The organism is Olivibacter sp. SA151 (genome assembly GCF_054130995.1).
In genome coordinates this window covers 2306856-2537541 of the sequence record NZ_CP096391.1, presented here as the reverse complement: position 1 = coordinate 2537541, position 230686 = coordinate 2306856, and the positions used below count along the sequence as shown (strand labels likewise).

The following is a 230686-nucleotide window of genomic DNA, read 5'->3' as shown; positions in this document are numbered from 1 at the left end:
TGGCTTGATGCAGGGATTATGCCTTCTCATATTGGATTTGAAAGTGCTATTGGAAAAGATAATTGGACCTTAACAAGAAGCCTACTAGCAGATAACTCGCCCTATTTTGAGACAGGCACAAAATTGAATTATACCAGTGCAGATGGCAAGTGGTACCTAGCAGCACTTTATCTTAATGGTTGGCAGCGTATCCAACGGGTAGACGGTAACACAACGCCCGCATTTGGTCATCAGCTTACCTTCAAAGCCAACGATGCCATTACCCTAAATAGTAGTTCTTTTATAGGAAGTGACAAAGCAGACAGCGTACGACAGATGCGTTACTTTCATAACTTTTATGCGCAATTCCAGCTGAATGAACGTCTCGGTATTATTGCGGGCTTCGATTTCGGAGCTGAACAGGAGGAAAAAGGCAGCAGCAAATATCATACATGGTATACACCCATCATCATCGCCCGCTATGGCCTTACACAAAATCTTTCTATTACTGCTCGTGGAGAATATTATCAAGATAAAGAGGGTGTAATAATTTCAACCGAAAACCCGGCAGGATTTAGTACTTGGGGTTATTCCATGAATGTCGATTATCAATTGTTTCCAAATGTAGTCTGGAGAACGGAAATCAGACGGCTGGCAAGTAAAGATGAGATTTTCATTAAACGGAACCAATCGGCCACTTCTAACAGTACGACGCTTGCAACAGCACTTGCATTGAGCTTTTAATACTTATTGGCCACTTCCGATAATATAATGCATCAACACATGAAGATAACGTCAATTACATCTATTTTTGGTGAAAGGAATACGTTATCTTCTATAAGTAGACATATCATTTCTTCAATAGCAAGCAAATGGAAGAAGAGAACCAACAAGCTGCACATTTTCTCGACCTGATAAAGAAATCACGGCAGGGAAAGTTCAAAGTGTATATAGGAATGAGCGCAGGCGTAGGCAAAACCTATAGAATGCTGCAGGAAGCACATATGCTACTTAGAAACGGCATAGATGTAAAGATCGCTTATGTAGAAACCCATAACCGTACGGAAACGCAAGCCTTGTTGGCAGGTTTACCGATTATCCAACGACGCAAACTATTTTACCGAGGCAAGGAACTAGAAGAATTAGATGTTCAGGGCGTACTAAATTTAAGGCCGGAAGTCGTCATCATTGATGAATTGGCACATACCAATATAGAAGGAAGCAAGAATGAAAAACGATGGCAAGATGTTTTGGAAATTATTGAATCCGGTATCAACGTCATCAGCGCTGTCAATATTCAGCATATTGAAAGCTTAAATGATGACATACGAAAAATTACAGGAATTGAAGTTAAAGAGCGTATTCCTGACAAAATTATCACATTAGCCGATGAGGTTGTCAACATTGATTTGACAGCGGACGAACTAATCGATCGCTTAAAAGAAGGAAAGATTTATACGGCAGACAAGATAGAAACCGCTTTACAGAATTTTTTTAGGAATGACCATATCCTTCAATTACGGGAGCTCGCATTAAAGGAAGTGGCGGGCCATGTCGAACGAAAAGTTGACGCCGTAGTGCCGCCATTAGAGGCGTTGCGATCCGAGCGCTTCCTGGCCTGTATTAGTAGCAATGAACAAAAAGCGAAAACGGTCATCCGTAAAACGGCTAGGTTAGCCAGCTATTACAATGGACAATGGTATGTGCTCTATGTGCAAACGCCCAAAGAGGCTACCGTAAAAATACCTTTGGATAAACAACGTTATCTCATTAACAATTTGAAACTCGCAACAGAATTGGGCGGAACGGTATTGCAGATACAACATAAAAATGTACCGCTTGCTATCTCTGAACTAGCGATCAAGTACAAAGTAACCACAGTCTGTATCGGCAAACCGCGTCTCAATCTGTTTCGCATTATTTTAGCAACGGGTATCTTCAATCAATTATTAAGAAAATTATCTGACAATGATATCGATCTTATTATTTTATCTTGATCCTACTAAATTGTAACGTGTATACTTGTCTAACGAACGTCGCATATAGGAATGTTAAAAAAAACCGAATGAAAACGAAGACTAAACTTACCTTGGGAGTAGGACTTCTCTTTTTGTTGATCGTACTGCTTTCTGTCATTAGCATTTGGTACGTCAATGCATTAAAGAAGGACACAGAGAATATCTTAGTTGCCAATTATAAAACCTTGGCGTATTCGAGACAAATGTTGATCGCACTCGACGATATTCCCGAACGTGCAGGTTCATTGGATACCTTTCGATCAAATCTTGAAAAACAACTGGCTAATCTCACTGAACCGGGAGAAAGAGAAGCGACGAACAAACTAAAAGCGCATTTTAACGAGCTTATTCGCGACTCAGGAAAAACCGACGCCTATTATAAATTAATAAGACAAGATATAGGTGAGATCATGCGACTCAACATGAATGCCATCGCTCGCAAAAGCGATGCTGCTTCTCTAACCGCTGAAAATGCCAACATATGGATAGGTACTACCGGCGCCCTTTGTTTTATTATTGCTTTTACCTTGTTAATAAATTTACCTGGCAACATTGCCAATCCAATTCGGGAGCTCACCAATAGCATTAGAGAAATTACTGCCCATAACTACCATCAGCGGGTGCATTTTGAAAGCAATAACGAATTTGGGGAGCTGGCTCATTCCTTCAATATCATGGCAGAAAAGTTAGAAGAATACGCCGGGAGCAACCTGTCGCGACTTCTAATGGAAAAGAAGCGGATAGAAACGTTGATTAACAATATGCACGATCCGGTTATCGGTTTGGATGAAAATCAGGTAGTGATCTTTACAAACAATGAGGCCTTACAAATAGTAGGTTTTAAGAAAGAAGAAGTTATAGGAAAAAAAATAATCGAGCTTGCGTTGTATAACGACCTCTTACGTCTACTCGCAAAAGATTTAAACCTTCAAGAGACGAAGCCAACCAAAAAAGAACCCATCAAGATTTTTGCAGATGGCAAGGAGAGCTTCTTCGAAAAGGAACATATCCCAATAAATATCGTCCCTACGGGCGAAACTAGACCGCAGTTTATCGGCCATGTGATTATGCTTAAGAATATCACTCCGTTTAGAGAACTTGATTTGGCTAAAACTAATTTTATTGCAACAGTTTCCCATGAATTGAAGACGCCCATTTCATCAATCAAGATGAGTTTAGAACTGCTGAACAACAAACTTACCGGGTCATTAAATAACGAACAACTGCAGTTGGTAGCCGGAATTGCGGAAGATAGTAATCGGTTATTACGGATAACCGGTGAGCTCTTAAATATGTCGCAAGTGGAAACGGGAAATATACAATTGAACCTTCGGCAAAGCAAACCTGAAGAGATTCTTCATTATGCATTGTCAGCAGTACAAACTGCCGCCGATCATAAAATGATCCACTTCGATCTGCAAGTAGAAGATCCATTACCGAACGTGAAAGTAGATCCCGAAAAAACGGCGTGGGTCCTGACAAATTTTTTAAGCAATGCCATTCGTTACTCGCCCGAACAGGGCACCATTATTATTTCAATCCGTTTGGAGGCTAAGGTGTTACGCTTCAGTGTAAAGGATAATGGCAGAGGCATTGACGAGCGGTATACGCAACGCATTTTTGAGCGCTATTTTCAAATTCCCGGTAGTAATCGCTCGGGCTCGGGTTTAGGCTTAGCAATTAGCAAAGAGTTTATAGAAGCACAGGGAGGTGAAATCGGTGTTGAAAGTGCGCTTGGTATTGGCAGCACTTTTTATTTCAGTTTTCCGGTTTAGTGGCGTAACATTCGTTATATTGGCCTATCTAATCTGTTCATTTAATACTACTATGCAATGACAGGAAAGAGAATCGTTATCGTGGGTGCAAGTTCCGGCATTGGCAGCGTTTTAGCAACGCTTTTAGCGGCCAAGGGCAATGCTCTCGGTATTACCGGAAGACGTGGTGCATTGTTGTATGAATTAAAAAACAAGTATCCGGGCAATATTTATGTCTCTTCATTTGACATTCAAGAAACCCACACCTGCCCTGGGTATCTCGAAGAATTAGTGCAGCAGATGGGCGGCCTGGATCTGTTAGTTATAAGTGCAGGAAACGGAGAAGTGAATGAGGCGCTTGATTTTTCTGTGGAAAATGAAATGATAGCACTTAATGTGTGTGGCTTCACCTGTGTGGCCGATTGGGCTTTCAATTATTTCCTTCAACAAGGTTACGGGCATCTGGTCGCCATCACCTCCCTTGCAGGCTTACGAGGTAGCAGACAGGCCCCCGCTTATAGTGCTACTAAAGCTTACCAAATTCGGTACTTAGAAAGTCTTCGCCAAAAAGCTTTTCATTTGCAAAAAGAGATTATTGTTACTGATATTTGCCCGGGCTTTGTAGACACGCCTATGGCCAAATCGCCCGTTAAATTTTGGGTAGCCCCTGTCGAAAAAGCAGCGAAGCAGATCGTCCAAGCGATTGACAGAAGGAAGAACACGGCATACATAACCCGTCGATGGCAAATTATTGCATGGATATACCGTTATTTACCCGACTTTATACATAAGCGTTTGTAATTTTCTATATTAAGTAGACCCAATTAAAATTATTGTATTTGGTTTCAGACACTTAGTGGTTGCGCAGCAAATATCATTTGACAAATTGAAACTTAGGACTATATTTGCAGCGCATTCAAGTTGATACCAACATCGGGGTGTAGCGTAGCCCGGTATCGCGCCACATTTGGGATGTGGAGGTCGTAGGTTCGAATCCTGCCACCCCGACAGCTAAAAAGCTCTTGCGAAAGCAAGGGCTTTCGTTGTTTATAACGAACCGAGTTTACTCGGGTGAGTAAATAAACAACGAAAGCCCAAGCACGGAGTGCGAAGCTTTTTGGCTGTCATCCCCCCAACTCAGGATCACCGAGCGGAGCGAGGTAATCCTAAATCGGGCTTGCTCGAACACACTGTAAAACAACGAAAGCCCAAGCACGGAGTGCGAAGCTTTTTGGCTGTCATCCCCCCAACTCAGGATCACCGAGCGGAGCGAGGTAATCCTAAATCGGGCTTGCTCGAACACACTGTAAAACAACGAAAGCCCAAGCACGGAGTGCGAAGCTTTTTGGCTGTCATCTCCCCAACTCAGGATCACCGAGCGGAGCGAAGTCCTCTTTCAAAAGACCATGTCTCTACAAACACACCACGAACTTTTAAAATAATTTCTTTTTTTCCATTTTATTTTTACTTTTGCATAACTAGTATAGACTAGTACAGAATAGAATACGCTAACCTATACAATGATAAAAGTATAATACTGATGTAATGTACCTACAATGAACCTAATGTCGCAGTGGGCGTAAAGGACCCCTATTTACAAATTATAAAACCTGTTAAAAATCATGATTCTAACTTTAAAAAGATGGTATTGTGCTATAGCAAGCACAAAAGCAGCGTTCGCTTTCAGTTTGCTGCTTTTATTTGGAACTGCAACTTCGGCACAACAAATGACAATGACCGGAAGCATCTTGGACAGTTTAACCCGCGAAAGCCTACCGGGTGTTTCCATTAAGGTAAAAGGCAGTACAAATGGCACAGCATCAAACGCGAACGGGCAGTATTCCATCACTGTAGCTCCAGATGCTATTCTCGTAATTACGTATATTGGTTATCAACCTAAGGAATTACGTGTTTCAAATGCGGTTTCCGACATCTTACTTCAACCGCAAGGGTTTGAGCTGGAAGATGTCGTTGTTGTCGGAACCCGAATAAAGAAGAGCGATCTTACCGGAGCCATTGGATCGATTAGTGAAAAACAACTAAAGGAAATTCCAACAACCGATCTTACAACTGCCATGCAAGGAAAAGTGCCCGGTTTATATATTGCCCGTTCCAATGCCACACCGGGAGAAGATGTAACGATCAAAGTGCGCGGTACCAACTCAATCTCTTACGGTACCAATCCCGTTTATGTAATTGATGGTATTGTAGCGGAAGAAGGTATTCGAATGATCAATCCGGATGACATTGCGTCCATAGAAGTTTTAAAAGATGCCTCGTCTACCGCTTTATACGGATCAAAGGCATCAAATGGTGTCATTGTCATAACTACAAAAAGGGGGCAGCAAGGGGAAGGAAAAGTTAGTTACAGCGGTTTTGCTACCATAAGCAACTATCAGAATCGCATCAAATTATTGGATGCCCGTCAAATGTATGATCTACGTATAGATGCTTACGCAAATGCCTATATGGATGAAAATCCGAATGCTGATCGCCAAGCTTATATTGATAATTTCTTAACAAAAACAGATATAGCAGGCGCAATCTTTTCTCCGGAAGAATTATACAATGGCCAGAACAACATCACCAGTGATTGGCTCGATGCTATTACACGAACCGGCCTGGAACAGAACCACTCATTAAATTTTTCCGGTGGCGATAATAAATCGAACTACTTTTTGGGATTTTCATATTCGGATAATAAGGGTGTGCTTGATGTATCTCGTTACAAACGGATTAGTGGCCGTTTCAATTATGAGCGACAAATCAAGTCGTGGTTAAAGGTGGGTACCAATACGAGTATTTCGCGCGGAGATAAAAATCGCTTGGATGCAAACGCTTATTCCACCGCCTTAATGGCCAATCCTATGCAAACGATTGATACCGATCGGTTGTATATGGCTTTCCAAGGCGTATCACAGATGGGAAATTACAATCCTATATTAACGAAAGATTTGCTTAGTGAGGAAATACATAGCCGGATTTTAACAACCAATTTTTTAGAGGCCAAGCCCGTGGAAGGGCTCAATGTACGCACATCCTTATCCGCAGATATTTATAATAAACAAGATAACAGTTATATTCCGAGCAATATCGGTCAATCCATGCGCGACAATTACAATGGAAGGGGTTGGCAATGGCGTGGAGTTACGGAGTACTGGCAATGGGATAATTCGATCAGCTACGATAAGTCCTTTGGCAAGAACCGTCTTTTTGGGTTAATTAGCACAAGTATGTCAAAAACGCGAACCAATGCCATTGATATGACCGGTTATAACTACCCTACTGACATATTGGGTTATAAAGGTATGGGATTGGCCAGCGACCGCGAACGTAATACCATCAACTCCGATTATGTAACAAACACCCTGGCTTCCATTATCGCTCGGATCAATTACTCATATGATGGCAAATACTTGTTAACTGCAACAGTGCGCCGCGATGGAAGTTCGCGATTTGGAGATGGAAACAAATGGGGCACCTTTCCTTCCCTATCGCTCGGTTGGAATATGCGAGAAGAAAGCTTTCTAAAAAATGCAAGCTGGTTGGATCAATTGAAATTGCGAGCGGGTTTTGGCTTGCTGGGAAACCAAAATATACCAAACTACACTTATATGACCATCTACCAACCTGCTTATTCGAACGGCGTTGTAGGATTCACTCCGGAAGATAACCGATTCGGTAATCCAGCCTTAAGATGGGAAAAACAAAAACAATACAATGCAGGTTTCGACCTGAGCATTTTACACAATAGGCTATCCTTCACCGGTGATGTGTTTTATATGCGGAATACGGATCTGCTAATGCGTATGGCCCTTTGGCCGTCGTTCGGTTACGATTATCAAATTGCTAATGTAGGAGAGCTAGCTAACAAAGGTTTGGAATTCAGTTTTAATGCCTTAGTTATCAACTCCAAAGATTTTCAGTGGCGTATCTCAGGTAATATTGCACACGATAAAAATACCGTCAAAAAGTTGGTCAATGGTGTCAACGTATTATGGAACGGCGGTAACATTATGGCACGAGACGGTAATTTATTTGTTGGGCAGTCGCTTAACACCTTCTATACATTTAAGGCCGAAAAAATCGCTCAACAAATGGATATGGACCGCATTAACGGCATGACCTTTTATAACGGTTACATTGTACGGCCGGGAGATATTCTGCCAGCTGACCTAGACGGCGACGGAAAAATCACAGCCGAAAATGATATGGCAATCGTCGGCAAAGCAGATCCTAAATTTTATGGTGGCTTCAACACCAACATTGCTTATAAAAACCTGTCCCTCAACGCGGTATTCACCTATTCTTACGGGGCAAAAAAGTTTAATGGGCAATGGGATGCGTTAATGGACGGTTCCGCCAGCTTTACCCCTGCAAGTATCGATCAACTTAATCGTTGGACCCCTGAAAATACGGACACGGATGTCCCTAGAGCCTATCGCGGAAACAAATTTAATCGATTTGGATACGGCTCTACCGATTGGGCGATGTTAGATGCCTCTTTTATACGTTTAGCGGCATTGAACCTAACATATAATTTTCCCGGTAAATCAATAGGTCCTCTAAGCAATCTGAGTATTTATGCCTCTGGAAACAACCTCCTGCTCATCACCCCATACAAGGGGTACGATCCCGAAGCAGGTGAAGGCTATCCATTAACACGCAGTTTTACTTTGGGCGTTAATCTATCATTCTAATGCTTAGACCACTTAAATCTAAATACAACTCATTATGAAAAAGCACTTATTATATACCGGTATATTACTGGCAACGCTGTCTTTGCCTCTTACCTCTTGCAATAAATTTTTGGATGTAAAACCTGAATCCAAAATTCAGGATGATGCCATTTTTGATAATATTGAGAATTTAAACGGCTATATCCTGGGCCTTTACAAGGATTGGCGCGACTCGCACAAAAATCGGATCGAACTATATGCAGGCACTGATGAAGCCAACATGGGAGGCATACAATGGCGGGATAATAATTTTCGCAAAGGATTAGAAACTTACCTTGATGGTATGAACAGTACCAATGGTGGTATACTCGATGTATGGAAAAGTCGATTCCGCATTGTGGCCCGCGCGTCCAGTGCCATAATGGCCTTAAGCCCGAATGAAAGTAGTCAAGATAACGCTTTCAATCTTCGTTTAGGTGAAGCTTGTTTTTTACGAGCTGTCAATAATTTCGAGCTCGTACAGATGTTTGGTGCTATTCCCCTCACCGGAACAGATATGGGCGGAAAACGACAATCAATTGATTTAGTTTATAAGTCCATAGAAAGCGATTTACAAAAGGCCATTCAGTATTTGCCTGATCCGGCGGATCCTAATTATACCGATTTAAGAAGAGCTACACGTGCCATAGCACAAGCGATACTCGGCAAAGTTTACCTTTATGCGCCGGAATCCTCCGGTTTCAGAGACTATACAAAAGCCGCAGAACAATTTGAAAAAGTCTATAACAATCCCTACTTTGGTGGCACAGGAGCAATCAATTATAGTACGATTTATGATGCCCATCAGCAGAATTCGACCGATTATAAAAGAGAAATGGTGTATGCTTTCCAATTCAGTAATGTGAGCGGCGATATGAATAGCATACAATGGGATATGGGTTCAAGACCGGTAGCGAGTATGACGGCCGTAGAGGCAACCGCTTTATTTGCAGGCTTTGATGGAACCATGCCAAGTGAATACTGTTATAAGCTACGATCGGAAGGAGGTGTATGGGAAGAAGGCGATGTGAGACGAGCCGAGAGTATACGATATGATTTTACCTGGGATGGCAAAAAACCATCATTAACCGGCTATGTTTGGGGCGATGAGCTTGACCCCCATGTAAAAAAATATGAAGACACACGCACGGTAGAGCAAGGCCTCAGCTCCTACTATAGCGGCAAGAATGTTCCATTCGTTCGCTTTAGCGATGTTGCGTTATGTTATGCTGAGTGCTTATACAAGATAGGCAGACAAGGAGAAGCTATAGAACTAATCAATAACGTCGTCCGCAAAAGAGCTTTCGGAGGTAACCTTCCGACAGACAAAAGATGGGGCATGATGGGCGAAGAAGAGTTTATGAAAAACCTGATGGATGAGCGGATGCGCGAACTCTGTTTTGAAGGCTGGCGCAAATTCGATTTATTACGCACCGGATTGCTAAACCAATACGTACAAGAAAGAAATCGTTGGGTTTCGGGTATGTATAAAGGAAACAGAATCAGCGAACCGGTGACCATACCGGATTTTCGCCTTGTTTGGCCAATACCTTTAGATGAACTTCGACAAAATCCGGATTTATCAGAAAGCGATCAAAATTCAGGGTATTAATATAGCAAACAGACCATATGCAAATCATAAAGTATTTATATAGCTTCAGCTTCGCTGCTTTATCATTTTTTTTTACGACAACAAATGTGGTGGCTCAAACCACAGCAGATTACGTTGTCCCGTTTGGCGGAGAGAATGAACTGATTATTCATAGAAAATCGGGGTCATTCTCCATAAAATATAAGAGCACAGCTATTATAAACGAAGCCGGAATTTCCTTTCTAGCCAACCAGAAGAAATACACTAACACCGATTACAGTAACTACGAAATACAACAACGGCAAATAAAAGACGAATTGGGGAAAGGTATTCAGATTAAACTTACCGCAAAAGCACCGGGGCAACCAACGGTCAACCATTATTTCTACTGCTATCCAAACCGGGAATTTATTTTGACGCAATTGGAAATAATGGATCAACAATTATTGACTTCCAACCAGCTCATACCCTTATATAGCGAGCATGCACAGCTCCTACACGGTGAAGATGTTAGAACGCTATTCGTACCTTTTGATAACGATACATTTATCTCTTACGACGCAAAACCTATTAGCTTGAATGCACAAACAAGTGCAGAAATAGGCGTTGTGTTTGACAATCAATCTCGTCACGGATTGGTTGTTGGATCCTTAAACCATATGAACTGGAAAACCGGCGTGAAAACTGCCGGTCAAAAAGCCTCTATTCATGAACTCGAAATATGTGCTGGTTACAGCGACGTAAAGGTGACCAGAGATTCCATGGCACACGGAGCAATCAGTGGCAAAACGATACAATCGCCGAAAATTTTCGTTGGTTATTTTTCGGATTGGCGAGATGGCCTGGAAACTTACGCAAAAGCAGGTCGATCGGTTGAAGCGCCCTATATTAAACCGTGGGCCAAAGCTACACCCGTTGGTTGGAATAGCTGGGGCGTTATCAAGGAACATCTCAGCTACGAACAGGCGACCCGTGTAGTTGATTTTTTTGACAAAAAAATTCCATTCTTTAGAAATAATGATCAAACCGCCTTTATCGATCTCGACTCTTTTTGGGATAATATGGTGGAGGGTGGATTCTCCGGTGATTTTTCCCAATTAAAGGAATTCGTTGCTTATTGCAAAAAAAGAGCGCTGGAGCCCGGGGTTTATTGGGCCCCATTCACCGACTGGGGCTTTGGAGGAGATTCTAACAGGGTAGCGGAGGGGGGTAACTATAAATTTTCAGACATGTGGACGAAAACCACTAAAGGTTACCACGACCTCGATGGCGGCAGAGCACTTGATCCCACCCATCCCGGCACACAAGCCCGAATCGCTTATGTTATTAACAAACTTAAGGAGTGCGGATTTAAGATGATAAAAATCGACTTCCTCGCACATGCCGCAGCTGAGTCCAGTGGTTTTTTCGATAGCACAATAAGCACCGGTATGCAGGCATATCGAGTTGGAATGGAATGTCTATCAGACCATCTAGCTAACAGCATGTTGGTATATGCAGCCATCTCCCCTTCTTTAGCAACAGCGCGCTATGCGCATATGAGACGCATAGCCTGCGATGCTTGGAAAAGTATTAAAGATACGGAATACACGTTAAACAGCGTCAATTATGGCTGGTGGCAGACTTATCAATACGATTATATCGATGCAGATCATTTGGTTTTCGAACAGGAGAGCGAAGGGGCTAATCGTGCACGCCTAATCGCTGGTTTGATTACAGGTTCGATTATTTTAGGTGATGATTATTCAAAGCCTGCGCATTGGCAACAACGGATCATAAAATGGCTCCAAAGTGCTGAAATTAAATCAATCATACAATCCGGGAAAGCCTTTCGTCCGGTAGAAGGGAACACGGGGACAAAAACCAATCCCCTATTTATCCGCTCTGATCAGGCCGGTACCTACCTTGCCGTATTTAACTTCGACACCGAGGCTACAACTATTCATCTCGACACGGAGCGGGTTGGTTTAAACCCCAATAAGACCTACGTATTTAAAGAGGTATTAAGTGGCCAAGAAATGAAACTAAACAAGCAGATGGACATCGCATTTGAAAAAGAAGGTGCTTATCTTTACAAAATCAGTGCTAAGTAAATATTAAATGATACAAAATATGCCTTCCAATCGGTCACCTATTTTTGAAAAAATACATTCATTAGAAAAAATACAATCGCTTTCGAAGCATGAAAAGCTCATTCAAGGTGTTTTGGATGCTATTGATGACGAATGTCTATATGCAAACGATCCATTACCTTCTGTTAATACAATGGTAAAAGAACTGGGCTACGCGCGTGAGACAATTGTGAAAGCTTATAAAGAACTGATTGAGCGAGGTGTCATTGCCTCGAAGAACCGGAAGGGTTATTTTGTAATCAGTAAAAACACCAAACAAAAGCAGAAGATCGCCTTATTGATGTACGCTTTTGACACCTTTCAAGAAACTTTATATCAACATTTAAAGATCAACCTGGGCGATGATGCCCAAGTTGATCTTTATTTTCACCATAACAATCCGGATGTGTTTGAAGCGATTTTTCATCGCATTGTTGGGCATTACGGCTTATACATCATTGCCCCTATTCCGTCTGAACGGATTAAAGAGCTTTTGTTGAGTATTCCTCCCTTTAAATTGCTGATCATCGACCGCCTTATTTCGCTGGGAAAAGACTATTCTTATATCGTACAAGAGTTTCAACACACCTCTTATCGCATATTTAAACAACTGGAAAGCAAGTTATCGACTTATAAGGAGGTTATTTTCTTCTTTAGAAAGGACACCGCCGAACCGCAGGATATTTTGAAGTCTTTTAAAAAATTCTTAAAGGAGACCGGAATCAAGGGTAAAGTCGAAACCAGTTATAAACCGGGCACGATACAGAAAAATAAAGTATATTTTACGATCCATAATCCTGAACTGTACGCGATCCTCAAAGACGTAATGGACAAGAAATGGGAACTGGGGAAAGACCTGGGGGTGTTGGCACATAATGACGATGTGATTAAGGAGATCTTGGCGGGAGGTATCACAACATTTTCAACGGATTTTAAGAAAATGGGCGAACTTGCTGCTACTTATGCTAAAGATCGTGAACAGATTCAACTTGTTATTGAAACGGAATTATATCAAAGAAAGTCATTGTAAATAATGGAGGCCTTTGTCAGCTTTGGACTATGCACCTTATTGATTGCTTTTATTTCATGGTATAAAACGAAATCAACTAATTTACGGACTGTAAAAGGACTCTTACTTGCAGGAAAAAACAATGGTTATTTGATCGTTGCAAGTTCATTGATTCTCACCAATCTTAGCGCGAATCAATTTATCGGCGAGAATGAGTCGGTATACCTAAATAACCTATCTGTTATGGCATGGGGTATTACCTCTGTAGTTGCCATGCTCCTGGTATCTGAGTACTTTCTTCCCATCTATTTTAAAGGAGGAATGATTACGACGCCGGATTTTCTAGCAAAGCGTTATGACGAGGATACAAAGCGACTTGTTTCCATTATCTTTCTTTTGAGCTATACGGTAAATTTGCTACCACCGGTATTATATGGTGGTGCGGTGGCATTAACAGGGATGTTTCATCTCCCAAGCTTATGGGGAATCAGTTATTGGCAATCTATATGGCTTTTGGTATGGCTTTTGGGTTTAATAGGAAGTGCTTACACTATTTTAGGAGGATTACGAGCCATCACCATATCGGACACGCTTTTAGGCATAGGCTTGTTGTTGCTTGCTATTGTACTACCTTTCTATGGACTTCGTTATTTAGGCAAGGGCGACCTCGCACTTGGTTTAACGCTTCTTTTAAGCAAACACACGAGCCATTTAAATGCTATCGGCACGACTCAAGATGCCGTTCCTTTCAGCACAATCTTTACAGGAATGTTATTGGTCAATCTTTATTATTGGGGAATCGAGCAATACATTGTCCAACAAACCTTTGCTGCTAAAAATTTAAAAGAAGCTCAAAAAGGAATGGCACTCGCTGCATTGAGCAAATTATTTATGCCTCTTTTAATTAATCTGCCTGGCTTAATAGCCGTGCATTTATATGCAGGCGTTGAAAATACCGCATCAATTTTCCCCCAGGTAGCAGCAGATACGCTTCCTAATACACTATTGGGCATTACGACAGCACTTGTTTTCGGTGCAGCGATAACTACCTATAATGCAGGATTACATGGAAGCAGCACGCTTTTTGTTATGAATCTTTATTTACCCTATTTAGAAAAAAAACATAAAACACCAACAGAAACTCAATTAGTAAGAACTGCCAAACGTTTTGAATTGCTATTATCGATGATCGCGATGATAGCCGCTCCCTTTATTCTCTTTGTTGACAGCGGATTCTATACCTATTTACAGCGAGTAGCGGGACTTTTCAGCATGCCTATTTTCACCATTATTGTTGTTGGCTTTATAAACCAAAAGGTCCCACCCATCGCTGCAAAAATCGGCTTGCTCTTTTTTATGGTTGCTTACTTTATATGCGAATATATCCTCGTATTGACGATACATTACCTACACATTCTAGCCATCCTCTTCTTACTTACAGTCTTCATCATGATCGCTATCAGCTTCTGTTATCCATCAAAAAACACGAAAGCGATTTCAATCAACCTCTCCCATAGCCTCGTCGTTCCATGGAAAAACCGGCACATTGTAAACGTTGTCTTACTCATCCTGATGGTATTGATTTATATCATCTTTTCTCCTTTCGTACTGGCATCCTGATTCCAATGATTAAGCCATCAATTTAATCAACTGAATTGGGGTTACATAGTTGATGCTGAAGAGACAGGTATTGCTTCGGAGTCAATTGCGTGAAGTGTTTAAAATCGCGTATTAACTGGCTCTGATCGTAGTAAGAACAGTGTTCTATCAGTTCAAACCAGTTAATTTTTCCCTTCCTTTTTAGTTGTTGTTCCAGCCATTGAATCGCTTTAAGAAAACGATAATAACGATTCAACTCTTTGGCGCTATAGCCTAAGATTTTCTTATGTTTTAACTGCAAGTTCCGCTCAGTTTGCCTGGTTTCGCTAGCTATCTCTTGAATAGGATTGAGCCAGGTATGTGTTTCGTGAAAAGTCAACATGTGGGCAACATCCTGGTCATTCATACGAAGATAGGGTTCACAAAACGCCAGTAAGTACCGGATCCGCTCCTCATTGGATTTTGCCTGGAGTTTCAACGTCAGTTCCGCGAAGCAACTATCCGTTAATAAATCATCCGGATGCATAAAAAAATCATCGATTAGTGCTCTTCCAAAAAAACGATAAAACGCATCGCCTTTGAAATTTATGACCAATAGTTCAGTGCCCGGAGCCAAGGTATAATCAAAGGCTCTTTTTATAGGGCCTAAGACAAGACAAGTATTTATAAAGCGTGCAACGGCTTCACCCACCGATAACGATACTTCTCCGCCAAAACAAAAGACAAGCACTGTCTGATAATTGGGTAACAGTGTTTTTGTAAGGGATTCGCTGCCTATGTTAGCGGCATAGTAAAAATGGCTAAAAACAGGTTGGAATTTTTCCGACACTTCTATCCGCTCACTGATATAATCAAGTCTTTCAGTCATTTAAGAAATGATCAATTAAAAAATTGGAACAACAAATACGAGTAAATATGCGTATTTTTCTAGCATATAATAAACAATATATGAAAGTATTTACTACAATTGGCTTGCTTGTGCTTTCAAACGCCTTTATGAATGTTGCCTGGTATGGTCATCTAAAATTTTTCGCCAAGTCGGAAGGCAACACGGCATGGTGGCTTATCATTTTAGTCAGCTGGGGTTTAGCATTTTTCGAGTACTGCTTTCAAGTACCGGCTAATCGGATCGGCTTTGAACAAAATGGAGGTCCGTTCTCTTTGGTACAACTAAAAGTATTACAAGAGGTGATCACCTTGGTCATATTCATGTTATTCTCCGTTATTGCATTCAAGAATATCCATTTTACCAGCAATCATTTTATCGGTTTTGTATTTCTTGTACTAGCCGTTTACTTTATTTTCAAAAAGTAATAATTTATGCTTAGTTTTAAATGCCATTAGAACCCTGAATTATATTCAGACTCTTATCACATTTTATTTTTTGGAATAAATGATGAACGTACTATCCAGACGATCCTTTACTAAAGGTCGTTTTGGACATATTTGCGGGGAGGAAGGCGGCGGCATCCATGCACTATCCAAACATCTATTTGCTGCAATCGGTGCCGGCAGCAGACCTTACGAATTGGAAAAATCTTGGAATATGGTTATCCCACTAAAACAAGCATAAGGCCTGTTAGATCTTGTATTGTTCAATCTTTCTGTATAATGTCGCAATGCCAATATCGAGTAAACGAGCAGCTTCCGCTTTATTTCCGTGTGTAAAAGCCAATACTTTTTGAATATGCAGCTTCTCCATGCTTTCAAGCGAAAAATTCGAAGATACCGTTGTATGCTGCAATTCGGGATGACGAACTTCGTACGGTAAGCTATCAACATTCAATACCCCGCTTTCATCCAGGATGACGCTGCGTTCGATAACATTTTTTAGTTCCCGAATATTTCCTTTCCATGGATAATGTTCCAAAGCCTGCAGGTAAGTGTGGCTTAATTTGACGATTCGTTTATTCGTTTTCAGGGCAAAAACTTCAGCAAAATTATTGGCAAGCAAAGCAATATCCTGCTTCCTTTCTCTGAGTGGCGGTAAAAAAATAGTAAATACCGAAAGTCGATAATAAAGATCACTTCTGAAAGTCCCTTTTTCAATCTCGTCTTCCAACTGTCTATTCGTAGCGGCAACAATACGGACGTCTACTTTTGTCGGCTCTGTTTCTCCAATTTTTAAAAATTCTCCCATTTCTAAAACTCTTAACAATTTAGCCTGTAAGTCAACAGCCATCTCTCCTATTTCATCTAAAAATAACGTCCCGCCGTTTGCTTCCTCAAATAATCCCTTTTTATCTTTCAATGCACCTGTAAACGAACCCGCTTTATGACCAAAAAGTTCGCTTTCTAACAATTCTCTTCCAAAAGCAGCGCAGTTTAGAGCCACGAAGTTTCTCTTATTTCGATTACTGGCTTGATGGATTGCTTGTGCAAACACTTCCTTGCCTGTTCCTGTCTCGCCTAATAGCAAAACAGTTGTATCTCCCTGAGCTACTTTTTTACCCCAATTAATAGCATCTATAATGGCAGGCGATCTCCCAATAATACTATCAAAATTATATTTCTTTGCGACCTGCTTTTCCAGCTGCTGTACTCTTTTTGCAAGCTGAGCTTTTTCAAATGCACGATGTAACAGGGGTATAATCTTATTGTTATCATCTCCCTTAGTGATATAATCAAATGCACCATTTTTTATAGATTGTACACCGTCCGCAATATTCCCATAGGCTGTTAATAAAATAATTTCAGCAAAGGGCTGCTTTTCTTTGATACTTTCTATAAACTCCACCCCATTACCATCCGGCAATTTGACATCGCAAATCACTACATCAAACTCTTCACTTATGAGTTTTTTTCGAGCGCTTTTTAAACTATCTGCTTGTACAACTTCAAAACCTTCCAACGCAATAATGCGAGCCGTAAGCTGGCGGAGCTTTTCCTCGTCGTCAATTAATAATACATGCTTCACTTTCGAACAATTTAATTCGATACGGACAAATGGGATTGTCAGTTATCCTATCGAACAAACTTAGAGAAAATTGGACCATTCCCCAACATCCATAAGAATATTCGATTAAAATAGTAGTCCGCTGCTTTATCGGCACATGTAATGCGATCGTCGGGAAATCTATTCGGGATTGAGAGAAATCATTTTTATATACGATTGACAAGACATTAACGGGCATTGTCAGCATAAAAATGTTCACTTATTATACAAAAATCGTGAAAAAAAAAGAGAACGCAACGCAATTGTTCCCATAAACCTAGCGTCTTGTAAAAAGAAGAACGCGAATCTCGATCCAATTCATTAACACACTTGCGGTGAGGCAACTATGTATCTTTATTGTAAAGATGTGCGAAGTAAATATTAAGACACATTATGTAACTTGTGAACAACTTAGCCTACAGAACTAAAACATATGTGTAACAATTTACAAACTTTAAGCATTCTTCTGAATATCGAGATCCAAAACAACAATATTGGCAACGTTCCTTACATTCCTTTGGGCGATCGCTACATCGTTACAGAAGACTACCTAACAAAAGAACTGGAGTTGAATGACCTTCACCTTTATCAATGGACAGTAAAATCGCTGAGTGAAATACTGAATTTCGCTGCTCGATTATGAATAAAACCCAACCTCTTTCTTTTCTCTGTTTTTTGAAGCAAACAAAAGCTAAAAATGTCTTATTTTCGACTAAATGCTCATGCATTTAGCTAATACACAGATCTTGGAACAACGACACACACAACAGAACGAATGAAAAGGGGAACATTTCTAAAACTGAGACAATTAGGACTCATCATTATTATATGGATGTTCATTGGCTTTATAATAGCTATATATGATCATTTAGTGTTGCATACCCAAGTATCGCTAGGTACGACGGCCAATTATTCCTTCTTTATTTCCGTACTTAGGAATATAGGAGCGGGTCTCATTGGTGCGCTATTGGGTGGCAGTATACTCGTTTTTTACATCAACGAAAAGTTCAGAGATAAACCTTATGGTTATACCATTTTAATTGTGATTATATGTTTTGTGCTTATCGTCGGTATCATTACACTTGTTATGGGTCTAACAATCGTACCCTATCAATTGAAAAGGCCACTATCCGATCCCGCCACGCGACAGGCGGTTGTTTCGTTCATGACAGATAGTTATCCACTAAAGAATGGCTTGGTTTGGGCCTTCATTGTCGCGCTCACCCAGTTTCTTCTACAGGTGAGCAGTAAATTCGGACATGAAACATTTCTCCATATTTTGACAGGCAAATACAATACGCCCAAGGCTGAAAAGCGCATTTTTATGTTTCTGGATTTAAATGCATCCACCACCATAGCAGAGCGGTTAGGTAACGAACGGTACCATTCGCTTCTTAAAGATTTTTTTGCTGATATTACCAACCCAATTCTTGAAAACAAGGGAAATATCTATCAATATGTTGGAGATGAAGTAGTAGTAGCATGGAGCTACAAGGATGGCTTGGAAAAGTCTCACTGCCTTCGTTGCTTTTTCGATATAAAGATGACTATTGAAGATAAGAAAGACAGGTACGAACAATTGTATGGTTTGGTGCCAACCTTTAAAGCGGGTATTCATTCGGGTAATGTCATCGCGGGTGAAATAGGTGTTGTTAAAAGAGATATCACCTACTCAGGTGACGTGTTGAACACGACTTCTCGTATATTGGGGAAGTGCGGAGAATTTAAGGAAGAAGTAATCATCAGTGCCGATTTACTATCTCTGTTGAATAGCGCCAAGGAATACAGCAGCAAACTGTTGGGTAGCATACGATTACGGGGAAAAGAACGAGAAGTAGCTATTCTCGCACTTTTACCCAACTCGATCGATTCAGCTGGCAGCTAATTCATTTTCCAGTTCGAGTAAAGCTCTTTTTCGCCAGATGCCACCTCCATAGCCCGTTAGCTGTCCATCTGATCCGATCACCCGATGGCAGGGAATCAAGATGGATACCCTATTCATACCATTTGCGTTTGCAACAGCTCTAATAGAAGCTTCCTTTTCCATCATTTTCGCCTGCTCCTTATAAGAGATGGTTTGACCATAGGGTATACGTTGAAGGGTGTTCCAAACTAGATTTTGGAAATTTGTGCCTGGTGTAAAAAGCGGGACCGTAAACTGTTTTCGCTGGCCGGCAAAATATTCGGCCAATTCAATTTCCAACTGTCTGATATGCAAGTTATCACCTTGCATGATAGTTGCATTTAGCCTTTTAGAAAGTGCTTTAAATTCCGTTTCAAGCATCTTTCTATCCGTAAACTCCAACAAGCAAATTCCCTCCGTAACAGCACAGGCAACCATGGTTCCGAGTGGTGTTTCCAGACGTTTCAAATCAATTACTCGTTGCTCCTTTGATTGCTTGGGAGATACCCCGAAAATTGATTTAAATGAATCTCCAAACCCGCTCAACGATTCGTATCCCACATCAAAGGCCGTTGCTGTAATAGATTCACCTCTTTGAATACGCTTGAAAGCATGGTTGATGCGAAACATTCTTTGATATGCCTGAAAAGTCATACCATGGTTTTTTAAAAACCAGCGTCTCATCGTACTGGGTTCAACACCCATTTGCAACAAATCACTGTCTCTGAATTTCCTAGTGGGATTTTCAGCAAGTTGATTCAGGATATTCCTTATGCCATCAGGTGTCATATTATATTTTTCTAAGGGATGACACACTTTGCAAGGCCGATACCCCTTCATTATGGCCTCTTTTGCGGTTTTAAAAAATTCAACGTTTTCTTTCTTTGGTTTCCGTGCAGTACAAGTGGGGCGACAAAAAATACCGGTCGTCTTTACGGCCGTGAAAAAGATCCCTTCAAAAGAGGAATCTTTGTTTACGGCAGCTTCATACATTAGATCTATTGTTAATTGCATAATACTGTATTTAATAGATCAAAAATAGCTCAATCGACAACATAGGCACAACCGAAAACTTAACAAGTATTTTTAGGAGATCAGCTTCAATAGATCGCCTTCGCTTTTTACTTTTCCTTGCTCAACAAGTAGCTCGATTGCACGCGCAACTTCATTTCGTACTTCTTCTGTCAATCTACCGAAGCCCAGCGCTCTGCTAACAAGCGGGAAGAGTGCTTCCGGTACAATAGCAATGGAACGGTCAATTATTTGCAAAACAGCAAATGCTATCTCCTCGGGTGCGATATATTGAATCTTTTTTGATGTTGCAGGCAAATTAGTCCGATCTCTTACCGGCGGCTCATTTTGCTTGCCTCTCCACAAAAAATCACCTACGCGCCGGATGGTTCTTTTCTTTTCTGCTAAATGACTAGCTATCGTTAAAGTGTCTCGCATGCGTGCTCCTAATTTTGAAACGCCAACGGCATTTACAATGCGCCTAGCCATCTCTTCAAAGTGAATCGGTCCTTCAATTTTCACTATATATTCTACCCATTCAACAATCTCTTCAAGAGGATGCTGATGTAGGTTAAGACTCGATGACATCTTCGGTAATTCTGCGATTTCGTAGAGCTCAAAAGATGTAGAACTCGGTTCAACCACCTCTTCACGTATCAGGTCAGTAAACTCTTCTAGATACGTGGCTTCGGAAACATCTTCCATCAGGGACTTTCCTTGAGCTTCTTCAATAGCTTCCAGCAAAGCCTGCAATTCTCTAGCTGGATTTCTGTACCAGCTAACGCTCCACACGCGGTATAGGTTCCAACCCATATTGGTTAATACCTGTTCCCGCAAGCGATCCCGATCGCGTGCTGATCTTGCCTTCGCGTAGTTCTCGCCATCACATTGAATTCCAAGAATATAACGATCCGGATATTTTGAGTCAATCACCGCCAAATCCAGATAAAAGCCAGCTGTACCAACGTTTTTTCTTACATGATATCCCTTTTCTTCCAAACTGCTTTTTACGAGGTCTTCAAAAGGGGTTTTTGCTACAAGTTCGGACTCGTCCTTTGCTAAGAAATCTCCATGTTGCGCAAAGTGTAAAAAGCGCTTGAGCGTGTAGATTCCTCTTTTATTCGATCGATTTAAATCAATATCCTCCGCTGTAATATTGGTAAACACCTCACATCTCATCTTGGCGCGTGTGATTAACACATTCAGTCGCCGTTCGCCCCCATCGTTATTAAGCGGTCCAAAATTCATCAACAATTTGTCATCTTCACTGCGACCATAACCCACACTGATAAAAATCACATCCCGTTCATCTCCTTGAACATTCTCAAGGTTTTTTATAAAAAAGGGCTCGTTGGAGTGACTTTTAAAAAAACCTTCCATTTCAGGCTGCTTACGCCTCCTAATTTCCAAAGCCAGCTGGATAGCCTGCATTTGTGTTGAACTGAATGCAACGACGCCCAAAGTAAGATGAGCATGTTCTGCGGCATGCGACATAACCGCGTCGGCCACGGCTTCTGCCTCCAGCGGATTGGTACGGGTTTTTCCTCGATCATATAAGGCATTCGCTAAATAATGATATTTTAGGCCCATATGAAACGCTGAGCCGGGACTCGGAAAAACCACTAATTTGTTTTCGTAGAACTCTCGGTTCGACAAACCGATAAGTGCTTCATGTCGACTTCGATAGTGCCAACGTAGCATCGATTGGGATGCTCCCTGCCCTTCACATAATCCCAATATACTTTGCACATCTGCCGTAATATTCTCCTCTTCTTCCAAATCATTGTTCATTGTATCAAAGAAACTTGTCGGTGGCAGTTGCTTACTGTCTCCTACTACTACTAACTGTTTTGCACGCAGAATAGCTCCTATAGCTTCAACAGGACGCACCTGGCTCGCCTCGTCAAAAATTACCAAATCAAAATCTACACTTGACGGCGGTAAAAAATTAGCAATCGAAAGCGGACTCATCATGAACACGGGTTTAATCGCCTGAATTGCCAGGCCAGCTTCTTGCATAAGCCGCCTAATAGGCATATGCCGCGCCTTTTTATTGAACTCGGTTCGTAAGACATTTACTTGCCCACCGGCCTCCTGCCTTGGAATATCTTCCCAATGTTTTAAGGCTACCAAGGCCCTATGGTATTGTTGATTCAGCAAGTCGAGCTTCTTGAACTTCGATAAAGTTTCCTCATGACTGTTTTTTTCAAACTTTCGCAAGGCAGGTTCATTGAACATGACCTGTTCAATAAGCAACTCGTACCAAGTTTTTTGTAGTGCTGTTTTAAGATGATCCTTTGCCTCCGGCCAAAATTGAGCAACAACAGTAATGCGCTCCAAGTCGAGTTCTTCTGCTTGTTGCGTTAAATTATTCCACGCAATTGCATCGTTGATCTCAACGAAGTTGTTATTCCATCTATTTAAAAGATCCAACTGAATGGAAAAATCTTCGGCCAATAAGCCCTTCTCAAACTTTTTTTGGTCATCATAGGCAAGTCGCTCCAAAACCTCCCGCAACTTTCTATGCTGCTGTTCCAATAAATCTGTTAGAACCTTTACGTTATTTTGAGCAACTGACGGTTCATTGTAGCGATTTAAATAAGAAAGCAAACAAGCAGGGTACTTTTCTTCTAACACGTCTTGATGTACTTGTGATAAAAAAACAGCAATGCGTGTCATGGTAACGAAATCTGATTTCTCTCGTTTCCAAGTTGTTCCAAAAAGCTTCTCTGCTAAGTCCTGATATTCCAATAAACTCTTTCTTAAGCGTTTTACTTCCAGTATCGCATTGACGTAATTTAATCGTGTGTTTATGTCGTCGGGAAGTGTTGTCCGACAGATGACAGCAAGCTGTTTCGTACTTTTTCTGTAGTCACTGATCAAAAAGCGATACCATTTCCTTCCATGGCTCATCAAACACTGTCTGATCGCTAAAACTTCTTGCTCCCAGGCTTCAGGTAATAATACCGACTCATATTGTCGATAAATTGCTGATAGCCTTTCGCCGGCCTCTATAAATTCGCGGATGTCTTCCTGCTCGGTGATCCATTTTTTTGATAATACGTCTACATTGTCCAATTGGGGCGCTTTACCTGCAATATCAAAAAGAGCAATGAGCAAACGGATGTCATCCGTATTTTTTGGAGCCCTTAGGACCTTCATATCTTCACCTAAGCGTTGCCCTTGATACAAGAGATCTTCACTCGCTTTCTTACTTCCCTGCAGCAACGCGCGGATTTCGTCATGTTCATGTGGCAACAAAACCTCCAGGCCACTGCCCCAAAACAGTAATTCCGCCGGTATACCAATCTCCCGCAAACTTGCCTGAACGCGTTCAGCAAAGGCTTCGGCCTTTCGCATGCGTTCCGCATCCCAACTTTGCAAATCATCCAATGGTATTTTCGGCAACTTGAGGTTACCGATGGCATTCTGTATAGCCATTAGATGCCCAATAACTTTGTGCGGCGTCAACTCACTCTTTTCAACAAAGGTATTAATAGCTTGACAGTATGCGTTGAGCTCATCTTTATATTCGCTGAGCAGGCTGACCTCTCGCTCCAAGTGGGCAAGAGCAGGTCGTCCTAAATCCATTGTACGCCGCAACTCCTCATGTAGCTCTTTTTTATTGCTTTTATGACTATGCAACTCAATACAGGCATCACCGAGATTGATCATATCCAATCTCCTCTTCACCACTTCCAAAGCTGCTAGCTTCTCCGCTACAAACAAGACCTTCTTACCCTGTCCGATTGCATTAGCGATCATATTGGTGATGGTTTGCGATTTACCGGTTCCTGGAGGCCCCTGAATTATCATATTCTTTCCTTCATTAACAGCAAGCAGGGCGAGCAATTGCGAGCTATCAGCATCCATCACATGAAAAATCTTGGCCGCTTCCGGATACTTATCCAAGTCATGTTCCTCATTGGCTGTCGGCGCAGACTCCTTAAAACCGTCCGTAAACAGTGCCTGTAAAAGCGGTTGATCAGCAGGCTTATTTTCCGGTGGCCATTGATCGCTGTCGAGATCATGGTAGATCATAAATTTCCCAAATGAGAAAAATCCAAGCTCAATATGGTCTCGATCTATCTTCCAATTGGCCTGACTGCGAATAGATTTTTCAACGACATCGAAATAGGCATCCATACCAAAGTCTTCGATATCCCCCATATCCGGAATTACAACATGAAAATCAGACAGCATTTTCGCCTGTAACGATAAATTTGCACCAACCTCACCTCCTGAATACCGTAATCGAAAACGTTCTTGGGCACTGGATCGCTCGAGTGATACGGGTATTAAAACCAAGGGTGCATGACGAACTTCATCGGATTGATTGCCTTCAGTCCAATGAAGCATACCGAGAGCTAAATAAAGCGTGTTTACACCCTGTTCCTCAATACAGGTACGAGCGTAATAAAAAGTATTTAATAATTTAGTTTGTAAGCGACTAACCAGTTCGTCTGTTTGCAGCTTTGTATCTAAGTAGGCATTTTCCGGTACTTCCGCATGTAGTTCAGCCGGTAGAGACAAACCATTATTTCGGGCTTCCTTTTCGGGTAGGCCAATAAAGCTTAAGGCTTTTCCTTGCTTTACTAATACGTCATATATAGCGGTACTTTTTTCGTGAATAATATGTAAACCCTTACTTTTCGATACCCGATAGTTTAACAGCGGGTTGCGTAATCCTAAATCTAAAAGTTCTTTACGGGCAGATTCGAGGCGGGCTAAGACAGTTTCATTCATAACATCTTTTATTTCAGACGTGGGATAAGGCGATTAATCCCAAACACCATTTTCGGCTGTTAGAATCAATGGTTTTCCATCTGTAACGACAATGGTATGTTCATGTTGTACGGCATAGCCACCTTTATTGCCAACTAAAGTCCATCCGTCCGGCTGTTCAACGGCGAGGGTAGAATCAGTAGCTATAAAAGTTTCGATGGCTACCACCGAATTTTTCTTAAATCTTCTTCTATCAAAGCGATCTTTATAGTTTAGGATATTATCCGGTTCTTCGTGTAGGCTCTTCCCGATGCCATGTCCAGCTAAATTCTTTATAACTTTATAACCCTCCTTCTTTGCCTCTCTCTCCATTACTTCGCCAATATCAGCAATCCGGACACCACCTCTAATACGATTAATTGCCATTTGCAGAATACGCTTGGAAGTATGTATCAAATGCATTTTTTTATGAATATCCTTTCCCAATATAAAAGAGCTTCCATTGTCTGCCCAAAACCCATTCAACTCTGCCGATACATCAATATTCACTAAATCCCCTTCCTGAAGTACGCGTTCCGCAGAAGGGATACCATGAGCGACTTCGTTGTTGACACTAATACAGGTGCACCCAGGGAAACCATAACTCAGTGCCGGAGCTGACCTTGCACCGTATGTTTGCAAGATCTCAGCGCCAAAGTCATCTAATTCCTTCGTCGTCATCCCAGGCTTAGCATAGGTCTGCATTGCCTTCAATGTCGTTGCTACGATCTTGCCTATCTTCATCATCCCAACCAATTCTGATTCTTTACTTATTGACATATTATTTATTTAGTCATTCTAATTAAAGCTAAAAGCCTTGTTCTCTTGTTAACAAACTTAGAGAATTTACCGCTTATATACAATCGTGTGCCTCATCGTTCAGTCATTCGACGCGGCGCCATTGAATTTTTAATCGTAAAAATTGCTTAAAAAATACAGAATTATTGAATATTAGTTGGAATTTAGCTGAGGAAGGGCTCAATCGCTCGAAGGGTAGGTGAAACAAAACAAGTATGCTCATTAATGACTTAACAATAAATTACTTGAAAATGAAAATAGGTCTAGCTGCAGATCATGCGGGCTTCGAGCAGAAGCAGCAACTGCTTAAACAACTAATTGAAAAAGGTTTTGATGTGACCGATTATGGTGCTACTAGTTACAATGCCACAGATGATTATCCGGATGTTATTAAGCCGTTGGGCCTCGCTTTGGCAAAGGGCGAGGTAACAAGAGGTATTGCCATCTGCGGAAGCGGTGTAGGTGTATCGGTTGCTGCCAATAAAATTCCCGGGGTGCGGGCGGCGCTTGTAACCGAGACTTATTCTGCACACCAAGGTGTAGAACATGATGATATGAACCTGCTCTGTCTAGGGGGAAGAGTAATCGGGCCCCAACTGATATGGGAACTGGTAGAAACTTTTTTAAAGGCCCGGTATATTGGAGAGGAACGCTTCCAACGTCGCCTTGATAAAATAATTGCATTAGAACAACAGTTTGCAACGTTTAAAAATATAGATTAGCACAAAAACAGATTCAGAAGACTCAATAATAAAATTATACTATATGGAATCATTCGATTTTGGCATTGTAGGCCTAGGTGTTATGGGCAGAAACCTACTACTCAATATGGCTGACCATCAATTTGCCGTGGCGGGGTTAGACTTAGATGCGGCAAAAGCCAATTCATTGGAAAGCGAAGCGGATACAGGGCAGCGTGTAAAAGGCACTACCGCTCCTGAGGAATTTGTTAAACTCATTAAACGTCCGCGTGCTATTATGCTACTTGTTCCTGCGGGCAATCCGGTAGACGCCGCGATTGAAACGCTTCTTCCCTATCTCGAAGAAGGCGACATCGTCATCGATGGCGGAAACACCTATTTTCCGGATACGGACAGGCGGGTTGCCAGCCTTGCAGAAAAAAAAATACATTTCTTCGGTATGGGAATTTCCGGTGGCGAAAAAGGTGCGCGTTTCGGTCCTAGTATGATGCCGGGTGGCGATAAAAAAGCCTACGAGCGTCTTCGCCCAATATTCGAAGCAATTGCCGCTAAAGTAGATGGCGAACCTTGTGTGGCTTATCTCGGCAATGGTTCGGCAGGTAATTATGTTAAAATGGTGCATAATGGTATAGAATACGGCATCATGCAGCTCATTGCCGAAACGTACGATTTACTAAAAAGAGGATACGCTTTTGATGATGAAACCCTCCAGCAGACTTTCGAAGAATGGAATCAAGGCGAACTTCAGTCATTCTTGATTGAGATAACAGGTGAAGTCTTGAAAAAATATGATGATGAAACCGGCCAGCGATTGATTAATCTGATCTCCGATCGTGCACGCGCCAAAGGTACAGGAAAATGGACCTCACAAAATGCGATGGATCTACAAGTCCCCATCCCATCCATCGACGTGGCTGTGAATATGCGTGACATATCCATTTATAAAGAAGAACGTATACAGGCGGCCGAGCAACTTACCTGGGATTATACGGTTGGTTCTATTGACGCCAATGAAAAGTCGGCCCTGCAAGAAAAAGTAAAGAATGCATTTTATTTTGCTATGATTACCATTTATGCACAAGGCCTGGCGCAACTCCATGTAGCCTCCAAAACATATGATTATGGTTTAAACCTAGAAGAGGTTGCCAAAATATGGCGCGGCGGTTGTATTATTAGGGCCCTGTGTCTAGAAGATTTTCGTCAAGCTTACAAACGTACGGCTTCGCTACCTAATATTTTGTTAGACAAAGAAATTGGTCGTAAACTAGTAGATAGACAGGCTGATTTACGAGCGATTGTGAAGGAAGCAGTTGACAAAGGCATTCCGGTTCCAGCTTTTATGTCGTCTTTAGCCTATTTCGATGCTTACAGAAGCGCTACGCTTCCGACGAATCTGATTCAAGCGCAACGCGACTACTTTGGTGCTCATCTTTACGAACGCACCGACAAGCCAGGTACATTTCATACACAATGGGACTAAGAGGTTAATCATAGCAGTATCCATTTTTTATATGTTTTAAACCATCTAAAAGAGATCTGCCATAATTACTAGTTCGACAGAAAACAAAAAAGAAAAGAACAAGAACATGAAAACAGGTAAAAAGGCAACTCCTACCATTATCGTAATTTTTGGAGGAACCGGCGATTTAGCTAAAAGAAAATTAATTCCCGCATTCTATAATTTATATTTAGACGGTTGGATGCCTGAAAAGTTCGCCATTATCGGATTGGGAAGGACCGAGTTAGATGATGAACAATATAATAATCATTTGCATGAAGGGCTGATCGAATTTTCACGAAAAGGCAAACCGGATGAAGCACAATGGGCTAGCTTTAAAAAAAATGTCTCCTATTTTAAATCAAATATCAACAATACCGGTGATTATTCCGTATTGGCCGAAAAGCTAGATAAAATTGATGCTGAGTGGGGCATGCGAGCCAACCGCCTATTTTACTTGTCGGTAGCGCCTCAATTTATTGAAGCGGTAACCGTCAACCTGCATGACAGCAAACTGGCATCAGAACCCGTTTCCGATCGGATTATTATAGAGAAACCATTTGGTCATAACAAAGAAACCGCGATTGAGTTAAATAATTTATTAACACGTACGTTTCAGGAAGAACAAATCTATCGAATTGATCACTATCTTGGTAAAGAAACCGTACAGAATATTTTGGCTTTCCGCTTTGCGAATGCGTTATTTGAACCCCTGTGGAATCGAAATTATATTGACTCCGTACAGATCACCGTAGCTGAACAGGTAGGTGTCGAAGAGCGTGGGGGGTATTATGAGGGTTCCGGTGCTTTACGTGATATGATCCAAAATCACTTACTCCAAATTCTTTGTATGGTGGCTATGGAAGCGCCGGTTTCGTTTCAAGCAGAAGAAATAAGAAATCGAAAAGTAGATGTGTTAAGAGCTGTCAGACGAATTAAACCGGAGGATGTACATCGTTACGCCGTTCGAGGTCAATACGATGCGGGGTGGATACAAGGAAAAAAAGTTCCGGGGTATCGGGAAGAGCCGGAGGTGTCTCCAAAATCTAACACAGAGACTTACGTCGCCATTAAATTTTACCTAGATAATTGGCGTTGGCAAGGAGTGCCATTTTATTTACGAACGGGTAAAAGGATGCAAGAAAAAACGTCTTCCATCACCATACAATTCCGGCCCGTTCCACACTCCACTTTCCCTGAAAGTCAATCGGATAGCCTTATGCCTAATCGACTGACAATTAACATACAACCTCAGATGGATATCCGCCTGCGTTTCATGGCTAAAAAGACCGGATTAGAAATGAACCTTAACCCGGCAGAAATGATATTCGACTACGACACCTGCTCAACCCAAACACCCGAAGCTTATGAAACCTTGCTTTTGGACGCTATGCGCGGGGACACAACGTTGTTTATGCGATCCGATCAGGTAGAAGAAGCATGGGATGTAATTATGCCAATATTGGACACTTGGGAATCCAGAGAATCGCTTGATTTTCCAAATTACGCGGCCGGTACTTGGGGACCCGAAAATGCCGAGGCATTAATTGCCCGCGATGGGCATGTATGGGCAACAAACCTCCACCCGAAAGAACACCACTAAAAATTTCAAGATGATTAACGTTTTCAAAGATATTGATACACTGAGCAAAAGTGCAACTGAGCATTTTGTACAAATCGCCCAACATGCAATCGAGTCAAGCGGTCGCTTTTCCGTAGCGCTAACGGGAGGGAGCTCTCCTATTCAGCTCTATCACTTACTTGCTGAACAGCCCTATGTAGAACAAATCGATTGGACGAAAGTATTTGTTTTCTGGGGAGATGAGCGGTGGGTACCGTTAACCGACGACAAGAGCAATGCAAAAATGGCATTTGAAACGCTGTTAGACCATGTTCCCATTCCAAAAAATCAAATTTTCCCGATGTGGAAGGCGAATACTACACCGGAGGTTTATGCATTGGAATATGAACAACTATTACAAACGCATTTTGGTACGAATCCACAATTTGACCTGATATTATTGGGCATGGGAGAAGATGGGCATACGGCTTCTTTATTTCCGAACACGGCCGTTTTAAAAGAGAAAAAAAAATGGGTCGAGGCCTACTACTTGGAACCGCAACAGATGTATCGCATTACATTAACAGCCCCTCTTATTAATCAAGCGAAAGTTATTGCTTTTATTACTTACGGAAAAGGTAAAGCAAAAGCACTTTATGAAGTCTTACACGGGGAGCCGAATCCAAGCCAGTATCCATCGCAGTTGATTAGACCGGATCAGGGTGAGGTTTACTGGTTCGTAGATGAGGCCGCCGCAAATCGAGTGAGATAACCTGGAAGAATTGTATCGCAGAAAGATGAAATATATAACGAGCGGTATCTTTTTCCTCTTCTTAACTACTATTGCCATTTGTCAAACATGGGTAACGGGCAAAGTCATTCGGATTGCGGACGGGGATACCATTACCCTTTTAGATGAAAATAAACAACAACTGAAAATCCGTTTATATGGTATTGATTGCCCTGAACGCCGTCAAGACTATGGTATGATAGCGAGGCAGTTTACAGCCGACCGTTGCTTTCGGCAATTGATAAGAGTCGAAATAAAACAAACGGATCGTTATGGTCGTAAAGTCGGTATCGTTATCCTACCAAATGGAAAAAATTTAAATAAAGAGTTGCTGAAAGCAGGACTTGCATGGCACTATCTTAGCTTTGATCATTCAAAAGAATTTGCTGATCTTGAAAGAAACGCAAAGCAAAAAAGAAGAGGCTTATGGCGCATGAACAAGCCGGTTGCTCCCTGGTTATATAGGAAGCATGCAGCCTGATTTTATGAAGCTGTCGATCAATGATCGGCAGCTTTTATTTTTCCTATTCTTTGTTTTTCACTCGTTCCTCCAACCTCTTAGGTGCAATATTGCAATAGGCCGTTATTACCGCGTCTTTGAAAAGCTCCTCTTCAACGTGATCAAGCAGTAGAAAGGTCCATCCCCGCTTACCCCATTTATTTGGCACTGGATAAATACCGGATTTGTTAAATGAGGAAAAAACATATTGATCGATTTCCGAAAGTTTAACGCATGCGCTGTTTTCGAATTCAGAAAGTGTAGCGAAAATCCTTTTATTAACTACAAAAGATGCTTTATCAAAGTGTGCTCGTTCCATTACTTCAGGAAGTGATAAAGCTAATTCTCTGAATTGACGGATAGTAACCATAATGAGGAATCTTAAGATGTTAAATAAATTTACTCAAAACAGATTAGATATACAAAACAATTGTGACATCATTAAAATTCAGTGCTAATTATATAATTCCATTCATTGACCGTATCTTATCCAATTCAGGCACTGGAGATGACTACACTTCGCAATTAGTTAGTAAAAAGTGCGATAAAATACGAAGATTATTTTTTAAGTTTGTTCATATTGATAGACAAAAACCCATTGCCGTTAACTTCCTACTGATCCATTTAAGAAAGATAAGGTGACGGCTATCAACATTGTAAACACTCAACTTATAAACAACATGGCAAAATATTCAATTCTGGTAAACGATAAAACCTACGAGGTGGATGTAATGGACGACATGCCGCTTTTATGGGTTTTAAGAGATGTACTGGGTATGCGGGGAACAAAATTTGGATGTGGCAAAGCACTGTGCGGTGCCTGCACGGTCAATTTAGATGACACCGCTATTCGATCATGCAGCTTCCCTATATCAGCAGTTGGAAAGGGAAAAATCACCACCATCGAGGGAATTTCGGATCATGGTGATCACCCTGTTCAAAAGGCTTGGGAGCAGTATGTTGTACCGCAATGCGGTTATTGTCAAACTGGCCAGATCATGAATGCGGTAGCGCTGTTAAAAAGTAATCCCCACCCTTCGGAGCAGGAAATCGAACAAGCAATGCAAGGTAACTTATGTCGATGTGGTACATATAATCGCATAAAAACAGCTATTTTAAGTATCGCCGGCGCATAGTTTTTATTATCAACCAAGGCAATCAACAATATGAACATACCTACATTCGATAAAAAAGAGCTGAAGAACGTAAGTTCGCAAATCTTTAAAGCATCAAGAAGAGATTTTCTAAAAATAGGCGGTATGCTTGCGGGCAGTTTCGCCCTCGGCGTTAGTTTTTTCAGCTGCAATGAGAAAGGAGAAAAGATCAGTTCCCTTGCTCCCAATGTGTACCTACAGATTACATCTAAAGGAGAAGTGATCATTATTGCCCATCGTTCTGAAATGGGACAAGGTATACGCACCTCACTTCCCCTTATTGTAGCAGACGAGCTAGGGGCCGATTGGCATAAAGTTCGCATTGTACAAGCAGAGGGGGATGAAAAGAAGTATGGAAGCCAGAACACCGACGGTTCCTTTTCTGTGAGAATGTTTTACAAACCTATGCGCGAGGCCGGTGCAGTTGCCAAATTATTGCTAATTCAAGCGGCAGTTAAGCAGTGGCAAGTCCCCATTGAGGAATGCGATACCGCTAAAAATCAAGTTGTACACAAAGCCTCCGGTAAAGCAATTGATTTTGGAGAATTAATAGAATCTGCTAAAAACTTACCTATTCCCCGCATACAAGACATTAAACTAAAGGAAAGACAGCAATTCACGTTGATCGGTAAAGCAACACCCATCATAGACCTACACGAAATCGTTAGTGGTACGGCCGTTTTTGGCATCGACGCCGTTGTCGATAATATGAAAATAGCGGTGATTAAACGCTGTCCTGTGCTAGGTGGTAAAGTAAAATCATATGACGACAAAAAAGCACTGGCTGTGCCGGGCGTACTAAAAGTTATCCCTATTAAAGGAGGGGATATTCCGCCTACGATTGAAAAACCCTTAAGTGGTGTAGCCGTAATTGCAGAGAATACCTGGGCAGCTATTAAAGCGCGGGATCTTTTGGACGTAACTTGGGATTTAGGAGAACATGCTACATACAACTCCGCGCAACAATTAGAGGAACTGAGTAAAGAGGTTTTGAAAAAAGGTACACTCAGAAGAAATCGCGGTAACTTTGATCAAGCAAAAGCACAGGCTAAAAAAGTCATTGAACATACCTATATAGCTCCTTATTTAGCACATGGAACCATCGAACCCCCTAATGCTTTAGCAGTGGTAAAAGACGGGAAATGCGAAGTTTGGGCCCCAACACAACATCCACAGGGAGCCAGAGACGCCATCGCTCAATTTCTAGGAATTTCCGCGGAAAATGTAAAAGTCAACGTAACTCTATTGGGTGGCGGTTTTGGAAGGAAATCGAAACCCGATTTTATCGTAGAGGCGGCCTTGTTAGCTAAAGAATCCGGTTTCCCGATTAAAGTGCAATGGACGCGTGAAGACGATTTGCATCACGATTTCTTTCATGCACTGAGTGTGCAGCGAATTACCGCCACTATTGATCAGAACAATCAAATAAGCGGCTGGAACCATCATATAGCCTACCCCTCTATTAGCGCTACTTTTGATGCGTCGGTATTACAACCTGCCGACGGTGAATTGGGCCAAGGAGCAAGCGACTTTCCTTACAATGTACCTGCCGTCAGGGTGGAAACCCATGATGCAAAAGCACATTTAAGAATTGGATGGCTCCGTTCGGTACGGAATATTCCACAGGTTTTTGCCATTGCTACGATGTTGGATGAACTGGCTGAAGCGCGAGGAATAGACCCTGTTCAACAGGCACTATCTCTCCTGGGAGACGATCGTTCGATCACCTTTGATGAGGAGATGGTGAATGGAAAATATGGTAATTACGGAGAGGATATCAGTACCTATCCTTGGGAGACTGCGCGTATGAAAAAAGTCATAGAACGAGTCGCCAAAGAAGCAGGTTGGGGTAAAAAACTACCTGCGGGTTCGGGACTGGGTTTTGCAGCGCATAAAAGTTTTCTGACCTATGTTGCTTGTATAGTGGAAGTAAAAGTAGGTCCGGATAACAAAATCAATATTCCTCATGTGCATTATGCGGTAGATTGCGGTACGGCAGTCAATACGGATCGAATTAAATCACAATTTGAAGGGGGTGCGCAATTCTCTACGAGCATCGCCCTAAAAAGCGAAATCACCGTAGAAAATGGAGCCGTCGTACAAAACAACTTTGATGCTTATCAAATTGTACGCATGCCCGAGTCACCTCAACAGATTCATGTCCATATTGTGGACAGCGAAGCTAAACCAACCGGCGTTGGTGAACCTCCCGTACCGCCCTTTACGCCTGCTTTGTGCAACGCCATCTATGCTGCAACCGGAAAAAGGATTTACCGGTTACCTATTGATTTAAAAGAACAACGGAGCTATTAAAATATATCGTTATCTACCCTTCCGTTCCATTTGTGGAACGGAAGGGTTTCATATAGTGATTATAATAGCAATTAGCTATAAGCAGTAGGCCCTAAGCACCCACATGCGGCAAGCAGGCTCCATTATCAAATTGGCTAACCGACCTTAGGGAGCTCATGAGTACCGAAAAAAGCAAACACTTACGAATAATTGGCTAATTGGCTAATTAACTAATTGGCTAACCGACCGTAGGGAGCTCATGAGTGCCGAAAAAAGCGAACACTTACGAATAATTGGCTAATTAACTAATTGGCTAATTGGCTAATCAACTAGTTCCCTACTCTACTACTCAACTATTTTAAATCGGAGCACCGTAAAGGAGTAGGCAGGTAATTCATCTTTGAAGTTCTTCGTTACAGCTATCGGCGTACTTTTTGGTCTGAGCGCTTCATCTTCCGGATTCCCCGCTAAGCTGATTTTTAAGGCATCAGTTGAGATGTTGCCTAACGGTTCTAAATTCAAAGCCACCCGTGTACTAACCGGTAAAAGGTTAACTATTTTCACAATGGCATCTCCGGATTTTGTATCACGTACGACCGATATAGCCAAACGTTTTTTAACAGCCTCTTCGGTGTTAGACAAGCGAATTTGAGTCGGCAGATAAATATCACCGGCATGTTGCCCATATATCTGCTGTACAAAGTAACCGACCGTAGGTTTCACTTCGGTGTTATTAAAATAAATGAGATCGGGCTTCCATTGCGTATGATCTTCTTTAGCTAATAAAGGTGCGTAGGAAGCCATACTAACCACATCCCCATTACGCTCCAAGCTTGTTAAATGTATCGCCTCGGCGAGAGCCGTTTCCAGGTTACTAGGCCTACCCGGCAAATGAGCCGCGTATTCACCTAAGTATACCTTAGCCTTTGATCGGTCATACTTATCGTAATATGCTTGATTATGAATAAACCAACCCGGTGACTGGTAATAATGCTCATCCACCATAGGTACTTGAAGTTTATTAGCAATCAGCCAACCTTCCGTATAATCAGTACCTTCAAAACTTGGCCCAACCGTACCGATCACTGTTATTTCAGGATGTTTTTCGCGTACCCGGTTAAAGATCATGGTAAAACGTTCTTCAAAAATATCGGATATAAGATCTTCATTACCGATACCGATATATTTTAGATTGAATGGTTTTGGGTGGCCTGCCTCTGCGCGCTTTTTCCCCCAAACTGTATGCGTATCTCCGTTCGCATATTCAATCAAATCCAGCACCTCCTGTATATAGGCTTCCATCTCTGCCATCGGTACCCCGCCTTGCTGACCGGCACCGCCCGTGGATGAGTTTTGACAAGGCACACCCGCCGGAACTACCGGTACTGGCTCAGCCCCAATATCTTCACAAAACTGGAAATATTCGAAGTAACCAAGCCCGGCCGTTTGATGGTAATTCCATAAATTTCGTTGCGGTACCCGAGCTTCCAACGGACCAATTGTATTTTGCCAACGATACATATTTCCCAAACCATCTCCATGTGCGACACAGCCGCCTGGAAAACGAACAAACCGCGGATGTAGATCGGCTATGGTTTGCGCTAAGTCCGCACGCAAACCATTTTTCCGCCCTTTAAAAGTCTTCTCCGGAAATAGCGAAATCATGTCAAGCGCTATTTCCCCCGCCTCTTGTGGAATAATCTCCAGCGATGCTTTGGCCGCGTCTGCTTTCACTGAAATCGTCGCTTTATACTTTCTCCAATTACCTTTAATAGCCCGAATACGAGCTTCCCCTAATAGCTTACCATGCTCATCAGCTAAACGGATTAGAAGCGCTCTGGCTTTCTCTTGCGGGTTCCTCGCAAATAAAGAGACATTATAACGTTCTCCGGCTTTTAATGGAATGCCGTCGAAACCGGCATTGACCAAAGCAGTACCTGCCTTTTCAATATTTAAAATCGCATAATGTGCATTATTTGGGTGCAGGGGACTTACGCTATCAATTTTAAACGTTCCCTTCCCTCCTTTTAAAGACCATGCCTTATAACTATGCCAGCTGGTATCGCTGCCTTTTTTATCACTTAAGCGATATTCAAAATCTCGATTCTGCACTAATTCGGCATATAAACCGCCATCAGCCGCATAATTAATGTCCTCAAAAAAAACGCCCATTAGCAAATCACTGATTTTCTTTTTATTTTCCATGTCAATTTGCACCTCTACATCGATGGGTTTTAAAGAAGCGAATCGAATACCGTCTTCAGCCGTTTTCTCCGACCATAATTCCTGTTCATAGGCTGCTTGCTGTTGAGCATGCAGTAAACCTTTAATTACATTCCAAGACACTTTATGGACGGTTCCATTTTCCTCGCCATTTTCCAAACGTATAGTATGCCTATTATCAAACGTAGCTTTAGCAACTCGTTCTGGAGGTGTATAATTTTTAAAGTCAAGCGTACTACTTCTGTAATAAGTAGCATCGGCTCCCCCATTCGTACTCTTCCACTCCACTATAAATTTTCCATGCTCTTTATCAAAGGAAAGAGCGGGAAGCAAACAATTCTCTTTTTGCATCAAGATAGGATAAGATTGTCTTCTCCAATACACAAGATCTTTTGAAGTTACGTGCACAACAACACCGTCAGTTTCGTTGACCGACCAGACAGCATGCCATAAGCTATCAGGACCATAGAACAAAAAAGGTGTAAGCATCCGTTTCTGAGCTCCCCAAGTCCCATAATCGCAACGGACGTAACTGTACTCCGGTCCTATTGCATGCCACTTTTTGCGATCGATACTCCATGCGAAATGTAAGCCGTTCCGTCCTCCATTTTTTAGAGAAGCATAGGCAAAAATATAGGCGGAATCCGGTTCTTTCGTCATCTCAGCAGCACCTGCGCGCGTCAAGCTTAGTAACGTAGAGGCAATAAGTAATATCAAGTACTTTTTCATGAATTTGTATACGGTTTATTTGTTATTAGCTTTCAAACGAGGAATATTCACTTATTTCAACAACCTTATTTCTAAAATTTTTCCCGTAGCTTTTTTATTACATGCTTTGATTTTTACCTTTAATTTATCTTGATCCGTATCAGCGGCTTCTAGATTAAAGGTGGAAATATCAATTCCTTCTGCATCTGTCGTTCGAGACGTTACGGAAACTTTTTTATCATTTATCCATAGTTCATAGCAAGCGGTTGCATCATGTTCATGTTTAATGCTTATTTTTTTACTTTGTCGACCATTGTTAAGCATTTCATAACTAAACCATCCCCTTGCCGCACGCCAATGATAATCACCCAACACACCTGTATAGGAATCCTCTTGCTGCATATGATGATCTGACTCAGGTTGCTGTTCACCCGATACTACTACATCTATGGTTTGTCTATCTAGCTTTAACTGTGCTTCTTCGCGCTGACGTGCAACACCGGCAATACTATCTAATGACCGTTTGTCGGCCGTACGCCAATAAACGGTATAACGCGCATCATGTACCGAAAAGAAAGGCTGTAACGTTACTTTCGTTGCTTTGCCATTTTTATATAAGTGATCGAGTTCAAACAACAACTTATTCGCATCCAGAACTTTTGCGTACTTATTAAGTTCCCCACTTTCAGGTACAAGGATCGGATTGGCATCCATCGGAAGTAATGCTCCCGCAGCGATATGTCCCATTCGTTTGTCATCTGCAAAAAGCCCTTTTAAATCTTCCGTTCCATTTTTTGAAGCCAACACAATGGGACCGTAGGTATAAGAAACCCAAGGCTCGCCACTGGGCAGCAACTCCGCATTGATTTGCATAGGTAAATTAAAAGTAATAATCGATTGCCCTACCCATTTACGATTGATTTTCAAATATTCTTTATCTTCCTGATAGCTTATCTGCTTTCCGTTTACTAATAGGTTGATAGGTTGTTTTCCTAACCATTTTGGTTTACGAATAAACACGGAAAAGGTTTTTGGATTTGCCACCTCAATTGTTACACTGCTTTTCTGTTCATAGGGAAACCGTGTACGCTGCGTCAGCGATATGTCCTGTTCCTGCCATTTCAATGTAGACGGGATAAAGAGATTGATGTAGAGGTCCTGTCCACTATGCGTATAAATTAACTCACCATATTTACCGTGATTTTCTAAACCGCTACCCACACAGCACCAAAAACAAGCCTGCGCTTGCGAATACACTCTGTAGTGATTGGGACGCATTGGTGTGAAATATACAAAGCCGCCTTCCTTCGGATGCTGTGATGAAAGGATATGATTATAAGTTGCTCTTTCATAATAATCGATGAATTTGCGATCCGGCCCCTGTAAGAAAAGATCTTTGGAGAGCTTCATCATGTTATAGGTGTTACAGGTTTCCGGCCCCTCACGCGAGGATAGCATTTTTCCAAAGCTATTAAGTGCATGGAAGTGTTCACTTTCACTGTTCCCACCGATCGATACGGTACGATGTTCTACGACGGTCTCCCAAAAGAAACGAGCAGCATTCGCCCAGCTCATACTATCGGCCAGCGCCGCAATTTTTTCAAAGCCAATGACCTTCGGAATTTGCGTATTGGCGTGTAAGCCGGTCAGTTCATCCTTTCCAGCAATTAAGGGCTGCAATATGGCACGGTGCGAAAGTCGTTTAGCCATGGATAAGTATTTTTGATCACCACTTATCTGCGCTAAATCCGCAAAAACTTCATTAATTCCACCATGTTCCGAACGTAATATCGTTTGAATCTGTTCATCAGTAAGTCCACCGAAAACACTTAACCACCAATTTCCTAGCTTAAGAACCATTTGCCGGGCATGCTCATTGCCTGTATAACCATATGCATCAATTAAACCGGCAAAGAGCTTATGAATGTTATAAATGGGAACCCATTTTCCATTTAGAGAAAAAGATTGGGCCTCTATTTTCCCTCTTTTAATGTCGTTCCACATTTGCTTGCCTCCCGGTATACCGCCCACGTAGCCGTCCGAATCTTGATCCTGACAGCGTTTTAACTCGCTTAACATATAAGTAAGTCTATCCTGTACAGCTTGATTTTCTGTTGCTGCAGCCATAAGCGATAGTGCCGAAAGGTAATGCCCCCCTATATGGCCATCCAGGCCTGTGTTTTCCCAGTTACCATAACTAGAGGCTTTCGGCTCAAGCCCCGCCTCTCTTAAATAAGGAGCTAGCAAACGATCCGGGTTCAATGCCAATATATATCGGAGATCCGTTTCCTGCGCGTCCTTTAACGGGCCATCAGCTAATCGTATGGATGCTAAAGGAAACGACTCCATTTTAACTCTTTGAGCCAATGATCGCTGATTCATTCCAAGCCATAAGCTAATAAAGATCAAGAAAGAGGATACCAAGCACAGTGGGTTACTTCTCATTTGTATTAATTGGTTAGTAAATAAGTGTTATATTAACAATTATAATTCAAATATATTATTCCTATTCGATATATCAAATAAAAGCATGAAAAACACCGGATATTTACGCTTAATTCCCGCTGTATATGCAAGAATTTCGCTTTTAATATAAACACCTTTATCTACATGTTAAAGGCGAAACCGACCAACGGGAGTTCACCGAAGGTCATCAGGGATTTCGCCTTTAAAAAAGAACATTTATTTTAGTCAATTTTATTTACGTTTTATCTTGATGATTTTTTTTATTTCATCTCTCTTTACCTTGATGCAAAGAGAGGCAAACATCAAGGCTGCACATCCTTTCGCTAAAGATTTAGGCCCAATGTTGAATCCTGTGGAGCCGCTCCTTCCCGCCAGTCTTCCCCTTCGCTTCTTCACATGATTTTTTGTCCTCGGCTATCCTAAATCTTCTTCACGCTCATGCTGTGAGGCCGTTTTGCCCTACGCACTGTAGCCTGGTATCAGCACTGCCGTTCCGAAGTGCATCAATGGCCTAGTCTGTGGAGGCAGCAACCGGCAGTCAAAGATGCCCCTTCACCATTATCGTGCGAAGCAGGTGGTAATGAGTGAATCGACGAACGAAGGGCATGCCATTGCGCAAGAGGGTGGCTCCGATTCACGGATGGGCATCTGACCACGAGTTGCAACGGAATAGACAAGCCGAAGCACCTTGCCCCAATGGGCGCAGCAAGTGGGATGTATAAAATAAATGTTCTTTTAATAGAAACACCTTTATATATAAAAACGAAACCGATCAATAGGAGTTCACCGAAGGTAATTCCTAAGGTACAGTATTAAAATGCAGGTTTTTTAATGATTTTTAGTATATTCGTAGAACTTTTTTGAGATCCATTCACTTGCCTTTAACGGATATCCAATACAGCAAACACCTTCTTAATACCAAGTAGCTACCATCTTCTCCATGCAAACATTATTTGAGAAGACTATCTCCGCATTGAGTCCAGGTTTTTGCTATAAAAACCTGGACTCACCCTGGACTCAATGTGGACTCACCCTGGACTCACCTCGAAGAAAGTACCTCGCTTGTCTTATCTTGGTGTAGTATGATTACGGAGAAGCTTGTAATTAAGGTTGTTAGTTGCGACACCCCAAAGAAAATTGATTTAGGCTAAGACAAGATAGCATTTTTTAATAAGTTTTCTATTTATCAACCAATTTAAAATGACGGTCGGGAAACAAAGAGCTAATTTTTCTCATTAACATCTTCGGTAATAAACGGAGATGCCGGCAAACCGTCTTTATTATAAAAGTTTACATCAGGCACATTTGCCCAACCATAACGGGCCTGCTTTGGCTTTTTTACCCGATCGCTACTTAACACGATCGTAGTATCTTCGATTGAAGCCATCGCAGGGTAATATACGCCGTCGGCTCCGGCAAGTTCAAATCCCTTTAATTTCTCTTCTTGAGGAAGGCTTACCAGCCCTTTTCCAATATGCTTAAATGTTAAGTATAGTTTATCAGCTTTTATTTTGTACGCACTATACATAGGTCCCTGATACTCCTCCTTGCCATGGTAAGCGAGGGCATGGGCGGCAAGTGCCAAACGTTCACCTACAGGCTTCTTATTGGTCGGATGTATATCCATCGCATCTCCACAATCGGTAGTTACAATCAATGCCGTATTAGGTACATGTGCTACTACCATACGTTGCGCATCTCTTAATTCGGGCTTCATATCTTTATGTGGGGCAATCTGAACAATTAAAAAGGGAAAATCACCTTGATTAAAATCGGTGCGCCAATTTTTTATCATATTCGTGAGCACCATTTCATATTGCTCTGCCCGATTATTATTAGATTCTCCCTGATACCAAGCGACACCCTTAATGGCAAAGGGAAGCAGCGGATGGATCATGCCATTATATAAGCCCGAAACACACTGCCCCTTTGGATGATAGCCGACATTCATGGTTTCAACATAATTTTTAACCAACTCATTTAGTTCGGGATTACGCTCCAAAGCTGCCCTACTTGTCCAATCTTCAGCAGGTGTTCCGCCAAAGGCAGAAAATAAAATTCCTATGGGTACTTCAAGCTGCTTGTATAAATCCGCTGCGAAGAAATAGCCAACAGCGGAAAAGTCTACTACCGTGTTTGGACTGCATACCTTCCATTTTCCATCAACATCATCTTGTGGTGTTTCTGCATACTTCAGCGGCACATAAAATTGACGGATTAAGGGATAATTAGCCCGATCTCGCTCTGCTTCCCAACCAAGTATCGGCTTTTGCGGTGGACGTGGACCAAGCTGACGCTCCATATTAGATTGCCCACTGCAAAGCCACACCTCACCAATTAATACATCATGAATACGTATAGTATCTTCGGCAAAAACTTCCATGGTTAAGGGTTCCTTGGAAACAGCCATAGGTTTAAGCTTCACCATCCATTTGCCATTGGAAACCTTAGACGTCAACTGCTGTCCATTAAATCGCACGGTTACCTGTCCTTCGGTAGTTGACGAGCCCCAGACAGGGACTGTTACGCCCTGTTGAAGTAGCATGTGATCGCTAAAAAGGCTGTTGACCGAAATCTCCGCAAAAGTAAGTGAACAAAAAAAGCAACCGGACAGCAATAGGAACGTCCGTTGTAACATGCGTTTAGTAAGAATGTGTTTTAACATTTTTCAGATTGTATAAGAGGATAACAATCGAAGATAGTAATTTATTGAAAATAATTCATCAAAAATCATATTGCGCATTACTTCCATCGGCTTGGAAAAAGCAGTTACGATTGTCTTTTGCGTAGCTGTGAAGACTCCCGGATGCGAAATTCATTCTTAAGCACAATATGAACAGGTTTATCTTGCTTTGGCATTTTTGCATTCGTTAGCCTATCCAGTACTAAATTAATGGCTTGCTGGGCCATCTCATTAATTGGTTGAGAGATTGCGGTAACGGAGGGAGTAAAAAGTCTAAACATATTATGATCATCGAATACCACGACGCCCAAATCGCTTGGTATTTTGATTTTCAGATTCCGAATTGCTTCCAATCCATTCTCTGCAATATAATTAGTAGCAAAAAAAACGGCATCAACATAGCTGTGTGTCAATAAAAACTCCTCAATTTCGCGAATACTATGTTGTTTATCATCGTGGTACTTTATACGTTTAATAGTATAAGGTGCACCAATCTCTGACATGGCTTGTAAATAACCCCTTTCACGTTCCAACATTTGTACTTGATCGGATGAAAGGGTGATAAAAGCTACACATTGAAAATTATGCGCAACAAGGTGCTTCATGGCCGTATACGCGCTATCAAAATTATCAACCAACACGCTATCCGTAGCGACACCCGGTAAGGTACGATCAAATAGAACGACAGGAAACCCTTCTCGTAAAAGTTCTTCTATTTCATTTTCTATAGCTGGAGGAGGTGCAATTATATAGCCATCCACTCCGCTGTTCCTATAAACCTCCAACATTTCTTTCGCTTTGTTGGTATCATTTTCTGTGCTACTGTAGACAATTTTGTAACCCATTTCGTACGCGCGCTCTTCCACTTGACGTGCAATCGCGGAAAAAAACGGATCTGATATATCTTCCACTAACATGCCGATTATTCTTGTTTTACCATTTCGTAATCCCTGGGCATACTGATTAGGAATGTAGCCCACTTTCCTTATATAATCGAGCACGCGCTTTTCCAGAGACGGACTGATCTGAACCTCCCGAGCCTTTCCATTGAGCACGATGGAAACCGTAGTTTTAGACACCCCAAGTGCTTTAGCGATATCGCTGATGGTAATCTTTTTCTTTGACATGATCAAACAGTTGTGGTTCTTTAAGAAGTTAATACCCGTTGAGAAGATCGAAACTACTTTTTCATAATTCAACCTTTTGGTAGTCTGTTTTATTTTTTGTGATTTTCTTCCCATTTGCCTCAATTATTGAGACACCCTTATCACTGGCAAAAAAGTACTGTCCCTGCTTATAGACCAATACTACATTGGCTTTTTCGCTGCATCTTATAGTAATTCCTTTAGCGCTTATTAAAGTCCCCCCTCCTAAAAATAAGCTAAAATCTTTGTTTTCCTCGCTAATAACCGCGTAAATACCCTGGACTGTCATGTTATTGTAGTGTACCTTTTCATCTTTTGCAGATGAAAAAATATGATCCCGTCTACCTGATTTACTTGTCACTATCAAACCTACAAAATCGTCAGACACATCGCCTACTTCGAATGTACTAATCGAATCAATAGATTTACCTTCTTTTTCCGTTGTTGGTTCAAAGATGGAGACAAAAGGATGATTCCATGCTTCTCCATGCTGCCTTGCCGCTATTGTTAAAAATGGAGCCGTCTTTAAGTCGTAGGAAAGTCCCTCATTTGAACGAAAGGATTTCACCGGTGGTGCCTTAATGGTAAACACTTCCCTCCCGTCGTATCCCTTCATCCACAGGTTCATGTAGACATGATTACTATCAGGTTGGTTCATCTTCCAAACTGCCCGATAGTCTTTATTTGTCTTTGCTGCACGCTTATCCCACATATAGTCGAGCGCGAAAAGGTGTCCGCCGGCGAAAGCCATTTCCTCGCTAGGTTTTAAATCCAAAGCACGCCCTTTCGTGTCTTGCACAGAAAGGTGCTCACCCAGATTATGATAGAAATAGTCGTGAAATCTATCTTTACCATTCCGTCTTTTCGAACGAAAAATATCGACATAATAACCCGTAGTTTCGCCTGTATTTACAATGCTCAATAACCTACTTTGGTCACTATGGCTCTCCGGTTCTAGAAAATAAACATTCGAGTAAGTAATACCGGGATAATATCCATCCTTTCTTCCAGTTGCAGGATAACATCCTAGCAGATCAAAGGGATGATTGCTTAACATTTCGGGATATTTGGATATTCCATCGACCATTACGGTATTATGTGCAGGAAACTGGGAATAATATTCTAAATAAGGTTTTTCAAAATAAGTCGACCCTATTCCCGATTCCGGCCCTAGCACATATCCTTTTCCATAGAGTTCCATTGCAACACCATTAGAATGCGCATGATTGCCATAAGACGCATATTGCGATATCATCAGGCCGTGCGCTTTACTATGGTATTTTGATCGTTGTACAAACCAACTCACATTGGGCGCGTAAAAAGTGGCGGTTACAAAGTCTTTTAATCGAGCTGCGGGAATGTGTTTATCCAAAACAAGTGGTTTACCGGTAAAGAAAGATTGGATTTGTGGCAACAATTTAGTTTCTGTTGAGCCTTGTACCCGATTACCAATAAACCGTTTATACATCCCTGTGAAAAGCTCTTCGTCTTCCCGATTTTTATATTTTTGGCTTATTTTAACCATATCCACTATGGGCGAAGCAGAAAGACCGGCATAATACGAATCACCAAAGGCTGTCGTTAGTTCATTGGGAAAGAGATATTGTGGAAGAACCGTTACCGCTTTTTTCATTACCGGCATATAGGGCAATAAATTCTGATGATAAGTATGGTCGTAATGCATAATAAACTCCATGAAAAGACCTGTTACACTCTGTGCATAACCAGGACTTTCATTCCAGATACCGGTTTCTTTATCGTACCCATAATTCATCAGCTTGCTTAAGGCCCATTGCCGCGCAGACGTCTTGTTTAAGATACGATCGATGTAGTACATTCTCCCCCTTTTATCGGTGTAGGCCACGTCATCATTTAACACCATAATCACCGGCAGTATGAGACTCGCTTGATGTAAATTCCAGTTGTTATGGGGCACACCATGCGTGATGATCACATCAATCCATTTTTTAAACGCTTGCTCATAAACGAGAAGTTTATCCGGATAATTCGTTTGTATATATCCATAGAGAAAGTCGTAGAAAACGGCTAACTCCGGAAGAATTTTCTCTTGGATAACCTCAAAAGTGCTCATGCCAACTAAAGTTTGCGCATGGCCATTTCCCTCGTCGATAGGTTCTTTCATATAATACATCCCAGTCATATAGGTATCAAAAACCCCAAAAGCCAACTTCGCATATTGCTCCTCTCCCAGCAACCAATAAAGAAAGGCGGCATCCCTCCCCAGCCCGATAATTTCGCTGTTCACGCTTTCAATATTCGCGCCTGACACCGCCGCTTGGTCAACCCATTCCAAAGGGTCACCCTCTTTGATTGTATTTTGAAAGAATACGCCCTTGGTATCGTCCATGTAAGGTATAATATCTTCCAATTTGGGGCGTTTGATCGATGAACCAATCCCCCTTGTGCTTCCAAAGCGAACCGTAGGAACCGGAGCTTTCCCCTCTGCCCGTGCATAAATACCTCCATTGATATACACCTGATCAGCATGGCTCTTCCAATACATCATCAATCGAGAAAACAACCAATCCGGTTCTTCCTGTGTTCTCTTTACGTAAGGATCCAGTCGATCCCTAATTCCCTGCATCACCTCTTTCGCCCAGTTTTCCTTTTTGATTCTCTTTTGCAACATGGATTTGTTCTTCGGCGTTGTCAGCAATCGAGGATGTTCCTGCGGCAGATTTGTGGGTAACGGGATCTGTTGACTATATAATTGGCTATTTAGTAGTATAGCGACTAGACTTAGCAATATCTTAGACTTCATACTGTTTAAAATTACTATAGCGTGTTAATCGAGTACATGTTATGACGCGAAAATAGAACCGTCTTTTGAGTTATTACTTTAAATCCCAGTAAACGACATAGCGTTCATGATGAATTTGATAAATGGGCTTCAATTGTGCCTGTTGATCTCCGTTTACTGCTGTAAATTCGAGTGTTTTCCCCGACACCGGCTTCAATACTTTCTCTAATTTTTCCTTATTCAAGTGTAACGATGTCTTCAAATTATCGGGCACCTTATAATCATATGTGTAATAATCATTGTATTGCTTTGGATCGGAAAAAGGAGCTGGTGCAGTTATTCCAGTTGCTCCCATTGCCCCTGCTAATACCAATGGGCCATACATGATTGCCGCTTTATTTTTATTGTCATTCGTTTCGGCAAGATGCAAGGACATAGGGTATGTCACCTCCACAAGATCACCTGCTTTCCAAACGCGATCAATGACAATATATGAAGAGGGCGTTTGTTTTATTTTAACAGATTTTCCATTAACCTTCACGAGCACATTAGATGCCCAAACCGGATAACGTAAATTCAAAGTCCAACGCCGCCCATTGCTATTTTTCACAGTAAAGTGAACTTTATCCTCTTCCGGAAAGGCGGTCTCTTGCGTCAGGATGACACCATTTTTCTTCCAAGTAAGTGTAGATGGAATAAAGAGATTCACAAACAAGTGATCTTCTTTATGATAATAAATTCCTTCAACGTACTTTGTGTGATTTTCAAAGCCCGTTCCCACACAGCACCAAAAAGAGTTCTCTGGTGTACTGTAAACTTTGTGAGCTCCTGGTAATAGAGGAAGAAAATATGCCACCATTCCCGTTTCCGGGTCCTGTTGCCCTAAAATATGATTATACAATGCTCGTTCATAAAAATCTGCATATTTCGGATCAGCTTTCCAAGTAAAAAGGTGCCGTGTTAATTTAAGCATGTTATTCGTATTACATGTTTCCTGTGTATACCCCGTTAAATTTTCAGCTAGTTTATCATCTTGGATAAATTTCTCCTTATGGCTATTGCCACCTGTACAATAACTTTGATGATTGACTACCCTATTCCAGAAAAAATCCGCAATACGCTTTGCTCTCGGGCTGTTACTCAACTCATAATGACGGGCTTCACCAATTACCTTTGGGATAAAAGTATTGGCATGCTTACCCATTAAATCGGCCTTTTCGTCTGCTAAGGGGTCAATCACATCATTGTGGTAAAAGAATGTAGCAAGTCTCCGATCCTTCTCATTTCCCGTAATAGCATATAAGTTATAGAATGCTTCATTTATGCCTCCAAACTCATTACGCAACATAATTTTACGCTGTTCTTCATTTAAAGACATCACTTTTTGGTAAGCCCAAGACGCTGCGTTTTTCATAATTTCCAATGCTTGCTCACTTCCTGCGTACAAGTATTGATCAATCAAACCGGCATATATTTTATGCAGCGTATACCAAGGGGCCCAAACTGGCCGACCAGCAATATTCCGGTTGATAAGATTCTCAGGGAAGGCAGCGAGGAATCCATTTTGTCCCATTTGTGTAAAACCTTGCTGAACTTCATTCAGTCCGCTAACTAGGCTGTCGCCCTTCAATTTATACCTTTCGTCACCTGTTGTAGCGTATAGGTATGAAAGCGCAGATAAAATATGTCCGGTTGTGTGTCCCCTCAAATCGCAATCAAGCGATTCCCAACCACCTAGTTTCTTTACGGTCATATAGCCACCTTCCCTGTCGGAGAAAACTCCCGCTGTATTGCGGAAACTTTGCAGCAATCGGGCTACCTCTAAATTTAATATCCACTTCGATGTTCTTTCCATGTTATCACGAAAGGTAGATTTACCTAAACGGACATCTCTTATATCAAAACTATAGGCTTTGATATTTGCCTTTATCGGTAAGGTTATTTTGCCTTCGTGTTGTCCCGGGTATACAGACTGTGCAAACATGGTTAAACGGCACAATATCATAAATCCTAGTAAGATTCCTTTTTTCATGTCATTTTCCTTAATGTATATAAAAACTACGTTCTACCGTTGGGGCTGACTGTATCTTTTCGCCCATTGCCCTACCATATTGCCAAGCCACCACCGTTACCTTCATTGGCTTTTTAGCGCGAAGAGGTATTTTTTCCATGTATAGCTTATTTCCCTCGATCCGGACCGGTCCTTCCTTCACATAATAAAATACGGGTAATCCACTGTCCGAACGTGCGTGGAGCGATATCGCTTTCACCTTTCCATTTATATTCGTTAAACTATCGAACATAATATGCTGTGGCTTTCCCTCGTTTAAAGGGTACTGAAAAGTGCCGTAAATTTGCTGAACAGTACTTTTAAAATACTTATCTCCCGGATGAGAAGCCTTTAACCAAAATGTATTGGAACGTTTCGCGTTATTCACCCCCAAGCGATAAAAACGGATTGCAAAGATGGTATCATTCACTTTCTGCACAGATCCGCAGATCGGATCTATATCAATTTTTCCGGCGGCGTGTTGTGAAATAATCTTTGTTCTTGCACTGTCCGTAAATGAAGCTCCTACCGAAAATGTCAATTGATCATTCGTAGGCACCACCCGTATGGTATATCGGGCGTGATTTTTCTCATTGAAAGGCAAAAGTTTTCCGTTTGTAGTTGCTCCCAAGTACTGATCCACCTTTCCACGTGCATGAGCGTAATAGGCTTCGGTTGCCTCTGCCATCTGTTGATCAAAATACCAGAAAGCTTCTTTCTTATTCCCCTGATAAGCCTTATAACCGGCCGGTTTGGCCGAAGGCTTTCGATCTGGATACCATCGTTCTGCTAACCAACCTTCTTGTGGATCAAGGGGCTTTAAGTTTGTAGCTCGATTAATCTTCATTTTTTTTGCTAACCGATATTGAGCCGCTTTTCGAATAAATAAAGCCAAATAGCCCACTAAGTGATCCGAATAATCAAAATGCCCATAACCTGCGTCAGCCAAAAGTGAAATAGGTGCCGATGGATACCTTTCTTTGTAAGTAATGGCCGGAGTAAGCCGATCTTCCCACCATTCAAATTCTCCCATTACCATCAGACCTGGAATTCCATTCGTATTCCGATTGCCCCAGTCCAAATTCCGGCGACCGCAACCGGTGAGATTGGTCTGTGGAGCATCTCCATGAATTGATAGAATAGCCAACGTTCGCTTCGGATTCCATGCTGCAAAATTCCACGGAAAGGAAGCATAAGCAGAATGGCCAATAGCTACGATGGGAGCATCCTTTATTTCGGTATAGCCCGATACACTAGCGAGGCTATCCAACATTTCGTCAAAAGCAACTTGCGATGCTCCGTTGGGGTCGAACAAAGGATCCAATCCCGGCGTCACCCAGATTTCTGCAAAACCCAAGTCAGACATCTCTGCTCGAAAAGTATTGTGCTCCATCACACCTTCCTCCACCATATTATGCATGCCTACCACGACTCCCCGTACCTGCTTACAATTGGGCGGTATCCACAAAAAAGCTGTCGGTGGTGCGTCCGTTTCTTCAGACACTACCGATTTCAGGCTTACCGACCATTGCCACACACTTGCTTGACTACTTTTTGACAGGCTAATTGTCAGTAACAGCAGCAAAATAAATACTCGATATAATGGACTGGTTTTATCCATCTTTAAGGTATAAAAGTCACGTTTTCTACATGTTCACCAATGTAAACCCGTGCCATATCGCCTGTTTTATACCATTTCGGTTTATCTGACATGTCATCAGTGATCAGCCTGCCGTTTATACGTAGATTTTGGAAAACCACATTCTTTACTTTCCGCTCACTATCATAACCCGAAATCATGGATAGCTCGCCACCACTTCCATTGTAACTGACGTCCTTAAAAACTATATTTTCAATACCCCGCCCAGGGGCTTTGCAATATTTTTCGTTAAAAAATATGCGTAAATTCACCAATTGACCCTGCCTAAAATCCTCTATACGGATATTCTCGAAATGTACGTTACGGATCAGGTTGTTGTCGCCCGCATTAATAGCTAAACAACCTTGATAGTCCAACTGCGCTTCCTTATGATCTAGAATATCGATGTTTTTATAAAAAACATCTTCGATCGTATCCGGCTTTTCGGCATTTCCATGTATCCCGATAAAAACTGGATGCGCCACATCGGCCCAAAGGGTAGAATTTTCCATGCGAATATTTTTGCATCCCCCTTCAAATCCCTTCCGTGTTGCGTATACCGTTGTACAATCGTCGGAATTACGACAAAATACCCCATCAAATAATACATTATTGCTAGCAAAGACATTCATACCATCCCCCCAACCATAATAGCTTACACTTTTCACATTACGAATGATCACGTTATCCGAGCCTCCGGTAGCGCATTGTGTCGTAAATATTCCTTCCACTAAAATATGTTTAGCACTCGAAATGTGGACGCCCATCTTCACCGTATGCTCTACCATTCCACGTCCAATTACGTTTACGTTTTCTACGTTATGTATTTTCAACTGGCCTCTTAAAATAGCACCGCCATCAATATAGACTGTCTTATTGGAAGGCACCGAAAAACCTTTCTCGCCCAGCTCATGAATACCCGCATCGAAGAAAATAACGTTAGGATCCTTGCGATTTGGCTTATTCTCAACCATTGGATTAGCAAATAAGAGTAGGTTATGAAAAATATCCCCATTTACTTCTACCGACAAGTTGCGCGGTCTGCCTAACTTAAATGTAAGGGTGTTATCTTTCACGGTAGGTTCAATTCCATACGACAGGGGTCTCACCCGCGCTTTGTTTACCTTACCTTTATTGAAGGTAATAGAAATCTCCACTTCCCCTTTAAAATCAAAATAAGCCATTGAAGAGCTTTCCATGTGATGCTTCGCATTGCGTACCTCATCTACTTTAATCAAATGGCTAGGTATCGGTTGCCATTTCTTCTCACCAATCAATCGAACAGCAACGGTATAATCATCGTTTAGTAAGGCCCCCTTAGGGGCCTTGTAAACTACTAACTGATAGGGTAACTTCTCCGCCTTCGCGAAGAATGCCAAGAAGACCGGAAATAACAGTAATAAAGCCCAACGGTTGTTATTCAATTCCATACCCCTATCTTTAAAGTACCTTTTTAGGTAGTGTTTTATATTTCTTTTCATTTTCCTTATTCGCGGGTGTAAAGCGTATAGCGGCTCCACCGCTTGCTTTTAATTGTAATCGAAGGGTCTCCGAGCTTTTTACCAAGAAGCGATTCACGGCAACCTTTGTTTTAGTTTGTACCTGCCCATCGTCTGTATAGATATGCATTACATATTGTTTTCCTTTTTCCAAAAAATCCAGTGTAAAAGCAATCGCTCTTGCATCGGTATTGGTGATAGTACCCACAAACCAATCCGATCCACTACGTCGAGCTGTCACAATATATTCGCCTATTTTACCATCGAGCACTCTTGTATCATCCCAAACTGTTTTAACCCGATCGAAAAACTCAATTTCCGGTTCACCTTGATAATTTGCAGGTTTATCGTACCAATACAAAAACTGCAAGGGGCTATAATAAACTACCGATAAAGCGAGTTGATGTGCATGAGTTGTTTTAATTCGATTATTATAATAGCAAATGGTGTAATCTCCTGCTCCTGCCAGAAATCTGGTGAAGGGTAGGATGGTATTGTGCGTTGCATCCGGCATCTCTTCATTGCCTCGTATTCCCTCCTGCGTCATGAGGTTGGGGTAAGTCCTACTAACCCCCGTCGGCCTATACTCATCATGGATATCCACCAATAACTGATGTTCTGCAGCCTTCTTAACCGCTTTATGCAACCAGTCGGACCACCTATTCGAGCCTACCTGAACGAAACCGAATTTCACCCCCTTAATTCCCCATTTTTGAAAAAGTGGAAAAAGTTCATCCAGTTGATTTGCCAAAGCTCGTTGATTAACGTAAACGATAATTCCGATATTCTTTGTTGCTGCATAATTGATCAATTCTTGCATCTTCAAGTTACGGTTCTCGGCTACTCGGCGGGCATCCGAAGCTACCTTCATTTCCGGTCCGTACCAACCCGCATCTAGATGAACATACTGCATATTATGCGCTGCAGCAAAATCTACACATGCCTTTGCCTCTACCGTAGTCAAACCTGAACGAATGACCTTCCCCGGTTTAATCCAGGAAGTATTTTTAATTTGGTTCGGTTCATTCAAGTTCAATAACAAATCATTATGTTCAATCAGGTCACCTGCTCTTTCAGCGGCCATAATAACCCGCCAAGAAGTAGCGAATGGGCTAATGGCATCAACCTTATCATAGATAGATGCTTGCAAGGTATTTTCCTCGTCAAGCTTCAGCTTAAACTTAGTTCGTGCATAATCAATCATTTGTGCTTCCAGCAAAGACACATATAAACCATTTTTCAACTCGAGCGTCAGCGGGCGCTCACCTTCATCCTCCCAATTTTTCAAGGGCTGTAACGTGTAAGGTCCCTGCGCCCATCGCTCATAGTAGGCTTTGGTTCCCGAAGCGAAGGAAAAGGAAGTTTGTTCACCTACAATATGAAGGAAAAGACCGTTGGTACTCTCGGGAAAGAAATATTTAAAAGCCACACCCTCGTTATAAGCGCGGACAATGAGATGCATCTCATAGCTTCTTCGCTTATCATAACTGGTACCATGCCGGCCTTCCGTAAGTATGCTTCCCTCATCAAACTTGGTAAATTTCAATATCAGCTCCTGATAGCGATTTTCTATGTAGCTCCGCTCTCCATACAGCGGTTTCCAATCAGCTTCTATCGTATTCCGAAGCTCTTCTTTAAATTCAAGGTTCTCGCACCAATACGTACTTGGATCATTTTCGATACCCAAGGCGGATTCAAACAGTTGATTCTCAAGTTGAATGCCCAGTTCAGACTCTGTGACTACTTCCTTACCTTTATAATTCAATCGGTAGTATAATTGTCGTTTATTGGATGCGATTTCCTTCTGTGTAATCTGCATCTCATAAGCGCCGTTCGGAGAAGTTAATTTCCAACTTTTATCCTCTCGGGCAAAAACGCTTTTTGCAGGCAGCAACCATAAAAAGCAAAGAAAAAATACGAATGTCCTAACCATGGTATTGATTATATTTGCGTGTCTTTATTTTTTCGATCTGCGTAACCGCCAACCCATAGATATCCACTCCTACCTGTATTTTATTACCTACAGGTCAGCAATTCACTATAATTGTATAAAAAGACGCTTGTTAAATTTTCATGTGCGAGTGATTTTTGTGATCACCTTAATTAAACAGCGGATGATCAGGAGAAATTAAATCCCCAGCTCCTTTTGGATTTGCTCCAGACTTTTCCCCTTCGTTTCAGGCATAACACGCCATATGAATAAAAAGGATAAGAACATCATGACGCTGTAGAAAACGAAGGAATAAAAACCTCCCATAGCGCTACCTTCCACAATAATGGGAAATATCCAAGAAATAATGGCGGCCATGATCCAATGCGTAAAACTTCCTAGAGAACCTCCCTGTGAACGCACGGAATTAGGAAAAATTTCAGAGATAAACACCCATATGACAGCTCCCTGCGAAAAGGCAAAAAAGGCAATAAACCCGATTAAATAAATAATAACATGTTTATCTGTTACAGCCGGGTTACTAAAAGAGACGGCGGTTAATGCCAAAAAAAGCACCATCCCTACGGCCCCTGTCAGCAGTAAACGTTTTCTTCCAAAACGATCGATTAGGGTCATTGCCAAGGCGGTGAAGAGAAAATTGGCCAGTCCAATGTATACCGATTGCTGAAAAGCGTCCGCTTTGTTAAAACCCGCCATTTCAAAAATTCGCGGAGCATAATATAAAATCGCATTAATGCCCGACAGCTGGTTAAACATAGCCAACAGAATAGCATAAAAAATAGGTTTATTGTACTTGCCATTAAACAATTTTTCGCGTGTGCCCCCTGCAGCTAAACGGTGTTCTTCGCGGATAAGTTGAGCGGCGCCTTGTTCGCCCAGACGAATAAAGATCCGCTCAGCTTCTTGATCTTTACCGTTTAGCACCAACCATCTTGGGCTTTCTGGTATAAATTGCAATAAAATAAAGAATAGCACAGCAGGAGCAGCCATCACGCCCAACATGTAACGCCAAGCATTTTCTTCACCCGTACCTGATAGCAGGTAATTTGTTAAATAAGCAACTAATATTCCACCAACAATATTGAGCTGAAACATGCCGGCTAAACGGCCCCTAATCCGAGCGGGCGAGATTTCAGCGATATACATGGGACCTACTACAGAAGATGCGCCAACCGCAATTCCACCCAGAAAACGAAATAGAACAAATAAAATCCATTGTTGCGCTAACGCACACCCGACGGCTGAAAGCAAGTAAAATAATGCAATACCTATGAGCACCTTCTTCCTTCCATATTTCTGAGCAGGAGAACCAATGATCAGCGAACCTAGAACTGTCCCGATTAAGCTAGCTGCAACCGTAAATCCGAGCCAAAAGGCATCAAGTTTCCAAAATTCTTGGATCGTCTTTTCTGCCCCCGAGATGACAGCAGTTTCGAAGCCGAAAAGAAAACCACCCAAGGCGGCTATCAATGCAATACGTGTAGGATAAGTCATATTTCTTTATACAATTATTTTAGGTTCATGCGTTCCTTGCACAGCGTTGAATAAAAAGGCGGCCCCAATCATGGCCGATTGTTCCCCTTGCAGAGCTAATTTAACAGCGGGTGTGATGCCCTTCGTCGCCAGCATAGCCGAAAATTTAGGAAGGAACAAGCGATTTGCCTTCGAGATATTCCCTCCGAAAACTAAGGTATCTATCCTTAAATCCACAATATGCCCCGCAAGGAAGTTAGTTAAGCGACTAGCATATTCGTCAAATAGTACATCTACCGTTTTATCCTTTCCACTCAACTCACTCAACGCTTCTACATTTGTAACCTTATTTCCACTCAACTCCTCGTAGCGGTTTACAAACCATCTTGTCGTGAAAAAGTCATCGGCGATGCTGGTTTGATAAGATTCGCTTCCTAGGTTTAAATCGATTGTTTTTCCTGCGTAACTAAAAGCTGTACCCATCCCGGTGCCCAACGTAAGGCCTAAAACACGATTATTCATCTCTACTAAACCGGTAGCTACTTCACCATGCAGAAAAGCTTCCGCATCGTTTCTAAACAAAACGTGCTTATGAGATAAGTTTAATGTATTTGCTAATTCTTCTTTTATGTTGATACCATATAAACTTTCATATTTATCTAAGCCTCGGATATAAGAAATGCCATTTTCATAGTCAAATGGGCCTGGCATCGCTAAAGCTAGCTTATCAGGGCGTTCATTGAAGGAGGCAAAAGCCATCTCCAGCACATTGCACCAAGTGTTCAAAATATCCTCACGGGTTCCCCTACTATTCACGCGTGCACGTAACATTCTTTCCGAAACAGCTTGCGAGGAAGAAATATCTATGGGCGCAACCGTGATGTGTGAACCACCAATATCAGCAGCGATGACAATGCTTTCAATAGATGAATAGGGCTTATTTCGCATCTTTTACAATTATTTTTTAAGTTCTATGTTTTTAAGTCTCAATAAAGCCTCCAAATAATAGTAATCCGCATAATTAATAGAAGCATCTACTTCACTATTGTTTGGCTTGTGGCCTGTAGCATGTTTTAGAAAAGCCGTATTCGCATTACCACTTTGATAGTTCGTTGAGAGCGATATGAGCATTTGCACTGCTTTTTTATAAAAGTAATCGGCCCGCTTGCTATTTTTAACAAAACCTGACAATTCAATCAAAGCGGATGCGGTTACAGCAGCGGCCGAAGCGTCTTTGGGTGCATTTGGAATAGTGGGATCGTCAAAATCCCAGTACGGTACCTGATCCGCCGGTAATCGATCCAAATACACCTGCGCTACTTTTTGGGCGAAATCCAGAAATTCCGACTTTCCGGTTTCACGGTAACACATTGTATAACCGTAAATAGCCCATGCTTGACCACGAGCCCACATCGAGCCGTCAGCATAGCCTTGGTGAGTAAGTCCTTTAATTCGCCTACCTGTATTCCGGTCGTAAATAACGGCGTGGTAGGCAGTATAATCAGAACGAAAATGGTTCTTCATGGTTTTTTCAGCATGGCTTACCGCAATATCGTAAAACTTTTTGTTTCCACCATTTTTTGATGCCCAAAAAAGAAGCTCCAGATTGATCATGTTATCAATAATGGTATTATGCTGTGGCCACTCCATTCGCGGCACCAACCTCGGCCACGACAAAATAGTTCCTACATTCGGGTTGAAAAGTGTTGCCAATGTATCCGCAGCGGCTAATATGATCTTCTTATAGCCGGCATCCTTCGTGAGACGATAACCATTTCCAAAACTATTGAATACCTGAAATCCCAAATCATGATCCAGTGCCGGTTCCTGCGATAAAGCGCTAAGTTCACGGGAGAAACGATCAGCAGCCAGTCGTAAAGAGTCATCACCACTAGCCTGGTAGCTGTACCAAAGTATACCCGGCCAAAAACCGCTGGTCCAATCTTTATAATTCACCATTTTCCATTTGCCTGTAGCATCTGTGATATTTCGTGGAATATTCGGTGTATCGAGCGGTAAAACGGCCAGGGTCTTTTTTACCTGTGCAACACAATAATCAATATCCCGTTGCGGATCGTACAGGACTTCCTTCTGATGGCAAGTCGCTAAACCCAAACTACCTAAAACAAAGCAACAGTATATCAATCGCATCTTCATATATTTTAAAAGTATTGCCCCTTCCTTGTTTGTAACGGAAGGGAGCACGATTCATCAACAAAAAAACCAACTCTTTATAAGCTATTTAAACGACTAGACCTACCATCCCGGATTCTGCTTTAAATTCGGATTCAACTGTATTTCCTGATTGGGAATGGGTAACAAATAATTCCGATCGTTCCATTGGCGTGCCGTTTCCAATGTGAACACGCCATTCTGAATCCTATTACCAATAGCTGGGTATTTAGTCTCCCATTCCGTTCCAGACCATGTAATTCCCTGTAATGGTTGAGGCATTTCTATCTCGGCGGTTTTCCAGCGTTTCAAATCGTCTACCCGAAAGCCTTCCATAAACAATTCGACCGTACGCTCCCGCCTAATTTCCGTCCGCATATCTAACCCATAATTCCCTACAAATCCATTACTCAATTTAGGCATACTCTTATTGACTCGTTGTCTAACCAGGTTTAAACTCTTATTTAGGTCGGCGTCGGATATAGCTTCGTTTCTTTCATAAACTGCCTCTGCATAATTTAATAGGACCTCTGCGTAACGAATTACCGGATAGTCGTATCCTTCGGCATTATCATCCACCCTTCGCTCCGCCGCCCATTTCTGATTAGCATAGCCTGTTCCCATCGCCCCATTATGACGTCCTCTTGAATTAGCCTGGTCCACGGCGTCGCTTAACCAATTGACCCTACTTGATGGGGCCTCGTTATCCCAATAATAGTTACCATCAATCATCATCGTATAGCGCATACGATTATCCCTATTTGTGTATTCAGAACGGGCTGTGCTGTAACCGGCAAAACCGGCGCCTGCTTGATTGATCGGTAATCCATTTGCCATTAAAAACATATCAGCAAACTTCTTGGTAATCTGCATGCCTAAATAGCTATGCGTCACATTATACCGGATCTGTCGAAGTTCCGAATCATAACGATTAGAAAGTATGTACTCCTGATTAGCTGATTTATTCAGATTAGCCGGATTAGCCTGCTGGTTCTCCAATATAAACAAATATTTTTGAGCAGAATCTCCAAGCGCCTGGGGAGCAAACAACTGATATTGTCCACTCTCTATGACTGCGTTAGCATTTTGAATGGCCTTATCCAATAAGGCGTTGTACCTAACCGGGTCACCGTTCCTAAATTTTTGCCAAGTTCCCTCATATAGAGCCACCCGACCTAAAAAGGCTTGCGCAGCGCCTTTACTCACTCGCCCCTTTCCATTAACTCCAATTTCTTTTTCAAACGGAAGCAAGAGAATAGCTTCATCCAGATCATGAATGATAAAATCAACAACCTCTTCACGACTGTTCTGTGTTCCCTGCAACGCCGGCGAATCGACCGCCAGTGGTTTATCAAACAATTGGACTTGACCATACATCTGCAGCAGATCAAAATACACATAGGCCCTAAAAAACTTAGCTTCCGCAATATAAACAGCAATTTCATCCGTATTTGCATAAGTTGAAGCTTTATCCAAAAAATAATTAATGGCTCTGATACGTTTAAAGGCATCCGAGTAATTATTATCGCTCGTTGTGTTGGTGTTCGTACCATTACTATAGGGGTTCCTGTCATTTGCCGCGATTAAGTCCCCCCTAATTTCTGCATGTGGTGCATCAACCGTGCCGATTTGATTAAACGTACGTAAATAGGTGTAAAACTCATTGGCGGCCAGTTCGAACTGATCGGCCGTTTTCCAATAATCCACATCTGAAATTTCATTCGTTGGTTTCAGATCGAGCATTTTATTACATCCCGTCAAGGCCAGTCCGGCAGCAAGCCAAGAAAAGCAGATGATATTTTTATAAAAGGTTCTCATAATATTGTGCATTTGATTGGTTAAAGCGTTAGGTTTACTCCGAAAGTATAGAAACGATAGAAAGGGAAACGTTGACTAACGGTATGTACATTGTTGTTATCACTATCTCCCTCTGTATTAACCGTTCGCGGTGCTTCCGGGTCCCATCCATCACGGATTTTGCTAATCTCCCAAAGATCATTTCCCGAGAAATAAACCCGCAAACGTTCAATACCAATTTTTCTCGTTATGATTTGCGGAATAGTATATCCAATCACTAAATTTTTCAGGCGTAAATATGCGCCGTTCTCGCGCACAAAGTCTGACGGAAAATAATTGTAATTATTAATGTTTCCGGTTGTAGATATACGAGGATATTCTGCATCAGTACGCTCGGGGGTCCACCATTTATTGTAAAAAGCCTCATTCTGTGCTTGGTAGACAACTGCGCCTGGAATACGCCAGTTACCGGTTCTAAGAATCGCCCGCTTGCCTACCCCTTGAAAGATAAAGCTCATATCAAAACCTTTCCAATCGAAGCCCCCGTTTATGGCAAAAGAATAACGGGGATCATCCGTCCCTAAAAAGACCGCGTCGTCAGGAAATGTGATCTTACCGTCTCCATTCACGTCTTTAAACATATTATCGCCCAACTGCAGTCCGTTATTTCTACCCGTACCTTGTGGAATCACGTTGGAGCCGTTTTTATAAGCAGCGATATAAGCCTCCAATTGTTCTTGCGTTTGAATACGACCGTCGTACACTAATCCAAAGTAAGAGTTGATAGGATACCCTTCTACGCTGCTATTAAAACCCTGGTTACTTGATTGAATCAATGTTTGTCCACCAAAATTGACAAGCTCATTTTTGGCATCTGAAATATTACCACCGATATGGTAGTTTACATTTCCTATTTTATCGCGCCAATTAAGACTTAACTCCCAACCTTTTGTTTTCAGTTCACCATTATTTCCTTGAGGAGCCGTTGCACCCAACACTGCCGGAAAGGTACGCGCCAAGAGCATATTCTTATTCCGTTTGACGAAATAATCAACACTACCCGTCAATCGATTATTGGCGAAAGCAAAGTCGAGCCCTATATTAGTTGTTTGCAATTCCTCCCAAGTTCGGTCAAAGGCCACCAAATTTTGAGGCGACACCCGAACGGCGGGACTGTTACCTAGTATAGGGAAGCCGCTCGACGCCGGGCCAGTCGAATAGTCTAATCGCAAATATTCATAATAATCATATAAACCAATACCACTTTGGTTACCAACAGTGCCCCAAGAAGCGCGAAGCTTTAGATCGCTCACCAATTCAACATCTTTCAAAAATGCCTCTTCTTTCAAACGCCAACCACCTGAAATACCGCCGAATAATTTCCATCGGTCTTGCGCTCGGAATCTGGAGGAACCGTCATAGCGACCATTCACTTCCAATAAATAACGTCCTTTATAATTATAGTTCACGCGACTGAAATAGCCGGCTAATGCATTATGCCCTTGGGTCTCTGAAACTGATTTTGTCGTAGGATCGCCAAAACTATTACTTAATGACGGAGGAACGCCGTCCAGTACATCCAATGTTCTCCCCAAGAAGCGATTGAAATCATTCCTTTCGTATTGCGTTCCAGCCATCAATTTAAAATCGTGATCCGTACCGAATACCTTTTGATATTGCAAATAGATATTTCCTGTATAGTAATTTTCGCGACGTGCCCCTCTTTGATAAAAATTTTGGTTAGCTCCGGTGGACGTCAAATAAATGGGCGGAGCCGTTTCGAGGTAGTCATAATAACCTACCAGATTTTCCTGTACTCGATTATCGCGATTGTAGAAATAATAACCGACGGCCGCATTTGCACTTAAATGTTCGTTCAATTGATAAGACAAATTGAAATTGGTATTAATCCGCGTATGGAACTCTTTATTCTCTCCCCCGTATTGTGCAATATTATTAACCGCCACATTGCCAATGCCCGAACCCCAGATATACGGTTTGCCATTAATAGTGGTTGTGGGCATACCTGGTTGAATACCATTATTCAACAGACCTCCTAAACCGCTAGGTTGCACAATATCATTCCGTTCCAATGATAGATTGCTTTGCAATTTAAATTTATCCGTAATTTGGTAATCATGGGATAAGCGTAAATTATAACGTTTATTGCTGTTGTCTCCATACTGCAATAAACTTCCATCATTTAAGTACCCCAAAGAAATACGATATCCTGTCTTTTCTCCTTTACCGCCGATACTCAACTGATGTTCGTGACTGCTAGCGGTGCCCCAAAGTATATCCTGCATGGTACCATCAAAAAACATAAAATCGCGCACATCGGTAAAACCGGTAAATCCTTGATCTAAATATTCCTGTCTTGTTAGATAGTTCAATCCATTTTGCTTTGCATACATAGATGCTCGCGCTAAGTTGATCCATAAATCTTCTGCACCAAAACCATCCGATAAACGCGCCTCTTCGATCATGGGCCCCCACCCGTTTATATCTACCAGTTGAGGAAGCAATCCTACACGCTTGAGCGACAAGGAGCCATTGTAGTTAATAGTGGGTTTGCCATCTAACGCCCGCTTAGTGGTAATCAACACAACCCCACCCGCCGCACGAGCACCATAAATGGAAGCTGCCGCTGCGTCCTTTAAAAAAGAAATATTTTCTATATCATTTGGATTCAACGAGTTAAGTGCACTAACCCCTGGAACCGGAACACCGTCAATGATGACCAATGCTTCTGTACCATTGATAGAAGTAGCGCCTCGCATTTGGAAATTCCAACTCTCGCGGCCTGGTTGGGCCGAACTCCGTGTGACTGTTACACCTGCTACCTGACCTTGCAAAGCCGCTAAAGGATTTGAGATGGGTCCTCTATCCTGAAAGGTTTCTTTACCTATTGTGCCAACGGCTCCGGTCAGTGTCGTACGCTTTTGTGTACCGTAACCCACAACAATCACTTCATCCAGAGCCTGTTGATCAGCTGTTAGAGAAATGGTTAAAGCTTCATGAGCGTTTACTACTATTTCTCTTGTGATATAACCGGTATACGAGATTTGCAAAACAGTGCCGTCGCCTCCCTTTAAGCTAAAACTTCCGTTTACGTCGGTTGCAGTACCTTGCAACGTCCCTTTTATTTTCACTGAAACACCAGGTAACGGCTCATTGGTATTGGCGTCAATTACCTTTCCAACTAATTTTCCTTGGGTAGCTCCCATTGTTTGCTGATTTTGGGCAACTGCTTGGGTTAAGCACCATGTGAAAAGGAATAATACACACCAATGCTTTCTTTTTTTTAATTCGATTAAATAGTTCATATATTTTTTGGTTGGTTAGTCTCTTAACACTTGTCCATGCTCGCTTAATGCGTCAAAACTATAAAGCCTAAACCGATTCAGGAAATGAGAACTCGGTAGGAGTTGTAGATAGTAATACATATTAAAAACAAGATAAAAAGCTGACTTTAATACACTTATATCTTTTAAAAAATCCGTATGCAGGGTAATTAAACTGAGAAGATTGTTAAATATCCTTAGTAATTCATTTGCATATTATTTGTAATGCGAAGCCCTAAACGTCCATAACCTGATGTTTCTCTAGGTAGGCTTTAGGCGTCATACCTGTGGCAGCTTTAAAGGCCTCATGAAAGGAGGTGTAATTTCTAAATCCACTGCTGTAGCATACCTGCTTTACAGACAACTGATCGCTCAACAACAACTTACATGCATAGCCTATCCGAACGTCCTGCAAAAAGCGACTATAAGTTTTACCCGTAGTGACTTTAAAATACCTACAAAAAGAACTGGGTGCCAAATCGGCTACTTGTGCCACCTTTTCTAAATTTAGGTTCTCTTGAAAATTAGTTAAGATATAATGGTAGATATTATTGAGTCGATCAGTTTCCACTTTATTGCCCGTATATTGGAACCCCCTCGATGATAAAGTGTTTAATCCTTTGCATTCGGTCATTTTCCGCAGGCAATCCAATAAATCCAATATTTTCCGAAAACCGTCCGCATCGCATATTCTCTCCACATTCCCAAATAACGTTTTTGTTTCCAATCCACTAATTAAAACGCCTCTTTCTGCCTTCAATAGCAGTGATTTAATTGCTTTTGCCTCGGGCAAATTCAACCAAGTCTGCCCTAAAAAATCGCGTCTAAAATGTAGCGTCGTCGTAAAGGGTGTATTATCACCTAGCAAACGGATTGAGTGGTCGTAACGCCAATGATGGGGTAAATTCGACCCAATCAACACAAGATCCCCCGCAAGAAATGTACGAATATGGTCCCCTATAAAAAGCGTACCCGTACCTTTATGAAAACAAACCAGTTCTAACTCTTCATGGCAATGCCATCGATCATTTAGATTAGGTGTCATGACTCTCCGTACGTTAAGCGAGCTGGTTGCTTTTTTGGGTATTATAATTTGCTGTGCATTCATTTCTTTCTATGGTTAGCTTCCGGGTTAGCGTTCAGATGAGGGCGATCTGCCGATCTGTTTTGCGAAATTGATTTATCTACCCCGTTAAAAGGGGGACAAATCCGTAAAAATGGTGGCTATTTTCGATTCATTTTCCTGGCTTTCGAGCCTCCTATATCGGTTCAGGAAAAATCGGGGTGAAAAGGCATCACTTCATAAAGGAAATAATTCTGTCTTTATATTGAAAAAATTTTACTTTTATGGTTCTAACGCCGGAAACCCTAAAATGGAATAAAACGCATAAGCAACCTAATGAAAGCGCTACTTTTAATATTTTATTCATTATATTGTTTTACAACGCTTTATGCCCAAAAATCAGGAAATATCAGCTATGTGGATATTGAACGCGGTTTATCTAACAACCAAGTAAGGAGCATAACCCAAGACCATCGCGGTTTTATGTGGTTTGCCACCAAAGATGGCCTCAATCGTTATAACGGGTACACGTTTGATGTTTTTAGAAAGCAGGTGGATAACTCTTCGTCGCTGTCTCATAATATTTTAACAGCGGTTACCAATGACAGGCAACATCGTTTATGGGCAGCGACGCGACAAGGCGTTTGTATCTACAATGATACTACCAATACATTTATGCCTGTAGATCACCTCCCTTATCACGGCCAACATGCTAAACCTTTACAAGAGGTAATACGTACAGTACAAACAGATAAAGTCGGTAATATGTTGATTGCATCTGAAGGATTGGGATTATTATATTGCCAAAGTGGTCATACAGCAAGGCAAATTCCGTTAATTATAGACGGTAAAAAAAATCTCACTTACGGTGTCCCCTGCCTTACCATCGCGCCTAACGGAACTGTCTGGGTTTTTGTTCAAAAAATTGGCCTGTGTGTACTGCGTTACGACAAGATGTGCCTGGAACTGATCAACGAGGAAATTAAACTCGCTGTTAGCATGGAAGCCGATGACCAATATCTCTACATTGGCAGTTACCGAGGTTTGTTAAAATTTGATATCAAACAACAAAAATTAGAAAAAGTATTTTTAGATAAGTTTGATCAAGGCGTGCTGACGGTCAACTGTCTCACATGGCGCACGGCTGATGAACTCTGGATCGGAACAGCCGAAGCTGGTATTTTTATATATCATGCTAAACAAAAAGAGGCTCAAGCCTTTTTATCATCTGATCAAAAGAATTTGTCAAGCTATGGTTACATCTACTCCATTTATGTCGACTATGATGCTCGAGTTTGGATTGGAACATCCATTAGTGGTGTGCTCATTGTGGACCCTAACAAAAAAAAATTCCGTACCCTCACACCGGGGCAACTCGGAACAACTAAATCCAGTCAGTTAGCGATCTCTTCATTTATGGAAGATGGCGATCATAATCTGTATGTCGGCACTGAAAATGATGGATTGTACATATGGCATCCGAACAAAGGCTTTTACCATCATTTTCTTCATGACGAAAACAAAGCCACCTCTTTATCTAGTAATTCTGTCACTTCCATACTCCAAGACAATGAAAACGCCGTTTGGATAGGCACTTTCAATGCCGGAATCAACCGATACCATTCGGCAAAAGGTACTTTTGAACGATTTCGTTGTATCAATCCGAGTACAGGTATTGAGAATAAAGTTATTCGACGTCTTTATAAGGACAGGCACGGTAACTTTTGGGCAACCACTTTAAGGCAGGGAACACTTATAGGAGGCCTATATAGATTTAATTATCAATCTGATAACTTTCAACTGTTCGATGATCGCTTGAGCGATTTTTTTTCCTTTACAGAAGACAGACAAGGCACACTATGGGGTGGAAACCTTACCGAATTAGTAAAAATCGACACCGCAGCAAAAAATCATCGGTTTTTCCCTATTCATTACACGGTTACCAGCATTTACGAGGATAGGGGTGGTCATTTTTGGGTTGGTACCGAAGGTGGAGGACTCTTCCTTTTCGATCGGGAGCGCTTCCAAATTACTAAACGGTATACCACAGAAAACGGGCTCAGCAACAACGCGGTGCTTTCCATTTTAGAGGACGAGCAAAGTAACTTATGGATGAGCACGTATAATGGCTTAATGAAATTTGATCCAAAGCGAGAGCAGTTTCTTTACTATTATCAAAGCGATGGGCTCCAAAGCAATCAATTCCAATTGTGCGCGGCTGACCGTTTAGCCTCCGGAGCCTTTGTCTTTGGCGGCATAAAGGGCTTCAATCTATTTATGCCAGCTGAAATAACAACTGCTCAAACAAGCCCGGCACTTCACTTCACGCAAGTGGCGGTGGATGGAAAAGTGTTCCCCTTCATGAATACGCCTATTGTTTTGCCTTATAACCAAGCTGCGTTAAGCTTCCAATTTGCCGCCTTGGAATATTCAGCACCGGATAAGATACAGTATGCATATTATATGGAAGGTTGGGATAAAACCTGGAATTATGCCGGTAATAACCGGATCATTAATTACAATCGAATGGCAGAAGGCTCTTACGTCTTACATATACGTTGCACAAACAGCGAGGGCATTTGGATGGATAGTAATACACGTCTGGCAATTACCATACTTCCACCTTGGTATCGAAGCTGGTGGGCCTATTTGTTGTATGCAGTAACCGCAGCTGCGCTGCTATCCGGATATCTCTTGTACCGAACCAGGCAGACGCGTTTGCAATATGAAGTAAAAGTATCAAAGCTGGACGCATTGCGTAAAAAGGCTGAATACGATGCAGAAGTGGTACGGCACGAAAAGGATTTGATCGCTTTTGAACAAGAACGCTTGATCAATGAAAAAGAGAAAGAACTGAATGAAAAACGCATCTCCTTTTTCACCAACATCTCTCATGAGTTCCGTACCCCGCTCACACTAATTATCAATCCGATTAAAGAATTGTTGAATCGGATCAGCGAAAAGGAGGTGCGCAACGAATTGGATATTATGTACCGAAGTGCGCGTCGTATGTTAAATTTGGTTGATCAGCTCCTTCTTTTCAGGAAAGTGGAAGCGGGTTATGAGCAATTAAACAACTCTTACTTCAATTTCCATGACTTATGTGAAGAAGTATACCTCTATTTTATACAGCAAGCGCAGACCAAACACATTGTTTATGATTTTTTCTGCCCGAATAAGGAACTGTATCTCGTAGGCGATCGGGACAAGCTTGAAATGGTATTCTTCAACCTTATTTCAAACGCTTTAAAATATACCTCCGTTGGGGGTCGAGTCAGGCTAAATGTTGTTGAGATGGTACAGGAACTGATAATTGAAGTGTCTGATACAGGATGCGGCATTTCAGCTCAGGAAGGAGATAAACTATTTGAACGATTTTACCAAACCGATTACGGAAATAAAACCGGTAAATTAGGCTTTGGAATCGGGCTTTATCTTGCTAAACAATTTGTCGAATTGCATCGAGGAAGCTTGACTTATCAGAGTGCACTTGGTAATGGTACCACATTCAAGGTGGTACTTGTGAAACAGGATAGGCAGCCCTTTGAAGCCCCTCCTATCGCAGTCCATTCCGCTTCCTCGCTTCCGGATCATTCGCTCATATCAAACTCTTCGGAAGCAGTGGAGTTAGATTTGAATACAACGAATTTAAACCAAGAATTCATCAGTGATAAAAGAAGTTTGCTGGTGGTTGATGACGATGTGGATATTCGCAACTATATCAAAAATATCTTTAAGTCAATTTACACAGTTTATGAAGCCGAAGATGGCGAGGAGGGTTTGGCAATGGTTCGGAGGAAGCTGCCCGATCTTATTATTACAGATTATAAGATGGGTGAACTGGATGGCATTAGCTTTTGTCAACAGCTAAAAAATGACACAACCTTTTCCAATATCCCCGTAATTCTATTAACCGCCAATACAGGCAAGGATGTCCAATTAAAAAGCCTTGACAGTGGGGCTGACGATTTTCTTACTAAACCATTCGAAACAGATTATTTAGTTGCTCGTGTGGCCAACCTCTTGCAAAACCGAAACTATTTACAAAATTATTTTTATAATGAAATAACGCTGCAATTTAACACTGTAGTGATATCAGAGGAATACAAGAAATTTCTGGATCGTTGCATAGAAATCGTGGAACAACATTTAACCGACACCGACTTCGGCATACAGGCGCTTGCCGCTGAGATTGGCATGAGTCATTCTAATCTATACAAAAGAGTAAAATCCATTTCGGGGCAGTCGGTCAGCGCCTTTATCCGCTTTATCCGGTTACGTAAAGCGGCTCAATTACTTATCGACACGGATTGTAACGTTACAGAAGCGGCTTTCAGAACGGGCTTTAATGATCCCAAATATTTCAGTAAGCAATTCACCAAACTATTTCGATCGAGTCCGTCGGAATTTATTAGAAAACACAGGGTAACCTTTGCTAAGCATTTTAAAGTTCAGAAAAAAGAATAACGAGGTCGCTAATTAGCGTATAGATAATTCTATATTCACGGTAGTTCCCTCGTTTATTGCTGAATCAATCTCTAGATTTCCTTTCAAAAAGGACACTCTACTCTCCATATTGTTCAGGCCGATACCTTTCTTAGTTTTCAATATACTTTTATCGAAACCCCTGCCATTATCTTCCATGGTAATGAAAAAGCGATTTTCATTTTGACTACATTGCAACACAATTTGGCTAGCCCTTCCATGACGTACAGCATTTGTCAACAACTCTTGTATTATCCTGTAAATACTCACTTGTACCTGTTCAGGTATATCCTTTTGTATAGCAAATGCCTGAAAACTTATGTAGGTTACCTCGTTTCTAAAGAAATCACAAAGATCTTCCAACGCGATCTCTAAACCAAATTTGATAAGCGCCATAGGCATCATATTATGGGCTATACGGCGCAATTCTGTCAGTGAACCATCAACCTGATTAATGATGCCGCCTAAATCCTCTACAATTACATTGGTTTCAGCTCTCGCCTCCAAACCCGAAAGATTGATCTTTACATTGGCAAGCAAGCCGCCTAAACCATCATGCAGATCTCTTGCGAGGCGTCGGCGTTCTTTTTCCTCTCCTTCCAGCAATGCCGAACTATACTCAAGCTGTCGTTGTTGTTCGGCTTCCTTTAATTGCTGTCGATAATTTAGTTCCTTTTGTTCCGACAACTTTTTATTATTCCGGTAATACCATAACGAGAAAAAGGAAGCTAACAATAATACCAGACTTAAAGCTCCTAATAGCCAGTTAAAGAGACGATTGTTACGGGCTTCCAGTACAGTTCGATCATTCTCCGCTTTCAATTCGCTGATTTTCTTTTCGTTCTCTGCATTTCTAAACTTGACTTCCAGTTCGTGTATATCATTTTTCAGTTTACTCGCATTCAAACTATCACTCAAAACACTATATTGCTTTAACCAGTTATAAGCAGAAGACATATCTTTCAACCTTACATTCGTTTCCGCCAATCCTTCATAAATTTGCAATCTATTTACGGCAAGTGACATCAATTCCTTTCGATTTAATAGCTGATGAAGTACTTCTTTTGCTCGTTGATAGTCTCCGTTTTCATAGTAGACATAAAATTTTTGGAACACCAAACTCTGCTCGTCATAGGTCATGTTTAGCTTTTTTGCTAATCCGATTCCTTTATCCAAACTTTTCAGCGCTTTAACAGGGGCTCTAACTACGGTAAAGTACATTCCTTCTATCATATAATAGCGCAGAAAATGTTCAGACTCGGGAAAAGGAGCGAGTAAAACACGTGCGCTATCCAGCATCGCTTTTGCCTTCGGGTACTTTTCCAGAAAAACATAATTTTCAGCATTAGTAACGTAGGCTTTCGCCAATAATCCGGGCTCAGCGTGTGCATCCTTTAATGTCTCAATCGCCTTCAAGCAGTATTTTTCAGATTTCTCCAGTTGCCGTTTATTTTTGAAAACAATCCCCATTGCCAGGTAATTATCACCAACCAGCGAATAGTCGCCGGACTTTTGGGCAAACGGAATGGCTTTATTTACTAAAATATCGGTGAAAGCCTTTTCGTCATCATCCAATTGTTTCCACAAACCGATCTTCCGCCAAATTTTTGATCGAAATAAATAAACATCCCGACCTGTATATTTGCGTAAAGCGTCGTCTGCTTTTAAATAAATGTCCTCACTTTTTTTCCTTTCTTCTTCAAAAGAACCTTCAAAATAATAACGTATTCCCTGTAGATAAGGGTAGTTACGGCTCAATTGCGTTCCTTGTTCAAGGTATCGCTTTGCTTTGATTGTATCCTTAGCGGACCAATATTCAGCTAAAAGAAAACTTGTTCGTGCTTTAACACTATCAGACGCGGTGCCTTTCAAAACCATATTTAAACTGTCCCTATATTTACTATGATCAAGTGGCACTTGTGCCAGACATACAGTTAGGTAGTTTAGAAAAAAGATTAAACAAAACAGGTTGCGAAGCATATCGGCAAATTAAAATCGATTACAATCGTTAAAAATATTTAAAATTTACCGAAAATGGAATTTCCTTAAAGTAAACTCCCGTTGGTGGATTCGCCTTTAACATAGAGATGAAGGAATAGCCTTGTTATTTTCAATTTTTAGATCATGCTTTTGGAAAGTCCTGAGCCATCCGCCACGTCCTGCAGGGTTCTCCGCTGATTCATCCTTAGTATCCTGATGCGGTCGCCCAAAGCTAAAGATGTTAAAACATGCTCTTTAGGACTTCTATTTCGTTTTTCACTAAACATCCAATTATTAACAAGCGTAAAATAAAAGTTAAGCTTATTTGATCAAACCATCTCCGTCATAAAATATTCTTCATCTACGCTATGCAGTAATGATTAAAAACAGCCTCACCAGTCCAGTTTAATAAGCGCTACCGCTTGTCGTTTTAACGACAACGGCACAAGGGCTTTGCCCGCGTTTATATCTATTCTTTTTTCCAAAATGCACTTTAGTTTACCCGCTTGCTCAAGCGTTGAGATTTGCTGTTGACTTGGCTTTTGCGGTGAGCCCATTTTTTTCCAAACTTCGTAAGAATTACTATTCTCGTCGTCAATAAGATACAGATGGAGCGTGGCATCCTTAGCTGGTACATGCGCTAAAACTACATTCACAATTTCGGCAGGCCCCTGTTCATCGGCATCGTGATAATTCCAAACCATCACCGCTGCTGATTTTACATCTTTAGTAGCCAATGCGCCAATATCCGTTTTTGGTCCACGCACACTGGAATCAAGTACCGTTTCAAGTGGATACATTCGATTACTCTCTACTGATATACGATCGCCTTTCATCATACCAAACATTCTGAAAACATTCAGTACCGGTTTATCAACTCCATTGGTTGCCAAATCACGGAAGCCGTAGAACCAAGGTTGATTTTCAAATTCAAAAGACCAAGATACCGCGCCCAGAAAATTCACTTTTGCATCATCAGCTAACAAATACTTCCTTGCGAAGGAAGCGGCAGTATAGCTCGAATACATGGTGCCATTTCGGTAAGCATTTTCAGGGTTCGTTGCCATACCACATGCTGCACATCCTTCAGGATCTGATTCACCGATAATAAGCGGCAAATGTTCTGTTTCAGGATAAGAAGACGCTATGCGGAAACCCGCAGCAATATCACGCATTTGTGGCGACATGTTCATCACGACCTTCCCGTCTACCAGCTTGGGTGAACCTTTAGCATGAAAAAGCAAGGCTTCCAAGGGTGATCCCTTTTTTCCCGTGGCGTAATTGGTACCGGAAATGCAGTGCTTTATAAAATTATTCATCCATTCCATAGCACCTTTACTCGAAGTGCCCGCGATATTAGGTCCTCCAATTTTAGCAGTTGGCAGTGCGCGTTTAACACCATCCGCCGCATAATCATAAAGCTTAAAGAACTCATCCTGACTAGCCATCCAATAATGGCCATTAGGTTCGTTCCATACCTCCCAATACCACGTTTCTACCTCCTCTTTTCCATATCGCTCCACGGCATGTTTTACCCATTCGTAAACCAGTTCTCGCCATTTATTGTAATCTTTTGGAGGATAGGCCCACCCGGTAATAATATCGGTATAAGGATCACCGGGCTTCCAACGATGTCGATAAGGTTTTGGATTATTTGATGATAAATCTTCGGGCATAAAACCTATTTGAGCCAAGGGTTTCATTCCTCTCTGAATATACGTATCAAAAATACTGTCAATAATTTTCCAATCATAAACAGGCTTCCCATTTGCATCTTCGGTATACGCATTCGTTGAGCCCCATTTTAAAGCAGCGGTTCCATCGCCACTTACCAATAAGCTGTGTGTACGGACATATACCGGAACCGGACTTAAATCAGCCAGTTCAGAAAGAAGCTTTTTGCCATCTTTCATATAAGTATAATTAGGTTCATCGTATCCAAACCAGGCCCATATCGGTTTCATCGGAGCTATCTTTTTTTGAAGATCTACTTTGATGAGGTTATTAGTAGTTGAAGTTTGCCGGGCTTTTGCATTTGTGGATACAATTGCAAAAAAAACAAGAAGTAAATAGCTAAATGTGTTTCGCATATCTATGATTTATAAGTGGTTGAAAAATCATTTATAAAATTGGTATATTTTATTATTCAATAAAGTTGAATAAATGTAATAACATTCCAAACTTTATCCAGCTTATAAATTTATTAGTTCCGTCAAAGCACCTCTGTATGGACGTAGATTGATGGAAAATATGTTAAATAGTTTAATAGCTATTCGTACACTCTTTTATTCCCACCTATTGAAAAGCAAGGTTCCATAGCCTGGGTGATCGGCTCCAAATGGGGCCCCTTCCGGCCGCAGGTCCTGTAGTACCTGAGAAGTAAAGGGCATTGCCAAGCCTTTTCTGTGTACGTAGTGATTGAATGCAATTTCAAATACAGATCGGAAATTTCCTCTATTCTTTGGAGATATGGCCTCTGGTGTGTAATCTTGATAATTTCTTTCCCCGTAGTCATACCAAAGCACGTAAGGCACCTCATTTCCCAAGTTATAATTGGCTGTATATTCATAACCTCTCATAAGAGCATTATTAGAAGCCTTGTATAAATCTATTCCTTGGTGATAAGCCATTTCAGCAAGTTCAGCTAATGATCCGAGCGCCAGCATGGTATGCGGTTGGTCTCGATTGCTTTCTTGCAGTTGTCCGGCGGTAGATACTACATAATTGTCGATACTTCCATTGCCCTCACCATGATAAAAGTAAGTAACAACTCGATTTATCATTTCCCGATCTTCGGTAAAGATGGCAATGGCCATCAATGCCTTCATACAAATAATATCCCAGTTGCCATGGGCATAGGGTCTGAAATTCTGTAAAGTCGGATAAAATACCTGCTTTAGCATAGTACCACAACGCTGGATAGAGGCTGTGGGCCACTGTGGATAAGTCGATCGCATGATTTCGGCAGCATTTGCTAAAATGAAGCCATAAAGGCCGTTCAACTCAGCATCGCCACCGATGATGCCGGTGGTAGTGGAAGCGTAAGCATCAATAATTTCAATCGATTTTTGTGCATTAGCGACATTACCCGTAATATTCCACATCAAGGCATTGTAATAAGCAGCCAGGAAATCATTTTCTACTCGTGATTTCACCGCGCCTCCTCCTATCCCGTCAACGGTTTGACTTGCATCTCTTGTAAGTTTTGTAAAGGGCCCCGCCATAGTAAAGGAAGCTGAGGAACGGCCATTCGCGGCCAACAACTGATAGCATGCATAAGCATTTGGCTTTTGGTCGGCAACTAAGGAACGAATATGATTTAAATCCGCCATTGTATGTAACATACCCGGATGTTTGAACGGTGCTGTGAATTGAAATGGAGCAGGGTTTGGTGCGCCAACCTTTTGACGAAGGTCTTCGACGGATTTAAAAGTACCCACCCAATAAACCGGATAGTCAAGTTGCCGGTTAGCCAATTGGGCAGCAGTTAATTCAACATCCGCTACCTTAAATTGGAAGAGCGATAAGTTAATGTTGCTGTCAAGGGGCAGTGCGTTGCTGCCGAGTTTCCCTTTGCTCAGATCCCAATAATAAACATTACCGGAAGCCATTTTGATAACTGTATGGTTGTTATTACGGTTATCAAAAGCACCGAGATTCGTATCGAAAAAAAAATTACTTTTAGGCGGTTTTGCCATTTTAACGGCAATTATAGGATAGTTGCTAATATTAAGTACCGCTCCGCCAACGCGCTGTATATCGCCTCTAAATTTTGTGGTTCCGGACATTGTTACCTGCATGGCACCATTCAATAGGGCTACGGTGGCACCATTGGTTGGCGTGCGCCATGTCAAACTATCCAATTTGCCGAAATCGTCAAAAAAATAACCATCTAAATGCTCTTCTGCACCCGGGTTGACAGGATGTAAAACTTTTTTACAAGACAACGATAAGAAAATACTTGCAAGAACGACAAGTATACTTTTAAAGTACATGTTTTTCATCATCTAATCCGATTAAGTTTATAATATCTGTGGTAGCAAGTAAAACACCAAACCCAATTATGACACGCTAAAATAGTGCACGCTTACCGCCGTTTTTTTATAATGGTTTCATCAAAACTAGTAATCTAAACCGGTTCAGGCAATTGAAGAACGGAAGCAGAACCAACTTAATCTTAAAAACAAAACAGCACAAAAAACTATTAATCAACACAGTACGAGATAAATTCCTATAAAATCATGATAAGAATCTTAAGGAATATGATAGAATAACTTAGTAGATTAAATAGCGTATCTAAAGGTTAGGCTTTGGTTTTAGGGCCTTAGGCACTAGGTTATTAGTATTAGTATTAGCTTTTAGCTGCCGGCAGCCAACTTTTGTCGGTGTCGCAGTAAAGCGGTTATTATTACTAATAAGAGTCTATAGGCAATAGGCGATCGATTTATTTTAAAGAATTCTTTATTTCATTCGTAATAGCGACAGTAACCTGCAGACAGCTTTGTTGTTTCTTTTGCAAAAAACAACCGCAAATGCCTACTAGTGCAACTGCCGCTAATCCTATTTAACTATGCAAAACACCTCAATACCCTGGGTTCTGTTTAAGCTTACTATTAGTCAGTAACTCAGAATTTGGAATAGGAAATAGTTTTCTATAATCCGCGCTTGGATCGTGCGAAAACCAAGATTTCTTCGTAAATACATTAAAGCGAATCATATCTTGCCTACGGCGTCCCTCTTGTGTAAACTCCCAGGCCAGTTCATCTAAAAATCTTCCATATTGAATATCAGCACCGCCTTCATGTGTATTCGCATTATTATCTCGCCTACCATAGTCATAAGCGCTTCCCTGCAAGAGTTGGGCGCCGGTTACTTTGGCCTTCTCCGGGCTTGCTTTAAAATTACGGGCCCTTACCTCTGTTACAAGGGTCGCCGCTTCATCCTGTCGGCCGGTTCGCAAAAGCGATTCTGCTTTCATTAACAGGACATCCGCATACCTAAACAGTGGCCAATCGTTACTCAATCGATTCGTTATTCCCTGGGCGTACTCAAACTTACCCCAGCGTAACCCATGCACCTCTTGTGATTCGTCCATACTTGGCACCTCATTGATATAAGCAAGAGGCCGCCCGGCAAAGGCTCCCATTGTGCAATTCAATGCGGCACCTGTAGACGAATATTGCTGTCCCTGTATAAAATTAGTGACTAAGCGATTGTCATCCGGATCAAAAGAATTAATATATTGAGGCGTTACACAAACTCCTCCCCAGGGGGTAGCTGTGAAATTGTACGTTGCCTGATTTGCAGGCTGTAACGTATACATATGAAAATCGAAAGCATTCCAATCGCTCACATAATTTTCGTCAAATGCCAGTGCCATAATAATTTCAACAGAGCTTTCATTATGTGTAGCAAACACATTAGATTGATTTCCCTCCAAAGCATATTTATTCGCCTCTATAATGCGGTTGCACGCTTCAATACAAGCATCATAGTTTCCTGTACCGGTATACACTTCGGCATTCAGGTATACCTTAGCCAACAAGCTGTATGCAGCCCACTTATTAAAACGGCCATAAAAATTACCACCTACCGTTTCGCTCAACTGATCGATATTTCCTGTTATCTCTGAAATAATGAAATCATACACTTCCTGTCGCGTGTTCTGTTCTGGCAAGTAACCTTCCGGTACATCAAATTGGGTTACAATAGGTACATTACCATAGAGGTCGCATAATAAATAATAATAGGAAGCACGTAGCACCTTTAACTCGGCCAATATTTGTTCGCGGGTATCTGGAACTTCAATAGCCCCCGATTCGATCTGATAAATTATGCGATTACAACTATTCACACCTACATATGTTCGTTCCCAGCAATTCCGCACCACCTCATCTTCAGAAGTCCATTTATGCTGATGTAAACGTTTATAAACACCACCATCTACCCAGCCATTGGGTCGGGCGGGTAATACGTCCTGATCAGCGGTAAGCATTTGCGCTCGAACGACACCATTCCATAGAAGCATGGTATGTCGCCATGGAACATAAGCGGATCCTATTAGCGCAATTAGATCGTCACCAGACGCCACAAATTCATCTGCGATAACCCGGTCGTAAGCATCGTCTTTCAACTTCGTACAGGAAAGGTTTATGATCAATGATGATAGCATTAAACCGATTAAGAATATCTTTATTTTCATCTTTATTATTTTTTAATGGCTGATGAGAGCTCGAGTAAATAATGACTGCCCCGTGTGTCAATATTACTTACATCTCGGCTTCATCTTTATTATTTTTTAGCATTTCTATAATATCCATGTACACTTCGTTCCTTTAAAAGCTAACATTTGCCCCGATCGTAAAGGAGCGTATCGTCGGATATTGATCTCGGTTGTCATAACCCGGATCAAGGCCTGCACGGCTTACTTCCGGATCGATCCCTTTATAACCAGTAATAATGAAGGTATTTAAACTGGATGCGTAAACACGCAAGCTCTTGACTCCCTTCCACTTATCCGATTTAAAAGTATAACCAAGTGTAATATTATCTATTTTCCAATGATCACCATTTTCTACATAATAGCTATTAAATTCGCCGGGGACGAGCTTGTTCAAAATTGCTTTTCCATAAATCTTGTCGTAGGCTGATTTTAAACGATTGTATTGCTCTAAGTTTGTATTCTCATAATACATCCGTGCACCGTTAATAATCTGATAACCAAAGGCGCCACGCATACTGATATTCAAATCAAACTGCTTATACTGGAAGGAATGATTCCATCCCGCATACCATTTGGGGAGTCCATTACCGATTACTTTTTTATCTTCGAATGCGCGCGGAAAGTCGTCATAAGCTACCGGATTTCCGTCTCTGCCTTCATAGATCCATTTTCCGTCGTCTGAAATATCAATTACTTTAAAGCCATAGAAATTACCGATCTTATCGCCTACACGCACAATGTGAGACTCAGTCTTAACCGGTTCGCTGATCCATCCGGTCATAAAATAATCGCTTGACGACTGATATAGTTCGTTAGACAAACTGATCAGCTCATTGCTGTTTGTTGAAAAATTAATGGAGGTCGACCAGTTAAATTGCTTCTTTCTGATCGGGTTAAAGGATAGAAGTACTTCAATCCCTTTGTTGCGCATTTTTCCTACATTAGCCCTCGTTGTTTTATACAAATTAGGCGGACTTGGTACCGCGTAATCATAGAGTAACCCGTTGATATCCCGATTATATACATCGATGCTCCCGCTTAACCGGCTGTTGAACATGCTAAAGTCCAAACCGAAGTTGGTTTCGTGCTTTTCTTCCCAACGTAGATATGCATTTGGATTTTGTGACGGAGCCAAGGTTTGTATCCAATTACCATTAGAATAAAAGTAATCGCTATAGTTAAGCAAGGCAACACCTAAAAACCCTAAATTTGGTTGACTTCCCGTTACACCATAACCTGCGCGAAGCTTCAAATCATCAAATATTTCCTGATATTGCATAAAAGCTTCCTTGGTTAATCGCCATCCCAATGAAACAGCCGGAAAAGTTCCCCAGGGATTTTTGGTGCCGTACAGCTGACTTGCCGCCTCGTGCCTTACACTTGCTAATAATAGGTATTTATCTTTGTAAGCATACGTGAGGCGTCCGAAAAAACTAATTAAATTCGTTGTTGTACGAGAAGTCGTCTCTTCAGTCAAACCTTCTTTTAATGCTCTACCGGCACCGATGTTATGGTAGCTAAAGTTATCGGTTGGAAAGTCCCAATTCGTCATCCTCTGCGAGGTATAATCTGTTTCCTGATAACTATAGCCGCCTAATAGATTAAACGTATGGTTATTTACTTCCTTGCTATACTGTGCTGTAAGCTCCATCAGTTTGGTCATATTTGCATTTGAACCGACGGCGGCAAAACCATTTCTTCCGTCCCTTAACGTGGAGATATGATTCTTGGTTTCATAATAGCCCCCATTTTGCTGGCTCTTCACATAAGATAATAAGGCGTTTAATTTCAAGTCCGAGATCGGCTTATAACTGATATTACCATTATAGCGCATTTCAGAAATTTCCTGCTTTCCATCACTTTCATACAAACGCGCGAGTGGATTTTCGTATTCAAATAAACCAGCTTGTTCCTGCCATTTGCCTTCTGCATCATAAATAGGAGCCGTTGGGTTTCTAATGATAGCTTGCCTATAAACATAATTATTGAAACCATCATTATCACCAGTAGCCGTATAATTGGTCTGATTGCCAATCATACTAAAATTTACATTCACCTTGTCGTCAAACAAGGATTGATTGATTTCCAGTCGGCCTTGAAAGATGTTGTTATCCGACCGCTTAAATATTCCTTGCAAAGCACGATAATTAAGACTAGCAATGTAATTTGTTTTATGATTCCCTCCTCGAAAGGCCAAATTATGTACGTGGCTTATAGGGTTTCTAGTTATTTCATCCAACCAGTCGGTTGATGCCCCCAAGTCCCACGAAGCATCGCGCTCACCGGCAGCAATTTGGGTCCTATAATCGGCTGCCGTTAGCATATCAAGACGGCGGCTGATCTGCGAAGTGGTAGCATACACGCCGTAGTCAACTTGGTTGATTCCATCCCCTTTCGCTTTCTTCGTAGTAATAAGAATCACCCCATTTGTTCCTCTTGTACCATATATAGCGGCGGCCGAGCCGTCTTTCAATACGTCCATACTCTCAATATCTTCAGGTGCTACCGTATTAAACGTACCTGGAACACCGTCTATTAACACCAAAGGATCGGAATTGGCACCCAATATGGTGGTATTTCCCCGCAATAGCACCTGCGTTTTTTCAGTTGGATCACCACTGGGATTGGTAATAGTTAAACCAGCTACCTTCCCTTGAATCAACTGACCAGCATCCCGCACAGCGCCTTTTAAAAAGTCTTCCGATTTAACCGTTGCCACTGAGCTGGTAAGGTCACCTTTACGCTGTGTTCCATAACCGATAACTACCACCTCTTCCAGGTTATTTTCGAGACTTTGCAATACAACTTTTAAGCTATTGGTACCTGTAAGGGGTATTTCCTGCGCACGAAAGCCCATATAAGAAAAGATTAGCAGCTTAGCATTGTCAGGAACCGCTAAACTGAATGTTCCGTTTTCGTCGGTCGTAGTACCTCGATTCGTTCCATCAAGTCGTACACTAACCCCTGGTAAAGTACTCCCATTTTGATCCCTTACCACCCCGTTGATTTGGCGTTCCTGTGCAGGTTTTGCGTCATTTATTTCTTCTTTCTTAATCGACTCCGGAACAGACTTATCTTTCTCACTGATGATAATGCTTTCGGCACGCAGCTCATAGGTAAGCTTTGTATTCGCTAAAAGATGATTCAAGACTATAGCAAGCGGTTTTTCCTTCTCGTCGACCTGTAGCTTAGGATAAGCTGCGACCAATTCTTCGTTATATATAATCCGTAAGCCGGTAAGCTTGCCTACTTCCTCTAATATGTTCTTTAGGGAGGTGCCGTTTTTGTGAATGCTTATCTTTGTTTCACTTAACGACTGCTTTTTTCTAATTGTACCTACAGCAAACATTGGTAGCTGTAAATACAAAACAATACATAATAAACTAATTATATCCCTCCGTTTTTTTATCAACGTGGGCATTTTAATACAGATTTCCATATCTTTAAATTGTTCGGTTAATTGGTATAATTTCTGAACGAGGCATGATGAAGTGATTCGCGTTACAAACCATGCCGCTGGGAGCAGAGCACTGTGTTCTGTTCCCCTTTTTGGTTTCATTTCATTTTCTTATCTCATTAATGCATGTTTAGTACAGGGTTACTTGATTATTAGCCCATTTATAATTAAAGTTGTTGGCTTTTGCTAGTTCATAAATGACATCGGTAGGTTTGTCCGAAAGATTAAAGCTTGCTGAGAACCTGACCTTTCGTAGCTTTTCACGGTGAATATCGATCTGTATTCCATACACTTGCATCAGTTTGTTTGCAGCATTTTCAAGTGTTTGCCCCTCAAAATAAATCCGGTTCCAATTACTTATTGACAAGGCATCTGCCGGTTCCTTCATGGGTGTTTTATTGCTGACGATCAAGGCCCGTTCATTCGGTTTTAAATAGAGCGGTTTATGCTGCCCCGCTACCTGCTTCGATGTTACGGCGACTTTCCCTTTCCTAAGTGTTACAGCATCCGCCGCCTCTTTTATATTGATGTTAAAAGCTGTACCGAGAACCAAGGTTCGACTGTGCCTTGTTTCCACTACAAAAGGCTGGTGCTGATTGGCTGCTACATCAAAATAAGCTTCGCCTTTTAGCAATTGTACCCTTCTCTCCTTAACCCCAAACTTCTTTGAATAACTACATTTGCTTTCGGCATTTAGCATAATGATTGAACCATCCGTCATTCGGATGCGGACTTTTTGATTTTTAGAGGCCTGCACAACATACTGCTCTTCGTAGTGTTCCTTTGTGTTTTCTGTCCAATAATTAAGCCCTAACGAGAATAGACAGATGCAAGCAGCACCCACTAAGGTCCTAGCCGCCGTCCGCTTATATTTATTAATGCGAATCTGTTTATCTATTTTTTCTTTTATGAATTGCGCGCGCGTTAAGTAAGCATCTTTCCCTTGGTAAAATGCATCCGCTTCTCGCTGTTTAAGCCATGCGTCAACAAGTGTTCGCTCCTCTTCAGAAGCAGTATTGTTTAGGTACTTCTTTAACAGATCGGCTAGCTTATGTGCATCCATAAAGATTAATTTCACATAAGTCGTAGGAAGAGGCGATAGGTAGTATAAAAAATTTATTTTTTATTGCACGCCATTCACAATGATAAATAGCAACAGCATATCGTTCCAAAAAGGAGTAGTAGACAGTTTATAGCGCAGGTACTTCAATGCATTATTGATCTGCTTTTTTACGGTTGTTGGAGCGATATGTAACCTATCCGCAATTGTTTTATGATTGAGTTGTTCGTTCCGACTTAGGTCAAAAATCTCTTTTGTCTTTTTGGGCATATTCCTCGTGCAGGCCTCCAGGAATGCAGCTAACTCCTTTGCGGATTGTAATTCGATTGGTGAAACAGATTGGTTCGGAAAAACGTGGCGTTGTTCAAAAGAACGTTGTTTCACCTGTTTGCGAATGACGTCGACGGCCTGATATTTAGCACAGTTGAAAAGGTATGTTTTTAAAGACTCTATAGGAGGCAATCGCTTTCTTCGTTCCCATAAGGAAACAAATATATTTTGCAATAAGTCCTGTACCAACTCCTCGTCCATCAACAATTTACTCAAATAATGCAAAAGCATAGCTGAGTAGCGATGATATAACGTATCGAAAGCATGCTTATCACTATTGGTTAACATAGCAATCAGCTCCTTGTCGGAAAGGAAATGATATTGATTCGTATGCATCGTCCCCAAGGTTTATACAGAAAATGGTTAGTAAACGACTATTAAATGTCAAACATACGATTATTTTTTATACATGCAAAAAAGACAAAAAAATTAAGGGTATAAGAATGAATGCATCCAATTACTGCAAAACCACGTGCTTTATATTTTTCCGATCATAGGTATACAAGACATGAATCAGGCCGTCACTCGTTTGTATAATCGCAGGGTAGCTATATTCTTCATTCGTACCATCTTCCAATACAGCAACATCATTCCACTTTTGGCCGTCCATCGAGCAGGCAATGCGCAGTTTTCCTCTATTGTTGAACCACTCCTTTCCAGGTACATCCGGATTGTATACGATCAGTTGGCGTCCGTCGCGCAAGGTAACGGCGTCCGTTCCGGAATTTGGATTTAAAAGGGCGGTTTTATTCAGCGAACCCCAGTGTAGTCCCCCATCTTCAGACCAAGATTGGATTACTGATCCTTCTTTGCTTCGACAAAGTACTTGTAATCGTTGATTCTTGTAAGTTAAAATACTTGGTTGAATTACATTATACTCGGAGGCAGTATCTATGGGTATATATTGCCAGCTTTCACCGTCATCCTTTGATAGTTCAATATGAGCTCTCCATTTATTTTCGGTAACTTCTACACTAGAGGGCGATAAGATATAGCCATTAGCTAACTGAATCGGCTTATTTTTGATCGGGCCTAGGATTCCATCGGTAAGTTTCTGCGGAGATGACCAGTTTAGCCCGTCATCGGTTGATGTTTTTACCATTCCCCACCATGCTCTCGGATTGGGTCCAACCTTATAAAACAGAAAGGTTTTCCCCGCTTGTGATTTAAATAAAACGGGATTCCAGGTTGGATAACGTAAGGTATCATTTACGACACCATCAGCTATTATTTGGGCCGTTGAAATCTTTTCGCTGTTTATTTTGCATAGCCAAATGCTCACATCTTCCTTCCCTTCTTGCGAACCTCCAAAACAAGCCGCCAATAAGATACCCGGCTTTACTTCCAAAAGTGTAGATGCATGACATTCCTTAAAAGGAGGATTGGTAAACACCAGTTCTTGTTTAATAATTTTCAACCTCTTCTGGGCGTAAAGAGCTAAGAAAGGAAAAAATAGAAGAGCAGACAACAAAGACAGCTTTTTTAACATATTGAAATTGTTAGAAAGGCTAAGTTAATACTTATCGTTTTATAAGCAAGCAACTAACAAAGTCCAAATAACGTCCAAATGCTAAAAAGTAACTGTTAATCGGTTTTCTGTAGCAAGCATCCGTCAATTAAAATGCACATGCTTATGAACATTTTTCTCGAAGCGATCCGCAATAGCGAACACAAGCGCAATACCGTTATCCAGGTTAATAGTAATGGCATTTTCCTGTTCCAATGTATCGGCAAAGGTATCGATTACATAGTCTTTATGCATATAGTGTCCTTCGTCGTTCACGTATTGATTGAACCATGTTAAAAGTTCCGCGAAGCTCCTGCAAGATACTGGGTTGATCAGGACGTCAGGATAACATCTTCTAATAAATCCTACTGTATACATAATCCGGTTTTTAATATTTGCAAACCTAACAATATTTGTACGCGCTCACCGAGAACAACTGCCTCGATCATCACTCATTTTTTCACAAATAAACTGTATGATTTATGCAAAATAAAATTTTTTACACAGAAATGCCTTGTTGTTACACGAAAGTTCATTTCCTCGCTTCGAATTGTTTTTTATACACTTTTTAGGTTGCCTCAATCTGTGCTAAATTGTGATAGTCGAGAAGCATCCTTACCTGTTCTTCCTAGCCTCTGTCATCCAACATTCTAATAAATTTCTAATCACTTTCCAATATATCTTTAAGTTCTCTCGACATAAATAATGCTATCTTTGTCGACATAAAAAAAAATAAAACAAAAAATGGATACGGGCCCCAGTTACATAACAGGAGAACGCGCTCATTAAACCTGCTGCTTCTTTCAGCTGTGTGGTAATTAATGAGCTGCATAAGCGAAAGGAGCGATGACAAACAAACTTTCCATCAACCTTCGCATTTCTTTTTGAACGAGTTATCAAGTAAAGCGTTGATAACGCTTAATGGTTCCTGCTTTCAACATTGCATTGTTTATCTGTAAATCATCAAGAAATGAACACTTTTCAAGAAATTCACCCTGCAGACATTGCTGAGCAAATCACTTTATTTGACAGCAAAGAGCGAAACATTGCCTTTCTCAAATTAGCTGGCGAACAAAAGACAGCTGTATTTTCGTATCTGACAATTGATCTACAAAAAGAGATTATTAAAAGTCTGGGAGATAAAGAAGTAGCTGAGGTATTGAACAATTTAGAACCAGACGATCGTACATCGCTATTCGAGAGCTTTCCTGACGATCTTATTAAGCGAAGCATTAACTTATTGAATGATGAGGAAAAAGAGGTTGCGTTAAATTTAATCGGATATCCGGCAGATTGTATTGCGCGGTTGATGACACCCAACTACGTGCAAGCGAGAGCCGAGTGGACTGTACAGCAAGTTTTTACACATATCAAGAAATTTGGAAAAAAGGCAGAAACGCTCAATCATATATACATAGTCGACAAGGATAACAAATTGATTGATGATCTTCGCATTGGTCAGTTATTGATGGCCGAGCCCGACGATATGCTTCGAAAATTGATGGATGAGAGCTTTATCGCTATCACTACAACCACCTCCATTGAAACTGCCTTGGACATTTTCGAGAAGTACGATCGCGCGGCGCTACCCATTACCACTGAAAAAGGTGTGTTAGTCGGGATTGTTACCTCCGATGATATTTTGGATAAAATGAAAGAATTGGATACCGAAGATATTCAGAAATTCGGGGGTGTTGAAGAACTGGATTTATCCTATACCCAGACGTCGCTCGTCGACTTGGTAAAAAAGAGAGCAGGCTGGCTTATCATCCTTTTTATAGGTGAAATGTTTACAGCTTCTGCTATGAGTTTTTTTGATTCCGAAATTGAAAAAGCAGTTGTATTGGCTTTATTCGTTCCGCTCATTATATCCAGTGGGGGAAATTCGGGATCACAAGCTGCATCGCTCATTATACGAGCTATGGCTTTGGGTGAACTAAAACTAAAAGATTGGTGGTATGTCATGCGAAAGGAAATGCTATCGGGTTTATCTCTAGGTATCATCCTCGGCACCATTGGATTTTTGCGGATTTTTATTTGGCAACAAACCGGTATCTACAACTATGGTACTTATTGGATCTGGGTAGCCTTAAGTGTTTCCATATCACTCGTTTTCATTGTACTTTGGGGTTCTTTATCGGGATCACTGATTCCTTTTCTTTTAAGAAGAATAGGCATGGACCCCGCCACGGCCTCTGCTCCTTTTGTGGCTACACTCGTTGACGTAACCGGTCTAATCATCTACTTTTCTGTAGCGGCCCTTTTTCTTTCAGGCAAATTACTTTAATATAGAAAGGGATGCTTTGGCATCCCTTTCTATATTAAATCAACCTTTCGGCTACTTTATCCCAATGTACCACATTCCACCAATTCTGTACATATTCAGATCGGCGGTTCTGATATTTTAAATAATAGGCGTGTTCCCACACATCCAACCCCAGCAAGGGAGTCTTTTGAGCGGGTCCCATCAATGGATTATCCTGATTGGAGGTTGAAATAATTTCCATTTTTCCCTTATGATCGACCAACCAGGTCCAACCCGAGCCGAAATGGGTAACAGCAGCCTGTGCAAACTGCTCCTTAAATTGTTCAAAAGAACCAAATGTAGCTTGAATCATATCGGCCAATTTGCTTGGAGGTGTTCCTACCTTTAGCGTCATGCTTTCCCAAAAGAAATTATGATTCCAAGCACCTCCTGCATTATTTCGGAGCTTGTCCGAATAGCTTGCTACATCCTTAAACAAGTCATGGGCTGTCTGCTCCATAACATTTTCGGCAATTATTGCTTCATTGACTGATTTAATATAGGCCGTATGATGTTTTGTATAGTGGATTTCCATCGTCAAAGCATCGATGTATGGTGCTAAATCCTTATAAGTATACATCAACCTATCTTGTGTAAAAGATAAGCGTTTCTGTGCTTCGTTTTCAAGTGCTGATGCCTCTTCAACGTCGAGTAAAGAACCCGCTAGTATCGTCCCTACGAGGCCTTTGCCTGTGTTTTTTATAAATTTTCTGCGTGTTAACATCTTATTACTGTTAATTTTTCCTTAGGTAGTCATAGATAGCTTTTGCTTCTTCCTCCGTCAATTGCTGATTAATCATGGGTGTTTGATAATGCTCGTACAAAGCCTTCGCCGCCGGATCTTCGGCAATCATCTTATCCGGTGCAAGCAACATGTTCAACACCCATTCGGGGCTATGCCTACTTGTTACTCCTTTCAGCGGCGGCCCTACGATCTTTCTGTCCATTTTATGGCACATGGCACATTTAGCCGTAAAGAGCTCCGACCCTTCATTCACCAGCTGGGCATTTATGCTGCCGGGTTTGAACGCTTTTATTGGGCCCACACCTTTATTGGTTAAATCTGCAGGTGACACTTCTGTTTTCTTCTCTGTATGCTGTACTGCCGATGTTATCGCTTTACTCCTATTATCACTTTCACTTCCGGCGTTCTGATCCGTTCCACCACAGGCTAATAGGAACAGTTGCGCAATTAAGGATGGCACGATAGCCATCCATTTATTTCGTGTGATCATTGTTTTTGTTTTTAAGTTCTTTCGTCAGTCCATTGTTTTCCTTTAGAAGTATCTCCATGTCATCAATCAATTTTGATACTTGTTCATCAACGGTTCCGTCGTAAATTCCCCGTATTCGTCGATCTCGATCCACCAAGGCAAAACTGCCACTGTGGATATATCCTCCCGGGGCCTCTTCTTCTTCTGCGGCTGCAGCGAAGTAAGATTTCTCAGCCAACGTATATACCTGTTCTGCCGGTCCGCCCACAAAATGCCATAGGGAGGTGTCCGCACCAAGCTTCTCCGCATACTTTTTAAGCACGGGAATACTATCATGCTTTGGATCGATACTATGCGAAAGGATCGCTATTGAGGGGTTTCCCTTAAAATGAGTGGCTACTCGTTGCAAGTTCTTCGACATAATGGGACAAATGGTTGGGCAAGTTGTAAAGAAGAAATCGGCCACATAGATCTTGTCTGCAAAACTATCATTACTGATCCACACGCTATCCTGGTTGCGGAAACGGAAATCGGCAATTCGATGAGCAGCATCACCGTAGTAAGGTAACTTTTCGTCCTTACAAGCTCCCAAAAAGAACAGGGTGAGAAACCCTGCTACATATAATAGATTCTTCATAAACAACTATTCGCTAATGTTCACCTTAAACACAATGGGCTCTGTTGATACAACCTTTCCGTCTTTCAATAGACTTGCCTGCACCTCCCACAAACCAGGCATGCCAAGATTTATTTCTCCCTTATAATAGCCATTACCCGTAGCTTTGGCATCTTGATTGCCTTCGGAACCATGGCCCATATCCGGCATATGTGTTTTCAGTTGGATTTCATAACCGTCAAAAACAGCCGGATATTCATTTTTACTAATACGATGAAGGATAAAATGCGCCGGTTGCTTCCCAACTTTCACCGAGTCGCTGTTCAACCACGACAAAAAGAAACGTCCATCCGCCCCACCGTCGAAAGCAATGGTGCGTGGCTTTTTCAACTGTTTTACCTCCACCGGAATGCTCACTCGATTTTGATTAGCATCGGGCTGGTCGACCAACAAGCTAAGCGTCCAGCGATGGCCACTTTCTGATGATGAAGGCATAATAAACACCACTGCCCCCTTAAAAAAACCATTTTCTGTTTCGTCATTTGGTTGTATTACCGGTGCTCCATGAGCCATCATCCCCATTTTCATTTCAGGCAGGATTTGTAAGCGCGCCTTCTCTATTGGCCGGCCTTTCGCATCGTTGAGTTTTATAAAAAAGGATTGATAGGTATCGTATAATGAATCGCTAGCATAAAGCGTAGCTGAAAGATCGCCGTCAACCGACGCCCCCTCCCCCACTTTGATCAAAGAAGATTCATCAAAAGATGTATTAGCTACGGTTTGACCATGATCGTTCTCAGCTACGTGAGTCTGTGGATTTTGATTACATGATAGCAGGAGGAGCATTAAAGATATTGTCGGTATAAAAATAAATTTGCAATGTGTTAACATAGTCTTTAAAATAAGTTTAGTTATCTAAGCCCATTAGGCAGCTTTTGCCCAGGTAAAGCAGCCAGACAACCGTGTGATTTTATATTTTTGATATACTCGGCTTATAAATAAAGCGTGAAAAGGCAAATATCTTCGCCGCAAAAGTAATTTTTCAAATCATTCTTGGCGGGTGGAAAAGACTTGTTGCATAAAGATAGTAGTATCGACCCGAGTAAGGAGGAACGATCCATTGCCGTAGGGTGGGTATCGGGGCTTTTAATTTCAAGGTTTCAGGAACAATAACAAGAGCTTCTATTTTATTGATATATCTTTCACTGTCTTGTGATTCAGCTTCTCCCCATTTTTTTAATTTTTTCATTAATACACACTGACCGTTACAGTGCATCATCGGCCGCTCCTTGTTTTCACATAATTCATTCGTAATATACTCCCTATTGACTATAAACCAAGTCAGCAGTCCTAAGCTTCCCAGACACTGAAAAACCAAGCTGAGTAGCAATAGATAAACGAATGTTTTCCTAAACACTTCTTTATTGAAATAATATACAAATAAAAAGAATACTTAATCCGAATGGATCAAACGACCATAGCTTCCATCAAGTCTTACACTTATGGGTTTTGATTTGAACCAAGGTTTAAATTATACAAGTGGGGGATGAAAGATAGACGCCAAGCTCGGTGCAATATACGGAAGCGCTCTTTCCGAAAAGAAACTTGGCTTATCAAGAGGTAGAACCAGTGGATTAATATCGAGAAACACAAAGGTTCGGTTCATTGGTTGGAAATCCCGTAACTTGGTTTCCGCATTTTTTTTATCTTGATCTTGCTCTTTTTTAAGTTCTTTTACCAAGATACATCGACCACTACATAAAGGAGCCATTTTTGTATTTCTATTAATACAAAGATTTTTGGCTATATAATCCTGATTGGCGTAAAAAGCTGTCATAATAAATAATCCTGCGCAGGTTTGAAGCAACACGATGGGGATTAATAATATGATAGCAAAGCGTTTCAAAGACTAACATTAAGATGTTGCGAATATAAGGCTTTGTTATAAAACGTGCAATTCAACTCGCTTTTATAAACTATGCTTCTAAAGAAAACCGCCCCCCGCATGCATCGGGTAGGCGGTTCATTTACAAACCAATCATTGTAAAAGGAACTCGAATACCTTTGACTCGATAATAATACGGGTCTATATAGCCGTCTTGACATCCGTCTAAGCCACATGCAGAATAATTTAAGCAGTAGGTAAGCAACAATTCATTCCGGCCATTATTAAAATGTGGATGAATAGCGGGTGTATAATACCGGGCATATTGTCCGTAAAAATATTCACTAATCGTGTAAACAGCCTTTCGTTCGGTAAAGGGACCCGTCGGGCTATCAGCAGTAGCCAGGTAAATGCGCCGATTGGCATCGCAATTAAACCCCTGATCCATCGTCATCAAAATATACTTTCCATTCAGATAGGATACGGCACTTGAGCCCAAGCCATCTGCTACTTTTGAAGCAGCACCGGTAGTAGGCGTTGCTGTCCACTCGGTACCATTAAAAAATTCCCATTGTTGAGGATTACTTTCCGGAAAACGTGCTACATGAATATAGCTTTCATAGCCAAACCCCACTGTCTCACTTCCATAGGCATACACATAGCCATCTCCTGCCTTTACCATGCCGGTAGCATATAAAATGGCAGTCTGCCCGCTTAAACCCGTTGGGGTAGTTCGTTGTGTTTGCCAGGTAGTGCTGGCATTTTGCGTAAAGACATAGAGCGATTGATTGGTGGCGTTTAAACCGGAACCTTCTCCACAGTGAACATATACTTTATCGCCGATTTCTACCCCCACCCCTGGCCAGGCAAAAGTATTATTTGGTTGAATAGTGCAAACTTGCCTTGGCCGTCCATTTGCACCACCGGGAACGGTTACATTTGGTGTATGCAGGTTATTCCAATCCGTTAAGGAAGGTTGTAGCAGCATCGAATTCCCATAACTGAAGAAATAATTGCAAGGAAATTTATCCTCCGATGTTAAAGAGGTACCATCCCAAGCGTCCTGTGTAACCCACAGCACTTTGCCGGCATTAGCGCCCCAACTCAATAAGATGCTATTTCCCTGATCAAAAGCAACCGAGCCTTGCTCTGATTCATTACGGTTAAAGAAACGAACAACTTCATCATCACGATAGGTATCTTCCGCCTCCAAGCTAATCACCCACTGCTGGCGGCTCTCATTGACCAGGGGTTCCTGCACAACAGCGGCTCCATTATTCGTATTTCCATTCGCTATTGCCAAGGCCAAACCATTTCCTTTATTCACCAATCTAACAGAAGTGCCGTCCGACTGCTCCTCCAAACGCCATAGTTGTTGGTCGGCTAAAAAAGGAAAAGCCGCATACTGCTGTATTTGCATATTTACTGAATCAGATGCCGCAGGAACATCGATTAACTTTCCACTATGTAGATTTCTAATTTGATAATACTTTACCCCATCAGTGGTGGTACGATAAATCAAATGCCATTTCTGCCATCGGCTTTGTGCACCGTCAGACATGGAAGTTTCCCATTGCTGCAATTTCGCTTCGTCGTCAAATTTGTTATTGTAGAGTGGATCACCTGCCACTTCCATAAATTTGTTGCTAGCCACATTTTTCAGCGTTATTACGCCATAATCCGGCAGGGAAGCGAGTTGTAAAGAAGTAGGTTGATCTACTTCTTTCATCACACGTTGACAAGCGCACAGCAACAGCAAGTAGCATAGGCTTGTAAGTAATACCTGTTTTGTCATAATTTAAGATTTAACTGTTAAAAAGCACCAATTTCATCTGTCCACATAGCAGGTTAGAAGGTTTAGGTAGGTTTATCCGCCATTTCAAAGACTAGTTCACCACCTTTCATGATATCCCGGTGTCGAAGGTTATAATGCGGATAAACATTTCCGTTTAAACGAATAGCACGGATATAACGATTTTGAGGAGAGTTGTTCGGGGCACTAATAGTAAAATAGATGTCTTTTCCCTGCTTACTTCCAACACGGATACGGATACGATTGAATACAGGGCTCGTGATCTCATAAGTTCCATCTGCCGCTGCAATCGGATGGATACCACTGGCTGCCAATACATACCATGCAGACATTTGACCGACATCTTCATTTCCCACCAATCCTCTTTCAACGGCATTATGATAAGCTTGTTCACATATTTGTCGCGTCCATTTTTGCGTCAGCTCAGGTTTACCCAATTTATTGAATAGAAAGGGAACATGATGGACCGGTTCATTGGCATGGTTGTAAAAATCGTTCCAGCTAAAATCTGCCGGCGTTCGATCAAAAAAGGAGGTTAAATCGGCTAACATGCGCTCCTTACCTCCCATTAAATCGGCTAAGCCGTTTACATCATGCGGAACGAACCATCCCTGCTGATAGGGATTACATTCAATCGTACCATACCAATGCTCTTCCCTTCCGTTCGCTGGCCATGGCAACCAATTTCCTGCGTCGTCCTTTGGCCGGAACCAAGCTTTCTCTCTATCGAATAAGTTTTGGTAAGCCAATGACCGCTTTAAATATTGATCCGCTTCTTGTTGCTTGCCAAGTTGTTCCGCTAGTTTTGCGAGACACCAATCATTATAAGCATATTCCAGCGTCACCGATATCCCTTGGTTACCAGGCGTGTAGTGCTTTGGTCCATTTCCGAATTTTTCCAAGGAACCAACAGCCAACTGATAAGCCGCTTCGACATCGTAGTTGCGGATTCCTTTCGCATAAGCTTCTGCTAACACATTCACCGCGGGATTACCGATCATGCAACCTGAATAGGCATTTAGCAATTCCCATCGTTCAAAATAGTTTTTGTTCTTCTCCTTTGCCAGATCGGTGAGCGAGTGTATCAAGTCGCCCACTACTTCCGGATTAATGATGGTTTGTAAAGGCATTTGACTTCTGAATACATCCCAACCGCTAAAGATCGTTCTACGCACGTGCCCGTTACTCGCGTGATGGATTTTTCCATCACCTCCGGGAAAGCGCCCATCCACATCCTGCAAGCTACGTGGGTCTAGCATCGTCCGATACAAAGCGGTATAAAACACTGATTTTTCCTCCTCTGTACCTCCCTCCACTAGAATCTTTTTCAGTGCTTCAGACCAGCTTTGGCGAGCAGATTGATGCACTTTATCAAAATCCCAGTCCTTAATTTCAGTTCTTAGGTTTTGCTCAGCGCCAGCCTCATCGACGAAAGAAATACCGGCTTTCATGAATACCTGCTCCTGGTCTTCCGTAGCAAAAGTGGTATAAAAGCCGATATGCTTTCCTTCAGCCTGTCTTGTGTTAACGACTACTTCCGCGTCAGCAATCCACTGTTGGTAATAGTCAGCCTCTATATTTTCTCTTTTTCTTTTGGCGGTATCCGGAATCCGTGCTTTCCATACGCCGACATTTTTCAATGGTTTACTAAATTCGGCATAAAAATACACCGTATAATCAGCTTGTCCATCTCCATTGCCCCAACCACCGCCATCCGGTGTGCAGCGCATCCAGCCCGAAATGCTATGATTATCCCGGACACGTACATATTGAGCCGTAGAGGTTCCACCAACCCGTCTCGCCAAGTCGATCTGAATGCGTGCGTCCTTGCTTTTAGGAAAAGTAAAACGCAAGATACCACTATGAGGCGCCGCCGTTATCTCCGCTTTAATATGATGATCCGTTAATTCAACACTATAATAACCTGCAGACGCTTTTTCTGATTCCTTATCATAAGCGCTTCTATAACCATCCTTCTTACCCTCTATTCCTACAAAGGTTTTTAAAGGTCCGACAGTAGGCGTGACCAGAAAATTACCGAGATCGCCGTACCAGCCAATACCGCTCATTTGTGTAAAAGCAAATCCTTCGATTGTTTTGTGCTCGTAACTATAGCCTGAGCCGTTATCACCTCCGGTAATCGTATTAGGACTTAATTGAACCATTCCGAAAGGCGTGGTGGCGCCGGGGATTGTTTTACCAAGCCCGTGATAAACACCTGCCGCCCCCACGCTGGTGCTAGCGCCAATAAAAGGATTGACATAATCGACCGGATCTTTTTGCTTTTTGCTTTTTGCGGACATACATGATTGTCCTGCAAGTGATATCAAAAAAGAAACTGCTAATCCTATATTCAAAAACTTCTTCATCTTATTTATATTGCTGATATCGTAACCTGATGCTCCTTCGGTTTATTTTTCCGGTAGATCTCCTCGCGTAGAAATTGCATTTCTTTCTCCAATTGTCTGCGCGTATTAGGCACTCGGATCTGTTCATAATCCGCCGTCTTTATTTTTAGCCAGACATTATCCTCTTGATGTTTCATAATCGTATCACGTGCTCTCTCTGAATCATCAAACAACAGATTTTTTCCCTTCAGGAAATTATAGTTTACCCAATAATAGTTTCTGAGTTTAGCTTCCAACTCACGATGCTTCCGATTCAACTCCATTAGTTCGAGCGCCTGTTTATATTGCGGAGTATGGGTTATTTCCGCTAAGTTAATTCCTTTCGCCCATTCAGTAGCGCTAAAAGCTCCAATCCATTCTCCATCGATTTTTAAGGCATAGTTGCCTGCCTTTAATCCTTTCACCATCAAACGTTCCTGATTAAATTCTTCGGTAAACGGAATAACGCTCAAAGCATCTCTTTGTATCTGACTGTTTTCCCATACCCTGGGCAAGGTGTCAATAGGATAAGGAAGTGCGTTCGATAAATAGTCGAACCTTATAACGGACGGCTCCACCTTCAGCGATTTAATTTTCGCATTATCACTTTTTTCAACCTTTCTTGAAGGAACATCAATAGAAACGTCTGCTACGGCTTTACCGGCTAATCCCTGTTCTTTAAGAAAAAGATAAGCCATCACAAAATGGCCTGCACTACCAGGATGAATCCGGTCAGGTCCGGTCAGTGTAAATGCAGGATTCTCACCCTGTTCCTTCTCGGTAATAGCCAACATTGGATGCAATAAATCCACGTATTCCCATCGATTTTTACGCGCGACGTCCTGTTGAAAACCGGCAATCTCTTCCATTGTCTGACTTTTGCCAGGAAAATAGTTCTTCTCATTCCGCATGGTTTCATCATAAGGAGATGACGACATAATGATCTTTCGGATTCCGGGACGCCCTTTCAAAAATTCTTCGATTTTCAGGAAGTTGGCGTAGGCAGTGTCTACCGCTTCTCGGCGCGTCTGGGCGGTCTTCGTTGTATCTTGATATTCGAAATACTTACTATCATTCATTCCAAAAGTCACAATCAGTACAGACGGATCCTTTTCCATGATATCTCTCGGTAATCGATCATAAATCTGACCGGCAACATCCCCGCCTATACCGGCATTGAAAACTTGTAATTTCATGTCAGGAAAATGTGTGATGTAGTACAACCAAATATAATTTTCGTATAGACCTGCTTCGGTAATACTATTACCTGCGAACACAACGCGATCACCATTATTAAAAGGTTTGACAGACTGGCCATAGCCCAACTTAAAAAGGACAAGCAAGGCCCACAAGAGGTAGTTCTTTTTCATCTTATTATTTCATTTTAATTCGCAAGGTACGGAAGCCAAAACGAGGCATTTGTATCTCCAACTTTGCCGCATTAGCGTCTCGTTTTATCTCCAATTCCTCTATAGTCACTTTATTTAAATCTTCCAATTGCGCACGATGGATAGGAAGTTTTAAATCTATTCTTAATGGTCCTTCATCGCCGGCGGCGTTGAAGATACGTAACAGTAAATCATCTTCGTCCCATCGCAATGCCGTTAGTTGGTATCCCGGTTTACTAAAATCTAGTAAAGAACGTTCCTTTTCGACTATCTGCTGCGTTGAGGTCAGCTTCAGCGGATTGGCCAAAACGTCACTTACCTGCCAAAGGTCCGCTTTTTCCCAATTTCCCCGATGAGGTAACAAGCTGTAATTTAATTCAGTAGGCCCGTCCAAGTAGTAGTTACGTCCCCACAGGCCTTTTCCGACATACTGTACATTTAATGCTAGCGGATGTCGCTCTCCATGCGCATAAGATGTTGTATGATCGGTAAATAAGGCCAAACCATACTGCTCTTGACGATCGGTAACATCCACCCAATCGAGCACAACATTATTCTTGATACTATCCCAACTGCTAAAGAACGTATTATCAAGCCTACTTTGTGTCACATCAAATGGCGCATTCTTTGCTATACGCTGTTCTTCCAGTTGTGTCGGAAAAAGTACCAGTAGTTTAAATTGATCATTATAGAATGCCTTTCTCCTATTTTCAAAACGAAGCTCCTCATCGTTAAATTGTCCGATATGCGCTTGCCCATTCCAATCGATCTTTAACCGAATATCCAGTCGCGGCTCCCCTTTTGTTAAGCAGATTTCCTGTAAAAAATCATGGTTAGCGATTTTTCCCGTTACGGCCAATCTCAAATGCAAGGGGCCCTGCTCCAAAACGGTAATATTGGCCTTGTTTTCAGTGCTTGATTGAAAGCGTTGCTCATCATAAAAAAAGCCGCGCAGTTCATTGAGTCCTTTAAAGGCAGAAGTGTCCACCCACTCTTTATCACCTAAATCTTTCAATTTTAGGCTGCGGATAACTCCACCTAAATTTGCGTTTAAGCATAATAAGTGTTTGTCAGTTTCTACCAACAATTCGTCACCTCTCCAAGATAAGTGAGCAAAAGAGCGAGGCTTATACTGCTTCTCTTTTAACTGATACCGCGCCTCCCCCATGGCGGGAACATTGACTTCAAAAAGCAGATGTAATGCCTCTTTTCGCCGACTCCATTGGGTCGTTACCTGATGCCCATCAGCATCCACCACAACCAAGCCCGTATCAATTTTCGAATTCGCAAAGCGATAATCAACCACACCCCTCCTTCTATAGGGCAGTACGTTCCGAACCATGAATGACGACGATGAAAGATTTTCTTTAGCCTCAAGCGACATCACCGAATCGGCAACTTCCATGGTTGTGTCTGTCCACAGTTTCACCTTTCCGGCCCAATCAATGCTATCCACCTTGTTATAAGGAACAATCCAACAATCATGATGTTGAGCCAAAAGCAAGGGATACCAAGCCTTCCGAAAGCCAAACTCCGGCCATTCCTTTCCCCGCCATAGATGGTCCATCGCAGCCCACTTTTCAGCCATCAGTAAATGCTGCTCAGCCTTACGAACCCGTTGTGCAATCCGCTGCAACACCTGTGCGCCCCAAACGAGACTAACCTGAATATCCTCCTGCGAAAGTTGCCAGTTCTCCAAAATCCGATTTGTGCTCACTTGTTGAAAATAATGGCGCCATGTGACATACTCGGTAGGCTGATAATCACCCTTATTTGTGCCAAGCCAAGGTCCATTTGTCCAACCCGCGTCCTGCAAGCACATACCTATCGGATGCTCAATACCAGCATCTAGGGCTGCTTTAATAAAGCGCTTGCTATTATAACTTGCTATAGTCTCCCACGTGGAGCCCGGCTTTAAAGCTTCTATCGCGTAGCGGGTAACGGTAGGGATACCGGTACCGTCTGGACCCACCCATTGCAGCATTTCTTTACCATAAGCCCGCGTATAGCCACCCCAACAAGTATTCGGATTTTTCAATGAGGCATATTTAAATCCAAAGCCTTTCAGGATCTGAGGTAGCGCACTTGTAAAACAAGGCTCTTCAGAAGCATAAGTATCAAATCGGATTGTAGGAAAATGTTTACGCAATAGTTCCATTCCGTAGGTAAATTGCCGAATAATGCTCTCTCCGGATATATTATATAAATAGGCCTGTCCATAAGCGGGGTTCACATACTCCATACGTCCGGAGCTGGATTGATCTTGCATTAAAGCTACAAATTGCTGATAACCATCAGGGTCCACTTCTTTTACCCAATCCCAAGTTACCGGTTCTATTTCAAGGTTCAGCTTCCAATCCGGATGCTGCAGCAACTGATTCACCATAAAGCTGGTATACTTGGGTGGAAAATGCCCCCATTTCCCACCATGATAACCATCCGCAAAATAGGCTTTCTGTGCTTGAACTACCAAACCATTCAACAAAAATACGCCCACTAAAAAAGCTGTATTTAATCTTTTTTTCTGCATTTGGCAAGTATTTACTTCAAATTTGGATTCGCCTGAATTTCCGAGAGTGGAATTGGCCAAAACAAGTCCGCTTCCCGAAAGGCATTTACATGGTTCGGGGCCTTAAAACCGATCAGGTCAACGATGCGATCGTTTTCCACGTCAAAGGCCTTCCGTGTCCGTAACATATCAAACCAAGTATGAAATTCAAAACATAATTCCCAATAACGTTCTTTCAAGACTTCATCCGTGGTAATATTGGCTGGTTTTTGTAAGGTCGGGAAAGCGCGTTTCCGCACCGCATAGTATGCATCGATAGCCGCCACATCACCAGTCGAACCGCCGTCTATCATGGTTTTTGCCTCCGCACAAAGCAATAAGAGATCGGCATAACGCATTAATGGAAAATTAGCACCTGAGCGGGACGTCTCCTCAGCGGCGTCATCCCAGAATTTGTAAATAAAAGGATTCTGCTTACCTGGTGCATCGCCCACATAACGTACATTATAAAAAAACTGCTTCTCCTGCTTACGTAAGTCATTTTCGGCAAATGACTGATAGAACGCCATTGTGGGCGCCATGGCACCACCAAAATTAGGGATGACCGACACCGGTTCAGGGGGTTCGGGATAAGGCATAAAGTTAAAATGGATGATACTACCGGCGTTTCGTTGATCACGTTGATTCATCAATAGATGCTCCCCTTCATTGTTTTTTGCTGGATTCCGTAGGTCGGCATAGGTAGTAAACAAACTATATTCGCCGGCATTCATTACTTCCATACATTTGTCATAGGCCATTTGATAATACGTTGGCCCTTTCTGTAAGGGATAACCAGCCATCGTCATGTAAACTTCGGCCAACAGCGCCTTCACGGCTCCTAGATTTACACGACCACTTTTATCTGTCCAAGGCAGGCCCGCGTTTTCTGCAAATTGTAAATCACTTACAATTTGATTATAAATATCGGCAATTGGGGTTTTCCCGATCAGGATGTTGTTCAGATTTTGAGTAGGTTCTGTTTTAAGAGGTATACTCCCGAACAAACGTACCGCTCGAAAATAATAATAGGCGCGCAAAAAATATACCTCTCCTAAAAAACGATTTCGCTTTTCTTCACTCACTACCTTTGTTTCTATAACATTGGCAATGAAGCTATTGCAATTCTCTATGGGAATATAAGTACTGTTCCACCAGGTTTCAAAACGGCTATTTGAATTTTCAATATTCTGCAAAAGCAAGAACTGATCATCGGCGCTTCCCGATGGTCGCGGCCTTTTACTATATCCAGTCATATACTCAAGGGCATATACGGGACTGGCAGCCACCGTTATTTCCGTTGAAAACGGCATATTCAGACCAGCATAAGTACCATTAGCTGCTGCCTGAATTTGATCTTCTGTTTTATAATACTGATCCGTGGTCAGAAAACTCGCGGGCTCCTCTTCCAGAAATTTGTTGCAAGAGGTAAAAAGAACGAGTATCACTAAGGCTAATCTAAAAATTGTGTTCATGATGATTAAAAGCTAGTTTTAAGCGAAAAAGAAATGGTTCTTGGTTTGGGATATTGGTATACGTCTACGCCCTGATTAAGTGCCGCATCGAATGATGTTACTTCCGGATCATAACCCGTATATCCTGTAAATAGAAGGGCATTTTCAACGTTCACGCCGAGCACCAAGGTATTTAACTTGATCTTTTGGAGCCACTTCTTGTCAAAACGGTAGGAAAGGCCTACATTGCGTACCCGTAGGAAAGAAGCATCCTCCACATTAAAGGAATCGCCCGCTTCATTGTCAAAACCGTCCGAATTCACCCGTAACTGGCCGAGCATTGTGTTTTGATTTTCCGGAGTCCAAGCATTTAAAATGGATTTGAAACTATTCACATTAGGCCCGGGATTTACCATCAATGCTTTCGCCAAACTAACGACGTGATTACCATATACGCCTTGCAAATCTATAAACAAGGAGAAGCCCTTATAGCTGATGGTATTGGTCATATTCATTTCCCATTTAGGCATTGCATTCCCTAAATTCATGCGGTCGTCTGCGTCTTTCGCACCATTCCCGTTCGTATCGCGGTATTTGATATCGCCCGGCTTTTTACCATACTGTGCTGCCTGTTCTGCTTCGCTTGTTCCCCACACGCCTAATCGTTCATACCCATAGAACTCGTTCAATGGACCGCCTGCAATAATGCGGCCGAACCAAGGATAAATTACATCATTGTTAATATCAATTACTTTTGAACGATTGACGGAAAAATTATAACCGGTTGTCCAGCTAAAATCTGCTTTTCTGATATTTACCGTATTCAAGCCAAGCTCCACACCCCTGTTTTGAATACTTCCTATATTGTCAAAGACATTTGTATACCCGGTAGTAACCGGCAGTTTTCGAAGGTATAGTAAATCATCGTTGCGTTTGTCATATACATCTGCCGTCAAGAGCACTTTACCATTGAATAAACTCATATCGAAGCCGATGTCCAATTGCTTTGCCTTTTCCCATCGCAAATCCGGATTTCCTAAACCTGCCAAGGTAACGGCTGATTGATAAGCGTTATTGAAAACCGCTTGTCCATTATTATAACGATTCAAAGTTACATAGTCACCGATCTCCGCATTGCCGACAATACCGTAACTGATTCTCAATTTTAGATCGTCAATACGGCTATCCATATTTTTAAAGAAAGACTCTCGGGAGATGCGCCAGGCCGCTGAAAAGGATGGAAAATAGCCATATTTATTGTTGGATCCAAAACGAGAGCTTCCATCAATGCGGAAGGACGCGCCAAATAAGTAACGATCGTCGAAATTATAATTAGCTCTCGCGAAGTAAGAATTCAATTGATTCTCCGTCTTTCCTGAACTGGGTATCCGGGGCGTAGTTCCGGTACCTAAGTTATTATATTGGAAAAAATCGTCAAAAAAGCCCTCGGCGCCGGCACGATCCGTAGAAGTCACATAATAGTACCAGCTTGCTCCTGCCACCGCATTTAGATGATGTTTAACCCAACTATTTGTATAAGAAAAGTAGTGCTCGGTTGTCCAAGATCCAAAATCCGTGTGCCCCCTCTCAGCGATGCCCTGCTGGTTTTCGGCCACATCAAATACAGTTCTGCCACCATAATAAAGATTATAACTGGAAGAAAGTTGCCCACTTACCGAGGCATTGAAGTCCAATTTGTCGGAAAGACGAAAAGTAGCCATTAAATTACCTAATGACTGTGTTCTTCCTGTTACGTTCTTCACCTCATTCAGCAGTTTAACCGGATTTTCCGAGTTTTCAGCGCCAGGGTAATCACCTTTTCTCGAATAAGTCCCATCGGGGTAAGTCACCGGCAAAAAGGGCAGATATTCCAAACTCTGACGTAGCGCATTGAGTCCCAATGTATTGTTGTCTATGTTATTACTTTGATATCCGCCCGCATTCAAATTAGCCTTGATGTTCAGCCATGGTTTCACCTCCCAATCGAGGTTTAAAAACCCATTCAATTGCTTATAATAACTATTTAACATAATTCCATCATTATTTCGGTAAGACACATTTGCCAACACCTTAATATTGTCCTTTCCGCCTGAAAAAGTCAATGCGTGTTGATGCGATACTGCCAGGCGGGTTGCCTCCCGCTGCCAGTTTATATTGTATTTTGGTGTTCCATCACTATTGAACAAATCATCTTTATGTAGAAAAAAATTATTGGGATCCAGGTGCGGCGCTATGCGACCGGGAACATACTCATACTGGCGCTTAAACATTTCCAAGCTTTCATTCGCATCCAATAGATCCAATTCGCGAGCAAGGGAAGCAAAACTTAATGTGTTATCGAAAGCAATTTGTGAGCTATTAGGATCTCCATTTTTTGTCGTAATAACCACCACCCCATTTGCTCCTCGTGATCCATAGATAGCTGCCGACGAGGCGTCTTTCAGTACATCCACCGACTGGATGATATTCGGATCGATGGTAGTTGGGTCGGCTCCCACCATGCCATCAATCACATAAAGTGGCGTATTAGAGCCATTGATAGAACCTGTTCCCCTGATTTTAATCGCAGGGTTGCCTCCCGGTTTACCCGAATTAAGATTGATGTTTACACCGGCAATCTTTCCGGCCATTCCCTGCAATAGATTCTGTGCCGACGGCCGCTCCAATAATTCCTCCCCTTTTACAGAACCGACCGCCGTACTCAAATTCCCCTTACGGGAGGTACCGTAACCCACTACTACGATTTGCTCTAAACTATTGCTGGCGGTCGTCAAGGTTATCGTTAAATTTTCAGCATTCGTAACGGGCATTTCCTTTTCCGAATAACCGACATAGGAAATAACGAGTAGTGCACCCTTTGGTGCCTGAATCGAAAAAGCACCATTGCTGTCTGTTAAGGCGCCTGTCTTTGAGCCTTTAACGCGTACAGAAGCACCAGCCAAAGGTTGCCCGGCTTCATCTAGCACTTTCCCATGTAATGCCATCTGTTTCTCGGGTTTGATGGCTGATTCGATACGCTTTTCGCTGATAAAGATAGTCTTCCCCTTAATTTCATACGTTAAGGCGTAATTCGACAAAGCCGCCCGCAGTGCCTCATCTACAGAGCCGTTGCTGACATTCAGATCTATCATGCGCGTTGGCTCCAGTAATTGATCATTATAAAAGAAGGTATAATCCGATTGCTTTTCAATAGCTGCGAAGACCTCCGACAATCGCGCTTTTCGCATCTGTAGATTAATACCTTGAGCGGCAAGCGACGAGGTGCTTAATAACAAGCTGGCCAAAAACGACCAGGTTCGTGCCTGTTTCCCTAAATAAAGGCCAATAGTATTCCCTTTCGCCTTACTTTTAATTGCGATCATATAAGTCTATAATGTTAGGTTTGTTAATTTAAATTTATTTACTCATTGGTTTTTTGTGTTATACGACCTCAGGGTCCATTTGTTTCCATATGCTTTTATTTAAACAAGTCTTTTGGTAATTCAATAATATGCTCTTGGTCTTCTATCTGAATAGGAATACCCGATAAGGCCAGGCCATTCAGGAGTTCAGACAAAGTAAGTTGACGATCTATTTTACCTGTATATGTCTTTGTTGTACTTGATTTCACTTTTAGATCCACATTATACCATCTAGAGAGCTCGCGTAAAACAGATGGTAGATCAGCTCGATTGAAGGCAAAATAGCCTTTCGTCCATGCTATAGCTAAGTCTGCCTCCTTCAAACGGTTGACTTTTATACTTCCTTTTGCTGTTAAACTAGCCTCCTCACCCGGTTGTAACCGGATTTTTTTTGAGGACGTCCCAACTGTTGTTATCGCTATACTTCCCGCCAGCAAGGTCGTTTTAAACGCTGTCTCATCCGGATATGCGCGTACGTTAAAATCTGTTCCGAGCACTTGAACACGTTGGCCTTCACAATTCACAAAAAACGGCTTATTCACATTACGAGCTACTTCGAAATAAGCTTCACCGCTAACCGTGACTTCCCTGATATTTCCATCAAAACGCGTTGGATAATGTAAAGAAGAGGCAGCATTTAGCCATACCTTCGTTCCATCGGCAAGCACCAACCGGTATTGCCCTCCCTTGGGTACGCGCATGGTATGAAAAACCATCTCTTTAGTCGATTTTTCAAGCCCACTGTAATTTAACCGGCCTTCCCCTTCCTTCACGAAACGGCTCTCACGATCTGCAAATATACCGTTTGCTATCTCCTCCAACTCAAGCGTTCGGCCATCTGGCAGTGTAATGGTGGCCCTTTCAAACCCAGGCTCGACATCCCGTTTAACCACCGTCTTTTTTGTTGATGAAGTGTCAATGGACTTCGATAGATAAGAATAAACAAATAGCCCGAGGCCTAGGCACACTAAAATAGCGGCAGCATATCCCCCGATGCGATACCATAGAACCCCGGGGCTTAAAACCGTTTGTTGTTTGATGCGCTTTAGCATCCGACTTGTTTGCTTGGCGTTGAAGAAGCGCTCCTTTTGTTCATAATCCAGATAAGTCTCTTCCAATAAAGCTTCCAGCGATTTTTGTAGCTCTTCCCTTTGGAGCAACTCGAACAATTCACGTTCTTCCTCCGGAGAAGCTTGTTTATTGAAATACTTTTCGAACAAGATGCGTAACCTGCTGTCCATTTACAATCAATTAGCCTATTGGTTTATTTATCTTAAAGACACAGTCAAAAGTAAAAAGGGGTAATGGGTCGATTTTTTTTTTAACGTAAAAAACGACTTAACAATATCACCAATAAAGGCAGGTCGATTCGTGCTTCGGCAAAATAGTTACGCAAAAATTTAAGGGCCAATTTCATGTGTTTTTTTACTGTCTCGGGTGAGAGTTGCAATACACGCGCGATTTCTTCTTGCTTCAGGTGTTCTATTTTACTCATTTTAAACACTTTCTGTTGTTGTGGCGGCAATTTTTGGATGGCCTCTTCCAGTATGGCCTTGTAGCGGTCTACCGGATCGTCGCCAGCGTCAGCAGACTCATATTGAATCAATCCTCCCTGCCAAATCTCATTCCGAAGTTTTTCATTAGCAATTTTACGCAACGCATTCAACATTCTGTTTTTTGTAAGAATAAAGATATATCCTCTAAAAGAGGAAATCTCCCTTAACGATTCGCGCCTGAGCCATACTTCGATAAAAGCTTCTTGAACCACTTCTTCGGCTAAGATATCGGAAGAAGTGAGCTGATAAACAAAGGCCCCCAGCTTATCATAATAAGCATAAAATAGCTGCTCGAAGGCTTTTTCATCACCATTCGCTACCCTGACCAATAGGTCGGTTTCCGTATCAAGAGAAATCAATGCCACTCACCAGGTTTATATGTTGCTAATTTAGAAAATAAAAACGATTTAGCAAGAGTTTGTTATTACCACCCTTTATTTGCCCGATTAAGCTTTTGACCCTATTTAATGAATAACGCAAAAAAACCTTAAACTTTGCAACTTTTCAAACAGCTCGACCGGTAAGCTGTTATGTAATAAAGCATTTAATAGATGGAAAAAGACAGAAAAGCTATTCCGAACGATCATCTAGCCAATGAACGTACCTTTTTAGCTTGGATACGTACATGTATTGCTACCATTGGTTTAGGCTTTGTTGTCGTTAAATTTTCGCTATTCATTCGACAATTGGCCTTAGTAGTGGATACCGGTACCAAACTGCCCAATCATGGCTATTCGTCTATTATCGGAATTACTTTGGTTATTGGCGGTATGTTGCTTGCCTTGTTTGCCTACTATCGATTCAAGAGTACTCAACAGCAATTGCTTGCCGGCAGATTTCGACCATCGTCCGGCATATTTTTGGGAATTACTACTGCTATCATACTCCTTGGTATTATCTTGGTGGCATATCTCTTGCAGCGTGTACGCTAATGCACAACAAAGGTTCACAATCTTTCGCACGTCATCATCGATACAACTGTATACAAACATTTTAACACCTGGGCTGTTAGAAACTAGTGAAACAGCTACGAGATTTATGTTAGAGAAGATTCAAGACCTTCCGGCTCATGTTTTCGGTGTTCGAGCATCAGGAGAGGTAAGCGGAGAGGATTTAAAAAAGGTATTGCATCCAGGTTTGCAAAAACTTGCCGCTAGCTTTGGAGAAATCTATTATTTGCTGGTACTGAACACATCGGTACAGAATTTTGATAGTAGCGCCTGGCTTCAAGATATGTTGGCAGGTATCAAACACTTCAATAAGTGGAAAAAAATGGCCATCGTAACCGATGAGGAGAACGTACGAACATTTACTGATATGGCCAGTTATATCATGCCGGGAATCGCCAAGGGTTTTTCCCACGCAGAAGTAGGCGCAGCGGTTACCTGGTTATCTACAAAAGACAGCGAAAAAAGGCCAATCGGCAAGACATCCCTGGACAAAATCGCTTTGGTTGCTTTAATTACCATTATCACCATAAAGCTGATAAAAAGAGCCGTGAAAAGCGCTAGACGATAAGTTCTATCATAAACCGCAACGAGTTGATCCTTTATTGCATTTCCTAATCGTCTCGTAAAGATTCAACCGGATTAGCTAAGGATGCTCGAACCGCTTGCCAACTCAGTGTCAATAGCGCAATTATCATCGCCACCAATCCCGCAACGACAAATATCCACCATGGGATGTCCATTCGATAAGCAAAATTAGCTAACCATCTATTCATCATCCACCAGGCTACCGGTGAGGCAATTAAAATAGCCACGCAGATTAATTTAACGAAATCATTGGATAAAAGTCGCACTATATGCATGGTTGAAGCACCAAGCACTTTACGCACACCTAATTCCTTCACCCTTTGAGTGATGGTCAGCGCGATGAGGGCATACAAGCCAAGGCAAGAAATAAAGATTGCCAATAAGGTAAAATAGTTAAAAAATTGGGTTGTTATTTTGTCCTTTCGGTATTGCGCTGCATAGGCTTCATCTAAAAAGGTATAGTCGAAACTCCTGTTTGGAAAAAAACTAGTCCAAGCATCCTTTACTTTCGACAAACTATGAGAATTAACCCGAAGCGAGATCGTAGTAGCGGGAAATGTATTATAAATCATTACCAAGGGTTCTACTAGATTATGCATTGATTTATAATAAAAATTTTTCACAACACCCACTACTTTTCCTTTATGCCCAAATCCTTCTAAAGGTTGACCAATAGCCTCTTTCCACCCCATCTCATGCAGAAAACTTTCATTTACCAGAAATGCCTGCTCCCGATCCAGGTGTAAGCTGTCAGATAGGTTTCTCCCGGCAACAAAATGTAATTTTAGCAAGGGCGCAAAATAAGGATCGATCAAGAAATAATTAGACATTAACTCCCTTCGTTGGCCGTTGTTTTTTGCAAAGGTTGTAGCCATCGTCAGGTCATCGGCTTGTAAACCACTCCCCATGGTTACTCCTTCCACTTCGGGTAGTTGTTTTAAAGATTCATAGAATCCCTTAACCTTTGTTTGTTCGATTGAATCGACTGGAACACGTACACTTACTATCTGATTTAAATTAAAGCCTAAATCCGTATTCGTCACATATTCTACTTGTCGATAAACCACTATTGTACCAATAATCATTGCGGTAGCCATAGCAAACTGAACAATAACAATTCCTTTACGGAAGATTATTCCTTTTATACTTGTTTTAAAACTTTTTTTCAGCATCCCTATGGGCCCATATCGTGCTAACGTAAGGGATGGATAAATTGCTGCCAATAACGTAGTTAAAACAAATACACCTAGTAGAAAAAGACCATATTCTTGCCATTCAAAAGCGATAGCAGTCCCCAATAGGTGGTTAAAGTACGGAATTAACAACGACACCAACATAGTGGCAATCACCCAAGCTGTGGCGATCAACAAGAACGACTCGATCACAAATTGTCTGATCAATTGAATAGGTCGTGCTCCCGCCACCTTTCTGATCCCTACTTCCTTGTTCCTTTCCATAGCGGCGGCAGTTGATAAATTAACATAATTCAGTAGGGCAATAAGGAGTATAAGCAGCGCTAATAAGGAAAAGACATTGTTGAAATGCTTATTTCCCTTCACTGTATCCATCAGCTTTCCTTGACTAAAATGCACTGAAGCAAGCGGCTCCGTTTGGAAACGAATACGATAATCATTCGCACCGACACCGTTTAGTTCCGGTTGTACATATTGGGTTGCTATTCGTTGCAATTTAGATTCGAAGCGCTTCAGGTTCGTACCCTTTTTCAACAGAGCAAAAGTATAAACCGGAAAATCGAGATCAGTCCACATCCTTATGTCTGAAAAGTTAGCCGAAAGCAATCCTTCGATATGAAGATCCGTATTTGTTGGCAGATCAGCAATCACGCCTGTAATACGATGAGGTTTTCCATTGCATAGCAGAGTATTTCCGAACGCTTGGTCTGGACTATTAAAGTATTTCCTTGCGATGCTTTCCGTTAAAATCAACGTATTTGGTGCCGTCAACGCATGATGTGCCGAACCGACAATAAACGAGAAGGTAAAGATTGAGAACACCGATTGATCTGCTGCATAAAAACCTTTTTCCCGAATCAGTTCATTCTTATAAGGCACCACAGCGGGGGATGACTCAAGACGTACGACGGCCTCTGTTTCCGGATATTCACGCCGTATAATATCTGCTAAGGGATATGGGCTAGTAGCAAATGCTAAATCAGATTCAGGCGTATATAACGTAGTTGTTATACGTGTTATACGTTTAAAATGTAAGTTTTGTTGATCATATGTCAACTCGTAATGCACAAATAAAAAGATAAGCAGACAAGCACCGATTCCTATCGCTAAGCCAGCGATATTGATTGATGTATATAATTTATGTTTCCATAAATTACGCCAAGCAATGTTTATATGGTAACGCAACATAAGATTTTATCCCCGTAGTCATGCACAATAAATCTGCCATGGTAAAAAAGTCGCTTGAGACATCCTGTTCCCGGTTTTCGCTATAGGTGTTGTTCGAATCCGTACAGCATTGTGCGGATTCGAACATGTATCAGATACGAAACCAACCCCCCATATAAGCGTGGGGTATCTTATTGTTTGTGTCTGTTCAGAGGCACATCCATTGCTATCCCACGATCGCCTTGAGAGGCCAGCCAATTATCCAGTTGTCTGGCATATTTCTCAAGTAGACTGCGGTATTCCGGGTTTTCCGCTAAATTATTCAACTCATAAGGATCCCTTTTTAGGTCGTATAACTCCACTGCCGGACGATGAGCAATTCGCTCTATAAGTGGTACCGCCGACTTATCATTTTCCGCTTTTCGAACCCAGCTTGTCCATGCCAAATTGTCTTTGTCGGTATTCATCATATATTTAATATAATAGGTTGAGTCCGGCAATAAATTGCGGATATATTTATAATGAAGATCGCGAATACTTCTAATAGGATAAGCAGGCCCTTCCGGTATGTTATTGTGAATACCATAAGCAAAATCACGATGTGTGCTTGCCTTGTTTAATAAAACCTGCTTAAAGCTAAATCCGTCCAGTGCTTTTATAGACTTACCGCCCGCTATATCTAGCAAGGTTGGCATAATATCTTCATATTGAACAATCGCATCCGTTTTAGTACCCGCATCCACCTCGCCCGGCCATTTAACAATCATAGAACTTTTTTGTCCGTTGTCATACAGAGTCCATTTTCCTCCCGGAAATTGCGGACCTTGTTCGCCAAGAAAAATAACAATGGTATTGTCTTCCTTACCCGTTTCCTTTAATACGTTAATGATATCACCTACCTGATTATCCAGCCGACGTATTTCTGCCAAATAATTGCAGAATTGCCGACGTGTTAAATCTGTATCCACCCAATGAGGCGGTAGTTTTAATTTTGATGGGTCGAATTCCGTTGGATCTCCCACAGTCCATGGCGCATGAGGATTAATACTCATTACAAAAAGACAAAAGGGTTCTTCTTGTTTTATATAGCTCCTCACGCTATCTAAGGTATAATTATCTGTTTGAGACACACAATTCGGCTCAAAGCCACCTACCCGATCAAATGGAAATATGGAAACCGGCTTAGTAACGTGATCCTTACCGGCAAGACCGACCCGATAACCAACCGCATTCAGGTAATGGATGATGCTTTTTAGCTCCGGATAAACTTGTTTGTGATTTTGATAAGCGCCGTGTCTGGCGGGATACAGGCCGGTAAACAGTGAAGCTCTAGTAGGCACACACATAGCTTCGGAAGCAACAAGGGTATTGAACTTCATACCTTCGGAGGCTAGTTGGTCAATATATTTTGTCTTTATATTGACCCCACCATAGCAGCTCAATTGTTTGGAATCAAGGTCATCGGCCATTATTATTATAATATTCGGCTTTTCGTCTTTATTAAGAAGGGCCGCTTGCGCGCGTTGTAAACAAGCGACAAGCAAAGCTAAAAGCAAAAGAGCGTTTAAAATCCGTACTGAAATAAAGTTAGTGCGTAGTAAGATGATCATCATATGTCGTAAACATGGTTAATTGGCGGTGCTTATCCAAAGATAAGAAACATACAAAGGATAAGTTGATCAAAATTTAGCCGTTTTGTCTCAATTATTTACTGTGGTCTGTCAGTGTCCCCTTTTATTGAGTTCGGTCGTCATGCATATAATAAAAACATCATGTATGCACCGGAAAAAAAACATTTTACACGTAATCTCTAGTCCGCGCGGAGCAGAATCGCAAAGTATTCGTTTGGGGCGCGCTATCATTAAACGACTTCTAACAGCCTATCCGGAAAGTGAAGTCGTGGAAAACCATTTATTACAAGATCAGCCTTCGTTTTTGACAGTTTCCCATCTGTCGTCATTTTTTAACACAGCGAACAACAGATCCGAGGCAGAACGTCAGGCTATTATGTATTCCGACAAAATTCTTCAGGAAGTTAAAAGCGCCGATATTTTAGTCATAGGCGCACCGATGTATAACTTCACTATACATGCCGCATTAAAAGCTTGGATCGACCAGTTGGTTCGGCTGGGTGAATCCTTTCGATATCTGCCCGATGGTAAGCGTATTGGATTATTCCCGGATAAGCAGGCCTTTTTAGCCATTAGTACAGGAGGCCGCTATCCGGACAGCACTTCTGATCCCATTAAGAACTATATTGAAGATTATCTCTTTACGATTTTAGGTTTTATTGGAATCAATGACATAACTTCACTTCGAATAGAAGGTACTGCCGAAGCCGGATTTCAGGCGAATTACGATTTTATTACCCGCAATATCGTTGAAAAGACCGAACTTTAATACAAAAAGTTAGCGCGCTTGTCCTCTTTTGGAAATTTCATTCGTCGTAACAAGAAATAACGAAAATCATGAAAGAATTCACCTTACTTTTCAGGTTGAGTAGTCAATCAGACAAAAAACCGTCGCTCGAGCAATTACAGGAGCGAATGGCTTGGCTAGCCGGGCTAGCCGCTCAAAATAAACTGGTCAATAAAGGAAATACCTTATCCGTCACTGAAGCAAAAACGGTACACGCCGATCACGTTGTAACCGATGGTCCCTATACCGAAATAAAGGAATTTGTCAGCGGGTATCTCATCGTGCGAGCGGAAACAATCGAGGAGGCTGTTGAATTGGCCAAGACAAATCCGATCTTTAAGGTCGGAGGTAGCATCGAAATACGAGAAGTCGTGCAACTATACGAGCAAAAATCGTGAGCAATTTTTCAAAAGAAAACGAATTATCGCATCTTTTTAGATCTGAATATACGAAAATGACGGCAGTATTATGTCGTCATTTTGGGCTCGTCAACTTAGAAATAGCTGAAGATATCGTTAGTGATGCATTTTTAAAAGCCGCTGAATATTGGGGAGTAAACGGAATACCCGATAATCCGGCGGCTTGGTTGTATACCGTAGCAAAAAACAAAGCGAAAGATTTTATTAAACGAGATACGCTCTTTCAGTCTAAGCGTAACGCGATTAAGGAACTAAGTCAGTCGTTTATAGCAAGTGATTCTCTTATAGAGCGACAATATATTGCCGACAGCGTTTTAGCCATGATGTTTGCGGTATGCGACTCACACAATTCTCCCGAATCCCAAATATGCCTTGCTTTGCAGATACTTTCAGGTTTTAGTGTTGAGGAGCTTGCCCAGGCCTTCCTCACTAAAACGGAAACCATAAAAAAAAGACTGTATCGTGCCCGGAATAACCTACGAAAAATAAAATTTCGCATTAACGAACTGAATGAGCAGGAAATCAAAGCGCGTTCTGAAACGGTTCTGAAAGTGTTGTATTTACTTTATAATGAAGGTTATTATTCCAAAAGCAACAGTCAGATCATAAGAAAAGACTTATGCGCAGAAGCCATTCGCTTGGCCCTCTTATTATTGGAAAATCAAATAACAAATACCGCTCAAGCTAATGCCTTGATGGCTTTGATGTGCTATCAAAGTTCACGACTGGATGCCAGAATGGATGAGCATGGTGAGCCACTCCGCTTTGATGAGCAAGACCGGGAACGTTGGGACAGCAGCTTGATTGAAAGAGGGCATTACTATATGCTTGAAGCATGCCGTGGTAATGAGATGTCAAGTTATCATCTGGAGGCAAGTATTGCTTACTGGCACACCACCCTGCATACAGAAAAGTGGAAGAACATTCTTGATCTTTATGACCAGCTCCTCCAACTGGCCCCGACTCCACCAAGAACCTTAAACAGGTTTTTTGCTTATGGAAAAGTATATGGTCACGAAAAAGCCATCGAAGAATTAGAAAAAACCAAGTTAACACAACATGAGGGATGGCACGAGCTATTGGGTTATCTTTACGCATCAATTAATAAAGACCGTGCAATCGAGCATTACCAAAAAGCCATAAATAAAAAGCAATCTCCGGCTGCCAAAGAACAACTAATGAAAGAAATAATTCGACTAAGAGCAAAGCTTCCCATCTTGCGAGCACCGAAGTAACTATCATAAGAAATCTACCGGAAATGAATCGGAAACGGCCAGCCACTCAGGACAGCCTCCTGACAGACCGGCCGTTAAAACCTACGCTTCTCCTTAAATTTGCTGTGAAAAGACGGTAGCCGCTTCTTTATCCCGATATTCGTCGATTAACTTTTTGAGTTTATCTTTCAATTCTTCAATTGTCGTCTGATAAGCCTCGTCTTCGTAAACATTATGAAGTTCCTGTGGGTCTTTTTGCAAGTCATACAATTCCCAAGCATTCTGCCCTTTATAAAAACGCACCAATTTGTAACGCTCCGTGGTAACGCCAAAATGGGGAGACACGTGATGAGGCTCCGGAAATTCATAATAATGATAATAGCTCGCCTCTCGAGTTCTCACATCCCTTCCATTGGCCTGCAACACGGGAAGAAAGGACTGGCCCTGAATATCCTTTGGAACCGTTACACCCGCAATTTCAAGCAAAGTAGGCGCCCAATCGATATTCAATACATGCTGGTCAATCTTAGTGCCCGGATTTACTACGCCGGGGTACCGAATTAGAAACGGCGTTTTTAGTGACTCTTGATAGATAAAACGTTTATCAAACCAGCCATGTTCTCCCAGATAAAAGCCTTGATCCGAACCATAGATTACAATCGTGTTTTCTGCTAAGCCCTTTTCATCTAAATATGCCAACAACTTGCCGATGTTACGATCCAGTGCATTCGCAGTGGAGAGGTAATCTCTTATATAACGTTGGTATTTCCACTCAGTGAGGGCCTTCCCACTTAGCTTCTTTGAGTCAAATTCCTCCGATATTTTATTATAGTAGGTACTGAAACGCTCCTTTTGTGCATCAGTAAAACGATTATAGACACCATTTTTACTGACTCCGTAATCTAAATTCACCTTTAGATCTTGTTTTAAGCGCATCGTTTTTTCGATGGTCATATCCTGATCCGCTGCTGCTTTTCTTCCTGCATAAGCATCATAAAAAGTTTCCGGCAGGGGAAAATTAACATCATCGTAAGCTCCTAAGTCTTCTAGATCCGGTAGCCATTCGCGATGGGTAGCCTTCTCTCCTACCACTAAGAAAAACGGTTTATCTGTATCACGACTATCCAACCAGTTCGTCGCTAGATCTGTAATAATATTAGTTACATATCCCTCAATTCGGGTAGTATCATTCGCTTGGTTAATAAAATCGGGGTTGTAATAATGCCCTTGCCCAGGTAAGATATTCCAATAATCAAAGGCATCGCCGGGCAATGTCCCTAAGTGCCATTTACCGATCCAAGCGGTCTGATAGTCTGCTTGTTTTAACAAACGACTAAAGAGTTGTTGCTCTACATTGAATTTCCCTTCATTGCCCAAGTAACCATTTTCATGACTGTATTTTCCGGTCAGTAAATTTGCTCTGCTAGGTCCGCAGATCGAATTCGTTACTAAGAAATTATTAAAGATAGCCCCTTCCTTTGCAATGCGATCAATATTCGGTGTGCGTGCATATTTACTACCATAGGCACCGATTGCTTGGTAAGCGTGATCATCGGAAAAAATGAATATAATATTGGGTTTTTGCTGTTTATCTTCTGACTTTTTTGTATTTTGATTACAGCTAGCCAGCGCAATTCCGAATGCAAGCAAGCAAATACTAATTTTTTTCACCATAATTTTATTTATCGTTCACCGCTAAATCTACAATATTTTTTTCAAATGCGGTGTCAGCATCTCCTTTGTTTATAGGTATATAGATCTTGATTTGAAGAACAAACTACTTAGGATGTGGCCCACTGCCTTCGATGCACTTTATTAATAAGCACTTCGCGGTTCGTCACATTCTTACGCGCTTCACTAATTGACTATGTGAGATTATGATAACAATTATCGAACAAATAAGCAATATACCTATCATTTTTTCTCAAAAAACAGGGTTTTTCCTGTGCCATTTACAGTATTCCACCTGTAGATTATTTCTCCGTTTTTCCCAATCTTTGCATCACAAAAAAAACAAATACTATCTATGGACAAGCATTATGGAGAAATTATCGAAATGACGATTCGAAGAAACGGTTACAGTATCAGTGAATTGAGTCGGATGATGAAAGTAAACAGACGATCGATTTATAATTGGTTTGCTCAGGCAAGATTCAAACCTGAGATCATCTTTAAAATCGGAGTCGCAATTCGTCATGATTTTTCTAAAGAATTTCCCGAACTATTCACCTCTGAAGACTTTCAACGCGAAATTGAAAAAAGTAAGCAGAACTTTTCAGCCACCATTCAACAGGTGGAAGAGATCTCTTATTGGAAAGACAAATACATCAGCCTTTTGGAAGAGTATAATGTTGCCTTAGCAAGACAAACACAACAATTTGGTAGAACTACCGTCCTAGCCTAAAACGAGTAAAAACGAGAAAGAGGGTGTTCACAAGAAAGGTGACGTTCAACCCGTCACCCTTTAGACACCCTCCTTTCTTTTTTCTTAAAACTTCCAAATTTCATCTACACATAAATCAATAACTTTTTCTTTCATTAGCTATTGTACAGAAGGAGGTGATTCAATATTCTTTCTGACGCATTCGTCTCCATTCCATCGCATAAATTCATAATTTTGCTCTTCACGTGAAAGCAAATTAGTCTGATAAAAATCGGAAAATATTTCTTTTATTTGCAAAAACATCTATTAGTATGAATAGCAAGAGTTGCCTTCCCCCGCCAACCTGTTAGTTTTTCAACATGAACTTGCGTACCCGGGTTATAAGAATCCGCCGTTGTAATACGCATATCATTTATAAAAAAACGTTAACCGTCATCAATAAATAGGCAATTCAAATGAAAAAATCATATCTGCTATTACATATTGCTGTAATTCTGGCTGGCTTCACGGGTATCTTCGGAAAACTTATTACCCTCAATGAAGGGCTCCTCGTATGGTATCGAATGCTCTTTGCTTCCCTTATTCTTTTCGTCATTCTTCGTTTTACGCGCAAAGGCCGAATGCTTCATTTTCGAGAAAAAATAGCGATCGGAAAGGTCGGACTTTTACTGATGACCCATTGGGTGCTGTTTTATGCAAGCATCAAGTATGCTAACGTATCCATTGGCGTCGTATGCTACTGCCTCACCAGCTTCTTCACAGCTATTTTCGAACCGCTAATCAATAAAAAAAAGTTTGTACCTACGGAACTTGTCCTGAGTGCTTTGACGTTGCTCGGTATCAGCTTAATCTTTCATTTTGACACCTCTTATCAACTCGGTATTCTGATTGGAACGATCTCTTCCTCCTTTGCAGCACTTTATACTATTTTTAATGAACGACTGGTCAAAAATTATGACAGTAAAGTCATTAACTATTATCAGATGATTAGCGGAACTTGTGTTTTAGCGTTGTTAATGCCATTGTATCTCCGTTATTTTCCAACAGACAATCTATTTCCCGGTCTAACCGATCTCCTATACCTGCTTTTCTTAGCACTATTCTGTACCGTCCTTTTATATATGCTATTTGCAGAGAGTTTAAAACAGATCTCCGCATTCACCGTCAACTTGAGTTTTAATCTGGAACCGATATACGCCATAATACTGGCATTCTGGCTATTTAATGAAGGTAAGGAAGTGAACCTATCGTTTTATGTGGGTTGCACTTTCGTGATGACGTCGGTTGTACTACAATCATTAATCGCTCGGAGAAAACGGTTGAAGACGGCAAGAATCAAATCGTAAGAATTATTCCGTATTGATCCTAAACCTCATTTCCGTTGATAGTCCATCATGGCGAAATTAAAAAGTCTAACCGCTCTACTATCTCAACCGACTAGACAGACCTACCAACGCCTTCGCGGGCTAATTTTGAACGATTTGAATAATTGTCGCGTAGCAGGGCCTACTCCCGCTACTTGCTCATGTTCAACCGATGAATATCTTCTTCCGCAGTCTTCGAAACAATTTCTAGGTAGTGATCCAAGCGCTCTTTACCCACTTGATAAATCGGGCTTAAGTAAGTCGTGTACACCGGCGTAATTCCACAAAACTCCAAGGTCCCTTCCTTCAGCTGTAAAAAAGCGGAACCTTTATACTGTTCAATATAATCCTCTTCCGATGTATCAGCAGTACAGATAATTCGAGCCGTCCTGCCACTGAATAATTTATTATAAGAACCATCTTCTCTGCTTTCAAAAGCAATCGTTGGAAGGAAGAGTCGGTCAATAAAACCTTTCATCACAGCCGGATAACTCCACCACCATAAAGGATGAACCCAAACCAGATGATCACTCCATAAAATATTGTCTAAGGCCATCAATAGATCCGGTTCTAATTCCATACGTTTTCTATAACCATACTTGAGATTGGGATCGAAATCGAGCTCTCCCAGCATGAGACTGCGCACATTTGCACCAAAAGAAACCGCTGTATCTATATAGCGGTCGGCAATCAATTGGTTAAAACTTTCTTTGTCAGGATGACCGTTAATCACTAAAATATTCTTTTTTTCCATTATATTTAAATTGTATATCAAAAAATAGGTCAAATGACCAAAACAAAAATAGGTCAAATGACCTATAAAGCAAAATTGATTTATCTTCTTTATGTCAAAAAGAGAAAACGTAACGGCCGACATTCTTAAACAGACGATAGCGATTTTAAAAGCAGAAGGAAGTAGTGGTGTAACGATGCGACAGGTTGCGAATAAAACGGGTATAACACTTAGTAATTTGCAATACTATTTCCCGGATCGGACTAAGCTATTTCAAGCAATGTGCGAATTTTTCTTTCGGCAATGTGAGAAAACAATACTCAGTGAACTGTCTACCATCAATGTAAACGATCGTGCATCCACTAACGGCTTCATTAAAAAATTACTTGAGATGTTGATTGTAGACGGAATTAACGATTATGATCATAGCATTTTTCGAGAGCTCTGGGCCCTTATGTTGAGAGACAAGGAACTCGCCGAAACCGTTCATCGCTTCTACAGGAATTATGCGAACTGGTTGGTTCAATTGATTTCGCAATTTACTCCCTGTCCTGAAAAAGTAGTATCATTATTGATTCCTTACGCGGATGGTTATGAGATCATGGGCGCAGATTTACCGCTCGAACGGAACGCAATTGTGGAGATGCTGTCTGAAATTATATCACAGATGACGAGGAAGAAATGACCACCCTTTATGAGGCCTTCGAAATAGACGAGCTTTTAAACGTTTACGCGTTTATAGCTAATAAGTCCAGGTATCGTCTTTTTTTCCTCCAAGACGCCGGTCCGCGCAAAGTTTGCCCATACGGTACGCAGACGTCTTCCGGCAAGGCGTAGCTCTTCAGGCGAGCTTCCCTTGCAAAACAACGCATTCTTCCATAGCTGCTCATTACCGAATAAAAGCGGGATATCAATCACATGCGCTCCTCTAAAGTTATTTTTCTTCTCGCCCCAATCAATCTGATATTCATACACTTGCCTATGGCCGCTTGCCATTAATTCTGTAAAAGCTCTTCCTGAAGTTCGGTACACGCTATCTGTGGTCTTACGGATCAGCCATTCTAACATCGCTTTACCGAACACAGGCACGTAAGATAAGTGTTGCACCAGCTTAATATAGGGAGCAAAAAGCGCTGTTTCGCGGTTTGTCCACCCGATCAGTATATCCCATTGATTTGCCCTTTTTCGCCAAACCTCTTCTGTCCTTTCTTCGTGAGGAAGTGGCTCAAATCCATATTGGACACCAAAAGGCATTCCCCCCTTCAATCCTACCCGTTTCATGGAAAATAGCATCGTATTCTGTATATCCAAAAGCTTGTTTATCGGTGAATTTTTGGGGAAAGCAGCCACTTTCTTTATCAAGGTTTCAGTAAGTGATGCTTTTCCCTTCCTGATCCCTAAAGGTGCGCTTTGAATGATGACTCTATGAAATAGATTTTCTACGCCCTCCGCTAACATCAGGTGCGCAATGGCATCGCCACCCGCTGACTGACCAAAAAGGGTAATATTTTCCGGATTTCCACCAAACGCGTCAATATGCCTTTTTATCCACCGTAACGCAGCTATAATGTCAAGCAGTCCCAGATTCGCCGGTATATCATTATATCCCCCTAAAAAACCAAATAAACCTAATCGATAAGTCACATTAACAACCACCACCTGCTGTTCACTGACAAGCAAGGCTGGGTCGTAAGCTGTCATATCCCCTGCACCGGTAAGATATGAACCTCCATGAATCCAGACCATTACCGGCAAGCCCGCTGATACAGGGGTACTAGCGGGAATTGTAATCGACAAGTGCTGACAATTCTCATTCAGGGGCAATTCATCCATCATATCCATGCCAAACACCTCCTTTAATACAGGAGAAAAGGATTGTGGACAAGCCGGCGACCAGTTGGTCGCCATATAAGGTTCTTTACTGCCCAAACCGATTATCTCCCGGGGCTTTTCATAGCGCTCTGCTATCGCATAGGGAATACCTGTCGCCCTTATAACAGCTCCATCCTGCCATCCCTGTATCGTGCCCGCTAACGTTCTAAAACTCGTATTGGTCATTTATGATTTAAGGCAACTTATGTATACCTTATAGCTGCGAATATAGGAAATAGTCGTTATATATGACCTTAACTTATCTTTTAGAAGCGTTCCAACAAACCTATGTGTTTCTTCACCGTCTCACGCCTCCATTTACCGATTATTTTCTGCTGTTCACCTATTTCTTCTCGGTCAAGCGCAATCCACTTCCTAGATTTGAATCAACAAGATAAATATCAAGATGTTGTTCAAAGCAAAACATGCAAGCACCCAACGCTGTCCGCCATAGGACAGATGATGTACGTTTTCGTACAGAAACGAGAACAGCTTAAACACATAAGTAACTACAAGACAACATTTTAAATAAAGCGGAACAATTATATCATGCACTTGGCATAGAACACTAAAAAATTAACTCGATAAAATTTACAATTATGAAAACGTTCATCACCTCCATCATCGCAACTATTGTATTAACAGGTACTGTTGCATTTTCTGCAACACCTAAACCGGCCAAACGCTCCAATATAGCAGCTATTAATCAAACCTTAGATCGTTATTCAGATGCTGTAACCAATGGACAGCTTACTAACATAGAGCAACTATTTAGTGAACAGTTTCATCAGCGCATTGTGCAAAGAAAAAAGGGTAATAGCTTTAACAAAAAACAGCTAGTCAGTTTCTTAAAAAACCAACGAAATATACAGCAGAATTGCAAAACGGATTATAGTATCTTAGAAGAAAACGATGGCGTAACGATTGCTAAAATCGAAATGAAATACAAAGAGTTTTCACGCATCGATTATGTGACCATCTCGCAAACCGATCAAGGCTATCAGATCAGCCAGGTTATAAGTACCTTCGAATAAAACTGTCCATTATAAAAAATATGGAAGGCTCCGTCTTTTAGCGGGGCCTTCTTAAGCGCCATCTAAACATAGAGATACCGGTTTTAATTTGCCGAGTTAACTTTGCAGATAACTTTCAATCCTATGTGCAAATTCTCTTAATAAACTCGGGTCGACACGCTTTGCTTGAAAACGACAGGCCTCCTTTTGTGGAAACTCAAAAGTAACTTGCTCGTTCATAATGTCAACCATACATAATTGCATGCCCTGTATCGATGTTATATTGACGTTGTAAAAGTCACCCCTTACTTTCATCCAAAAATTTTGCATAATTTGTTCAATTAAAATCCTACCCTTTACCTTTCGGTATACACTCTCTTTATAACGATTCCACTATTAAAAATGTAACAAGCTGTTCACAATTTTCATAAGCTTTTAATGTCAGCGCAAATTCATTGCCGGTGATTCAGTTGACGCTCTATTCTATAAAAGAGTTATAGGGTATTTAAACTCTTCTTATTGCCGTCGTAACTAACAAGGAAGAAAACAATGTATGTCAACCAATGTGCTTAATTTTAGGATAGATCATCATGGGCACCAAATACCATGCCCCAATACGTTGAATAAAGTCAACGTATTGGGGCATCTAAAGACGCCCTGCTGCCAAAGCGGCCTCCTGCATATGATTTACGCACAAATTGGCAAAATATAACCGTATTGTCAGCAGAAGACAATAAAAGCTGAATGAATGCGTTATAAGCTACAGTTATGCATTTTAGGTTACCATTCGGGATCCAAACAACCATAGCACCTAACTGAATATTTAAGTATCAAATGAATAAGCATCACGGGGAGATCATCGAGCGAACCATCCGAAGAAACGGCTATAGTATTACGGACCTAAGTCGAACGATCAATGTCAATAGACGATCTATGTACAACTGGTTCAGTCAACCCAAACTGAGACGGGATATCATATTGAAAATCGGCAAAGCACTCAATTATGACTTTTCCTTTGAGTTTCCGGAATTGTTTTCCACCGAAGATTTTCATACAACCACACCATTGGTCCCGACAGTTCAGAAAGACAACGATATTACGGATTTAGAGAGTGTCACCTACTGGAAGGAAAAATACATACAAGTATTGGAAGAATATAACCGTGTGTTAAAAGAAATCAATTCATCCAAAACAACTCGTCCTACGTCGCGCAGCAAAACAATAAAAACACGTTCTTTCTTATAATTGCAAACTCGCTTAGATTAACCCTCGCTAGCCAAAGCCCATTTGGTTAAATCATGAGAAAGCATGCTATTTAAAACCAAAAACTCGGGAATTGTGAACGCATTAGCGGCGGTTTGCTGCGCTATGGAAAAACAAAAAAATAGGGTTCGACTAAGCTTAGCTTAAAATTATATGCGATATTTACCTGTTGATAAATAAAAACATATGCCTATTCATGTTGCAATAACCCGAAAAATTTTACCGGGAAAAGAAGAAGAATTTAAAGAAGCACTGCGTCAGTTTTTAGGTGATTCATTTGCGCACGGCGGCGTACATGGCGCGGCCATGATTACCGCGCTTCCAGGTACGGAAAACCGAGAAATCGGCATTCTCCGTACCTTTAAAGATGAGGCTGAACGAGATGCTTTCTATCGTTCGGATGCGTTTAAAAAATGGGAAGCTTATGCGTCAAGCGTCACCGAAGATACACTGTACCGCGAGCTTAACGGCCTTGAAGCCTGGTTCCGTTCTCCTGTGCCACCACCAAGGTGGAAAATGGCGATTGCCACTTTTTGCGGTGTTCTGCCAACAAGTACATTTTTGTCATTCGCACTTGGCCCTTTCATAAAAAATGTGCCTATCATTGCCCGCCTCTTTATCATGGCGATTCTGATGGTGTTACTTTTAACATGGGTAGTTATGCCCACCTTGACGAAGTGGATGAAACCTTGGCTCAGACCTTGACTATTGTATCAGTTTATAAATTGTTTATTTTCTATATGAATAGAGTCGCTATCCTTTGCTCCATCTCATTTAATCCTTAATCATCCTCATAAATTCTGATAAATACTTTTCGTACACACTTCGTGGGCTGCTTTGATACTTTTTGGCAATAGAAGCCGCCATTCCCACCACCTCGCCCATCATTCCGCAGGTACGCATCACTCGGGTGCTTCCAAAGGCCACATGTGTGGTACTAATGTTCCTTCCAGCCATAAAAAGATTATTGATATTCCGCGAGTAAAGACTTCGATAAGGTATCGTGTAAGGCGCTACGCGGATATGTTTGGTACCAGCAAAAAATTCTTCATCCGGAAAATACAAACTGTTCTTTTTGTCCGGAAAATGAAGGTCTATCGTCCAGGTAGCTGTCACCGTTGCGTCCGGATACATTTTACCCTCTTGAATATCCATCTGCGTAAGGATATGATCGCCCATCAAGCGTCTGGATTCGCGCTTTCCGCCAATATAAGCAACCCAAGCCAATTCACGCTTAGCATATTTTTCCGGCTTGTGATTTTTTAAGTAAGACCAATTTCCGTAAACCGCGCGTAGATTATGATCTCGTATCTGTTCTGCTTCGGTAATGGTGTTAAAGTTTCCGAAACCCGTTTCCCATTGCCAATCCGATTGCACTTCATCAATATAGTATTCATCTGAAAACGGAAGTGCCCATGGCGTCTCGGGAAAAGTCGTAGCGCTATCAACCGGTATAGATGCCCAGAGATTGGATGTTCCAAGGGTAAAATCGTCTGCCTCATCAGCAGCCAAAGATTCGCCCGTTTCCTTTCTGCTCTCACGTCCCATTCTAAAATCGGCACCCGCCAAGAAGCCTAAGGTGCCATCTCCCGTACAATCTGCGAAATAAGCGCCTGTAAAACGCGTTTCCTGATTAGTCTCAATATTCCTTCCTATAACGGCTTTAATCGTATTGTTTTCAGTTTCTGCTTGGTAAACATGCGTATTGATAAAAAGCGAGAGGTTTTTTTCGGCTTTCACAATTGCAAATTTACGTGCATCGCCGTATTCCTTCGCATTCGGGTTGCCGTTACCAGGATCTCCATTATCCAATTCACGTACAATTCTACCCAACTTAGGATAATAACTTTTATCGAGGTCGCCCATCAGATGCACCCGTACCTCTGAACTATTGTTCCCCCCTAACAAGGGTCTGTCCTGTATTAAGGCGACCTTAAGACCTAAACGAGCAGCAGATAAAGCAGCACAGGTTCCGGCCACTCCTCCACCTACCACGACCAGGTCAAAATTTCCCATCTCTTTTCTACCTGCCGCCAAACCCAATAGTCTATTCCGCAGCATATCCAATGCCGCGAGTTCATTTGGGGGCTCAGCCTCACTTCCCTTATTAAAAAGTATAGCATCTACCCGACCGTTAAATCCGGTTAAATCCTGTAACACCAACTCAACCGAATCTCGGTCGACCTTAATGTCACCGCCATTATACCATTTCCAGGCGCTGTCGCCACTTTCTCCAAAAGTTACCTGCAAAGGCTTACCATCCACAAAGAGTTTGAACCTACCCGGGCCCACCGGAAAAGGCGCCCAATCTTTTGTACGCACCCACACTCGGTAAGTACCCTTCTTTGGAAATTTCACCGTCGTCTTCGCATCTGCAACCGGCCTGCCCATTCCATGGGCCATCAGATACGAAGAGTGAAGGACGGGGAACGATTGCTGGTCAATTACCCATCCTCCCTTTTGTTTAAAAGACTCCGCTTCTATTAATATTTGTTCCTGTGCTACCAAAGGTTGCATACAGAAGAAAACGACAAAGCTTAGTAGATGCCTGCTAAAAATAAGTTTTATCATGATTTTTTATGGTTTATAAGTTCTTAATTGTTCGTTAAAATTTTCACGTATTTGCTTATGCTGCTTCATCACTTCATATACTGCTCTTGCTCTTTCTTTATCCGGTGCAGTAAGATAAGCCATCAACTTTTCCTGTGCTGCCTTCGATAATGTTTCCTGACTAGCCAATACTGACAGTGCTTGTTTAAATAGGGCCTGATTTAGTTGCGGTAAGTAATCAACTATTTGTAATACCACAGCTGAATCCAGACTCAGGTCGCTTATCTTTTTTAACATAGCTACTTGTTGCGTATAAGGTGATCGGTCAAAAACGCGCCATAATTGCTCTTGCATTTTGTCTGTGGCAAAATAACTTAAGTTGATCCGTTCCCAAACACGGCGGGCGGCAAACACGTTATCGCTTTCCAACAAAGTCAGCACATCCGTTAGAAAGCCTGCACGTACCAACCCTTCCGTATCCATCACCTCGCCCAGCGCAAAATACACATAATGGTAGTTGTCGCTCCGCAAAAAGTGATGCAGCAAGGCGTCATTCAACTTGCTCTGCGTAATTTTTAGAATTTCGCCCGGAGTCGTACCATGTGCCAGGTGCCATAGCGTATAGCAGGTATATAAAGCTCCCTCAATAACCTCTCCTTTCACGGTGTTTTTTGTAGCACCGGTAATTGCGTCCACCGAATCTGATAGGCCTTGACTGGTTGAATCTACGAGGTCTTCCATTTTAAAATCCTTTAAGAGCGAGTTTTCGTTCGAAAGGATTTCCTGTAATTTACTATGGTCTTCCGGCGTAAATTCTTTATGATCTAACTTAGTCAAAGGTTCCGCCTTCGGCACTTCATAACGCAAATAATTACCCAGCAAATCCCAGAACAATTTAATGCGTACCGGTTTGCAGACATTGTCTAGGCAAACCGGCGTAAATACATCCCGGAAATAATAAACAGGTTGCTTCCCTGCATCAAAAACCAACACCAATTCATAAGTCTCACCCTGCTCTGTTAATGTATAACTTTCCCGAGCCGACTGTGCCTGCACTGCAGCGAGCCATACATAGCTCATCAACAAACTTAATCCGTAACGAAGCATGCTTATCATAATTTTAAACCTTCTCGTTCATCGAAATTAACTATAAGAAAGCCAGGCGGTTGCAACACAATCTCGATCAACTTTAAACCGGATCCATCGTGCTTGAAATGACGGCGGAAAATCAAAATCGACCTTTTCGCCTTGCCGTACCTTGATCGATTTATAACGTATCCAATTACCATCGCCTCCTGGATCTACCTCCATAGTAAAAATCACGCTTCCCGTTGCCTGGTGGGACATTCTCAATTTACGTTGATCATAGAATCCGATTAAATACGGGTCGGAGGCGATGCCTTCACGCACGTCGCTATCTTTCCAAGGGCCGCCCTCCCCCCTTGGCTTGCCGAGCTTCCATAGATCATCAATCACACCGGCCCAAACCGCAGCCTTCTTATCTTCTGAGACAATTATATGTTCGTTTCGGTTTGCTTCCAGCTGCGAGGGGTCTATCCCCGTCATAATCAACATCCCTCTGTAAGAAGCGTAATCGTTCATGTTGAACGCATGCGAGGCTACCGGTCTCAACTTTGCAAAGCCATCCGCATTTTCTGCAGGCAACTCGTAAAAAGTACCATGGCAGTTAAACAAGTCACGTTCGGTAGCCACTTCGCGGCATATCCGCAAGGTTCCCTCATGGATTAATTCCGTAAAAGACTTATTCCCCATTGGAAGTCGCCATCTGCGTCCTTTATCATCAATAATCAGTACCGAAGCGTTATCTACATGTACCACTTTTTTGGGTATAGCAAAACGCTGCTCGATAAACCTTGCAGTTGTATCATCTTTCTTGGCAACGAGCTGCATTTTTTCATTCAGTTCATAATATCCGATATTCGCTTTTAATTCACCCTTTTCGTATTGTCTTGCCACCATTCCCATGGCCTTTCGTTGATCGCCTAAACCGTACAATAAGCCACCGTTGAAGGTAGATGTCTTTGCAAGGCCATCAAAAAGATCAGCTGCATCCCGTCCACGTTTTTCAGTTTGTGCATAAGTAAAATGTACACTAGCATTTGTTGTCACTGCATTTTTAATCCGTATCCATTCTCCTTTTTCTTCCCTATCAAAGGGTACCTGTATCGCTTCTCCCGGTAACACCTTCACCACCTTATGTGTTTGCCACTGCCCATTACCCAACAGATCTACTTCAAACGTGAAGCTTGTTTCAACCTTACCGTCATTCGACAACCAGCAGGACCGGATCGGCCAACCTGCAAACAAAAAGGGATCAGAGAGCTGTCCGGCGCCTACATGCTCTTGCTGCCAAACCGAGCCGTCGGCGGTAGCTGGTCCTAGCAGATCAGGTTTTTCCAACGAAGTAAACCATAAATTGGAATTCGACTGTCCGGGGCCTTCAATGCCCCCCTTTGCCTTTCGTTTATTCAGAAACTCCCGCTCGGCTGAATCATCGCAGCCGAAAACTAAGCGATCGTCCCATCTTGCAAAGTCGCCAATCACCTTAAGGTATGCCGATCGTGGGCGGACACCAGCTGTTTGCCTAAGGTTAAAATTCCCTGGAAAACGCCAAAACAAACCGTGCATAGTCATCAAATAGTCCGGTTTCTCCGCCGTACCTATATTTCTGATCCGCGGCCATTCGGTATTCCAACCATGGGCGCCATCATAACTATGGCTTGCTTTCGGCAATCGAAAGAATGACCAACCATCAGCTCCCCGCACACCCAACAACACCGATTTATGATCCCAACCGACGGTCCAGATAGGATCCTCACCAGGATTAACATTTCCATAAATACCTCCCGGACCCGTTATTTCCGTGAATTGATTTCTACGGATCATTTTCCACTGCTTGCCGTCCCACTCATGCAGACCGCCGGAAGGCGCGTTGAAATGATGAAGCGCACTATCCCCCCGTTCGCCGTTATTACTATACACCAGCACCCCTTGTCCTGAATAAAGCCCTTTACCATGCCATCCGATTAAATTGGCCATGGGTACCTGCCGTCTTTGTTCCGGTTTCAAATTTTCATCAGCAAAGAGCCACTGCGGTTTTAACGTATGCACGTCCACCTCATAAAAACCTTCCTCCATCGTTCCGTAGTATATTTTGTTGGCAGGATCTGTCAAGTGGCGGGCATTGCCCGTCAGACGCCCCGGCATATCTTTGTACTGAATGGCCCGTACCTGTCGAGTCGAATCAATTGCATATGGGCCGATGAACAGTTGTTTACTTTCACAGTGAATCATACGATTGGCAGGCGTACCACCGATACTTTCCGGATGGATTGTCCGCTCCATATCCTCCTTTATTTCATATAAACGGTCTGAAGAGCCGAAAGGGAGATGCGGACCATAAGTAATCACCCATAACCTATCCTGCCAAGGCACCACAGCGCCCGTACCACATTCGCCCTCATCATTATACATTGCTAGATGCGGATAAATGCCACTGATCTGGACCGGCTCTTTAGGTTCTTGTACTGCACAAGCGCTCAGTAAGCAGAACAGCAGCGCATAACCTACTATTTTTTTCATTTGTAACATCTTTCTTTTGGTATTGAATTAATAGTTAGGGTTCTGTTTTAAACCGCTGGTTAGCACCTCATTGGTAGGTATAGGCCAAATATATTGCCGCGTTGCGTCAAACTTCCGTACAGCGATCTGTTTAATCTGTCCCGCGCTATACATAGCCGAAAAATCGGCCGTACCATCTTCATCAATCAACGGTACCTGCGGAAAAAACCATAAACCTGTGTTTATCACTTTCGCCCGCAAATCATCGACATCGAGCATGCCATAGTTTATTCTGTTCAGCACCTTTTCTGCCAACTGCCAACGAATGATATCCATGTACCGAATACCTTCGAGCGCAAATTCCATCCGGCGTTCCGTCCGCACAATCCGGCGCATTTGGTCTTGCGTACTCAATTGCACAGCCGGGTAGGCTTGTGTATCGCCGAGGTCAACGCCGTAGCCTCTGGCCCGTACCAGATTAATCGCTTCCGTTACGGAAGCATCCAATTCGCCCAATTCAATCTTAGCCTCCGCATACATAAGGAGTACATCTGCATAGCGGATGATAATCTGATCGGGTTCCACCTGCCATGAATTTTTCAACCAATCCTCATCGATGCCCTTTTTCCAAAGCAGCCCGTTAAAAGAAGCGTATTGCGCAACCGAACGGGTATCCCTATTCTCAACCCTTGTGCCATTAGTCACGTTTAAGACCGTCAGTGTATCGGGATGTGGCTGATAGATATAACCTAGATGTGGTGTCTGAAACTCGACAATGGTTTTAGCACAACGAGGGTCACGATTTCGGAAAGGCATTCGTGGATCAAACAAGGGCGACTCGTCTATCGGCAAGCCATCTGTGCACAGAAAAGCACAGAAAAGATCCCAAGAAGGCGCTTTCGCACCCCATCCACCGGCATTACGGGGCACATAGTTCTGGCAATCTCCTTTGGTAACATTAAGCACAATCGAACGAGGAAATCCGAAAACCGTTTCAATCGAGTTCTTCGTTTTGGAGAGGAATAACTCCGAAAAATCCGCGTGCAAGCGATACACATCTAGCTCCATACAGGCCTTTGCAGCATTTTTTGCCGTTTCCCAATCGCCCATATACAAAGCAATACGCGCTTTCAGCGCCAACGCCGCTCCCGCAGTCGCCCGTTTGGGTTCTGAGGCACCGTAACTAATCTTTAGCTTGCCCGCTGCGAAATCATAATCTTCATAGATCTTTTGAAGCACCATGGTAGGGTCGGCTTGTTCAGCGACCATAGCTTCGTCAATGTCCATCATCGTTTCCGTATAGATGATATTACGGTAATGCGTTAGAAGCCGCGCATACTGGGAAGCGCGCACAAAACGTGCTTCAGCAACATAACGATCGCGCTGTTCCTGCGACAGCAGATTTGCCGCCCTGTCTACACTGGCCACAATATTATTGGCCCTTGCAATACACTTATACGTATTTTTCCACCAGTCGCTCACAAACTGTGTACGCCCATCAAGCGTTGCGTTTGTAATTGGTGTTAACCCATCCCGATAAATCCAGTCGTCGGTCCACTCATCCTGATCCATCATCCAAAAATCAGCTTTATACAAACCGTTCAGAGACATCTCAATCTCTTCCGGTGTAGAGTTCCAAGTTTCGCTCGATCCTTGTGATAGCGGATTCAGATCCAATTTACCGCAGGAGCCTAAAAGCAGTGTAAACGCTGCATAGATGTATGTTTTTACTGAAAAGTTCATATCCATTTCGTTAAAATTTTACGGAAGCACCGATTAAAAAAGTTCTGGTGATGGGATAACCGAGCGTATTCATTTCCGGATCCCAGCCTTTGGGAAAATTATGAATGGCGAAAACATCGTTCACGGTTCCATATATCCGCAATCCTTTCAGATGTACTTTATCCATCCATCTCTGTGGAAAGGCATAACCTATGGTCACATTCTTCAAGCGGAAATAACCCCCATTGATGAGCCAATAATCAGACATCGCATAATTATTTCCGGCAGAAGTATTCGAATAGCGGGGATATTTAGCTTGTAAGTTTTGTTCATCACTTTGGAAATAGCTCCATGTATTTCCGTCCAAGATGGCCGGAAAATTACCATAGTTTTCGCGGAGCGGCTGCACGATGTCCTGATGCAGTCGGCTGTTCTGTTTTCCGACACCTTGGATAACGAAAGATAAATCCCAACTTTTATAGCCTACGTTGAAGTTACCACCGAATATATAGCGCGGCAGGGAACCGCCCAGCAAAACTCGGTCGTATTCCTGCGATATCTTGCCATCGGGAACACCGTCAGGCCCACTGATATCCTTGTAACGGACATCCCCCGGACGGACATTGGCATTTAGTTTGGCCGAATTATCCACTTCCGCTTGTGTTTGATACAGACCATCAGACAGATAACCATACCATTCATTAAATTCACTCCCTTCGATTTTTATCTGATCGCCGATAAACTCCGTTCCTCCTAAGTCGCCCATACGGGAAATGAAATCGGATATATTGAAGGAGGCACCGTAACGGAAATCACCGGCACGGTCGTTCCAACCAATCTGCGCTTCCCAACCCTTTGTATACATTTTTCCTGTATTCTGATCCGGATTATCGAAGCCCACATAATCCGGAATTTCCAATTTTAACAACATATCCTTGGTTGTCTTTTTGTAATAGTCGCCTACAAAACTCAACCGGTTATCAAAAAAGTTCACATCCAGTCCGATATCAAACGAAGAGGTAGTCTCCCAAGAAATATCACGGATCACATACTGCCATTGCGCAGCCGACTGTCCGGCGATGATGGTGTTTCCCTGATAAAAGAGGGATTTATTCTCAAATGACAGCAAAGCCTGGTAAGGATAGTTGCCAATACGTTCATTGCCTAGCGTACCGTAAGACGCTCGTAGTTTTAAAAACGACAGCGGTTTCCATTGATCCTTCAAGAAGTCCTCGTTAGACAGCACCCAGCCTGCCGAAACCGAAGGAAAGGAGCCCCAGCGATGGGCGGGAGCGAAACGTGATGAGCCATCATAGCGAATGTTAGCCTGAAGAAGATACTTATCCTGATAGTTATACATTATCCGGCCAAACCACGACCGATAGGCATTTTCATAAGCATTGCCACTGTTATTGCGATAGTCCAACGGACCGATATCGAGATAGGGATAGTTCGTCAGTAAATATTGACCACGTGAAGCACCCAGATCCTCATTAAACGCATAAAAGTACTCATAGCCCGCTAGCGCATTAAAATGGTGATCGCCCAGCTGCTTGGTGTAATTCGCCAGGAATTGTACGGTATAGCGGTGACTGTCGTTGCGTTCCTCCTGCAACTTCGTCTCCGTGGCCTGTTCAATATAACCGGCAATCGTTTCCGGGTCGCTAAAAGTAGTATAAGGTACCTTTCGGTTAAATACCTTGGCCTTATCAAAATTTAGAAAGGGAGAGAAAACGCCCGATAATTTCAAGCCATCCAGAGGTGTAAAATCCAAGCTTATTTTTCCACCCACTTGATTGTACCAGTAGTGTTCAAAGCCCCCCTCTTTCATCAATGCGTAGATATTAGCACCATCTTTACCCGCCCCGATTCGTCCATCCGACCATAGAGCCGCATAAATAGGTGGCATAATACCCATTTTATACATCGGCGTAGTGGCCCGGCCATCCTCGTTCAGCGATCGTGCATCAAAAACCGCATTTTTGGTAATGGTTCGCCGATAACTAAGGTCGGCGCTCGCCTTTAAATACTTTCCGATGGTAAAGTCGTTATTGATTCTGGTTGTGATCCGATCATAACTTCTTTCGTCATAAAAAGCTTCGTTTTTATCATACACGATAGACGCGCGGGTTTTTATAAATTTATTAGCTCCATAGATACCCAGTACGTGACTCTGTCTTGGTGCAAAGTCGCGCAACATGAGTCCACGCCAATCAGTAATGGGATAAGCATCCGGGTTCTCGCCATTCAATTGCAGATAATTTTCCACCAACTGTTGCGTATAGATCGGGTATTGATTCTCACTGTTACCGTTATCATTCCAACGTAGCTCATTGGTCAGCTGCATATAACGAACTGCATCAACGTATTCAGGGTATTGGGTAGCTTTTTCCCAGCCATATTCGACCGAATAATCCAAGCCTATCTGCCCTTCCTTTGCCCTCTTGGTAGTAATAAGAATCACCCCTGAGGCCGCACGCGAGCCATATATGGAAGCTGAGGCTGCGTCTTTCAGTACGGAAATATTTTCAATATCGTTCGGGTTTACGCTGTTGATATCGTCAATGGGCACCCCATCAAGAATATAAAGCGGGTTTAGCCCTCCATCGGTGATGGTTGTGATACCCCGTACCCGTATAGTGGCCGACGAGCCGGGTGCGTTGTTATTGCGAGTCACCATCAAACCCGGAACCGCTCCCTGCAAAGCCTGTGATATCTGCGTTGTTTTACGGGCGGTAATCAGGTCGCCCTGCACGCTCGAAACGGCTCCTGTCAAATCCTTTTTGGCAACGGTCCCATAACCAACAACCACTACTTCGTCGAGTAAAGCCTCTTCACGTTCCAATTGAATTACAAGCTGTTGTCGTATATCTATCGTGCTTATGTCGATCTCCTTCTTCACAAAACCGATCGAACTGACTATCAAGACCGCATCTCTTGACACCTGCAAAGAGAATTCGCCGTCCATATTCGTTTTTGTACCACTGTTTTGGCGGTCTTTCCGGTAGATTGATGCACCAGGCATTGGCGCACCGTCTTTGTCCGTCACCTTTCCTTTAACAGACACTTCCTGTTGTATTACCGGATGTGATACTACGGCTTTCTTCCGTTCCAGCAATACCGTAGATTTGTCGATTTTGTAAATCAGTGGCTGCCCTTCCAAACAACGGTCCAATATTTCAGACAGAGGCCGATTGTGTAGATGAACAGTCACCGGTGCCACATCTGAAAGGTCGTCGGTGGCATACAAAAAATCGTATCCCGTTTGCTTCTTTAATATTCTGAAAACACTTTTCAAGGACAGGTTCTCTACTGAAAGTGTCGCATTTTGTGCACGTACGGCAGCCTCCAGATGGAAGTAAAACACCATTGTCAGGAAAACAGCATATTTCATAACCAGTATAGGTTTTAATAGGCAAGGGTATCCCTTACCACCTTTTTTGGTAGTATATTTTTTGTACATTTGTATAGGTTTTAATTAATAATTGTAGTATACAAAAATTGGTTACCTAGCATGTACCGGAAGTGCCGTGAACATTTCCGGTATTTTTGTAACTCCCTTTGTAAATAAATATCAAGGCATAACAACAATCCTCCTTCCTTTTTTAAAATAAGAACCATTCTCTAGCTTAAACCTTAAGCCTCCCAATCGCTCCAGGTGGCTTAACAATTCCTCGATAGGTTTCGTACGTGAGAAAGTACCTCCAAACTTTTTTGTCGGAATAGTCCCCTGAAACACCACTTCTGTGTTGTACCAACGTGCAATCTGATACATAATAGACTTAATATCAAGGTCATCAAACACGAAATAATCATTCTTCCATGCCACAAAAATTTCGGGATCTATCTTTGACTTGCTTAAATGACTTCCGCCGCGATCTGCTCTTGCCTGCTCGCCCGGTTCTAATACCACTCTCTGTTTAGCTAAGGACACGGCAACGGCGCCATCGGTTAACGTTGTCAGCACTTCCTTCTCGTCCGGATAAGCGGACACATTGAATGCAGTGCCCATTACCGCTATCATAGTCCCATTCGCCTCCACAAAAAAAGGTTGCTGTGCTTGTTGCTTCACCTCGAAATACGCTTCTCCTCTCAATATTACCTTTCGACTTGCCCTCCCGAAGGCGGAAGGAAAAGAAAGTTCAGAGCAGGCATTCAGCCAGACTTTACTACCATCGGGTAAAAGCAAGTGATAGCTGGCTCCCGGAGGAATTCGTAAGGTATTCCATTTCTCTTCCGAAGCCCTATCTTCTGTCTCTGACCGATATGCGTAACTGATGCTATTGTCCATTCCCTTTTTTATGATACCAGCTCCAGTTTGGCTTACGCCTCCCCCCTTTAAACTTCCAAGGTCAATTTCGGTTCCATCAGACATGGTGAGCCGCGCACCATCAACCTGCTCCGGTAAAGCGATTATATGGTCCGCCTGTAGTTGCGGCTGTTCCGCTTTCTGCCAAAAAACAATTCCCGTCACTACCGCTAAAAAGCAGGCCGCAATGGCAGCGAAACGGTAATAGGCGGGTACGCGTCGCCGCAACCGAAGCGACACGCTTTGCTCGATTTTACTGGCAATACGCTGCTTCACCTCGGCCAAGTGTTCCCGATTACTCCAAGACCAATCCGATTGCTCTTCAACATGGCGCAACCAAGCTTCCACCCATTTTTTTTCATCAGGCGTACATCGATCCTTGGCATAACGTTCCAGCAAGATTTTGATTTCCTCTTCGGTCATCGGTATTTATGATTTATAAAGGTCTTTCCTATAAGAGTAGCAAAAATGGAAATGGTGGTAGATTAACTTGAAAAAAAATGAAGATTTGGTTTATAAGCAATAGAATTTGATCATCACCAGCAGTATTAAGGCGCTGTACTGGTCTTTATTCAATTTTTCGCGTAGCGTTTTAAGTGAATTGTATATCTGCTTTTTTACCGTTTCATTTGATATGCCCAGTCGTTCGGCAATTTGTTTATGACTGAGCTCCTCTTTACGGCTTAACAGGAAAATCTCCCGCATTTTAGTTGGCAACTTTTCAATTTCAGACTCAAAGAATTGCTCCAGGCCTTTTGCCATGAAAACTTCGTCCGATGCACCTGCCAACTCATCAAAAAAAGACTTAATTGAGCTTAGATAATGACGGGTTTCGATATTGCGCCTAATAATCTTGACCGCATTGTTACGGACAATTGCCAATAGATAGCTTTGTATATTTTCAACATGCTCTATTGATTTCCGATACTTCCAGCATGAAACGAACGTATCCTGAACGGCATCCTCCGCGTCATCCTCGTTATCCAGAATGCGGACGGCGCACAGAAAAAGTCGCTCCCAATAGGCATCGTACAATTCAGCAAAAGCCGAATCATCGCCTGCAATAAAGCGCTGCAACAAGGCACGATCTCTTTTTCCGCTCATGAAGATTAGGTTTATATCAGCTTCTATTTAAGGATCACTTAAATATATTCGAATATATAAAAAATTAATAAGCTTGAGCAAGCAAAAAAAAATCGCTGATTTAATTAGCGAATTAAGCTACTATTTAGCGAAGCTGAGACCGAAACCGAAGAAGTATCGATATTTTCACGTCGACCCAAAATGCATAATTGTTTGCGTTAAGAAAAATGATGGTCGCAATCGCCATCGCGGCGATCTACTCAATCCTATTGATCTTTTCGATCCTTTTCAATCAATTTACGAGCTATTTCCAATGCGTCCTCATCACCTGAAAGCACATCAGGAATGACACCGGTACCCTCCCATCCTTCATCGGAATGTGGAGCGACCACCATCTTTACCGGAACAAAAGCGATCAGATTTCGCTTGAGCGGAACAAAAGACCCCGCAATACCGGCACCTGCCGTGGTATTTCCCACAATGGTTGCTCTACCAAGCTTTTGCATGGCATAAGCTAAGCCTTCCGATGCGGAAGCCGTTCCAGGCCCCACCAAAATGTATACTTTAGCATCCGGGTTTCTCCTACCGGGAACATACGAATAGGTCCACTCCTGCTCGTCCATTTTACGATTTTTGTAAAACCCGTTCAGATAAAATCTTTCATTTCCGGGCGAATAGAAATAAGAAGCGATAAAACGTCCCATATGACCGGTACCACCTGGATTATGGCGGATATCAAGGATCACATATTTACTGTGAGCTGCCATATTCATAGCTGCAGATGCCATTTCAAAGGATTCTTGTGTTCCCCAAAACGGACCGGGGATATCAATATAAGCGGTAGATTTAGCACCATCGATCTGTACACTTTTAAAGCCGTAATTTTGAGTTTTCATACGCTTTAGTTCTGTGCTGTCGTCCGATCGACGGCCTGATGGGGCCGATAAACGCTTATAGGTTTCCTCATTTTTCATGACCCGCAGATGCACATCTTTATGCACAGTACGTAAGTCCTCCGTTAACTTCTTAGCCAGCGAATCTTCAGATAACCCTACGTAACGACCAGCCTTTTCATTTCTTAATATGGCTTGCTGGTATTTGGCCGATATTTCGGGAAACGGATATACCTCCACCAACTGATCTGTCAATTTTTGCACAATATCATGTATATCTTTAGCACCGACGGTTTGTGCACTTGCGGATACACTAAACAATAATAAGGCTATTGATAAGGCTTTTTTAATTTTAATAGGGTTCATTTTAAACATCATACCAACAAATATAAAAACGCCGATTCAGTGTCATGCGGATCCCCCACCGGATTAACAATACATTAACAATTAAGATAGTTTAACGTATTTTCTTAAAATAGTTGAATAGCAGGTGGCTATCAATCGACCTACCTTTGTTTGTACCAAAAACAAAGAAAAATGGACATTCAACAGATTAAAATAACACCGGATACTTACGCACCTTTCCATCTCGCGCAAGGTTATCGCGTGGGCGACTTCCTATTTATTTCCGGACAAACGGCTTTAGATGATGAAGGTAACTTAATCGGGATTGGCGATTTTGACAAACAAGCTCAAAAGGCCTTTGAGAATTTAGACAAAGTGTTGACGGCAGGCGGCTCAAGCCTAAAAAACGTGGTGAAGGTCACCATCATGCTCCGCGATATGAGTAATTTTGAAAAAATTGTGGCGCTTCGGGCTAGATATTTTTCAGCGCCTTATCCAGCCGATACCATCCTGGAAGTGTCCTCACTCTTTTCACCTGATGCACTTATCGAGATCGAAGCTATTGCCGTGGCAAGCGATGCTGCCGAATGGAAAAAATGAGAAGGAATCACCTTCCGGTTGAATGGCGGTTAGAAACGGATTCTAACCGCCTTTAATCACTTCTTTCCGTATTTGACTCAAAAACACCGGAGTCATTCCCAAAAAAGAGGCAATGTGTTTCTGTGGCAAGCGCTGTTCAATATGCGGATATTTTTTCAGAAGAGCTCGATAACGTTCTATACCCGACAAGCTGATATTATCCATTATGCGCCGGTCCTGCGCCATACTGGCGCTCTCATTCAATATACGCCAAAAGCGTTCCATTTTAGGGATATGGTGGAGAAGCTCTTCCCGGTGCTTCAAATCGATTTGTAAAACCACTGATCTTTCAAGGGAAATAATGTTACGGCGAGCAGGTTCTTCACGCAAAAAACTGTGAAGATCTGAAATCCACCAGTCCTCCAACGCAAAATGCAATGTGTGTTCATTTCCTTTCTCATCTACATGAAAAGACCGTAAAAGACCTTCACATACATAACTCTCATACCGACAAATTTCGCCTTGAGCCAACAGGTATTGTCTGGGAAGCAGCTTCCGTAAACGGAATACGGAACAAATATAAGCCTCTTCTTCCGGCTGAAGGTGAACACGACTCGCTATGTGTTGAAGTAAGGACCGATAATGATTAGCGTCCGAGCTTTGTACTTTCATTTGTTTCTCCAAGTTCTTTTACTGCTAAATTTCCTCTATTTATTTGATTGCACCTACCTATAGATCCTACGACGTAAACTTCAGGCGACGTTCTCCATATTATGTTATCAACTCCATCCGTTAAATGAAGCCCGAAAAGCTAAAGGCGTCAAGTTTGTTTTACTTTTGAAGAGCTTACTAAAGCTTTGCGGATGCTCAAAGCCCAAGTTGTAGGCTATTTCGCTCACCGATCGATCCGTTGTTGACAATTGTTCTTTCGCTATTTCAATGACTTTATGGTGTATATGCCATTGCGTGCTTTGCCCGGTTAATAGCTGGAGCAAGTTGCGGAGGTAGGTAGGCGATACGTGCAAACTATCGGATATATATTTTACAGTCGGCAAGCCTTTATGCATTAAATCCCCATCGTCGAAATAGTCGGCGAGCAGCCGTTCCAACCGATCGAGTATTTGGTGGTTACTTACCTGTCGGGTAATAAATTGCCTTTGGTAGAAGCGATCAGCGTAATTAAGTAAGGTCTCTATTTGAGAAATAATAATAGGTTGACTGAATTTGTCGATATTCGTTTGATATTCCTGTTCAATGTTTTGAATAATGCCATTTAAGGTCGATTCCTCCTTTGCTGAGAGGAATAGAGCCTCATTCACTGCATAATCAAAAAAATCATATTTCTTAATTGCCTTGGCCAAAGATGTATTCCAAAGGAAATCCGGATGAAATAGCAGTAGCCAGCCGGCATGTTGCATAGCAGCATCGCTACTTTTCGTAATACTAAACACCTGATTGGGTGCCATAAAAAATAGCACCCCCTCATCAAAATCATACACCTGTTGACCATAGCGTATCTTCGCATTGCTCGTTCGCTTTAAAGAAATGGAATAAAAGTCCAATATCAAGCTGTCCCAATCATAAGAAGAATCATGCTGAATGAGCCGATAATCCACCACGCTGACCAATGGATGTTCGGGCTCAGGCAAATTGCGCAGCTTATGAAATTCACTAATGGATTTAATACGCCTTGGTACAGACATAAATTTTTAATTAGTTACGATGAAAAACATGCGCAAACTCTTCTGCATAACTTTCAAGCGATACCCTCCCAAACGCTGGTGGATGCTCGTCAAAATCCGCTCGCAATTTTCCGTTATGAATGGCCATTCCCAATTCGATCAGCTTTTCCGCTGTCTCCTGACGCATTCCTCTATCCAGCAAGTTTTTCATCACCTCATCTTCCGGTAAAGTTAACCATTTCAGATCAGTCATACCAATTGCCTTACCCAAAATCGTGGCAACCTCATCGCACGTACGATCATCGCTGACCACATACCGGATCGGCCTTGTTTCCTCTAAAAGCGTTAGCTCTTCCACTACGGCATCTGCTATATCCAGTGGCGAAACCATCGGTAATCGATCGTTACCGCCATAAACAGCGCCTATGAATCCTGCTGTCTTAATCATTCCGATAAAAGACTCCAAATTATAATAAAAAAAACCTGGACGAACATGCGTTAAATTAATAGCCGGGATTTTATTCAACATCTGCTCCACACGATAAGAACCCGTAATGATGCCGGTCGCCGATGGCAAATGTGCTCCATAACTGCTCAAATGAACAATTCTTTTCACACCGGATTTCCGTATAGCATGATCATATATTTTTCCGGTAGATTCGTAATAAACGATTTGATCGGGCTGCGTAAAGTCGGGCGGTATCATACAAAAGGCTGCATCCGCACCAAGAAATACTTGTTCAAGAAACTCGCTGTCAAGCAAAGATCCGATCGCAGCTTTTGCACCCAGTGTTTCAATATCCCTTTGCCTATCGGGATTGCTACTAATAAGTGTTACCGCATGTCCTCTCTTTACTAATTGTTCCGTTAGCGGACTACCGATATGTCCTAAAGAACCTGTTACTATAATTTTCATTTTTTATGCATTTTATTTGTACAAAAGTCTCTCTTTGCATAAAAATGGATGTAGCCGAATCGATCTATTTTGTAGTTAAAAAACTTAGTCTCGCTCGTTGTACACAATGTAATCCCAGGCCTGCACATGATGTTTATCACTTGGGTTTTTTATCCGTACACGTACCTGATGTTTTCCCGTTGGCAGCTGATATTTCCAGAAAAGCTCATACCTTCGCGTGCGATAGGCAGTCGGCAGCTTTGCTCGTTCCATTAACTTTCCGTCAATGTAACACTCCGCGTCAAAAATATAGTCCGTTGCTACCCCAACGTTCCGATTAGCGGCACCCCGCAGTACAAAACCGGTACCTTCCACTTCGAACGAAAGCTCATCGGAAATGCTCTGGTTGATGCTTTGCTTTGCAATTGGATACACGCCCTCAAAGCTTTGTTCCAATTTTACGGTTTTGATCGGCTCCACCGGAATCCTTACTTGCGTGGGTGTCACTACCCCTCCATTTTTACGTAGCATTTCCAAAGCGTGCTTATAACTAATATCGTATACTTTGTTGAGCGACATGCGCGTGTATTTGAAATCCATATCCTCCACATCCCTTAAGCCCTTTTTCCAGAAGTCCGGAATTTTATTATAGCCATAAATAGTACCCAGTACCCCTGCTGCAGAAGAAGGGTTACAATCCGAGTCCTGGCCGGCACGCGTTGAAATTTCCAAGGTTTTGGTAAAATCACCTTTGCCATAAAGCAGGCCCAATACCACGTAGGCAGCGTTCACCTTGGCGTCAATATCAAGCGGAGCAAAAATACCTTCCGGGCAACCTACCTCCTCCGTCCACTTACGTTGAATTTCAAACCAGGTTTTCTTCCAATCATCGGGATATTGCTCGTGCCAGCGAATCACATCCGCGAGGCATTGATAGAAACTGCTTTCTACCGGAATCGTCTTCAAAGCTTCCTTCACTATAAAATCGACATCATCATGCAAAAAAGCCAAGGCGTACATGGCTCCCATATATACCCCACCATACCAACCATCACCGTAATTCATGATATGTCCTACCTTATCACTGAGCGCCGAGGCAGCATTCGGCATACCGGGACTCATTAAGCCTGCAAAATCCGCTTCTATTTGAAAGTCGATATCATCCGCGTGCGGGTTATTCAGCCAATGTCCCGATTCGGGCGCCTTCAGCCCGTTCAATATATTATATCTCGCGGCTTGATTGGCGTGCCATAGATTGTAGCCGGCATTGGCAAAAGCATGCGCAAAAGAATCCACCGGCGCCTCAATCCCGTAGCGTTCGATTACATCCACAAAAGTCAAGTCCATATATATATCATCGTAGAGATCGGGCCATTCCAGCATCAGCTTCTTAATTTGGCCGTCGCTCCAGGGAATCGGTTGATAATCCTGGATAAAAGTACCGTTATACCGGAATTCGGTATAACTTCCAAAAGAAACACCGATCGTCTGTCCGGCCCAACCACCTTTAATCTTATCCAATAATTTGGCCCTATCGATAGTCACTTCTTCCCTGCCGGGATGATCCATGACTTTTGCTATCAGTTCCGAAGAGGTGGCGAGTAAAAAAACGGCCACTTTAAATAAAGTATTCATCATATTAAAGGTTTAAAAAATTTAATTGTATCCGGGGTTCTGTTTTAAGTTCGGGTTCGCCTGCATCTCCGTAAACGGTATCGGAAAAAGATTCAGATGTTCGCTTTGTGAGGCCGAGTGAAAGCGCCATTCACCACGGGTATAATTATTATCAAAACGGATTAACTGCGATCGTCTCAAACCTTCCAGTGCAAACTCACGCCCCCACTCGAGTAGCATATTTCCCCATTTAACAGCTGTACCGTTCACCTGAACGGTTTCCGTTAAGTCTGAAGCGCTCAATGCCGACTCCACGCTTCGCTTGCGTACCGCATTCACCAAGATTGCCGCTTCATTTGCATCTTCTCCCAATCGTAAAATGCACTCTGCTTTCATATAATAAACCTCAGCATAACGCATAGCCACCCAGTCATTGTTCATCGCTCGGCTTGTTCCCATTTCGATTTCATATTTTCCGCAACGATAGCCTTCGGCCTCGCCGCCATTCTCCAAACTGGATACCTCTTTAGTATAATTCAATGGTTTTCCGGCCCATCCCGGTACAATTCCTGTACAATAAAGCATCGATCCGTCACTACCATACTGCTGGCCCATACGCCAAGTCTTCTCCAGACGATGATCACCCGCTACATAATGCTCAACAAACGAAGGGACCGCACAAACCCCATTATCCAGCCAGGTCTGCAAGTTAAAGGTCTTTACGTTAGAAGGATGCAGTGTTTTCTGCAAGGCCATATAAATCGTACTACCTGTTTTTACCTCATCGTTAGGATAAGCGAATATGATCTCCGGTGAGTTTTCGTTACGCACCGCAAAAGGAGCACTATAATCCGGTTCCAGGCTATACTTCCCGGAAGCGATAATTTCATCGCACAAAAGCTTACAGGCATCATACATGGGTTTCCCAATCCAAGCTTCCGCATTTAAATACAAGCGCGCCAATAGCATTTTCGCATTGAATTTATTAAACCTTCCGTAAGAAAGTCGAGTATCCTCACTCAATAAATCTACATTTTTTTTGATACTCGCTTCAATAAAATCGAACACTTCCTGCCTTGTATTAGTCGCCGGTAAATATCCCGGTTCCACATCAAAACGATCGATCAGCGGCACATTTCCAAAAGCTTCGCAGAGAATATAATACCAGTAGGCTCTCGCCAGCTCTAATTCGGCAATAAATCTGTCCTTGTTCTGAATAGGGAACTCGGCCTTATTGATCTGATAAATCACGCGATTGCAATCACTGATACCGCTATAAGCTTGGCCCCAAAGATCGGAAAAATGCGGATCTTCACTTCGCCACGTGTGATTATTCAAACGGATGTAAATTCCACCGTCAAACCACGCAGCTCTCGGCGTCACCACAATATCTGTGGTCTCCTCAAAATCCCACCATTTACGCCATTCCAACAAGCCCCTATATCCTCCATATACGGGCGCCACTGCTGCCAGCAGATCCCGCTCGTCCCGATAGAAATGCTCTTCCGTCAGTTGATCATACACCTCCTCATCCAGATTGGTACAAGCACTAAAGCTCAATATATTTAATAACACAAATGTTATTCGAAATAGATACATTTTCATAATACACGATTTATAGGTTAATCATACAGCCCAATGTATAGGATCGCACCGTAGGATAAAGCGATTTACTTTCAACTCCCGGCGCTAAGCCTTTTATACTTACCTCCGGATCCATGCCTTTGTAGCCGGTAAAGGTATATAGGTTAAGGCCCGAGAGATAGACCCGTAACCTTTTAAAATACTTATTGTTCAGGTTCAGGTTGTAGCCAAAAGTTATGTTGTCAATCTTTACAAAATCTCCATCCTCGATAAAATAGCTATTATAAACCTGCGGTTCCCATACATAGGAATTACTGCCAAAGGGTTTATTTAGGGCTGATTTAGGGAGGTTTCCCTCACTTATCCTACCCATCGTTTCCCAATGCGCACGGTATTCATTAAACACCTGGTAATCAAATGCACCCCTCACCATCATCCCTAGATCAAACTTCCTATAGCGCATATATACATTCAAAGAAGCATACATCTTTGGCAGGCCGTTTCCAAGCACTTGCTTATCTTCCTGTCCTGCCTCACTCTGCAGTTTTTGTCCGCCGTCCAATGCCTCAACCAGCCACCTACCTTCCTCAGATAGACCTACTGCTTTCAATCCGTAAAAATTACCCAAAGGTTCGCCCTGTTTAACAATATGGGTGTATTGTTGTATACCCGATGAGGTCCAACCCGTATACCAGTAATCCCGCTGATAGCTTTCGTTCGATAAGGATACCACCTTGTTCTTATTATAGGAGAAGTTGCCCGTCAAACTCAAATCAAACTGTTCACGTTGCACAGCTTTTCCTGTTAATGAGATTTCCACTCCGCGGTTATTTATTTTACCCACATTTGCCCACATCGAACTGGTATAATTAGGAGGCACTGGCACCTGGTATTCGGCCAGTAGATCGCTGGTCGTACGATCATACAGATCCAACGTAGCGCTTATTCGGCTTTTCAGTAAGCTTACATCCAAACCAACGTTCCATTCAGCCTTCCGCTCCCACTTCAGATTCGGATTAGGGTTAGATGCCGGGATCACCCCACGTATCCATTCGCCATTGAGGAAACTTGGTGAGGTATAATTTAAAAGTACAAGGGATTGATAAGCACTTCCGATTTCCGTACCCGTGATACCATATCCAACGCGCAACTTCAGGTCGTCAATAGCCTTTGCATTTTCCATAAAGCGCTCCTTCGAGATTCGCCAGCCCGCTGAAACCGCAGGAAAGAAACCCCATTTGTTATCCTTTCCGAATTTGGTAGATCCTTCCCGCCGAAGACTGGTCATCACCATATATTTATCCGCATAATTGTAAGTAAGCCGTCCGAAGAAAGAAATGAGCTTACTATTATTACGATAGCTCGACAGCTGTGCCCTCCCATCTAAGATGGCATTTGACGACTGAATGTTCCAAGCCTCAAAATAGTCGGTCGGAAAATCAAAGGCATACATGGAGCTTCCCTGCCGGTTAAAATCCTGATAATTGTAACCGATCATGCCCGTTATACTATGCAATCCGATATCTTTCACGTAATCAGCCGTCAGTTCCAGTGTCCGATCCATATGCAAGTTATTCCACTTCGTAACTTCACCGTTCTTGTTTTCGATCGTTGTCGTAAAATAGCGGAAAGTATTCCATTTATCACGTGTATCGTCATAGCGTTGAAATCCGCCCATAACACTTACATTTAAATTACTGATGGGTGAATACGTTATTCGTCCACTGGTTAATAAAGTATTCGCCCGCTGCTTATCCGTTTCCTCATTCAGTAAAGCAACCGGATTATAAGGTTTGTAAGAAACCCCGTATTCGTTGTAAGTTCCGTCCGCTGCATAAACCGGTCGCGTTGGATTTGACAACATCGCTTGGAGAAAAGCATCATACCAAGTAACCTGCTGCGTAACCATCGAATTGCTGATATTAAACTGGAATTTCAATTTATCGTCCCACATATTGTGGTTGATATTGGCTTTCAAAATAATCGGCTTCTTATAAGTGCGCAGTAAAACTCCCTCCTGTGAACGATAGGTTCCCGAAAGCATGTAGTTTGTACTTGCCGTCCCGCCTCTTAGCGAAAGATTATGCACAAAATTGATCGGCGTCCGTGTTACCTCCTCCACCCAATCCGTAGAAGTGCCCTCATCGCTTACCTTGTCCGCAAACTGCGGATCCTGTAATAGGCTCCGATAGTCCGTCGCATTCAACAGTTCCGGCTTTTTCTGCAACTGCTCATAACTGTAATATGTATGGTAATCCAAAGAAGCTGCACCGGCCTTTGCCTTTTTAGTTGTTACAAGGATCACCCCGTTTGTACCACGCGTACCATAAATGGCTGCAGCCGATCCGTCTTTTAACACATCAATAGACTCCACGTCTTCAGGTGCAACGGCGTTCAGACTCCCGCCGGGGATTCCATCAATAACCACTAAAGGGTCCGATGAAGCCGATATTGTGGAAACGCCTCGGATGTTAATTTGAACACCGGCGGTCGGGTCGCCCGATGGATTGGACATTTGCAGGCCCGCCACTTTACCTTGCAGGAGCTGCGTAGGACTCCGCACCATACCCTGTACAAATTCGTCCGATTTTACATTTGCGATAGCGCTGGTCACTTCGCCTTTCTTCATCGATCCATATCCTACTACCACCACCTCGTCCAGTTTTGAGGCGTCGGGCACGAGCTGCACAATCACAGAAGCCCTTCCCTGCAGAGGTATCAAGCGATCAGTATAGCCCAAATACGTGATTCGAAGCGTATCCTGTAAATTGGCTACTGATAACTCAAAACGACCTTTTTCATCCGTTAAGGCCGTTTTTCCGCTACCAACGGCCGTAATGCTGGCCTTTACCAGCGCACGCTCAGTCCCTTGTTCTTTAACCGTCCCCTTTACGGTCAACTGTGCGAAACCGGGAAGATACCATAAGGAAAAACAGAGCAATAAGAAGCCCTTAGAAATCTTTTCCATTTCTTTTGAAATTAAGGTTTACAAATTAGGTTCAGTTTCCCGCCATTATTATCAATCCGAGACCGATAATAAAAAGCAGAAACATGGATGTTATATAAAATTTAACGGTTTTGCTCCCACCTTGAAACTCCTTCCAGACAAACACGCCCCACACTGCGGCAACCAGAGTAGCCCCCTGTCCCAGTCCGTAGGAAATCGCCGGACCGGCCTTTCCTGCGGCAATCAGGTTAAAGAGATTTCCAAGCCCCCAGATAGCGCCACCCAGAAGTCCCACTGTATGCATGCGCAGCGGGCCGCGGAAATACATGCTATATGCGATAGGCGGTCCCTCCAAGGGTCTCCGCATCAAGAAGCTGTTAAAAAACAAGTTGCTCACCGCGATTCCGAGTGCGAAAATCACAAAAGCGGTATAAGGCGTCATCTTTCCTACAGCGGGTGTCCTAAAATCCGAGAGGTCCATGCCGGCCGCTACAAAGGGATAAAAGGTTGACATCAATATCCCCGCAATGATCGAAACGACAATCCACTTTCCCGTAGCGCGACTATCCATATTTCCACCTCGATGCATACGATAGGCCAAGGCGTTCAGGATGATGGCCACACTCACACAGGTGACACCCGTAAAAAGCAAAAGAGGATCGCCCTTACTCGCCAGCACGTAGTTCAATACGACGCCAATAATCAAGGCCAGGCCAATGCCAAGTGGAAAGGCCACCGCCATGCCCGCATGAGCGATGGCGGCTGTGAGCAGGATGTTTGCCAAATTAAATACCACACCGCCTATCAGTGCACTCCGGATATTAGCGGCTTCTGCCTGCTTCAAGTCTTGTAAAAAAGACCTTCCCCCCTCACCATAACTACCTAGCGTGAATGCACCGAGCAGTGCAAACAGCAGGATGCCCAATACATAATCCCAATAGAACAGTTCGAACCGCCACTGCCCCTGCACTAACTTTTGCGTATTAGCCCATGAACCCCAGCAGAGCATGGTAATTAGGCAGCATACGACCGCCAGCGTATAGGTTTCTACAATAAACATAATCCGTTTAAAATTTGGTTAATTGGTTCAATATTGCTAGCTGATGATACTCATCAGCACCTCATTCCGATAAGGAATGGATGATTGCGCGCCCAAACGGGTTACGGCAATAGCAGCAGCCCGACAGGCAAAGTTTGTCGCTTCGCGCAGAGGCTTACCCTCAGCGATCGCTACGGCCAAAGCCCCGTTGAATACATCGCCCGCAGCCGTAGTATCGATGGTTTCCACACTTGGTGCAGGAACATGGAAGAATGCATCATCCTCCAACACCGCAGCGCCCTGCTTTCCCATGGTAATAATTACCTGCTTGGGACCTTTTGCTTGTATCTTCCGAGCAGCTTGCCCGGCACTGTCCAGGTCAGCTATCCGTATACCCGATAACATTTCGGCTTCACTTTCATTCGGTGTTATGATATCCATCAATTCAAACACTTCCTTAGGCAGTTCATTTGCGGGCGCTGGATTCAGAATGATCTTCATCCCTTTCTCTTTGGCCCTTTTGGCTGTGTAAGCCACAGTGTCCATGGGTATTTCGAGCTGAATAAGCAGCAATGCCGCATCGGGATAATAGGTAAGCGCCTTTTCCACATCGGTCGCTTTCAAGTTCGCATTCGCTCCCGGTGCCACCACAATGCTGTTTTCTCCCTTTTGATCAACGGTTATCAAGGCAATGCCGGAAGGCAGCGCAGCATCCGAAACAATACCCTGCGTGTTCACTCCTTCTTCCTCGAATAATTGGGCTGACTGTTTGCCGAAGATATCATCGCCCATCTTTCCAATAAAAGCAACATCCCCACCCAAGCGTGCTACCGCGATGGCCTGATTGGCGCCCTTGCCACCGGGGTTCATAAAAAAAGACCCGCCTAATACAGTCTCTCCCGGTCGGGGAATATGACTTGTTTTGACCACCATGTCCATGTTCATACTACCTGCTACGATAATTTTCTTCATATATGATCTAAGGAAAAAGTTTATAATTTGATCAACTGCCTTGTGCAGCTTTATCTATTTTCAAAGATAGTCCCTTAACAGTTTCAAAATAGACACAAATTCATATAATTCCTGAATCGTAATTTTATTTTTTAATCTCTATATTTACCACATAACACTCACTAACAACCATTTGTAAACAGACTATTATTTTATTTTCCTGAATTTATTAATATGCTGAAGCTTGAACTGGAAAAATTGATCGGTGGACTATCTGTTTCGGAGCGGAAGCAGTTCAAACAACACTGCGCCGGGCAAAGGGCTCACAAAGAATACGTAGCTTTATTCGATCTGCTGACACAATATCGGGTAGCACCTGAGCAGCAGGCTGAAAGTTTGTTTGCTGCGCGCTTCCCTGGAAAATCTTTTGAAAATACCGCAGCTTATTTATACAAGGTACTCAGCAATATGCTCATCCAAACACGAATTGAACAAGATACCTGGTATGCACGTTATCAAGCGCTCATGAAAGCTCGTTTATGCTTTGAGCGTTCACTTCCTTCGATGGCCTTAAAAGAATTGAAGAAAGCCAGGAAACTTGCAATAGAAGCGGAAGATCCCTACATTCAATATCAATCTTTACGCATGGAGCTGGGTTATCTAACTGATATAGGCCTTCCCGATGTACCGGAACAGACACTGGTAGATCAACAAATGCTCGGACGGAACCTATTGCGTATCATGCAGCAGATCCACGAGCATCAATCGCTGTATCAGCTGCTAACCCAGCGCCTAAATCACGATCATGAGCTTGTTTCCCAAGACCAAAAGAAGATAACTGATTTGGTATTGAGCGAATTAAGTATCACCAATCGAGGGATGCGTCATCAATTTGAATCAAAGAAAGTTCATTTGCTCTTCCAATCGTTCTTTTTCATCCGCACCGGTGAGTATCACGCAGCCTTAAAAATGTTCAAAGAATTGAACACGCTAATCGAGGCTCACGAAAATATGTGGAATTTCCCGCCCTACGACTATCTTTCTGCGCTACGAGGCATTCTTGATAGTCTACGAACCATTGGCTATTATGTCGAAATGCAGTATTTCATCCATCGTGTAGACAAACTATCTCAGGGCGCATACCCCGAGCATTTCATCCGCGAGGCAAGCCAAACTCATCACGTTTACCGACTCAATATGCTCACGCAGTTGCGTAAGGACGAAGAAGCCCTTCAACTTGTACTATCGCTCAAAAAACAACAATTGCTAAAGAATAACTTTTACTATCGCGACGAGCACAATGCCTTACTGTTTTTTACCGCTTTGGCTTACTTTCAGCAAGGCCGCTGGTCAGACGCCAACCAATACCTGCAGCTGGCTCTTCGTGAGCGTGAAGTAAGTAGTCAGCTCATATACCGTTCTACATGGCTACTGCATCTACTGGTACACATGGAACTGGATAATCTCGAATACCTTCACTACGAAATCCGGACCTATAAACGGGCATTCAGTAAGCAAGGTGGGATGTTCAAAATAGAGAAGTTTATTTTTAAGCTGGTCCAACTAGACCCCGGACGCTGCAGCATGCCAAAGAGAAAAGCCATTGCCGAGAAGTGGTTTACCCAGCTGGATGACTTACGATTGGATAAACGCGAGCGCCAACTCCTTAAATACGCCGATTTTATCGATTGGATTAAGCGAAAGATAGAAGATAAGCCATAAAAAATTGCGTATTCTATCCCGAATAAAAGAAACATCTATTAGTTTTGTCAGAACAATACATACGCTAAAAAGCCATGAACCGACGTGCCCATACCATTCCTTTAAATACGATGGCCAGTACATTCGGAACGGGTATTTTCCTCGAAACGGCCTCGTCGAGGGATGTAGAATTACATAAGCCTGCGGCAGAAGCGCATCGCGACGACTATCATTTATTTTGCATTCAGGACCAGGGAACAACCACGTTCGAGATCGACTTTCAACGCTATGAAGTCGTCGGCGCTGCGCTCATGTATATACAGCCCAATCAGGTACATCGGGTAATCGGCGTTGAGAAAGCGAACTTCCGTGTACTTATCATCAGTCATGACAACCTTCACCCCGAAATTCTCAATACACTGCAAGAAATAGCACCCGCAAAGCCACTAAGATTGAGTCAGGAAGCTTTTAGTCTCGTCTCCGAAAGCATGTCGCTCTGCATCAAACATTTTCAACGGAAACAGGAAAAATTATATCACATCATTCTCAGAGAGAGCTGCAATGCTTTAGTCGCTTTAATTACCTCTCAATATTCAGCACTTACCAAATCAACGGAAACCCTTTCCCGCTTCGATGTAATTACCAAAACATTCAAATCCATCCTGGAAAAGGACTTCACGCTCATAAAACGACCCACTGATTACGCCAGGCGATTAAAGGTCTCCACTGTTTACCTAAACGAGTGTGTCAAAAAAAGCACCGGCCAACCCGTACGCTATCACATTCAGCAACGCATCATACTTGAAGCGAAACGTTTACTTTATCACTCCAACAAATCGGTAAAAGAAATCGCGTTCGAGCTAGGTTATGACGATTATCCCTACTTTTCTCGTTTGTTCACCAAAATAGTTGGTATGACGGCATTAAGCTTTCGAAAGAAAAACCTTGATTAGTCCAATACTTACCCTGTTTTAGCCTTCTTTGCGCTGTCGTTTCGTGGTTTCTTTGTTCAAAAAAATAAAAGATTATGCCAAGCGCTCCCAAATGGGTATTCGATGTTTTCGACCGTGTTTTATCGTCTAAGTCATCAACGATGGAGGTAACCAAGGTCGAATACCTATCCGATACCGTCAAGAGAATTCAATTTACAGGAAATTTTAAAAAGTTCAATTTCGGTGTAGGAAGTTTTATCGATTTCCGGGTAAGTGATACAGAGGCCAGGCGATATACCGTTTCTTATGTTGACGATATGCGCGAAAGAATTGAACTCATTGCGCATATACATGGTGAAGCACCCGGAAGCTGCTTTATGCGTAAGCTCGATATTGGCGACACGGTTAACATCAATCCGCCCCGAGAGTACAAGTATTATGAGCCAACAGCCGCAAAGTACGTCATTTTTGGCGATGAAACATCCTTAGGACTTGCCTGTTCTTTCTTACCGGTGCTTATACAAAACCGGCATCAGTTTCAATTCTATTTGGAACTGGAAAAAGAAAATCACGACATCGTCTCGCTGTTGCCATTGAGCAATTGCACCGTATTTGATAAGAACGACGCATTTAGTGATGAGAAATGGGTGGACGCGCTACCCCTTGTCCAATCGACCGAATGGCAGCAATCCAACTTTGTCCTAACCGGGAACGCCAAATCGGTCCGAACATTCCGGAAGGTTTTGAAAGCCAGAAACACGGGTAAAATAGTCTCACACGGTTATTGGCTGGAAGGAAAAAAGGGTTTATAATAAAATTTTATCAGATGATTTACATATTTAAAACTTCCGTACAGCGCGAAGAGGATATCCGGCAATTAAAGCCCTATTTAGATAGCATTCAACCTTGGGCGAAATGGAATTTTGATCTAGAGGATTGCGATAAAATCTTACGGGTCGATACCCCGCGCAATGATGCTTTTAGCATCATTCGCGTGTTGCATACGAATGGTTTTCAATGTGAAGAGCTGTCATATTGATTGCTCCACGTTCGAATGCTTCGATTGATTTTTATACATATCAATAAACACTTGCATCAGCTTGGATGGACGGCGGTTGCTACGCGAGATCAGGACTGTTGTCATCGTTCCGAGCGACTTGCTCAGCGGGAAAGTCTTGATCTCTCTCGCTGCATAATAGGAACTGACAATCTGCTCGGGCAAGATGCTAATGCCCAAACCCGCCTCTACAAAATTTATAATGCCCTCAATGGAATTCACTACAATAGGCTTATACTGTACGATGCCTTTTGCGCTTAATAGCGATTCCAATCTTTCCCGGAATACGCAGCCTTGATCAAATACAACAATCTTAGGGATTGCATGCCGGCTTAATTCCGATGATAAGGAGGCGGCCTTCCTATGCGCCAAGATAACCAATTGCTCTTCGTGAATGATTTCCTGCGTTAGACCGGAGATGCTAATAGGACCCGAAACAAAAGCCGCGTCTAGCTTATAGTCAAGTACATCCTGCACCAATTCCGGCCGCATGGCTGATTTGAATTCCAACTCTACATGTGGGTAGGCCGCACCAAAATCATGCAGAATCGTCGGAACACGAAGCGCCATGGTGGTTTCAATGCATCCGATTTTCAACGATCCCGTCAAGACATCAATATTTTTGACCTCTCTTTTCGCTTCATCCAGCAGGTGAGTAATCTCTTTAGCATATTGCATCAGCACTTCACCTGCCGGTGTCAATGCCACCTTTTTTGCATTTCGTTCAAAAAGCGATGTACCAAACTCCTCTTCCAAGCTGCGAATACGCGCCGTTACGTTCGACTGCACGGTAAACATCGCTTCTGCGGCCCGTGTAAAGCTACTATGCAATGCCACGGCCTCAAATATCCTTAGGTCATTTGTATTCATAAATCATAAATAATGATTTATTACATCATGATAAATCGTTTTTAATAATCAAATATCTGAAATAATTTTGGATAAGCAAAACAACAGAACATGAAAACAAATTCGATTCATTACCATACCCTGAGCGCTAACGGCATCAATATTTTTTACCGTGAAGCTGGCCCGACAGAAGCGCCAACGCTTTTATTGCTACACGGTTATCCAACTTCATCACACATGTTCCGGAGTTTGATCCCGATTTTGGCTGATCGTTATCACCTAATCGCGCCCGATCTTCCCGGCTTTGGCTACTCCGAGGCACCTAGCAGAACGGTGTTTACGTATACATTTGATAATCTGGCGAAAACCATGCAGGCTTTTATTGACAAATTAAACCTTAAAAGATTTGCCATCTATGTATTCGACTACGGCGCGCCTACGGGTTATCGTTTGGCACTCGCCAATCCTGAAAAAATCACCGGTATCATCTCTCAAAATGGCAATGCTTATGAAGAAGGTTTAGGCTCCGATTGGGAACCTATTCAAAAGTACTGGAAAGAAGATACGCTGGAAAACAGAGATGCACTCCGAGGCTTCGTTACATTAGAAGGAACCAAGTTTCAGTATTTTAGCGGTGTATCCGATCCAAGCTTAATAGCCCCTGAATCGTACACCCTGGATCAGTATTTTCTTGATCGCCCCGAATCAGATGAAATCCAGCTCGATCTGTTAAGAGATTACAAAAATAACGTTGCTTTATATCCAAGCTTTCAGGAATACTTCAGAACCTATCAACCCAAGCTTTTAGCTGTTTGGGGCAACAAGGATCCTTTCTTTTTGCCACCCGGCGCAGAGGCTTATAAAAGAGACATTCCCGATGCAAGCGTAAAATTCTATGACACCGGCCACTTTGCGCTCGAAACCCATGTGAACGAGATCGGCGCAGATATACTGGCCTTTTTAGACAGCCTGCCCCAATAGCCTAATACATAGTTTTTAACTTGATAATATATGGAACAGAAACATCCTTTACCGCCATTCACCTACGAAACAGCACTTCAAAAGGTACAATTAGCAGAAGACGCGTGGAACAGTCGCGATCCCGAAAAGGTGTGCCTTGCCTATACCATCGATACCGAATGGCGCAACCGTTCGGAGTTCATCAATGGACGCGAAGAGGTGAAAGCTTTTCTTGCCCGAAAGTGGGAGCAGGAATTAGATTATAAGCTTAAGAAAGAGCTCTGGAGCTTTCAAGAGAACCGCATTGCCGTCCGTTTTGAATATGAATGGCATCAGGCCGAAGGACAATGGTATCGAAGTTACGGCAATGAAATGTGGGAATTCGATGAAAATGGGTTGATGCGGAAACGCTACGCTAGCATTAACGACTGCCCTATTACAGAACAGGAGCGGTATCTTTAGCACGATCATCGTCAACAACCGAACAGTATTATTTGGCAAGATAATCAGTTTTCCGATTATCTTGTTACAATCGTTAAATTACTGTCTAAAAAACTCAACGTTATCCAAACTACAGTAGGTATTATTTCCGAAGCTTTGCAATCCAACAGTACATTGTCCACTAGTAACCTGGATATTGGCAACCTGGATTTTCTGCCAAGTTGATTGCGGTATAATATTCTTATTGACCTGTGTACCACCTTGATCTTTCACAAAAAGAGAATGACCTATCGCTCCTACAGTACCTCGTACCCAAGCTTGAAAAGTGTAAGTCCCATTACTTAAACCGGTAATAGTTTGACTCGTTGAAACATTATAAGCACTGTTCTTAAAATGGGTTAAACGGAAATTACCCGTATGACTTATTGAAAAACACCCGCCCCTTATCCTCCATCTCGGTTAAAAAGCTGACGTCGGCACCTCGTAAAAAACCGTTTTGAACATTGGAAAGTAAGGAGACATCTTTCTCCTTACCTATGGCAGTTTGTGTATCTACGTGCTGCAAATCAACCTTCGATTTGCTACATCCCAAAGCAAGTCCTAAAAGACCTATGAACAATAAGCGTGTTTCCATAATTTATTTTATTGGTTTATAATTTATCGAATTGACAAGCGTATCCTACCAGGTCGCAAGGTGTCCCAACAGTGTAAACTCATCCGGCACCTTATCCCCTTTTGGAACCAACAATACATTGATCGACTTTTCCGTGTGCGGTGGCAATACCAATTCAAAGCCCACCAATTGTGTCCCCGGATTCGGTGCGTCATAGGCATGCGGAGGCGTAGTTGGCCAAGTTTTAAGCTTTGCTTCCGCCCCCCCCTTCACATATAATGTCAACTCCTGTCCTTGATTTGACAGGACCATCCGATCCGTTGCAACGCTTTTCACGCGAGCAGGTGTCAGCATCTTCCATTGGATGGTCACACTGCTGTCCCCGCTTTCTATTTCATCCCTTATTTGCACAAATTGATTATTTATTAGGGCTATCCCTCGTTTTGCAGAACGTAAATCCTGTTTATAAACCGATGTCATATCCATTACGGCTAAAGTTCCGGATGGCGATTTATCAGTGCGAATGACCCGTGCAACTCCCTTCACATCCTGTTTATGATTGTTAGCGGTTAACGTGCTATGCGAAAAATTCACATAGCGAAAAACATCCCATCGCTGTGAGTTTTGTTCCATATTCCATATATCGAGACCTGCAGATTCCAACGAATTATATTGCTGCATCCCAAAGTCCATCGACCACCTGACCCCTTCGGCATCCAATACAAAAGAACCGACGTCCATATGCCCATGACTCAAACCAGGTGTTCCAGCCTTCATCCCGACATACAGGTCTGCGCCAGCTCCCGAAGCTGTTCTTAACATCACCACTTCGTTTCTTCCTTTCCCATACCAAAGCGTCCCTATCGAATCGCCAATGATTTCCGGTTTTATTCCATCCGCCCAAAGCAAGGCAGCCGGTAGCAGACGATTTGTTTTTACATTGAATTTAGGCGCCAATAGATAACGCTTTTCGACTGCAAGCAATGAGGGATCTTTCAGTTTATTGGCAAACCAATACATGGCCGGTTGGACTCCTTCTACACCGCCACAGTCGCCATAACTAAAAGGTAATCCGGACGGACCGATCAAATTAGCGTAAAACCTTGCCGTTTGCAGAAAACCTGGACGCTGGCTTAGTGAGAAGTCTGTTCCAAAAGCCTGTTCCAGGGCACTTATCATTAAGACATTATAAGAAGTGCCGTAACCCCAATAGCTATAGCCTTCATTATACATACCATCAGGCGCGTATTCTGCCATAGAAGACTGTACGCTTTTAATGGCCCGATCCACCAGTTTATGGGTAAGTACCGGTTCATCTTCCATAATAGCCAAGGCGCCTAGTGTAATACCACCATTGCAGACCTGATTCCAATTATTGGTTGCACGCAACCACCAACACTTTTCCTCATCCAAAGCAGGGGCAATTCCTTTTTCCCGAATAGCATTTTTGATGAGCAATTTAGATGAAGCTGGGAGATTATTATACATCCAATCATAGCCAATAGCTACTGCTGTGGTCATTTCGGCCACATCCAAAAAATGGGAAGGATTCCAATCACTGAATTTGGACACGGCTAAAAGCTCTTCTTCTCCTCGCTTTAGATATTTTTCATCAGCCGTCATCCGCCAGGCGTAAGAAAGATAAAAGATCCGTCGTAAAGCCTCGCGAGACACCTGTAATAGACGTCTACCAATAAGCGTGCGCTCCACCGGTTTTGTAGATAATATACTATCACAAGCTTTCAAAATACTTCGATGAAGATTCATCCAGGCAGCATTATCGTCAATCAATGCCTGTATTTTTGCTTCACCTCCCGCTAAAAGCAAAATTCGCGGATGATCTTTGAACTTAGGCAGCGGTTCCTGTGCATAAGATGGACTATTCAGTAGCAGTAGCAGCGGCAATAGCAGGAGAATTAAATTCATAGTATTCTTTTTACGCAAGATACCCAGTTAATTATTTTTTCACCAGTATTTGTTTATACCGATTCAACGCCTCTAAGAAATAATAGTCAGCATACACCAAAGGAACATCTATCTCCACTCCATGCGCTATGCTCCCAACACTATGTCTCAGCAGGAAACCTCCATTAGCTCCCACGGGCGCCCGATAAACCGGTGAAGCTAGTGCGTGTAAAATCGTAGTAGCCGCTGCTAGATATTTTTCAGCCACGGCTCCTGTATTTAGCCTGCTCAGTTCCAGAAAAGCCGATGTTGCCACTGCAGCCGCCGATACATCCCTGTAGTTCGTGGGCGTTGCCTTGGCTTTTGATTTGGGTCCAGGCATGTAACCAACTTGATTGGCATTAAAATCCCAATAGGGCACCTTGTCGGACGGCAAATTTGGATGGTTAATATAGAAGTCAGCCATTCTATTGGCGGTTGTTAAAAAACGAGGATCGCCCGTTTCGCGATAAGCCATCGTAAAGCCATAAATCCCCCAAGCCTGACCACGCGCCCAAGTAGAATTATCTGCGTAACCCTGTCCCGTTTCCTTACTTAAAACCGCCCCATTTTCCGGATCATAGCAAACTATATGAAAGCAACTAAAGTCGGGCCTTAACTGGTTCTTCATGACCGTTTCAGCATGCTTAATCGCTAGCTGTCTATAGCTTGGATCGCCCGTAACCTTTGACGCAAAAAAAAGAAGCTCTAAATTCATCATGTTATCAATGATAACGGGAAATTTATAACGATGCTTTCCATCCCAAGAACCAAATCCATTCCAGGATTTGATTGAGCCCGTTTTCGCGCTGAACCTCGTAGCTAGCGACTTCGCCCCTTGTACCAGCAGCTCTCTATATTGATTATTCCCTGTTAAGCGGAATCCATTACCATAGCTGCAGTACAACATAAAGCCCAGATCATGATGCTCCGTAAAATACTGTAAATCGTTCAACTTCTCAGTCCAACGAATGGCCTCTTGCTTTATTTGGTCTTGACGGTTTCCTTCATAGACATACCACAGCATTCCCGGAAAAAAACCGGAAGTCCACTCAAAGCGATTAGTCAGTCTCAGGGTACCGTCATTCTCCAATGTACGCGGATATAGCGTGTCCACCTCATTAGCAGCCTTTAGCAGCACATCCAACTGTGCGCTCGCATATACTAAGTTTTCTTCTACAAAATCCAGTTCGCTATTGTCGCGAAACGAAAAGCCAAGAAATCCCAAGAGACTAATAATCAGCACGCTATTTTTTAAGTTTATCATAATTTAGTATCCAATCTGTTTATCTAATATTTATCCGAATGCTTTTTGAAATCTGCGTTTCTTTTTCAATATCCACGCGGCCACCTGTAAAAACAGCATCAAATGCTCCTTTGCTTTGGTATTGATAGCTAAATATCGAACCATTGATGTTTTCGTCCGAGGCCTTGATTGGCAAGCCGATATCCGGTGATACTTTTCGCAAATTAATCGGCCCGATAAAGACCCAAGCCTCCGCTGAATCCGTCGCCCAAGCCGCTGATGTGGCACCCGTAATTACTAGCTGGCTGGAGGATACAGCCCAGTTATATACGTTCCGGAGCGTGTAGGCGGCAAAACCCGGACTAAATGAACTAACACCATAATTAGTGAACGGTACAGAAGAGGTGTTCATATTCGCTATGGTATAGGCACTTCCATCCGCCAGCTTGTTCTTCAATAAAAACGAACTGATGGTCCACTTATCCTGCACACTACCTGCAGCTACTTGATACTGGAACGCGATAAATATCGGCTTACCTGCAGCGGCATAATCAGAAAGATCAATGTCGCCTGAATTTATATTTTTTTCCCCTTCTGAAGCCAATATTGCCCTATCCGAGACATCATCCCAAGAGGCAGCACTGAGGTTTGCTAATGTGGCAGATGTATCACCCTTCTCCACACCCTTAAAATCGTTTGATATGAGCAGCCTCAACGACTCCTCCTGAGCCGCATTTTCTCGACTAGTCCGAAAATTCAGTATGGATTGACCTTCCGCCTCTACACGGTCTTTAAAAACATAACGCCTTCCAATTTCACCCGAATAAAAAGTCAATACATCCGGATTAGCCGCCAATTGAAAACGAACCGTATCACCTAATTCTAAGTCGGCATTTTCTGCCGTTACACTAAAGTCTTCTGCCCCTAAACTCAAGTCTTTTTTACAGGCGACGACAAAAATCGCGGCGCACAGCAATAACCTATATAAATTTTTCATACTATTATAGTTGTGTCTTACCATCCCGGATTTTGTTCAATACCCTTATTCACATTAATTTCAAGTGCCGGAATAGGTAGTAAGAGATATCGCGGTGATGAGATAGCGGTATTGTAACCCAACACCCATCTCGACTTATTAGTAGTACTCGCGTTGGATGCCATAATCTCCTCCGCTGTTTCCGATAACACGTCGGTAAACGTTCCCCAACGGATAAGATCCGGTTTACGAAGTGCTTCAAAACAAAGCTCTCGGGCACGTTCATCCATAATAAGCTCACGAAACTCACGTTGCGAAAGTCCCGGCCGCGCATCAGCCAGCTCACTGAAAGCCGACACCGGCATACCATAGCCCCGTCTTCTCACTTGATTAATAGCCTCATATGCAATGGCGGTAGGACCGTTCACCTCGTTTTCTGCTTCAGCCAGCATCAACAGAACATCAGCGTAGCGCAGAATTGGAAAATTCTGACCTGTTCGGTATTGTTGTTTAACAAAAGAGTTAGGCTCGAAATAGCGCCGCCATTTACCACTCTCGCGGTTAATGATATTATTAGCTGGCTGTGGCACCCGTACCGCCGTCGTTTGCGTACTTTCAAAAGTAAAAGGAGTTATGGCCCAATCCCTCCTCAAATCGCCCTCGTCATAAAGATTATACAATTTAATGGTGGTACGAATCCCACCCGAAGCGTAGCCGGTATCCACATTAACGCAAGAAATCTGGTAAGTACCGAGCCGACCTCCTTCAGCATAGGCAGAATTACCTTGATTCATGTTAAAATCAGCTTCCCAAAGGCATTCACCGATATCGTACTTATCTTGGGCATGGTTAATGAAAATCTGACTATAAGCCGAATTGGTAATCGCGGCATCGTAACTTTCGAGCAAGCGATGTTCTCCCGAATCCACCACCTTTTTTGCCCATGCTAACGCTTCGGCATATTTTGTCTCATCTTTCAATGGATAACCGGCCATGTAGAGACATACGCGGACTAACATTCCCTGTACCGTTGTTTGCGAAACGCGACTGGAATTCCCGATTTCTGAGGCTTTACTTACCATGGTTTCCGCCTCTGTCATATCCTGCAAAATTTGCTCATACACCTCTTTTGCCGGTGTTGCTGGGATATCAACCGAACCGACATCCGTAGTAGATGAAGTTTTTAGAGGTACCGCACCGAAATTGCTGACCAGTAAAAAGTGATAATAAGCCCTCAAAAACAATGCTTCGCCGGCGATGGCCTGCCGTTTCCGTTCATCCATTGTGGGCTTATCAACGTGTTCCAACAGCAAATTCGCGCGCTCAATTCCCTTATAGCAATCCTGCCAAAGGCCGCCCACAAAGGGATTGGTATAATCAAATTGATAGAACATGGGTGCAGAAAATGAGTTGGAACTGTTGGGATAGAACGATTCGTCCGTACAATCGCCAAACTGGAACCACAAGCCGCTAGCATAGAGGTACTCAGACCCTAGTGGGTCATATACACCTGCCAACGCGAAATTTAGGTCATTTTCACTGTTATAATAATTTTCGGGCTGTACAAAATCAGTGGGCTCCTTATCAAGGATTTTTTGGCAAGCAGATAGAAAAAGGCCCAAAAGTCCGAGGGTATAAACGAATATATATTTCCTTTTCATCTCATTAGGTTTATAGTGTCAGATTTAATCCAAAGGTGATAATCTTCGGCCTTGGGTAAGCCGAGTAGTCTACACCGGGCGTCAATACAGAATTAAATATACTCACCTCCGGATCGACGCCCGAATAGTTAGTCCATGTTAATAGATTCTGTGCCGAGCAATAAACTTTAAGTGTTTTAAAGCGCAGTCGGCGTATCAGCTCCGGAGGAAAAGTATAGCCGATCTGTACCGTTTTTAGACGCAGATAAGACCCATCTTCAATTACCCTAGAGTTCGTACCGGTAGGTGTAGAAGGCCCTGCACCACCGAAGCCACCGCGGTGGTTAAGGGATTCGGTATTTTCAGGCGACCATCTGTCTTGGTAACTGGCGTACTGGTTTAAGTTGGATCGTCCAAGAATATTACCCTCAAAAATGTAGCGATTGGCGTTGAGAATATCATTACCATAAGACCATTGGAAAAAAAGGTTCAGATCAAAATTTTTATACCTCAAGTTATTATTAAAACCACCGGTATGTATGGGCAAGCCCCTTCCAATGATAGCATAATCCTTCGCATCAACAGTAAGGTCACCATTGATATCCCTGAATTTGATATCACCTGGCTGTATGGCGTTTCTGGCGTTCCCATTAGTTGGTATATGATCCTTCAGCACATAATTTCCGGTCGTTGAAACATCAAAATCACTATACTGATACAGGCCGTCCCAAACATAACCATACATCATGCCCAACTGGTTACCTACTTTCGAAATAAAAGAAGGGATCGTTCGGAAATAGCCATCAAAAGGCGCAGCGGAAAGAATTGCCTCCTGATTCTCGGTCAATTGCAAAATCTCGCTTTTGTTGAAAGAGATATTAAAGCTAGACTCCCAACTAAAATCTGCATGCTTGATGTTAACAGTACTCAGGGTTAGTTCAATACCCTGGTTCCTTACCTTTCCAATGTTCCGGTTCGCGGTGGCATAACCAAGCGATAAAGGGATATTCGCATTTAATAACAGATCTCGTGTCGTTTTTCTGTAAACGTCAGCCGTTAAACTGATCCTGTTTTCAAAGAAACCTAAATCCAAACCAATATCCGCCTGCTCGGTGGTTTCCCATTTTAGCTCCCTATTTCCTACCCTGTCCGGAATGGCACCGGAGACCGTTTCATTTCCAAAGGGGTAACCTTGTGGATTAAACGCCAACGCTATAACCGACAGGTAATCAAATTCACCAATGCGATTATTTCCTGTCAGGCCGTAGCTTGTTCTTAGCTTACCCTCAGAAATAAAAGCCATATTTTTAAAGAACTTCTCTTCATTAAATTTCCACGCAAATGCCCCCGAAGGGAAATAACCCCAACGATTGCCTTTTGCAAATTTGGAAGATCCATCTGCCCGATATGACAACGTAAGCAAATACTTATTTCGGTATTTATAGTCTACCCGCCCTAAAAATGACATCAGTCCCCAAGAGGCAGAAAGTGCGCGCACCGTTTGTGGCGTTCCCTCATCCAGGCCGCTCACTCCCAATTGCGCATTTGGAAGCTGGGTGGCAGCGTGACCATGACTCGAAGACGTTCTTCCCGACTCTGTGATCCCACCCACGACGGTAAGCTGATGGTTCTTTTCAAAACTATGATTGTAGGTTAGCGTATTTTCATTGATCCAAGTTGTATTTTCAGTAAAGTTCACGGCGCCATTTACCCCATTTACAGAGCCCTGCAATGTACGTGGATTGCCATAAACCGTTAAGGTATCATTAAACTGATTATTTCTCGACACCGTTGTATTGATCCCTCCTGTCACCTTTAAGCGCAGATCATCGGTAATATCATAACTGAGATACGTATTTACAATCGTATTGCGCCCCATGGTTTCCCGAAGCATATGTTCTTGATTCAAAATGGGATTGACACGCATATCCACCGTTGGATCAATAAATTGATCAAAAAGCTCATCCGTTAAATCCGTACTCCCATTCATCGAAAAGTTACGGTATCCGTACACACTGAAAAGCGTATAAGCAGAAGCGCTGTTACTAGCCGGTGCAGAAGGCGACATGCCATTCTGCTGATTATAAGCATAGTTGATATAGGCGCCTCCTTTTAGCCTTTTCCCGAAATTTTGATCCAACGATAAAGACCCCTGATATCGTTTATAGGCCGAATTGATCATAATACCATCTTGGCCTAATACGTTGCCTGATATATAGTATTTGGTTGTCTCAGTCCCACCACGAACAGCAAGTGAGGTATTATGCATGCCGGCTGTGCGAAAAAGCTGATCCTGCCAATCGATCTCCGGCACGTTTTTGTAAAAATCCAAGTTTTTACCATCTGCGAGATAAATGGTAGCGGCATCAGCAGGATTACGTTCTAGTTGGTAGCGTACAAACTCATAGGGACTCATTAACTCCATGCGATTTACATCTTTTTGAATGCCATAGCTAGCGCTGAGCGTAATAGTAGGCGCGCCTACCGCTCCGCGTTTGGTGGTAATCATGATGACGCCATTTGCACCACGCGAACCGTATATCGCCGTTGCAGAAGCATCTTTCAGAACTTCCAGCGAAGCAATATCTTGCGGATTGATAAAATTGTTGTTGGGGTCTTCAATTGGAAAACCATCAATGACGTAAAGTGGCGCATTATCCTGCGTAACCGAGTTTGCTCCCCGTACCGTGATGTTAACCGCCGAGCCTGGCTGCCCGTCAACCGAACTCACATTTACTCCTGCCACGCGCCCGGCAAGCGCTTCATCGAACGACCGAACAGGGGCTTTCTGCATACTCTCTACGGAAGCGCTCGCTACCGCCCCCGTCACATCTGCACGTGTGGTGGTCCCATAACCAATCACCATCACCTCTTCCAGGTCGTTTATTCTATTACGCAAGGTAACGGTATACTTTTGCCGGGCGTCCAAAGTAAGTTCGCTTGCTTCATAACTTACCCCGGAGAAAACCAGCACTTCTCCCGGTTTAGCCCTAATGGTAAAATTTCCTGCAATATTTGTTTGTGTGCGATTAGCCGTTCCTTTTAGCTGCACGGTAATCATCGGGATCGGTTGGCCATCCGGGTCCAATACCAGACCACTTATAGGTACTTGAGCGAATACAGTAAAGGAAATACCGGCAAGCCATAGGTTGATGGCCATTTTTTTTAAGACCCGTATTTTACAGTTTTGTAAGTTGATTAATTTCAGCATAAATGGTTAGTTTATTAGCGGCATTCTATGCGATCGTCAGTCGTGCATTTTTTCCGCTAGACAAAGCTGAATTATTTAGGTATAATCCAAGGGTGAAAAAATCGAATAATTTGGGTACTTTTTTAAAATATTGCCTATTTTTCGAGAAAATAGCTACCTTCGACCATCGACCGTTGTCCATTGGCTAACCGAACCAATGCTTAGATTATGAAACCGAGATGAGATTATTGTTAAGCTATATAGCCATCTTTTCCTTTACCCTTTGTTCCGGCTACGGCCAGGAAATCCGATTTACCAATGTAAATATAGAAAACGGCTTATCACAGAATGCAGTACTTTCCATTGCACAGGATAAACGTGGTTTTCTATGGTTCGGCACACGCGCAGGTCTCAACCGATATGATGCGCATCGATTTAATATCTATAAAAATGAGCCGGGGAATCCGTATTCACTATCAGACAATTACATTACCGCATTACTTTGCGATCATAAAGGACGACTATGGATTGGCACCGGAAACGGTCTCAATATGTATGAAGAAGCAAGTAACAAATTCAAACGAATCACCTTACCAAATGCTTACAAACAGGAGCAAACGGCTCTCTATATCACCTGTCTTTACGAAGATGCGCGGCAACAAGTGTGGATAGGCACCAAAGATGCGCTTTATCTGTATACCATGATCGATGATTTGCCATCTCTTCGTCAGGTTCATCTATCAAATAAAAAAAACTATATCCGAGCAGTTTTTACCGATAGAAAAGGCATCACTTGGGTAGCACTTACTAACGGCATCATCCGCCTCAAGCAATTGTCCAAAAACACATTTTGCCGATTGCCGTCTTATGACGAACTTACGAATTCTCAACAATTCAGCAGTTTAGTTGAAGACAAACAAGGTGATATCTGGTTAGGCAGTTCAACGTCAGGTCTTTTTCGATGGAGTGCAACAAAAAATAAAGTAGAACCGTTCAATCTACCGGAGCGAACCGGTAAGAATCTACTCAGCACTAGCGTCCGAAAGCTATTGCTGGATGTGAACAATCAGCTTTGGATTGCAACACAAGAAGGCCTATCGCGTTTAAATAATACCCGTACCCAGCTATCAAACTGCGCAAATGAACCTTGGAATCCTGAAAGCCTAAGTCAAAACTCCGTCCACAGTCTGTTGGAAGATAAAGATGGGACGATTTGGGCCGGCACTTTTTTCGGAGGAGTAAATGCATATCATAGTTACCAAACTCCTTTCCATGTCTATACAAACCAAACATTTCGTAACGGCTTAAGCGACAATGTAATCAGCTCTATTGTGGAAGATGAACAACAAAATTTGTGGATCGGCACCGAAGGTGGTGGATTAAATTATTGGCAACGACAGAGCAACCAATTTACACACTATACCCATAATCATACCGATGAGCATAGCCTGGGCTCAAATCTGGTTAAAGTCGTTTACCGAGACCGGAAAAAACGTATCTGGGTGGGTACTCATGGTGGTGGTTTGAACTTATATAACCCACATTCGAATAACTTTCGCCGTTTCATGTGGAAAGATCACGCAACCATAGGTTCTGAAATTACTTCCCTCCTTCATGACCATAACGACCAATTTTGGGTAGGTACCGAAACATCCGGTGTACAACTTTTTAAACTTCAGGACACATCCCTCATTCCGCTCACTAAGCATCCCATTGTTAGTGCTACCCAGCGACGGGCAATCCTTTCGATTTTTGAAACTACCGATGGGCAAATTTGGATAGGAGGCCCTAATTTGTTCAAGATCGTTTCGAAGAATAAAATACAAACACCTTTTCTGTTGGACAAAGATGTTCCTTTCTGTATCAATAGTTTTTTTCAAGATGCCATGGGAGACGTCTGGTTAGCAACGAGCAATCATGGTCTTATACAGTGCGACAAGCAGGGCCATATAAAGGCTACCTATACTGAGCGTGATGGTCTCAGTGACAACCATGTGCTCGGTATACTCCCGGCGCATGATCAGCTTTTATGGATCAGTACGGCCAACGGTCTTTCGCGATTTGATCTTCGAAAGAAAACGTTCAACACCTATAATGAAACTGATGGTTTAGCAGGCAATGTGTTCAATAACAATGCCTATTTCAAAGCTAGAACCGGCGAACTCTTCTTCGGAGGATATAAAGGATTAACCGGCTTTATGCCCGACCGTATTAGCATCAATAAAAATGCACCGGCAACCTTCATCACCTCACTCCAAATTTTAGGCAATGAAGGGAATATTCTAAAGAAAAATAGCGCAATCCATCAGCAATTGTTAAAAAAAGAAGTGATTTTAAGATACAACCAAAACACCTTTGTAATACAAATAGCTGCATTAAATTACGTTAAACCTAAAAAGAACCGCTATCAATACCAATTAGCAGGATACGATAAAGCATGGCGTTTCACCGACATACCATCGCTGACTTATAGCAATCTCGCGCCCGGCGACTACACACTTTATGTGAAAGCGGCCAATAATGACAATGTTTGGAGTGAAGGCACCTATTTATCGATCCGTGTATTACCACCTATATGGAAAAGCCCTTATGCCTACTGCTTATATGTATTGGCTATTGCCGGACTAATTTTTTTGGTCATCAGGCATTTCTTTTTAAAGGCGCTCTTACGAAAAAACCAAGAAGTAACTCAATTTAAGTTGAATTTCTTCACTCATATTTCACATGAGATTCGGACTCACCTAACACTGATTACGGGCCCTACGGAAGACCTCATCGGCGGGCAAGCTATTAGTGCAACAGCGCTAGAGAAACTAAATATCATAAAAAACAACTCTGATAGTCTGCTAAAATTAGTCAATGAGCTCTTAGATTTTCGAAAAATTGAAGTCGGTATGCAAACACTAAAAGTTTCCAACTACAATTTAATCGCTTTTGTCCGCTTAATAATCAGTGCCTTTGATAGTCATAGCAAAGACAATCCAGTCGAATTCCAATGCGACAAAACCGTCCTATTTCTATATTTTGATAAAGAGCAACTAGAAAAAGTACTGGTCAATCTGATCGCTAACGCCTTTAAGTTTTCAGAACCTGGGGAACCGATCAAAATAACCATAATCGAAAACGAGAAAGAGGTATACCTTCAAGTTAGTAATATTGGACGCGGAATTCCCGCGTCCAATCTTGATAAAATATTTGCTCCTTATTTTCAGGGTACAAGCCTATCCACCCGAGGAGGTTCGGGCATTGGTTTGGCGCTCGCTAAAAGCATCATCGACCTGCATCATGGCAGCATCTCCGCTAGCAGCGAAGTTTTAGCACATCGAGCTATCAGCAAAATCACCTTTCAGATTACTTTACCAAAGGGAAAGTCACATTTTTCACCTTCAGAGCTAAACCAATCCGATACCGAAAATATAGTGAGCCAGCCTATCTTGATCACAGGTGCTGAAATGGTCCCCTCCCTTTCGGCTAACCAAACCGATGATTCAGCCAAGCAGTTGCTCTTATTGGTAGAAGACAATGCGGCAATGCGCGGCTATTTAGTGTCTATTTTAGAAGAAAACTACCATATTGTCACGGCTCAAAATGGAGTAGAAGGTCTACAACAAGCCTTCGAGCACATACCCGACATGATTATAAGTGACGTAATGATGCCGGAAATGGACGGTTTTACCTTCTGCGAACACATGAAAACAGACCCACGAACAAGCCATATTCCCTTCATTCTGTTAACGGCAAAAAGTGCGACCGCATATCAGATAACCGGACTGCAAACAGGTGCTGATGTCTATATTTCCAAACCTTTCAGCCCAGAGGTGCTCCGCTTACAGCTCCGTAATCTGCTAAAAACGCGCCAATTACTCCAAGAGCGATATCAAGACCTCTTAAAAGCAAATCGCGAAGCGAGCGACAGCCCTATGCGAAGAGGAAGTGAGGCCCTTGATAATAACATGCATCCGATTGATGCTGCTTTTCTGCAAAAACTTAGTACCTTAACCCGAAATCATCTCGATGATCCTGCATTCGGCGTCGCCTGGCTTGCCGAAGAAATCGGTATGAGCCAACCCGTATTGTTTAAGAAAATCAAAGCTATTACCGGTTTATCGGCTAATGATTTCGTCAAATCGCAACGCATGATCAAAGCGGCTGAACTTTTAAAAGAAAATCGGTATACAGTTTATGAAATTGCTTTTATGGTTGGTTATGATAACAGTAAATATTTTAGCCGTGAGTTTAAAAAATGGTACGGGGAAACGCCATCTGACTACGCCAAGGCGAAAGGTTGACCTAGTTCTATTGGCCTGAGACCGATTAAACACCTAATTTTTGGCAAAAGACTGTCGAAACTCCAGAGGGCTGTGTTTGGTCTTGGCTTTGAATAGTTTGCTGAACGACTGAGCATGTTCAAAACCTAGTGCATAGGCGATTTCACTGACGGACAAATCGGAAGTAGAAAGCTGCTCTTTCGCTTTTTCAATCAGTTTTTCGTGAATATGCTGTTGGGTGGTCTGCCCCGTCAGCTGTTTCAGCAAACTGCTTAAATATTTCGTCGAAATATGAAGTTCGCTTGCGATGTAACCGACGGTCGGCAGACCTTTAGAAAGTAAATCTTCCTTATTGAAATAAGATGCTAACACATCTTCCAGACGTTCCAGGATTTTATGATTGGTAATTTTTCGGGTAATAAATTGCCGCTCGTAAAAGCGTTGCACATAAGCAAACAACAATTCCAATTGAGCGATAATCACATCCTGGCTAAATTTATCAATATTTGTATGGTATTCCTGCTTAATATGGTCAATAATACTGTTAATAAGGGCCTCTTCCTTATCCGAAAGAAACAAAGCCTCGTTAGCGGCATAACCAAAATATTCATATTGTTTGATTTTTTTTGCCAGCGAAGTGCCCCAAAAAAAAGCAGGATCAATAAATAACATCCAACCTTCTAAGTTCGGTGGTGTGCTCCCCTCTTCTCCGCGCAAAATTTGCCCAGGCGCAATAAAAGCCATCACCCCCTCATCAAAATCATATCGCTGCTGCCCATAAATCAACTTATCACAACCTCTTTTCAGCGATATCATATAAAAATCAAAAACCGCCGCCGTTACAGACGAATTTCCCTTTAAGTCCGCACAATCAACGATACTAATAAGCGGGTGATGAGGTTTGGGTAGTCCGGATAAGCGATGCCCCTCCGTAATTGATTTTATTCTGACAGGTTTTGAACTTGACATAACAGAGTTTAGCTTTTAAATGGATACTTCAGCCAAATCAATATTAAGGGCATGATTAAAAACGGTATTTCGATCAAAGCCATTTTTGTGTTTCCTGCGTTTAACGCCAAGGCCATAATTAAAAGAATGGACACCGCGTTCAGCACATTCCCGAGAAAGAAAGTTCTCGGAAACAACAGCAAAAGCCCTATAAGGATCATCACGATTCCCATGATCGGGACATAAGACTCTTTGATACCCAACTCAGCCATCATCTTGGCAGGTTCCGGATGATCTTTGACATGTAATGAATCCCATCCATGTTTAAAAGACAGGAAGACAGAGATTAATAGTAGGATGAGTGATATAATATGCTTTATCATGTTCAAATCATTTAGCTTATTGAATTCTTTTAAATTGCCTCGTTCTACCCAGCAGCGAAATGCCTACATAACCCCGGAATTCCAATTCATTGGCACTTTTTAATTTCGCTTTCACGTTATATGTTCGTCCATCGTCCGGATTGTATAACGTTCCCTCCTCATATTCACCCTGATAGTAGCGAAGATCACGAAGATTGACGATGTTCTGTCGAGATCTGTTTCGCAAATTCTTATCCGGATTCTTCGAATCCTTTTTGGGTGTTTTTCCATCCGCTTCAAACATCGTCGAAGCCCATAGCAGCTTCCCAAAGTATTTACCTTCCGATCTATATATCTCAAATTTAAGCTTTACATCTGAATCTTCACTAAACCAAACGCCTATTATTTTATCGGCAGGTAAATTTTGAGCAGATGCCGCAAATGCCATCCAGATCAAGGCAGTCGTAAAAAGTAAATTTCTCATTATTTCGTGCGATTAGTTCCATACATAAATGAAGCTCCCATTTTGCCCGCCTGTGCAATCATTAACTTCGGGGCGAGTCGGCTTACCATGCGCATCACTTTAGCAAGACCAGGGAACACTTCCTCTTTATTTTGCCGTATTCCTTTGATAGCGGCGTCCACAATTTTCTCCGGTGCCATCAGCATCTTCGCATTAAAACCATCCTCCTGCATAAACTTATCGTTCAATGATGTCGAGGAACCGGGAGCCACTAATTCCATTACTTTGATATCTGTATTTTTTAACTGCACCCTTAATGCCTGTGTATACGAACGTAAGCCAGCTTTACTCGCGCTGTATATGGGCGATATCGCAAAAGGCGAGAGTGCAATACCCGAAGTTACATTGAGAATAAGTGCCTTTTGTTGCTTTTTAAGTAAAGGCAAAAAAGCTTGTACCATCCGGATCGGCCCCATTAGGTTGATTTCCACCTCACGGGTAATGTCGTTCAGATCCTGCGCCTGCTGTAGACTTATTTTACGCATTTCTCCTGCATTGTTAATAAGCATATTCAGATTTGGAAATTGTACTGCAATATGATCATACAGCTCGCAAATGTCCTCCACTTGAGCCACATCACTCTTTATCACGTGTACAGCTGGAAGTTTACGTTTTATGTCCTGGAGTTTCTGTTCATTTCTTCCGGTAATGATAACCGTGTTGCCTAGTGCAATCAGTTTAGAAGCAAAGGCATAGCCGAAACCTCCCGTTCCGCCAGTAATTAAGATCGTATTCTTTTGCACGTTCATTTTGCTGATGTATTGTTTCAGCAAAGATCAGGCATCATTAGCTAGCGAATTTAACCAAAAGGAACATCGTCGTAGCCAAAAGGGCGAAATGTACGTGGGCACAATAAACCTTTCCTATGTTCTAAAGTCAAAACTAAAAGCGCCATTAAGCTGGAACGATTTTTCGCTTTGACGCTTTCATTAAATTGAGCAAACATGAAAAGAGCAATATTATTAGCAGTTGCCGCCTTTACGGTGGTAATTGTGGGACAAAGCCAAGTACATGCGCAACGTCACGAAAAGGACGATAAGTATTGGGAGCGACGTAAAGAAGCAGATAAAAAAAGATATGAATATTATCGTGAGCGCGACAAAAAGCGGGCAGAATATGCGCGTGAAGAAAGAAAGAGAGAAAAAGAGTACTATCGTGAGTCGGCTAAACGTCGTAAAGAATACTTAAAAGAACGCCGCAAGCATGGGCTACCTAGCTGGGCATTGGCACATCACTACGACGCAAGTCGCCATGTATATTTTCGCGATTATCATACCTTTTATGATCCCTATCGCGGTGGCTATGTTTATTTAAACGGCGGGAATTGGCGTTTTTCAGCAGAAATACCTTCCTTCATGGTCAATGTCGACCTTGGCCGCGCCAATATAATGGTAGTGAAGGATGTTCCGATAAGCAGGCATCCTGAAGACTTTTATGACGATTATGACGAAGATTATTGGGATGATTAAACAGGTTAGCACCTATTGAGACAAAACAGTGAAAATCGAGTGAACCCATGGCTCCGGCGGCCATGGGTTTATCTTGCCATAAGCTTTATTGCAAGTTATCACAATTTAATTTTAGTCAATACTTTATTCAATAAATCCGCTAAATCTTCCAACTCTTTTTTCGACAATATGGTGCTTGCTTGTTTGGTAACGTGCTCACGGAAGCTTTCTGAAGCATCTATTAACAACTTCCCTTTGTCGGTTGCTTTGAGATAAAAAACCCGCCGATCTTCATCGCTTTGCTCCTGAGATAGCAAATCATTTTCCAGTAAAAACTTAACCTGTCGGGATATGGCCGGTGCACTGATCCCGAAATCCATCGCCAATTTCTTTCCCGTTGTCTTCCCTTTGCGGTATATATACTCCACTAAGTTATAATGCGTTGCGGTGACTCCATTAAAATCACCTTTGTTCATATTAGCTAATATATAACACTGAAGATCCGTAAAAACTTCAAAAAACCGTTTCTGCGCGTTTGTCATAAAACAAAAAAAGGTTAACTTAGTTAACTATTAACAAAGTTAATAAAAAAACATGTCTTCTATCAAAATCATCCATGCACGGCAAAATAACCTTAAAAATATTTCACTCGAGATTCCAAAAAAAAGTATCACCGTTTTTACGGGCGTCTCCGGCTCCGGCAAATCATCCTTGGTGTTTGAAACCATTGGTGCAGAGGCACAACGGCAGATCAATGAAACGCAGAGTAGTTTTATCCGAAATCGCTTACAGCACTATGGCGTTGCTGACGTAGATCGGATTGAAAATCTCAATGTTCCGGTCATTATCAATCAAAAAAGATTAGGAGGCAATGCACGTTCTACGGTCGGCACAGCAACCGATGTATATGCTCCTTTACGGCTTCTGTTTTCGCGGATGGGCCAGCCTTTTGTAGGGTATTCTAATGTCTTTTCTTTTAATAACCCCCAAGGCATGTGCCCACAATGTGAGGGATTAGGCTTTGTTCAGACCGTCAACGTGTCCGCGCTCATCGATAAGGAGAAGTCGTTAAACGAAGGCGCTATTTTATTTCCAACCTTTCAGCCTGGTGGCTGGCGCTGGACCCGCTATGTATATGCCGGTTATTTTGACAACGATAAAAAACTGAAGGACTATACCGAAGACGAGTGGAATAGGTTACTCTATGCGCCAGAGCATAAACCTCCGCACCCCGATAAAAACTGGGGCAAGACGGTAAAGTATGAGGGCGTAATCCCGCGAATTGAACAAGCTTTTTTACGAAAAGATGCCAAGGAATATCATACACGTAAACAGGCCTTAAAGCAGATAATAAGTACACAAACTTGCCCTTCCTGTAAAGGACAACGACTAAATGAGAAGGTACTCTCTTGTAAAATAGATGGAAAAAATATAGCAGATTGCACCGCATTAGCTATCGATGAGTTATTGCATTTCATTAATAACCTACAATCCGAAGCCTATGCCGTCATTCTTCAGGAAATAACCAAAAAGCTCCAAAACATCTGCGATATTGGTTTGCAATACTTAACGCTGGACCGGCGAACAGACACATTATCCGGTGGCGAGTCGCAGCGGATTAAAATGGTGAAATACCTTGGCAGTAGTTTGGTCGATTTACTTTATATTTTTGATGAACCCAGTATTGGTTTGCATCCAAAGGACGTTCAACATATCGCTTCGATCATCCATCAGATAAAAGACAAAGGAAACACCGTGCTGATCGTAGAACACGATCCGGATCTCATTAAAATAGCCGATCAAGTAATAGACATGGGTCCGGGATCGGGCAGCAATGGCGGCGAAATCATCTATCAGGGCGGCTTTGCAGGTCTCAAACAATCGGATGGAAAAACGGGCCGCTATTTCGCACAGCGTCCTTCGTTCAATAAAAATCCACGCAAGGCTAAGGGATATCTGGAAATCAAAAATGCCACCAAAAATAATTTAAAAAACGTTTCCGTGCGCATTCCCGAAGGTGTCTTTACCGTTGTCACCGGGGTAGCCGGCTCCGGAAAAAGCACCTTAATTCATGGTGTACTACCGGATTTTTATCCCCAAGCCACCATCATTGATCAATCGGCCTTCGTAAGCAATGTCCGATCCAATGTATTAACTTACCTTCATTTATCTGATGCCCTTAGAAAGCTCTTTGCTGACGCCAATCAGGTATCAGAAAAACTATTTAGCAGAAACAGCGAAGGGGCCTGCAAAAACTGCAAAGGCTTGGGCGTAGAAAAGATTGATCTTGCATTTATAGACGACATCGAACAACCATGCGAGGTATGTGGCGGTTCGGGATATGACCCGGAAGTTTTGCAATATACTTACCGCAAGTTGAGCATTGCCGATGTGATGAAGCTGACCATCACCGATGCAATTTCCCTTTTTCCTGAACCCCTGTTTTCAAAAGCTTTTAACTTGTTAATTCAGTTGGGATTGGAATACTTAACGCTTGGTCAACGGTTAGATACTTTTTCAGGTGGAGAAAGACAACGCCTGAAATTAACAAAAGAGCTGAGTGGTTCCGGCAATATCCTTATTTTGGATGAGCCGAGCACAGGCCTCCATCCTAGCGACACCGAAAAATTATTGATTTTTCTGAACCAGCTGGTTGATCAAAACAATACGCTTATTGTAATTGAACATAACCTCGACATCATTGCCCAGGCAGATTGGATTATTGATATTGGGCCCGGGGCCGGAAAATACGGTGGCGAAATTGTATTTGAAGGAACCGTAGAACAGCTATTAAAAAACAAAACCAGTGTTACTGCAAGCTACTTAAATCAGTATTTAAAGACATAGCCTTCGGGGTTTATCAGGACCTATCAGTATACTTATTCCTTTTTTAAGGACTCAACCGGATTCATCCAAGCGGCTTTAACCGTCTGATAGCTTAAGGTTAATATCGTAATACCCACTGCAAATAAACCGACCAGCCCGAATACCCACCAAGGGATCTGGATATGCAGCGCATAATTTTGCAGCCAGTTGTTCATGGCATACCAGGTTATGGGGACTGCCACTACCAAAGCCAGTGCAATCAATCTTACAAATTCAAACGACAATAAGCCTACGATATCAGGTGCCGAAGCGCCCAACACTTTTCGAATACCGATCTCTTTGGTACGCTTATGAATGGTATAGGTGGTTAAACCCAGAACACCCAAACAGGTAATCAGAAGCACCAATACGGAGAAAACACCCACTACCTCGCCAAATCGACGGTCAGATTGATACTGCTGAAAAAATAAAACCCCTCCATGTTGTACCGGGCGGTAAGGAGGGGTTTAAAACCTAAACCTATATTCAAATTTACTTATTTTCTTTTTTAGATGCAAGATATCGTCGTAGTAAATTAAATTTCTTATCTAACACCAACATACACTTGTTATTAAATAAGAAAAAACCGAAGTAAGAATCTTTATTTTTCGTTTATTTTAGATGTACTTTTGCCGGTATCAAATCAGTATTAACCGGAACAAAAACCGTCACTATGGAAGATCGTAACCAAATGCAGAAAATAAACAAGCTTTTAAAATTAGAAGAACTAGGACAGCTTTTACTTTCCATATTCCTATTCAGCCAACTGGACTATAGCTGGTGGGTTTTCCCTGCCTGTTTGCTCTTACCGGACCTTTCTATGCTTGGTTATGTAATCAACCCACGGGTAGGTGCCGCACTTTATAACTTTTTTCATCATAAATTACTAGCCATTGTCGTTTTAATTTTGGCATATTGGTTGGATAGTCAGATGCTCGGCTTATCCGGCATCATTTTATTTGGACATTCGGCCATGGATCGGGCGCTTGGCTATGGATTAAAGTTTAATGACGATTTTAAACATACTCACTTAGGCTGGATCGGAAAGAAAAACTGAAACTGACACGCCATATAGCGCTGCAAACAAAATCTATTCACTCCTCAGCGATTTTACCGGATTTGCCAAGGCTGCCTTTATCGTTTGAAAACTCACGGTAGCCAGGGTAAGAACCACCGCCCCAACCGCAGTTAAAACAAAGACCCATATGGAAATATTCGTACGATAATCATAATCGGCCAACCAATTTTCCATCATATACCACGAAATAGGAATCGCCAAACAAAAGGAAATGACGACCAACAGCAAAAAGTTCGTTGATAGTAAAATCCAGAGATTGAACACCGTCGCTCCCAGCACCTTCCGTACGCCAATCTCCTTGGTCCGTTGTTCGGCCATGAACGCTGCTAAACCGAAAATGCCCAAGCAACTGATAAAAATAGCAAAGCCGGCAAATAAAGAAGCCAGACTCCCTATTTTCTGCTCAAAGGAAAACTTATCTGCATAGTCTGTATCCACAAAACTATAGGCAAATGGCGATGCCGGATCATATTTTTTTAGTACGACCTCAATTGCTTTGAGCGCCTTCGCAGTGCTTACGTTAGGTTTGATCTTAATCGTTATCGCTTCCAGGTTATTGTAACTCAGCATAAATACGTTGGGGTATACTTCCTCAAAAGGCGATTCCATTAACACATTCTTAATCACACCAATTACCTTATAGGGCACATCCTCGAATTTTATCGTCTCTCCCACCGGATGCTGTAAAGCCATATACCGCACCGCAGCTTCGTTCAGAATAACCGCATTGCTATCGGTCGGAAAATCCCTTGAAAAACCCCGTCCCTCCTTAAATTCCCATGCTACCGTATTTCCAAAATCATGCGTCACGTAAGAGACGCCAAAACTTTGATTGATATGAGGCTGTTTCCCCGGCCAATCAAAGCCATCAAAATGGTTATTGATGCCGGTGGCAGTATTAGAGGCCGCAGCCATGTTCTCTACATACCCCGAATTCAGCAGCTCGTTCCGCAAAACATTATAAACACCTGGCAACCTTAAATCCGGCGTATTTATTTCCACACTGATCAAGCCGTTTTGATTATAACCCAAGGGTCGGTTTTTGACATAGTTTATCTGCTGATAAATGATTACCGTTCCGATAATCAGCGAAAGCGAAACCGTAAACTGAAAAATAACTAGCGAGCGCCTCGATATCTCCGCAAAGCGTCCCACCTTCATCACGCCTTTTAACACCCCCGCCGGTTTAAATGAAGACAGGTATAGCGCCGGATAACTTCCGGATAACAGCCCGGCCAACAGTGCAAACAGAAAAATGGCCAACCAAAATAGCGGAGCCTGCAATGGAAAAACAATCTCCTTATTAGCTAGGTTATTGAACCAAGGCAAGGCTAGCCAAACCAATACGATGGCTACAAGAGCCGAAAAAAATGCAATCAGTACAGATTCGCTTAAAAACTGAATAATCAAATACGCTTTCGAAGATCCAACTGTCTTTCGAATCCCCACCTCGGTTGCCCGCTTCTGAGATCGCGCAGTACTGAGGTTCATGAAATTAATACAGGCCAATAGACATACAAAAACGCCGATTAATCCAAACATCCACACAAACTGAATATTACCGCCCACATTTTTGCCATTTTTGAACTCATTGTACAGATGCCATTCAGAAGCAGGTTGAAGGATAATCTCGGGATGATCATCCCGATTAGGCTTACCCACCAGCAGGTTCTTTACTTTATTAGTTACCTTTTTTAAATCAGCACGCTTCGCTATTTTAGCTAGAATATAAAAGGAATTATTATTCCATTGGTTATAAGCCCTTTTAACCCATGGTCTCGTCGCAAGCAAATGACTCCAGGGAAGAATAAAGTCCCGTTTATTAAAATCGGTATTGGGTGCAAAGTTCCGGTAAACACCAATAACCTTTGCAGACGATTCATTGTTTATTTTAATAGTCTGATTTATTGGATCCTCTTGGTTAAAAAGAACCGCCGCAAGGCGTTCACTGATTAAGATGGTGGATGGGTCGGTGAAATCACCAAGAGATCCCCTTGTTAAGTTCAGAGATAAAATAGCAGGGAATGCAGGTTCAGCATAAAAACCCTGGCTAATGGCCTTCTCCTCCCCATTCTCTTTTGTCAGCGTTGCTCGCCCATTACGATACAAGGCGATTCCCTCAAAATCCTGCGCAAACTTATCTTTGAGTTCTTCGGCTGTCGGAATGGATATCGTATTAAAGGTATTGATATGAAGGCCGTCGGAAGAATGGTGTAATACCTTGACAATACGCTCATTATCTTTGAAGCGCTTGTTAAATGACACCTCATCCCAAATCCATAAAGCAATCAAGATACTAATGGTCATACCGAATGCCAGACCAAAAATATTGATCACGGCATGTACCTTGTTTCTAACCAGATTTCGCCAAGCTACCTTGAGATAATTTTTTAACATCGTATGCAGATTATCGGGTGTAACCATCACCTTCAATAAAGCTGCCAAATTACTTATTTGTTGATAAAAGACATCCAGCGGCCCCTTTCCCCGCTAATCAATGTGCGATTACGAACACCTAGGTGTACGCTTGCGAACAGATATACATAGTTAATCCAACACCGACAAGGCCGTTTCGATGACGCCTTCGAAAAATGAACGATCGCTCCGAACTTTGGAATACACGCGCAACCCCGTGATGGTGTTACATAAAAAATGCGCAAGTACCTTTGGATCTTTGGAAGCGTTGATCTGCCTGTCAGCCTGTCCTTTTTTAATCGCTTTGATCAGTGCCTCTTCAATTAGCCGTTCATCCTCGCGCAGCACCTTCCTGATCAATTCATCATGGGTAGCAAGCTCTACCTCCGTATTCACCTTAAAACATCCTTTAGGGCATGCACTGTCTAGCCTATCCACAACACCGATACGCAAGAGTGCCTTAATTCCCTCTTTAACGGAGGATGCATCGCTCAGGGCGGCTTCAATACGTGCGGTGGCTTCCTCCTGATATCGCTCAAGCGCTTTTACAAACAGCTTATGTTTGTCGCCGAAGGCATGGTAAATACTTGACCGCCCGATGCCGAGGCCTTCTATTAAATCATACAGGGAAGTCGCATGATAACCTTTCTCCCAAAAAATAGAAATCGCTTTCTTTAATATCTCGTTCTCATCAAAGTCTTTTGTTCTCATAAAAAATAGCCTTGCCCAACAGAGGCAAAGCTATTGATTTTAATAGAAAAAACATTACCGCAAGCCACCACTCGCCAGGATAAGCTCTCCGGTTAACCATTTTGAATCGTCAGATGCCAAAAACGCCGCCACGGCCGCAATGTCATCAGGCTCACCAATACGACGCAGCGGTGTCTCATTCGCCATGGCCTCTGCAAATTCGCTTCCCACAAAACCGGCAGCGCGTGAACCTTCCGTAGCCACCACCCCTGGATTGATCGAGTTTACGCGGATATTTCGAGGGCCCAATTCTTTTGACAACACACGAGTAATTCCATCAACGGCACTTTTAGTCGCGGTATACACGGCACTGCCGGCAGGTGTAGCGCTCGATACGACCGAACCAATATTGATGATGCTCCCTCCTTTTTCTCCAAAACTATTCACGGCAATTTTCGATGCTAAAATTAGCCCCAATACATTGATATTAAACTGACGGTGAAAACTTTCTTCTGTAAACGCTTCAATGGGAGCCCACTCATAGATCCCTGCATTGTTTACCAACACATCCAAGCTGCCGTACCGGCTAAGCGCTTCCGCAAAGAGACGGTCCACATCCGCTGCCTTGGCTACATCCGCTTGAATGGCAATCGCTTTACCTCCATTGTTTACAATTTCGGCAACTACCTTTTCTGCATCCGCTTGCGCAGCACCATAATTAACCACCACCGCAGCACCTTCTGTTGCCAACTTTTTGGCAATAGCGGCGCCGATCCCTTTTGAAGCGCCTGTAACCAGCGCAACTTTATTTTCTAATTTTTTCATATATTGAACCATTTGGTCCACAAAGATAACACCTAATTAGACTAATCGGTCTAATTAGGTGTTATATGAAGAAGTCATGACAATTGAGGTTTTTATTCTTCAACAGGTATCCGCTCCATGATATCACTAAATTCAATCCCGTCAAGAAAAGCAACTACCTCGGTTATTTTGCCATCTTTCATCTTCATATACCATGAATACGAGCTACGATAAGGTTTTCCGTCCAGCGCCGTCGCTTCACCATCCCAAAGTGCAATCACCATATCCCCATCAACGAAAATATTGCGCACCGTTGGTTTGATTTTTACCTTCAATTTCTTGTTGATCGGAATAATCACCTGATCCAAAAATTCCTTTTTGGAGTTATAGACCCTTGAGTAAGGTGTAGACCCCGTTATTTCCCAATGCAAATCGTCCGTCAATAAATCGAAAAAATTACCCGTCCCCTCCTGCCAGTCGTGAAAAGCGTTTGTAATAATTTCTTTATTGGCCAATTCCGCTTCGCTGTAATTTTGAGCTGACGCTATCGAAAATGAAATCATAAAAAGAGAAATTAATAATAGTTTCATTAGTATTATACTTTTAGTTAGTTGATCGAAACAAGCCTCAACGCTGGTTAAGGCTTGTTTTCCTTTAAAATCAAATGCGATTCTCCCAAGCTTTCAATTGATGATCTTTGAGCATATCTTCAATCACTTTAGGAACTACATTTCTGAATTTCCCTTCATCAGCCGGCACGATTTCAATCATGCGATCTATCATTTCTTTCGGATCCATTTTTCCTTCCGGTGTAGCAAAGAAATCATCAAAACCTTTGCGAAGGTCTGCTCTTTTCGTAAAGTTGACTTCATCATCCAACCAACGGAACGGATTATCAGCCATGGTTTCGTTATATCCCGTATAATAAGCACCGGGGTTAATGGTCTGTACCTTGATACCATACCCTGCAAGCTCTTGCTGCAAGGCTTCTGCCAAAGATTCCAGCGCGTGTTTGGTAGAAACATAGGTGCCCCAGTTAGCAGGTGTAAACAAACCTCCCATCGACGAGGTGAATACCACTTTTCCTTTTTTGCCTTCTCGCACCCATCGCTGCACCACCCCTTGCGTAAGAATCAGCGGGAGAAAAACATTCACTTCAAAGTTTTTCCGTACCAGATCTACCGGAATCTCCCAAACGGGCCCCGCCTCCCCCATTCCGGCATTGTTCCAAAGAATATCAAAGTCCCATTTTAAGGCTTGTTTGATATCATACTCATCGGTAAGGTCCAAGCGTTCCACGCGGATTTTATCAGACAAACCTAAGGCAGCAACTTCTTCGCGAAGCGGGGTTACTTGTGATGATACGTGTACCGTTGCAATGATGTTGTGTCCGTTTTTAGCCATTCCTAATGCAGCTCCTTTTCCGAATCCTGAACCTGCTCCTGTAATTAAAATTGTTTTAGTTTCCATTTTTTTATCGTTTTAAAATTGGTAATGAAATGTTTATTAGTGTTCTAATTAATTTTGGTTAAAAATTTCCGCTCCCGCGGTTGCAATCTGTAAGTCTTCCGAAACGGCTCCGCCTGATACACCGATGTAGCCGATGATCTCTTTATCCTTCAGAATCGGAAGTCCGCCGGCAAATCCCACCAGACCATTGTTGGTGTTTACCATGCCGTAGGTTCCTGCTTCAGGTTTTAGGTATTCGCCAACGTTTTCGCTACTGGTTCTAAAAAGGCTGGCCGTTTTCGCTTTCTTGATGGCAATGTCCATGGATCCTAAGAAGGCGTCATCCATCCTTTCAAAAGTCTTAAGATGTCCGGCCGTATCCAGTATCGCAATATTTACATTTACATTGAGTTGTATAGCCTTTGCCCTAGCTTGCTGCACAACCTGTCTTGATTCATTGAGATTGATTTCCATACTATTGCTTTTTAGTTGTTATGTTTTTATTTCGTTTTGTTAAGACAAAGTTGCAGCAGATCGGGAAGGATTCTTATAGGAAAAAAAAGCCGGATTTTATGAAAATCAAACCTGACCAAAAATTTTAAGATTTTTGATAACTTTATGGAACGAAAACTAACCACGTCTATGAAAATGAGCATGGACCACAAAGCGATAGATCGGCTTCGTGATTTCCCGGAACTTACACCTATATATCGGGAAGCCCACGACCGTCCCCCCATCAAAGTGTTCAATCGTGAGATTGAAGACTGCCGTAATTACCTCTCCGCTAATCGACGAGACTTCTATAAAATTCTGATGATCGCCGGCGGAAAAGGAGTTTTCACCTTAGGGCTCAACAAGTATTTAATCGATACGCCGACTCTACTTTTTATTCATCCCAATGATATTATCTCCTGGCAGAAGACTTCAGGAGAATCGGCCGGATATTACCTGCTTTTCAAAAGGGATTTTATCAATCACCACCCCATGTTGAAAGCAACATTAGAGCGACTGAACTTATTTAAAGATAAATCAAAATCAGTCATCCGGATAGAAGACAGAGACCTTCCCGGTTTTAACCGCCTTTGGGAAAGCATGTATCAAGAGCAAGGTAATGAATTGGGATATGATGCTATTCAGGCCTATATACAACTACTGATGATTGAAAGTGCCCGAAAATCCAATTACCTTGTTCCGCAACGAACAGATGAAGAGTACGACCATATTCATCGCTTTTTTGGTTTACTGGAAGAAGAAGTCTCTCAAATTAACTATGAAAACCCTATCCGGCTCCGAACTGCACAGGAATTTGCATTCTCCCTCAATCTGCATCCCAATTATTTAAACCGGATTCTTAAAAAACGAACCGGGCAGAATGTAAGTACGCATATTAAGGGAAGACTTTTGGATGAATGCAAAGCGCTTTTAATACAAACTACCTGGACCTTGGATCAAATAAGCTACGCGGTGGGTTTTTCTGATCAACCTAATTTTAATTTTTTCTTTAAAAAGAACACAGGTTATACGCCTAATGCCTTTAGGAAAGGCGTTTTACTATGATACGAGATGAACATATCGCTACTCAACGCAGGGAGTAATGTTACAAACATGCAATAAACACCTTTTTTACTAATCACTCGGCCCACCTGAATTCGGACAAGTATTAAGGTAATAAACTCAGCTTAAATGATTTGCACGGCCGCTGATAAATCCCATTATCACTCGCTTTGTAATAACTTGCTGTTTCTTGCGCAAGTTTACTATAAAAATTGAACGATTTTGGGTGACTACTACTAATAGCGATCGCACGAAAGCCACGTTCCCGATAGTGGGGCACGATAACACGCTGCAACCAATAAGATCCATAACCATTCCCCTTGCTCACAATATGAAAATATTTCAGCAGCAGGGTTCCCTCGTCGAGTTTTTTTGCGTCTCCCAGCTTTTCCAACATCCCGCCAACGATGAAAAGAACGCCCATCAGCTTGCCCTCTTTCTCCAAGGTATGTGGTTCAAGCCAAAGGCCATCAATGGCACTTAACTGTTCGATAAAGTTTACGGCATGGTAAAGCTCGTTGTAATCATCCCATTCATGCTGGAGCTTCCAATTTACATATTCACCAATAGGTAGTAAGAATCGATGCGCAAATGCGCGGTGACGTACAAAGGCAACCCCGTCTTTTGTATGTAGAAGCTTCATGCTTTAAAATTATAAATATTCTATTGTAAATGTTTATCGAATTAAACTTTAGCAGTGTTCCCATCCTGTTCAGTTACGTGCTGATGCAGGCCAACGCCTGCAATACTGATTGGGCTACAAAGTGTCGGGGTTGGGCTACAAATCAAATTCATTACATCCTGAAATTTGTATCAAGAAAAAATTAAAATCATGAGTACAAATAAAATTGCATTGGTTACCGGCGGAAGTCGTGGCTTGGGAAGAGATATGGCCATCAATATCGCCAAAAAAGGATTAGATGTAGTGATAACTTATCAATCTAACCAAACTGCTGCTGACAGTGTGGTATCTGAAATTGAAAAAATAGGACAGAAAGCATTGGCCTTACCTTTAGATGTGAGCATCTATGAAAATTACGAACCCTTCTTTTCGGATAAACTACTGCCGGCATTAAACAACCGTTTTCAGGCTTCGACTATTGATTATCTCGTACACAACGCCGGACAAATTGCACCCGCACCCTTTGAGACCGCGAGCATCAGCGAGTTTAAAGACATGATACACATCCATTTAATGGCACCATTCTTTCTTACACAACATGCCTTAAAGATTATGAACAATGGCGGTGGCATTATTAACATTTCCAGTGGGCTTACCCGCTTTACAACCCCTGGATTTGCAACCTACGCAGCAATGAAGGGCGGTTTGGAGGTACTAACCAAATATCAGGCAAAAGAACTGGGTGCCCGTAAAATTCGTGCCAATGTGGTAGCACCAGGTGCCATTGAAACCGACATTATGGGCGGCGCAGTGCGAGATAATTCAACCCTTAACAAAGCACTGGCTGCCGATACAGCATTAGGACGCGTTGGTTTACCCACCGATATTGGTGCTGTGGTTGCCTTTTTATGTACCGATGAAGCGTACTGGATCAATGCACAACGTATTGAAATATCCGGTGGAATGAATCTTTAATTTCTTCGTATTTTTGGGTAATGAAAACATTCACGCATATTAAAACAATTAGCGAATTTCATCAGCGAAATCGGTTGTCCAAGCCGGAGCATCCCCTGATCAGCTTGGTAGACTACGGTCAAATGTACCACGATGAAATGCTATTGCATTTTACGCAGGGATTTTATTCCATTGCCTTTAAAAAGAATGTTATCGGTAAATGGCAGTACGGACGGCAGGATTATGACTTTGATGAAGGACTCATGTCTTTTTTTGCTCCTAATCAGGTACTGGATATTACGATTGACGAACAACAGTTGAAGAATAAACCATCAGGATGGATTTTACTTATCCATCCTGATTTCCTATGGAATACCGAGCTATCGCAAAAATTAAGGCAATACGATTTTTTCAATTACGCGATTAATGAAGCACTTTTCCTATCAGAAAAAGAAGAAACGATTATTGCTCAAATTTTTGCGAATATACAACATGAATACGCTTCAAATATGGACGAATTTAGCAAAGGCATTATCATCTCACAGATCGGGTTGTTATTGAACTATTCACAACGATTCTATAAAAGACAGTTCCTCACCCGTGAAAAAAACAGCCACGAAATTCTCACCCGTTTTGAAAAAATTCTAGTGGACTATTGTAGCAGCGAGCTACTGACTCGGCAGGGCTTGCCAACGGTGTCCTATATCAGTGAAAAACTTCATATCACACCAGATTACCTCAGCACGATGTTGCGGCATATTACCGGACAAAACACTCGCCAACATATACAGGATAAAGTCATTGAAATGGCTAAAGAAAAATTATCGACCACATCGGCTTCCGTAAGCGAGATTGCCTATGGCTTGGGTTTTGAACATCCACAATCCTTTAGTAAGCTGTTCAAAAAACGCACAAAACTAACGCCTCTTGAATTTCGAGCAAGTATTAAGGCAACAAGCGCTCCTCAATAATTTGCACGACGGCCGACCCCGCCGCCGCTCGCGTTAAAATAACGTTCAGTTTCTTGCATATGTTGTAAAAATTAACTGACCTTAAGTGGCTACCAATGATACCCATTCAGAAAAAAATATTCACAAAAAGAACATAACCAGTTAAATTCATCCCTTAAAAAATGAAGTTCATCAGAAAAGGAGTAGATTTAGTAATAAATCTTCGCTGGAAACTTTATTTTTGAGCATGCCTCGGGTGAAAAGAATAAATATAAAAAAACTGTTCATTTTTTTCTTCTCCACACTGATTTATGCTTTGTGTCAAATGCTTTTCAGCATTATTCTCATGAAGGAAGATTTATGGGCTAATTTCCACATACAGTTATCAGCACATTATATCGTTATCTTCATCATGTGTTTTGCTGATTATGGCTTACTGCTACTTTTAAATAAATATCTACCTTATTCCAAAAATATATTTTATCGTATTGTGGCGGGCCTTATAGGCATCACATTGATCTGTTTGGTCATTCTGTGGATGTTTAATTACATGATCTACGACGTATTTCATATACCTGAGGAAGGTCTTCCCCCCTTCCTGGTGAAATTTGCATTTGCCATGACAACCAATATCCCGATTCTGTTGGTATTTGAATTAATCTATTATTTCCAGTCGGAACAAAAAGCTATAGCCGACTCCGAAACAGCCAAGCGCAAAGTGCTGTTATTCCAGCACGAAACCTTAAGGTCACAGATAAACCCACACTTCCTCTTCAATTCGTTGAATGTACTTTCTTCATTAATCTATATCAATCCCGACAATGCCAATAAATTCACCAAAGCCCTCTCCAAGACCTATCGGTATGTACTTTCTCTTACCCGGCAGCCGGTTGTTTCGGTAGCGGAAGAATTAGATGCCTTGGATTCGTATCTTTTCCTTATGCGGATGCGGTTCGAAAACTCGTTCACTTTTACGGTAGATAAAATAGCGGACTGTGAAAAGAACAAAATTATTCCGCTCACTTTGCAACTGCTGATAGAGAATGCTTTTAAGCATAATATCGCAACCGAAGAATCACTGTTGCACATAAAAATTACGGTCGACCCTGATTATATTACGATTGAAAATAACATTCAACCGTCTAGCGATGTGGATAAAGGCGGTATAGGACTCAAGTACATTACCAAGCAATATAAGCTGTATGCCAAAGACGTCGTCGTGACGCATACCGGCGATCTATTTATTGTAAAAATCCCTTATATCCAACAATGAAATACCTAATAGTAGAAGACGAACGATTTGCATACGAAGAATTAAAACGGATGATGGCGAAACTACGCTCCGGTTATCTCCTGGAGAAGCAAACCAAAACAGTTATCGATACCATTGGTTTCCTGAAAGCATCTTCTGTCGATTTAATTTTGATGGATATCCGTCTGGCCGATGGCAATTGCTTCGAAATATTCAACCATGTAAAGGTCAACACGCCTGTCATATTTACCACCGCTTACGATGAACATGCCATCAAAGCCTTTAAGCTGAACAGCATCGATTACCTGTTAAAACCTTTTGATGAGAAGGAGTTAGAAGCGGCCTTAATCAAATTCGAAAACATCTTTCATAACCACCACTATATAACCGACCCCAAGCGTTTTGAGCAAATCCTACCGGTTAAAACCAAAAATCGTTTCCTGATATCGAAGGGAGAAAATTATCACTACATAGAAACCACTGATATCGCGCATTTTTATAGTGAAGACGGCGTCGTTTTTCTCCACACCCTTCACGATAAACGGTATATTATTAATTATACTTTAGATCAGCTAGAACAGCAAGTTGACAGCCGTTTGTTTTTCCGCGTATCACGTAACTGCATTGCGAACGTAAAAGCTATTGAAAGTGTTAACAAATATTTTAACAGCCGACTGAAACTTTCCTTTGTACCCGCATGTCCACATGAGGTGCTAGTCAGTCGTGTACGCGTCCCCGACTTTCTGCGATGGATGGACGGGATCGTGGAATAGCTCCAAACACGGAAAACTTCATCCCTTCCATTCTGTAGTTCATAGGGCAAATTCTTAGGTCTGTCGCTTGCACCTTTCAATAGCGGATCATCCATCGTTCTTTTGTTCAACATTAAAAACAAAATTAAATTTTAGAACGATGAACAAGAACGCAATCACATTTTTCCTAGCAGCCGGCGCCCTATTTCTTTCCCTACAAATGTCAGCTCAGGACAAACCTGTATCATTCGGTATTAAAACCGGACCCAATCTATCTAATTACCGCTTAGGTGGTGATATGAAAAACTTTAAAAGTAAAAGGAAAATAGGCGGTTCCTTTGGCGGTTTCGTTAAATACGATCTGAGTACAAATTTTGCCTTGCAATCCGGGATTGATGTGTATTATGACATCTCGAACCTAGAATCCAAATCAACTCAATCAACTACCAAGTTCAAATCCGTTGGTGTAGAAATTCCGCTCTATGGAATGGTTCAAGGGCAGCTAGGCAGTGGGAAAGCCTTTATAGGCGTAGGCCCTTATGTCGGTTATGGCGTCCTGGCAAAAGCCGGTGGCGTGAACCTGTTCAAAACGAATGGGGAGACAGGAAGACCTGCCCTAAAACGTTTCGATTATGGTGTCGGCGGCATTATAGGATACCAGTTTGATAAAAACTGGCAAATAAATGCCAGTTATCAATACGGGTTGGCCGACCTGCATAAAGCCCAGGGAGGCTCCATGAAAAACCAACGTGCAGCCATCGGAATAGCCTATAAATTCTAAAAAAGCCAAGCCATAGAACAGGTTGCGTACAGCAGTGTAAATATATGCCCCTAAAGAAAACAGCAAATAAACGTAGGGTCTTCCATTTCATAATTGTCTTAGCGTTATACAAGACATTAATTATAGGAAGCAAGCGATGAAAACAAACAACAAGGGTCAAGCCGGTTATTTAAAAATAGGTTATGCCGTGCAATTTAATACACCTGAATTTCTGTACGCAATGGCTTTTTTCGAATTCATTTTATCCGGTTCATACTACACTTCATCCACCAGATGCTGAAGTCTGCCATCTATTGCTTTCGACATCACTTCATTCACCCTTCTTTTGCTTCCTATATAATAAATAAATGCAAATAAAAATTTAAAAATCATATGAAGTTCATATCATTCTGCTTAACAACGTTAGCCATACTACTCTATCTCGAAGGCAACGCGCAACAAGTGTCTTTCAGAACCGAGTATATTGGAAATTCGGGCTATTATTATCTGCCTCCGGGTGAAAAACCACGAGAAAAAATCGGTAATAGCAAAGGTTCCGCCATGGTTTACCAAGGAGCCGTCAACATTCCCTTATCCATGAAAATGAATGAAAAGAATCGTCCCACAGCTTGGGGGATTGGCCTTGGCGGATCATACGTCTCTTTGAAAAACCGAAATTTTTCAGATGAAATGGTTTCCGAAATCATGAATATACAACTTGGGGTTTACCATCTACGTCCGTTAAATGACCGATGGTCGATGCGGGCCAGCCTAGGAGCCGGTATATTTGCTCCCACTACCGATTTCTCCAAGCTGACATTTAAAAATGTGCTGGGAAGTGGGGGCCTTGTTTTTATCCGACACCTGAAACCGAATCTGGATATAGGCGGTGGCGTATCGATCAATAGCTCTTTAGGGTACCCCATGATATTTCCGGCGGTTTATGTTAAATGGAAGCTTCACGGAAAATACGATGTCAATGTAGAAGTAATCGAAGGCCTTGAATTATCGGCAGGTTACGATTTCAACGATCGGTTCAAACTATCTTATGCCATTGAAATGAACGGGCAGGTCGCCTTGCTGAAAAAAGACGGCAAAGACGTGATCTTCTCACACCAGTATATCGTTACAGGCTTTCGTCCCGAGCTCAAGCTCGGTAAAACCGGGTTAACCATGACCGGTATGGTGGGACTAAACCTATACCGTCCGGCTGCGTACAGCGACAGAACCTTGAAGGGTGTATTTGCATCCGATAATGATTACTTTTTTTCTGTTTCCCCTTATGCATCCGTTGGCTTAAAGATGAAACTCTAAATATGAACCCGAAGCAGATACTAAAACAACTTGCTTATAGAAGTGCTTATGCCGGCCTATACATAATAAGCCTGCTACCGATGACCTTTCTATATGCATTGGGTTCCATCACTTATTTTCTTGCTTATTATATCATCGGTTACAGAAAAGAAGTCGTTATCCAGAATATAGCACGTGCCTTTCCGGATAAGCGATACGGAGAAGTCCATGCAATTGTAAAAAAGTTCTACACTTGCTTTACCGCCTATTTTGCCGAAATCATCAAAAGCATTTCCGTTTCGGCTGAAGTGCTTGACAAGAAAATTGTATTTGAGAATCAAGAATTAATTGATCAGTACATAGCCTCCGGACGAGACGTTATTGCTTGCCTAGGCCATTGCGGAAATTGGGAGATGCTAAATTTTATGCCTTTTAAGATGCAATACGACATATATGCCGTTTACAAACCCCTTCGCTCAACCACGATGAATAAGCTGATGATTAGATTCCGGTCTCGTTTTGGCATGAAGTTATTACCTGATAAAGCGATTGTACGCCAAATACTAGCTAAAAGTTCAGGTCCGGCCGTCTATCTGTTCCTTGCCGACCAATGTCCGCCGATAAAAGAAGAAAAATTCAGGTTCACTTTCTTACACCAGGACACATACGTCTTTTCAGGCATGGAGAAATTGGCACGCACGAGTCGATCGGCCGTCATCTACTTACATATTACACAGCTATCTAAAGGGTATTACAAAATAACCTGTTTACCAATCTGTTCCGAAGCTTCAGCTACGCGAGAGGGCGAGATAACCCAAAAATATGTAAGCCTCTTAACCGAAAACATCAAAGAAGAACCCTATGGTTGGTTATGGACACACAAGCGATGGAAAGGATCGCCATCTAGCTGATACCCACCATTAAATTTATAGCATTCCAGATAGCAGCGGCTAAAAATCTTTAGCATAAAACATTTTTGATAATGAAATATCCATGATTACCAAAGACAAACACAAAATAATCCGGATATTCCACCTGCCTGCCGGTAGGCAGGTATGGCCTTTAAAAGAGAAGTCATTTACATATGAACCCGACATGATTAAAAATAATCATTAAGCACACAGGGCAATGATTATTTTAATCATCAAAGGCTCCATCTGACAACTAAAAACAAAAAATAAACAGATGAAATATTTATTAGTTGGAGATAACGGACAAGAAGAACAAATGTTACTCGACCATCTTGCAGCGTTTTTTTGGAACAATGGACACGAAGTGTATAGCCGTACCAGTTTAGGCAATGAAATCAATTATCAAAACATGCTAACATGCTGTGACTATATCGTTTTGCTGACCTTTCGAGATTATCCAACAGCATCATTCTTCGAACGCGGGCAGGCAGTATACGAACATGTTGGCCTAACGAAAAAGCTTCACAAAAAAATTATGCTGGTTTTTTCCAAAAATGGTGTCTATACCAATGCGATTCCATTTCCACATAAAATTTTCCATTTTGAGCACTTGGACCAAAAAGAATTAAGCCGTTTCTTCCGTTGGGGCACGAAATTAAATCTATTTATCAAACATTCACCGCATAGGGGTTACCGAAACTTCATCTTCCTTTAAAGTCTAACATAAAAAGAGAATATCATGCAGTCAACGATCACCTACAATGATATGGCCCTTATTTTAACATGGCCGGATACCACTATCCGCGGAGACGAAAAGTGGATGTTGTTTTTAAAGAAAATTGGCATCGTAAAAAACTTGAATTTTAAAGTAGGTCATACCGGTATTGTTATCATTAAACGAGAAACCGGCGAAATGCTCTTCTATGACTTCGGAAGATATATCACGCCCCGGCAATATGGTCGAGCTCGTTCTAAATTTTCAGACCCTCGCCTAGCGATTTCGATTAAGGCGAAATTTGAAGGTTGTTATATTGTCAACCTTGAAGAAATCGCAACGCAGTTTGAAGCATTGAAACCTGCTATGTATGGAGAAGGTATTCTTTATTTCGCTATTGCTCGTGATATTAATTTCGAACGCGCCAAAGCTTACGGAGACGATTGTGTACTTCAAGGTGCATATCCTTACGGTGCCATCGCCCGCAACAACAATAATTGTTCACGATTTATTGTCCGCATGCTTGCTCGGTGTTCCAAGCGCTACAGCTGGCGACATAGTATCAATTTCCCTGAAACAATTAAAGCAAGTCCCATCAGTAATTTAGTTAATGTAGTGCCGGATAGAATGATCTACTCATTTACACCCCATGAGGGCTTAAAACATTTTAAGATGAACCGCTGGCAGTCCGTTCGTTTTTTACTGAAAAAGCTAGGAGAGAATGTAAGCCAAAGAAAAGCCCGTCTTTTACCCGCCGACCACTCGGTTGGCCGCATGAACGTACCCTCAAGACCCATTACTGTGCCTAAAGAGGCACAGTATCTTGGAGGCGTGGGTGATGGAGCATGGTTCAGTATACAAGCCACTACTGGCGACAAAGTCATCATTAAGCGGTTCACTTCGGAAGGAAAATTGGAGTACGTTATTCTTGGCGAAACAACCGAACCGGTTAACCTGTCACAACCTTTCGAAGTCACCTATGACAGTCACCTCCTCTTTACACATATCAAACAGCACAGAAAAAAGATTCGCATCAAGCATCTACAGCAACTGCCGGTAAACTACTCCCCGAGTGAATGGCGTTATAAGGATCTTCCCGTGGTTGGCTAAGAAGGCCGTCCCTGATCTTTTAAGCCAACTTGTCAATTTCCAGCTCATGGAAGTGTTGCGCAGCAATAGCAAGCGCACCTACAGCCAGATTAAATCGTTTATGCTACAAAAGCAGAGAATTCTTCTATGGGCAACCTTACTTTTGGCATATCAACCAGGTAATCATTTTCCGCATCCCGATAGCCCAACGAAAGGATCACCGCCGTATGCAATCCCTTCTCCTTTAGCCCTAAAACCTCATCAAATTGGGCAGCATCAAAACCCTCCATGGGCGTAGAATCTATCTTCAATTCCGCAGCCGCCAGCAAGGCAGTACCCAAGCCAATATAAGCCTGTTTACTAGCCCAGATGGCATTTGCTTCCGCTGTATTTGCACTGAAATAGTTAACTAGTTTTTCTGTAAAATTAGCCATCCCACCTTCCGGCAAATTCCGTTGCTTTTCGGCCATTTTTATATATTCTTCAATATATGTTGTGGATATCTCGTTGAAAGCCGCAAACACCAATAAATGAGAAGAATTTACAATCTGTCCGTTAAACGAACCTGCGCCCAATTTGGCCCTTATCTCCGGATTAGAAACTACCAAAACCCGATAGGGCTGTATTCCGCATGAAGAAGCGGTTAGGTTGATGGCTTCTAAAATTTGGTTGATCTTTTCCTCGCTAACTTTTTCTGTACTATATTTTTTGGTGGCGTAACGCCATTTTAAATGATTAATAAGTTCCATTGTATAAATTTTTATGTTTTGCGATGCAAAGGTAAAGCAGAATTGTTTAAATTTGCCACTAAGTGACAAAAAGTAACAGTGACATTTGGGTAACCAAGGGACAAAAATGAAATCAGAAAGTATATTAATCGAAGACTGTAGCCAAACCGTATTGGCTATAAATGACACCATGGAAATCTTAGGTGGAAAGTGGAAGGTGCTTATTATCGCCTGCCTGTGTTACCAACCCATGCGCTATTCCGAATTACTGAAGAAAGTTCAGGGCATCTCCGGTAAGATGTTAAGTCGGGAGCTGAAGGAGCTTGAAGTAAACGGATTGATTGAACGAAATGTATTGGCCACTTCTCCTGTCTCGGTAGCCTATAAGATTACAGAGTACGGAAAATCATTAAAGCAATTGACGCAAACCATTGCCGAATGGGGACTTCAACACCGCGCACGTATTCTCAAAGGCATGAGACAGGAAAAAGTTTAGGTGAAGCAGTAATTGTTTTGTAAGATTCTATTTACTCAGTTTACTTTCAAAGGCTGTTGGCGTTAGTATTTGGGCTGTTTTAAACGGATTATGTTCTAAGAGATCTTTATCTCCCGTGACTAAAAAATCAGCTTTGGAAAAATCTATTAAATCTAATAGAAAATTGTCTTTGGGGTCTCTGCTAATTAAATGAGTTGATTTTATCTCAACGTTTTCACCAATTGTTTCCAACAAAACAATTAGTTCCTTCACACTTCCTTTCGGAAAATATTTTTTAAGTTTTTCACGGGCTGTTACAATTTTTATCTCCGTCAATAACTGCTCTGTAATTATAATCTTAATACGGCCGTCAACAATATATTTTTTTATTTTGGAGAGCTGCTTTCCTATTAAGAAACTAATCCAAACATTCGTGTCAAAAATTACTTTAACGCTTTTGTTTATCATATATTTCTTGCCTTACGCTTTCTACTTCTGCCGCAATTGTTTTTGCATCCAACTCGTTTGTTTTAAAGGTAGTCAACAACTGTTGGAGCTTTGAATCTATAACTTCTTTTTCCAATTCCTTGCTCAGCTTTATCTTCTGTTGCTTGGGCAACTGCTTAACCATGGAAAGTATCTGCTCAAAAGTGATATCTATTTGTAATGCCGTTTTCATTTCTAAAGCCGTTATTGTCTTCCAAATTTACATAAATTTATACTGATAAACAACGCTACTAGGAGAATTAGGCATCAAGTCGTATTCTCGTTTGCAGCCCAATTGATCTCTGTGATGGATTGCGGCAATACTCGCCGCAAACATCACCTCTTATAGCTACGAACTCAACAAGTCTTTCATTCCAAATGCTGTTAGTACTCGGTCGTATTCACCCTGAACGGCTTCATTAGCCGTTTTGACAATCTCTCCCGTAGATGGGTCAACCACGGTTCTTAACGGGCGTTGTCCTTTTGGTAAATTCATTAGCTTTACCACGGCATCTGCAATGTTTTGAGGATCCGGTTTTACAGTCTCAAACATCTGACTAAGGGCATTGAACATTTTTTCCGGAACTTCCGCTATCAATTTATAATCGTCAACAACCGATGTGTCAGATCCAGCTTGAATCTTTTGAGACATCTCCGTTGGGAAAGCCCCCGGTTGAATAATTGCCACATCTACCCCTAAAGGTCGTGCCTCATAATGCAAGCCTTCGCTTAAACCTTCCAAAGCGAATTTTGACGCACCATACACCGCTGAAAAAGGGGGCGAGAACCGACCCCACCCACTCGAGACGTTGATGATCAAACCTTCCGACTGTTTACGCATAAAAGGCAAGGCCAATTTCATTAATCTCCAGGGAGCGATCACATTCACATCAAAAACTCGTTGCACATCGGCCGTAGTAGCACTTTCAGCCACCCCGAATAGGGCAACACCCGCATTATTTACCAATACATCGATGGTACCTTCCTTCGCTATCACAGTGTCAAAAGCATGCTTAACACTGGTTTCATCTGTTAGCGTAACATCCAAAACGGTGATATTGGCTACCTGTGATAGCGCATTTGCCTTATCTGCATTCTTTCCTTGGGTGTCTCTCATGGTGGCATATACTTTATGCCCCAAAGCGACTACGCTATTCGCTGTAAGCCATCCAAACCCACTATTTGTTCCTGTAATTAATACAACTTTTTTGCTCATTGCTATTCATTTAAATTAATGATACAAAGGTCGGTATCAAAAAAGAGGAAGCATTTACCATTTGGTAAAAAGCGCGCTCAACGGATATTTCTTCGTATTCGGCTCAAGGATTGTTGCGTGATCCCCAGATAAGAAGCGACATGAGAAAGCGGCACACGGTTAACAAGACCGGGAAATTGTTCAATGAACGATAAATAGCGCGTAGTTGCATCCTCAGAAACAAGGGGACTCCGTCTTTCAATCGCTTTTAACAAACAATTTTTTGTAATCTGAGTTATAATAGCGTCCCAGCCAACAATCGTATTGCCGATCTCGTCCCAACTTTTCTTTGAAAAAACGAGCATTTTGCAAGGGGTAACGGCCTGTACATAATCGGAGGCCACCACTTGTGCCTCAAACTTTTGTTGGTCAGAAACAAAATTGTTCTCGTCTACGAATGAGTGTGTGATCTCTTCGCCTTTGTTGTTATAATAGCAGAAACGAACGATCCCTTCAAGAATAAACCCAACGTGTTTGGGAATCTTTCCAGCTTCCGAAAAATAGTCATCCTTATGAAGTTCCAACGTTTCCGCTTTGCTCAGAATGAAATCGATTTGCTGTTTGTTCAAATTTCCAAACTGTAATACGTAGTTGATAAACTCTTTCATACTTTAAATTTCGAACTTATTATGGGGAATCCGCTTACCATATGGTAAAAAGTTTCTTCGTTGCCTAATTTATCAATGGCTAGGAACCTGTTTAAAAGAACATTTTTTTTATTTTGATGTCGCTGCTCGTTGCTTCAGTATCCTCCAAGGCCATTTAAGCATTTCAGAACGTCAATGCAAAGGGGCTGTAGCGCCTAGGGAAGGACGGCCTTCCAGGGTGAGCGTAAAGAAAATTCGGTTGGAAGGGCCAAAAAAACGTTATGCGAAAAAGCGAAGGAAAGGATAGAGATATGGGGCGGCTCCGCATAACGGCGGGTATGAAATCGAATTTTTAGCGAGAACTGGACAGCCTTGATGTTTGTCTCACTTTGCATCAAGGTAAAGTGAGATGAAAGCTGTGCGCCAATGAACAATCACTGTTCGAAAACGAACACTTGCTGTTAAAAACCAAAGGCACAAACCACTAATAATCAAATCGATAAAATTATGGCTCCAATTATGTTTAGCTAATATTCAATTAAAGGGCTCGGTATGATAAAGAACTACATCAAAATTGCTTGGCGCAATCTGCTTAAAAACAAAGGGTATTCCATCTTGAACATAACTGGCTTGGCTATCGGTATGGCAGCTGCCATGCTCATCCTTTCCTGGGTACAAAACGAACGGAGTTTTGACCTATTTCACCATAAAAAAGACCAACTCTTTTTAGTAGGAAACCGAGCCAATTGGGGCGATAAACTTCAGGTGTGGTTCTACACGCCCAAGCCTTTAGGGCCGGCCGCCAAAGCGGAATTTCCGGAAATAGCCCATTACAGCCGCTACTCCGATAACAGTTTCCTGTTCTCCGTGGGCGACAAGAAACTAAAGGGTCAAGGCGCCTTCGTTGATTCCGCTTTCCTTTCCATGTTCGATTTTCCGTTGCTGGAAGGCGATAAAGAGCATATCTTAAAAACCCCCACCGAAATTGTCATTAGCCAAAGCCTGGCTAAACGCTTATTTGGCAAAGAAGAAGCACTGGGGAAGACGCTCAAAATAGATAGTGTAGATGTGGTAACCGTCTCTGGTGTGTTAGCCGATATGCCCGGCAATACCCGGTTCACCGATGCGGAGTTCCTGCTTCCCTGGAAATACATGGAAAAGATTGGTTATAGCGACGACTATTGGAGCAACAACTCAGTACAAACCTATGTAGAATTAAATCCGGGCATCAGCAGAGAGGCAATGGACAGGAAGATTAAGGACATCACCAAGCGGCATAATGGACCGGAGGAAGACACGGAAGTCCTGCTGCATGCACTCCCCGACTGGTGGCTCCGCTCCAAATTTGAAAATGGAAAGATAGTGGGCGGGCGCATTGATATGGTCAACCTCTTCACGCTGATCGCCGTTTTCATCTTAGTAATTGCCTGCATTAACTTCATGAACATTAGCACCGCCCGAAGTGAGAAACGGGCCAAGGAAGTCGGCATCCGAAAAGTAGCGGGCGCCTATCGCGTGTCGCTGATCGGCCAGTTTTTAAGCGAATCCATTTTGATTGCCGCCATCTCCGGCATCATCGCCCTGTTTATTACCTGGTTAGCCCTACCCTCCTTCGGCAATTTAATCAGCAGGCGTTTAGCTGTTGATTTTGGTCATTTCCAGTTTTGGTTAAACGCCGTAGGCTTTATTTTAATAACAGGCTTGCTCGCCGGCAGTTTCCCAGCATTTTTCCTTTCCTCCTTTCAGCCTGTTAAGGTGTTAAAAGGCACCTTTAAACAAGAAAAAGCCACTTTTAGTCTTCGTAAAATCCTGGTAGTTATTCAGTTCACCATTGCCATCATTCTTATTATAAGCACCTTGGCTGTTCATAAACAAATCCAATACGCAAAAGACAGGGAAAATGGTTATGACAAAAACAATGTCGTTTATATTTCGGAGGAGGGCGAGGTCGCCAAGAACAGCAAGCTGATCAAAAATGAGCTGCTCCAAGGAGGTGTAGCCGTATCGGTCACGCGATCCAATTCTCCTATTACCGAAAGTTGGAGTAACAGTAATGGATTTTGGTGGCAGGGAAAAGCACCAAACGATAAAACACTTATCGACCGTATGTGCGCTGACGAGCACATTGTAAAAACAGCCGGTCTTCGTTTAGTGGCCGGTAGGGACATGGACCTGACGCAGTACCCTACCGATTCCACAGCCATCCTTTTAAATGAATCAGCCGTAAGACTTATGGGCTTCAAAGACCCCATTGGCCAGTTGATCAAAGATAATGGTATTGAATGGCACGTAGTGGGGGTGGTGGCCGATTTTATTTCGCGTTCACCCTATGAACCCGTGGAACCCGCTGTCATCGAAGGAGCGAAAGGATGGTTTAATGTCATGCATATCAAGTTCAATCCTGCCTTATCTACGGCTACTGCGCTTGCTAAAACAGAAGCCATTTTTAAGCGCTACAACCCCAATTATCCTTTCGCTTACAACTTTGTAGACAAAGCCTATGCCGCTAAATTCAAAGAATCCGAGCAAACCGGCACCATGGCAGCCTTATTTGCTTTTCTCACCATCTTTATTTCCTGCCTGGGTTTATTTGGACTTGCCGCCTATATGGCCGAAAATCGGACGAAAGAAATTGGAGTCCGCAAAGTACTCGGTGCGTCGGTTTTTTCAATTACACGCTTGCTGTCCAAAGAATTTGCCTGGTTAGTCATCATTTCTTGTTTGGTAGCTTTTCCTATTGCCTATTGGGCGATGGATAAATTCCTGGAAGCTTACACGTACCGTATTTCCCTCGGTTGGGGTTTATTTATCATCGCAGGATTGGGGGCGCTTATACTGGCTTTACTCACTGTGAGTTCACAAGCCATTAAAGCGGCAATAGCCAATCCGATTGATTCATTAAGGAATGAGTAAGTAAATGTTTTTTTTACTGTATTGCGCTACGCACAGCGTCTAAGCGTTTTTGTAATCCGTCCTGAACATGTTGTATGGCCACTTTTCCGATGGGCAATCTAAACGGAGGTTGCGCATGGACGGCACAATCGATCATAGCTTGCGCAACATCATGCACATCGTCCAGTTCGCCAAAGCCCTCATCGATAAATTTGCGTAGATCGTTTACCGGTGTGTTTTGGTATACATCCAAAGCAGGCGCTATAAGCAAACTACTGCCAAAATTAGTTCCCGTTGGCCCCGGTTCGGCAATTGTAAACCTAATATTAAAAGGCCGTACATCCTGTGCGGTCGACTCGATGAAGCCCTCTATTCCCCATTTAGATGCATGATATAAGCTGAAGCCCGGATAAGCAATCTGACCGCCTTCTGAAGACACCTGTATAATATGTCCCCCCTCAGGCTGTTGGCGCATTACCGGAATCAGTGCTTTTATCAGTCGGATTGATCCTAACAAATTGACTTCAATCTGCTTCGAGATGACATGATCATCCAATTCCTCCACCGCTCCGAAAACACCCAGTCCGGCATTGCTCACCGCAACATCTATTCGTCCCATTTCCGCCAGCGCTGCTGCCACTGCATTATAAATACTCTCTGTATCTGTCAGTTCTAAATAACCAACATGGAGTTGTTTAGGATATCTTTCTTTCAATTCCAACAATTGTTCCGTTTGCCGGAGCGTCGCAAAAACGTTGTTGCCCGATGCCAGCAATTGTTCCGTAAGAATACGGCCAATACCGCTTGACGTACCTGTAATAAACCAATTCTTTGTCATTATTTTACGTTATTATTTACAAGACAAAGTTCGTGAATAGGTTTAGGATCAATTTACAGAAAACGAACCATCATTTACAAAAATCAAACCTTTCGGTACTGCAATGGCGAAAGCCCTTCATATTTCTTGAAAAAGTTGGAAAAATGGCTAACTTCTTTAAAGCCCAAGAGATAGGCAATTTCCGAAATATCAATGGAACTATGCTTGATGAGAACGCGCGCCTCCTGTAAGAAGCGTTGCTGTATTAACTGGGTAGTTGTGCTTCCCATCGTTTTTTTCAAAACCCTGTTCAAGTAGTTTTCATGAATCGCTAGCGTATCCGCAAAATCCGCTGCGTTCCGAAGGGGCACCTGCCGGTTTTTCAATTCAAGCGGAAACTGTCTTTCCAATAACTCCAAAAATGAGCCGGTAATCCTGCTAGCGGCTGCATCGTGCCGGTTAATCCGTGTTTCTTTAGTAGACACTTCATTTACACTGTGTAACACCTCAAAAATCAAATTCCGGATTTTATCATATTTATGTTGATACGCCGATCGGAAAGCCACGTCCATTTTCTCAAAAATAGCTTCAATTTCATCGTATACCCCTTCCGTCAATTCAATAACATTATCCCCTTCAGGCCGAAACATTTGGTAGGTGTCAATATTGCCAAAATGATGAAAAAACTCTTTGTTAAAAATACAATACACCCCACTGTGCGAATCCGCTCCCTTCGGAATCCAGTTATAGGGATAAGAAGGATTACCAAAGAACAAACCCCGCTTTTGAATTTCATAGGTTTTATCTGCGAGATGAATTGTATACGCGCCCTTGAGCAAGTTTATTTTGTAAAAATCCCGTCGATTGTAAGGGATAGGCTGTACAGCGCAAGTATCCAATTCCTGTACCCAAAAAAGGTTGAAATTACCCAAATCCTTATTCAGCAATTTATTTTGCGAGCGCAGGAAGTGGTTCATATCAATTCTTTCCATGCTCTAAAATTACAAAAATCAAACTAATTCCAGTGGGTGATTTCCGCTTCCTTTCATATTCATACCTAAACCGTCAATACAATGATTCTGCTAAGCTGCACCATCACGCTACAAAAGTTTTACCCAGCAGCGGTGCTTATCGTAATACTATATAGTTCTTGCAGCAAATACATCGTATTACCGCAAGAGAAAAAATAGATTATTCACCAAATAGGAACAACGTTATCCGCTACTACTGAACAATTTCATCCATTTGGAATGAATATCATTTGTATTGGCTTGTATACGAGTAAAAGATGACCAACGTAGCCGATAAAATAGCGATTACAAAATAACCATTCCTTCGATTTTTCTTATCTTTGATTATCAAACTAGATAAGATACCACGATGAAAACCATATCAATACAAGTACCTCCTGCTTTAGCTTCCGCTTATGAGCAAGCAGATCCGGACAGGAAACGAAAAGTTGAGATATATATCAATGCCTTTTTGAACGATTTCTTCAGCAATCAATCCGCTAATGAACGGTTGTTTGAAACAATGAGAAAAGCAAGCGCAGAAGCGAAGTCAAAAGGTTTTTCACAGGAGGAGTTGGACAAACTGCTGAATGAGGATGAATAATTATTTTATATTCGACACAAACACCTTACTCAGCGCACTATTCAACGAAGACTCTACTGCTGGTCTTGCATTAAAAAGGGCAAGAATTTCAGGCACCTTACTGGTTTCGGATGAAATTGTTGCTGAGTACGGTATTGTCTTCTCTCGTGAAAAGTTTAATAGGTGGGTGAAAATGGAAACCCGAATCGACTTCATTGAAAATATAATCAGCAATTCGATTTCTATTAATCCTGCGCAAACTATAACAGCATGTCGTGACCCAAAAGACGACAAGTACCTTTCTCTGGCTGTATCCGCCCAAGCTTCTTGTATTATAACCGGAGACAAAGACCTCCTGGTTCTGCATCCGTTTGATAAGATTCCCATACTTAATCCCACAGATTTTCTTACGGTATATAAATGACCATCTTTGTAAGACCTTCCAAAAGCCATTCTAATGTTATAAAAAGCCCAAATTAAACCTCTCAAAACGCAATTCCGGACTGCAAAAAAGTGGTTCATATCAATTCTTTTCATGCTTTACAATTGCTGCACAGGACATACGCATCAATGCTGTAGGGTCTGGTTATATCGATACGCCGTTGTTTGATCAGCTTGATGAAGAAAAAAAGCAAGCATTAATCGGCAAACGTCCCACTGGTCGTCTCGGAACAACGGAAGAAGTTGACAACCTCATCCTGTTCTTGAGTGCAGAAACCTCTACTTTTATCAATGGCAGCTATTATGCAATTGATGGCGGATATATAGCCATCTAAATTAAACAGCTGTAAGTCGATCATTCAATAGGTTAATTAAATGAATGCCTGAACTCCAGTGGCGATAAACTTGTTTTAGTTTTGAATAGTTTGCTGAACGACTGCAGGTGTTCGAATCCCAGTTCATAAGCGATCTCGCTTATAGAAAGGTTCGTGGTAGAAAGTTTCTCTTTTGCCAGCTCTATTAATTTATCATGCAGATGCTGTTGCGTGCTTTGGCCGGTCAAAGATTTAAGTAAGCTACTCAGGTAACCCGGCGAAATATTTAAAGTTTCAGCAATCAGTGTAACACTTGGCAAGCCCTTGGAAGCCAATGCACCGCTATTGAAATACGCTGATAGGAAATCTTCCAGACGGGTAAGTAATTCGTGGCTGGATGCCTTCCTGGTAATGAACTGACGTTGGTAGAACCGCCCCGAATAGGTCAGCAGAAGTTCGAGCTGTGCAATGATGACCTGCTGACTGAAAGCATCTATGTTTGTATTATATTCCCTTTCGATCTGATCGGTGATGGCTGTAAGCATAGCCTCCTCCTTATCAGAAAGATAAAGTGCCTCATTTACTGAATAGTTAAAGAAATCATATTTTTTAATATTTTTTGCCAGCGGCGTATTCCATAAAAAATCCGGATGGATTAAGATCATCCATCCCTCAGGTTGTCTCGCTTCCTTCAGATCAATTGGTAAATCAATACCGAATACTTGGCCGGGCGACATGAAAAACAATACACCTTCATCAAAATCACCGGTCTGTTGTCCGTACTTATATCGCGCAGGAGATGCCTTTTTTAGCGAAATCGTATAAAAATCGTAGATGACCCTGAAAGGAATTTCCGCGATGGGCATGTTAACGTCCTTCATACGGATAACGCTAATCAACGGATGTGCAGGACTTGGCAAACCCACAGCCCGATGACATTCAGGTATTGTACTGAAACGGAGCAGTTTAGTGCTATTCATCGATATAAAACTAACTATTTTTATGATAATCTCTCGCAAATTCTTTGGCAAAATCAGCCAGCTTAACCTTACCCATTTTAGGGTTGTTCCGGTGGAAGTTCTCCAAAGCTTTGCCGCTGTGCATCGCAGCCTGCATTTCTACAAGCGTATTGGCCAGTTTTTCCGGCACTTTGGCCATCTTCAAACCCTGCAACATTTCCTTGTCAGATAGCAGAACCCATTTTAGCCATGGTTTACCTACTGCCGTACCTATGATCTTTGCCGCTTCGTTACAAGTCATTTCCTCGCTGCCCACGTAACGGATTGTTTTTGTTTCAGGGTGTAATAACAGTTCCTCCGAAACGGCGTATGCAATATCTTTCGGCGACACGAAAACAATTCGATCCTCCCCACCATAATTGCCCAGAAGCAGGCCAGTCTTCCCACTGAGCAAGGCCCAAAGCCCCGAATATCGTAATGTTAGAAACATACCCATTAAACCTTTACCTCTAATTAAGTCGATAGACTGATAGAAGTTGTTATAAAAAACAGCCGGGCGCAGAATCGTCAGGGAGATTTTTAAATGACCAAAAACGTCCTCGATATTTTCGTTCCGCGTCAGATCAGCGGCCCAACCACTCAACAGCACCACTCGCTTAATCCCAGCCGGTTCCAAAGCCTGTACATAATTTTGTGCCATCCTTCGTAAATAATCACCCAAATCGGGCTCCGTCATGCTCAGAGGAACCATGGCATAAAGAGCATCCGCCCCCATAAAGGTGTCCGTTAAAAACTTGACGTCGGCAATCGATCCGATAGCAGCTGTAGCTCCCAAAGCTTCAATATCCGCCTGTTTTTTCTGATCACTGCTGATCACCGTTACCTGATGCCCTTGAGCAACCAGTATTTCCGTTAGCGGTTTGCCAATATTCCCCAAAGAACCCGTCACAATAATTTTCATAGCTTTATCTAGTATAAATATCTACTTCAACTTTTATTAATTTTCCTTTTGACACTACAAAGATCACTTAACTGCGTCAAAACGATTTATCCAAATCTGCTTTTGGTTTAGTCGAATCCGACATTCACGCTCCAGAAACCGCTAAGTACACATTCGGCATAAAACCAAGTATTACCTTCTTAGAATATTTTAATTTGAAGTGAAAGCAACGGTATACTTTGCTGCAGGATACACACAGACAAATATCCAGCGAATTCTGTTTGATTTTCGTAACTTTGTTCCATGGAGAAAACGCAATCAATAGAAGAATTCTACAAAAGCAAACTCAACTGGGTACCCGACAATATCCGTAGGGAGATTGGCCATTTTAACGTTTTCAAGTTGGATGATTTCGCAGGTACCCATCCCAAACCGGTTCCGTACAGCAGAAAAGACTATTACAAAATCAGCCTGATTATCGGCAGAAATAAAATCTATTATGCAGATAAAGAAATCGAAATAACCAAGCAGGCATTATTATTTGCCAACCCGCAGATACCCTATAACTGGGAATCGCTTGATGATGAACAATCCGGTTATTTCTGTGTGTTTACCCCTGCTTTTTTTCACCATTTCGGAAACCTGAGCAAGTACGAAGTTTTCCAGCCCAACGGTACACCTATTTTTGAAATCAACGATGAGCAGGCTGAAAGCATCAAGCAGATTTACCTGCAGATGTTTGAAGAAATTAGCTCAGATTATGAACATAAATACGATGCATTAAGAAATCTGGTGTTTGCTATTTTACATCAAACCCATAAAATGAAACCCGCAAAAAAGATCGATAAGCAGGAAATCAATGCATCTCATCGGATATCCATCCTATTTCTGGAATTACTGGAAAGGCAATTCCCCATTGAGGACGTCAGACAACGCGTACAGTTCCGTTCCGCATCTGATTTCGCCGATCAACTTTCAATACACGTCAACCACTTGAGCAGAGCAATCAGAGAAACCACAGCGAAAACCACTTCACAGATTATCGCTGAACGTTTATTACAAGAAGCTAAAATTCTGCTCACGCAAACCACCTGGAATATATCAGAAATTGCCTTTGCCTTGGGTTTTACCGAAGTGACCCATTTCAACAACTTTTTTAAGAAACATTTGAACATAAACCCTACCCAATTCCGCAATGTTAGAATTTCGTAAGTTATTGTTAGCATTTCGTTAATTGTTCCGCTACGGCCGCTTTAATTTTGTGTCATCATAAAAAATTAAAACATATGGACACAACAAAAAAAGTTTGGTTAGTTACCGGTGCTTCAAAAGGTTTAGGCCTATCACTGGTTAAAAAATTGTTAGCGCAGAACTATCGCGTAGTAGCCACTTCCCGCAACATCCAGTCATTAATCGCTGAAGTTGGTGAAGTATCAGACGTATTCCTACCACTGGAAGTTCGTTTAACAGACAATGAACATGTAAAGGAAGGAATTGCCAAAAGCATCGCCCATTTCGGTCAGCTAGACGTTATCGTAAACAATGCCGGTTTCGGACAAATAGGCACATTGGAGGAACTGACAGACGAAGAAGCGCGAAACAGTTTTGATGTCAACGTTTTCGGCTCGCTGAATGTCATCAGAAATGCCATGCCTTACTTACGCAAAAATAGGTCGGGGCATATCTTCAACATCGCCTCTGTTGGCGGCTTTTCCGGTGCATTTCCCGGTTGGGGCATCTATTGCGCCACTAAATTTGCCGTTGTCGGTTTTACAGAGAGCTTGGCCGAAGAAGTCAAAGGATTGGGTGTACATGCAACCGTTGTTTATCCCGGTTATTTCCGTACCGATTTTCTCGCCAAAGGTTCGGTAAAAACACCTCAGCATACCATTGAGGAGTATGAAGCTGCCCGCCAATCCCAACAGGCACACCTTAGCGACATAAATGGCAATCAGCCCAATGATCCGGAAAAGGCAGCAGAAGTATTGATTGCGATAAGCAAAGAAGAAAAACCGCCGGTTCATTTGTTTTTGGGTAGTGATGCCTATGATATCGTGTATAAAAAAGTAGATTTTATAACCAGCGAAGTAGAGCAATGGAAAAGCTACACACTGTCTACGGCGCTCTAACGATCGCACTCTTTCTTGGGCATGTTGTTTTTTCTGCAAATGCCCAAGAAAGGAAAGAGTCTGCTTTGCAAAAACAGTTAGACCTGGTTGCCCAGCAGTTTAAGCAATGGGAAAATGGCACAGCGAGTTTCTTTGATCTGCTAGCGGATGACGTTAACTGGGAGGTTAGCGGACGGTCTCCCGTTTCCGGTGCTTATAAAGGCAAGCAAGCGTTTATGGAGCGTGCTGTAGCGCCCATTATTGAAAAATTGAAAGAGCCCTTAAAGCCAAAACTAATTAGTCTTACGGCAGACGACCGATTTATCTGGCTTCATTTCAAAGCACAGGCAAAAACCAAAACGAACACGATTTACGAAAACACCTACATCTGGAAACTGCAACTCAACGACGGGAAAATCATCCACGCGGTTGCTTTTTTAGACACGTATGAATTAGTTCAATTAATGCAAAACAATACAACAGTTATGAAAAAGACAATAGAAGAAACCAAAGGGTATATCGGCATGTGGGTAACGGCAGATGGACATATACGTCAGGAATTACTTCCCGGCAACCGTTATGACGAAGCCCGGGGAAGCCGTCTAAGTGCTTATCAGGGAGCCTATAAAGTAAGCGGAAATGAAATCTTTTATCGAGATGACACCGGCTTTACGGCAGACGGAACATTTGTTGACGAAAATACCCTTCACCATGGTGGTTATATCTTTTACAAAGAAGTAAAAGACGAAAAACAATAAATAAGGTCCGTGCAATGAGGGTTTCAGCGTTGAACGTATCATGACCCTACTAACTCCCCACCAATTTCGCTCGTTATCAGATCTTTACCAGGTATTACCAGATTCTCATCAGATAAACCTGATCAGAATCTGGTAAAAACTTGGTATAAACCTAATTAAATATCGAGAAACCTATGAAGTAAGTATGAAAAAGGTAGCTGACTCTTGATAAGGGGATCTACTTGAATTAATTAAGCCGATGTATCGTTGTTAGATTGGCAAAAAGGAACAATATGCCTAAATTAGCGAACAGTCTATTTGACAATATGACGATGAACATCACCGCTATACATGCACCATTAATCGAGGTAATAGCACAAGCCATTCCACTGAATGCTGAGGAGATCGACATTATCCAACGCTTATTCAAGTTAAAAACCTATAAAAAAGGTACTTTTTTCCTAGCAGAGGGAGAAACCTGCAAATATGTTGGCTTTATCAAAAAAGGCATTTTGCGTTATTATATCAACGATGATGGAGAGGAGAAAACCTATGGCTTTTCCCAAGAAGCTGAGTTTATTTGTAATTACGAAAGTTTTGTACCACAAAAACCTTCCCGCCAGATCATCCAAGCATTAGAAGATAGCGAACTATTGGTGATATCCTACCGTGATTTACAGCAATTTTACGATAAAATACGTGCGGGTGATCGTTTTGGCAGGTTGGTCATTGAACAAGTGTTTATCCAAACGCTAAAAGATCTAAACTCCTTTTATACGGATACCGCACCATCACGCTATGAAAATTTTATTCGGCAGCATCCCGAGCTGCAGCAGCGCTTATCGCAATATTATATAGCCTCTTATGTAGGCGTAAAACCGCAATCGCTCAGTCGCATTAGAAAAAGGTTGCTCACTTCCTGATTTTGTTAACCTAGGTGCATTAAATTGAGTAAGCCATTGGGCAATTTTGTTTCAACAAAAATTCAATGTTATGCAACGTTTAACAAAACAAATCAATTGGTGGTTATGCCTACTTTCAGGCATAGGTTTATTATTTATTGGTGCCCGATTCTTTTTCGATCCGGTAGGGGCAGAAATTGCTTTTGGCATCAGTACACCTACCAACGGAGATTTTTCGTTTCACCACATCAAAGGTGTACGCGACTTCTTTTTCGGATTCATTATCTTGCTACTGCTACTGAAAAAAGAGTTCCGGATATTGGGCTATATTCTGTTAGCCGGAACCATCATTCCAGCTAGTGATTTCATTACCGTACTATCCTACCAAGGGCAAATAACCGGTTATCTTTATGCGCACCTTATAGCGGCAATAATATGCGCGGGTTGTGGACTATACTATAACCGATCAGCAGCACAGCATTAGCGGTGACACATTTTTTCATAGTTTCCCACTAATACTGGATAACTTTATCCAGTATCAGTGGATAAAGTTATTCATTTGTAATGGATAACTTTATTCATATTTTGCATAAACTCGAAAGCAAATATCCATTGGAAGTAAGCAACTATTGCTTTGAAAGCAGGTTGGAAGCCAATGAGCTTTATTTTGATTATAAAATAAACAAAGGTATTGCGAAGAATAAAAATGCCACCCATTTAATGCAGAAAGCGGGTTTGATAAAGTAATCCAATTCTGTCAGGAAAATAACCACTTTCATTGTTTCCCCATTTTAACCGTTGTAAATCCGGTACCTTTTGCTTACCATGAATAACTAAGTATCCTGACGGTGAACAATGCAAATAGTTCATTGTTATACCTATAACAAAACTACAATCGATCATGGGTATTTTAAATGATAAAGTTGCCTACGTAACCGGAGCCGGTTCAGGTATTGGAAAAGCAATTGCCTTATTATATGCCAAAGAAGGTGCTAAGGTGGTTGTTTCAGATATAAACGATGAGCATGGTGAAGCTGTGGCGGCGTCCATCAAAAACGATGGCGGAGATGCCATTTATGTAAATGCCAATACAGCCATACCGGAAGAGGTGGAAATTCTGGTTGAAAAAACCGTAGCGCAATATGGCAGCTTAGACATTGCCTGCAATAACGCCGGTATTGGCGGAGAGGCTAACCTCGGCGCAGACCTGAGTATTGAAGGCTGGAAAACCATCATCGACATCAATCTCAATGGCGTATTCTATGGCTGTAAATATGCAACCGCCCAGATGTTGAAAAACGGAGGCGGCGCTATTGTCAATGTGGGATCCATCCACAGCATTACCGCCGTACCGCAGTCGGTGGGTTATGCTGCATCCAAACACGCCGTTTTGGGACTTACGCGCAATTTTGGTGTCGAATATGCTGCACAAAACATACGCGTCAATGCTGTAGGACCCGGTTATATTGATACGCCGCTGCTAGATCAGCTTGATGAAGAAAAAAAGCAGGCATTAATCGGCAAACATCCCATTGGTCGTCTCGGAACAGCAGAAGAAGTTGCCAACCTCGTCCTGTTCTTAAGTGCAGAAACCTCTACTTTTATCAATGGCAGTTATTATGCAATTGATGGTGGGTATACCGCTATATAAAGAGTTGCCATGATAACGGCAATGCTCTTTACCGATTAACTTCGTGCACCCTTCGGCCATGAAACAGGTTTTTACCAGGTGTGACCGGTTTTACCGGTCATACCCGATAAGACACTGGTAGCTATCAGTAAATAGCTATTGAACTGACATGAGTTATAGCTGGTTCAATAATTCGCTTAATCATCGCGGTTTTTTATTCACCAAAAGTAAAAACTAAACAACCTTTTTCCTGGCAACTCTTTCGAAATTTCAATCTTATAAAGAGACCGAAACTTTCTGTGTAGTAGAATATAGGTTCTGTGTAAAAATAGCTGAAAGCAGGTACACGAATTTTATTTTAGAACGCACTTAAAATTTAGGACTCTATGATAGTAGAAGATGTGATCCATAAAACAGCAAACATAGCATTAAATATGGGAATCGACTGGCGTTACGACTTTAACACCGTAAAAGAACAAATGCTCTGGGCTCCCTACATACTCCCTAAAATATTAACCAGTGAAAAACATTTATACCTAACCTGTTTTAGTGTCACCTATCTGTTCTACGTAGAAGATGCAAAGGTAAGATACAAGGATTTTGTTCATCATGCGATGGATATTCATAGTAGCCGGGCCACGGCTCCAACGGGCGAATATGACCGCAACAAGTATGACATCGTTTATTACTACGAAAGCCTGTTACAGGAAACGCTGAGCCCCTTCAACTATGAACTTGTACATAAAGATTTGCTTGACTTTTTACCTACGGAATTTGACGGTAACCAGGAGAAGCATTTTAGCAGTATGGACGATTATTTAAATGAACGCCTTAAAAATATCGCTGTGCATATTTTCTTTATCATGCTGTACGATGCATTAAATTTGAATTTCCCTACCGAACACGATCATTATTTCAGAAAAGCCGTCTTTAACATTCTTATTTTTAATGACCTACACTCTTATATTAAAGAAAAAACAGAGAACGAGCAATATAATGCCCTCGTTTTATTGCAGAAGGAAAGAAACGATATTGAACATAACGTCCAACAGTTATTGCAAATGGCCAATGACTATTTGCTGGCATCGTACGAGATAAAAGATGATTTAATGCGAGAGGTTCTTGTAGCTGCACAATTGGGCAATATAGCCTGGGGAAGTACCTGTAGAAGATATGGCGTGATGAAAAATCTTAAATGGCAATAAGATAACTGTTCCTTGATTTAGCATCCTCGGAAACTCAGCCGATAAAAAAGTCAGCTTTGGAGAAAGCTAAATAATGGATTATTTGTAATTACTCAATATATTGAGTAAAATTACTCAACGCATTGAGTAATACAAGAGGCGTTTGAACGATCTTATTTACAAACACTTACACGTAGAATAAAAGCCATTGCTACTCATCTTTTAAACTTTTAACCGGATTAGCCAAGGCAGATTTAATTGCCTGATGGCTAATTGTCAGAAGCGCGATTAGGATCGATATCAAACCTGCTAAAGCAAAAATCCAGAGATTGAGATCCGTGCGGTAAGCAAATGAACGCAACCATTCGTTCATACCCAACCATGCGATGGGGATAGCAATAGCGATGGCGATCAATACCAACCGCAAGAAATCAAAAGCCATCAACCGTACTATTCCCCAAGTGCTGGATCCTAACACCTTTCTGATGCCGATTTCCTTCGTGCGAGATTGCGCCGTAAATACCGTTAAGCCTAAAAGCCCCAAGCAAGAAATAAAAATAGCAATACCCGAAAAATAATTAAATAATGCCGCTTCATGTATTTCACTTTCGTAGAGATAGTTATAGACATCATCTTGGAAATTATAGTTGAAGGGATATTCTCCATTATATTTTTTGAATTGGTGTGCAACTGCAGATATGGCCTGATCGGCTTGCTGAGCCGTTGTCCGAATATGTATGACATTCGCTTTATTGGGTGCATAATAAAAGATAGCCGGATGAATTTTTTCTTTCATCGAAGCAAAATGAAAATCCTTTACTACACCAATGATCGTTCCTTCTTTATCCCATAGCCTATAGCGTTTTCCTATCGGATTTTGAATACCAGCCTCCCGAACTGCCGTCTCATTCAGTATAAAATGGGTGCTGTCACTGGGCATACCTGTGAAGTCTTCTCCTTGTAGCAATTTCATTTTATAGAAGGAGAGAAAGTTCTGATCTACCGCAACCGGATAAGTAATAAAAGTAGTATTTGGTTCTTTTCCATCCCAATCATTATTGCCCGTAATATTTCCCAGCCACATGATATTTCCCATTGAGCGGGTTACATTTTCTATCCCCGGCTGTTTCAGCAATTCGGCTTTCACAGCTTCATAATGCACTTTCATATCCCGCATACCCACACCAAATACCTGTTCCTTATCGTATCCCAGATCTTTGTTTCGCATGTAGCGGAGTTGCTTAGTGACGAATATCGTACTGGCAATCAACACAACTGAAAAAACAAACTGGACCACCACCAATACCTTACGAAATAAAACGTCACCAATGGAATTAGAGATTTTACCTTTTAAAGCTTTCAAAGGTTCAAAACCCGATAACAACAACGCAGGATAGAAGCTTGAAGCCAATACCGTTCCGCTAATCGCTGTAAGAAAAATCACCAAAAAACCTTTGTCTGCTATGTTTAAGACCATTTGTTTTCCAGACAGCTGGTTGAATATCGGCATTAAAAGAGCCATCAGACATAGCGCTATCAACGTAGCGATTACAAAAAGCAGAATCGTTTCTATGATAAACTGAAGAAATAGCTGCCTCCTTGCGGCACCGATGATTTTACGCATGCTCACTTCCTTCGCTCTCAACAACGCACGGGCCGTAGAAAGATTTACATAATTGATACAAGCGATGACAAAAATAAGGATCGCAATCGCAAAAAATATCTTGACTGTTTTCATTCCGCGATCCGTGCCATCCGCATTGTACAAGTGCGTTTTTGAGAGCGGTTGAATTAAATATTCAACATCGGTATCATCCGCTTTATGTGCTAAATGAATATCAAAAAGTCTTTTACTCAACGTTGGCAAAGAAGTTCCGGGCTGGAGCAGTAAAAAAGTCTGATAGTTAAAGTTGGAAAAATCGCTCATAATATCATGCCTATGCGTAGAAAGCTCACGTGTAGCAAAATCATCCATAGAGGCCATGATAGAGAAGTTAAAACTGGAGTTATGCGGAAAATCAGCAATTACAGCCGTCACGGTAAGTGGCACACTATCGTTGGCTATCAGCACCTTTCCCACTGCACTAGTCTCACCAAAATACTTTTGTGCCGTTTTCTTTGTCAGTACCACCGCATTGGCAACGGCAAAGGGATTTGCTGCCTTCCCTTCCAATACTGTTAAATCAAATATGGAAAAGAAAGAGGGATCCACGTACACGGCATTTTCATCGCCAAAAACCTTATTTCCGTACCGAAAAAGAGAAAAATCATTTGCCGAAGTGATGCGCACCTGATCTCTTACTTCCGGAATCTCTTCTTTGGCCAAAGGACCCATAGGCGCTACGTCAACCGTCCAAATCTGTTTGCTGGATCCCGTTCCTCCAAAAAGCTGTAATGAATAGATGTCCGCCGATTTTTTGTAAAAATTATCAAAGCGCCGTTCGTCCTGTACCCACATCAAAATAAGTGTACCTATTGCCAAGCCTAGCGCTAAGCCCAGTATATTGACGATGGAAAAAAAGCGACTTTTCCAAATATTGCGCCACGCCGTTTTCAAATAATTCCTGAACATGAGAGCATTCTTAAATTTCCAATAAGATGTTGAAAAATTGGAACAACTATGTTGCCACATGCGAAAAACTCCTTCAAACGACTCTGAACACATGGTAACAATAAAAAGGTGTTCGAAAACGAACGATTAGATGACCGGAAATGAACAGTAAACGTTTATGCTCCTTTTGCTATCCGGTTCTTATGGAAATTGATCCATCTATGCATCAAAGCCATAAATAACACCATGAAAATCCTATTTATACTTTTTACTTTCTTACAGACCTTAGCTTTGCCATCTTTCGCGCAACTTATTTCCAGAAAAGACAGTGCAGATTACATTGTTAAAACGTATGCCTTAGCTGATACCATCCACGTACACGGAAAACTGACCACACCCGATGGAGAGCCTGCCAAAGGGCTGCTCATATGGGTACAATCAAAAAAATATGATTATTTTGATTCGCCTAGAGCCGTTACGGACAGCTTAGGCAATTACCACATCCGGTACGTTGAACCGGGTGACACCCTTCGCATCCAAGGAATATATCTTCGGCAAAGCGTTCCTGTAATGGGTAGCCGTATCATCAACCTTACTGTAGGAGATGGAGCGAACCTAGCCATGGATACAGCAACGATCAAACCCGTTGGTCAAAAAAAACAGAGGAGTTCCTTTGTTCAATACAAAACCAAATCATCTCGTTGGTTGCAGGGCAGTGCAGGTATTCCACCCAAAGCGGCTGATGGTGGTTCAGGCCTGCAGAATTACCTCAAGCAACATGTTATCTATCCACAAGACGCTTTAGATCATGGTATTGAAGGGCTGGTCAGTGTCACATTCGAAATCAGCAAGGAAGGAAAGCCAGTCAACTTCCGTATCAGAAGAGGTATCGGTTATGGTTGTGAAGAAGCCGTCATTGAAACCATAAAAAATGTTGCATGGAGACCCAGTATCCAAGAAGGTATGCCAACTAATTTCGAAGTGGAAGCAACGCTATATTTTGCGTTGGAATAAAACAGGTAGTGAGTACTTAACAAGTACTAAGGTATAACCAAGCTAGTACGAAACTAGTGTAAAAATAGTACTAAACCTGTGTCAAAGCAGTAGCAAATAAGTGTCAAACCAGTGTGAAGCCAGTAGGTTTCAGTGTGGTTTCAGTAGGTTTGTAGTAGCTTTTAGTGTCAAAAAAGGGATAATCCATCTTCCATACGAAAAATAATTAAGAAAAAATGGTCAGCCAGTGATCCATTTTTTAAAATTCTTAAGGCCTATCTTTACTTTCAAAAAATGACGCTTTTTTGCTTTTAACCATGCATAGAATGCCGCATTTTTACGAATACAATTAATCAACAATTATGAATTTAAATTCATCATGACATGGAAGAAGATTTACCACAATTAAAAAACAAAAATCCAAAAAAGAATGACCAAGCCAAAGGTACCAACGGACCGACTGTAGAACACCAATCCAGAGTATTTCAGGATGCGCGATGCCATCGCTACCGAACACACAATGACATCGAGCGCAACGGCTCATATCGTGTAAAGTACCCTCACTTTTTTATGCTATTTATGTTAGAAGGGCGTATTGCCATGCAAACAGAAGCAGAAGAACAATACGACATAAAGGCCGGAGAAAGTCTTTGTACATATCACAATCAGGGCGACTATAGGCTACGTGTTTATCCGGGAGAAGTGGAAGCAGTTACCCTCGTGTTTCAGCCGCAGATTTTAATACATAAAGAAGATAATCAATTATTATTTCCCTCTATTTATCCCGTTATTGAAGCCATGATTAAAAATCTACAAGGCATTAAATCATTACCCGCCGTAAGAATACGAGCACGTACAAGAAAGACAATCGAGACCTTATTTCATTTAAATCTCGACGACAAGAACAAGTTGAACAATAAGATCAATCATCTCATTCTCCAGTTGGTGAGCCAACATCATGAAGATCTTTCCAATTTATTAAGTAGCCCTGCCCTATCAGCGCCTATATTGATGAAAATTTATATCGACGAGAACCTGCATAATCCAAACTTGCAGGTACGACAACTCACCGATCAGTTTATAGGAAGTGCACGCACCCTGCAACGAAAATTTCAAGAAGCATATGGGTCGACGATCAAAAGCTATATTACCGCCAAACGGATGGAAAAAGCTTTACAGCTGTTAAAAGAAAGAGTTCCCGTAAACGAGGTTTTGCCACAAGTGGGCTATATTGATCAGCATAGTTTTTCCGTACAGTTTAAAAAATATCACGGTTTTTCGCCTTCGGCTGTATCGTAACTTATTGGAAGGTCTCAGATCTTTTCTGAAAGGAGCGTGAAATATATCAAGTACCGAACGTCAGATATATCAACATTTGCTAATAAAACAATCGAACTTTGTGTTGTTCCCCATATGTGGTATAGTAAAGTAAAAGGGAATGTAGTATTTACATTAAAGACCGGTTTATAAAATCTCCAATAGCTTTGGAGTATTTAGTAGATATCAAGGTCGTAAATTTCACATGGAATCCATATTCAAGTTATAATAATCATCGAGTGGTGCTATGCAGGAGAAACGAAAATACATTCAAGTTGTTATGGATAGGCTCGCTTCCGTAATGGACATTCCGGATGAGCTCCACAGTCGTTTGTTGCAGACAGCGAAACTAGTTAGGCAACCGAAGATGAGCGTTATCGAGTTTGAAGGCGATGATAGCGATGGTTATCTATGGTATCTCGTTCAAGGTGTTGCTGTTAGTGTAAAATACGATCAATATACCGATCAAGAACAGGCCCTACTTCTTTGGAAAAAAGGCGATATCATTTTTCAACCGGAAAGCTTTTTCGAAATAAAGGAGCTACAGGAAAGTATTCACCTCTGGGATGATAGCGTACTTCTTGGCATTTCGTATTCAAAACTACATCACTTGTTGAAAGATTATCCAGATTTCAACTCCCTTCTCCTTCGTGTTTACAGTTTGCGGCTCAGACGAATGGCCATGCATAACATTGCCTTACGTTATCCGGCGGTCGACCGCGTCGCCTACCTTTTACGTAGCTACCCGGGCGTACATAGTAAAGTAAAGCAAGAACTATTGGCACACTACCTCCATATCGATCGGCGCACTTTTAATACCTGTTTAAAAGAGCTTCGTTGATACACGAGCGAACTTAAAGCTGTGATCTAGATCACAGTAAAATGCTACCTAGATCCGCTTCAAATGCTACCTAGGCAGCATAAGCCTCCTTGCTGATCTACTACCTTTACCAAAGACAATTAAAATAAGATATCGCACCGGGGAGTACCTCGATCATAGCCTGCGGTTCCCCCGCAGTAGAAAGCCAGCTGTCGAGAACAGCGTGCCGAACCCGGCTAAGGCGCCCCGGCATGCAGCCTTAGCTAACGGGAATACCGAAGGTGCTGGAGAGCCTCTATAGGCGAACGCTATAGCGGTACGGCAGCAAGGGACGCCGGGCGCGGCGATAAGCGCCGGAGATCAATTAACCAAGGGCAGTGGCTGCGAGGCGACACTGTGTAGGAAAAACAAAATGTAGGCAACATGGAAAAGCTATTAAACAGGTGGACTCAAGGACAGGAAAACATCAACAGGCAGTGGGTGGCAGCTATCGCAGCACCCCTCCTCCTCACCTTTTTCAGGTATTACCTCTCTTTGTTAGTTCGCCTGATGCCAGTTCCAGGTTATCCTGTATTGGCCTTTCACCTCCCCTTTACGCGTTTTATTCACCGATGGTTGTACCGACGTAAATTTGCCGTATTCCCCCGATGGCCGTGGATGGCCTGATAAAAGGGTGCAAAGGCTGGGAGCAGCCCGCAGCATCAGCCCTGCCAGCTACAAGGCAATATAATCAAGGGATTCAATCACATAACACAAGGTATATGGAACGCTTACTGAAACAAAGAAGACAATGGAAACTGGCTCGACCTGCGAAAGAGCGGATTATTTTTATTATCAGCATGCTCTTTGTTTTCCTGTTCAGTTATACGGCCATCGATAAGCTGAGGCATTTGGAGCAGTTCAGCAGGGGCATTGGTAAAATCCCTATTGTTGGCAATATGCATGGGTGGATCGCTTGGGGTGTGCCCCTTGCCGAACTGCTGATCAGCGCATTGCTTATCATTCCGAAAAGCAACAAGCTAGGCATACAGTTGGCCACCGGCTTAATGAGCCTATTCACGCTTTACTTGGGCCTTATGCTTGCCTTTGCCGAAAAGCGCATGTGCCACTGTGGCGGTGTCATTGAATCCATGGGATGGGTGGAACATTTGCTGTTCAATCTGGTGCTGACCGGATTGGGCCTTTGGGCACTCCGTCTCAAAAACGTAAACAATAAAACTTAAAAAAATGAAAGAAATAAAAACAGGAATTGCCGTAGCAGCTATGGCGATTCTAACCGCTGTATCTTTTGACGCAGCAAGTAAAAAGGCACAAAATGAAGAATTGTTCTTCAACATCTCCGGAGTTGAAAGTACAAATCCGTTGGATTACGAATATCGTCCAAATGGCGGATGTAATCCAAGCCAACAAGCATGTTCCGCGATATGGGAGCACACCGGAATGCTCAGTCCCGGAGACAACCCTAATGGTCCGAAGGTATCTGCCAATGACCAACCCGGAACTTATGACGGCAATTAAAAACGTCGTGCAATAGTGAGATTGGGATTCGTCCGAATCCCAACCTCACTCATTTTAGAGCCGACAAAATGACTTCTTCCAGTTTTTCAGGAGACGTTCTTAAATCCGTTTGGTTATTACTGTAAATTTTACCTTGCTTATCGATAACCAGTGGTCTCGGATAACTCTTAATACCCAAGTGATCAATAATAGGATGTCTATCTCCCTTTCCTCCCGTAAACAGATTCACGGCCGCAGTGCTTGTATATCTGCCACTGCTAACGCTTTCTAACCATTTCTTTTTCTCAACGTCAATAGAGACGCTTACAAATACAATATGTGGATTTGCACGAAGTTTACGCTCTACCTTTGACACCATATTCCGGTGATATAACAAACACCCTCCACACCCTGTAAACCAAAAGTCAAGAAATATAACCTTTCCTTTAAAATCACTCAATCTTATGCTTTTGCCATCTACTCCGGTAAATTCATAATTTCCAATACTGTTGCCAACAGCCTGATTCTCCTTTAGATCGAGCAGTAGCTGTCGGTAATAGGGCGTAAAAGTCATAGCGATATATCTGTTCAGTTTGTCTTTCTCTTCAATTCTGTTATAATTGAGTACAAGATATTCCGTTAACAGGCGTTCCTTTAATCTACCTGAATGTTTACCGGCAATTTGGTCGAGCACGCTGTACTGACCGAAATAAGACGACTCAAATTGGTACTTATTAAGCAAATAAGACGAATAGTCTACCGATTCAAGTTCTCTTTCCGTATCGATTGCGACGGGAATTTTCAAGTGATTTTCATAAAACGCTTCAAATTGACTTCTTTCCGAATGACCGACAGACTTAAGATTGTTAACCATCAGGTTGAGATGTTTGTAAAACCTGTTTAACGACTGTGCACTGATGTCAAGCCAATAAAGCTTGTATATAGGTTCAGCAAGGCTGTCTTTATAAAGTTTAAGTCCATCGAGCATATGTTGTTGTGTTGCCTTTGCGCGCTGATAAGACCAATTCACCTTTCTCATTAACTTTCCATAATCATCATCCATGCCTTGCTCAGTTGGAAAGACGTCAGGGACTTCATTGATCAGCGAATCGAGCATATTTTTACATCGAAACTTTGCAGCCCCTCGTCCCGCGAATGAAAGACCTTGCTTAAACACCGCAAATTGTCCGCGAAACTTTAATCCCAAAGTGTCGTTCTCCGCAGTCATCACAATGCTATCACCCGGTTCCGCTATATAGTTACTAAAGACTACCCGCTGATGGTTGTCTTTCAGGTAATGTCTCAGCTCCAGGTAAACAGGCTCCAAAGAAGATATTCTAAAAACAAACTGTCCATCAGCATTTACAACACTCGTCTGCTTGCCATATACATTCTCAAAAACCCGGTTATTGGGTAAAGCTCTCCAGTAAAGCAATTCAAGCGAATCACTAGTGAAAGTATTATAAACGCCTTTAATTACAATATTTTTCGTCTGAGCCGTAGAGCAGCAAATTCCTAACTTGCAGCATATAATCAGGAGGAATACCGTCCTATTCATTTTACCTATCATAATACAATTAATTTCGTTCTATCGGCGATCGTTTTGTTCCAGATCACTTAACGCAATTTCATCGGGTCCTATGGGCAGTGCATATCTGTTGTCGTGGGGGCCTAGTTCAAACCACTGATTATTTAAAAAGCGGCGCATAGTTATGGAATAGATCCCTTCAGCGTTGAGACGTCTGACATCTTCCCATCGTATACCCCTAAAAAGCACCTCTTTCCTTCTTTCCAAAAGAATCGTTTCAATCAGCTTCTCCGGATCGGTTTCACTGTGCGGTTTAAAGCTGCCCGTCCTATAACGACTGGCAAGCAATGTATTTAGATAATCCAGAGCCTCGGATACCCTTCCGGTCCGAGCTTTGCCTTCAGCAGCCGTTAAATACATTTCGGCTGTCGTGAAGCCACCAAAAAGATTGTTGGTACCGCTATAACTTCCGGCATATTTAATCCTGCCCTGCTGTTCCAAAAAAAATAATTCCCTGCGAAGATCTCCAATTTGATACGTATGGTAGAGCGTCGTATCAACATTAAAGGCTTGTCTTGAGAAAACACTATAGGTTGTCAGGGTGTAGTGGAAAACAACTTCATCATTGAATACCGTAAACGGAAAATTGACAGTACCGTCAACCGTATTGAAATCCAAAAGATCGGCGGAACCTTCAAGTGATTTTTCCGCATAGAAAGCTGCGTTTTCGTAATCATGCATCGTTAGATAAACGCGGGCCAATAACGACTGGGCGGCCATTTTTGTCGGCCTTGTTTTCACTTCAGCCTGTGTTGGCAAGAGCACTTCGGCTTCCCGCAGGTCAGCAAGTATTTGCTCAAAGGTTTCTGCCAGTGATGCGCGTTTTGGCTTTAAATTAATATTGGATTGTAAGCGCAATGGCAATCCCGGTGTACTCAGATTATTTACGCTGTAAGGTTTACAGAACAGTTGGCTCAAGAGAAAAAAATTAAGCGACCGATAAAAGAGTGCGGCGCCACGTACAGCGGATAACTGCACATCCTCACGCATACTTGTTCCCGGCAATTTCTCCGCACCTTCCAGTACGATATTCGCGTACAATATGCGTTTAAATGCGGGATCCCAATCATAATTCTTTACTTCACCTTGATAGATATCAGGCGCCCATATGTAACACTGCCGTTCCTGCATGGTATTTCCGCTTAACCAGGTTTGATAATCGAGATAATGATCATCTGCGGAAACTTCTCCCAAAGCGGGGTAGCCTGCATTGAACAATGAAGTATTGTCAAGGATGGCCTGATAATCCTCAACAGATGAAGGCACCAATAACGTTTTTTCGGGTTTTGCGTCCAGCCAGCTATCCTTACAGCCGGTCAACGAGCAGACAAGTATTATCGGCAGTACTGAAAATATAGCTGGAATTTTATATGTATTTGAGTACATGTTTACAATGGTTTAAATCATAAGTTTAATTCCCAAAGCATACGTCCTTGGGTTGGGATACATGGCGCTATTGGTGCCGGGAATAAAATCCGGGTCCAGATCTGCCTTATTAGCTTTCCACAATATGCCCAGGTTGTTTAAATAAATGTATAACTGCAAGTCCTGTAAGGGAAGTCCTTTCCAGCGCTCTTTCCTAAAGGTGTAGCTTAGACTTATATCCTGCAGACGGATATGATCGCCTTTCTCTATAAGGGTGGAAGAGTTACCGTAAAAACGATCCCTTGCCAAATTGGCCGGGTATGTCATCGAAGGCACATCTGTAAAGGCTTCGTCACCCGGTTCCCGCCATCTCTTCAGATAGTCCTTATGCACTCGGAAATTATTGCCGAACAGCTGATAATAATCGATGGAATTATTTCTAAAGTAATAACCAAGTTTGAAACCAACATTCACAAAAAGAGAAAAGTCGCGATAGCTGAACGTATTTGCCAAACCGCCGAAAAGCGTCGGCCTTGCCGATCCGTGATAGACCAACTGATTCGCTTCAGTAAGATTAATGGCAGCGTAGTCTTTACCGGGCTCTCCGTTCACGTACCCCATCGGATCACCATTTTGCGGATCAAGTCCTGCAAAGGGAAGACTGAACACACTATAAACAGGTTTACCGAGCACAGGCACAATCGTTTTCCCGTTCAGACCGTCCGCTGCCAAAAATTGGCCTGCTGTGATCGATGCATTATAAGCCGTTACCTTATCCGTAGCCCTGTTCAAGAGGAGCGTGCTTTTCCATGCAAAGTTACCGCGGAGATTCTGCGAGTTCAGCACAAGGTCAAACCCCGCACCCTTCATGGCGGCGAAATTGCCACGAAAAGTAGTTAAACCCGTGCTGGGAGCTACAAGCGTATTACCTATCAGGTCTATTCCCTTTTTTAAGTAGTACTCGAAGCTACCCGAAATGACATTTCCTTTTGAAGAAAATTCCAGACCCAGTTTTATCTGCCTGCTTCTTTCCCAGCGCAGATCCGGGTTACCTATATTTGTCAGATCTGCATAGCGCATATTGGTGAGTTGCGCTCTGCTGAAATATCGGAATGTTGTAATACCTGTGGTAGCCCTGTCCAGGTTTCCGTTGTATCCATAAGTAGCCGTTAGATGTAAAACAGGCATCAGGGCAGAACGATAAAAACCTTCCCTCTCTAAATTCCACCGCACACCTGTCGACCACAGCGGAACCGACTTCTGATTTGCCTCTACACCGAAATAGTTAGAGCCGTCCACCCGACCGCTGAATGTGACTACGTATCGGCCATCATAACCGTAAGATCCGGTAACAAAAAATGATCTGAAACGGTCAAGGGAACCTCCGATAGATAGACCGCTCGGTATGGTTGCAGTACCACCAGGGTTCAATCTGAAAACAGTTAGATTATCCACTGCCGCAAAAGTTCCTACCTCATCGTTATAGCCGTAGTACGTTGCACTTCGGTTCTCTCTTGTTGTTTGACTTATTTCATAACCTCCCAGTGCGTTCACCTCATGTAAGTCCCAATTTCTTGAAAAATTGAGTTGAGCTCGAAAATTATGCGCCGTCCCGGTTGCGTTGCTGTTTTCGAGATATGCGCCTTCCGGCACATTATAGCCCACAACCTGTTGTCCCAATAATATCGCGTATTGGTTCACCAGGTTTCTGGCAGCATGACTTTCAGCCGGATGCAAGACACGCCCATTAATATCTGTTTTTTGATATTGGTATTTAAGATCTACGAAAAGCCCGGATAAAAGCTGATATCGTAACGAGGTGAGCAGGCGATAATCCGTATTCTTCGCCGTATTTTTGGTAAGTCCCAGTTCCTGTAGAGGTCTAAAACCCCAATCTAAAAAGCCCTGATCCGGGGCCCCGCTTATAAACTGTTCCCTGAAATACCGATTGATCGCCAATGAGTTGCCGCTGTCATCAGCATAACGGAGGTAAGGATAATTGGTAGATGATCTGTTTATTATTGAGTGATACGTATCGTCTGTATTTTCTATGCTGTTTATGTAATACGCACCTGTTGTGAGCTCGAGTTTGGCAATCGGTTTAAAAGTGTTACGTGCCGTAAATGTGATACGTCTAAAATCATTAAACTTCAAACTTTGCATATTCTGATCGTATCCTGAAGAAACATAAAAGCTTGATTTATCCCCTCCACCACTGAAACTCAATGCATATTGCCGGTTAACTGCATTTCTAAAAAACACATCTCGGTTCAGATCCCTAGCGTCGATCGATTTAAGACGATTAATAGCTGCCAGAGAATCAGCGGTTGACAGAGCGTATGTATTGGCCATAATTTCAACTGCAGGTGATACCACAGGAAAAGTTGTACGGTTATTCAGATCAGCCGTATATCTTCCTTTCGTAAAAAGGAAATGTTCGATATCAATATAATCAGCTGAGGCAAGAAAGTTGGGATTATAATGGAGATCCGGTCGATCTGTGATCGTTACGTTCGAGTTAAAGGAAACAGTCGTTTTTTGATTTGCCCGACCGCTTTTCGTGGTGATCACAATAACACCATTACCAGCCCGCACTCCCCAAATGGAAGCCGCAGCTGCATCCTTTAACACGGTTACCGAAACCACATCATTTGGGTTGATATCTGTGATACGGCCACTGTACGGAAAATTATCTACCACTAAAAGTGGCTGATCGTTGGCATTGATCGTGCTACGCCCTCGGATGCTGATATCCAGATCGCCGTTAACGGTGTTACCCGTATTGGCATTGAAGCTTAAGCCACTTGTAATACCGTTCAGTTTACTCAGGACATCGGTGGATACACGGGCATTGAATACCTGCTCCAATGGTTGGGCAAAACTCCCCGTCGCCCGTTCTTTCGGCAAGGTCTGATACCCGGTGCTTACCTGGACTTCTTCCAGTTGGGTACCGTTGCTTTCGAGACGGATGGTTAACGGATTGTTGTTGCTTTTAGTAAATGGTATCTCCGCTGTTTGGTAGCCTACATAACTGATTACCAGAACACCTGTGCTATCAGTTGCCAGGATACGGAATTTGCCTTCCGCATTGGTCAATACCGTATTCTGTTTGCCTTTGATGCTGACCGTTGCACCATCCAAAGGTGTATCATCAGCGGCATTCAGCACCATACCTGTAATGGGATAGCGCGACTGGAAAGCCACGCCGTGGGCAGCCTCCGGGGAGGAGGACTGCCGGGCGTGTGCCAAACAAACACAGAACAAGACGTTTAAGGCTGTAAGGTATATGGTGTAGGGTTTAAGGGCGCGCTGGATAACCTTTGCACGGCCTACCTCTCTTGTCCCTGTCCTCTCCCCTACTTGCCAACTTGAGCGAAACTGAAGGTGCACTCGATGGGGGATTTCTCCATGGAGCTCGCCGCGAGTGCCCATTGAGTTCCGACTGATATTAATCGAACCACCGAAGCCATCTTCAAGAGAGGGACACGCGAGGGCCCCGACAAATTGTGTCGATTTATTATCTATATTGGAGACCTGCGTACTTAGGACCTCTTTTTGATCTTTAAATACTTTTTTCTTTTGGGAGGTATCTTTAGCCGATGGCTGACAACTGATAGCCAACGGTCTGCCCACTGGGCAAACCACTCCCATTACGCTTTTATCGTTCACTTTTTTAGATTTGGTTGAGAAGAAATAATTAGATTAAAACAGGGCTTATAATTCCTGAAATAGTTTTTTCAACTGAATTAAATAGGACTTTTGGGTTTGCGTGCATAGAGGATGTCGAAAAGGGTTAATCTAGGCTTGGAAATAGATACATCTCCAATTCTTTGAAAATGGTAGTTTAATTTTCCTTGACGTTTAGGTTTGGTTTTCATAACTCGTTTTTATTTAACGAGTCTTGTGGAGAGCGACCTACTTGATACATGTGGGTCTGCAAACCGTCGTCACAATAAAGTTTCTCACGCCTTACACGACACGGAATTACAGCAGCCCCACATCTATCTGTTACGCAAATATAGCATAATAGTATAGACATGGATGTTTAATCTGCTGCCTTGCGTCGTGGCGTGAGAAAATGTGACGGCAAGACTCTTAGTTTAAACACCTAAGTTCTATAGAAAACACCACCGGCTTTCTATACAAATCAAAGATACGTATCTCGCGACAAAAAGTCAAATTATTTCTTATAAATGTCATTTCAAATGTGTTTTGCCAGTTTGCCTTATGGCAACAGTTATACTTATATCTCCAATTCAACTTTACAATTTATTGGCTGTTAGACGCATCAGACTCCATTACGGAATTTCGGCTCAAGACCTTTCATTGGGTATTGGTAAAAGTTTAAGTTACATTGGAACTATGGAAAATGAACAAGTTGAAGGAAGCTATGATGATACTGTTCTAACAGAGATCGCCAAATGTATAAGTGAAAAAATAAAAAATTATCCGGATAACGAGCTTGAATTTTCAGGAAAAAAGGAGTACACTATTTATGACTTCTATCCCTCCGAAATACTTAGTGACGAAAAGGTTATTAAAAAGGTAGATCCTATTCCTCCAGGTTCTGGCCCCTCTGCAACACTAAATGCACTAATTGAATCGGACAATTTTTTTAAGAAAGTACGCACATTGAACGAAATTGTAAAAAAGTGCAATAGCATACAAAATCAAAATTGGGTATCAAATGACTTTACCAAACAATTAGACAGAGCTACCAAAGGGAAAAACAAAAAACTTGACATCATCTTAAAAGACGGACTGAACACCTATATACTAGCCAAGAAGCAGAAAAAGGATTAGTATATTTGGGGTCATAAAGGAATAACCGGGACCGCCGCCAATGAGTGCCAATCTACTATTAGAACAATTAGATCTCAAAGCCATGCCACAGATTGAAGTGGAAAAAATGCTCAATGTGCTGCTCCTTCGAAAAAGAAAGGGATACAGTCAATTTGAGTTATCTTTCTTGATGGGGCAACGTGATTTTTATGTTCGGGATATAGAAAATCCCAACCACACATTAGTTTATGCCGTTCCTTTCGCTAATATATTCCGACAGATTTTTGACTGCGAGATTCAAGCTATAGTACCAAATATTAACAGTCGCCCCAGTTATTCCATCCGGATATTAGGAGCCACGAACAAAACTGGTAATACCTTTTATCGTGCAGAAAAACAGATCGAAGGTAACGACTGGGAACTGATCACGGAATTCGGAACAGAAGAAAAAAAAATATTGTTAAAATATGAAGAATCCGAGATTTTCGCTAGTGAGGAAGCAGTTGTGAATTGGGTACTTGGTAGGATTGAGGCTGGATATTTCGATGTCGCCAAGAATGCCTTGCAAATCTTTAAAGATTGCTCGGCGGAATTGAACGGAAAAGTTCGACCTCTATTTCTAGCAAATGCACTGAAGAGCTGTAATGGTACAAAAGGTCTCCCTAAGCTCACAAAAGAGAAAGATCGGAATGGGAGGTTTGTTTATGAAAAGGGTGTTAAATGACTTTAAAAATTACTATTAATAGCTTTCGATGGTACAATCTATATTATTATCTGCACGACAATCCGCAAGTCGAATTGATGTCGTTTGTTTACTATTTACAAAAAAGAAATTTTGAACTTTCAGGAATTAATTGATCACGAAATCACCAATCTTCCACTAAGCCATCAGGGGGGATTTATATGGGAACTAGAAAGCAAATTCGAAGCTTTTGCTGAATTGATAGGTCATTCCCACAAATTGAATAAAATAGCAAAGCGGTTTGGAAATTTTAACAATCTAACTTTTACTAATCGCGTCAATATTATTAGAAAAGGTATTATTGATACCCTGAAAGCTTACTACGAAGGAAACCCTAGTAAAGCATACGCGCTCCTTTCTTCGTTCATGAAAAAGGCTGGTGTCAACGAGTTATTGAATAAAGAAAACTTTATCAATGAAGGAACAAGTTTCTTCAGAGCTAGATCCTTATCGGGCTCTAGTGAGCTAAATAATTTAGATTTATTTCATATTCCCTTTCATTTGCGTACGCGAGTGCAATCTCAAAGATTTAGTATTCCCGGGTTGCCCTCACTATATCTCGCAAATTCCATATACGTAGTTTGGGAAGAGCTTGGACGCCCAAGTTTAAACGACTTGTACTCTGTTAAGATATGTAATACAAGAACGCTCCAACTGCTAGATCTTACTACTGATATATTTAGTGGAAAGTATCTACCACATTTTAATCCTATGGTTGGTATTTATTATACCACCTTATGGCCATTAATAGCTGCTTGTTCAGTTAAGGTGTTTTGTCCAGATGATCCTTTTAAACCAGAGTATATAATACCTCAGTTATTACTTCAATGGGTAAATAAAAGCAATATAGATGGTATAAAATATAGTTCCACCAAGATCAATCTTGTTAGAAGTCAACATAAGGGCGTTTTTTATAATATTGTAATACCCACTCGGTCAAATTTGCTTCGTGAAGGTTATTGCCCTCAATTATTAGAACGATTTCATTCAACTCAAGTGTTATCACCTGAAACACGCGACATACTTTCCCCAAACGACAGATGGCCAGATCAAGAAACTATAACGGCTGATGTAAATTGTGAGATAGAAGAAATAGAAATAAATGGTCGACCCCAAGCTTATCATCGGACTACGTTTGGAATTATGGAACATTTACTGAATCACATGGAATTAGAGGGATTTAATTTGTGAAGAAATAGAATTGAATCGCGTCATATATGTAACGTTTTATACATGATGGAATTGCAGATTTTATAGGATAAATTTAATTAGAGAGAGGCATCAAGCATTGGTCTATAGATCTCTATGTTGCATAAAATTAATTCTCTTGTATTAATGGATAAGCATCCTTGGTAAAAGTATTTTGTTCGTTGCCAAATCGCTTATACAAACTGATCCAGTAACGGGATGCTGCATATTCTTTTCTCCAAGGACCTCTTCTTGTTTGGATAGTAAAAATTCGGGATCTTAGAAGTATACAAGTCGTCTTTGCGCGACTAACACATACATAACATAGGCGCTGATCCTCAGCCAAAGCAGTCTCATTTCCTAAATGATAGAAACTTGGAAAATGTTCTTCCTCCATTCCTAAGAGGATAACAACTTCAAACTCTAAGCCTTTTGAACTATGTCTTGTAGTAATAGTGACCTGATCTTCTGGGAACCCCAAATTTGCAAATCGTATTATATTTACATCTTTTAAATTACGGAGTTTGGCTTCATTTAGCAACGCCTCTAAATTTCCTACCTCATTAGGATAAATCTCTGAATCAATTAGTGTATCTTTCAGATCTAAGTTATTGATAATATAAGTTAGCCATTCATAGACGTTAGTTTTGGATATGCTTCCTGACAATACTCTATAAAAGAGTGATTTCAATCGGATATTCTCCCAATTTTCACGAAAATCATGATGGTTATTTACTAGATTTTTCCAGAACTTAAACAATTCTTCAAAAGATTGTGTATTTTTATTGCTACACCATGATGCACAGTCTTGCAACCATACAACAACAGCACTATTCTCAAAACTCCAGTTTACAATGAAAAAAGGAATCTTATGTTGCTGCATGTAATTAGCCATGCTATGAATCTGCGTATTAGAACTTGCAATAATCCCAATTTCGTTTAAAGGAGTACCCTTAACTAATAAATTGGGTATTACTTTTTTTGCCACTACTTCGTATTGCGCCTCCATCTCTTCTTCACACGTAATAAAAGTGAAGTCTGCAATATCATCTTTTCTCTTACCTGCAACGTATTTAGGATAGGGAGGAACGGGGTTTAGTGCCTCGATTGAGGCATCAATAATATGTTGAGAACTTCTATAATTAGAAACAAGCTCAATAGTTTTTATGTTGTCATTTCTGGTAAGTTCCAGTAAAAAATCTGGATATCCTCCATTAAATCCGTAAATAGACTGATTCGTATCACCAACCGCATAAAGTTTTATACCTGCATAAAATACAAGCTCAAGAACCATTTCATGCAAGGCTTTTCCTAAATCTTGATATTCATCTACTAATAACCAAGGGAACTGGCTTCTTAATGTTTCTCGGACATATTCTTGTTCGTTTATTATTTGAGCAGAAAGATTGATAATATTGGTAAAATCAATGAATTCAGTTTCTCTGATTTTTGTTTCATAGATTTCAGCCGCTTTTGCGATTAAATCGGACGACTCCATATTAATCTCACTGCGTCCTTTCAATGAAAGTGATCTGTGTTTATTTATATCGACCAAAGACAAATCTCGATCATTCTCGATATTCAATTCCTGAAGCACAGAATTATAGAGACTCAATTTTATATCATCAGGAAGTATTTTAATAGGATATATTACATTGTATTGGGGATATAAATGTGCAAAAGGTTGGATTACATGCAATAAACTGAAACTATGAACTGTTCCTATGAAATCCTTGCTACTTGGAATATAACCATAACTTTTTAATCTCTTTTTTAGTTCTCTCACAGACTCTCTGCTAAAACTGATACAAGCCAATCCACAAGGTTTATGAATATGGCTTTTGGCAAGCGTTACCGCTTTTAAAGTTAATACACGTGTTTTACCACTACCGGGACCAGCAATAATTACGGAATTCTCCATCGACTGATAAGCTTCATACTGCTTATCGTCCTTTTTTATCAGTTCTAAATCTTGAAAAAACAAACTATTCATAGGAATCTTTGACTTTTTGGACTATCGCTTCGATGCCGTCATTGATATAACCTGGAACCAATTCCGGAATCAATTCATCAGCTAACCGCTGTGCAAAACGCCCTTTACTGATATTGTCTTCTATTTTTTGTAAAGCACCCCAATAGTCTTCTTCACCCAGTCGCTTTTCAAAATTTTTCTGCATTTTGTTACCACCGGGTTTCAATTTATCATAAACTGACTTAAGTACATCTATACCATCTTCGTCTGCATTATCCATCATATCGACTTCGAGTGTATATTTACCTATATAACATCCATTTCCTTTAAAATCTACGTCTTCAACTTTAGTATCCGGTTCAATTATTCCAAGTTCTAAAAGAATATTAAAAATATTCTCCTCTCCTTTATAGTTGTAATCTCGACCTGTATCTTCATCAATTATATGATAAATACGCTTGGTCTTAGGGTTTCCTTCCTCATCGACATATTCTTCGATTTCATAATAATCTCCATCAGTAAATAATACCCAAGGAATGTTAAGGGTATTAAGTAATTGCATATACGGCTTAAAATTCGTTGAATCAATATTACAGACTACAATTCCATAATTATCTAAGGGCTTTTCTATTAAATCTGCGGCGGCAGGAATAAAATATTCTTCTGTAACGCCTTCAGCCAGTATAATTCCTTTACCAAAATAAATTTCACCACGCTTAGCATCAATATATCGCTCAATATCCTTTTTCTCTTTAACGGGAAGAGATAAAGAGACTGTTGAAAAAACTTTACTACTATCATCTACCCTTCGAATATGTACGATATAATTCAGTGGTGTTACGGATGTGATATAGGTAGAATGTGAAGTGAATATCACTGAAGTATTGCTACTGTGAAGAACCTCTCGGTATATCAATCGTTGTAATGTTGGATGTAAATGTGCTTCTGGCTCTTCAACTGCTAAAATTGTAAATGCCTGGTGCCTGTAATTATGTTCATCCATAAAATTGTACAAAGACTCAATGTCATCGTCTTCGATTTCTTTTCTTAAAATATAATTTCCTTTCTCGCTTACCTCATACAATTTGGATAGTATTCCTTTTTCATCCTCAGCCAATAATGATTCAAACTGTTCAGATTTTATTATAGGTAATATCGTTTTATCCTTCAATAAAATAAGCATCAAAGAGATGTAAAGAATATTGGCTAATCCTAAACTTAGTTCAGAAACAGGTCTTTCCTTTAATCCCATATATACCTGCAAGGTGTAGAGTAGCCTTTCTGTATCAATGTCAAACGTTCTTAATGTTATTTGATGGTCGGCTTGAAGCCCGGATAAGGAGGCAAAGCGATTGGAAAGAGTATCTTTTATATGTACAATTTCATCTAATTCCAGAATTCCTTCCGCTGCTTCTTTAAGGGCATCTGATATTTCTTCTAAATGGTCTGTAGATATTTCATATTGTTTAACGAGCTTATATAAAGGGGAATTCCTATTTGATTTCAGTTCTCTTTCAACATCTCTCAATGCTCTTATAACATAAATGTTAATGTAGCTTCGATCCTCATTCGTGAATTTGTGATCTTCATTGTTACCTTTAAAAATAAAGTATTTATAGTTGATTATTTTTCCGAACTCATCTCTATTAGCTACAAACTTGTAAGTAAACCGCAATGTTGGAGGGGTATCTGATATCACAGCATCAACAAATTGTGCTTTAAGTTTACTGTTATGCTCGTAACCCTTGATCTCCAAATTAATCTCAATCTCTTCCCCATTTTCCATTGGTTTATCAATACTATCGTGAAAATCTTCAGGAGTTAATTGTCTATCTGAATCAGAATAGTCTTTGTCCAAAATGAGTTGGATAGCTCTTAAAAAGTTGGTTTTTCCAACATTATTTTCGCCTATGATCACTTGCTTGTGATCTAATGCTACATCAACATCCAAAAAATTTCGGAAGTTTTTTATTTGAACTCTTGATATGTATGGGTTTTTATGCAGTGACATTATTTATGTGTTTAAGATCGGTATCATGAAGAATAATCCTCTTTTTTCCACCTTTTGATAATTTCTTCAAAGTTTACATCTTTCCAGTCTTTATACCATTCATCTTTAAATTTAACCGATTGCGATTTAGGCTGTGGATCTGGTAAATCTAATTTTACGATAGAGGGCATTAAGGTAGCATCTCCTACAATGAGGCATTCTCCAGACCCCAAGTTAGGCAAAATATCAGCAATGGCATTGGAATTTTCCGGCATTAAAGCTTTTACATAACTCTGGTCGTTAACATTAGTAAGTCTAAGGGATATAAAATTGTTGCATTGTGAAAATATTGTTTCGGATACTTCGGACGGTCGTTGGCTGACAACCATTAGACTTAATCCATATTTTCGACCTTCTTTAGCTATTCTTTCAATTGACTTTTTTGACGCCTTATATTCTGCTCCTCCCGTCTTTGGAATATAATTGTGAGCCTCTTCGCAGACTATCATAAAAGGGATATCGTTTTGCTCGTCTTTAGTATGTTTAATTTTGGAATAATGAAAAGCAAAGTCAAATACCAATCTAGATATTAAACTTACTGTAATACTGAGTACTTCAAATGGTATCCCACTTAGGTCGATGATTGTTATGTTTGACTTATCTAAGTATCCAAGAAATTGTTTAAGGACATCGCCAAAATCTGCAGTTTGAAAAGGAGTATTGTTAACCTTTTGTGCATTAAGAATAAAGTGTAACCGCTTATCGGAAAGTTTTGTTTCTAATCTCGACAGGAATCTATTAAACTCACCATGAAATGCTCCGTTAGAGGCTTTGGTCGCTGTTGCTGTAGATTGATTTATGAAATCTACCTTTCCATCAAAGTATTGTTTTTTTTCAACGTCTGTTATTAAGGTGCCGTCACTCAATTTTGGACAGTTTTCGGATGCTAATTTCCCTATTACTTCGTGATTAAGATTCCAGATGTAATTGTAGACCTCATTAATATCAAAATAGACCGGTGTGTCATAATTGACTCTATCCTTTAAAGAGGGGTTGTGTCTTTCTTTATTCAAAATAACCGCTCTTTTGAACTGCGAGACCTGATTATGATGATTATTCTCATTTCCTTCAATAAACAGAGACTCCAATTCCTCAGAATTCATTAGCCAATAAGGCAATTTTAGGGTTTCAGCATCCAATGTATTCAGATTGAATTTCTCGTCAAGGTGTAAGCTAAAAGCAGACTTATATTCGGAATGAATGTCAAATATTATGATGTGTGCATTTTTTTGTTGAGCAACATTTTGATTCTTCTTTTTATCTATTCCTACTGCGTCCTGAAGTATCTTTGCTACTGTACACGATTTGCCGGAGCCAGTAGATCCTACAAGAGCAATATGCTTTCCGAAAAATTTATTTGCATCAATTTTAAGATCAATGCTTTTATTCTGCACAAGCTTTCCAAAAGGGAAATTAAATTCCTTATTAGAATCGTAGATTAGCTTGATGGTGGCGTCATCTACTATATGAACAGGTTCAGTCGGGCTCGGAATAAGGGCGCTGCCACGGTGGAACTCTTCGTTTTCGATATAACCGATGGGTTGGGTCTGAATCAGAAATTTCAATTCTGACCCACTGTCAGAAGAATTGGATTTTATGTTTTGAATTACAGCAACGACCTTATTTAGATTCCCTTCGGAAATTTCCAAATACTTTCCAATTTGAAAATCTTTCTTGTTTGTCTCAAATACTTTTTCGTCTCTTATCTCAACTAAAATGGAATTGGGTGAGCTTTCCAGTACTTTTCCTATTTCTTGCATGCTTGTTATATTGTTTTAGTTAATGATAGCAGATATTTAATTTCATTGATTTCTGGTGTTTTCAGCTTTTCTACATTGCAGCTTATTTTTGTTTCAAGAGGAAAGTCTCTATCTGAGATAAAAAATAAATCGTCAAAATTTGCACGTTCTACGATAGATTCAAATTCATTATCATGATTACACAATTTTAATTTGAATTCAATACTACCACCGTCTTTATACGATTTTATAGGTTCTCTTAAAAAACGAGATATATCGAATGCGCCAGCAACAAGTCCTCTTTCCACATCTATTTTTTTTCCGTTAAGAGCTTTCCATACTTTATTTAATGTTTCCTCTTCAGAAATCAGGCTAAAAACAGGGCACTGATGCAACCTGATTTTATTGTTATATTTTGTGATATAGTCTTGGATCAACAATGGAATTTTGTTTTCAAAGTCATGTATATAATTAGCATCTAGTACGATTGCCCTCCGTCTCCCATTATTATTTAAGGTTTCTCCCAATTGTTTCCTGCGTTGCTTCAAAAACTTTTCATAATTCTGTAATTCCTTAGTCCATCTGCTTATTGCAGTTTTCTTTTTCTTTTTTAATTGCTCTAAAAATGATACTTTCTTAAGCTTCCTTTTCTTTTCATCATGCTGAATGCTTAATTCCGCTATAGCATGTATGGCATTAGGATAGAATATTTCTGTGGCATCTTCTGTGCTGAAACCCTCGTTAGAAAGACATACTATAACTGCTTTCTCAGTGTCAGCGAGTGATGCCCCAAATTCAATTTTAAATCGCTTGAGAAATTCGTCCGTCTGCGTAAAACCTGATAATTCTGTTACGTACGATTTTAAATCCGCAGCTTTTGTTTCTAAAATATTCGCTAGCTCATCCTTGGTCAATTCTTTTTCCGAACCAACCGTCTCATTTGGAAAGTGAGCATGAAGTCTATATTTTATATTTGCAGTTGAGTTTTTTTTGTAGTGGCAGAGCATTTGTAATACGGGTTTATATATAGAAGAGAGTGTAAACTTTTGCTTACTCTCATAATATTTACATTGTATTGCTTCTTGTCCCGTAGGGGTAGTAATGTCTATGTCTTCTACTATTCCCTCAACGGTAATTTCTGAATTGTCTGATAATAACAACAATTT

Annotated in this window: 180 protein-coding genes and 1 tRNA gene (2 of these 181 only partly in view); 78 read left to right on the top strand and 103 right to left on the bottom strand. The window is 41.9% G+C overall.

The window, feature by feature from the left end; translation table 11 throughout:
• The 10 genes from M1D52_RS10350 to M1D52_RS10305 all read left to right on the top strand — a co-directional run.
• A protein-coding gene (locus tag M1D52_RS10350; protein WP_437392509.1) for a porin crosses the window boundary here: on the top strand, positions 1-723 show its 3' portion. Its footprint begins 357 nt before the window's first position; the window shows 723 of its 1080 coding nt (coding positions 358-1080); its start codon lies off the left edge, out of view; its stop codon occupies positions 721-723.
• A 128-nt stretch (positions 724-851) separates the two neighbouring features.
• Positions 852-1976 (top strand): sensor protein KdpD, encoded by a 1125-nt coding sequence (locus M1D52_RS10345; RefSeq protein WP_013667494.1) that lies wholly within the window; start codon positions 852-854, stop codon positions 1974-1976.
• Positions 1977-2044: 68 nt separating this feature from the next.
• Entirely contained in the window at positions 2045-3772 is a 1728-nt protein-coding gene (locus M1D52_RS10340) for an ATP-binding protein (protein WP_437392508.1), read from the top strand.
• Between the two features lie 57 nt (positions 3773-3829).
• Positions 3830-4552 (top strand): SDR family NAD(P)-dependent oxidoreductase, encoded by a 723-nt coding sequence (locus tag M1D52_RS10335; protein ID WP_437392507.1) that lies wholly within the window; start codon positions 3830-3832, stop codon positions 4550-4552.
• A 133-nt stretch (positions 4553-4685) separates the two neighbouring features.
• A tRNA-Pro gene (locus M1D52_RS10330) sits at positions 4686-4759 on the top strand.
• Positions 4760-5373: 614 nt separating this feature from the next.
• Positions 5374-8451: a SusC/RagA family TonB-linked outer membrane protein gene (locus tag M1D52_RS10325; RefSeq protein WP_437392506.1), complete on the top strand. Its 3078-nt coding sequence runs from the start codon at positions 5374-5376 to the stop codon at positions 8449-8451.
• Between the two features lie 34 nt (positions 8452-8485).
• On the top strand, positions 8486-10081 hold the full coding sequence (locus M1D52_RS10320) for a RagB/SusD family nutrient uptake outer membrane protein (RefSeq protein ID WP_437392505.1): 1596 nt from the start codon (positions 8486-8488) through the stop codon (positions 10079-10081).
• A gap of 17 nt (positions 10082-10098) precedes the next feature.
• Complete coding sequence (locus M1D52_RS10315; protein ID WP_437392504.1) at positions 10099-12153, top strand: alpha-amylase family protein; 2055 nt, start codon at positions 10099-10101, stop codon at positions 12151-12153.
• Between the two features lie 7 nt (positions 12154-12160).
• Positions 12161-13201 carry a GntR family transcriptional regulator gene (locus M1D52_RS10310; protein WP_437392503.1) on the top strand — a complete coding sequence of 347 codons (1041 nt, stop codon included), beginning with the start codon at positions 12161-12163 and terminating at the stop codon, positions 13199-13201.
• A gap of 3 nt (positions 13202-13204) precedes the next feature.
• Positions 13205-14800 carry a solute:sodium symporter family transporter gene (locus M1D52_RS10305; protein WP_437392502.1) on the top strand — a complete coding sequence of 532 codons (1596 nt, stop codon included), beginning with the start codon at positions 13205-13207 and terminating at the stop codon, positions 14798-14800.
• A 22-nt stretch (positions 14801-14822) separates the two neighbouring features.
• Here M1D52_RS10305 and M1D52_RS10300 read toward each other — a convergent pair whose 3' ends face one another.
• Positions 14823-15647, bottom strand: a complete 825-nt coding sequence (locus tag M1D52_RS10300) for a helix-turn-helix domain-containing protein (protein WP_437392501.1) — start codon at positions 15645-15647, stop codon at positions 14823-14825.
• 80 nt (positions 15648-15727) lie between these two features.
• Here M1D52_RS10300 and M1D52_RS10295 point away from each other — a divergent pair, with 80 nt between their 5' ends.
• Together M1D52_RS10295 and M1D52_RS10290 are read left to right on the top strand one after the other, a co-directional pair.
• The gene (locus tag M1D52_RS10295) at positions 15728-16093 is read left to right on the top strand and encodes a DMT family protein (RefSeq protein WP_437392500.1); all 366 of its coding nucleotides are present in this window, start codon (positions 15728-15730) and stop codon (positions 16091-16093) included.
• Between the two features lie 79 nt (positions 16094-16172).
• Positions 16173-16352: a hypothetical protein gene (locus M1D52_RS10290; RefSeq protein WP_437392499.1), complete on the top strand. Its 180-nt coding sequence runs from the start codon at positions 16173-16175 to the stop codon at positions 16350-16352.
• A gap of 6 nt (positions 16353-16358) precedes the next feature.
• Here the strand turns inward: M1D52_RS10290 and M1D52_RS10285 are convergent, their stop codons facing one another.
• Positions 16359-17696 carry a sigma-54-dependent transcriptional regulator gene (locus M1D52_RS10285; protein WP_130855362.1) on the bottom strand — a complete coding sequence of 446 codons (1338 nt, stop codon included), beginning with the start codon at positions 17694-17696 and terminating at the stop codon, positions 16359-16361.
• Between the two features lie 451 nt (positions 17697-18147).
• On the opposite strand from M1D52_RS10285, the gene M1D52_RS10280 reads away from it, so the two are divergent.
• Positions 18148-18357 (top strand): hypothetical protein, encoded by a 210-nt coding sequence (locus M1D52_RS10280; protein WP_013667506.1) that lies wholly within the window; start codon positions 18148-18150, stop codon positions 18355-18357.
• Between the two features lie 132 nt (positions 18358-18489).
• Positions 18490-19599: an adenylate/guanylate cyclase domain-containing protein gene (locus tag M1D52_RS10275; RefSeq protein WP_130855361.1), complete on the top strand. Its 1110-nt coding sequence runs from the start codon at positions 18490-18492 to the stop codon at positions 19597-19599.
• Here the strand turns inward: M1D52_RS10275 and M1D52_RS10270 are convergent.
• The 3 genes from M1D52_RS10270 to map all read right to left on the bottom strand — a co-directional run bounded on the left by M1D52_RS10270 (position 19585) and on the right by map (position 26172).
• Positions 19585-20631: a bifunctional transcriptional activator/DNA repair enzyme AdaA gene (locus M1D52_RS10270; protein ID WP_377610529.1), complete on the bottom strand. Its 1047-nt coding sequence runs from the start codon at positions 20629-20631 to the stop codon at positions 19585-19587. The two genes, M1D52_RS10275 and M1D52_RS10270, sit on opposite strands and share 15 nt — an antisense overlap.
• A gap of 72 nt (positions 20632-20703) precedes the next feature.
• Complete coding sequence (locus M1D52_RS10265; RefSeq protein ID WP_437392498.1) at positions 20704-25374, bottom strand: DUF3320 domain-containing protein; 4671 nt, start codon at positions 25372-25374, stop codon at positions 20704-20706.
• Between the two features lie 33 nt (positions 25375-25407).
• Positions 25408-26172, bottom strand: a complete 765-nt coding sequence (gene map, locus M1D52_RS10260) for a type I methionyl aminopeptidase (protein ID WP_013667510.1) — start codon at positions 26170-26172, stop codon at positions 25408-25410.
• Positions 26173-26441: 269 nt separating this feature from the next.
• Here map and M1D52_RS10255 point away from each other — a divergent pair, with 269 nt between their 5' ends.
• From M1D52_RS10255 to M1D52_RS10235, 5 genes are all read left to right on the top strand, one after another.
• On the top strand, positions 26442-26912 hold the full coding sequence (locus M1D52_RS10255) for an RpiB/LacA/LacB family sugar-phosphate isomerase (protein WP_437363542.1): 471 nt from the start codon (positions 26442-26444) through the stop codon (positions 26910-26912).
• A gap of 43 nt (positions 26913-26955) precedes the next feature.
• Positions 26956-28371, top strand: coding sequence for an NADP-dependent phosphogluconate dehydrogenase (gene gndA / locus M1D52_RS10250; RefSeq protein ID WP_013667512.1), 1416 nt, complete (start codon positions 26956-26958; stop codon positions 28369-28371).
• Positions 28372-28477: 106 nt separating this feature from the next.
• Positions 28478-29992: a glucose-6-phosphate dehydrogenase gene (gene zwf, locus M1D52_RS10245; RefSeq protein WP_130855358.1), complete on the top strand. Its 1515-nt coding sequence runs from the start codon at positions 28478-28480 to the stop codon at positions 29990-29992.
• A gap of 10 nt (positions 29993-30002) precedes the next feature.
• Entirely contained in the window at positions 30003-30722 is a 720-nt protein-coding gene (gene pgl / locus M1D52_RS10240; protein WP_437392497.1) for a 6-phosphogluconolactonase, read from the top strand.
• A 25-nt stretch (positions 30723-30747) separates the two neighbouring features.
• Positions 30748-31221, top strand: a complete 474-nt coding sequence (locus tag M1D52_RS10235) for a thermonuclease family protein (RefSeq protein ID WP_437392496.1) — start codon at positions 30748-30750, stop codon at positions 31219-31221.
• 43 nt (positions 31222-31264) lie between these two features.
• On the opposite strand, the gene M1D52_RS10230 is transcribed toward M1D52_RS10235, so the two are convergent.
• On the bottom strand, positions 31265-31609 hold the full coding sequence (locus tag M1D52_RS10230) for an MmcQ/YjbR family DNA-binding protein (protein WP_377610535.1): 345 nt from the start codon (positions 31607-31609) through the stop codon (positions 31265-31267).
• Between the two features lie 310 nt (positions 31610-31919).
• Between M1D52_RS10230 and M1D52_RS10225 the strand changes: the two genes are divergently transcribed.
• Both M1D52_RS10225 and M1D52_RS10220 read left to right on the top strand, forming a co-directional pair.
• Complete coding sequence (locus M1D52_RS10225) at positions 31920-32375, top strand: (2Fe-2S)-binding protein (RefSeq protein ID WP_437363554.1); 456 nt, start codon at positions 31920-31922, stop codon at positions 32373-32375.
• Positions 32376-32405: 30 nt separating this feature from the next.
• Positions 32406-34706 carry a xanthine dehydrogenase family protein molybdopterin-binding subunit gene (locus M1D52_RS10220; protein ID WP_437363556.1) on the top strand — a complete coding sequence of 767 codons (2301 nt, stop codon included), beginning with the start codon at positions 32406-32408 and terminating at the stop codon, positions 34704-34706.
• 324 nt (positions 34707-35030) lie between these two features.
• Here the strand turns inward: M1D52_RS10220 and M1D52_RS10215 are convergent, their stop codons facing one another.
• The 15 genes from M1D52_RS10215 to M1D52_RS10145 form a co-directional block, all read right to left on the bottom strand.
• Positions 35031-37637: an alpha-L-arabinofuranosidase C-terminal domain-containing protein gene (locus tag M1D52_RS10215; protein WP_437392495.1), complete on the bottom strand. Its 2607-nt coding sequence runs from the start codon at positions 37635-37637 to the stop codon at positions 35031-35033.
• 51 nt (positions 37638-37688) lie between these two features.
• Positions 37689-40061, bottom strand: a complete 2373-nt coding sequence (locus M1D52_RS10210) for a beta-L-arabinofuranosidase domain-containing protein (RefSeq protein WP_437392494.1) — start codon at positions 40059-40061, stop codon at positions 37689-37691.
• A gap of 1243 nt (positions 40062-41304) precedes the next feature.
• Positions 41305-42747: a sialate O-acetylesterase gene (locus tag M1D52_RS10205; RefSeq protein WP_437392493.1), complete on the bottom strand. Its 1443-nt coding sequence runs from the start codon at positions 42745-42747 to the stop codon at positions 41305-41307.
• A gap of 104 nt (positions 42748-42851) precedes the next feature.
• Positions 42852-43892 carry a LacI family DNA-binding transcriptional regulator gene (locus M1D52_RS10200; RefSeq protein ID WP_437363564.1) on the bottom strand — a complete coding sequence of 347 codons (1041 nt, stop codon included), beginning with the start codon at positions 43890-43892 and terminating at the stop codon, positions 42852-42854.
• Between the two features lie 61 nt (positions 43893-43953).
• The gene (locus tag M1D52_RS10195) at positions 43954-46692 is read right to left on the bottom strand and encodes a hypothetical protein (protein ID WP_437392492.1); all 2739 of its coding nucleotides are present in this window, start codon (positions 46690-46692) and stop codon (positions 43954-43956) included.
• Between the two features lie 73 nt (positions 46693-46765).
• Positions 46766-48703, bottom strand: coding sequence for a glycoside hydrolase family 127 protein (locus M1D52_RS10190; protein ID WP_437392491.1), 1938 nt, complete (start codon positions 48701-48703; stop codon positions 46766-46768).
• 10 nt (positions 48704-48713) lie between these two features.
• A complete protein-coding gene (locus M1D52_RS10185; protein WP_437392490.1) occupies positions 48714-50342 on the bottom strand; it encodes a hypothetical protein in 1629 nt (542 codons plus the stop codon).
• Between the two features lie 2 nt (positions 50343-50344).
• On the bottom strand, positions 50345-51790 hold the full coding sequence (locus M1D52_RS10180) for a glycosyl hydrolase family 28 protein (protein WP_437392489.1): 1446 nt from the start codon (positions 51788-51790) through the stop codon (positions 50345-50347).
• Between the two features lie 10 nt (positions 51791-51800).
• A complete protein-coding gene (locus M1D52_RS10175) occupies positions 51801-53792 on the bottom strand; it encodes a glycoside hydrolase family 97 protein (RefSeq protein ID WP_437392488.1) in 1992 nt (663 codons plus the stop codon).
• 195 nt (positions 53793-53987) lie between these two features.
• Positions 53988-55304 carry a sugar porter family MFS transporter gene (locus M1D52_RS10170; protein ID WP_437392487.1) on the bottom strand — a complete coding sequence of 439 codons (1317 nt, stop codon included), beginning with the start codon at positions 55302-55304 and terminating at the stop codon, positions 53988-53990.
• A gap of 6 nt (positions 55305-55310) precedes the next feature.
• Complete coding sequence (locus M1D52_RS10165) at positions 55311-56231, bottom strand: ROK family protein (RefSeq protein ID WP_437363573.1); 921 nt, start codon at positions 56229-56231, stop codon at positions 55311-55313.
• A gap of 9 nt (positions 56232-56240) precedes the next feature.
• Positions 56241-57434, bottom strand: coding sequence for a glycoside hydrolase family 88 protein (locus M1D52_RS10160; protein WP_289551730.1), 1194 nt, complete (start codon positions 57432-57434; stop codon positions 56241-56243).
• A gap of 105 nt (positions 57435-57539) precedes the next feature.
• Positions 57540-59273 (bottom strand): RagB/SusD family nutrient uptake outer membrane protein, encoded by a 1734-nt coding sequence (locus M1D52_RS10155; RefSeq protein WP_289551731.1) that lies wholly within the window; start codon positions 59271-59273, stop codon positions 57540-57542.
• A 20-nt stretch (positions 59274-59293) separates the two neighbouring features.
• Positions 59294-62578 (bottom strand): SusC/RagA family TonB-linked outer membrane protein, encoded by a 3285-nt coding sequence (locus M1D52_RS10150; protein ID WP_437392486.1) that lies wholly within the window; start codon positions 62576-62578, stop codon positions 59294-59296.
• Positions 62579-62831: 253 nt separating this feature from the next.
• Entirely contained in the window at positions 62832-63704 is an 873-nt protein-coding gene (locus M1D52_RS10145; protein WP_289551733.1) for an AraC family transcriptional regulator, read from the bottom strand.
• 291 nt (positions 63705-63995) lie between these two features.
• Here M1D52_RS10145 and M1D52_RS10140 point away from each other — a divergent pair, with 291 nt between their 5' ends.
• Positions 63996-68126 carry a hybrid sensor histidine kinase/response regulator gene (locus M1D52_RS10140; RefSeq protein ID WP_437392485.1) on the top strand — a complete coding sequence of 1377 codons (4131 nt, stop codon included), beginning with the start codon at positions 63996-63998 and terminating at the stop codon, positions 68124-68126.
• 12 nt (positions 68127-68138) lie between these two features.
• On the opposite strand, the gene M1D52_RS10135 is transcribed toward M1D52_RS10140, so the two are convergent.
• The 9 genes from M1D52_RS10135 to M1D52_RS10095 all read right to left on the bottom strand — a co-directional run bounded on the left by M1D52_RS10135 (position 68139) and on the right by M1D52_RS10095 (position 83079).
• Complete coding sequence (locus tag M1D52_RS10135) at positions 68139-70022, bottom strand: sensor histidine kinase (RefSeq protein WP_437363582.1); 1884 nt, start codon at positions 70020-70022, stop codon at positions 68139-68141.
• Positions 70023-70516: 494 nt separating this feature from the next.
• Positions 70517-72214: a GH39 family glycosyl hydrolase gene (locus M1D52_RS10130; protein WP_437392484.1), complete on the bottom strand. Its 1698-nt coding sequence runs from the start codon at positions 72212-72214 to the stop codon at positions 70517-70519.
• Between the two features lie 195 nt (positions 72215-72409).
• Complete coding sequence (locus M1D52_RS10125; RefSeq protein ID WP_437392483.1) at positions 72410-74131, bottom strand: DUF4979 domain-containing protein; 1722 nt, start codon at positions 74129-74131, stop codon at positions 72410-72412.
• 575 nt (positions 74132-74706) lie between these two features.
• Positions 74707-76326, bottom strand: a complete 1620-nt coding sequence (locus M1D52_RS10120; RefSeq protein ID WP_130855346.1) for a RagB/SusD family nutrient uptake outer membrane protein — start codon at positions 76324-76326, stop codon at positions 74707-74709.
• Positions 76327-76459: 133 nt separating this feature from the next.
• On the bottom strand, positions 76460-79906 hold the full coding sequence (locus tag M1D52_RS10115) for a SusC/RagA family TonB-linked outer membrane protein (RefSeq protein ID WP_437392482.1): 3447 nt from the start codon (positions 79904-79906) through the stop codon (positions 76460-76462).
• A 28-nt stretch (positions 79907-79934) separates the two neighbouring features.
• The gene (locus M1D52_RS10110) at positions 79935-80867 is read right to left on the bottom strand and encodes a FecR family protein (protein ID WP_437392481.1); all 933 of its coding nucleotides are present in this window, start codon (positions 80865-80867) and stop codon (positions 79935-79937) included.
• Positions 80868-80927: 60 nt separating this feature from the next.
• Positions 80928-81530 (bottom strand): RNA polymerase sigma factor, encoded by a 603-nt coding sequence (locus tag M1D52_RS10105; protein ID WP_437392480.1) that lies wholly within the window; start codon positions 81528-81530, stop codon positions 80928-80930.
• 121 nt (positions 81531-81651) lie between these two features.
• Positions 81652-82683 carry a sialidase family protein gene (locus M1D52_RS10100; RefSeq protein ID WP_437392479.1) on the bottom strand — a complete coding sequence of 344 codons (1032 nt, stop codon included), beginning with the start codon at positions 82681-82683 and terminating at the stop codon, positions 81652-81654.
• A 123-nt stretch (positions 82684-82806) separates the two neighbouring features.
• Positions 82807-83079 (bottom strand): hypothetical protein, encoded by a 273-nt coding sequence (locus M1D52_RS10095; protein ID WP_013667531.1) that lies wholly within the window; start codon positions 83077-83079, stop codon positions 82807-82809.
• A gap of 592 nt (positions 83080-83671) precedes the next feature.
• On the opposite strand from M1D52_RS10095, the gene mgtE reads away from it, so the two are divergent.
• A complete protein-coding gene (gene mgtE, locus M1D52_RS10090; protein ID WP_437392478.1) occupies positions 83672-84988 on the top strand; it encodes a magnesium transporter in 1317 nt (438 codons plus the stop codon).
• Between the two features lie 34 nt (positions 84989-85022).
• Here the strand turns inward: mgtE and M1D52_RS10085 are convergent, their stop codons facing one another.
• The 14 genes from M1D52_RS10085 to M1D52_RS10020 all read right to left on the bottom strand — a co-directional run bounded on the left by M1D52_RS10085 (position 85023) and on the right by M1D52_RS10020 (position 103633).
• Complete coding sequence (locus tag M1D52_RS10085) at positions 85023-85730, bottom strand: superoxide dismutase (RefSeq protein WP_437392477.1); 708 nt, start codon at positions 85728-85730, stop codon at positions 85023-85025.
• Between the two features lie 10 nt (positions 85731-85740).
• Positions 85741-86241: a c-type cytochrome gene (locus M1D52_RS10080; protein WP_437392476.1), complete on the bottom strand. Its 501-nt coding sequence runs from the start codon at positions 86239-86241 to the stop codon at positions 85741-85743.
• Positions 86225-86857: an SCO family protein gene (locus M1D52_RS10075; RefSeq protein ID WP_013667535.1), complete on the bottom strand. Its 633-nt coding sequence runs from the start codon at positions 86855-86857 to the stop codon at positions 86225-86227. Before M1D52_RS10075 ends, M1D52_RS10080 begins: the two co-directional genes overlap by 17 nt.
• Positions 86858-86863: 6 nt before the next feature.
• Complete coding sequence (locus M1D52_RS10070; RefSeq protein ID WP_437392475.1) at positions 86864-87727, bottom strand: FixH family protein; 864 nt, start codon at positions 87725-87727, stop codon at positions 86864-86866.
• Between the two features lie 151 nt (positions 87728-87878).
• Positions 87879-88253, bottom strand: coding sequence for a hypothetical protein (locus M1D52_RS10065; RefSeq protein WP_013667537.1), 375 nt, complete (start codon positions 88251-88253; stop codon positions 87879-87881).
• Positions 88254-88367: 114 nt separating this feature from the next.
• Positions 88368-88673, bottom strand: a complete 306-nt coding sequence (locus tag M1D52_RS10060; protein ID WP_157622277.1) for a hypothetical protein — start codon at positions 88671-88673, stop codon at positions 88368-88370.
• Positions 88674-88863: 190 nt separating this feature from the next.
• Positions 88864-90516 carry an RICIN domain-containing protein gene (locus M1D52_RS10055; protein WP_437392474.1) on the bottom strand — a complete coding sequence of 551 codons (1653 nt, stop codon included), beginning with the start codon at positions 90514-90516 and terminating at the stop codon, positions 88864-88866.
• Positions 90517-90578: 62 nt separating this feature from the next.
• A complete protein-coding gene (locus M1D52_RS10050; protein WP_437392473.1) occupies positions 90579-92903 on the bottom strand; it encodes a GH92 family glycosyl hydrolase in 2325 nt (774 codons plus the stop codon).
• Between the two features lie 5 nt (positions 92904-92908).
• Positions 92909-94291, bottom strand: coding sequence for an SGNH/GDSL hydrolase family protein (locus M1D52_RS10045; RefSeq protein ID WP_437392472.1), 1383 nt, complete (start codon positions 94289-94291; stop codon positions 92909-92911).
• A gap of 4 nt (positions 94292-94295) precedes the next feature.
• Positions 94296-96839: a glycoside hydrolase family 38 C-terminal domain-containing protein gene (locus M1D52_RS10040; protein WP_437392471.1), complete on the bottom strand. Its 2544-nt coding sequence runs from the start codon at positions 96837-96839 to the stop codon at positions 94296-94298.
• Positions 96840-96850: 11 nt separating this feature from the next.
• The gene (locus M1D52_RS10035) at positions 96851-98332 is read right to left on the bottom strand and encodes a RagB/SusD family nutrient uptake outer membrane protein (RefSeq protein WP_437392470.1); all 1482 of its coding nucleotides are present in this window, start codon (positions 98330-98332) and stop codon (positions 96851-96853) included.
• 5 nt (positions 98333-98337) lie between these two features.
• Entirely contained in the window at positions 98338-101673 is a 3336-nt protein-coding gene (locus M1D52_RS10030; RefSeq protein WP_437392469.1) for a TonB-dependent receptor, read from the bottom strand.
• A 95-nt stretch (positions 101674-101768) separates the two neighbouring features.
• Positions 101769-102953 carry a FecR family protein gene (locus M1D52_RS10025; RefSeq protein WP_437392468.1) on the bottom strand — a complete coding sequence of 395 codons (1185 nt, stop codon included), beginning with the start codon at positions 102951-102953 and terminating at the stop codon, positions 101769-101771.
• 80 nt (positions 102954-103033) lie between these two features.
• Positions 103034-103633, bottom strand: coding sequence for an RNA polymerase sigma-70 factor (locus M1D52_RS10020; RefSeq protein WP_130855333.1), 600 nt, complete (start codon positions 103631-103633; stop codon positions 103034-103036).
• Positions 103634-103819: 186 nt separating this feature from the next.
• On the opposite strand from M1D52_RS10020, the gene M1D52_RS10015 reads away from it, so the two are divergent.
• A complete protein-coding gene (locus M1D52_RS10015) occupies positions 103820-104200 on the top strand; it encodes a YidH family protein (protein ID WP_377610580.1) in 381 nt (126 codons plus the stop codon).
• A gap of 106 nt (positions 104201-104306) precedes the next feature.
• The gene (locus M1D52_RS10010) at positions 104307-104786 is read left to right on the top strand and encodes a SpoIIAA family protein (RefSeq protein ID WP_437392467.1); all 480 of its coding nucleotides are present in this window, start codon (positions 104307-104309) and stop codon (positions 104784-104786) included.
• A gap of 43 nt (positions 104787-104829) precedes the next feature.
• Here M1D52_RS10010 and M1D52_RS10005 read toward each other — a convergent pair whose 3' ends face one another.
• Together M1D52_RS10005 and M1D52_RS10000 are read right to left on the bottom strand one after the other, a co-directional pair.
• The gene (locus M1D52_RS10005) at positions 104830-107184 is read right to left on the bottom strand and encodes an ABC transporter permease (RefSeq protein ID WP_437392466.1); all 2355 of its coding nucleotides are present in this window, start codon (positions 107182-107184) and stop codon (positions 104830-104832) included.
• Between the two features lie 170 nt (positions 107185-107354).
• Positions 107355-108776, bottom strand: a complete 1422-nt coding sequence (locus tag M1D52_RS10000) for a sulfatase family protein (RefSeq protein ID WP_437392465.1) — start codon at positions 108774-108776, stop codon at positions 107355-107357.
• Between the two features lie 163 nt (positions 108777-108939).
• Here M1D52_RS10000 and M1D52_RS09995 point away from each other — a divergent pair, with 163 nt between their 5' ends.
• The 3 genes from M1D52_RS09995 to M1D52_RS09985 all read left to right on the top strand — a co-directional run bounded on the left by M1D52_RS09995 (position 108940) and on the right by M1D52_RS09985 (position 111235).
• Entirely contained in the window at positions 108940-109563 is a 624-nt protein-coding gene (locus M1D52_RS09995) for an FMN-dependent NADH-azoreductase (RefSeq protein ID WP_013667551.1), read from the top strand.
• 68 nt (positions 109564-109631) lie between these two features.
• Entirely contained in the window at positions 109632-109979 is a 348-nt protein-coding gene (locus tag M1D52_RS09990) for a YciI family protein (protein WP_013667552.1), read from the top strand.
• On the top strand, positions 109976-111235 hold the full coding sequence (locus tag M1D52_RS09985; protein WP_437392464.1) for an RNA polymerase sigma factor: 1260 nt from the start codon (positions 109976-109978) through the stop codon (positions 111233-111235). The genes M1D52_RS09990 and M1D52_RS09985 overlap by 4 nt, the downstream gene beginning before the upstream one ends.
• Positions 111236-111328: 93 nt before the next feature.
• Here M1D52_RS09985 and M1D52_RS09980 read toward each other — a convergent pair whose 3' ends face one another.
• Positions 111329-112888, bottom strand: a complete 1560-nt coding sequence (locus M1D52_RS09980; RefSeq protein ID WP_437363630.1) for a sulfatase family protein — start codon at positions 112886-112888, stop codon at positions 111329-111331.
• A gap of 352 nt (positions 112889-113240) precedes the next feature.
• On the opposite strand from M1D52_RS09980, the gene M1D52_RS09975 reads away from it, so the two are divergent.
• Both M1D52_RS09975 and M1D52_RS09970 read left to right on the top strand, forming a co-directional pair.
• Positions 113241-113618, top strand: a complete 378-nt coding sequence (locus tag M1D52_RS09975) for a hypothetical protein (protein WP_013667555.1) — start codon at positions 113241-113243, stop codon at positions 113616-113618.
• A 434-nt stretch (positions 113619-114052) separates the two neighbouring features.
• On the top strand, positions 114053-114943 hold the full coding sequence (locus tag M1D52_RS09970; RefSeq protein ID WP_437392463.1) for a DMT family transporter: 891 nt from the start codon (positions 114053-114055) through the stop codon (positions 114941-114943).
• Positions 114944-115112: 169 nt separating this feature from the next.
• Here M1D52_RS09970 and M1D52_RS09965 read toward each other — a convergent pair whose 3' ends face one another.
• A complete protein-coding gene (locus M1D52_RS09965) occupies positions 115113-115715 on the bottom strand; it encodes an NAD(P)H-dependent oxidoreductase (protein WP_013667557.1) in 603 nt (200 codons plus the stop codon).
• Positions 115716-115806: 91 nt separating this feature from the next.
• Here M1D52_RS09965 and M1D52_RS09960 point away from each other — a divergent pair, with 91 nt between their 5' ends.
• A complete protein-coding gene (locus tag M1D52_RS09960) occupies positions 115807-116379 on the top strand; it encodes a TetR/AcrR family transcriptional regulator (protein WP_130855324.1) in 573 nt (190 codons plus the stop codon).
• 35 nt (positions 116380-116414) lie between these two features.
• On the opposite strand, the gene M1D52_RS09955 is transcribed toward M1D52_RS09960, so the two are convergent.
• On the bottom strand, positions 116415-117752 hold the full coding sequence (locus M1D52_RS09955; protein WP_437392462.1) for a carboxylesterase family protein: 1338 nt from the start codon (positions 117750-117752) through the stop codon (positions 116415-116417).
• 413 nt (positions 117753-118165) lie between these two features.
• Here M1D52_RS09955 and M1D52_RS09950 point away from each other — a divergent pair, with 413 nt between their 5' ends.
• Positions 118166-118600 (top strand): nuclear transport factor 2 family protein, encoded by a 435-nt coding sequence (locus tag M1D52_RS09950; protein WP_437392461.1) that lies wholly within the window; start codon positions 118166-118168, stop codon positions 118598-118600.
• A 96-nt stretch (positions 118601-118696) separates the two neighbouring features.
• On the opposite strand, the gene M1D52_RS09945 is transcribed toward M1D52_RS09950, so the two are convergent.
• Entirely contained in the window at positions 118697-118909 is a 213-nt protein-coding gene (locus tag M1D52_RS09945; protein ID WP_130855321.1) for a hypothetical protein, read from the bottom strand.
• 504 nt (positions 118910-119413) lie between these two features.
• Here M1D52_RS09945 and M1D52_RS09940 point away from each other — a divergent pair.
• Entirely contained in the window at positions 119414-119824 is a 411-nt protein-coding gene (locus M1D52_RS09940) for a helix-turn-helix transcriptional regulator (RefSeq protein ID WP_013667562.1), read from the top strand.
• Between the two features lie 204 nt (positions 119825-120028).
• Positions 120029-120547: an antibiotic biosynthesis monooxygenase gene (locus tag M1D52_RS09935; protein ID WP_437363641.1), complete on the top strand. Its 519-nt coding sequence runs from the start codon at positions 120029-120031 to the stop codon at positions 120545-120547.
• Positions 120548-120616: 69 nt separating this feature from the next.
• Here the strand turns inward: M1D52_RS09935 and M1D52_RS09930 are convergent, their stop codons facing one another.
• The 8 genes from M1D52_RS09930 to M1D52_RS09895 all read right to left on the bottom strand — a co-directional run bounded on the left by M1D52_RS09930 (position 120617) and on the right by M1D52_RS09895 (position 134347).
• Positions 120617-122413, bottom strand: coding sequence for an FAD-dependent oxidoreductase (locus tag M1D52_RS09930; protein WP_437392460.1), 1797 nt, complete (start codon positions 122411-122413; stop codon positions 120617-120619).
• Positions 122414-122419: 6 nt separating this feature from the next.
• Positions 122420-123508, bottom strand: coding sequence for a hypothetical protein (locus tag M1D52_RS09925; RefSeq protein WP_437392459.1), 1089 nt, complete (start codon positions 123506-123508; stop codon positions 122420-122422).
• A gap of 27 nt (positions 123509-123535) precedes the next feature.
• Positions 123536-125995: a hypothetical protein gene (locus M1D52_RS09920; RefSeq protein WP_437392458.1), complete on the bottom strand. Its 2460-nt coding sequence runs from the start codon at positions 125993-125995 to the stop codon at positions 123536-123538.
• Positions 125996-126022: 27 nt separating this feature from the next.
• Complete coding sequence (locus tag M1D52_RS09915; protein WP_198140283.1) at positions 126023-127717, bottom strand: RagB/SusD family nutrient uptake outer membrane protein; 1695 nt, start codon at positions 127715-127717, stop codon at positions 126023-126025.
• A gap of 10 nt (positions 127718-127727) precedes the next feature.
• The gene (locus tag M1D52_RS09910; RefSeq protein ID WP_437392457.1) at positions 127728-131159 is read right to left on the bottom strand and encodes a TonB-dependent receptor; all 3432 of its coding nucleotides are present in this window, start codon (positions 131157-131159) and stop codon (positions 127728-127730) included.
• 111 nt (positions 131160-131270) lie between these two features.
• On the bottom strand, positions 131271-132428 hold the full coding sequence (locus M1D52_RS09905) for a FecR family protein (protein WP_437392456.1): 1158 nt from the start codon (positions 132426-132428) through the stop codon (positions 131271-131273).
• Between the two features lie 90 nt (positions 132429-132518).
• Complete coding sequence (locus M1D52_RS09900) at positions 132519-133109, bottom strand: RNA polymerase sigma factor (protein WP_437392455.1); 591 nt, start codon at positions 133107-133109, stop codon at positions 132519-132521.
• A gap of 245 nt (positions 133110-133354) precedes the next feature.
• Complete coding sequence (locus M1D52_RS09895) at positions 133355-134347, bottom strand: S41 family peptidase (RefSeq protein ID WP_437392454.1); 993 nt, start codon at positions 134345-134347, stop codon at positions 133355-133357.
• Between the two features lie 171 nt (positions 134348-134518).
• Between M1D52_RS09895 and M1D52_RS09890 the strand changes: the two genes are divergently transcribed.
• A complete protein-coding gene (locus tag M1D52_RS09890) occupies positions 134519-134926 on the top strand; it encodes a RidA family protein (protein ID WP_041388574.1) in 408 nt (135 codons plus the stop codon).
• A gap of 42 nt (positions 134927-134968) precedes the next feature.
• Here the strand turns inward: M1D52_RS09890 and M1D52_RS09885 are convergent, their stop codons facing one another.
• The 8 genes from M1D52_RS09885 to rbsK form a co-directional block, all read right to left on the bottom strand.
• Complete coding sequence (locus tag M1D52_RS09885) at positions 134969-135577, bottom strand: Crp/Fnr family transcriptional regulator (RefSeq protein WP_437392453.1); 609 nt, start codon at positions 135575-135577, stop codon at positions 134969-134971.
• A 107-nt stretch (positions 135578-135684) separates the two neighbouring features.
• Positions 135685-136608 carry a helix-turn-helix domain-containing protein gene (locus M1D52_RS09880; RefSeq protein ID WP_013667574.1) on the bottom strand — a complete coding sequence of 308 codons (924 nt, stop codon included), beginning with the start codon at positions 136606-136608 and terminating at the stop codon, positions 135685-135687.
• Between the two features lie 10 nt (positions 136609-136618).
• Positions 136619-137503: an NmrA family NAD(P)-binding protein gene (locus tag M1D52_RS09875; protein WP_437392452.1), complete on the bottom strand. Its 885-nt coding sequence runs from the start codon at positions 137501-137503 to the stop codon at positions 136619-136621.
• A gap of 84 nt (positions 137504-137587) precedes the next feature.
• On the bottom strand, positions 137588-139120 hold the full coding sequence (locus tag M1D52_RS09870) for an ADP-ribosylglycohydrolase family protein (RefSeq protein ID WP_437392451.1): 1533 nt from the start codon (positions 139118-139120) through the stop codon (positions 137588-137590).
• A gap of 18 nt (positions 139121-139138) precedes the next feature.
• Positions 139139-140701 (bottom strand): RagB/SusD family nutrient uptake outer membrane protein, encoded by a 1563-nt coding sequence (locus M1D52_RS09865; protein ID WP_437392450.1) that lies wholly within the window; start codon positions 140699-140701, stop codon positions 139139-139141.
• 10 nt (positions 140702-140711) lie between these two features.
• Positions 140712-143648: a SusC/RagA family TonB-linked outer membrane protein gene (locus M1D52_RS09860; protein ID WP_437392448.1), complete on the bottom strand. Its 2937-nt coding sequence runs from the start codon at positions 143646-143648 to the stop codon at positions 140712-140714.
• A gap of 31 nt (positions 143649-143679) precedes the next feature.
• Positions 143680-144636, bottom strand: coding sequence for a GRP family sugar transporter (locus tag M1D52_RS09855; protein ID WP_437392447.1), 957 nt, complete (start codon positions 144634-144636; stop codon positions 143680-143682).
• Positions 144637-144723: 87 nt separating this feature from the next.
• Positions 144724-145638: a ribokinase gene (rbsK, locus tag M1D52_RS09850; protein ID WP_130855304.1), complete on the bottom strand. Its 915-nt coding sequence runs from the start codon at positions 145636-145638 to the stop codon at positions 144724-144726.
• A gap of 213 nt (positions 145639-145851) precedes the next feature.
• On the opposite strand from rbsK, the gene M1D52_RS09845 reads away from it, so the two are divergent.
• From M1D52_RS09845 to M1D52_RS09830, 4 genes are all read left to right on the top strand, one after another.
• Complete coding sequence (locus M1D52_RS09845) at positions 145852-147339, top strand: hypothetical protein (protein ID WP_437392446.1); 1488 nt, start codon at positions 145852-145854, stop codon at positions 147337-147339.
• Between the two features lie 74 nt (positions 147340-147413).
• The gene (locus M1D52_RS09840; protein ID WP_437392445.1) at positions 147414-148271 is read left to right on the top strand and encodes a helix-turn-helix domain-containing protein; all 858 of its coding nucleotides are present in this window, start codon (positions 147414-147416) and stop codon (positions 148269-148271) included.
• 74 nt (positions 148272-148345) lie between these two features.
• A complete protein-coding gene (locus tag M1D52_RS09835; RefSeq protein WP_437392443.1) occupies positions 148346-149062 on the top strand; it encodes a siderophore-interacting protein in 717 nt (238 codons plus the stop codon).
• Positions 149063-149076: 14 nt separating this feature from the next.
• Entirely contained in the window at positions 149077-149289 is a 213-nt protein-coding gene (locus M1D52_RS09830) for a hypothetical protein (RefSeq protein ID WP_013667579.1), read from the top strand.
• Here the strand turns inward: M1D52_RS09830 and M1D52_RS09825 are convergent.
• Positions 149281-150177: a LysR family transcriptional regulator gene (locus tag M1D52_RS09825; RefSeq protein ID WP_437392442.1), complete on the bottom strand. Its 897-nt coding sequence runs from the start codon at positions 150175-150177 to the stop codon at positions 149281-149283. The two genes, M1D52_RS09830 and M1D52_RS09825, sit on opposite strands and share 9 nt — an antisense overlap.
• Before the next feature lie 90 nt (positions 150178-150267).
• Between M1D52_RS09825 and M1D52_RS09820 the strand changes: the two genes are divergently transcribed.
• Positions 150268-151137: an alpha/beta fold hydrolase gene (locus M1D52_RS09820; RefSeq protein ID WP_437392440.1), complete on the top strand. Its 870-nt coding sequence runs from the start codon at positions 150268-150270 to the stop codon at positions 151135-151137.
• Between the two features lie 30 nt (positions 151138-151167).
• Positions 151168-151578, top strand: coding sequence for a nuclear transport factor 2 family protein (locus M1D52_RS09815; protein WP_013667582.1), 411 nt, complete (start codon positions 151168-151170; stop codon positions 151576-151578).
• A gap of 388 nt (positions 151579-151966) precedes the next feature.
• On the opposite strand, the gene M1D52_RS09810 is transcribed toward M1D52_RS09815, so the two are convergent.
• From M1D52_RS09810 to M1D52_RS09785, 6 genes are read right to left on the bottom strand one after another with little or no spacing between them, the layout of a single operon-like run.
• Entirely contained in the window at positions 151967-152191 is a 225-nt protein-coding gene (locus tag M1D52_RS09810) for a hypothetical protein (protein ID WP_437392438.1), read from the bottom strand.
• A gap of 45 nt (positions 152192-152236) precedes the next feature.
• Positions 152237-154096, bottom strand: coding sequence for a heparinase II/III domain-containing protein (locus M1D52_RS09805; RefSeq protein WP_437392436.1), 1860 nt, complete (start codon positions 154094-154096; stop codon positions 152237-152239).
• A gap of 31 nt (positions 154097-154127) precedes the next feature.
• Positions 154128-155381, bottom strand: coding sequence for a glycoside hydrolase family 88 protein (locus tag M1D52_RS09800; protein ID WP_437392435.1), 1254 nt, complete (start codon positions 155379-155381; stop codon positions 154128-154130).
• Positions 155382-155400: 19 nt separating this feature from the next.
• Positions 155401-156357, bottom strand: coding sequence for a DUF5017 domain-containing protein (locus M1D52_RS09795; RefSeq protein ID WP_437392433.1), 957 nt, complete (start codon positions 156355-156357; stop codon positions 155401-155403).
• Positions 156358-156374: 17 nt separating this feature from the next.
• Entirely contained in the window at positions 156375-157997 is a 1623-nt protein-coding gene (locus tag M1D52_RS09790; RefSeq protein WP_437392431.1) for a RagB/SusD family nutrient uptake outer membrane protein, read from the bottom strand.
• 10 nt (positions 157998-158007) lie between these two features.
• A complete protein-coding gene (locus M1D52_RS09785) occupies positions 158008-161187 on the bottom strand; it encodes a SusC/RagA family TonB-linked outer membrane protein (RefSeq protein ID WP_437392430.1) in 3180 nt (1059 codons plus the stop codon).
• A gap of 2 nt (positions 161188-161189) precedes the next feature.
• Here M1D52_RS09785 and M1D52_RS09780 point away from each other — a divergent pair, with 2 nt between their 5' ends.
• Together M1D52_RS09780 and M1D52_RS09775 are read left to right on the top strand one after the other, a co-directional pair.
• On the top strand, positions 161190-161375 hold the full coding sequence (locus tag M1D52_RS09780) for a hypothetical protein (protein ID WP_437392429.1): 186 nt from the start codon (positions 161190-161192) through the stop codon (positions 161373-161375).
• 30 nt (positions 161376-161405) lie between these two features.
• Positions 161406-165455, top strand: coding sequence for a hybrid sensor histidine kinase/response regulator transcription factor (locus tag M1D52_RS09775; RefSeq protein WP_437392428.1), 4050 nt, complete (start codon positions 161406-161408; stop codon positions 165453-165455).
• Between the two features lie 33 nt (positions 165456-165488).
• On the opposite strand, the gene M1D52_RS09770 is transcribed toward M1D52_RS09775, so the two are convergent.
• From M1D52_RS09770 to M1D52_RS09755, 4 genes are read right to left on the bottom strand one after another with little or no spacing between them, the layout of a single operon-like run.
• Entirely contained in the window at positions 165489-166403 is a 915-nt protein-coding gene (locus M1D52_RS09770; protein ID WP_437392427.1) for a helix-turn-helix domain-containing protein, read from the bottom strand.
• An 8-nt stretch (positions 166404-166411) separates the two neighbouring features.
• Entirely contained in the window at positions 166412-166765 is a 354-nt protein-coding gene (locus M1D52_RS09765; RefSeq protein ID WP_437392426.1) for a hypothetical protein, read from the bottom strand.
• Between the two features lie 16 nt (positions 166766-166781).
• Complete coding sequence (locus tag M1D52_RS09760; protein WP_130855295.1) at positions 166782-167228, bottom strand: DUF2147 domain-containing protein; 447 nt, start codon at positions 167226-167228, stop codon at positions 166782-166784.
• The gene (locus M1D52_RS09755; RefSeq protein ID WP_437392424.1) at positions 167228-168016 is read right to left on the bottom strand and encodes an SDR family oxidoreductase; all 789 of its coding nucleotides are present in this window, start codon (positions 168014-168016) and stop codon (positions 167228-167230) included. Before M1D52_RS09755 ends, M1D52_RS09760 begins: the two co-directional genes overlap by 1 nt.
• A 195-nt stretch (positions 168017-168211) precedes the next feature.
• Here M1D52_RS09755 and M1D52_RS09750 point away from each other — a divergent pair, with 195 nt between their 5' ends.
• Positions 168212-168736 carry a hypothetical protein gene (locus M1D52_RS09750; protein ID WP_013667586.1) on the top strand — a complete coding sequence of 175 codons (525 nt, stop codon included), beginning with the start codon at positions 168212-168214 and terminating at the stop codon, positions 168734-168736.
• Between the two features lie 98 nt (positions 168737-168834).
• Here the strand turns inward: M1D52_RS09750 and M1D52_RS09745 are convergent, their stop codons facing one another.
• Positions 168835-169191: a MarR family winged helix-turn-helix transcriptional regulator gene (locus tag M1D52_RS09745; protein WP_437392423.1), complete on the bottom strand. Its 357-nt coding sequence runs from the start codon at positions 169189-169191 to the stop codon at positions 168835-168837.
• Positions 169192-169309: 118 nt separating this feature from the next.
• Here M1D52_RS09745 and M1D52_RS09740 point away from each other — a divergent pair, with 118 nt between their 5' ends.
• Positions 169310-171562, top strand: a complete 2253-nt coding sequence (locus tag M1D52_RS09740; RefSeq protein WP_437392422.1) for an ATP-binding cassette domain-containing protein — start codon at positions 169310-169312, stop codon at positions 171560-171562.
• A gap of 32 nt (positions 171563-171594) precedes the next feature.
• Here M1D52_RS09740 and M1D52_RS09735 read toward each other — a convergent pair whose 3' ends face one another.
• Entirely contained in the window at positions 171595-171966 is a 372-nt protein-coding gene (locus M1D52_RS09735) for an ABC transporter permease (RefSeq protein WP_437392420.1), read from the bottom strand.
• A gap of 287 nt (positions 171967-172253) precedes the next feature.
• On the opposite strand from M1D52_RS09735, the gene M1D52_RS09730 reads away from it, so the two are divergent.
• Positions 172254-172637: a DUF4260 domain-containing protein gene (locus M1D52_RS09730; protein ID WP_437392418.1), complete on the top strand. Its 384-nt coding sequence runs from the start codon at positions 172254-172256 to the stop codon at positions 172635-172637.
• Positions 172638-172670: 33 nt separating this feature from the next.
• Here the strand turns inward: M1D52_RS09730 and M1D52_RS09725 are convergent, their stop codons facing one another.
• The 6 genes from M1D52_RS09725 to M1D52_RS09700 all read right to left on the bottom strand — a co-directional run bounded on the left by M1D52_RS09725 (position 172671) and on the right by M1D52_RS09700 (position 178490).
• Positions 172671-175055 carry an ABC transporter permease gene (locus M1D52_RS09725; protein ID WP_437392416.1) on the bottom strand — a complete coding sequence of 795 codons (2385 nt, stop codon included), beginning with the start codon at positions 175053-175055 and terminating at the stop codon, positions 172671-172673.
• Between the two features lie 150 nt (positions 175056-175205).
• The gene (locus tag M1D52_RS09720; protein WP_437392415.1) at positions 175206-175784 is read right to left on the bottom strand and encodes a TetR/AcrR family transcriptional regulator; all 579 of its coding nucleotides are present in this window, start codon (positions 175782-175784) and stop codon (positions 175206-175208) included.
• A gap of 54 nt (positions 175785-175838) precedes the next feature.
• Positions 175839-176588: an SDR family NAD(P)-dependent oxidoreductase gene (locus M1D52_RS09715; protein ID WP_437392413.1), complete on the bottom strand. Its 750-nt coding sequence runs from the start codon at positions 176586-176588 to the stop codon at positions 175839-175841.
• A 92-nt stretch (positions 176589-176680) separates the two neighbouring features.
• A complete protein-coding gene (locus M1D52_RS09710; RefSeq protein WP_437392411.1) occupies positions 176681-177157 on the bottom strand; it encodes a nuclear transport factor 2 family protein in 477 nt (158 codons plus the stop codon).
• A 70-nt stretch (positions 177158-177227) separates the two neighbouring features.
• A complete protein-coding gene (locus M1D52_RS09705; protein ID WP_437392409.1) occupies positions 177228-178037 on the bottom strand; it encodes an SDR family oxidoreductase in 810 nt (269 codons plus the stop codon).
• Between the two features lie 48 nt (positions 178038-178085).
• A complete protein-coding gene (locus tag M1D52_RS09700) occupies positions 178086-178490 on the bottom strand; it encodes a GlcG/HbpS family heme-binding protein (protein ID WP_437392408.1) in 405 nt (134 codons plus the stop codon).
• A 144-nt stretch (positions 178491-178634) separates the two neighbouring features.
• Here M1D52_RS09700 and M1D52_RS09695 point away from each other — a divergent pair, with 144 nt between their 5' ends.
• Entirely contained in the window at positions 178635-179573 is a 939-nt protein-coding gene (locus tag M1D52_RS09695; protein ID WP_437392406.1) for a helix-turn-helix domain-containing protein, read from the top strand.
• 103 nt (positions 179574-179676) lie between these two features.
• On the opposite strand, the gene M1D52_RS09690 is transcribed toward M1D52_RS09695, so the two are convergent.
• Positions 179677-180213, bottom strand: a complete 537-nt coding sequence (locus M1D52_RS09690) for a hypothetical protein (RefSeq protein WP_377610643.1) — start codon at positions 180211-180213, stop codon at positions 179677-179679.
• A 189-nt stretch (positions 180214-180402) separates the two neighbouring features.
• Here M1D52_RS09690 and M1D52_RS09685 point away from each other — a divergent pair, with 189 nt between their 5' ends.
• From M1D52_RS09685 to M1D52_RS09645, 9 genes are all read left to right on the top strand, one after another.
• A complete protein-coding gene (locus M1D52_RS09685) occupies positions 180403-181167 on the top strand; it encodes an SDR family NAD(P)-dependent oxidoreductase (protein ID WP_377610645.1) in 765 nt (254 codons plus the stop codon).
• 20 nt (positions 181168-181187) lie between these two features.
• Positions 181188-182117: a helix-turn-helix domain-containing protein gene (locus tag M1D52_RS09680; RefSeq protein WP_437392404.1), complete on the top strand. Its 930-nt coding sequence runs from the start codon at positions 181188-181190 to the stop codon at positions 182115-182117.
• A 325-nt stretch (positions 182118-182442) separates the two neighbouring features.
• Positions 182443-183369, top strand: coding sequence for a sensor histidine kinase (locus tag M1D52_RS09675; RefSeq protein ID WP_246860307.1), 927 nt, complete (start codon positions 182443-182445; stop codon positions 183367-183369).
• Positions 183366-184121 (top strand): LytR/AlgR family response regulator transcription factor, encoded by a 756-nt coding sequence (locus tag M1D52_RS09670; RefSeq protein WP_013667610.1) that lies wholly within the window; start codon positions 183366-183368, stop codon positions 184119-184121. The genes M1D52_RS09675 and M1D52_RS09670 overlap by 4 nt, the downstream gene beginning before the upstream one ends.
• Positions 184122-184260: 139 nt before the next feature.
• Positions 184261-184881, top strand: a complete 621-nt coding sequence (locus M1D52_RS09665; RefSeq protein ID WP_013667611.1) for a porin family protein — start codon at positions 184261-184263, stop codon at positions 184879-184881.
• A gap of 372 nt (positions 184882-185253) precedes the next feature.
• On the top strand, positions 185254-186174 hold the full coding sequence (locus M1D52_RS09660) for a DUF6268 family outer membrane beta-barrel protein (RefSeq protein WP_013667612.1): 921 nt from the start codon (positions 185254-185256) through the stop codon (positions 186172-186174).
• A gap of 2 nt (positions 186175-186176) precedes the next feature.
• Positions 186177-187064 (top strand): lysophospholipid acyltransferase family protein, encoded by an 888-nt coding sequence (locus tag M1D52_RS09655; RefSeq protein ID WP_437392402.1) that lies wholly within the window; start codon positions 186177-186179, stop codon positions 187062-187064.
• 274 nt (positions 187065-187338) lie between these two features.
• Positions 187339-187779, top strand: coding sequence for a hypothetical protein (locus M1D52_RS09650; RefSeq protein WP_437392400.1), 441 nt, complete (start codon positions 187339-187341; stop codon positions 187777-187779).
• Between the two features lie 24 nt (positions 187780-187803).
• The gene (locus M1D52_RS09645; protein ID WP_437392398.1) at positions 187804-188889 is read left to right on the top strand and encodes a DUF6695 family protein; all 1086 of its coding nucleotides are present in this window, start codon (positions 187804-187806) and stop codon (positions 188887-188889) included.
• A 98-nt stretch (positions 188890-188987) separates the two neighbouring features.
• On the opposite strand, the gene M1D52_RS09640 is transcribed toward M1D52_RS09645, so the two are convergent.
• The gene (locus tag M1D52_RS09640) at positions 188988-189617 is read right to left on the bottom strand and encodes a nitroreductase family protein (protein ID WP_377610660.1); all 630 of its coding nucleotides are present in this window, start codon (positions 189615-189617) and stop codon (positions 188988-188990) included.
• Positions 189618-189723: 106 nt separating this feature from the next.
• Between M1D52_RS09640 and M1D52_RS09635 the strand changes: the two genes are divergently transcribed.
• Positions 189724-190092 (top strand): winged helix-turn-helix transcriptional regulator, encoded by a 369-nt coding sequence (locus M1D52_RS09635; RefSeq protein WP_377610662.1) that lies wholly within the window; start codon positions 189724-189726, stop codon positions 190090-190092.
• Positions 190093-190119: 27 nt separating this feature from the next.
• On the opposite strand, the gene M1D52_RS09630 is transcribed toward M1D52_RS09635, so the two are convergent.
• The 4 genes from M1D52_RS09630 to M1D52_RS09615 form a co-directional block, all read right to left on the bottom strand.
• On the bottom strand, positions 190120-190539 hold the full coding sequence (locus M1D52_RS09630; RefSeq protein ID WP_437363716.1) for a putative toxin-antitoxin system toxin component, PIN family: 420 nt from the start codon (positions 190537-190539) through the stop codon (positions 190120-190122).
• Entirely contained in the window at positions 190520-190750 is a 231-nt protein-coding gene (gene vap15 / locus M1D52_RS09625) for a type II toxin-antitoxin system VapB15 family antitoxin (RefSeq protein ID WP_289551823.1), read from the bottom strand. Before vap15 ends, M1D52_RS09630 begins: the two co-directional genes overlap by 20 nt.
• 156 nt (positions 190751-190906) lie before the next feature.
• The gene (locus tag M1D52_RS09620) at positions 190907-191773 is read right to left on the bottom strand and encodes an SDR family oxidoreductase (protein WP_437392396.1); all 867 of its coding nucleotides are present in this window, start codon (positions 191771-191773) and stop codon (positions 190907-190909) included.
• Between the two features lie 77 nt (positions 191774-191850).
• Positions 191851-192420: a Crp/Fnr family transcriptional regulator gene (locus M1D52_RS09615; protein ID WP_437392394.1), complete on the bottom strand. Its 570-nt coding sequence runs from the start codon at positions 192418-192420 to the stop codon at positions 191851-191853.
• Positions 192421-192951: 531 nt separating this feature from the next.
• Here M1D52_RS09615 and M1D52_RS09610 point away from each other — a divergent pair.
• Complete coding sequence (locus M1D52_RS09610; RefSeq protein ID WP_437392393.1) at positions 192952-195312, top strand: ABC transporter permease; 2361 nt, start codon at positions 192952-192954, stop codon at positions 195310-195312.
• A gap of 13 nt (positions 195313-195325) precedes the next feature.
• Here the strand turns inward: M1D52_RS09610 and M1D52_RS09605 are convergent, their stop codons facing one another.
• Together M1D52_RS09605 and M1D52_RS09600 are read right to left on the bottom strand one after the other, a co-directional pair.
• Entirely contained in the window at positions 195326-196129 is an 804-nt protein-coding gene (locus tag M1D52_RS09605; protein WP_437392392.1) for an SDR family oxidoreductase, read from the bottom strand.
• An 83-nt stretch (positions 196130-196212) separates the two neighbouring features.
• Positions 196213-197100, bottom strand: coding sequence for a helix-turn-helix domain-containing protein (locus tag M1D52_RS09600; protein WP_437392391.1), 888 nt, complete (start codon positions 197098-197100; stop codon positions 196213-196215).
• Between the two features lie 388 nt (positions 197101-197488).
• Between M1D52_RS09600 and M1D52_RS09595 the strand changes: the two genes are divergently transcribed.
• The 3 genes from M1D52_RS09595 to M1D52_RS09585 all read left to right on the top strand — a co-directional run bounded on the left by M1D52_RS09595 (position 197489) and on the right by M1D52_RS09585 (position 198477).
• A complete protein-coding gene (locus M1D52_RS09595; protein WP_013667625.1) occupies positions 197489-197722 on the top strand; it encodes a hypothetical protein in 234 nt (77 codons plus the stop codon).
• The gene (locus M1D52_RS09590) at positions 197715-198125 is read left to right on the top strand and encodes a putative toxin-antitoxin system toxin component, PIN family (RefSeq protein ID WP_437392389.1); all 411 of its coding nucleotides are present in this window, start codon (positions 197715-197717) and stop codon (positions 198123-198125) included. The genes M1D52_RS09595 and M1D52_RS09590 overlap by 8 nt, the downstream gene beginning before the upstream one ends.
• A gap of 79 nt (positions 198126-198204) precedes the next feature.
• Positions 198205-198477 (top strand): SDR family oxidoreductase, encoded by a 273-nt coding sequence (locus M1D52_RS09585; RefSeq protein ID WP_437393126.1) that lies wholly within the window; start codon positions 198205-198207, stop codon positions 198475-198477.
• A 32-nt stretch (positions 198478-198509) separates the two neighbouring features.
• Here M1D52_RS09585 and M1D52_RS09580 read toward each other — a convergent pair whose 3' ends face one another.
• Together M1D52_RS09580 and M1D52_RS09575 are read right to left on the bottom strand one after the other, a co-directional pair.
• Positions 198510-199436, bottom strand: coding sequence for a helix-turn-helix domain-containing protein (locus tag M1D52_RS09580; RefSeq protein WP_437392387.1), 927 nt, complete (start codon positions 199434-199436; stop codon positions 198510-198512).
• 10 nt (positions 199437-199446) lie between these two features.
• Positions 199447-200376, bottom strand: coding sequence for an NAD(P)H-binding protein (locus M1D52_RS09575; protein WP_437392385.1), 930 nt, complete (start codon positions 200374-200376; stop codon positions 199447-199449).
• Between the two features lie 282 nt (positions 200377-200658).
• Here M1D52_RS09575 and M1D52_RS09570 point away from each other — a divergent pair, with 282 nt between their 5' ends.
• From M1D52_RS09570 to M1D52_RS09535, 8 genes are all read left to right on the top strand, one after another.
• A complete protein-coding gene (locus M1D52_RS09570; RefSeq protein ID WP_013667631.1) occupies positions 200659-201567 on the top strand; it encodes a helix-turn-helix domain-containing protein in 909 nt (302 codons plus the stop codon).
• 74 nt (positions 201568-201641) lie between these two features.
• Complete coding sequence (locus tag M1D52_RS09565) at positions 201642-202484, top strand: SDR family NAD(P)-dependent oxidoreductase (RefSeq protein ID WP_130855254.1); 843 nt, start codon at positions 201642-201644, stop codon at positions 202482-202484.
• Complete coding sequence (locus M1D52_RS09560) at positions 202451-203221, top strand: Atu4866 domain-containing protein (protein WP_377610678.1); 771 nt, start codon at positions 202451-202453, stop codon at positions 203219-203221. Before M1D52_RS09565 ends, M1D52_RS09560 begins: the two co-directional genes overlap by 34 nt.
• 272 nt (positions 203222-203493) lie before the next feature.
• Entirely contained in the window at positions 203494-204123 is a 630-nt protein-coding gene (locus M1D52_RS09555) for a Crp/Fnr family transcriptional regulator (protein WP_377610679.1), read from the top strand.
• 70 nt (positions 204124-204193) lie between these two features.
• Positions 204194-204586 carry a DUF4267 domain-containing protein gene (locus tag M1D52_RS09550; RefSeq protein WP_377610680.1) on the top strand — a complete coding sequence of 131 codons (393 nt, stop codon included), beginning with the start codon at positions 204194-204196 and terminating at the stop codon, positions 204584-204586.
• A gap of 80 nt (positions 204587-204666) precedes the next feature.
• Complete coding sequence (locus M1D52_RS09545) at positions 204667-204849, top strand: P-loop NTPase family protein (protein ID WP_437363746.1); 183 nt, start codon at positions 204667-204669, stop codon at positions 204847-204849.
• Positions 204850-205003: 154 nt separating this feature from the next.
• On the top strand, positions 205004-205753 hold the full coding sequence (locus M1D52_RS09540; RefSeq protein WP_437392382.1) for an SDR family NAD(P)-dependent oxidoreductase: 750 nt from the start codon (positions 205004-205006) through the stop codon (positions 205751-205753).
• A 365-nt stretch (positions 205754-206118) separates the two neighbouring features.
• Positions 206119-206937, top strand: a complete 819-nt coding sequence (locus M1D52_RS09535) for a terpene synthase family protein (RefSeq protein ID WP_437392380.1) — start codon at positions 206119-206121, stop codon at positions 206935-206937.
• A 190-nt stretch (positions 206938-207127) separates the two neighbouring features.
• Here the strand turns inward: M1D52_RS09535 and M1D52_RS09530 are convergent, their stop codons facing one another.
• A complete protein-coding gene (locus M1D52_RS09530) occupies positions 207128-209488 on the bottom strand; it encodes an ABC transporter permease (protein WP_437392378.1) in 2361 nt (786 codons plus the stop codon).
• A 225-nt stretch (positions 209489-209713) separates the two neighbouring features.
• Here M1D52_RS09530 and M1D52_RS09525 point away from each other — a divergent pair, with 225 nt between their 5' ends.
• The 6 genes from M1D52_RS09525 to M1D52_RS09500 all read left to right on the top strand — a co-directional run bounded on the left by M1D52_RS09525 (position 209714) and on the right by M1D52_RS09500 (position 214115).
• Complete coding sequence (locus M1D52_RS09525; protein WP_437392376.1) at positions 209714-210481, top strand: energy transducer TonB; 768 nt, start codon at positions 209714-209716, stop codon at positions 210479-210481.
• A 363-nt stretch (positions 210482-210844) separates the two neighbouring features.
• Entirely contained in the window at positions 210845-211759 is a 915-nt protein-coding gene (locus M1D52_RS09520) for a helix-turn-helix transcriptional regulator (RefSeq protein ID WP_437392374.1), read from the top strand.
• A gap of 265 nt (positions 211760-212024) precedes the next feature.
• A complete protein-coding gene (locus M1D52_RS09515; protein WP_149105891.1) occupies positions 212025-212618 on the top strand; it encodes a Crp/Fnr family transcriptional regulator in 594 nt (197 codons plus the stop codon).
• Between the two features lie 402 nt (positions 212619-213020).
• Positions 213021-213263, top strand: coding sequence for a hypothetical protein (locus tag M1D52_RS09510; RefSeq protein ID WP_437392372.1), 243 nt, complete (start codon positions 213021-213023; stop codon positions 213261-213263).
• Between the two features lie 95 nt (positions 213264-213358).
• Positions 213359-213820 (top strand): MauE/DoxX family redox-associated membrane protein, encoded by a 462-nt coding sequence (locus tag M1D52_RS09505; RefSeq protein WP_437392370.1) that lies wholly within the window; start codon positions 213359-213361, stop codon positions 213818-213820.
• A gap of 4 nt (positions 213821-213824) precedes the next feature.
• Positions 213825-214115, top strand: coding sequence for a hypothetical protein (locus M1D52_RS09500; protein WP_309012442.1), 291 nt, complete (start codon positions 213825-213827; stop codon positions 214113-214115).
• Between the two features lie 49 nt (positions 214116-214164).
• Here M1D52_RS09500 and M1D52_RS09495 read toward each other — a convergent pair whose 3' ends face one another.
• The 3 genes from M1D52_RS09495 to M1D52_RS09485 are packed head-to-tail and all read right to left on the bottom strand — an operon-like array spanning position 214165 to position 220716.
• Positions 214165-215652 (bottom strand): TlpA family protein disulfide reductase, encoded by a 1488-nt coding sequence (locus tag M1D52_RS09495; protein WP_437392367.1) that lies wholly within the window; start codon positions 215650-215652, stop codon positions 214165-214167.
• A gap of 30 nt (positions 215653-215682) precedes the next feature.
• Positions 215683-217068 carry a RagB/SusD family nutrient uptake outer membrane protein gene (locus M1D52_RS09490; RefSeq protein ID WP_437392365.1) on the bottom strand — a complete coding sequence of 462 codons (1386 nt, stop codon included), beginning with the start codon at positions 217066-217068 and terminating at the stop codon, positions 215683-215685.
• Positions 217069-217080: 12 nt separating this feature from the next.
• Complete coding sequence (locus M1D52_RS09485; protein ID WP_437392364.1) at positions 217081-220716, bottom strand: SusC/RagA family TonB-linked outer membrane protein; 3636 nt, start codon at positions 220714-220716, stop codon at positions 217081-217083.
• Positions 220717-221274: 558 nt separating this feature from the next.
• Between M1D52_RS09485 and M1D52_RS09480 the strand changes: the two genes are divergently transcribed.
• From M1D52_RS09480 to M1D52_RS09470, 3 genes are all read left to right on the top strand, one after another.
• Complete coding sequence (locus M1D52_RS09480) at positions 221275-221850, top strand: hypothetical protein (RefSeq protein WP_437392363.1); 576 nt, start codon at positions 221275-221277, stop codon at positions 221848-221850.
• A 40-nt stretch (positions 221851-221890) separates the two neighbouring features.
• Entirely contained in the window at positions 221891-222553 is a 663-nt protein-coding gene (locus M1D52_RS09475) for a hypothetical protein (protein ID WP_437392362.1), read from the top strand.
• Positions 222554-222664: 111 nt separating this feature from the next.
• Entirely contained in the window at positions 222665-223762 is a 1098-nt protein-coding gene (locus tag M1D52_RS09470) for a hypothetical protein (protein WP_437392361.1), read from the top strand.
• Between the two features lie 127 nt (positions 223763-223889).
• On the opposite strand, the gene M1D52_RS09465 is transcribed toward M1D52_RS09470, so the two are convergent.
• The 4 genes in view from M1D52_RS09465 to M1D52_RS09450 are tightly spaced (at most 23 nt apart) and all read right to left on the bottom strand, a layout consistent with a single transcriptional unit that may run on beyond the window.
• Positions 223890-225752: a UvrD-helicase domain-containing protein gene (locus M1D52_RS09465; RefSeq protein ID WP_437392360.1), complete on the bottom strand. Its 1863-nt coding sequence runs from the start codon at positions 225750-225752 to the stop codon at positions 223890-223892.
• A complete protein-coding gene (locus tag M1D52_RS09460) occupies positions 225745-227742 on the bottom strand; it encodes an ATP-dependent nuclease (RefSeq protein WP_437392359.1) in 1998 nt (665 codons plus the stop codon). Before M1D52_RS09460 ends, M1D52_RS09465 begins: the two co-directional genes overlap by 8 nt.
• Positions 227743-227765: 23 nt before the next feature.
• Entirely contained in the window at positions 227766-229541 is a 1776-nt protein-coding gene (locus tag M1D52_RS09455; RefSeq protein WP_437392358.1) for an ATP-binding protein, read from the bottom strand.
• A gap of 5 nt (positions 229542-229546) precedes the next feature.
• Positions 229547-230686, bottom strand: partial view of a hypothetical protein gene (locus tag M1D52_RS09450; RefSeq protein ID WP_437392356.1) — the 3' portion only. It continues 63 nt past the right edge of the window; 1140 of the gene's 1203 nt are visible here — the last part of the coding sequence; its start codon lies off the right edge, out of view; its stop codon occupies positions 229547-229549.

Bases quoted from the DNA above. Each gene is read 5' to 3' on its own strand.
- M1D52_RS10345 (WP_013667494.1), top strand. From the start codon at position 852: ATGGAAGAAGAGAACCAACAAGCTGCACATTTTCTCGACCTGATAAAG.
- M1D52_RS10340 (WP_437392508.1), top strand. From the start codon at position 2,045: ATGAAAACGAAGACTAAACTTACCTTGGGAGTAGGACTTCTCTTTTTG.
- M1D52_RS10335 (WP_437392507.1), top strand. From the start codon at position 3,830: ATGACAGGAAAGAGAATCGTTATCGTGGGTGCAAGTTCCGGCATTGGC.
- M1D52_RS10325 (WP_437392506.1), top strand. From the start codon at position 5,374: ATGATTCTAACTTTAAAAAGATGGTATTGTGCTATAGCAAGCACAAAA.
- M1D52_RS10320 (WP_437392505.1), top strand. From the start codon at position 8,486: ATGAAAAAGCACTTATTATATACCGGTATATTACTGGCAACGCTGTCT.
- M1D52_RS10315 (WP_437392504.1), top strand. From the start codon at position 10,099: ATGCAAATCATAAAGTATTTATATAGCTTCAGCTTCGCTGCTTTATCA.
- M1D52_RS10310 (WP_437392503.1), top strand. From the start codon at position 12,161: ATGATACAAAATATGCCTTCCAATCGGTCACCTATTTTTGAAAAAATA.
- M1D52_RS10305 (WP_437392502.1), top strand. From the start codon at position 13,205: ATGGAGGCCTTTGTCAGCTTTGGACTATGCACCTTATTGATTGCTTTT.
- M1D52_RS10300 (WP_437392501.1), bottom strand. From the start codon at position 15,647: ATGACTGAAAGACTTGATTATATCAGTGAGCGGATAGAAGTGTCGGAA.
- M1D52_RS10295 (WP_437392500.1), top strand. From the start codon at position 15,728: ATGAAAGTATTTACTACAATTGGCTTGCTTGTGCTTTCAAACGCCTTT.
- M1D52_RS10290 (WP_437392499.1), top strand. From the start codon at position 16,173: ATGATGAACGTACTATCCAGACGATCCTTTACTAAAGGTCGTTTTGGA.
- M1D52_RS10280 (WP_013667506.1), top strand. From the start codon at position 18,148: ATGTGTAACAATTTACAAACTTTAAGCATTCTTCTGAATATCGAGATC.
- M1D52_RS10275 (WP_130855361.1), top strand. From the start codon at position 18,490: ATGAAAAGGGGAACATTTCTAAAACTGAGACAATTAGGACTCATCATT.
- M1D52_RS10270 (WP_377610529.1), bottom strand. From the start codon at position 20,631: ATGCAATTAACAATAGATCTAATGTATGAAGCTGCCGTAAACAAAGAT.
- M1D52_RS10265 (WP_437392498.1), bottom strand. From the start codon at position 25,374: ATGAATGAAACTGTCTTAGCCCGCCTCGAATCTGCCCGTAAAGAACTT.
- map (WP_013667510.1), bottom strand. From the start codon at position 26,172: ATGTCAATAAGTAAAGAATCAGAATTGGTTGGGATGATGAAGATAGGC.
- M1D52_RS10255 (WP_437363542.1), top strand. From the start codon at position 26,442: ATGAAAATAGGTCTAGCTGCAGATCATGCGGGCTTCGAGCAGAAGCAG.
- gndA (WP_013667512.1), top strand. From the start codon at position 26,956: ATGGAATCATTCGATTTTGGCATTGTAGGCCTAGGTGTTATGGGCAGA.
- zwf (WP_130855358.1), top strand. From the start codon at position 28,478: ATGAAAACAGGTAAAAAGGCAACTCCTACCATTATCGTAATTTTTGGA.
- pgl (WP_437392497.1), top strand. From the start codon at position 30,003: ATGATTAACGTTTTCAAAGATATTGATACACTGAGCAAAAGTGCAACT.
- M1D52_RS10235 (WP_437392496.1), top strand. From the start codon at position 30,748: ATGAAATATATAACGAGCGGTATCTTTTTCCTCTTCTTAACTACTATT.
- M1D52_RS10230 (WP_377610535.1), bottom strand. From the start codon at position 31,609: ATGGTTACTATCCGTCAATTCAGAGAATTAGCTTTATCACTTCCTGAA.
- M1D52_RS10225 (WP_437363554.1), top strand. From the start codon at position 31,920: ATGGCAAAATATTCAATTCTGGTAAACGATAAAACCTACGAGGTGGAT.
- M1D52_RS10220 (WP_437363556.1), top strand. From the start codon at position 32,406: ATGAACATACCTACATTCGATAAAAAAGAGCTGAAGAACGTAAGTTCG.
- M1D52_RS10215 (WP_437392495.1), bottom strand. From the start codon at position 37,637: ATGAAAAAGTACTTGATATTACTTATTGCCTCTACGTTACTAAGCTTG.
- M1D52_RS10210 (WP_437392494.1), bottom strand. From the start codon at position 40,061: ATGAGAAGTAACCCACTGTGCTTGGTATCCTCTTTCTTGATCTTTATT.
- M1D52_RS10205 (WP_437392493.1), bottom strand. From the start codon at position 42,747: ATGTTAAAACACATTCTTACTAAACGCATGTTACAACGGACGTTCCTA.
- M1D52_RS10200 (WP_437363564.1), bottom strand. From the start codon at position 43,892: ATGTCAAAGAAAAAGATTACCATCAGCGATATCGCTAAAGCACTTGGG.
- M1D52_RS10195 (WP_437392492.1), bottom strand. From the start codon at position 46,692: ATGAAGTCTAAGATATTGCTAAGTCTAGTCGCTATACTACTAAATAGC.
- M1D52_RS10190 (WP_437392491.1), bottom strand. From the start codon at position 48,703: ATGAAAAAAGGAATCTTACTAGGATTTATGATATTGTGCCGTTTAACC.
- M1D52_RS10185 (WP_437392490.1), bottom strand. From the start codon at position 50,342: ATGGATAAAACCAGTCCATTATATCGAGTATTTATTTTGCTGCTGTTA.
- M1D52_RS10180 (WP_437392489.1), bottom strand. From the start codon at position 51,790: ATGGAATTGAATAACAACCGTTGGGCTTTATTACTGTTATTTCCGGTC.
- M1D52_RS10175 (WP_437392488.1), bottom strand. From the start codon at position 53,792: ATGGTTAGGACATTCGTATTTTTTCTTTGCTTTTTATGGTTGCTGCCT.
- M1D52_RS10170 (WP_437392487.1), bottom strand. From the start codon at position 55,304: ATGACTTATCCTACACGTATTGCATTGATAGCCGCCTTGGGTGGTTTT.
- M1D52_RS10165 (WP_437363573.1), bottom strand. From the start codon at position 56,231: ATGCGAAATAAGCCCTATTCATCTATTGAAAGCATTGTCATCGCTGCT.
- M1D52_RS10160 (WP_289551730.1), bottom strand. From the start codon at position 57,434: ATGCGATTGATATACTGTTGCTTTGTTTTAGGTAGTTTGGGTTTAGCG.
- M1D52_RS10155 (WP_289551731.1), bottom strand. From the start codon at position 59,273: ATGAGAACCTTTTATAAAAATATCATCTGCTTTTCTTGGCTTGCTGCC.
- M1D52_RS10150 (WP_437392486.1), bottom strand. From the start codon at position 62,578: ATGAACTATTTAATCGAATTAAAAAAAAGAAAGCATTGGTGTGTATTA.
- M1D52_RS10145 (WP_289551733.1), bottom strand. From the start codon at position 63,704: ATGAATGCACAGCAAATTATAATACCCAAAAAAGCAACCAGCTCGCTT.
- M1D52_RS10140 (WP_437392485.1), top strand. From the start codon at position 63,996: ATGAAAGCGCTACTTTTAATATTTTATTCATTATATTGTTTTACAACG.
- M1D52_RS10135 (WP_437363582.1), bottom strand. From the start codon at position 70,022: ATGGTTTTGAAAGGCACCGCGTCTGATAGTGTTAAAGCACGAACAAGT.
- M1D52_RS10130 (WP_437392484.1), bottom strand. From the start codon at position 72,214: ATGCGAAACACATTTAGCTATTTACTTCTTGTTTTTTTTGCAATTGTA.
- M1D52_RS10125 (WP_437392483.1), bottom strand. From the start codon at position 74,131: ATGATGAAAAACATGTACTTTAAAAGTATACTTGTCGTTCTTGCAAGT.
- M1D52_RS10120 (WP_130855346.1), bottom strand. From the start codon at position 76,326: ATGAAAATAAAGATATTCTTAATCGGTTTAATGCTATCATCATTGATC.
- M1D52_RS10115 (WP_437392482.1), bottom strand. From the start codon at position 79,906: ATGAAACCAAAAAGGGGAACAGAACACAGTGCTCTGCTCCCAGCGGCA.
- M1D52_RS10110 (WP_437392481.1), bottom strand. From the start codon at position 80,867: ATGGATGCACATAAGCTAGCCGATCTGTTAAAGAAGTACCTAAACAAT.
- M1D52_RS10105 (WP_437392480.1), bottom strand. From the start codon at position 81,530: ATGCATACGAATCAATATCATTTCCTTTCCGACAAGGAGCTGATTGCT.
- M1D52_RS10100 (WP_437392479.1), bottom strand. From the start codon at position 82,683: ATGTTAAAAAAGCTGTCTTTGTTGTCTGCTCTTCTATTTTTTCCTTTC.
- M1D52_RS10095 (WP_013667531.1), bottom strand. From the start codon at position 83,079: ATGTATACAGTAGGATTTATTAGAAGATGTTATCCTGACGTCCTGATC.
- mgtE (WP_437392478.1), top strand. From the start codon at position 83,672: ATGAACACTTTTCAAGAAATTCACCCTGCAGACATTGCTGAGCAAATC.
- M1D52_RS10085 (WP_437392477.1), bottom strand. From the start codon at position 85,730: ATGTTAACACGCAGAAAATTTATAAAAAACACAGGCAAAGGCCTCGTA.
- M1D52_RS10080 (WP_437392476.1), bottom strand. From the start codon at position 86,241: ATGATCACACGAAATAAATGGATGGCTATCGTGCCATCCTTAATTGCG.
- M1D52_RS10075 (WP_013667535.1), bottom strand. From the start codon at position 86,857: ATGAAGAATCTATTATATGTAGCAGGGTTTCTCACCCTGTTCTTTTTG.
- M1D52_RS10070 (WP_437392475.1), bottom strand. From the start codon at position 87,727: ATGTTAACACATTGCAAATTTATTTTTATACCGACAATATCTTTAATG.
- M1D52_RS10060 (WP_157622277.1), bottom strand. From the start codon at position 88,673: ATGACAGCTTTTTACGCCAATCAGGATTATATAGCCAAAAATCTTTGT.
- M1D52_RS10055 (WP_437392474.1), bottom strand. From the start codon at position 90,516: ATGACAAAACAGGTATTACTTACAAGCCTATGCTACTTGCTGTTGCTG.
- M1D52_RS10050 (WP_437392473.1), bottom strand. From the start codon at position 92,903: ATGAAGAAGTTTTTGAATATAGGATTAGCAGTTTCTTTTTTGATATCA.
- M1D52_RS10045 (WP_437392472.1), bottom strand. From the start codon at position 94,291: ATGAAAAAGAACTACCTCTTGTGGGCCTTGCTTGTCCTTTTTAAGTTG.
- M1D52_RS10040 (WP_437392471.1), bottom strand. From the start codon at position 96,839: ATGCAGAAAAAAAGATTAAATACAGCTTTTTTAGTGGGCGTATTTTTG.
- M1D52_RS10035 (WP_437392470.1), bottom strand. From the start codon at position 98,332: ATGAACACAATTTTTAGATTAGCCTTAGTGATACTCGTTCTTTTTACC.
- M1D52_RS10030 (WP_437392469.1), bottom strand. From the start codon at position 101,673: ATGATCGCAATTAAAAGTAAGGCGAAAGGGAATACTATTGGCCTTTAT.
- M1D52_RS10025 (WP_437392468.1), bottom strand. From the start codon at position 102,953: ATGGACAGCAGGTTACGCATCTTGTTCGAAAAGTATTTCAATAAACAA.
- M1D52_RS10015 (WP_377610580.1), top strand. From the start codon at position 103,820: ATGGAAAAAGACAGAAAAGCTATTCCGAACGATCATCTAGCCAATGAA.
- M1D52_RS10010 (WP_437392467.1), top strand. From the start codon at position 104,307: ATGTTAGAGAAGATTCAAGACCTTCCGGCTCATGTTTTCGGTGTTCGA.
- M1D52_RS10005 (WP_437392466.1), bottom strand. From the start codon at position 107,184: ATGTTGCGTTACCATATAAACATTGCTTGGCGTAATTTATGGAAACAT.
- M1D52_RS10000 (WP_437392465.1), bottom strand. From the start codon at position 108,776: ATGATGATCATCTTACTACGCACTAACTTTATTTCAGTACGGATTTTA.
- M1D52_RS09995 (WP_013667551.1), top strand. From the start codon at position 108,940: ATGCACCGGAAAAAAAACATTTTACACGTAATCTCTAGTCCGCGCGGA.
- M1D52_RS09990 (WP_013667552.1), top strand. From the start codon at position 109,632: ATGAAAGAATTCACCTTACTTTTCAGGTTGAGTAGTCAATCAGACAAA.
- M1D52_RS09980 (WP_437363630.1), bottom strand. From the start codon at position 112,888: ATGGTGAAAAAAATTAGTATTTGCTTGCTTGCATTCGGAATTGCGCTG.
- M1D52_RS09975 (WP_013667555.1), top strand. From the start codon at position 113,241: ATGGACAAGCATTATGGAGAAATTATCGAAATGACGATTCGAAGAAAC.
- M1D52_RS09970 (WP_437392463.1), top strand. From the start codon at position 114,053: ATGAAAAAATCATATCTGCTATTACATATTGCTGTAATTCTGGCTGGC.
- M1D52_RS09965 (WP_013667557.1), bottom strand. From the start codon at position 115,715: ATGGAAAAAAAGAATATTTTAGTGATTAACGGTCATCCTGACAAAGAA.
- M1D52_RS09960 (WP_130855324.1), top strand. From the start codon at position 115,807: ATGTCAAAAAGAGAAAACGTAACGGCCGACATTCTTAAACAGACGATA.
- M1D52_RS09955 (WP_437392462.1), bottom strand. From the start codon at position 117,752: ATGACCAATACGAGTTTTAGAACGTTAGCGGGCACGATACAGGGATGG.
- M1D52_RS09950 (WP_437392461.1), top strand. From the start codon at position 118,166: ATGAAAACGTTCATCACCTCCATCATCGCAACTATTGTATTAACAGGT.
- M1D52_RS09945 (WP_130855321.1), bottom strand. From the start codon at position 118,909: ATGCAAAATTTTTGGATGAAAGTAAGGGGTGACTTTTACAACGTCAAT.
- M1D52_RS09940 (WP_013667562.1), top strand. From the start codon at position 119,414: ATGAATAAGCATCACGGGGAGATCATCGAGCGAACCATCCGAAGAAAC.
- M1D52_RS09935 (WP_437363641.1), top strand. From the start codon at position 120,029: ATGCCTATTCATGTTGCAATAACCCGAAAAATTTTACCGGGAAAAGAA.
- M1D52_RS09930 (WP_437392460.1), bottom strand. From the start codon at position 122,413: ATGATAAAACTTATTTTTAGCAGGCATCTACTAAGCTTTGTCGTTTTC.
- M1D52_RS09925 (WP_437392459.1), bottom strand. From the start codon at position 123,508: ATGATAAGCATGCTTCGTTACGGATTAAGTTTGTTGATGAGCTATGTA.
- M1D52_RS09920 (WP_437392458.1), bottom strand. From the start codon at position 125,995: ATGAAAAAAATAGTAGGTTATGCGCTGCTGTTCTGCTTACTGAGCGCT.
- M1D52_RS09915 (WP_198140283.1), bottom strand. From the start codon at position 127,717: ATGAACTTTTCAGTAAAAACATACATCTATGCAGCGTTTACACTGCTT.
- M1D52_RS09910 (WP_437392457.1), bottom strand. From the start codon at position 131,159: ATGTACAAAAAATATACTACCAAAAAAGGTGGTAAGGGATACCCTTGC.
- M1D52_RS09905 (WP_437392456.1), bottom strand. From the start codon at position 132,428: ATGACCGAAGAGGAAATCAAAATCTTGCTGGAACGTTATGCCAAGGAT.
- M1D52_RS09900 (WP_437392455.1), bottom strand. From the start codon at position 133,109: ATGAGCGGAAAAAGAGATCGTGCCTTGTTGCAGCGCTTTATTGCAGGC.
- M1D52_RS09895 (WP_437392454.1), bottom strand. From the start codon at position 134,347: ATGAACCCTATTAAAATTAAAAAAGCCTTATCAATAGCCTTATTATTG.
- M1D52_RS09890 (WP_041388574.1), top strand. From the start codon at position 134,519: ATGGACATTCAACAGATTAAAATAACACCGGATACTTACGCACCTTTC.
- M1D52_RS09885 (WP_437392453.1), bottom strand. From the start codon at position 135,577: ATGAAAGTACAAAGCTCGGACGCTAATCATTATCGGTCCTTACTTCAA.
- M1D52_RS09880 (WP_013667574.1), bottom strand. From the start codon at position 136,608: ATGTCTGTACCAAGGCGTATTAAATCCATTAGTGAATTTCATAAGCTG.
- M1D52_RS09875 (WP_437392452.1), bottom strand. From the start codon at position 137,503: ATGAAAATTATAGTAACAGGTTCTTTAGGACATATCGGTAGTCCGCTA.
- M1D52_RS09870 (WP_437392451.1), bottom strand. From the start codon at position 139,120: ATGATGAATACTTTATTTAAAGTGGCCGTTTTTTTACTCGCCACCTCT.
- M1D52_RS09865 (WP_437392450.1), bottom strand. From the start codon at position 140,701: ATGAAAATGTATCTATTTCGAATAACATTTGTGTTATTAAATATATTG.
- M1D52_RS09860 (WP_437392448.1), bottom strand. From the start codon at position 143,648: ATGGAAAAGATTTCTAAGGGCTTCTTATTGCTCTGTTTTTCCTTATGG.
- M1D52_RS09855 (WP_437392447.1), bottom strand. From the start codon at position 144,636: ATGCTCTGCTGGGGTTCATGGGCTAATACGCAAAAGTTAGTGCAGGGG.
- rbsK (WP_130855304.1), bottom strand. From the start codon at position 145,638: ATGAAGAAAATTATCGTAGCAGGTAGTATGAACATGGACATGGTGGTC.
- M1D52_RS09845 (WP_437392446.1), top strand. From the start codon at position 145,852: ATGCTGAAGCTTGAACTGGAAAAATTGATCGGTGGACTATCTGTTTCG.
- M1D52_RS09840 (WP_437392445.1), top strand. From the start codon at position 147,414: ATGAACCGACGTGCCCATACCATTCCTTTAAATACGATGGCCAGTACA.
- M1D52_RS09835 (WP_437392443.1), top strand. From the start codon at position 148,346: ATGCCAAGCGCTCCCAAATGGGTATTCGATGTTTTCGACCGTGTTTTA.
- M1D52_RS09830 (WP_013667579.1), top strand. From the start codon at position 149,077: ATGATTTACATATTTAAAACTTCCGTACAGCGCGAAGAGGATATCCGG.
- M1D52_RS09825 (WP_437392442.1), bottom strand. From the start codon at position 150,177: ATGAATACAAATGACCTAAGGATATTTGAGGCCGTGGCATTGCATAGT.
- M1D52_RS09820 (WP_437392440.1), top strand. From the start codon at position 150,268: ATGAAAACAAATTCGATTCATTACCATACCCTGAGCGCTAACGGCATC.
- M1D52_RS09815 (WP_013667582.1), top strand. From the start codon at position 151,168: ATGGAACAGAAACATCCTTTACCGCCATTCACCTACGAAACAGCACTT.
- M1D52_RS09810 (WP_437392438.1), bottom strand. From the start codon at position 152,191: ATGGAAACACGCTTATTGTTCATAGGTCTTTTAGGACTTGCTTTGGGA.
- M1D52_RS09805 (WP_437392436.1), bottom strand. From the start codon at position 154,096: ATGAATTTAATTCTCCTGCTATTGCCGCTGCTACTGCTACTGAATAGT.
- M1D52_RS09800 (WP_437392435.1), bottom strand. From the start codon at position 155,381: ATGATAAACTTAAAAAATAGCGTGCTGATTATTAGTCTCTTGGGATTT.
- M1D52_RS09795 (WP_437392433.1), bottom strand. From the start codon at position 156,357: ATGAAAAATTTATATAGGTTATTGCTGTGCGCCGCGATTTTTGTCGTC.
- M1D52_RS09790 (WP_437392431.1), bottom strand. From the start codon at position 157,997: ATGAAAAGGAAATATATATTCGTTTATACCCTCGGACTTTTGGGCCTT.
- M1D52_RS09785 (WP_437392430.1), bottom strand. From the start codon at position 161,187: ATGCTGAAATTAATCAACTTACAAAACTGTAAAATACGGGTCTTAAAA.
- M1D52_RS09780 (WP_437392429.1), top strand. From the start codon at position 161,190: ATGGTTAGTTTATTAGCGGCATTCTATGCGATCGTCAGTCGTGCATTT.
- M1D52_RS09775 (WP_437392428.1), top strand. From the start codon at position 161,406: ATGAGATTATTGTTAAGCTATATAGCCATCTTTTCCTTTACCCTTTGT.
- M1D52_RS09770 (WP_437392427.1), bottom strand. From the start codon at position 166,403: ATGTCAAGTTCAAAACCTGTCAGAATAAAATCAATTACGGAGGGGCAT.
- M1D52_RS09765 (WP_437392426.1), bottom strand. From the start codon at position 166,765: ATGATAAAGCATATTATATCACTCATCCTACTATTAATCTCTGTCTTC.
- M1D52_RS09760 (WP_130855295.1), bottom strand. From the start codon at position 167,228: ATGAGAAATTTACTTTTTACGACTGCCTTGATCTGGATGGCATTTGCG.
- M1D52_RS09755 (WP_437392424.1), bottom strand. From the start codon at position 168,016: ATGAACGTGCAAAAGAATACGATCTTAATTACTGGCGGAACGGGAGGT.
- M1D52_RS09750 (WP_013667586.1), top strand. From the start codon at position 168,212: ATGAAAAGAGCAATATTATTAGCAGTTGCCGCCTTTACGGTGGTAATT.
- M1D52_RS09745 (WP_437392423.1), bottom strand. From the start codon at position 169,191: ATGAACAAAGGTGATTTTAATGGAGTCACCGCAACGCATTATAACTTA.
- M1D52_RS09740 (WP_437392422.1), top strand. From the start codon at position 169,310: ATGTCTTCTATCAAAATCATCCATGCACGGCAAAATAACCTTAAAAAT.
- M1D52_RS09730 (WP_437392418.1), top strand. From the start codon at position 172,254: ATGGAAGATCGTAACCAAATGCAGAAAATAAACAAGCTTTTAAAATTA.
- M1D52_RS09725 (WP_437392416.1), bottom strand. From the start codon at position 175,055: ATGTTAAAAAATTATCTCAAGGTAGCTTGGCGAAATCTGGTTAGAAAC.
- M1D52_RS09720 (WP_437392415.1), bottom strand. From the start codon at position 175,784: ATGAGAACAAAAGACTTTGATGAGAACGAGATATTAAAGAAAGCGATT.
- M1D52_RS09715 (WP_437392413.1), bottom strand. From the start codon at position 176,588: ATGAAAAAATTAGAAAATAAAGTTGCGCTGGTTACAGGCGCTTCAAAA.
- M1D52_RS09710 (WP_437392411.1), bottom strand. From the start codon at position 177,157: ATGAAACTATTATTAATTTCTCTTTTTATGATTTCATTTTCGATAGCG.
- M1D52_RS09705 (WP_437392409.1), bottom strand. From the start codon at position 178,037: ATGGAAACTAAAACAATTTTAATTACAGGAGCAGGTTCAGGATTCGGA.
- M1D52_RS09700 (WP_437392408.1), bottom strand. From the start codon at position 178,490: ATGGAAATCAATCTCAATGAATCAAGACAGGTTGTGCAGCAAGCTAGG.
- M1D52_RS09695 (WP_437392406.1), top strand. From the start codon at position 178,635: ATGGAACGAAAACTAACCACGTCTATGAAAATGAGCATGGACCACAAA.
- M1D52_RS09690 (WP_377610643.1), bottom strand. From the start codon at position 180,213: ATGAAGCTTCTACATACAAAAGACGGGGTTGCCTTTGTACGTCACCGC.
- M1D52_RS09685 (WP_377610645.1), top strand. From the start codon at position 180,403: ATGAGTACAAATAAAATTGCATTGGTTACCGGCGGAAGTCGTGGCTTG.
- M1D52_RS09680 (WP_437392404.1), top strand. From the start codon at position 181,188: ATGAAAACATTCACGCATATTAAAACAATTAGCGAATTTCATCAGCGA.
- M1D52_RS09675 (WP_246860307.1), top strand. From the start codon at position 182,443: ATGAAGGAAGATTTATGGGCTAATTTCCACATACAGTTATCAGCACAT.
- M1D52_RS09670 (WP_013667610.1), top strand. From the start codon at position 183,366: ATGAAATACCTAATAGTAGAAGACGAACGATTTGCATACGAAGAATTA.
- M1D52_RS09665 (WP_013667611.1), top strand. From the start codon at position 184,261: ATGAACAAGAACGCAATCACATTTTTCCTAGCAGCCGGCGCCCTATTT.
- M1D52_RS09660 (WP_013667612.1), top strand. From the start codon at position 185,254: ATGAAGTTCATATCATTCTGCTTAACAACGTTAGCCATACTACTCTAT.
- M1D52_RS09655 (WP_437392402.1), top strand. From the start codon at position 186,177: ATGAACCCGAAGCAGATACTAAAACAACTTGCTTATAGAAGTGCTTAT.
- M1D52_RS09650 (WP_437392400.1), top strand. From the start codon at position 187,339: ATGAAATATTTATTAGTTGGAGATAACGGACAAGAAGAACAAATGTTA.
- M1D52_RS09645 (WP_437392398.1), top strand. From the start codon at position 187,804: ATGCAGTCAACGATCACCTACAATGATATGGCCCTTATTTTAACATGG.
- M1D52_RS09640 (WP_377610660.1), bottom strand. From the start codon at position 189,617: ATGGAACTTATTAATCATTTAAAATGGCGTTACGCCACCAAAAAATAT.
- M1D52_RS09635 (WP_377610662.1), top strand. From the start codon at position 189,724: ATGAAATCAGAAAGTATATTAATCGAAGACTGTAGCCAAACCGTATTG.
- M1D52_RS09630 (WP_437363716.1), bottom strand. From the start codon at position 190,539: ATGATAAACAAAAGCGTTAAAGTAATTTTTGACACGAATGTTTGGATT.
- vap15 (WP_289551823.1), bottom strand. From the start codon at position 190,750: ATGAAAACGGCATTACAAATAGATATCACTTTTGAGCAGATACTTTCC.
- M1D52_RS09620 (WP_437392396.1), bottom strand. From the start codon at position 191,773: ATGAGCAAAAAAGTTGTATTAATTACAGGAACAAATAGTGGGTTTGGA.
- M1D52_RS09615 (WP_437392394.1), bottom strand. From the start codon at position 192,420: ATGAAAGAGTTTATCAACTACGTATTACAGTTTGGAAATTTGAACAAA.
- M1D52_RS09610 (WP_437392393.1), top strand. From the start codon at position 192,952: ATGATAAAGAACTACATCAAAATTGCTTGGCGCAATCTGCTTAAAAAC.
- M1D52_RS09605 (WP_437392392.1), bottom strand. From the start codon at position 196,129: ATGACAAAGAATTGGTTTATTACAGGTACGTCAAGCGGTATTGGCCGT.
- M1D52_RS09600 (WP_437392391.1), bottom strand. From the start codon at position 197,100: ATGGAAAGAATTGATATGAACCACTTCCTGCGCTCGCAAAATAAATTG.
- M1D52_RS09595 (WP_013667625.1), top strand. From the start codon at position 197,489: ATGAAAACCATATCAATACAAGTACCTCCTGCTTTAGCTTCCGCTTAT.
- M1D52_RS09590 (WP_437392389.1), top strand. From the start codon at position 197,715: ATGAATAATTATTTTATATTCGACACAAACACCTTACTCAGCGCACTA.
- M1D52_RS09580 (WP_437392387.1), bottom strand. From the start codon at position 199,436: ATGAATAGCACTAAACTGCTCCGTTTCAGTACAATACCTGAATGTCAT.
- M1D52_RS09575 (WP_437392385.1), bottom strand. From the start codon at position 200,376: ATGAAAATTATTGTGACGGGTTCTTTGGGGAATATTGGCAAACCGCTA.
- M1D52_RS09570 (WP_013667631.1), top strand. From the start codon at position 200,659: ATGGAGAAAACGCAATCAATAGAAGAATTCTACAAAAGCAAACTCAAC.
- M1D52_RS09565 (WP_130855254.1), top strand. From the start codon at position 201,642: ATGGACACAACAAAAAAAGTTTGGTTAGTTACCGGTGCTTCAAAAGGT.
- M1D52_RS09560 (WP_377610678.1), top strand. From the start codon at position 202,451: ATGGAAAAGCTACACACTGTCTACGGCGCTCTAACGATCGCACTCTTT.
- M1D52_RS09555 (WP_377610679.1), top strand. From the start codon at position 203,494: ATGCCTAAATTAGCGAACAGTCTATTTGACAATATGACGATGAACATC.
- M1D52_RS09550 (WP_377610680.1), top strand. From the start codon at position 204,194: ATGCAACGTTTAACAAAACAAATCAATTGGTGGTTATGCCTACTTTCA.
- M1D52_RS09545 (WP_437363746.1), top strand. From the start codon at position 204,667: ATGGATAACTTTATTCATATTTTGCATAAACTCGAAAGCAAATATCCA.
- M1D52_RS09540 (WP_437392382.1), top strand. From the start codon at position 205,004: ATGGGTATTTTAAATGATAAAGTTGCCTACGTAACCGGAGCCGGTTCA.
- M1D52_RS09535 (WP_437392380.1), top strand. From the start codon at position 206,119: ATGATAGTAGAAGATGTGATCCATAAAACAGCAAACATAGCATTAAAT.
- M1D52_RS09530 (WP_437392378.1), bottom strand. From the start codon at position 209,488: ATGTTCAGGAATTATTTGAAAACGGCGTGGCGCAATATTTGGAAAAGT.
- M1D52_RS09525 (WP_437392376.1), top strand. From the start codon at position 209,714: ATGAAAATCCTATTTATACTTTTTACTTTCTTACAGACCTTAGCTTTG.
- M1D52_RS09520 (WP_437392374.1), top strand. From the start codon at position 210,845: ATGGAAGAAGATTTACCACAATTAAAAAACAAAAATCCAAAAAAGAAT.
- M1D52_RS09515 (WP_149105891.1), top strand. From the start codon at position 212,025: ATGCAGGAGAAACGAAAATACATTCAAGTTGTTATGGATAGGCTCGCT.
- M1D52_RS09510 (WP_437392372.1), top strand. From the start codon at position 213,021: ATGGAAAAGCTATTAAACAGGTGGACTCAAGGACAGGAAAACATCAAC.
- M1D52_RS09505 (WP_437392370.1), top strand. From the start codon at position 213,359: ATGGAACGCTTACTGAAACAAAGAAGACAATGGAAACTGGCTCGACCT.
- M1D52_RS09500 (WP_309012442.1), top strand. From the start codon at position 213,825: ATGAAAGAAATAAAAACAGGAATTGCCGTAGCAGCTATGGCGATTCTA.
- M1D52_RS09495 (WP_437392367.1), bottom strand. From the start codon at position 215,652: ATGAATAGGACGGTATTCCTCCTGATTATATGCTGCAAGTTAGGAATT.
- M1D52_RS09490 (WP_437392365.1), bottom strand. From the start codon at position 217,068: ATGTACTCAAATACATATAAAATTCCAGCTATATTTTCAGTACTGCCG.
- M1D52_RS09480 (WP_437392363.1), top strand. From the start codon at position 221,275: ATGGCAACAGTTATACTTATATCTCCAATTCAACTTTACAATTTATTG.
- M1D52_RS09475 (WP_437392362.1), top strand. From the start codon at position 221,891: ATGAGTGCCAATCTACTATTAGAACAATTAGATCTCAAAGCCATGCCA.
- M1D52_RS09465 (WP_437392360.1), bottom strand. From the start codon at position 225,752: ATGAATAGTTTGTTTTTTCAAGATTTAGAACTGATAAAAAAGGACGAT.
- M1D52_RS09460 (WP_437392359.1), bottom strand. From the start codon at position 227,742: ATGTCACTGCATAAAAACCCATACATATCAAGAGTTCAAATAAAAAAC.
- M1D52_RS09455 (WP_437392358.1), bottom strand. From the start codon at position 229,541: ATGCAAGAAATAGGAAAAGTACTGGAAAGCTCACCCAATTCCATTTTA.